Source organism: Roseobacter sp. MH60115 (genome assembly GCF_015644665.1).
Lineage (GTDB): Bacteria > Pseudomonadota > Alphaproteobacteria > Rhodobacterales > Rhodobacteraceae > Roseobacter.
Genome location: NZ_JADOBQ010000001.1, coordinates 624388 through 855073, shown reverse-complemented (window position 1 = coordinate 855073; position 230686 = coordinate 624388). Strand labels below are relative to the sequence as shown.

Sequence of the window (230686 nt, the reverse complement as noted above, 5' to 3'; positions counted from 1 at the left end):
AGCAGCATCAGGCAGCATATAGGTGACACGCACCACATTTGCAAAACTGGCACCAGCAGTTTGCAAAGCTGTCTCGATGATTTGCAAAGCCGATTTGCATTGTTGCAAAACCGTGTCGCCTTGCCCGGTTGTTCCCGCGACATGTACCCAGCCGCCCGCTACAACCGCACGGCAATAGCCGATTTTTTCTTCGTACTCGCCACCTGATTTGATGCGCTGAATCGCCATACTCCTACTCCCACTGTGTATCGATTGGATCTCTTCGCTACGCCCGCTGTTTGGCCGCCCGCCTGGACGACATATTGCGGCTCACGCATATATTTCCGCGTTAGATATGCACGCTCCGCGCAAAAAAGGCAGGCCCAAAAGACCTGCCTTGAGAGACATCCGGCAGCGTGATCAGCCCGCGCTGGCCGGTTCTTTCTCTGCGTCCGCGTGGATCATCAGCGGTGCTGCCTCAGAGACCACCGCCTCTTCGTTCACCACAACTTCGGTGACGCTCTCCAACCCGGGCAGGTCGAACATCGTGTCGAGCAGAATGTCTTCCAGAATGGACCGCAGACCCCGGGCACCGGTTTTGCGCTCAATCGCGCGCTTGGCAATCGCCGAAAGCGCATCTTCGGTGAAGGAAAGCGTGGTGTCTTCCAGTTCGAAGAGACGTTGATACTGCTTGACCAGCGCGTTCTTGGGCTGGGTCAGGATGGTCACCAGCGCGTCTTCGTCCAGATCTTCCAGCGTCGCCAGAACAGGCAGACGACCGACGAATTCAGGGATGAGACCGAATTTCAGCAGATCCTCGGGTTCGAGATCGGTGAAAATCTCACCCACCCCGCGCTCGTCGTTGTCGCGCACGTCAGCACCGAACCCCATGGCCGAGCCCTTGCCGCGCGCCGCGATGATCTTGTCGAGGCCCGCGAACGCACCGCCACAAATGAAGAGGATGTTCGTGGTATCCACCTGCAGGAATTCCTGCTGCGGATGCTTGCGCCCGCCCTGCGGCGGTACGGAGGCCACGGTGCCCTCCATCAGCTTCAACAGCGCCTGTTGCACCCCCTCGCCCGACACATCGCGGGTGATCGAGGGGTTTTCGGACTTGCGCGTGATCTTGTCGACCTCGTCGATGTAGACGATGCCGCGCTGCGCCCGTTCGACGTTGTATTCCGAGGCCTGCAACAGCTTGAGAATGATATTCTCGACATCCTCGCCCACATAACCGGCCTCGGTCAGCGTGGTCGCATCAGCCATGGTGAACGGCACGTCGAGAATGCGCGCCAGTGTCTGGGCCAGCAGCGTCTTGCCGCAACCCGTGGGGCCGATCAGCAGGATGTTGGATTTCGCCAACTCGATGTCGCCGCCCTTCTGGGCGTGGTTTAACCGCTTGTAGTGGTTGTGCACCGCAACCGAGAGCACCCGCTTGGCCATCGCCTGCCCGATCACGTAATCATCGAGCACCTCGCAGATGTCCTTGGGTGTCGGCACCCCATCCGTGGCCTTGAGACCGGAGGCTTTTGTCTCCTCGCGGATGATATCCATGCAGAGCTCAACGCATTCATCGCAGATGAAAACGGTTGGCCCGGCGATCAGCTTACGCACCTCATGCTGGCTCTTGCCGCAGAAGCTGCAATAAAGGGTGTTCTTGCTGTCGCCCGTTGAATTCGTAGCCATGTCAACCCTTCCAGGTCTTGCGTGTGTCCGGCAGCACGCGGCGTGTAACGCGTGCTGCGTTGTCTTTATGGCAGCTTAGGCCAGCGCTGGCAGGTCCACAATCGCTAAATGGTAAACTGACTGTGCGTCCGGCGTGACGTTTAGCTGTCGTCCTCATCCTTGTTGCGGCTCTCGACGATCTCGTCGATGAGACCCCATTTTTTCGCCTCCTCCGGCGACATGAAATTGTCACGCTCCAGCGCTTCTTCAACCTTTTTAAGGGTTTGCCCGGTATGCTTCACGTAGATTTCATTCAGACGCGTCTTGAGCTTTTGGGTTTCCTGCGCGTGGATCATGATGTCTGTCGCCTGACCCTGATAGCCGCCCGAGGGCTGGTGCACCATCACGCGGGAGTTCGGCAAAGAGAACCGCATGCCGGCCTCACCTGCTGTCAAAAGCAGCGATCCCATGGAGGCTGCCTGCCCGATGACCAATGTGGAAACCTTGGGCTTGATATATTGCATGGTGTCGTAGATCGACAGACCGCTGGTGACCACGCCGCCCGGCGAATTGATGTACATGCTGATTTCCTTCGACGGATTTTCCGCCTCAAGATGCAGCAGCTGGGCCACGATCAGCGACGACATCCCGTCGTGCACGGGGCCTGAGAGGAAGATGATCCGCTCTTTCAGAAGGCGCGAGAAGATATCATATGCACGCTCGCCCCGGCTGGTCTGCTCCACCACCATGGGCACAAGCGTATTCATATAGGTGTCGATGGGATCTTTCATGTGGGAATGCCTGTCAGTTGGTGTTCGAGGGACCATACCCGACGAACCGTTACGCAAAGCTTAGTGTCGGTGTCGGGGGGCTGCAAGGGGGGCCGTTGCAATCTTGACGCGAAGGATTGATCTGCGGGCGGGCGCGACTACGTCCCCCCGGATGACCGCTTCTGTTGCCTTCCCCCCCACGCGCACCGCAGCGCTGGAAAGACTGGCCGACTTCCTGCCGCGCGCCGGGCAGCAATATGCCGCGCGACGCAACTATGATCTGGGCCCCGGGCGGCATGCGGGGGTCTCGACATTGTCACCCTACCTGCGCTGTCGGCTGATCACCGAAGCGGAGGTTTTGCAGGCGGTGCTGGCGCGGCATTCGGCAAGGGCGGCGGAGAAATTCGTGCAGGAGGTCTTCTGGCGGACCTATTGGAAAGGGTGGCTGGAATTGCGCCCCGGGATCTGGGCACAGTATCAACAGGACTTGAGGCAGCAGATCGACGAGTTGCAGACCCAGTCCGGCCTGCGGACGCGGTGGGAAGCGGCCTGCACCGGCCAGACCGGGTTTGCATGTTTCGATTTCTGGGCGCGGGAGCTGGTGGAGACGGGCTATCTGCACAACCACGCGCGGATGTGGTTTGCATCGATCTGGATTTTCACGCTGGAGCTGCCGTGGCAGCTGGGCGCGGAATTCTTTTTGCGGCATCTGCTGGATGGCGATCCGGCGTCCAACACGCTGGGCTGGCGCTGGGTGGCCGGGGTACAGACCATCGGCAAGACGTATCTCGCGCGGGCCGACAACATCGCCAAATACACCGAAGGGCGGTTTCGCCCGACCGGGCTGGCCTCCACCGCCGTGCCGCGCGCGGCAACGCCCGTGCCTGCCCCGCGCGGCCTGCCCGCCCAAGACCCCGTCGATCTCGGCCTGCGCACGGGCGTCTTGCTGCATGCCGATGACCTCAGCCCGGGATTTCTTCTGGAGCAGCTGTCTCCGGTGGCCAGCGCCGTGGTGGCGCCGGCGAACGGGGTCAGCCCGCTGATGCCCGCTCCGCACGTCGCGGCCTTCCGGGCGCAGGCGGCAGAGGATGCCTGCGCGCGCTGGTCCGGCAAGCTGGGGGTTCTGTCCCAGCCGCTGGGTGATGTCGCCGGCGTGCTCGACTGGGCGCGGCGTGAGAACCTGCAACAGATTGTCACCGCCTATGCGCCCGTGGGGCCGGTGGCCGATGTGGTGGCACAGGTGCAGAAGCATCCGGAGGCGCCACCGCTGGTGCGTCTGCAGCGCGCTTTTGACGCGGCGGCCTGGCCTTTGGCCACCAAGGGGTTTTTTCCGTTCAAAAAGCATATCCCGGCGCTGATTTCCCGGCTCGGTTGATTTCTCGCGAGGGTTGCTGTTAACCTTTTTGCCGGGGACCTCAAAAACAGCAGTGATCCGTCATAAGGGCGTTACAAGCGCCGGGCAGATCGAATGAGACAGTGCGCGGCATAGGATTCGATGCCGCGCCCCACAATAACGCCACCGACAGAGGAAGCACATGAACCGCAAAGATATCATCAATGACCCGGAGCACGGAAACAAAGCGGAAGCCTATGAGGCCTACGACGACATTCCGACAAACCCAAATCTGAGCCGCACGATCGGCGATGTGATCAACAGCCGCTATGGCCGCCGCGACATGCTCAAGGGCATGCTGGGCGTGTCTGCGACAACCGCGCTCTTTGGGACGTCAGCGATGATTGCGCCGCGGCAGGCGACCGCCGCAGGCCATGCCACGGGCCGCTACAACTTCGAAGAGCTGACTTGGGGCAACGACGAAAAGCATCATATCGCCGAAGGGTACAACGCCGATATCCTGCTGCGCTGGGGCGATCCGATCACCGCCGATGCGCCCGAGTTCGACGTGATGAACCAGACCGCCGAGGCGCAATTGCAGCAGTTCGGCTACAACAACGACTACGTGGGCTTTACCGCGCTGAATGACGAAGGCACGCGCGGGCTGCTCTGCGTCAACCACGAGTACACCAACGAAGAGGTCATGTTCCCCGGTCTCGGCCGTCAGGACCGCGATGGGTTCACCGGCATGACCAAGGAATTGGTCGACATCGAGATGGCCGCGCACGGCGGCTCGGTAGTCGAGATTGCGCAGGGTGACGACGGCAAATGGGCACTGGTGCGTGACAGCGCATACAACCGCCGGATCACGCCGCTGAATACCGAGATGACCATCGACGGCCCCGCCGCCGGTCACACCCGGATGAAGACCAACGCGGACCCCGAAGGCATGACGGTGATTGGCACGGTGAACAACTGTGCGGGCGGAATGACGCCCTGGGGGACCTATCTGATGGCCGAGGAGAACTTCCACGGCTATTTCTGGACCGATGTGGTGGACGGCGAGGACAAGCCGGACATTTCCGCCCAGCCGGAAGCCGCCAATATGAAGCGTTACGGCGTGCCGGGCCGCTGGTACGCATGGGGCCAGTACCACGACCGCTGGAACATCGACAAGGAACCGAATGAGCCCAACCGCTGGGGCTGGATTGTCGAGGTCGACCCGCGCAACCCCGATGCGGCACCGATCAAACACACGGCGCTTGGCCGCTTCCGTCACGAAGGCGCGGAAACCACCATTTCGTCAAGCGGCAAGCTGGTGATCTACTCGGGCGACGACAACCGCTTTGACTACCAATACAAATACGTCTCTGGCGGCACGGTGACGGATGAAAACGCTGTGTTCGGCAGCCCGCTGATGTCCGACGGCACGCTATACGTGGCACGGTTCGACGCGGATGGCACCGTGGCATGGCTGCCTCTGGTGCATGGGGAAGGCCCGTTGACGGCGGAGAACGGGTTCAACAGCCAGGCGGATGTGATGATCGACACCCGCATTGCCGCCGACCTGTTGGGTGCGACGCCGATGGACCGCCCCGAGGACGCGCAGCCGGGCCCGAACGGCACCGCCTATATCATGCTGACCAACAACACCCGTCGGACAGCCGATCAGGTGAACGCGGCCAACCCGCGGCCCGAGTCCTCCTTTGGTCACATCATCGAGATCAAAGAGGACGGCGGAGACCACGCGGCCACCACGGGCACCTGGTCGATCCTGGTGAAATGCGGCGATCCGACCATCGAAGAGGTCGGCGCACAGTGGAACCCGGAAACCTCCGAAAACGGCTGGTTCGGGTCCCCCGACAACTGCGCGTTCGACGCGGATGGCCGTCTCTGGATCTCGACCGATCAGGGCTCCGGCTGGGGCAAGACCGGCAAATCCGACGGGTTGTATTCGCTGGAGACGGACGGAGACCTGCGCGGGCACTCCAAGCTCTTCTTCCGCTGCCCTGTGGGGGGCGAGCTCTGCGGTCCCTACTTCCACGACAGCGGCGAGACGCTGTTCCTCGCGGTTCAGCACCCCGGCACGGACGGGACCAAGGACTTCAAAGGCTTCGAACGGAATTCCACGTTTGAGGATCCAGCGACACGCTGGCCCGACTTCGACCCATCCATGCCGCCGCGTCCGTCGGTTGTCGTGGTGACCAAACAGGGTGGCGGTAAAATCGCCATCTAACGATTGTTAAAGTCATTTCAGACAATGTAAGGCCCCGCAGTCCCCCCGCGGGGCCTTTATTCTGTCGCGGCTCTTCGGCGGACGCGGCACGTTCACATTAATTAATACCTGTAAGAAATTGATAATAATATATATTTTCCCTTCATCTTACCAACTTCCGTCCGAAGGTTTCGTTCCACTAGCCCTATCATTGTGCCCGCGCACCGATCACTCTTGGCCCTGCACAATTGATAAGCGCCCGGCGATCCTCTGAAAGGCTGCCCGCCAAGGGTGGCAGCGCCAAATCATGCCTTGGAAAAGCGGTAGCCACGATGAAAGACGATGGCGGGCCTGTCACAGGCGGCTCGTTGTTGCATGTTCCGTTGGAAATCGGTGACCTTAGGGTCGTTTTCAGGGTCACCCGCCCGCACGGCAAAAAAACCGATACCCCGGAGCGCGGCACCCTTCGCGCAACCCTTGTGTCACCGTGGGTTCAAATGGTTCTGGGAAATCAGGTGATGCGGACGCTGACCCGCGTGGTCTCTGCCCTTGCAGGTTGTAGGGCCGAGGCTCAGACGCCCAGAAACTGATCGGCCACCGCAGGGGTGATCTCAGCCATCGCCCCGGACCAGACCGTCGCCCCGCGCTCCAGGATCACCGCGCTGTCGGCCACCTGATGCAACTCGGCCAGCGACTTATCGACCAAAAGGATCGCCATGCCAGTGCCCGATTTCAGCTGCCGCACAGCCGCCCAGATTTCCTGCCGCACGACGGGCGCGAGCCCTTCCGTCGCCTCATCCAGCAACAAAAGCCGCGGGTTCGTCATCAGCGCGCGACCAATGGACAGCATCTGCTGCTCTCCGCCCGAGAGCGAAGCGGCGGACTGGTCTTGACGCTCCGCCAGACGCGGGAACAGGCGGGCGACCTGATCAAAATCCCAATGCCCTGGACGTGCCGCCGCAATCAGGTTTTCGCGCACGGTGAGGTTGGGAAAGCAGCGCCGCCCCTCGGGCACCAACCCCAGACCTGCGCGCGCCGCCTTATGCGGGGGCACCGCCGCCATGTCCCGCCCGTCGAAGGCCAGATGCCCGGCGCTGTGTTTCAGCAGGCGGCAGATCACCTTGATGGTGGAGGATTTGCCCATGCCGTTGCGGCCCATGAGCGCGCAAACCTCGCCTTCGGCCAATGACAGGTTGACGCCAAAAAGCGCCTGCGACGGGCCATAAAAAGCTTCGACCCCATCCAGCGTGAGGAAACTCATGCGGCCTCCTCCTCGCCCAGATAGGCCTCGCGCACGGCGGGGTCGGACTTGATTTCTTCCGCCGTGCCGGTGGCGATGACCTTGCCGTAGACCAGCACCGAGATGCGATCCGCAAGCGCAAAGACCGCGTCCATGTCGTGTTCGACCAGCAGGATCGGCGCCTCGCTGCGCAGCCCATCCAGAAATCCCGTCAGCCGCTTTGATCCGCTGGCCCCCAGCCCGGCCATCGGCTCATCCATCAGGAACACGCGCGGCTGCAGGGTCAATGCCACGGCCACCTCCAGCAGGCGGCGCTGCCCGTGGCTGAGATCGGCGGTGCGTTTGGCGGCATGTTCCACCAGCCCGACCCGTTCCAGCGCGGCCATCGCCGCCGCGCGCAGCTTAGCATTCCGCATGACCGGGGTGAAAAACCGCCAGACCGCACCGCTGTGCCCCACCGCGCCCAGAACCGCGTTTTGCAGGACGGTGTATTCCATCGCCAAAGAGGAGATCTGGAAAGTGCGGCCCAGCCCGGCGCGCGCGCGGGCCACGGTGCTGAGCCCGGTGACATTGCGCCCGTCAAACCAGATTTCACCGGAATTGGGCTGCAGCCCGCCCGCCACCTGCTTGATCAGGGTCGATTTCCCCGCGCCATTGGGCCCGATCAGGGCGTGAATTTCGCCGGGGTGTAAGGTGAGTGAGACATCATCCGTGGCCGTGAGTGCGCCAAAGGATTTGTTGAGGGATTTGATCTGCAGCAGCGGCTCAGTCATGGGCTACCTCCCGTCCGGCCAGCGACCCGATCATGCCGCCGCGCGCAAAGAGCACGACCAGCAGCAGCAATATGCCCAGGTAGACGTGCCAGAAATCGCTCAGGCCCCCCAAAACATGTTCCAGCAGGATGAAGAGCGCCGCCCCCGCAACGGGGCCAAAGAGCCGCCCCACACCGCCGAGAATGACGAAAATCATGATCTCACCCGACATCTGCCAGCTGAGCATCGTCGGGCTGACAAATCGGTTGAGATCGGCAAAGAGCGCGCCCGCAAGGGCCGTGATTGCGCCTGAGATCACAAAGGCCAGCAGGCGCAGCCTGTAGGGCGACAGGCCAACCGTTTCCACCCGCTCGGGGTTCTGACGCGCGGCGGACAGCGCCAGCCCAAAGGGCGCGGCCGCAAGCCTGCCCGCGCAGAAAAGCACAAGGGCCAGCAGGGCAAAGCACAGCGCAAAGAATTGGATCGGATCGAGCGTGTTCAGCCCCGGGAACCCGTTGCGGACATAGATCGACAACCCGTCTTCCCCCCCATAAGCGGGCCAGCTGATCGCGAAGTAATAGAGCATCTGGCCAAAGGCGAGCGTGATCATGATGAAATAGACGCCGGAGGTGCGCAGGCTGAGCGCGCCAATCAGCAGCGCGGCGCATGCGCCTGCGATCACCGCCACCAGCCAGATCACCGGCATGGATTTGGTGCCGTCGAGGAGGAAGGGCGCCTCCATCAACGGGGTGAAGGTCTGGGCATGGTGCGCAAGGATGCCCATGGCATAACCGCCGATGCCGAAAAACGCGGCATGACCAAGGCTGACCAGACCGCCGAGACCGAGTGCGATGTTGAGGCCGACGCCCGCAAGCGCGAGGATTGCCACCTTGGTGGCGAGCGTGATGATAAAGGGTTCATCGAGCAGCAGTGCCGCCAGCGCGGTGATCGGCAACATCAGAAAGAGGGCCGTGTTGAGGAGGGTGGCGCGGGACATCTCAGGCGCTCCCGTACAGGCCGGTGGGTTTGAAGAGCAGCACCCCCGCCATCAGAATGTAGATCGACATCGATGCCAGAGAGGAGCCGACGGCAGTAGCCGCCGATGGTTCCATGAAGGTGCCGAAAAAGCCCGGCAGCAGCACGCCGCCCAATGTGTCGGTGAGCCCCACCAGCAAGGCGCCTACCAGCGCGCCCTTGATGGAGCCGATGCCGCCGATGACGATCACCACAAAGGCGAGGATCAGCACCGGCTCTCCCATGCCCACCTGCACCGACTGGATCGCCCCCACCAGGGCTCCGGCCAGACCGGCAAGGGCCGCGCCGAGGGCAAAGACCAGCGTGTAGAGTTTGGAGATATCGACGCCAAGTGCTGCGATCATCTCGCGGTCGCTCTCACCCGCGCGGATCTGAATACCTATGCGGGTGCGCGCGATGAGCTGGAACAGCCCAAAGGCGACCAGAAGCCCGATGGCGATGATCAGCAGGCGGTAAGCGGGATATTGAATGCCGCCGGGCAGCGTCACCGGACCGGCAAGCAAATCGGGGATGTCGAGAAAAAGCGGAAAGGACCCGAAAACCCAGCGCGTGCCTTCGGAAAAGATCAGGATCAGCGCAAAGGTGGCGAGCACCTGATCAAGGTGGTCGCGGTCATAGAGCCTGCGGATCACCACAAGTTCAATGATCGCCCCGGCAGCCGCGGCGGCGATCAGGCTGGCGATGAGGGCCAGCACAAACGACCCGGTGGCCCCAGCCACGGCTGCGGCTGCAAAGGCGCCCACCATGTAAAGCGAACCATGCGCGAGGTTGATCAGCCCCATGACGCCAAAGATCAAAGTCAGCCCCGCGGCCATGAGGAACAGCATTACACCGAATTGCAGCCCGTTCAGGACCTGCTCGATCAGCAGCAGCGTGCTCATGCGAGCGGACGCCCGGCGTCGCGGAAAATCTGCGCCGCTGCCGAGATCAGGGAGGCGTTGTCGCCGGCGGGCGTGCCATCGGGGAGGTGGTCGCAATCCTCAAAACCGATCCGTGAGGAGAGACCCTCTTGCGCCGCACGGCGCAAGCAGGGCCAGGCAGAAACCCCCTCGCCATGTAGCAGGACAGCTTCGGTCCGGCCCGCAGTGCTGAGCCGGGCGCGGATACGGTCGATTTCCAAATCCACGTCCCCCGCGTCCGGCATTTCGATCAGGATCCGGGTTTGTGGCGGCAGGTCCAGCGCGCAGAAACGCGCGGCATCCGCGTCGCTCCAGATCCCGGCCTCCACCCCGATCCCACAACGGGTCGTCAGCGCCATGACCTCCGGCGCATCGGGCTCGTTGAGATTGACCGACACGTAATCCGGCGGCGACCGCCACCCCGCCAGGTCGTCCATGCGCCCCTTTGGACCCGGCGCAATCCAGGTGCCGGTACCGATGCCGACAGACATATCCGGCGCGGCCTTCCGGCAGGCGGCAATGGCGGCATCGGTCGGACCCTGCTGCAGCGTTTCCGCCCCATCCGCATCACGAGGATGCACATGCAGGTGGCGCACCCCCAGATCGCGGGCGACAGCCGCATCCGCCGCCAGCGCGGCAGGCGTGACCGGCACGCCCGCCCCGCTGGCATTTCCGTTCAGGCAGGCTTGCAGCATCGCTCAGTAGCTGCACTCGGCGGCGTAGGCATCGACGTGGTCGGTCAGGCTGGCAGAGATGATTTTGTTGGTGAAGACATCGCCCTCCTTAATCACCTCGCGCACGTAGTAGTCCTGCACCGGGTGCTGGTTGGTGCCGAAGGTGAAGTCGCCGCGCACAGAATCGAATTCCGCTGCCGCCAGGGCCGCGCGGAAGGCATCGGCGTCTTTCACATCCGCCTTGTCCATGGCGCTGAGAATGAGGTTCGCCGCGTCATACCCCTGGCTGGCGTAGAGCGAGGGCAGCCGACCATATTCGGCCTGAAATGCATCGACAAAGGCCGCGTTGGCCGGGCTGTCGAGATCCTTGTTCCACTGGCTGGTGTTCTTCACGCCAAGGGCTGCATTGCCCACCGCCTGCAGGATACCCTGGTCAAAGCTGAAGGCGGGGCCGACAACCGGCAGGTCCACGCCGGAGCCCGCATATTGCTTGAGGAAGGAGATGCCCATGCCACCCGGCAGGAAGAAGAACACGCTATCCGCCCCGGAGGCCCGGATCTGCGCGATCTCGGCGGCATAATCGGTCTGGCCCAGCTTGGTGTAGATCTCGCCCGCCAGTTCGCCGCCATACATGCGCTTGTATCCGGTCAGCGCGTCCTGCCCCGCGGGGTAGTTCGGCGCCAGAATGAAGCTGTTGGTGTAGCCTGCGTCATTGGCGTAGGCCCCCGCTGCCTCATGCAGGTTGTCGTTCTGCCAGGCCACGTTGAAATAGAGCGGGTGACACCCCTTGCCCGCCAGCGCCGAAGGCCCCGCATTGGGTGAGATGTAGAACTTGCCCTGCGCGGTGGCCGCTGGCACCACGGCCATGGCGAGGTTAGACCAGATGATGCCGGTCATGATGTCCACCTTCTCGGACTGGATCATCTTGTCGGCCAGTTGCACGGCGATCTCGGGCTTGCGCTGGTCGTCTTCGATCACGACCTCCAGCTTGTCGTTGCCCGCCATCTTGGCCGCCAGCATGAACCCGTCCCGCACGTCGATGCCGAGGCCCGCGCCCCCGCCCGACAGCGTGGTGATCATGCCGACCTTGACCTTGCCCGCATGTCCATCCGCAAAACCGGCGCTGGCCAATGCTGTCAGCCCCGCCGCGAGGATCAGTGATTTGAATTGCATCTATACACTCCCGTTTATTGAAGGGCCTCTTGGCGTGCCCTATTGCATGTCGATGTGCCGGACTGTGGAACATCACAGGCGGATTTGTCCATCGGGCAGATGCAGAAGCGACCGTAAAAACAGGCGCACCCGCTGCCACCTTGCGAAAAGGCTAAGCGGGGCGCGCATTTATTTCAAGAACAAATATTTCAACCTTGAAGTAGTTTTGGCCAGGCTGATCAATTCTGAGGCGTTTGGTGTCCCCTGCCTTGGAAGACACCGATTGATCCAAACAGCATCTTGCCCCGTGCGCGAAGAGTACGGGGCAAGATTAGCTTTGGGCCTTAGATACCTGTCTTAAAGCGATTTTTCAAAGTTCAGTTGATCGGAGACAGGAGCGCAGGGTTCACAACCAGATTGCGGACACCATGGGCGTGATCCTCGTCAAAGACATTGTCGGCAAGCCATGCCTCGACCGAGCGGATCGATACCTTGGCCACCTCGGGCCGCACGCTCCACGTCACCTGCAACGGGGAACCCGCCTCGTTGAAGCTGGGGCCGGTGGTCGAACCCGGATACAGGATCGGCGTGCCGGTGTCGGTGGGAATGCCCGGCGCCTGATGCAGGCCATCCACAACCTCGACCCGCGCGGCTTGGGTGAAATCGAGCGCGGCATCATCGTTCACCAGAACAAAGACCTGCGCTTCGACCCGCAGTTGGGGGTTGGCAATCGCCTCGCTGAGGCAGGCCCCAAGGGTCGGCCCCGGGGTCACCTGCGCGGTCGTGTGCACGTAATGCAACTCGATGGTGTCACCGGGCTGCAGGTCGCCGTATTTACCCGCCCCGACAGTGCCGTCGTAGGGCGCCAGTTCCGCCTCCGTCAGGGTGCCGTCATATTTGAACCCGGTGCCCGCGCCCTTGCCATCGCCGTTGCCCGCATAGGTCGTGAACTGGCCGCCCTTATGCTCGGCGTTTTCGTGAAAATGGATGTTGCAGAGGTTCATCTCCGTATGCGCCGGGGCCTTGGCGAACACACGGGTATTGTCGCCCGTCACAACGCTGAGGTCACGCGGGGATTGTGGCCCGAAACCCGCCCCTTCTGTGGCCGCCGCGAGGGCTGCCCGTTGTGCTGCGATGTCTTCGTCGGTCGCCTCGGCGGCGATGGCGGCGCCGGCGGTGATCGCCGACAGGGACAGGGCAAGGGTGAGCGCAGATTTCATATAATTCCTCCTGTTGGATTGATGGCGTGAGCCCGATGCAACCTCTGATATAGGAAGCGCGTGCCGCCCGAATAAGGGCCGCCGATGTCAAATCCGCTGCCCCGCGCACAGGGTGGTCCCGCAGGCCTGATGGCCCGCGCCCGGACCTGCCGCAGCCTCAGCGAATGCGGGCTTCGGTCTTGGCGTCAAAGACCATGGCGCGGCGGGTCTCGAAGGTCACGTCGACGGTATCGCCCTCGCTCGCGCGTTCGTCTCCGCGCTCCTCTACGATGATCCGCTCGCCCGTGGGCGTGTCGAGGTGCAGATAGCTGACCCCTCCGAGCGCTTCGGAGAGTTCTGCCTTTAAAGCGCCCTGCCCCATCTGCACCTCAAGATGCTCGGGCCGAACGCCCAGCGTCACGGCGGTGCCGACAGCAGGCAGATTGGCCTCGACCGCAACGGTACGGCCCAATCCAGGCACTTCGACACCGCCTTCAACCACGGTGCCATTCAGGAAATTCATCGCGGGCGAGCCTATGAATCCGGCCACGAATTTATTGTCGGGGTTCCGGTAGAGCTCCAGTGGCGCGCCCACCTGCTCGATCTTGCCCAGCCGCAGCACCACGATCTTGTCGGCCAGCGTCATCGCCTCGACCTGATCGTGGGTCACGTAGATCATCGTGGCGCCGATTTCCTTGTGCAGACGGGCGATTTCCACCCGCATTTCGACCCGCAGCTCGGCATCAAGGTTCGAGAGCGGCTCGTCAAAGAGGAACACTTCCGGCCCGCGTACGATGGCCCGGCCAATCGCCACACGCTGGCGCTGACCACCGGAGAGGGCCTTGGGCTTGCGATCCAGATACTGGTCGAGCTTCAGGATATCGGAGGCCTTCTGCACCTTGTCGTCGATCTCGGCCTTGGGCACGCCGTTCATCTTCAGCCCGAACCCCATGTTGTCCTTGACCGACATATGCGGATAAAGCGCGTAGGTCTGGAACACCATGGCCACGCCCCGCTCTGACGGGTCCATATGGGTGACCTCGCGCGGGCCGATGTGCATCTTGCCCTCGGTGGTCTCCTCCAGACCCGCGATCATCCGCAGCAGGGTGGATTTGCCACAACCCGAGGGACCCACAAAGACGCAGAATTCGCCATCCTCGATCTGCAGATCGATGCCATGAATCACCTGCACGTCGCCGTAACGTTTGATGGCCTGGTTCAGCGTAACACCTGTCATAATCTTAGGTCCCTGTGTGTTGAAGATGTGTGTCCGGAAAGCGCCAGGCCTGAGCCTCTTGCGCAATGGTGTGAGCCGTGCGCGCCAGACGCGGGGCCCAGCTTTCCAGTTGTGTGAAATCGGTGGCTTGCAGTGAGCCGGTGATCGACATCGCCCCCAGCACGCGGCCGGTGCCCGTCAGGATCGGGTGCGCGATGCAGATGATGCCCGGTTCATGCTCTTCGCGGTCAAAGGCGTAGCCGCGGGTGCGAATCGCCGCGAGTTCCGCGCAGAGCGCCTCGCGTGTCGTGTAGGTATGGTCGGTAAATCGATGAAAACTCTGTTGGGCAATCACCCGCTCCAGATGCTCCTCGGGCAGGAAGGCCAGCATCGCCTTGCCGACGCCGGTGCAATAGGCCGGGCCGACCTTGCCCGCGTCCGAAAACATCTCCACCGGCTGGGCCGCGTTGCGCTTGTCGACATAGAGCACCTGGGCATTGTCGAGCTGCGCCAGGTGCACCGTCTGCCCGGTCTCGGCGCTGAGCTGGTCAAGGAAGGGCCGCGCAATGGGCGCCAGCGAGCTTTGCGTCCAGGCCGCATGCGCCAACCGCACGAGCCGCACACCAAGCGCATAGGTCTGCCGGTCCGGGTCGTATTCCAGCATGCCCTGATTCGTGAGGGTCTGGAGAAAACGGTAGAGCGTCGCCTTGGGAAAATCGCTCTCAGCCAGCAGAGTCGCGAAGCGCACAGGCTGGCCGTAGGCGGCCACCTGATCCAGAACATCTAACGCTTTGCCAACCGTGCCGTCGCCGGACATGGGTCTCCTCCCGTGATGCGCGAACCCCCTGCATTTCGGAAAATCATTTGCAAACCAGTGGCTTGCGATGCCTTCCGCCTCCTTGCAGGCTGCGCTGTGTCTTCAGTTTCCCGAAGAACACTGTTGACAGGCTAAGCAGATTGCGCTGTAGTTTTCAATATATAAAACTTGGTTCCAAATAATGAAACTTCATTCAGGCGGGATCGGGGGGACAAAAATCGCAAACGTACCTTAGGGAGGACACCATGCGTTTCACCACCAAGACAATGCTTATGGCATTGGCGGGGTCAACAATGCTTGCCGGCGCGGCTTCGGCAGAGCTGACGGGCGACCTGAAAATTTTCCTCGACACATCGAACCCGGCGCCGCGTGCGACCATGGAAGCGATGATTGCGGACTTCCAGGCCCTGCACCCCGATCTGGCCATCGAAACCACGATCATTGATCGCGACGCGTATAAGACGCAGATTCGCAACTTCCTGACCGCGGATTCGCCTGACGTGGCCACATGGTACGCGGCAAACCGGATGACGCCCTTCGTGAACGCGGGACTTTTTGAAGACGTCTCGGACCTCTGGGAAGAGCCCGAGATCGCCGAAGCGCTGGCCTCGACCAAGGGGGCGATGACCATCGACGGCAAGCAGTGGGGCGTGGCCTATACCTACTACCAGTGGGGCGTTTACTACCGCAAAGACATCTATGACGAACTGGGCCTGAGCGAGCCTGCCAACTTCGACGAGATGAAGTCCAACTGTCAGACAATCCTCGATTCGGGGCGCAAGTGCTACACCATCGGCACCAAGTTTCTCTGGACCGCTGGCGGCTGGTTCGACTACCTGAACATGCGGACGCATGGCTTTGATTTCCATATGGAATTGGCCCAGGGCCAAGTCAAATGGACGGATGACCGCGTCAAGCAGACCTTCGCCAACTGGCGCGAGCTGATCGACATGGGCGCCTTTGTCGACAACCACCAGAACTACTCCTGGCAGGAATCGCTGCCCTTCCTGGTGAACGGCGAGGCCGCTGCGATCCTGAAAGGCAACTTTGCCGTGGCGCCGCTGCGCGAAGCGGGTCTTGATGACAGCAAGTTGGACTTCTACCAGTTCCCTGAAATCACGCCCGGCATCGAGCTGGCCGAAGATGCGCCCACCGACACCTTCCACATCCCGGCCAATGCGTCGAACAAGGAAGCGGCGCGCGAGTTCCTGCGCCACGTGGTGTCGGCCAGTGTTCAGACCGAGATTAACAACGGTGAAAACCTCGGGCAGCTGCCGGTGAACTCGAAATCGGCCGTGGATGACGACAAGTTCCTCAACGAAGGCTTCGCGATGTTGTCCGAAAACTCTCCGGGTGGCGTGGCACAGTTCTTTGACCGCGACTTCCCGGCGGAAATGGCCAATGAAGCAATGCAGGGTCTGCAGGAATTCATGGTCTTCCCCGACAACCTCGACGATATCCTCAAGCGCCTCGATAAGGTGCAGGAACGCGTCTACCAATAACAAACGACTGGCCGGGCGGCTCCCAAACGCCCGGCCATCCCGCCTTTCCACCCTGCGACCCATTCGCCAGCACGGACCTGTGTTGCCGTATGCGCCGCAAGTGCCGCCCCGCACGCCCTTGCGTGCATCGCACGACTGAGGAGATGCGTCGATGACAGCCATAGACCCCACAATCGCCCCCGCGAAATCCGAGCGCGGCTGGTACAAACGCAACGAGATTGCCGTCACGCCCTGGCTGTTTCTGGCGCCTGCGATTCTGTTCTTCGCCTTCTACGTCATCTGGCCGATCTACCAGTCGATCGCGATCTCCTTCTACGACTGGGACGGGTTGGGAGAGGCGCGGTTCATCGGCATGGACAACTACGTGGAGCTGATGGACGATTCAGCCTTCGAGGTCTCGCTGTGGAACAACCTCAAATGGCTGCTGTTCTATCTGCTGGCGATCCCGGGCGGACTTTTCATCGCACTGTTCCTGAACCAGACGGTGACCGGCATCCGCATCTACAAGTCGCTGTTTTTCTTTCCCTTTGTTCTGTCGCAGGTGGTTGTGGGCCTCGTCTTTTCGTGGTTCTACCTGCCCAATGAAGGACTGCTGAACAACATCCTGGGCTTTGTCGGGATGGGGCCGATCAACGTGCTGGGCGACCCGACGATGGCCACCTATGGCATCATCGCCGCGGGCCTCTGGCCGCAGACTGCCTATTGCATGATCCTCTATCTCACCGGCCTCAACGCCGTGGACCCCGAGCAGATCGAGGCGGGACGTCTGGACGGAGCCAAGGGCTGGAAGATGCTGTGGTACATCATCATTCCGCAGCTCAAGCCCGCGACCTTCATCGCCTTTGTTGTGACGATCATCGGCGCGCTGCGGAGCTTTGACCTGATCTCGATCATGACCAACGGTGGGCCGTTCGGACAGACGCGGGTGCTGAGCTTTTACATGTTCGAGAAAGCGCTCAGCGAATATGGCTTCCGCATGGGCTATGGTGCGGCCATCGCCGTTGTGCTCTTCCTCATCATGCTGGTCTTTATCGCCTACTTCCTATGGTCGATGTGGTCCGAGGAGAAAGGCCGATGACCCGGCCCGAGTTCGATACCCTCTGTGCGGTGCATCCCGGCGCGGTGCTGTCCGGCCCGGGGGAGCTCGATGCCTGGAAGGTCGGCGGCAAGATGTTCGCCTGCTTTGGCCACACCGAAGAGCGCGCGACGAATGATGACCACGTGGTGGTGCGCTGCGCCGATACCGAGATGGCACGCATGCTGATCGAGAGCGGGGCCGCCGGAAAGCCCGCCTATTTCCGGGGTGCCTGGGTCCGTCTGGACCTACCGACGCTGGATCCGGAGGAAGCCAGGCACCGCGTTGCCGTCTCCTACACAACCATTCGCAGCGGCATGACCAAGAAGGCGCAGGCCGCGCTGCCGCCCCTGCCGGAGGAGTGCTGAGATGTTCCCGACACCGATTGAAAAAACCCCGCGTTCCTGGCAACTGACCTATCAGTCGCTGCTGCCCCTGGCGCTGGTCATGTGGCTGCTGCCGCTGATCGCCGTGGCCGTCTTTTCGGTCAAACCGGCGGTGGATTTCACCCAGGGCAACTACTGGGGCCTGCCGTCGTCTTTCGAGATGTTCAACAACTATGGGCAAGTGTTCTTCAACTCCGACATGCCGCGCTACATGCTGAATTCGGTGCTGATCACGGTGCCGACTGTGATTGGAGCGGTGGCGCTGTCGTGCCTCGCGGGTTTTGCGCTGGGGATCTACAAGTTCAAGTCGAACATCTGGGTCTTCTTCATGTTTGTGGCGGGCAACTTTGTGCCCTTCCAGATCCTGATGGTGCCGGTGCGGGACCTGACGCTCGACATGGGGCTTTACAACACCAAGACCGGGCTGGTGCTGTTTCACATCGCATTCCAGACCGGGTTCTGCACGCTCTTCATGCGCAATTTTATCCGCGCTCTACCCATCGAGTTGGTCGAGGCGGCGCGCGTGGAAGGCATCGCAGAGTGGAAGATCTTCTGGTATGTGGTGATCCCGCTGATGAAGCCCGCGATTGCGGCGCTGTCGGTGCTGATCTTCACCTTCATCTGGAACGATTACTTCTGGGCCGTGGTCTTGACCCAGGGGCCGGAAAGCCAGCCGGTCACCGCCGGCATCACCAGCTTCAACGCGCAGTTCCGCGCCGCCTATCATCTGATGAGCGCGGGCTCGATTGTGGCTGCCCTGCCCCCGGTGCTGATGTTCTTCCTGATGCAGAAGCACTTCATCGCAGGTCTGACCCTGGGGGCCGTAAAGTGACAACACACTGGCGTCTGGACGATGATCGCCAGACCTTGGTCCTTGCCTCCACAGGCGGACGCTGCCTCCAGGTGATCTACTGGGGGCCGCCGCTGCCTGAGGGGGAGGATCTGGCGCAACTGGCAGCCGCTGTGACGCTCGACGTCACCGGCGGGATGCTGGACGAGAACCCGGATCTGTCGATCTGCCCGGAAGCATCGCGCACCTTCCCCGGCCAGCCCGGGTTGATCGTGCGCGACAGCGATGGTGCGCCGCTTTTGCCCGCGTTCAAGCTGCGCGAGGTGGTCGAGGCCGGGCAGCAGCTGACCGTGATTTGCGAGGATGCCCGGAACCGGCTGACCTATACGGCAGAGTTCGTGTTGGACCCGGACACCCATGTGATTGCGCTCTCCGCACGGGTGAATTCCGACCGACCCTTGCACCTGCACTGGCTGGCCGCGCCCGTGCTGCCCGCGCCGCAGCAGTCGGATGAGATGATCGACGTGGCGGGCCGCTGGTGTGGGGAGTTTCAGCTCAACCGCACGGCCTGGTCCCCCGGCATCCGCTACCGCGAAAACCGCACGGGCCGCACCGGGCATGAGCATTTCCCCGGGCTGATCGTGCCCTGCCGGGGTGCCACCAATGCCAGCGGTGAGGCCTTTGCCTTTCACTACGGCTGGTCCGGCGGACACCGGATGATCGCGGAAGAGCTGCCCGATGGCCGCCGCCAGATCCAGTTTGGCCATGCTGCACGCATGGAAACAGCGCCGAGCACCGAGTTCCGCACGGCGCCGCTCTATGCGGTCTACTCCTCAGATGGGTTCAACGGCTGCGCGGTGTCCTTCCAGCGGCACCTGCGCGACCGCATCGTGACTTGGACACGCCCCGGACGCCCGCGCCCAGTGCACTATAACTGCTGGGAAGCGGTCTATTTCGACCACAAGCTCGACGTGCTGAAGGATATCGCCACGCGGGCAGCTGACCTTGGCGCAGAGCGTTTCGTGCTGGATGACGGCTGGTTCGGGCAACGCGACGATGACACCTCCTCGCTGTCCGATTGGGAAGTGGACCCGCGCAAGTATCCCGACGGGCTGGGGCCGCTGATCGAGCACGTGCACACGGAAGGCATGGCCTTCGGCATCTGGTTTGAGCCGGAGATGATCAACCCTGACAGCAACATCCACCGGGCGCATCCAGACTGGGCGCTGGGGGCCGAAGACCAGATCCTCGGGCGACAGCAAAAGGCCCTGAATATGGGATTGGCGGAGGTGCGCGAGTTCCTCTATGAGCGGATCTCAGCCCTGCTGAGCGCGCATCCCATCGACTACATCAAATGGGACCACAACCGCGTGCTGCCAGCACCGGACGCAGCGCAGACGCGGGGGTCTTATGCGCTGATCGACCGGCTGCGCGCCGATTTTCCGGATGTGGAGATTGAAAGCTGCGCCTCGGGCGGCGGGCGCATCGACTTCGGCATACTCAGCCGCACCCAGCGCGTCTGGCTGAGCGACAGCAATGATGCGCTGGAGCGGCTGCAGATGCAGCACAACGCCGCGCTCTTCCTGCCCGCTGCCGTGACTGGCAGCCATGTTGGCCCGCGCAAGTGCCACACCTCGGGGCGCATCCTCGACATCTCCTTCCGCGCCTGGGTGGCGGCACAAAGACATCTGGGGTTCGAGATGGACCCGCGCGAGCTGACCGAGCATGAGGCAGAGGTGCTGCGCGATGTGACCAGCTGGTGGAAGGCCAATCGCGACTGGATGTATGGCGCGGATATCCTACGGCTGGATGCGACCGACACTGCGATGATTGCTGAGCAGCAGATGACCCGTGACGGCAGCCAGTTCGTGATATTTGCAGGCAAGTCCGGCACCTCGCGCCAGATCGCGCCACGCCCCCTGCGGCTCACGCGGCTGGACCCGGAGGCGCGCTACGAGATCAGCCTGCGCAACCGGCATGAGGCCACCGAACTGTCGCGCGGCAGCCCGGCTCTGAAACAAGGGCCGCTCACGCTGACCGGGGCGGCCCTCATGCACAATGGGATCGCCCTGCCCTGGAGCTATCCTGAAACCCTATGGGTGCTGGAAGGAAAACGGCTATGACCCTTTCGCACGCGACTGACGAGGTACGCTCATGACCAAGACAGCCACATTCCACGACCTTGACGGCGTGTCGATCTACATCACCGGCGGCGGCTCAGGGATTGGCGCCGACCTGACGGATGGCTTTCTGGCGCAAGGGGCCAAGGTCGCCTTCATCGGGCGTTCGGATGCGAGTGCCTTTGTCGATGAGATGGAGGCCAAGCACGGCGTGCGCCCACTGTTCTTTCAGGGCGACATCACCGACACCGCAGGCCTGCAACGGACCATCGCAGAAGCCGCCGATGCGCACGGTCCGATCCACGCGCTGGTCTCAAACGCGGCCAATGACAAGCGGCACAGCTGGAAGGACGTGACACCGGAGGAATGGGATTTCCTGATGTCGGTCAACCTCAAGGCCTATTTCTTTGCTGCGCAAGCCGTGGCCCCGATGATGCAGGAGCGCGGCGCGGGCTCGATCATCAACTTCAGCTCGATCAGCTATATGATGGGCAACGCGGGCTACCCCGCCTATACCTCGGCAAACGGCGGCATCACCGCGATGACCCGCAGCCTCGCGCGCGAGCTGGGGCCGGATGGCATCCGCGTGAACGCGCTGGCGCCGGGCTGGGTGCTGACGGAAAAGCAGTTGGACAAATGGGCGACACCCGAGGGGCTCGCCGCACATCTGGAGCGGCAGTGCCTGAAGACCCATCTTGAGCCACAGGATATCGTCGATGCCGTGCTGTTTCTGGCGTCGAACACCAGCAAGATGATGACGGGGCAATGCATGGTCGTCGATGGCGGCGTCGTGACCACGGGATGAGCGTATGAGCGAGGAGATCGCACCAGACTGGATTGCCGTCGATTGGGGGACCACCAATCTGCGCGCCTTTGCCATGCAGGGGTCGCGTGTTCTGGCGCGGGCACAATCCGAGGATGGCATGGGGCGGCTGGCGGCCTCCGAATTCGAAGCAGCCTTGCTCCGCCTGATCGCGGGCTGGTTGGACGCGGGCAAGGTGCCGGTCATCGCCTGCGGCATGGTCGGGTCCCGTCAGGGCTGGGTCGAAGCGCCCTATCGCACAGTGCCCTGCACACCGCTCTCCGAACATCTGACCACGGCACCAACCGAAGCGGACCTGGACGTGCGGGTGGTCTCGGGCCTCTCGCAGAACAGCCCGGCAGACGTCATGCGCGGCGAAGAAACGCAAATCGCCGGTTTTCTGGCGCTGAACCCCGGTTGGGATGGTGTGCTCTGCCTGCCCGGCACGCATACGAAATGGGTGCATCTGAGCGCAGGCGAAGTTGTCAGCTTTCAGACCTTCATGACCGGCGAACTCTTTGCGCTGATCAGCGACCGCTCGGTGCTGCGCCACTCGGTCACCGGCGCGGATTGGGATGCCGAGGCCTTTACCACCGCCGTCGCCGACGCCATGTCCCACCCCGAACGTCTTGCTGCCCGCCTCTTCGGGCTGCGCGCGGATCACCTGCTGCACGGAACCGAGGCCGCCAAAAGCCGTGCCGCGCTCTCCGGGCTGCTGATCGGGGCCGAGCTTGCTGCCGCCCGCGCCTATTGGCTGGGCCAGAACATCGCCATTCTCGGCACCGGGCATCAGGCCCGCGCCTATCAATCCGCCCTGCGCCCGCAGGGACTGGAAGCGATGCTTGTCGACACGGAAAAAACAACATTGGCCGGGCTGACCGCCGCCCACAGACAGTCGAAGGTTTACACATGACCCTGCCCATCATTGCCATTCTGCGTGGCATCACCCCGCCCGAAGCCCCCGCCATCGCACAAGCGCTGATCGACGCTGGCATCACCCGGATCGAGGTGCCGCTGAACTCCCCCGATCCGCTGGAGAGCATCGGCACGCTTGTGCGCAGCTATGGCGACAATGCGCTGGTCGGCGCGGGCACAGTTCTGACGACCGAAGAAGTGAACGCCGTGGCCGAGGTCGGCGGGCGGCTCATCGTGTCGCCGAACTGCGATGTGGAAGTGATCCGGGCCAGCAAGGCGCTCGACCTGCACAGCTGGCCCGGGGTGTTCACCCCCACCGAGGCCTTCGCCGCGCTGCAGGCAGGCGCGGACGGGCTGAAGCTCTTCCCCGGCGCGATGGCGGGCACCAGCGGTCTTGCAGCCATGCGCCCGATCCTGCCCAAGGGCACGCTGGTCTATGCAGTGGGCGGCGCGGGGCCAGAGAATTTCGACCAGTGGATCGCGGCCAGCGCGGACGGCTTTGGCATTGGCTCGGCGCTCTACAAACCGGGAATGAGCGCTGAGGACGTTGCAGCACAGGCCAGCCGCATCGTCGCCGCCTACAACAAGGCGGTCGGATGAGCGCAGAGGTCTTTGACGACCGGCGCTGCATTCTGGGGGAAGGCCCGCTCTGGCACCCGGAGCGGGCGCAGCTCTTCTGGTTCGACATCATGCGCCACAGGCTGCTGAGCCGCGATGCCTCCGGCCCGCTGGAGTGGCGCTTTGACGAGCCCGTCTCTGCTGCCGGATGGGTGGACACTGACACGCTGCTCATCGCCTCAGCCAGCGGGCTCTGGCGGTTCGACCTCACAGACGGCGGCAAGACGCGTATCTGCGGACTGGAGCAGGACAACCCGGTGACCCGCTCAAACGATGGGCGCGCGGACCCTTGGGGCGGCTTCTGGATCGGCACCATGGGCCGCAACGCGGAGGGCGGCGCGGGCGCGATCTATCGCTTCTATCAGGGCAAGCTGCACAAGCTGTTCGCCGAGATCACGATCCCCAACGCCATCTGCTTTGCACCCGACCGCAGCTGCGCTTACTTCACCGACACATCGACACAAAAGGTCATGCGGTTGGCTCTCGACAGCGAAGGCTGGCCCGAAGCCGCGCCGGTACCATTCCTGGACCTCTCCACGGAGCATCTGAACCCCGATGGGGCCGTTGTGGACAAAGACGGCACAGTCTGGATCGCGCAATGGGGGGCCGCGCGCGTCGCGGCCTACGCGCCGGACGGGGCGTTCCTGCGGGCGGTTGACGTGCCAGGGGTACACGCCACCTGCCCCGCCTTTGGCGGCGCGGATTTCCGCACGCTCTACGTGACCAGCGCCCGGCAAGGCTTGTCCGCCGACGTGGCGCATGATCAAAGCCCGCATGGCCAAACTTTCGCTCTGCACAACATCGCGGAGGGGCTGCCGGAACCAAGGGTGATCCTATGAACCGCGCGTTGGGCGTTTGCTACTACCCCGAACACTGGCCCGAGGAGATGTGGCCCGCAGACGCCGCCGAAATGGTTGCGGCGGGCATCTCCTGGGTGCGCATCGGCGAGTTCGCCTGGAGCCGCATTGGGTCGGAACCGGGTGTGTTCGCCTTTGACTGGCTGGACCGCGCCATCGAGGTGCTGAGCAGCGCAGGCCTGAAAATCGTGCTCGGCACCCCTACCTGCACGCCCCCGCGCTGGATGCTGGAGCGGTTTCCCGACATGTTGGCCGTCGATGCGCAGGGCCATACCCGCGGCTTCGGCTCGCGCAGGCACTACTGTTTCAGCCATGCAGGCTACCGCGCCGCCAGCGGCAAGATCGCCGAAGTGCTGGGCGATCGCTACGGGCGTGATGCGCGCATCCACGCCTGGCAGATCGACAATGAATATGGCTGCCACGACACGATTCTCTCCTACTCGGATGCGGCGCGGGACGCGTTCCGGACGTGGCTGACAGAGCGTTACAAAAGCATCGACGCGCTCAACGAGGCATGGGGCAATGTCTTCTGGTCGATGGAGTACCGCAGTTTCGACGAGATCGACTTGCCGAACCTCACGGTGACGCAACCAAACCCAAGCCACGAGCTGGCCTTTCGCCGCTTCTCCTCCGATCAGGTGGTGGCCTATCACGAGGTGCAAGTGGCCGCCCTGCGCGCCCGAAGTGACGCGCCCCTGATCCACAACTACATGGGCCGGGTGCTGGACTTCGACCATTTCAAAGTGGGCGCCTCCATCGACATCGCCAGCTGGGACAGCTACCCAATTGGCTTCCTCTCGGACCGCCTGGAAGGCACAGCAGAGCATAAGGCGCGCTATCTCCAGCAGGGCGACCCGGACATGCAGGCCTTCCACCACGACCTCTACCGCGCCGTGGGCCGCGACGGGCGCTGGTGGGTGATGGAGCAGCAACCCGGCCCGGTGAACTGGGCGCCGCACAACCCCGCGCCCCTGCCGGGCATGGTCCGGCTCTGGAGTTGGGAGGCCTTTGCCCATGGCGCGGAGGTGGTGAGCTACTTCCGCTGGCGACAGGCCCCCTTCGCGCAGGAACAGATGCACGCCGGGTTGAAGCGGCCAGACAATGCCCCAGCCGCAGGGCTGGCCGAGGCCGCGCAGGTGGGCCGCGAAATTGCCGAGATGCCGGACATTGCCATGCAGCAGGCCCCGGTTGCGCTGATCTTCGACTACCCCTCGGAATGGGCCTGGGCGACGCTGCCGCAGGGCGAGGGGTTCAGTTACTTCCGGTTGATGCTGGATGCCTACCGGGCCCTGCGCCGCTGCGGTTTTTCCATCGACATCGTACCGTCAACCACCTCGGACCTGTCCGCCTATGCGCTGGTGCTCGCGCCCGGTATGGCCACGATGCCGGAAACGCTGCGCTATGCGCTGGCGGGCACGGTCGCGCTGGTCGGCCCGCGCAGCAACACGGTCACCGATGAGCTGCGCATCCCGACGCCGATGGGGCCCGCCCTGCCCGGCCTCGATGTCACCGCGACGCGGGTGGAGAGCTTGCCGCCTTACGTGGCGCGCGCGGTCCTGGGCGGTGGTGCGGTGCAACACTGGGTCGAGGACCTTGAAGGCAGCGCCGAGGCGCTGATCGAAGCAGAGACAGGTGAGCCGGTGCTGATGGGCGATGGCCAGATGCACTATCTCGGCGCATGGCCCAACGCGGAGCTTTGGGAGCGAATCGTACACGGCCTGGCAAAGGAGGCCGGTCTCCCGGCGCAGAATCTCCCGGAAGGACTGCGCCTGCGAGACACGGCCACCCATCGCTTCGCGTTCAACTACGGGCCGGAACCGGTCGAGTTTCAGGGCAAGATGATCGCGGCGGCAGATGTCGCGTGGTGGTCAATCTGACGCTACAGCTGTGTGCGCGGCGTCAGCCCAACGAGCGGGCGAAGGCGAGGCACCCGAGCAGCGCCGCCTCATCCTGAGTGATCAACGAGACAGGCACCGGCGCCAACGTCGATTTTGCCGACGGCGGCGCGCGCAGTGTTTCGATGAAGGTCGCGCGCGCCGGGCTGTCGAGCAGCCCGCGCACGACCGATCCGGCCATGAAAATCCCGCCTTGCGGCATGTAGAGCAACCGTAGATCCAGCACCAGCTCGCCCAGCATCCGCGCGTAGACCTTGACCGATGCAACCGCCTCCGCATCGCCGCCGTTGGCCGCCGCGATGACGTCGCGCGCGTCGATCTTCGGTTTCCCGGTCGCTGCGGCATGCAATTCTGCCAGCCCCGGGCCACGCACCGCATCCTCAGCACAGCGGACCCAGGAAGCCGGACCTTCGAGATACGCTTCGAGCAGGCGCGAGACCCGCGACGGCAGGCTGCCGAGACCGGCCTCGGCCCGCAGACATACCGCCGCGCCCGCGAGGCTGAGCACCGGGCTAACGTTGAACCCGGTTCCCACGCCAACCACCAGGCGCTGATCGCCACCGTTCAACGGCGCTTCGGTTTCAAGGACGGGTGCAAGACCGTCCGCGTCCAGGCTGTCGAGCGCATAGCCCAACGCGCTGAGATCGTTGAGCAGATAGACCCTTTGGAGCCCGTGGGCTCGCGCAAGCGCCTCGGTCTGGAACTCCCAACCCCGGTTCGTCAGGCGCGCCTTCTGGTCGGTCACCGGGCCGGCGACCGCAACGCTCAGCGCCGAAGCCGTTTCGAGCCCGATCTGCGCCAGATAGGTCTCCAGCGCCGCGTCGAAATCCGCATAATCGTCATTCTGATAGCGGCGCGTCAACTCGCTCTGAATTGCGCCCTCCCGCGCACAGGCGAAGCGGACGTTTGTACCTCCAACATCGGCGAGGATAAGGGCCATGGTTCGGTGTCCTCAGACAAATCGGTTAACGTGGTTTTCTAGAATTTCCTGCTGGCCAGAGCGCGGCTGCGGGTCGATACCGCCGCCCGCCACCTGCGCTTCGATCTGATCCAGCGTCGCGGAAGTCAGCCAGCTCTGGCCCTCAGCTGCGTCCCATCCGGCATAGCGTGCGGCACGGGCTGCTTCAAGGCCGCCGTCGTCCAGCATCGCCGCCGCGGCTTTCAGCCCGCGCGCGCAGATGTCCATGGCCCCCACATGCGCGGCGATGAGGTCTTTCGGGTCCAGGCTCTGGCGGCGCAGCTTCGCGTCGAAGTTGGTGCCGCCGGTGGTGAAACCACCCGCCTTAAGCACCTCGTAGTAGGCCAATGCCACCTCGGGCACATTGTTCGGGAACTGGTCGGTGTCCCAGCCGGACTGGTAGTCGTTGCGGTTCATATCGATGGAGCCGAAGATGCCAAGCGCCGCAGCCGTGGCCAGTTCGTGCTCGAAGCTGTGACCAGCAAGGATCGCGTGGCCCTGCTCGATGTTCATCTGGACTTCCCCTTCGAGGCCGAACTCCTTGAGGAAGCCATAAACGGTGGCGACATCGTAGTCGTACTGGTGCTTTGTGGGCTCCTGCGGCTTAGGCTCGATCAGGATCGCGCCCTTGAAGCCGATCTTGTGCTTGTAATCGACGACCATCTGCAGGAAACGCCCGGCCTGCGCGCGTTCGCGTTTCAGATCGGTGTTGAGCAGGGTCTCATAGCCCTCGCGCCCGCCCCAGAGCACGTAGTTTTCACCGCCGAGCTTGTGCGTGGCATCAAGGCAGTTCTTCACTGTCGCGGCGGACCAGGCAAAGACCTCCGGGTCGGGGTTGGTCGCCGCGCCCGCCATGAAGCGGCGGTGCGAGAAGAGGTTGGCCGTGCCCCAGAGCAGCTTAGTGCCCTGCGCGTCCATCTTCTGGCCGATATAGTCGATGATCTCTTCGAAATTGCGTTTGCTTTCGGCGAAACTGTTCCCTTCGGGCCGGATATCCGCGTCGTGCCAGCAATAGTACGGCTGCCCAAGGATTTCGAACATCTCGAACGCCACATCGGCCTTCAATCGCGCCAGGTCCATCGTGTCGCCGAACCACGGGCGCTCGAAAGTCTGTCCGCCAAAGGGGTCCCCACCCGGCCAGGCAAAGCTATGCCACCAGGCGACGGCAAAGCGCAGGTGGTCTTCCATGCGCTTGCCCGCGACCATCTCGTCGGGTTTGTAGTGACGGAAGGCCAGTTGATCGGCTGGCGCGTCGGGATTGTAAGTGACGGGCGAGATGCCAGCGAAGAAGTCGGTCATAGGGCCTCCTTGAGGGCGCGATAAGCTGCGCGATATTGCGCGTGTTTGTCCATGAATGCGGATGTCAGGCCGATCTCCGGCGCGATGGTCCGTGCGGTCGCGGGGGGCGTGGCGATCTCCGTCCCCGCGCCGGTCGCCGCCATCAGACCCAACCGCGCAGCCCCGAAGGCGCCACCGAAGTCACCCGCTTCCGGCAGGTCGATCGGCATATCGAGAAGCGTGGCGAGGGCCTGGAGCCAGTAGTCGGATTTGCTGCCGCCGCCGACGGCCACAAGCGTGTCGATCTGGGTGCCGGTGCTGCGCAGGGCATCAAGGCTGTCGCGGAACGCAAAGCTTACGCCTTCAAGCACCGCGCGGGTGCCTGCGGTACGGTCGGTGGCGTGTCCGAGGCCAAGGAACGCGCCACGGGTAGCGGCGTCGTTGTGTGGGGTGCGCTCACCACCCAGGTAAGGCAGAAACAGCGTCTCACCGGGCGCTTGCAGCGGGCCAAGATCAGCTGTGAGGCTGGCGGCATCAGACTGCACAAGGCCTGCGTACCAGTTCAGCGCATCGGTGCAGGCGAGGATCACGCCCATCTGATGCCAGGTGTCGGGCAGCGCGTGACAGAAGGTGTGCACGGCGGTGGGCGCGTCGGGCTGGTAGGCGGCGCTGGCGGCAAAAAGCACGCCGGAGGTGCCGAGCGACAGGAAGGCCTGCCCCGGTTTCACGACGCCCATACCAACGGCGGAGGCGGCATTGTCTCCGGCGCCACCCGCGACGACGACGCCTTTGGGCAGCCCCCAGCGGTTGGCAAGGGTGTCACGGAGTTTACCGGATGGCGCGGAGCCCTCGACGAGACCGGGCATCTGATCGCGGGTAAGACCGGAGGCCGTGAGCAACACGTCGGACCAGTCGCGCGCGCCGGTGTCCAGCCAGCTGGTGCCCGCAGCGTCGGACATCTCGGAGACGGCTTCGCCGGTCAGCCAAAGGCGCAGATAGTCCTTGGGCAGCAGGATTTTCGCCGTCTTCTTCCAGATCTCAGGCTCGTTCACGCGGACCCAGTCGACTTTCGGCGCGGTGAAGCCGGGAAAAACGATGTTGCCGGTGATCGCACGCCACTGCGGGTTGGCATCGAAGACGGCGGCTTCCGCATGGCTGCGGGTGTCATTCCAGAGCATACAGGGCCGCAGAACGTCGCCCGCTGCGTCAAGCAGCGTGGCGCCATGCATGTGCCCGCTGAGCCCGACGCCGCGCACCGCATCCAGCGGGTGTTGCGCGGCCAGCGCGGTCATCGCAATTTCGGCCGCAGCAAGCCAGTCCGCCGGGTTCTGCTCTGACCAGCCACTGTGCGGGCGCTGCACGGTCAGCGGCGCCGTCGCTTCCGCAACCAGCCGCTGATCCGCGTCGATCAGCAAGGCCTTCAGGCCGGAGGTGCCGAGATCGAGCCCAAGGTACATGGGTCAGGCCGCCTGATCCGGCTTCTTGCCCATGATAATCATGCTGAGGATATCGTCCTCGGTCACGTCCTCGACGCGCTCGGTCCCGATCATCTTGCCGTTTTTCATGACTGAGACGCGGTCGCAGAGCTCCAGCATCTCGCGGGTGTCATGGCTGATCAGGAAGATGCCAAGGCCTTGCTTTTTCAGCTCTTGGATGAGGTCCGCCACCATCTTGGTTTCATGCACGCCGAGGGCGGCAGTGGGCTCGTCCATGATCAGGATCTTCGCCTTAAAGTAGACCGCCTTGGCGATCGCGACCGACTGCCGTTGACCGCCGGAGAGCGCGCTCACCGGCTCCTTCAGCTTGCGGAAATTGGGGTTGAGCCGCGCCATGATCTTGGCCGTCTCGCTTTCCATCTTGGCATCATCGACGAAGCCCGCAGCGGTCGTCAGCTCTCGCCCCAAAAAGAGGTTCGAGGCCGCATCGAGATTGTCGGCCAGCGCGAGCGTCTGGTAGATCGTCTCGATGTTGTAGTCGCGTGCGTCGCGCGGGCTCTGGATGTTGGCTTCCTTGCCTTCGATCCATATCTCGCCGCCGTCCTTCTGATAGGCGCCCGAGAGGATCTTGATCAGCGTCGACTTGCCCGCCCCGTTGTGACCCAGAAGGCCAACAACTTCACCGGGATAGAGATCAAGGCTCACGTGATCCACGGCGCGAATGCCGCCGAATGAGATCGAAATATCCTTGAGCTGGACAAGCGGGGTTTGAGATGTGTCTGTCATGGTCTGCGCCCTCACTTGGATCTGCGGCGGTAGAGGATGTCGAGGTAGACGGCGAGCACGAGGACCGAGCCGACAACGACCTGTTGGATGGCGGCGTCAAAGCCGATGAGCACCATGCCCGTCTGCAGCGATTGCATCACGAGCGCGCCGAGGATGGCGCCGTAGATGGTGCCCACCCCACCGGCAAGTGATGTGCCCCCGATCACGGCGGCGGCGATGACGTAGAGCTCGTCCAACGTGCCGAGAGCGTTGGTGGCCGAGCCGAGACGTGCCGACGCAACCACGGCGGAAAGACCGGTGAGCGCGCCCATCAGCGCGAAGATCTTCACGGTCATCCAGCGGGTGTTGATGCCTGCAAGCTCTGCTGCCTCGGGGTTGCCGCCGATGGCATAGACATAGCGGCCAAAGCGGGTGCGCGACATCAGAATGGTCATGAAGATGGCGACAGCGATCAGGATCAGGACCGGGATGGCGAAACCATGGGATATGAAGAGGCCACCTTCGGGCACGGTGATGCCTTCGGCCTCAGCATAGCGGCGCACGATGCCGCGCGGCCAGGGGTAGGCATTCACCAGCAGCACCGCACCGATCACAGCGCCACAGCCGACGATGGCAAGGAAGGTTTCCGCCCAGACCGGCCGCTGCGCGATGTGAAACGTGGTGCGCTTGCGCCGGCCCATCAGAATGAGACCGAGCACGGCGATACAACCGAGGATGCCAACAATCCAGCTGCCGGTGGCGCCGATAGCTCCGTAGGGCCCGCCGCCCATGAGCCGGAAGGTTGGATCAACGGGCGAGATCGTCTCGCCGCGCGCGACGAGGAAGGCAGCGCCGCGCCAGACCAGCAGCCCGCCCAGCGTCACGATGAAGGCCGGGATCTTGCCGTAGGCGATGAGCGCGCCGTGAAAGGCACCGATGAAGCTGCCGCAGAGGATGCCGATGATCACCGCGATGATCCAGATCATCGGGTGGCCAAGGCCGAGGAACTGCGGCAGGATATTGACCTGCACAACCCCCATGACAATCGCGCAGAAACCCAGCATCGAACCGACCGAGAGGTCGATGTGGCGGGTGATGATCACCAGCACCATACCGGTCGCCATGATCCCGATGGAGGCCGTCTGGACCGAGAGGTTCCACAGGTTACGCGGGGTCAGAAACGCGCCGAAGCCGTTCACCAGCTGACCATAGACGTGAAACCCGATCCAGATGATCGCCAGCGCGCCGAGCATGCCCAGCAGCCGGGTGTCGAGCTCGGTCTCGCGGAAAAAGCGCGCGATTGCGCTCTCGCTGTCTTTGGTGGTGCCCGGTGGTTGCGTTGTTTGATCGGTCATGGTTCAGCGCGTCCCTTGCGAGATGTACGGGTCCTGTCCGCACAGTGATCGCGCGGGGACAGCTACATCCGGCAATTCAGAAAGTTCGAAAAGAGCCGGGCGCGGCGGTGCGCGCCCGGCAGATGGTCAAGGATCAGCAGCCGTCAACGCCGTCCATGGCGCCGGCACAGGCCTTGTCCTTCGCGATATGGCCCGCATTGATGGCCGCGCTCAGGTTGTCCTTGGTGATCGGGGTCGGCTCAAGGAAAATGGCAGTCATCTCCACGCCGTTCTCGCCGCCGGACCATTTCACAGCGCCGTCGATGTCGCCCATCGCGGTGCCATTGGCCATCGCAACCGCGATTTCGGCAGCCGCAGCCCCGAGTTCGCGGGAGTTCTTCCAGACCGACACGGTCTGCTCGCCGCGGGCCACGCGGTTCAGTGCGGCATGGTCACCGTCCTGCCCGCCGACCGGCACGCTCAGACCCTGAGCCGACAGCGCGGAAATCACGCCACCGGCCATACCGTCGTTCTGGGACAGAACCGCGTCAATTTCGTTGTTGTTCGCGGTCAGGATCTGTTCCATGTTTTTCTGCGCGTTGTCCGGCTTCCAGCCATCACTGAAAGCTTCGCCGACGATCTTGATCTCGCCGCTCTCGACCTTGTCGCCGATCACTTCCATCATGCCTTCCAGCAGAAAGCCCGCGTTCGGATCGCCTTTGTCACCCTTGATGATCGCGAAGTTGCCCGACGGCTGCGCCGCGGTCACTGTCTCGGCGATAATCCGGCCCACGCCCTTGTTGTCAAAGGTCAGGTAGAACGTGCGGTCGTCTTCGATCAGACGGTCGTAGCCCACAACCGGGATACCTTCCGCATCGGCCTTGTCGACCGCGGGGCCAATCGCATCCTTGTCCATCGCGAGGATGATCAGCGCGTCAGCGCCTTGGGCGATCAGCGCTTCCACATCGGTGAGCTGTTTGGCCGCAGATGCCTGCGCATCCGCCGAAATATAGGAAGCGCCCGCCTCTTCAAGCGCGGCCTTGATCGCGGCTTCATCTGTCTTCCACCGCTCTTCCTGGAAATTCGACCAGCTCACGCCGACCGTCAGGTCCTGCGCAAATGCAGCGGTACTCAGGGCTGCCGAGACGGCCAGGCCCATAATCATCATCTTCTTCATTGTATCCTCCCGATGGGACAGTTCTGTTGACTGTTGATGCCCGTTTCTAACTTGGCATGCGCAAAAGGATTGACTGTTTTAATTCAGCTGTCAAAATAAATTTATGCAGTATGAGCTAAAATATCGGGCATATCCTGATTTATCGGCGGATTTTTGTGAAAATCCCGTCTGTTTTGCATTGTTATTTTCGGGACGTGAATAAATGAACGTGGAGATTTCACAGCCTGATCTCGGGGATGCGCCGGTGGGATGTGGTCCGATTCGCCCCGAATCGGAGGCGCCGAGCACCTCTCTGCTCCATCGCGTCTTCGAATCTGTCCGCTCGGCGGGGCAGATTTCACGCATCGATCTGGCCAAACAGCTGAAAGTGAGCCCGGCCTCCATCACCGCGCTGGTGGGGGAGCTGCTGGACCTTGGCCTGTTGCAGGAAGGCAGCGACGCCACGCGCAGCACCTCCCGCGGGCGACCGCCCGTGGCGCTGTCGGTGCAACCGGATGCGGGCTATGTGGTCGGGATCAAACTGGCGCGCGCCCAGCATACTGCCCTTCTGGTGGACGCGGCAGGCCAGCCGCTGGCACAGGCGAGCCTCGCCTGCATCCCGCAACGACGCTCGATAGAGCAGATCCTGATCGAGACCGGTCATGTGCTGGATGCCCTGCTGGAGGAGGCCGGGCTGGCGCGCGCCGATATCGCCTGCATCGGCCTTGGCATGCCGGGCATGATCGACCACGCCAGCGGCCAGATGGTCTGGTCTCCCCTGCTTACCGAGGCGGACAGACCCCTGCGGGCGCTCGCCGAGGATGCCTTTGGCGTGCCGGTGGCGGTCGACAATGACGCCAACCTCGTCACGCTGGCCGAGCTTTGGTTCGGCAAGGGGCGCGCCATGGCGGATTTCGCCGTGGTCACCATCGAACAGGGCGTGGGCATGGGGCTGGTGATCAATCACCGGCTCTACCGCGGCGCGCGCTCGCTGGGCATGGAACTGGGCCACACCAAGGTTCAGATGGACGGCGCGCTGTGCCAGTGCGGCCAGCGCGGGTGCCTTGAGGCCTATATTGCGGACTATGCACTGGTGCGCGAGGCCTCCACGGCCCTTGATCCGTCGAATTCGGACGCAACCGCCCCGGATGTGATGCTGCAACAGCTCTACGAGCAGGCGAAGGCCGGGAACGAAGCCGCGCGGGTGATTTTCCGCCGCGCGGGTCGGTTTCTGGCGCTGGGGCTGGCCAATCTGGTGAACCTTTTCGATCCCCCGCTGATCATCCTTTCGGGCGAGCGGATGCAGTACGACTACCTCTACGCCGATGAGGTGTTGCGCGAAATGCATACACTGACGTTGAACCGCGATGCCGCCCCGCAAAAGGTCGAAACCCATGCCTGGGGTGACCTGATGTGGGCTCATGGGGCTGCGGCACTGGCGCTGTCGGAAATCGCCGATGCGATGGCGGAGGGGCGCGGATGAGGGTGCTATTGCTCTGCCTGCTGGCGCAATCCGCCGGCGCCGAGGTGCTGTTTGACGACCTGTCAGCCAACCTGCCCCCGCACCAATACACCGGCGGGTGGGAGCATTTTGTCGGCGGCGGTGTGGCTGTCTTCGATTGCAACGGGGACGCGCTGCCTGATCTGCTGGCGGCGGGCGGTGAAAGCCCGGCGACCCTGATGATCAATCAGGGGGCCATGCAATTTGCCGCCGCCCCCCTGCCCACTTTCACGGGCACAACCGGTGCCTATCCGCTGGACGTTGATGGCGATGGGCATCTGGATGTGATGCTGCTGCGCGTGGGCGAAAACCAACTGCTGCGTGGTGATGGTGCCTGCGGCTTTACTCCCGCGAACGAGACCTTGGGCTTTGACGGTGGCGGCGCCTGGTCCACCGCCTTTTCAGCCACATGGGAGGCCCCTGGTCCGGTGTTGGCCATTGGCAACTACGTGGACCGCGACGACCCCGAGGGCCCTTTCGAGGCTTGCGATAACAATAGCCTGCACCGCTGGCAGGGCGACGGGTTTGCCGCCAGCCCCCTCTCTCCGGGGCACTGCGCGCTCTCCATGCTCTTTGCGCGGGATGCCAGCGGGACCAAACGCCTGCGCATCTCCAACGACCGTCATTACTATGTGCGCGACGGGTCTGAACAGATGTACGATCTGGCGATGGGGCGTTTTCTCGGGCCGGACGACGGGTGGGAAACCGTGCGCGTCTGGGGCATGGGCATCGCCAGCCGGGACATCACCGGCGACGGACGTTCCGAGGTGATGCTGACCTCCATGGGCGACCAGCTGATGCAGATCGCTGGCGAAGACGGGCTGTACAGCCGCGCGCCCTTTGGCCTTGGCACCTACGCGCAACGGCCACATGTGGGCGATGACGGGCGCCCGTCGACCGGATGGCATGCTGAATTTGCAGATGTGAACAATGACGCAGCACCTGATCTCTTCATTGCCAAGGGCAATGTGGACCAGATGCCAGGACTGGCCATGGAAGACCCCAATACACTGCTCATTCAGCAGGCCGACGGCACCTTCAAGGAACGCTCGGTCGAGGCAGGTGTTGCCACGGTGGCGCGGTCGCGGGGGGCTGCTCTGACCGATCTGGACGGCGACGGGCGGCTTGATCTGGTGGTGATGAACCGGCGCGCGCCGATGGAGCTTTATCGCAATGTGACCGAAGGCATGGGCCATTGGCTGGCGCTTGAGCTGCGTATGGAAGGCGCCAACACCCATGCCGTGGGCGCGCTTGTCGAACTCACTGCGGGCGGTGTGACGCAGGTGCAGGAGCTCACCGTGGGCGGTGGCCACGCGGGCGGGCAAGCGGGGCCTTTGCACTTCGGGCTGGGGACAGCGACATCCGCCGACGTGACCATCACATGGCCGGATGGGCAGATCACGCAGCGCCGGGATTTAGCCGTCAATCAGCGCCAGACCCTGCGCCCCTAGCGGTCGACAGGCAGCCCGCTCGGCACGGTATCCGGCACGCCCAGGCGCCCCTTCAGGGCCACCGGGTCGCCCAGCGCCGCCAGAAACGCAACCAGCGCGGCGATATCATCGGGGGTCAGGCCCTGCGGCGGCAGGGTGACGGCAGCCCGCAACGCCGCCTGCTCTGCCGGGTCGTCCATATGCCGCCAATCTTCCGCCCCGGGCAAATCAGGGAGCGTCACCGACGCAGGATCGAAGCGGTCAAGAGCGTCCCTCCCCGCCATATGATCCGCGATAAACTGGCTCAGATCGGCATGACTGCCGGTGTGCCCGTAAGGTCCGGTGTGCAGCACGTTGCGCAGGGAGGGCGTGCGGAAGGCATAGGCGTCTACGTCCCGCCCGGTCACCCGCATGCGCCCCACATCCCGTGCGTGGCTTTCGAACCGCGCCGCCTTGCCCGGCCCGAACTGCGGCACGCCCATGGCGTGGAAGCCGTGGTCCGTCTGAAAGGGGCCACTGTGGCAGGCACTGCATCCCGCCGCACCATAAAAGAGGTCCATGCCCAGTTGGGCCTGCGGCGGCAACTCGGTCTCGCCGCGCAGGTGGGTGTCAAAGGTGCTGCCATCCGCGCGCCATTCAAAGGCGACAAAGGCGGCGATGGCATCGGAGATGTCCGTAAAGGTCAGCGCCTCCGCTTCTGGAAACGCGGCCGCGACCAAGGGGGCATATCCGGGGGTTTCCGCCACCCTTGCGCTGAGCCTGGACCATGCGCCATCCGGTCCGGTGATCCGCCCCTGCCGCACCGCCTGGCTGATGTCATTTTCGCTATAATGACCGGCCATCTCATCAGCGCTGAGCACCGGGAACATCGTCTGGGCGGACAGAAGGTTGGCGAACCCTTGGGTCATCTCCGCCCCCATGGGCGTGCGCAGACCGCCGGGCTTGTCGGGGTCCACCTCGATGCGGCCATCATGGAACATAACGGTAAATTCCCGCGCGCCGAGATTGAAAAGCGCGGGCGCGTTGCGCGGGATACGCTGTTCGGGGATATTATCCGCTGCGATCTTGCGATCCGGGCCGAGCCCCACAGCCCCCTCGCCCAGCGACAGGGCAACGCCATCCGCGGTGGCGAATTTCGGGTGGTGGCAGGTGGCACAGGAGATGTTGCGATTGCCCGACAGGATTGGGTCGTAAAACAGCATCTGGCCCAGACGGACCTGATCCACATCGAGGGGCATGAAATCGGCATCTGTCACCGGCGCGGGCAAGTCCGCCGCCGCTGCCGAGCCGATCATCACGCCCAAAACCCATCCACAAAAACGCATCAATACAACCCGAAATACTCTGCCTGTTCCCAATCCGAGACATGCGCCAGATACCGTTCCCACTCGGCCCGTTTGATCCGGACCAGATAGTCCACGACCTCTGAACCCAGTGCCGCCCGGTAGAACGCCGATGTCTCAAAGGCATCAATGGCAGCGCCGAGAGAGCGCGGCAAGGCCTCTGCGCCGGCGCCATGCGGGTTTTCAACGGGCGGTGGCGGCGTGCGCCCATAGGTCAAGCCGTCCAACCCGCTGAGTATCTGGCTGGCGAAGGCATAGTAGGGGTTGGCTGCCGTCTCGGGCACACGGTTTTCAATGCGCGAAGCGCGGTCGCCCGGCGCCATGATCGCACGCAGCATGGCACCGCGATTGTCATGCCCCCAAACCACCCGGTCAGGTGCCAGCTTGTAGGGTTGGTACCGTTTGTAGCCGTTGACCGTCGGTGTGGTCAGCAAACAGCTTTCGGCGGCATGCTCCAGCAGCCCGGCAATCCAGCCCGCCGCATGGGTGCTGAGGGTTCCGTCGGGCTGCGGCATCATCAGAGGCGTACCCATGGTGTCGAACAGTGACTGATGCAGATGCCAGCCGGAGGCGCAGCCGTTGTCCAGCTTTGGCCGGCTCATGAAGGTTGCATGCAGCCCTTCCTGTGCGCAGACTTCTTTGACCAGCGTGCGCAGCATCATCAGGTTATCCGCATGCGTCATCGGGTCCGCCGGATCGAAGGTGAATTCGAGCTGGCTCGGGCCCATCTCGACCTCCATGGACCGCAAGGGCAAGCCAATGGCCTGAACCGCACGGCGCAACATCTCGGAAACGGGTTCCAACCGGGCGTAAAGCGTCTCTGTCAGGAACTGGTAGCCGGGGGCGAGATTGCGGGTGACCGGCGGCGCAGGCGGCATCGTGGCATCACCATGCTCCAGCGCGGGGTCGGTGATCTCGAAAACGTGGAATTCCACCTCCAGCCCCACCTGCATTTGCAGGCCCGCGTCCGTCAGGGCCTGCACCGCACGGCGGAGAACTGTGCGCGGCGCAAAGGGAAGGGCCGCACCGGATTTCATCACCGCATCGCAGAGAATCCACGCAGACCCCGGTGCCTGTGGCAAGTGCCGAAACGTCGACGGGTCCGGGACAAGCAACACATCCCCTGCGCCCTGCACCGGGCTGTCGCCCGCGCCGTCCCACACTGGATAAACGGTGCGGTGCGAGGTGTCTTTCAGAAAGAGCGTCGAGGGGACAGAGATGCCAGCGGTAAAGACAGAAGCCAGCGCCGAAGCCACAAGTGTCTTGCCCCGCAACACCCCATGCTGATCGGGGAAGAGAACGCGCACCGTTTCCAGATCGTTGCCCTGCAGATCGGCCAGCAACGCCTCTGCCGCTGCCACCGCATCTGCGGCCAGCAGACCGGTTTGCGCCAGCCTGCCCTGCGAAATCCCCGCATTCCCGCTCACATGTCCTCCTGTCCCCGAGAGAGCCTAGCCCGCCGTCTCCGGGTCCGTCACGCGAAAAACGCTGTCAGGTGATCGTCGCATCCCAGCCGGTGCAGCCTGCGCGCCGCTCTGCATCGCTGGCGGTATAGGCCGCTTTCCAGTCAGAGGTCATCGCGATGGTGTCATTGCTGATCGGTCCCTGTATAATGGCCGGGTCTCCCCCATTGCCCATCGGCAAGCTCTCCGCGTTCCCCTGCTCCAGGGCCGCCATGGCCGCACGCAACATGCGCCGGTACCGCACAATCGCCACATCCGTCTTACCCAGATGCTCCTTCGTCCGGTCAAAGATCGGCCCCGGGCTTTCCACCGCCCATTGGTCATGCACGTTGATATCCAGCCCCATGCCGGTATAGGTCTCGCCCGCCTGTTCTTCGGGGTCGTAGCCGTAATTGTTGCGCTTGTTCTTGCGCGGCGCGTAATCCGGCAGGCGGTGTTCCTTCAACCGCTGATCCCGCATCTTTTCCTTGTCCACGGGGTCGGTGAAGCTGGTGAACATCGAATACCAGTAGCAGCGCCTGTCATCGAGGGGCACATGCCATTGCGTGATGATCATCTCGCGGCTCATGGGGATGGAAATTGCCTGCGGGAAAATCTGGTTGGTCACGCGCACATGGGTGCGGCCATCGTCCAGATGACGCAGCGCGATCAGGCGCAGGCCGTAATCAGTCTCCTCCACGCTGATGTCGGGGCGCGGGTAGTCGCGCAGCAGCTTTGTCATCGGGATGTCCGTATTGGCCGCGGTATCGCGGAACTGCTTGCCGTAGCTGTCGGCGGGATCTTCATCCTGCAGGAAGCGGTGCAGGAAGGAGGCATGCGCAGGGTCGATGCCGACCTCCATCGCCTGCAGCCAGTTGCACTCCCACAGCCCCTTGAAGGCAAAGACATGGCTGTCCGGCGCACGAAAGCAATCGAACCCCGGCAGCGGTGGCGGGTCGCCCGGGCCCATATAGGCAAAGACGATCCCGTTGCGCTCGACCACCGGGTAGCTCTTGTTCCTGATCTGCCTGTGCATCTGGGAACCTTCGGGCTCGCCGGGCTGTTCGACGCATTGGCCGGTGCGGTCAAAGTGCCAGCCGTGAAACGGGCAGCGCAGCCCGTTGTCTTCGAGCCGCCCGTAACACAGGTCCGCGCCCCGGTGCGGGCAGGCCCGCTCAATCAGACCCAGCTCCCCCTCACTGTCGCGAAAAAGCACGAGGTCCTCGCCCAGCAGCTTCACCGGCACCACCGGTCGGGTCCCCGCCAGTTCATCAGAGAGGGCCGCGGGCTGCCAATAGCGCCGCATGACCTCGCCCGCAGGTGTGCCCGGACCCGATTGGGTCAGGGCGTCATTCAATTCCTGGCTGATCATCTGGCAACTCCGGCTGTGACAGGTCCGGGGTCAGATTCGGTCAGCCCTTCCGTGCTGTCAAGAAAGGCGCGGCGGGATCACGTTTTCACATCCGGCTCGATCCGTCCCAGATGGGCCTGCATGCCGGTGATCTCAACCACCGCATCGCGTACGGCGCGCAGCGCCACATCGGGTGTGAGACCATGATCCGCCTCGGGCGGCGCATATTGCTCCAGATAGACCCGCAGGGTCGCGCCTTCGGTGCCCGTGCCCGAGAGTCGCAGAACCGCCCGCCCTTCGCCCGCAAACCAGAGCCGCAGGCCCTGATTGTGGCTGACCGATCCATCCACCGGATCGTGATAGGAAAACTCATCCGCACCCGTCACCTCAAGACCGGCAATGGTGGTCCCGGCCAGCGCGCCCAACCGGTCGCGCACACCCTGCATCAAGGCATTTGCCGCCTCGGTCGGCACGGCCTCGTAATCGTGGCGCGAATAATAGTTGCGCCCGTAGGTGGCCCAGTGATCGGTCAGAATATCGGCAACCGACTGACCGCGCTCCGCCAGGATGTTCAGCCACAACAGCACCGCCCAGAGACCATCTTTCTCGCGCACGTGATCTGAACCCGTGCCCGCACTCTCTTCCCCGCAGAGCGTCACCTTGCCCGCGTCCAGCAGATTGCCAAAGAACTTCCAGCCCGTGGGGGTCTCGAAACAGGCAAGCCCCAGACGTTCGGCGACCTTGTCGCTGGCCGCACTGGTCGGCATCGAACGTGCAACCCCCGCGAGGCCCCTGGCATATCCGGGCGCCAGCTGCGCGTTCGCGGCCAGCACGGCGAGACTGTCGGAGGGGGTCACATAGACGCCGCGCCCCACGATCATGTTGCGATCACCATCGCCGTCCGAGGCCGCGCCGAAATCGGGGGCTGTGTCGGACATCATCTCATCCATCAGCTCCTTGGCCCAGACCGGGTTGGGGTCCGGATGCCCACCGCCAAAATCCTCACTGGGCACGGCGTTGATCACGGTGCCCGCCGGGGCGCCCAAGACCCCTTCCAGAATGGAGGTGGCGTAGGGGCCGGTCACCGCATGCATGGCGTCAAAGCGCATGGTGAAACCGCCCGCAAAGAGCGCGCGGATTTTATCGAAGTCAAAGAGCTTTGCCATCAGCGCGGCATAATCGGTGACGGGATCGACGATCTCGATCTGCATGTCGTCCACCGACGACGTGCCGCAGGTGGAGAGATCGATATCGGCCGTCTCCAGAATCCGGTAGCTGTCGATGGTCTGCGTCTGGTCAAACATCGCCTGCGTGATGGCCTCCGGCGCGGGGCCGCCGTTGCTGACATTGTATTTCACGCCGAAATCCGCATCGATCCCACCCGGATTGTGGCTGGCAGAGAGGACGAAGCCCCCATCGGTTTGCCGCTGGCGGATCAGGTTGGACACCGCCGGCGTGGACAGCAGCCCGCCCTGCCCCACGATCACGCGCGCAGCACCATTTGCCGCCGCCATCTTGAGCATGATCTGGATCGCTTCGCGGTTGAAATACCGCCCGTCGCCGCCGATCACGAAACTCTTACCTGCCGCGCCGCCGATAGCGTTGAAGGTCGCCTGCACGAAACATTCCAAATACCCCGGCTCCATGAAGACGCGGGTTTTCTTGCGCAGACCGGAGGTCCCCGGTTTCTGCCCCTCGAACGGGCCTTTGGAAATGGTCTGAATGGTCATGGAAATTCCTTTCGCGTCTTTACCTTTAACCCGCTGCGCCCGGCGTCTGCCATAATCTGCGCGGTCTTTTTCATCACATCCTGCGTGGCAATCTCCTGGACGTCCACCGGGATTTTACGCCGCCAGTTTGGGTGCGCGTCAATCGTGCCCGGCAGGTTCTGCGCTTCCTCCACTTCCAAGACGTCATCAAGTTGCACAGCCACCAGCGCTGCCGGCCCCTGAGCAAGATCACCATGCACTTTGTCCCGCAGATCACTGGCATCTCTTTGTGTCAGCTGCGCGTCAGGCACGCCCAACAAATCGGCCTTTTCGGCTTTGCGTTCTTCTTGCGCTTTGCCTTTGCCTGCATCGTCGATCCAGTCAAGCCGGTGCCACCACTCGATGTCGCACCCGGTCCAGAACCCCCGGATCGTCGGCGTGTCATGGGTGCCGAAACAGGCCAGTGACTGGGGGCGCAGGTCCTGTGCCTTGCGAAAGCGACCTGCCTTGGTTTTCTCATATTGCAGCACGGTGTAGCCGTAAAACCCCTTGGCCGCCATGGTGTCGCGAAACCCGTCGGGGACCAGCCCGAGATCTTCGCCGACGATCACCGCGCCCGCGCGCTGCGCCTCGATCGCAATCAACGCCATGAGCGATTGAAACGGCTGCCGGATGTATCCCCCCGGGCTGCCATCCTCGGGGATCCAATAGCTGCGGTTGAGCCCCAGCGCATGGTCGATCCGCAAAACGCCGCAATGCCGCAGGACCTGTCGCAGCACCTGCCGCAGGGGCTGGTAGTTCCGGGCGGCGAGTTTAAGGGGCGCATAGGCCGCCAGCTGCCAGTTCTGTCCCGCCGGGCTGAGGTGATCTGGTGGCGCGCCCAGCGATACGCCCTGTGCCAGCGTGTCGGCGGCGGCCCAGGCTTCGGCCCCGTCCAGACGCGCGCCAACGGCCAGATCGAGGTAGAGCCCCAGCGCCATACCCCCTTTTCGCGCGCGCCTCTGAGCCTCTTGCAATTGGTGATCCGCCACCCATTGCAGCCAGAGGTGAAAGCCGGTCTCCGATGCTGCCCCGCTGGCGCGCGCCGCCTCGGGCGTGCGCTTTTCCTCCGGCCAGTGCCGCCAGTCCTGCCCCAGACGGGTGCTCAGGTCTTCGAAAAGCGCGAAAGTCTCCAGCGCCGCGCCGCCCTCTTGCGTGAACCGCGTCAGCGCTTCCTTTTCCGCATCCGACGCGCTCTTTTGAAATCGATCAAAAGCTGTCCGCAAGGCGGCGCGATGGGCTTGAGAATGTGCTGCGTAGTCGATCAGCGCGCCCTCTGCCCTGACCGGTGACCCTGCATCCGGCAGACCCGCCAAGCGATCCAGCGCGATATGCGCCGTGTTCAGAAACCCGCGGTGGCTTGGCGAATAGGGGCTGATCGTGTCCTGCGCAGCCCATCCCAGCGCGTGCACAGGATTGATGCCCAGAAATCCAGCGCCTTGTGCGCCCAGCCCCTCGGCCAGCTGTGCGAGATCTTCGAAGTCGCCCAACCCCGCATTGCGCCGCGACTGCAGACCGTAAAGCGGTGCCACCACACCCCAGCAATGCTCCTTCCCTGCGCTTTCCTGCAGGGACGGTGTGCGCGCCGGGGCGGAGATGACGGTGGTGGTCTGGCGACGCTTACCTGACTGGATATGCAGGTGGTGCACGCCAGCTGGCAGCGGCGGCAGGGCTATCTCGCCATCGATTGTGCCTCGGGCGAAGGGGCGCGTGGTCTCTTCCAACGTCAGGTGCCAGTCCACCTCACCCTCACACCGCAGCACGTTCGGTGTATCGCAGGTCACCACGATCTCCTGCGGGATCAGACGTTCCTCCTGCTCCGCCTGAAGCGCGGCGAGGGTGTCGCGCACGGCGGCGTCTGACCCGACATCCAGACCGTTTGCCCGCAGCAAGGCCCGTTGGGTATCCGGACTGGTCGGGCGCATGACGCCTTCCAGATCGAGAAATCGGTCGAATACGCCGCAAAAGCGGGCGAGCGCCGCAAGGCTCCGATCCGCAGTCATAGGGGGGCGTCTTCCGGTACCAGAACCAGGGCCATGACCGACGGCCCCGCGACCGCGATCCGATCTTCGGTGACCGCCGCACCCGCTACAACCTGCCCGGCGCTGTCGATGCCATAACGCCACTGGCGACCGGCGGGCGGTGCCGGGACCGACACATCCGCAGACGTCTCGGCGCGGTTGAAGATCACAAAGACGGTGTCATCATGCGCCACCTGCGTGGCCGCTTCGGCGGAACAGCGGAAGGTGACGCAGAGGCTCGACAGCCCCGGGTCACGCCAGTTCAGCGGATGGCCGCCGAAATCGGACCAGACTACATCCGGTAGCCCATCGGCAGGGCGCTGTGCGGCATGCAGAAACCGCGATTGACGCAGCGCGGGGTGCCGCGCGCGAAAGGCCGACAGCTCGGCCACGAAATCGATCATCTCCCGGTCTGCCGCATCCCAATCGAGCCAGGCGGTTTCATTGTCCTGACAATAGGCGTTGTTGTTGCCACCCTGCGAATTGCCGAACTCATCGCCTGCCAGCACCATCGGCGTGCCCTGTGACAGGAAGAGCGTGGCCAGCATGTTGCGCTGGCGCTGCTGGCGTCGGGCCTCGATAGCGGGATCAGCGCTCGGCCCCTCTACCCCGCAATTGTAGGAATAATTGGCGTTATGCCCGTCCTGATTGTCTTCGAGATTTGCCATGTTGTGGCGCTGGTTGTAGCGCGTGACATCCGCCAGCGTGAACCCATCGTGCGCGGCCAGAAAGTTGACCGACGACCACGCGCGCCGTCCGCCCCGGTCGAACTCACCCGCCGAGCCCAGAAGCCGCGCGCCCAGTTCCTGGGCACTGTGAGTGTCGCCCTTCCAGAACCGCCGGACGGTATCGCGGTAGGCGTCGTTCCATTCCCCGAACTTGGGCGGGAACTGACCCAACCTGTAGCCACCCGGCCCGATATCCCAGGGCTCCGCAATCATCTTGACCCCCGCCAGTGTCGGGTCCTGACGCAACGCATCCAGAAAACCACCATGCGGGTCGAACCCGTGATCTTCCCGCGCAAGGGTCGTTGCCAGATCAAAGCGGAACCCGTCGATGCCCATGCACTCCACCCAGAAGCGCAGGGAGTCCATGACCATGCGCAACACATATGGGTTGGACAGATTGACGGTGTTGCCGGTGCCCGTGTCGTTCACGTAATACCGCGGCTGACCGCTGAGCAGCCGGTAATAGGATGCATTGTCGAGGCCCCGGAACGACAAGGTGGGACCGCGATGATCCCCCTCTGCCGTGTGGTTGTAGACCACGTCGAGCAGCACCTCGATCCCCGCATCGTGAAAGCGGCGCACCATGGTGCGAAAACCTGCCAGCCCCTGTGGACCGAAGTATCGGGGTTCGGGCGCAAAAAAGCCGACCGTGTTGTACCCCCAGTAGTTGACCAGACCTTTCTCCAGCAGGAAGGCGTCGTTCAGAAAGGCGTGCGCCGGCAAAAGCTCGATCGCAGTGATGCCCAGTTTGTGCAGATGCTCAATCACCGCGTCCGAGGCCAGCCCTTCATAGCTGCCACGCAGGGCGTCGGCCACCTGCGGGTGCTGCTGCGTCGCGCCTTTGACGTGGGTTTCATAGATCAGCGTTTCATCCCACGCCCGGCGCAGGGGGTGCGTGATGGGCGCAAAGGTGGAAGGATCGGACACCACGGATTTCGCCACGAAGGGCGCTGAATCCCGTTGATCAAAGGACAGATCGCCGGTCGGGGCCGCCGCGTCATAGCCCAGTGTCGCGGAGTCGTTCACCCATCGCCCTGCCAACTCCCTGGTATAGGGGTCGAGCAGCAGTTTATGCGGATTGAACCTGTGTCCCTGATCCGGCGCATAGGCGCCATGCGCCCGGTATCCGTAGATCGCGCCGGGCGTAAGCCCCGCCACATACCCGTGCCAGATATTGCCCGTGCGTTCCGGCAGGGACAGGCGCGAGACCTCGCGCTGGCCCGCCGGGTCAAACAGACAGAGCTCCATTTTCTGTGCGTGGGCCGAAAACACGGCAAAGTTGACGCCTTCACCATCGAAATGCGCGCCCATGCGCATCGGGCTGCCGGCGGTGATGTCATGGTCCATGGCGGTCAATCCTGCAGCGTGCGTGCATCCAGCAACGATGCATAGATGTCCTTATACGCCTGCGCCGAGACATCCCACCCCACCGGGTGGCGCATCGCGCGGCGCATCATCGCGGCCCATTCCGATGGCTGGTCAAAGAGATCGCAGGTCCGCAGGATCGCCTGCTCCAGCGCCGGGGCAGTGACCGGCGCGAATTGCACACCGGTGGCGCATTTGGCACTGCGCGCGGCCTCATTGGCGTCGATAACCGTATCCGCCAGCCCGCCGGTGCGCGCCACAACCGGCAGCGTCCCGTAGCGCAGCCCGTACAGCTGGGTCAGGCCGCAGGGCTCGAACCGCGAGGGGATCAGGATTGCATCGCTGCCGCCCTGCATCAGATGCGACAGCGGTTCATCATACCCGATGATCACGCCCACCGCGCCGGGGTGGCTGCGCGCGGCGGCCATGAAACCGGCCTCTAGGTCTTTCTCTCCGCTGCCCAGCACAGCGAGTTTCGCGCCGCGCGTCACCAGCATCGGCAGCGCCTCCAGCAACAGATCGAGCCCTTTTTGCGTGGTCAGGCGGCTGATCACGCAAAAGAGCGGACCACTCCCCTCAGCTTCCAGATCGAACCGCTTCAACACCTCGGCGCGATTGCTTGCTTTCTTCTTCGGGCTTCTCACAGAGTAAGGAGCCACCAGCGCGGCATCCGTCTCGGGGTTCCATGCGTCCAGATCGATACCGTTGAGAATACCGGTCAGATCCGCGTTTCGCGCCCGGAGCAGCCCCTCCAACCCCATGCCGAATTCCGGCTGCATGAGTTCGCGCGCGTAGGTGGGGCTGACGGTGGTGATCTTGTCGGCAAAAGCGAGACCCGCCTTCAGAAACCCGATACGTCCAAAATACTCCATCCCCTCCGGTGTGTAATGCGCAGAGGACAGGCCAAGCGAGGTCATGAGCGAGGGGTCGAAAAGCCCCTGAAACGCGATGTTGTGGATTGTCAGAACCGTGGGCGGCACGGGGCCGTTCTTCTGGCGCAGGTAGGCGGGCACCAGCCCGGCCTGCCAGTCATGGGCGTGCACCACGTCAGGGCGCCAATCCGTGAGGCCACCCGCCGCGACCTCGGCAGCCACGAAAGACAGGGCGCCGAAACGCTGCGCATTATCGGGCCAGTCCTGCCCATCCGCGCCCAGATAGATATTGCCCGGACGATCAAAAAGATGCGGCGCGTCGAGCAGCAGCAGATCAAGCCCCTCTGCCTGGCACGACAGCACGCGTGCGGGTCCGCCGTGAAGGTCGTCCGAGGTCCAGACCTCTTTTCCCTTTGCTGCCAGGGCCTGCAGGGCCGGATAGACGGGCAGCATCACCCGGGCATCGACCCCGAGGGGGGCCAACGCCTTGGGCACCGCGCCAATCACATCCGCCAGCCCGCCGGTTTTCACGAAGGGCGCGCATTCCGAGGCAACAAAGAGAATTTTCACGTCAGAGGTCCAGTTTGTCGATCATCGGTTGGGTGATGAGGCAGGTGCCGTTTGCCGTGCGTCGGAACCGTCTGGCGTCCTCTTCCGCGTCCTCGCCCACAACGAGGCCTTGCGGGATGACGACCCCCCTGTCAATCACCACATTGCGAAGCTGGGCGTTCCGGTTGATCTCCACATACGGCAGGGCCACGACACCATCCAGTTGCGAAAACGAATGGGTGCGCACACCAGTAAACAGCAGGCATTGGTCCAGCCGTGATCCCGAAATGATGCAGCCCCCCGACACCATGGAGGAGACCGCATGGCCACGGCGACCTTCCTCGTTGTGGATGAATTTGGCGGGTGCCGTGAGCTCCGAATAGGTCCAGATCGGCCATTCATTGTCGAAGAGATCCAGCTCGGGCGTGAAATCCGTCAGATCGATGTTGGCCTGCCAGAAAGCATCGACGGTTCCGACATCGCGCCAATAGGCCTTTTTCTCAAGGCTGGAGCGTACGCAGGAGCGGCTGAAGGGGTGTGCCACCGCCTTGCCGTTGCGGACGATCTCGGGGATCACATCGCCGCCGAAATCGTGGTTGTAGTCGGGCTGCGCGGCGCAGTCGGCCAGCACCTTGAAAAGATACTCCGTCTCAAAGACATAAATGCCCATGCTGGCCAGCGCGTGATCCGGGTGGCCGGGCATCGGGGGCGGATCAGCGGGTTTTTCGACAAAGTCCAGGATGCGGTCTTCGGTATCGACTTTCATCACGCCGAACCCGGTGGCCTCCATGCGCGGCACCTCGATGCAGCCGACGGTCACATCCGCCCCGCTTTCCACGTGGTGGCGGATCATCATCGCATAGTCCTGCTTGTAGATATGGTCGCCTGCAAGGATCACGATGTATTTGGGGCCGTAGCCTTCGATGATATCCTTGTTCTGGGCGACCGCGTCGGCCGTGCCCTTGTACCAGTTCTCGTTGTCGAGCTGCTGCGAGGCGGGCAGGATATCCAGCGACTCGTTGCGTTCCGCGCGAAAGAAACTCCAACCGCGCTGCAGATGCCGGATCAGCGAGTGCGCCTTGTACTGCGTGGCCACGCCGATGCGCCTGATCCCGGAGTTCACCGCATTGGAGAGCGGAAAATCGATGATCCGGCTTTTCCCGCCGAAATACATCGCGGGTTTGGCGCGCCTGTCGGTCAACTCGTACAGCCTGCTGCCCCGGCCCCCGGCCAGAACAAAGGCCATCGTCTGCTGTGCAAGCCTTTGCGTTTCTCGGTCCATTGATTTTCCTCCCATTTTTGTCTTTTTGCGCCCCTTTTCCCGGGGCGTCAGCCACGCTCCACTTCGAAGAAGAGAGTCGTCAGCGGTGGTAGCGTGATCCGGATCGACTGCGCCCTCCCCGACGCAGCAATCTCTTCGCTCCGGACACCGCCCATGTTGCCACGGCCATCACCGCCGTAGAATTCCGAATTGGTGTTCAAACGCTCGCCCCAGTGACCTTGTTCCGGCACGCCGATGCGGCGTTCTGTCCGGGTGACCGGGGTGAAGTTGGACACCACCAGCATGGCGGGTGTGTCGCCCGTGCCACGACGCACCCAGGCAAAGATGGATTCGTCACCGCTGTTTTCCTCGATCCACTCGAAACCTTCGGGCTTTGCGTCCAGCGTGTGAAGGGCCGGATGCGCCCGGTAGAGCGCGTTGAGGTCGCGTATCAGCGTCTGCATGCCCCGGTGCAGATCGACATCCAGCAGGTGCCAGTCGAGGCTGCTGTCGTGGTTCCATTCTGCCCCTTGCGCAAACTCGCTGCCCATGAAGATCAGCTTCTTGCCCGGATGGCCCCACATGAACCCGTAATAGGCGCGCAGATTGGCGAATTTCTCCAGGCCCTCGCCCGGCATCTTGTCCAGCATTGAGCCTTTGCCATGCACCACCTCGTCATGGCTGAGCGGCAGGATGAAATTTTCCGAAAAGGCGTAGTGCAGCCCAAAGGTCATCTTGGAGTGGTGGAACTTCCGATGCACCGGGTCCTCGGCCATGTAGCTGAGCGTGTCGTTCATCCAGCCCATGTTCCATTTGAACCCGAACCCCAGACCGCCTGCATCCGTTGGCGCGCTCACGCCCGGAAAGGCAGTCGATTCCTCGGCTACGGTCATGATGCCTTCGACCTCGCCGTAGGTGGTCGTGTTCATTTTCTGCAGAAAGGCAATCGCTTCAAGATTCTCGCGCCCGCCGTCCTTGTTGGGGATCCATTCGCCCTCTTTACGGCTGTAGTCGCGGTAGAGCATGGAGGCCACGGCATCGACCCGCAGCCCGTCCACGTGATGTTCCTGCAACCAGTAAAGCGCGTTGGCGATCAGGTAGTTGGAGACCTCGGCACGCCCATAGTTGAACACCATCGTGTTCCAGTCGGGGTGAAACCCCTCCTTGGGATCGGCGTGTTCATAAAGCGCGGTGCCGTCGAATTTGGCCAGCCCATGCGCATCTTCCGGGAAATGCCCCGGCACCCAGTCGAGGATCACGCCGATCTCTGCCGCGTGGCAGGCCGAGATCAGGGCGCGGAACTCATCCGGTGTGCCGTGGCGGATCGTGGGCGCAAAAAGGCCCACCGGCTGATAGCCCCAGGACCCGTCAAAAGGAAATTCCGAGATCGGCATCAGTTCGATATGGGTAAAGCCCAGATCCTTGACGTAGGACACCAGCTGCTCGGCATGTTCCAGATAGCTCAGCGGACGGTTGCCGTCCTCAGGCACCCGCCGCCAGGAGCCCAGATGCACCTCGTAGACAGAAATCGGCTGGTCAAAGCGCTGCTTGGCCGCGCGTTTCGTCATCCAGCCCGCGTCCGGCCAGTCATACCCGTTGATCTGGCGCACGACGGAGCCGGTGCGTGGCGGGTGTTCCGAGCCGAACCCCACCGGATCCGCCTTTTGCGGCAGCAGGTGGTGATTGCTGTCGAGCACCTCGAACTTGTAGACGGCCCCCTCGCCGACGCCGGGGATGAATGTCTCCCAAACCCCGGTGGCGCCCCGGCGGCGCAACAGGTGCCGCCGCCCGTCCCAAGTATTGAAATCCCCCACAACCGACACCCGCGCCGCATTCGGCGCCCAGACGGCAAAATGCGTGCCGGCCACGCCTTCATGATCCCTCACATGGGCGCCCAGCACATGCCAGAGCTGCCGGTGCGTGCCTTCGCCGATGAGGTATTCGTCCCACTCACCCATCACCGGTCCGAACCGGTAAGGGTCATCGGCGATCCAATGGTGACCGTCGCGCGTCACGCTCAGATGATAGGTGAACCGGTTCTTGCGTCGGGGGGCCGCGCCTTCGAACAGCCCCTGCGCGCCGTCCAAGGGCAGGAGCGTGGTGATCGTGCGTCCGGTCTTCGGATCAATCGCTTCGATGCTCTGTGCGCCGGGTACGAAGGCGCGCACCACCCATTTGCCTTCAACCTGATGCAGTCCCAAGACGGAAAACGGATCCCCGTGACGGCCTGCAACGATGTCTTCTGCGTCCTGCGGTGTCAGAGCCAAACGATTTCCTTTCTAGGCCACATCCTTGCGTGACGTTCTTGATGCGATGAGGCTGGGCGCGTTCCAGATGTCGCGGGCATAGCCGCTGATGGTCCGGTCGGAGGAGAACCAGCCGACGCGGGCGGTGTTCAGGGCCGCCATCCGGGTCCACCCGGCCTTGTCGGCAAAGGCGGTATCGACCTGACGCTGGCTGTCAAAGTAGCTGTCGAAGTCGCAGGTCACGAGGAAGTAGTCATGGTTCCAGAGCCCCTGCACCAGATCGCCGTACCGCCCCCGGTCGCCAGGGGAGAACACACCGCTGTCAATCTGCGACAGCACCCGCGCCAGACGCGGGCTGGCCTCGATCGCGCGGCGGGCGTAGTCGGGCTCTGCCCGGCGCGCGGTGACCTCCGCCGCCGTCAGCCCGAAGAGAAAGAAATTATCGGCGCCCACACAGTCGCGGATCTCGACATTGGCCCCATCCAGCGTGCCAATGGTCGGCGCGCCGTTCAGGGCGAATTTCATATTGCCGGTGCCCGAGGCCTCCTTACCCGCGGTGGATATCTGTTCCGACAAATCCGTGGCCGGGATCAGGATTTCCGCCATCGAGACATTGTAGTTTTCCGGATAAACAATCTGCAACACATCACGGGTCGCCGGATCGGCGTTGATCACCTTGGCGGCATCGTTGATCAGGTGGATGATCTGCTTGGCCACCACGTAGCCGGGGGCCGCCTTGCCGCCGAAAATCTTGACCCGCGGGGTCCAGCCTGCGTTGGGATTGTCGCGGATCTCATTCCAGAGCGCCACGGTCTCCAGCAGGTTCATCAGCTGGCGTTTGTACTCGTGGATGCGCTTGATCTGGACGTCGAACATCGCCTCGGGGTCCAGCGCGTGGCCCCCGTGGTCTTTGAGCCAGTTCGACAGTCGCGCCTTGTTGCTGTCCTTGGCCGCCTGAAAGGCGTCGAGGAACGCGGGGTCACCCGCATGCGCGGCCAACCCGTCCAGTTGCTGCAGGTCGTTGGGCCAGGAGGTGCCGATGGTCTCATTGATCAAGTTGCGCAGCGGCGGGTTGCAGGAATACAGCCAGCGGCGCGGCGTGATCCCGTTGGTCTGGTTGATGATGCGCCCGGGATAATCCCGGTGCAGATCGGCAAAGACGGTTTCCTTGACCAGATCGGAATGCAGCGCCGAGACCCCGTTCACATGGTGCGCCATGACAAAGGCCAGCTCACCCATCTTCACCTCGCCATGCTCCAGAATACGCACGGCGCTGCCGGTTTCCGACAGATGCGCGGCTTCGATCATCTGGATGATCTGGTGGTGACGCGGCAGGATGCGGATGAAAAGCTCTTCCGGCCAACGCTCCAGCGCTTCGGGCAGGAGCGTGTGGTTGGTATAGGCGAGACAGCCCCGCGCGGTCTTGATCGCGGCCTCCTTGTCAAACCCGTGTTCGTCCATCAGCAGCCGCACCAGTTCCGGGCCCGCGATGGCGGGATGCGTGTCATTGAGCTGGATGGCGACGTGATCTGGCAACTCGTTCAGATCACCGCCTTCGCTCAGGAAGCGCCGCAACAGGTCCTGGATCGAGGCGGAGGTGAAGAAGTATTCCTGCTTGAGCCGCAGTTCCTTGCCGATGTCCGTTGTGTCATCCGGGTAGAGCACCCGGCTGATCGTGCGGGCCAGCGCTTCGGGCGCGCTGGCGGCGATGTAGTCGCCGCGATTGAAGCTCGCCAGATCAAAGGCGGTGGTGGGTTTCGCGGCCCAAAGGCGCAGGGTATTGGCCCACTGTGCCTGCCAGCCGATCACCGGCGTGTCATAGGCCGACGCCATGACCGTTTCTGCGCAGCGCCAGATGGTCTTGCCGTTCTCTTCAAAGACATGACCGCCGAAGTCGATGGGATAGCTGACCTCTGGCCGTTCGAATTCCCACGCGTGGCGCTGCGACAGCCAGGTTTCCGCCGTCTCCCTTTGCGCCCCATCCTCAAAGTGCTGCTCAAAAAGCCCGTGTTCGTAGCGGATGCCATAGCCATAGGCCGGAATGCCCAGCGTCGAGAGCGAATCCATGAAACAGGCCGCCAGACGCCCCAACCCGCCGTTGCCAAGGGCCGCATCCGGTTCATTCGCGACCACGGCAGCGTAATCCTGACCCAGATCGGCCAGCGCGGCCTCTGCCACCGCATCCAGCCCGAGGTTCACCGCGACATCCTCGATCAGCCGCCCGATAAGGAATTCCATCGACAGGTAATACACCCGCTTGCCCCGCGCCTCGTAAGTCTTGCGCGTGCTCTCGAACCACGGATCGACCACGCGGTCCCGCAGGGCCAGCGACAGCGACATGCGCCAGTCATAGAGCGAGGCATGGCTGTCATCCTTGCCCAGCGAGTGTTTGAGATGGCGCAGGATGTCTGCGCTGAATTCTGACGGGGAAACAGGGGGGATACTCATAGCGGACATCAGGTCTCTTTTTTCGGCTCACCGGTCACGGGACGCGCCGGAAGCGAGGGGTTTTCTTTTTCTAGCGGTTTTAGGAGCAGGACGACACCGATTTTCTCAAAGCTCGTGGGCCCAGGGCGGATTGGCCCCGGCGCGGGACACGGTCACGGCGGCAACGGCGGCCCCCTGCGCCAGGGCTTCTGTGATCTCCTGCGGACCGATGCGGGTCACCGATTGTTTTGACAGGAACCCGCCTTCGGCCAGTTTGGCCAGAACGCCCGCGTTGAAGGTATCGCCTGCGCCAACGGTATCGACGATGGCCACTCTCTGCGCCATAACATCGACGGTGACGCCACCCGCAAAGATGGCCGAGGCCCCATCAGCACCGCGCGTCACGATGACAACATGCGGTCCGGCGGCGCAAATCAGTTGTGCCTTTTCGGTCAGGGTCTCGCCGTCCCGCATGATCCATTCGAGGTCTTCATCCGAGACTTTCACAATATCGGCCACGGCAACCATGCGCTCCAGCCGGGCGCGGTACCGGGCCTCGTCCTTCACAAAGGCGGCACGGATGTTGGGGTCGATCATGATCACCCTACCATCCGCTTCCCGCTCGGCCAGGGCCGCGTAGAACTCCGCACAGGGTTCGCTGATCAGGCTGATACCGCCGAAATAGAGCGCGGTCACAGCCTCCGGCAGGTCCGGCAGCTGATCAGGCGTCAGGCTGCGCCCGGCGGTGTTTTCATCGTAGAAGGTATAGCGCGCCTGACCCTCGGTAAGCTGCACAAAGGCCAGCGTTGTGGGCAGATCGGAGTGGATCACATGGCTGCAGTCCACGTGGCTCTCTGCCAGCGCCTGCGTCAGTTGCTGACCAAAGAGGTCATGCGACAGGCCGGTGACAAATCCGGTGTCTTGCCCCAGACGCCCCAGCGCGATGGCGGTGTTAAAGACGGCGCCGCCGGCATGGGGGGTAAAGCTGGTTTGCCCATCGGTGGAGACCGTCGGGATCATGTCGATCAGCGCTTCGCCGCAACATAAAATCATCTTCCTGCTCCCCGATTGTCTTTTATCACAAGGGCGCACCGCGATTTGGCCACACCTCTGTACCCGTTATGCCGCGAGTTTACTCGCATCCCGCGCCAGGGCTTCGATCCCCGCCCAGTCACCTTTGACCACCAGATCGCTCGGGGCAACCCAGCTGCCCCCGGCGCAGACCACATTGGGCAGCGACAGATAGCTTTGCGCGTTGGAGGGGCTGACCCCGCCGGTGGGGCAGAACCCGATCTGCGGCAAGGGCGCGCCAATCGCCTTGAGGGCTGGCGCGCCGCCTGATGCCTCGGCCGGGAAAAACTTGAGCATGTCATAGCCGCGCTCAAAGAGGCGCATCGCCTCGGAGGCCGTGGCAGCCCCGGCCAGCAGTGGCAGGTCTTCGGCTTCACAGGCCTCCAGCAGCGCATCCGTGGCCCCCGGGGACACGCCGAATGTGGCCCCCGCCGCCTTGGCATCGCGGACGTCCTGCGGCGTGACAAGGGTGCCGGCACCGACAACGCCGCCGGGCACCTGCGCCATTTCGGCGATCACCTCAAGCGCTGCCGGGGTGCGCAGGGTCACCTCCAGCGCAGGCAACCCGCCTGCAACCAGCGCCTCGGCCAACGGCCGGGCGTGGGCTTTGTCCTGCACCACCAGCACAGGCACGATGGGCGCAAGCGCACAGATTTCACGGGCGCGTTTGCTCGCCTCTTGCGGGGTCATGGGGTCGTCCTTTCCTAAAACAGCACGCTGGCGCCGGTGTCCGCCGTGCCGACCGACCGCCGGAACTGGGCAAAAAGCTCGCGCCCGAGGCCAAATTCATTGGCGCCAAGATTGATCCTGACAGGGTCGCGGTCAAGCACCCCGGGGGTGACGATCTCCAGATCGCCCTTCACCGCATCGACCCGCAGGATATCACCGTCCTGCAGTTTGGAAATGGCCCCGCCGTCCAGCGCTTCGGGGCTGACATGGATGGCCGAGGGCACCGACCCGGACGCGCCAGACATCCGCCCGTCAGTCACCAGGGCCACGTTGATCCCACGCGCCTGCAGGTTCTTCAACACCGGCGTCAGACTGTGCAATTCCGGCATGCCGTTGGCCTTTGGCCCCTGAAACCGCACCACGACAACGGTGTCCTCTTCGATCTCGCGGGCCTTGCAGGCCGCCTTGACCTCTTCCTGATCGTTGAAGACGCGCACCGGGGCCTCGACGATCTGGTGTTCGGGTTTCACGGCGGAAACCTTCATGACCGCATTGCCCAGCGACCCGCTGAGACGTTTCAGCCCGCCCGTTGGCTGGAAAGGGTCCGCCGCCGGACGCAGAATCCTTTCGTTGAGGCTCTGCGCCGTGCCCTCTTCCCAGACAACATCGCCGCCCCTGAGTTTCGGTTCCTGCGTATAGACCTCAAGACCGCCCCCACCCACGGTTTTGGTATCCGGGTGCAGCAGCCCCGCGCCCAGCAGCTCGCGGATCATATAGCCCAGACCGCCAGCGGCATGGAAATGGTTCACATCCGCCAACCCGTTTGGATAGACCCGCGCCAGCAGCGGCGTGACCTCGGACAGGTCCGAGAAATCCTGCCAGTCGAGGATGATGCCGCCTGCGCGCGCCATGGCCACCAAATGGATCAGCAGATTGGTCGACCCGCCCGTGGCATTGAGCCCGATGATACCGTTCACAAAGGCCTTTTCATCCAGCACATCGCACACCGGAAGATAATCATCACCCAGATCGGAATGCGCCAGCGCCCGCTGTGCCCCCGCCCGTGTCAGCGCGTCGCGCATTTCCGTGTTCGGGGTGACAAAGCTGGCCCCCGGCAGGTGCATGCCCATGAATTCCATCAGCATCTGGTTGGTGTTGGCTGTGCCGTAGAAGGTGCAAGTGCCCGGCCCGTGATAGGCCGCCATTTCCGCCTGCATCAGCGCGTCGCGCCCGACCTCACCCGCGGCGAATTTCTGGCGCACCTGGCTCTTTTCCTCATTCGACAGGCCGGAGGTCATCGGCCCGGCGGGCAGGAAAACCGTCGGGATATGACCAAAGGTCTGCGCTGCGATGATCAGCCCCGGCACGATTTTATCACAAACGCCCAGATAGACCGCGGCGTCAAAGGTGTTGTGCGTCATCGCAATGCCGGTCGCCATGGCAATCAGATCGCGGGAAAACAGGCTCAGCTCCATGCCCGGTTCGCCCTGGGTCACCCCATCACACATGGCTGGCACACCGCCCGCCACCTGCGCCGTGGCCCCGACCGCGCGCGCCGCCTCGCGGATCAGTTCCGGGAAACGTTCAAAGGGCTGATGCGCGGACAGCATGTCGTTGTAGGTGGTCACAATGGCCAGATTGGGGGCCTGCTCAGTAACCATCGCGGATTGATCCGGCCCCGCCCCGGCATAGGCATGCGCCTGACCGCTGCAGCTGAGATGGCCGCGCGCGGGTCCCTTTGTGCGCGCCGCGTTCATCCGCGCAAGATAATCTCCGCGCGGTCCTTCGCTCCGCTCGATGATCCGGTCGGTGACGCGGGCAATCGTGTCATTCAGTGTCATCTCGGTTCCTTTCGGTCCCTGGACGGGTCAGACAGCACGTCAGGTTTTGGAGAGTTCCGCCAGCCTGCGGCCTGTGTCGATCATCCGGTTGGCAAAGCCCCATTCGTTGTCATACCAGCTGACCACCCGCACCAGCCCGTCTGCGGTAACGCTGGTCTGCGGCGCGGCAAAGCTGGAGGAATGCGGGTCGTGGTTGTAGTCGATGGAAACGGTCGGATCCGTCTCGTAGGCCAGAACCCCTTTCAGCTCGCCCTCGGCGGCCTCTTTCATCGCCGTATTGATGGCCTCTTTGGTCGCAGGCTTTTCAGGCATGAAGGCCAGATCGACCAGCGAGACATTCGGCGTCGGCACGCGGATGGCAGAGCCTTCAAGGCGCCCTTCGAGATGCGGCAGCACCAGCGAGATCGCCTTGGCCGCCCCGGTAGAGGTCGGCACCATCGACACCGCAGCAGCGCGCCCGCGATAGAGATCTTTGTGCGGCGCGTCATGGGAGGGTTGGTCGCCGGTATAGGCGTGGATCGTGGTCATGTAGCCTGTCTTGATACCAAAGGCCTTGTCCAGCACATAGGCCACCGGGGCCAGGCAGTTCGTGGTGCAGGAGGCGTTGGAAATGACGATGTCATCCTTGGTCATATGCTTGTGGTTCACACCATAGACCACGGTGCGATCCGCACCCGCGCCCGGCGCCGAAATCAGCACGCGGCGCGATCCGTTTTCCAGATGCTGCGCGGCCTTTTCGCGGGCGGTGAAGAGCCCCGTGCATTCCATCGCCACATCGACACCGTCCCAGGGCAGTTCCGCCGGGTTGCGAATGGCGGTGACCTGAATGCTCTTGCCATTGACGACCAGCGCATCGCCCTTGACCTCTACATCCGCCTTAAAGCGACCATGCACGCTGTCGTATTTGAGAAGATGCGCCAGTGTCTCCGGGGTCGACAGATCGTTGATTGCGGTCACTTCGACATCCGAAATCTGGTTCTCCACAAGGGCCCGCAGCACACCGCGACCGATGCGACCGAAACCGTTAATTGCAACTGAGTGAGACATCTTCTTCCTCCAGAATTCATTCTGTGTCGCGCCGATCCGACGCACTGGGCTTTGTTAGCGCTAACGATCACATTTTGACGTAAACATCAATGGTCGATTTCAGCGCGGTTTGTCGCGGTATTCGAGCAGGCGGCGGTGTGGTGCGGTTCCAGGCCCACGATACTGCCACCTGCTGCATCATAGCATAAGATGCCGCCATCTCACTTTCATGAAACGGAGGCGTCGAAAATCACGTCGCAAGGCAAAGCGTGCGACTGTATCAGCTGCGCGTTTCTGAGGTCGTTTCCTTCGGCCCGGGCAATGGCGGCATGTTCGGTCAGGCCTTCGTCGAGCCAGCGATCAATCAGCCGCTGGCGCAGGGTGGGCAGGTCGACCTCCAACCGGACCCGCACATCCCAGAAGGTCGACAGCGACCGCCAGTGATCTGCATCCAGCAGCAGGTAGTTCCCCTCCACGATCACAGTGTCACAGTCATCCTCCAGATGCCCGGCCCCGGCGATGGCGATGTCGCGCGTGCGGTCAAAAAGCGGATAATACACCGGCGTGTCCGACCCCAGGGCCTGCATCAGCCGGGCAAAACCGGTCACATCAAAGGTCTCGGGCGCGCCTTTGCGGTCCAGCAGATCCAGCGCGGTCAGGATGCGGTTGTCGAGATGGAACCCATCCATCGGCACGACCTGCGCCGTGGCGCCGCGCGCGGTCAGCGCCTGCGCCAGCGTTTCCGCCAGTGTGGATTTTCCGCTGCCCGGCGCGCCGGCAAGCGCGACCAACCGGCGCTTTGATTTGCGCGGCGCCGCCAGGACGTGATCTGTCAAGGTGTCCACGCTGCCCATGGTCAGGCTCATACTGTCCTCTTTTTTAATTGCAGCCCTTGTTGCAGTCATCAAGAGCCGCCTTCCACGCCGGTTGCAAGTCTTCAAATCGCGACGCCTGTGCGGGCGATGCAGAGACCGGCCCAAAAATCAAAGGGTGAGGGGTTTCCCGCAGAGCTTTGATAGGCCAGCCCTGACCGAGTGATATCAGATTGCCTGACGCATGATTCCGACCAGCTCGGACACAGGCAAGACACATGGATTGGCCTTCATCGAAGAGGCCCCCGCCGCTTCTTCGGCGATCTGCGTCAGATCGGTTTCAGCGCTCAGCCACTGCGACAGCCGTTGAACCTGCCACCTGTCCAAGAGCTCGGGCATCTGTTCAAACACGCTGTCAGGCGCCAGATCAAAGCCCTGACCCACCCACTCTGCAACGTCCTGAAACCGCTCTGACACTTCGCCAGCCGCCCGAAGGCTCGCACCATTGGCGACCATCACCGGCCCCAGCAGCCGTCCGCAAATCAACCCGTGCGGCGCGCCCAGCCGGCCGCCCAGAACACCGGCCAGACCGTGAACGGCCCCAAGTCCCGCATTGGCCAGCGCCAGCCCGCCAGCAAGGCTGACAAAAGCCATGTCATCGCGCGCCTGCGGGTCTTCCGCCTCTGCCAGTCGCGCCAGCGCCCGCGCGCCTTTGGGAATGGCCGCGCGGCAGAGCGCATCTGTCAGCGGATTGGCGCGGCTCGAGACATAGGGTTCAATCACCTGCGTCAGCGCATCCAGCCCGGAGGCCAGCGTCTGCGCGCGCGGGGTGTGATCAGTGAGCGCGGGATCGACCAGCGCCACGTCGGGCAGCATGCGCGGATCGCGCAGGCTGACCTTGCGCCCCGCCTCCGGCACGGTGATCACCGCGTTCTTGGTGACTTCCGCCCCGGTGCCAGAGGTCGTGGGCACGGCAATCATCGGCAGCGGATCGGCGGCCAACGGTCGCGCGCCACCGACACCTTCCAGATGATCCATGACCGCCCCGTCGCCGGGCAGCAGGGCCGCAATGGCCTTGCCAAGGTCAATGACTGCGCCGCCCCCCACGGCCAAAACCGCATCGGCCCGCAGTTCGCGCCCTGCCGTCAGGCCAGCGTTCAGCGCCTGCACCGTGGGCTCACCAGAACTGAAGATTTCCGCCACATCCGCGCCAAGTGCGCGCATCTCATCCCCCAAGGCATCGACCCGGGCGACCGACCGCCCGCGCACCAGCAGAATGCGCCTGCCAAAGCCAAGCGTGATCTGCGCGGCCTGATCCGACACACCCCGGCCAAACTCGATCCGCCCGGCTGTGAGGAAGCTGAAAGCTGTCTCGCTCAAAAGCTCATGGTCGCTGCGACGGCGCGCTTCCAGGCCGCGTATTTCTCGCTGCGCAGGTCGTCCTGCATCTGTGGGGTGAACTGCCGCTGCAACGCCCAGCTGTCAGAGAAACCTGCCATATCCGGGTAGATGCCTGCGCGCTGCCCGGCAAGCCACGCCGCCCCAAGTGCCGTGGTTTCAAGCACCTCGGGGCGGTCTACCGGCGCGCCGATGATGTTGGAGAGAAACTGCATCGCCCAGTCAGAAGCCGACATGCCGCCATCCACGCGCAAGGTGGCCCCGGCCCCGTCTCCCTGCCAATCGGCCTGCATGGCCTCCAGCAGATCACGGGTCTGGTAACCGACGCTTTCCAGCGCGGCCTTGGCGTATTCTTCGGGGCCAGAATTGCGGGTGAGGCCAAAGACTGCGCCGCGACACTCCGCATTCCAGTAGGGCGCGCCCAAGCCCACGAAGGCGGGCACCAGCACCACGTTCTGGTTCGGGTCTGCTTTCTCAGCCAAAGGCTGGGTCTCGGCTGCTTCGCGGATGATCTTGAGCCCATCACGCAGCCACTGAACGACCGCCCCGGCCACGAAAATGGACCCTTCCAGCGCATAGGTGGGCTTGCCATCGAACTGATAGGCAATCGTCGTCAGCAGCCGGTTCTGCGATGTCACAGCGGTCTCTCCCGTGTTTAGCAGCGCAAAACACCCTGTACCGTATGTGGACTTCAGCATACCCGGCTCAAAACAGGCCTGCCCGATGGTCGCCGCCTGCTGATCGCCCGCAACGCCGAGAATGGGAATGGCACGCCCGAACAGGTCGGCGCGGGCCATACCAAAGTCAGCCGCGCAATCCTTGACCTCGGGCAGCATCTCCATGGGGATGTCGAAAAGCGCACAGATCGACGTGCTCCAGCGCCCTTTATGAATGTCATAGAGCGAGGTGCGCGCTGCATTGGTGGCATCGGTGACATGGGCAGCCCCACCGGTCAGCTTCCAGATCAGGTAACTGTCAACCGTGCCAAAGAGCAACTCACCCTTGCGCGCACGATCCCGCGCGCCGTCGACGTGATCGAGAATCCACTTGAGCTTGGTGCCCGAAAAATACGGATCGGCCAGCAGGCCGGTCTTTTCCGTGATCATCTTATCGTGCCCGGCCTCCCGCAGTTCGCGGCAGTAGTCAGCCGTGCGCCGGTCCTGCCAGACAATTGCGTTGTGAATGGGCTGGCCAGTGTCCTTCTCCCACACCACCACCGTCTCGCGTTGGTTGGTAATGCCGATGGCCGCGATGTCATCCGGGCCCAGGCCTGCCTTTTCGATGGCCGCGCGGCATGTTCCGGCGGTCGTAGACCACAGATCGCCGGGATCATGCTCGACCCAACCGCTGTTCGGGAAATGCTGCGGGAACTCTTCCTGCGCGCTGGATCTGATCTTCATCTGCGCATCGAACACGATGGCGCGCGAAGATGTGGTTCCCTGATCGATTGCGAGAATATGGGTCATGCGTTGGGCTCTTTTCGTACGTCATCCTCAGGCTTGACCCGAGGATCTTTGCGACCGGAGATCCTCGGGTCAAGCCTGAGGATGACGGCTGAATTTGAAGCAAACCGGGGCGCACCCTGTGCGCCCCGGCCAATGATCAAAGACTTAGTTTTCCCAGGACTTGATCAGCTCGTCATAGCTGACGGTCTGTGGCTCTTCGTCTTCGTTTTCCAGCTTGGCGTAGGGTGCGCCGTCACGGTCGAACCATGACTGAGGATCTTCTTCCTCATTCATGACCGGACCCAGATCACCCTGCACACCGGCACGCTCAAGACGTTCCAGCACACGCTCCTGGTCGGCACAAAGGGCATCCAGCGCTTCCTGAGGTGTCTTGGCACCGGACATGGCGTCGCCGATGTTCTGCCACCACAGCTGTGCCAGCTTCGGATAGTCCGGCACGTTTGTCCCGGTTGGCGACCAGGCCACGCGCGCGGGCGAGCGGTAGAACTCAACCAGACCACCCAGCTTGTCCGCACGATCGGTGAAGTGATCGCTGTCGATGGTGCTCTCGCGGATGAAGGTCAGGCCGACGTCAGACTTCTTCAGGTCCACCGTCTTGGAGACCACGAACTGCGCGTAGAGCCATGCGGCCTTGGCGCGATCCACCGGGGTGCTTTCCATCAGCGTCCAGGAACCAGCGTCCTGATAACCGATCTTCTGGCCTTCTTTCCAGTAGACACCATGCGGGCTGGGCGCCATGCGCCACTTGGGCGTGCCGTCCTCGTTCATCACCGGCAGGTCAGGCTCGACCGTGGCGGCGGTGAAGGCGGTGTACCAGAACATCTGCTGCGCGACGTTCCCTTGCGCCGGGATCGGACCCGCCTCGGAGAAGGTCATGCCAGCCGCAGCGGGCGGCGAGTACTTCTGCAGCCATTCGATGGCCTTGGTCACCGCATAGACAGCCGCAGGAGAGTTGGTCGCACCGCCACGGGCCACGCAGGACCCTGTTGGCTGCGAGTTCTCGTTCACACGGATGCCCCATTCGTCCACGGGCAGACCGTTCGGCTCACCCACGTCGCCCATGCCCGCCATGGACATCCACGCGTCGGTGTAGCGCCAACCCAAGGATGGGTCTTTCTTGCCGTAGTCCATGTTGCCGAAGACCTCGCCCTCGACACCCATGTGGCTCAGGTTACGCCCGGTGAAGAATTCCGCGATGTCCTCATAAGCCGACCAGTTGACCGGAACACCCAGCTCATAGCCGTATTTCTCCTGGAAATCAGCCTTGTTCTTCTCGTCGTTGAACCAGTCGTAGCGGAACCAATAGAGGTTCGCGAACTGCTGCGTGGGCAGCTGGTAGAGCTTGCCATCGGGGCCAGTGGTGAAGGACGTGCCGATGAAGTCTTCCACGTCCAGCGACGACAGGGTCACATCCGCGCCCTCACCCGCCATCCAGTCGGTCAGGTTGCGCACTTGCTGGTAGCGCCAGTGGGTGCCGATCAGGTCGGAATCGTTGACATAGGCGTCATAGATATTCTCGCCTGACTGCATTTGCGTCTGCAGCTTTTCGACCACATCCCCTTCGCCGATCAGGTCATGCGTGACCTTGATCCCAGTGATCGCAGTGAAGGCCGGGGCCAGCACCTGAGATTCGTACTCATGCGTGGTGATCGTCTCGGAGACAACCTTGATCTCCATGCCTGCGAACGGGGCCGCTGCGTCCACGAAGAATTGCATCTCCGCTTCCTGCGCGGCGCGGTCGAGCACGGAGAGCCCGGCGATTTCGTCGTCAAGAAACGCCTTCGCCGCTTCCATGTCGGCCCAGGCCGGCAGGGCCATGCACGCGACCATCGCGCCCACGGCTGTGGTTGATTTTAGTGAAAAGTTCATGTGAGTCCTCCCAAGACATTATTGAACTGTTTTAACTGGCCCCCCGGAAAATACCCGGATCGACCATTCTTCCCATCTATACCCAGCGGAAAACCGCAACGGCATAGACCAGACACGCCAGCAGCGCATAAGGCTGTGGTGCGACCTCAAGACCCAGCCAGATCAGGTTGATGAAGGCTGAGCCCAACAGCGTGATGAACAGACGATCACCCCGCGTTGTTTCGATACGGAGAATGCCCACGCGCGGCGTCTCCGGGTATTTGATGGCGAGAATTGTGAAGGTGATCAACAGACAAGCGATCACGCCAAAGAAAATTGCGGTCGGTAGGGTCCATGCCATCCAGGCCATATCAGCTGCCTCCATCCGTTAGAGTGATGTCATCCTCGGGCCTGACCCGAGGATCTTCCTCAATCAGCCAACCGCGACCTCGGGCCACAAATCCTGCCAAGCGGGGTTGTTCTCCTGAATGAGAGACACTTTCCACGCTCTGCGCCAGCGTTTCAGCGATTTCTCCCGTTGGATCGCGACACGCATCTCCGAGTGCAGCTCGTACCAAACCAACCGACTGAGATTGTAGCGGTCGGTAAAGCCCGGCAAAGCATGGGTTCGGTGCTGCCAAACGCGATGTTGCAGATTGCTGGTCATGCCGACGTAGAGCGTCCCATCCGGACGATTGGTCACAATGTAGACTGCCATTTCCTTCAACATCCGCCAGCACTCGGTCATCCTCGGGCTTGACCCCGGAGCCTTTGTGGTCGGAGATCCTCGGGTCAAGCCCGAGGATGACAGCGTCTTGATTAACAAATCCTTGCATCACACCCTCCCCAAGGCAAAGCCCTTGGCGATGTAGTTGCGCACGAAATAGATCACCAAGGCCCCCGGCACGATGGTCAACACACCGGCTGCCGCCAATACGCCCCAGTCAATGCCCGCCGCCCCTTGGGTCCGGGTCATGATGGCAGCGATGGGTTTCGCATCCACCGTGGTCAGCGTCCGGCTGAGCAGCAGTTCCACCCAAGAGAACATGAAGCAGAAGAAGGCCGCCACGCCGATCCCCGACGCGATCAGCGGCGTGAATATGCGGATGAAGAAACGCGGGAAGGAGTAGCCATCCAGATAGGCCGTCTCGTCGATCTCTTTCGGCACGCCGCGCATGAAGCCTTCGAGGATCCAGACCGCCAGCGGCACGTTGAAAAGGCAATGCGCCAGCGCCACGGCGATATGGGTGTCGAAGAGGCCTACGGACGAGTAGAGCTGGAAGAACGGCAGCGCAAAAACCGCAGGCGGCGCCATCCGGTTGGTCAGCAGCCAGAAGAACAGGTGCTTGTCCCCCATGAAGCTGTACCGCGAGAAGGCATAGGCCGCAGGCAGCGCCACGGCGAGGCTGATCGCGGTGTTCATCACCACGTAGATCAGCGAGTTGATATAGCCGATGTACCAGCTCTCATCGGTCAGGATTTTCACATAGTTCGCCAGCGTCAGATTGCGTGGAAACAGCGTGAACTCACCCAGAATTTCCGTGTTGGTCTTCAGGCTCATGTTCAGCAGCCAGTAGATCGGCAGCAGCAGGAACAAAAGGTAAAGCCCCATGACGATGGCCGAGCGGTTCACACGTGGCGTCTTGCGGCGGGCCACTTGGACCTCGCTTTGTGTCACCTTGCCGGGCAGCGTGCCAGCGCCGGGTGCTTGAATGGTGGTATCGGACATCAGACGCCATCCCTTTTGTCGAGGTTCGTCATCACCGTGTAGAAGACCCATGAGATCAGCAGGATGACGAGGAAGTACATGATCGAGAAGGCAGCGGCGGGTCCGAGGTCAAACTGCCCCAGCGCCATTTTCACAAGGTCAATCGACAGGAAGGTCGTCGCATTGCCCGGGCCCCCGCCAGTGACCACGAAGGGTTCGGTATAGATCATGAAACTGTCCATGAAGCGCAGCAGGATCGCGATCATCAGCACGCCCGCCATCTTCGGCAGTTCGATGTAGCGGAAGACGGCCCAGCGGCTGGCCTGATCGATCTTGGCGGCCTGATAATAGGCGTTGGGGATCGATTGCAGCCCGGCATAGGCGAGCAGCGCCACCAGCGAGGTCCAGTGCCAGACATCCATCACGATCACCGTGACCCAGGCAGCAAAGATATCCTGCGTGTAGTTGTAGGAAATACCCATCTTATCAAGCGTGTAGCCCAGCAGGCCAATGTCGACGCGGCCAAAGATCTGCCAGATCGTGCCCACCACATTCCACGGAATGAGCAGCGGCAGGGACATCAGCACGAGGCAGAAAGAGGCCCAGAAGCCGCTTTTCGGCATGTTCAGTGCGATGTAGATGCCCAAGGGGATTTCGATGGCCAGGATGATCCCGGAGAACATCAGCTGCCGCCAGAGCGCATCCCACATGCGGTCGTCCTGCAACATCTCCTCGAACCACTCCAGACCGGCCCAGAAGAACTGGTTGTTCCCGAAGGTGTCCTGCACCGAATAGTTCACCACCGTCATCAGCGGGATCACCGCCGAGAAGGCCACCAGCACCAGCACCGGCAGCACCAGGAACCATGCTTTTTGATTTACCGTCTTGTTCATCAGGCGGCCTCCCCTTCCGGTGCGACACGCCAGTCGTCCGCGTAAACATTGATCCCAGCGGGATCAAAGGTAATTCTCTGTGTATTCGCCGCGATCGTGTCGCCCTCGCCCGCGATGGCACTGATCTCATGGCCTTCGACGTCCAGACGCACGATCTTGTGGCGCCCCACATCCTCGACGCGCTTGATGCGCGCTGGCACACCGGCCTCCGCGGTCGTCAGTTTGACAAATTCCGGGCGCACGCCCACCTGCACCTTGCCGCCGCCGGGCTGGTATCCGGCACCAAGGGGCACCGTTGCCCCGGCGATCTGCGCCGTTGCACCGTCGATCTTGGCATCAAACAGGTTCATGCCCGGCGAGCCGATGAAGTAGCCGACAAAAGTATGCGCGGGACGCTCGAACAGCTCCTGCGGCGTGCCGATCTGCACCACGCGCCCGTCGTACATGACCACCACCTTGTCCGCGAAGGTCAGCGCCTCGGTCTGGTCGTGGGTCACATAGATCATCGTGTGGCCAAACTCGTGGTGCAGCGATTTCAACTGCGTGCGCAGCTCCCACTTCATATGCGGATCAATCACCGTCAGCGGCTCGTCAAACAGCAGCGCGTTCACGTCTTCCCGCACCATGCCACGGCCCAGCGAAATCTTCTGCTTGGCATCCGCCGTCAGCCCCCGCGCCTTGCGGTTCAGCTCTGCCTCCATGCCGATCATCTTGGCGATCTGGTCCACGCGTTGTGCCACATAAGACGCATCCGCGCCCCGGTTGCGCAGCGGAAAGGCCAGATTGTCGCGCACGGTCATCGTGTCGTAGACAACCGGAAACTGGAACACCTGCGCGATGTTGCGCTCTGCCGTGGGCGCCTGGGTAACATCCTGATCATTAAAGAGAATGCGGCCCTGACTGGGGTGCAGCAAACCGGAGATGATGTTCAGCAGCGTGGATTTGCCACAGCCCGACGCGCCCAGCAGCGCATAGGCCTCGCCATCCACCCAATCGTGGTTCAGTTCCTTGAGCGCGAAATCATCCTCGGACGTCGGGTTCGGCAAATAGGAATGTGCCAGATTATCCAGCGTGATCTTGGCCATTACGCGGCCTCCGCATAGGGGGCCGCGGCGACGAGATCGCCATTCTGACCAAAGATATAGACATGTGCGGGATCGAGATAGACCTCCAGCGCCTGCCCGGGCTGAAGCGACTGCACCCCATGCACCAACCCGACCCAGCGTTCGCCGTGATGATCGAGGTGCACGAAAGTTTCCGATCCGGTGATTTCCGTGACCGTCAACTTGGTCTTGAAGGACATGACCCCCGCCACATGCGGCGACAGCTCCAGATGGTTGGGCCGGAAGCCAGCAGTATAGTCTCCGTCCGGCAGGTCCATCGTGCTCGCCGTCACATCGACGCTTTGCCCGTCGCCAAAAGAGAGCTTGCCGCTTTTCTTGGTGATCTTGAGGAAATTCATCGGCGGGTCGGAAAACACCCGCGCCGTAGTGGCGTTCACCGGCTTGCGGTACACCGACGGCGTTGGCCCGAATTGGGTCACCTTGCCTTCCCAGAGCGCGGCGGTGTTGCCGCCCAACAGCAGCGCCTCTTCCGGTTCCGTTGTCGCATAAACGAAGATCGACCCGGATTCCTCGAAGATCTTCGGGATTTCGGCGCGCAATTCCTCGCGCAGCTTGTAGTCGAGGTTGGCCAGCGGCTCATCCAGCAGCACGAGGCCTGCGTTTTTAACCAGCGCCCGCGCCAGCGCGCAGCGTTGTTGCTGCCCGCCCGAGAGTTCCAGCGGCTTGCGGTCCAGCATCGGGGTCAGCTGCATCAGCTCCGCCGTCTCCCGCACCCGCGCATCGATCTCCGCGCGGGATTGCCCCAGCAGCCGCATCGGCGAGGCAATGTTGTCGTAGACCGTCATCGACGGGTAATTGATGAACTGCTGGTAAACCATCGCCACCTTGCGGTCCTGCACACGCATGCCGGTGACGTCTTCACCGTTCCAGATCACGCGTCCCGTGGCGGGCACATCGAGCCCGGCCATCAGCCGCATCAGCGATGTCTTGCCCGAGAGCGTCGGTCCCAGGAGCACGTTCATCGTGCCCTTCTCAAGTGCTATATCCGTTGGGTAAATATGGGTTTCCCCGCCAACGGTCTTAGACACCCCTTCCAGGATCAAGGTCATGTCCGTCCCCCAATTCTATTCCGCCGCGTTGGATGAATGTTCTGCAGGATGATCCTGCATGAACGTCTCCACCTCGGCAATTTGTTCTTTTGTCAGTCTCAGCCCCAGCTTGTTGCGCCGCCAGACGACGTCTTCGGCGGTGCGGGCGTATTCGTTTTTCTGCAGCCAGCGGATTTCACGCTCGGTCAGGCTGGCGCCAAAGCCTTGCCCCATGTCCGCTTCGGTCTCGACACCCGCCATCACGTCCCAGGCCTCAGTGCCGTAGGCACGGACCAGACGCCGCGACCAGAAATCGGTCAGAAAGGGGAAATCCTCGCGCAGCCGCCGGACCAGCATGTCGAAACCGTCGACGGCGAAATCGCCGCCCGGCAGGGCAACACCGGCTGTCCAATGGCCGGAGGTGCCCGGAAAGAACGGCACGATCTTGTCCATCGCGTCCTCGGCCAGCTTGCGGTAGGTGGTGATTTTGCCGCCAAAGACGTTGAGGATGGGCGCGCCACCGGCATCATCCACTTTCAGCGTGTAATCCCGCGTGGCCGCTGTCGCGCTGCTGGCCCCATCATCATAAAGCGGGCGCACGCCGGAATAGCTCCAGACCACATCCTCGGGGCCAATATCCTGCTTGAGATACTGGTTGATGAAATTCAACAGGTAGTCGCGTTCTTCGTTGGTGCACTCGGGCTTCACGCCCGGGTCGCTGTGTTCCGCGTCCGTCGTGCCGATCAGGGTGAAATCCGTCTCATAGGGAATGGCAAAGATGATGCGCCCGTCCGTGCCCTGGAAGAAGTAGCATTTGTCGTGGTCATAAAGACGACGGGTCACGATATGGCTGCCGCGCACCAGACGCACGCCTTCGGTGGAATTGATCCGCACCTTTTGCTGGATGATATCGCCGACCCAGGGGCCACCGGCATTCACCAGCATGCGCGCCCGCACCACCTTGGTTTCCGCGCGCGCAATGTCTTCGAGCGTGATTTCCCAAAGATCCTCCACCCGCGCGGCGCTGACCACCTTGGTGCGCACCATCACATCGGCCCCGCGCGCCTCGGCATCGCGAGCGTTCAGAACCACAAGGCGCGAATCCTCGATCCAGCAATCTGAATACTCGTAGGCCTTCTCGAACCGGTCATCGAGCGGCGCGCCTTCGACCCCGTTTTTCAGGTTCAGCGTTTTAGTCGCCGGCAGGATTTTCCGCCCGCCCAGATTGTCATAAAGCATCAATCCAAAGCGGATCAGCCAAGCCGGACGCCGCCCCTTCATCCAGGGCATCAGCGTGTTCAGAATGCGCGAGGTCGGTGTCGAACCTTCGAACCGCATATCCTTGTGATAGGGCAGCACGAACCGCATGGGCCAGCTGATATGCGGCATCGCTTTCAGCAGCACCTCGCGTTCCGCCAAGGCATGACGCACCAGATTGATCTCGAAGTATTCCAGATAGCGCAGGCCGCCGTGAAAGAGCTTGGTCGAGGCTGACGAGGTCGCCGAGGCGAGATCGTTCATCTCGGCCAGCGCCACGCTCAGACCACGCCCGGCCGCATCCCGGGCGATACCGCATCCATTGATGCCGCCCCCCACGATGAACAGGTCATATGTGTCGGATTGCTTTTGCAGCGACGCCACCAGACCCTCCCAATCCATGTGCGTGAACAACGAACGAATGGGTAGCGCACTGTTTCCAGCGGATCAAGCGATTTTTTTCGTTTATGTTCGCTTTTGCTCGAAATCGAATAATATCTGTTTTTCAGGTTCTGTTCCGATGAGATGCGAACCTGTTGTCGTGACGGCAGTTTTCCCGCTCTGCGGGAGACATGCCTCGGCGCCGCCGATGTCCGTGCATCGCATCCCCCGGGTGCATACGTTGGAAAAAACATTGGAAATGAACCATTTTTCCGCTACCCACCCTGTTAGGAGGAGTTAAATGTCGCAGACGTTCCGTCACCCGGATATCCTGAAAATCGCGCAGCGCGAGGGCAAAGTCACCGTTGAAGGCCTGGCGGAGCACTTCGGTGTGACGCTGCAGACGATCCGGCGCGATCTGACCGAACTGGCCGAAGCGAACAAACTCGAACGTGTGCATGGCGGCGCGATTCTCCCCTCAGGCACCACCAACATCGAATACGACGAACGGCGCAATCTGAACCAAACCGCCAAGCTGGCGATGGCGCGCGCCTGTGCGGCACAGATCCCCGAAGGCTGTTCGGTCTTCCTAAACATCGGCACCAGCACCGAGGCCGTTGCGCGCGAATTGCTGCATCATCGCGACCTGATGGTGGTGACCAACAACATGAACATCGCCAATATTCTGGTGGACAATGCCGACTGTCAGATCATCGTGACAGGAGGTGCGCTGCGGCGGTCCGATGGCGGGCTGGTGGGCAACATCACCATCGACACGATCCGGCAGTTCAAGTTCGACATTGCCGTGATCGGCTGTTCCGCAATGGACGAAGACGGCGACCTGCTCGATTTCGACATTCAGGAGGTCGGCGTCAGCCAGACCATCATCGCACAATCCCGCAAATGCTTTCTGGTCGCCGACCATTCCAAGTTCAGCCGCACGGCCCCCGCCCGCATCGCCTCCATGCGCGCATTGTCGACAGTCTTCACCGACCTGCCCCTGCCCCGCGAACTGGCGGAGCGCTGTGCGACCTGGGGCACACAGGTCGTTCTCGTCGATTAGTCTTCCGTCGTCGGTGCCGTTTCCGCATCCGACAGGATGCGCGCCAAGAGCCGGGTCAGGGTATCGCGTTCGTCACCGGACAGCGCCTTGAGCAATCGCTCCTGCGTCTCCACGTGATCGTGCAGCGTGTTTTCGACCACGCTCTTGCCCTCGGGCGTCAGGGCAATGAGGAAGGACCGGCTGTCATCCGGGTTGACCTTGCGCGCCACATAACCTGCGGCGACCAGCTTATCGATACGGTTGGTCATGGTCCCCGAAGTGACCATTGTGCTGTCGATCAATTGGCCCGGAGACAATTGATAGGGTGGCCCGGACCGTAGCAAGGTCGCCAGAACGTCGAACCATGCCGCGTTCAGCCCATGCGCGTGAAAGTTCGCGCCCATGCCTTCAGAGAAGATTTGCGCAACCCGCGCCACCCGCCCCACGGCGGCCATGGGCGCAGTGTCCAGATCGGGCCGTTCCGCCGCCCATTGCGCGATAATCTTGTCGACGTGATCCATATTCTCTTTTTGCCTGCAACCGTCTTGACGTCAAGATTATTACGCTTATCTTGGCATCAAGATAAATATCTTGACTTCAAACTAAATGGATTTGCCATGCCACGCCTCTCCGATATTCTGCTGACCGCCCTGGCCCCGATCATCTGGGGATCGTCTTACATCATCACCACCGAGATGCTACCCGGTCAGTCGCCTTTTCTGATCGCGCTGCTGCGCGCCCTGCCCGCCGGGCTGATCTTGATGCTCTTTGCGCGTCAGCTGCCGGAAGGCCGCTGGTGGGCGCGCGTCGCCGTGCTGGGCATCCTCAATTTCAGCCTGTTCTGGAGCCTGCTCTTTGTTGCCGCCTACCGCCTGCCGGGCGGTGTTGCCGCGATGTTGGGGGCGGTCCAGCCGCTGGCGGTGATCTTTCTGGCCCGCGGGCTTCTGGGTCAGGCGATCCGCCCCCTGGCGATTTTTGCCGCCCTTGCTGGGCTCTTTGGTGTCGGGTTGCTGCTCTTCCGACCGGAGGCTTCTCTTGACCCTCTGGGCATTGCTACTGGCTTGCTCGGCGCTGCGTCCATGGCCGCAGGTGTCGTGCTGACGCGCAAATGGCAGCCGGACGTGCCCTTGCTGATCTTCACCGCCTGGCAACTCACCGCGGGCGGGCTGTTCCTGATCCCCGTCGCGGTGTTGATGGTGCCGGACTGGCCCACGCTCAGCGCGACGAACCTCGCCGGGCTCGCCTATCTGTCGTTGATCGGCGGCGCGCTGACCTATTTCCTGTGGTTTAGAGGCATTGCGCGGATTGATCCTGCAGCAGTCTCCAGCCTTGGGTTTCTCAGCCCGCTGGCCGCCATTCTACTGGGGTGGTTTCTGCTGGGCGAGACGCTGACAGCGCTGCAGATCGCCGGGGCCATTATCATCCTGATTAGCGTCCGGCTGGGACAGGGCGGTAGGATCCCTCTGCCCCGCTTGATAAGGACGAAACCCGCGCTCTTACGATGACGGCGGAAGGTCGGTCTGCGCCATATTGCGCAACAGATCGACAAAACCTGCCACCTGGTGCCGCGCGGTTGCGGCCCCTTTCTCCGCCGTTGCCAGATGCGCCTCGCCCACCGTGCCCTCGGGGTTCAGATCACTGGCGATCCAGCCGTACGACACCGGCCCGATGGGCGAAATCGCGCTCTGTTCAGCGGTGGAGCGAAAGTCCTGCGCCGCCGCCATATCCACCGTTTCCGGACGGAAATGCAGCATCAGCGATGTCTCCACATCGCCGCCGTGAATGCCGAACTGCTTCTCCTGATCGGAGTACATCCCCTCCGGCGTCCCGAACGCCCCCCATTGGCATTTGACCGCCAGCATATCCGCCTGCACACGCAATTCGCGCGACAGGATGGACACAAGATCGAGGTTGCCGCCATGGGAATTCACAATCGCGATCTTGCGGATGCCGGCCCGCGCCACGCTGAGGCCGATCTCTGTCCAGGCGGCCAGCGCCGTTGCCGCCGTGAAGGTCAGGGTGCCCGCTGCCCAAAGGTGTTCGTTCGACTTGCCCACAGCCTGCAGGGGCAAAATCCGCAGGTCCAGATCGTCGGGGGCCTGATGGCGCAGCTCCTCCAGCATGCCCTGCCCGATCAGCGTATCGGTCCCCACGGGAAGATGCGGCCCATGCTGTTCGATGGCCGCCGTCGGCAGGATGGCGATGGTCTTCATCGGGTCAATGCCCGAGAAATCCGGTGCCCTGAAATCCGCCCAGTCGCGCGCACCGCTCATGGTGCAGCCTTCGGCGCGTAGGTCGCGTCGAGTCGGGATTGAAGATAATCGGCCGCGCGCACCGGCGGATACTTCGGCTCCCCCGTGCCCGGCAAGGCGGCCACAACCGTATCGGGATGTGCTTCGACAAAGAAGGCAACGGACCGGCGTTGGCGCTTCGGCGGCAGCACCCGGTGCGGCGTGGAGACATAGATGTCATTGGTCCAACGCATCAGGCAATCGCCGATGTTGACCACGTAAGCCCCCGACACATGCGGCACATCGGTCCAGTCCCCGCCGCGCGGTTTGACCTGCAATCCGGCCTCGCCATCGGTCATCAAAAGCGTGATCGCGCCGTAATCCGTATGGGCGCCCGCGCCGATCTCATTCTGCGCGCCGGAGCCCGGCGGATAATTCAAAAGCCGCAGTGCCGCGAGAGGGTCTTTGAAGGCGGGCGTGAAATGCTCAGCCTCCAGCCCCAGATCGGCGGCAAAGGCGCGGTGGATATCGACGCCCAGCGCCAGGGCCGCATCAAAATAGGCAAGCGCCGTTTCCCGAAATCCGTCGATCCGCGGCCAGACGTTCACGCCGCGAAAGGGCTCGCCCCGCAACACGCGTGGATCATCGGGGGCCAGATCAAAGCCGATGTTGAAGCTTTCCTTGCGGTCCACCATCGCCGAGCTGTCATCGAGCGACTCGTCGCCTTCCGCCGCCCAGCCGCGATAATGCGGCGTGTTCAGGATCGACAGGGCGCGTTTCTCCGCGATGGGCTGGCTGAAAAAAGCATCCGCCATCTCGAAGATGCGGGCGCGCAGTGCCTCAGACACCGTATGGTTCTCCAGCAGGAAAAACCCCGGCCCTCGGACCGCCTGCCCCAGTTCCGCGAGAAAGCCCGCGCGATCCGTGGTGAATTTCCCCCAGTCCAGCAACGGGATCATGCGCGCGCCTCCTTTTGCCTTGCGGGCAGCGCCCCGATAAAACCCTCCATCTTGCGGGCCACGCGGTCCAGATGGGTGCGGCGGGATGCCTCCGTGGAGCTGTCCATCAAGTAGTGCGCCGCAAAGGCGGTCCTGCACCTTTTGGCGCAGATGGCGCGCACGCCGCGCAGGATCATGCGTTTGCCCGGTGATCCGATCAGCTGCGTCAACCACCAACTGGCCCCGCAGGTCGTGAAAACCGCCAGCCGCGTGATATGGGTCAGCCCGGGGCGGATATTGTCATTCTGCCCATCCGGCATCAGAAACGCCACATCCGGCAAGAGCACGCGATCGAGCCACCCCTTGAGCATCGCGGGCAGCCCGTACCACCAGGTCGGATAGACAAAAATCAGCGTGTCACACCACAGCACGTCCTCGACATCCTGCGCCACCGGTGCGCGGTTGGCAGGCGTGTCTTCATAGATGTCCAGTTCCGCTTCCGTCAGCACCGGCGCGAAGCCGCTACGATACAGGTCGATCACCCGCACCTCCGCCTGCGCGTCCCGCAGCTTGTCCACCACGACATCCCTGATGGCGGCGGTGAAGCTGGACTCCTTCGGGTGACAATAGACAACAAGCGCGCGCATTCAGAGCCTCTCCATTTCCGCATCGACACGCGACAGAAAACCGGCCCGCTGACCGTCCGTCGCTCGGTTCATATCATAAAGCGCAAGGTATCGGGTCTTTTCAGGCCGACAGACGTGCCAGACCGCACGGGTCACCGTTTTGCGCGGCGGATCGCCCGCCATGAGCGCCCGAAGGCGCGTGCCGCCGTAGGTCGTCACCGCTGCCAGCTTGCGGATGCGCGTTAGGTTCGGCATCACCTTGCCATTCTGCAGGGTGAAGGACACGCCGGGCAGGAAGACACGGTCGAAAAATCCTTTCAGGACAGCGGGATATCCGAAATTCCACACCGGAAACACCAAAACCAGCGCTTCGGCCTGTCGCAGCCGCGCCACATAGTCCGCCACCGGGGCGATGTTGTGCCCTGCATCGTGATATGTCCGGCGTTCCACGGCAGTCAAGACCGGGGCAAACCCTTCCGCGTTCAGATCACAGTCGTCGACATCCCACCCGCGCGCGCGCAATCTTTTGACCACGCAGTCATGCAGCGCGGCGGAAAAGCTTTCCGCGCAAGGGTGAGCAAAGAGGACAAGCGCACGGGTCATGCCTACTCTGCGGCCCGCAGTTTCGGATAGCTGTACATGCGGTCAAACGACCAGTTCGGATCGTCCCAGGCGATCATCTTGCCGGGGTTGAGCAACCCCTTGGGATCGGCTTCACGCTTGAAGGCCAGTTGGCGGTCGTCCACTGTCTGCCGGCCGCCTTCTTCCAGCGTGTAGCGGTGCGGGTTGAAGACGAGCGCGCCCGCCTCTTCGTGCATGCGGATGATCTCATCCAGCCGTTCTTCACTGGTGAATTTCACAAGGCTGAGGCCCGCGAACATGATCTTGCCGTTTTCCTTCATCACCTCCAGATGCTGCAGAACCTCGGGGCTCAAGGCGTCACGCATCTTCTCGATCAGCTCCAGATGTTGCGGGAAGCCATAGCGCACCTGCAGATAGGTGATGCTGGGGTCGACCTTCAGCGCGCGCAGCGTCGTGTGGTTCCAGCCGTATTCAAAGATCATACCGGGCCCGCGCGGCCAGTCGTGATCATCGCTACGGTAGATCAGCCGCGCCTCGGGGCGCCGCCCGAGAAAGGTCTCGAACCCGTCCATGGACTGCGGCGCCACCATCAGGGCGATCAGGTTGGTGTCTGCCTCCACATGCGGGGCAACCCGCTGAAAATACTCCTTGGCGATGGGCGCCTCGAAAACGGTCGCGAGCTTGATCAGGATGCCATCTTCATTGGCCAGCTCTTCAGCAAACCGCGCCGCCTGCATGAAGTCATCGGTGGCCACGAACATCTCGACCCAGTCATAGGCCGGGGCCAGCGGCATTTCGACCTCGGTGATGATCCCGTTGGTGCCATAGGCGTGGCTGACCCGCGCCAGCTCCTCGCCCCGGAAGTCCAGAACGCGCGGCTCTTCTTCCATCGTGACGACACGCAGGCGGATGATATTGCCCAGATCGCGCAAGGACCCCCAAGTGCAGGAGCCGACGCCGCCCGACCCCCCCGCGATGAACCCGCCGATGGTTGCCGTCGCCCAGGTGGAGGAGAACATGCGGATTTCCTGGCCCGAGTGTGCCTTGCAGGCCGCATCGAGATCCTTGAGCAGGCAGCCCGGTTCGACCACAACGCGGCCGGGGTGGATCTGCTTCACCGCCGTCATGTGCCGCAGGTGCATGACACAGCCACCCGCAAGCGGCATCGCCTGCCCATAATTGCCGGTGCCCGCCCCGCGCGTGGTGACCGGCACGTCATGGGCATAGCAGACCTTCAGCACCTCAATGACCTCGGCCTCGCTGCGCGGGCTGACGACGAAATCGGCTGTGACCTCGTCCAGCCGCGCCTTGAGCACGGGTGAGTACCAGAAGAAATCCCGGCTCTTGGCTTTGATGCCTGCGCCCGTATCTTCAAGGTCGAGATGGGAAAGCGCGGCCTTGGCGGCGGCAATATCGGCGGTCATGGCGTCCTCATCAGATGGTCAAGTTCGGCGTAATCGGGCAATTGGCGGTCGATCTGTCGTCCCTCCCGCAGGACGATGCGATCCGCCTGCGGGCGGGCGAAAAGCTCTGTCCAGCTGCGCGCGCGGCAGATCACCAGATCGGCGGGCATGCCTACCTCGAAACCGGGCAGATCAAAGCCACAGGCCTTGGCCGGATTGGTCACGAAAGCATGGCTCCAATCCGTCGTGGAATGGTCCAGATGCCCGATCCGGGTCGCCTCGCGCATCACCTCGATCATATCCAGATCGCCATAGGCATAAAAGGGATCGCGCGTGTTGTCGGAGGCAAAGGAGACGTTGACCCCCCGCGCCTTCAGCTCGTGCACTAGGGTGATGCCCCGCATCCGGGGTGTGCCGTGCTGTCGGTCCTGCAGGTAGAGATTGCACATCGGCAGAGAGACCACGTTCAAGCCCGCCTCAGCCACCAAATCCATGGTTTCGGCTGCACGGTCCGGATCCTGAGCGGAGAGCGAACAGAGGTGCCCCACGGTGACGGGTGCGTTGAACCCCGTCTGCAGCACCGCCTTGGCGATCACCCTTAAGGTCTCCGACGCCGGATCAAGCGTCTCGTCCACGTGAAAATCTGCCTGCAGGCCCCGCTCGCCTGCCAGTTTGAAAAAATACGCAACGCGTTCCGCGATGTCGGGGACTGGATAGGCCACCATGCCCAGCACGCCGCCCGCTTCCGCCACCAGATCCGCCGTATGCGCAAACGGCGTCTCCGGCCCAACGGCATCGCAGCCCACAAGGCAGGCCGCCTGCAGATCGATCCGCCCCTGCCAGCGCGCGCGCATCTCCCTGAACACGGGCCAGGAGATGTCGTCCTGCGGCGGGATGCTGTCGATATGCGTGCGCAGGGCGCGGGTGCCATGGGCGTAGGCGCAGCGCAGGGCGAAATCCATCCGCGTCGCCACGTCTTCGGCCGTCCAATTTGCCTGCCGATCCGCGCCAACCGTGGCCAACGCGCCGTCGAAACTGCCATCCGGGTTGGCCGCGCGGGGCCAGATGTGACCCTTGTCCAGATGCGTATGCATGTCCACGAACGCGGGGAAGACCATGGCACCTTTCATATCAACTTCGGTGCCCGGCTGATCGCTGATCCTGCCGTCCTGAATATGCAGATCGCGCGTGGTCAAATCGCCGCTGCCCGCCACAAAACAGGCAGGCACCGTCAGGTTTTTCAGCGTCACCGGCCCGGGAGGAAGTTCGAGAAAATCCATCAGCGGTCCCGTTTCAACGCGCTCTCATGCCACTTGCGCAGCAGCATGTGGCTGAGGAAACTGAGACCCGCGAAGATGATCACGCCGGTCACCGCAATGAGGATGAGCGCCGCGAACATGCGCGGGATGTTGAGCCTGTAGCCCGCCTCCAATATCCGGAACGCGAGGCCCGATTTCAGCCCGCCGGTGCCTGCCACATATTCGGCGACCACCGCACCAATCAGGGACAGACCGCCTGCGATGCGCAATCCCCCCAGAAAATAGGGCAGCGCGGAGGGCAGTTGCAGGAACCGCAAGGTCTGCCAGCGCGAGGCGCCGTAGATGCGAAACAGATCACGCAGATTGTGGTCGGCGGAATTCAGCCCCAGCGTCGTGTTGCTCAGCACCGGAAAAAACGCCACCAACCAGGCGCAGAGCAGCAGCCCGGCAATCCGGCTGTCCACATAGATGAAGATCAGCGGCGCAATCGCCACGATGGGTGTGACCTGCAGGATCACCGCGTAGGGGTAGAAACTCATCTCCACCAGCCGCGACTGGGTGAAGAGCACGGCGAGGCCAACGCCACCCACCACGGCCACCGCCAGCGCCATCAGGGTGATCTGCACCGTGACCAGCAGCGCCTCGAACAGCATGGACCAGTCCTTGATCAGGGTTTCAAAGACAAGACCCGGCCCGGGCAGGATATAGTGCGGTATCTCGTTCCAGACGACGATCCGGTCCCAGAGCACCAGCATGATCACCAGCACCAGCGCAGGCAGCAGCCATTTTCCGAATTTCTCCAGACGCTTGCGGCGCAGGCGGGCGGTTTCATCCGCATCCAGCTGCAGTGGCGGGTCGGTGGGGTCGGCGATGCTCATGCGGCCTCTCCCATGGCGTCGTGCAGGGCGTCCGTGGCGCGGCGAGTGAAGGCGGCGTATTCCGATGAGGTTCTGAAGTCCGCACTTCGCGGATAGGGCGCATTCACCTCCAGCTCCGTGATCACCCGACCGGGGCGCGCGGCCATGACAACGATGCGGTCCGACAGGAAGACGGATTCAAAGACCGAATGCGTCACAAAGATGACCGTGCATCCGATGGCCGCCTTGAGCCGCAGCAGATCGTTGTTCAATTTGAACCGCGTGATCTCATCCAGGGCGGCAAAGGGCTCGTCCATCAGGATCAGCCGGGGCCGTGTCACCATCGCGCGGGCGATGGACACCCGCATCTTCATGCCACCCGAAAGCTCGCGCGGATAGCTGTTCTGAAACTTTTCCAACCCGACGAGTTTCAGCGCTTGCAAGACGTCATCGCGCACGGCGGTGTAGCTCTGGCCGCGCAGCCGAAAGGGCAACCACACGTTCTGCGCCACCGTCGCCCAAGGCATCAGCGTGGGTTCCTGAAACACCACACCCAGATCGCCGCTGTCATGTTCCCCGGCCCAGGTGATGCGCCCGGACGTCGGGTGCAACAGGTCGGAGATCAGCCGCAAAGCGGTGGATTTCCCACATCCCGACGGCCCCAGAAGCGAGATGAAATCGCCCTCCCGTACCTGCAGGGACATGCCCTTGAGCGCAGTCACCGTGCCGTTGAAGGTCTTGTCCACCTGCTCCATCCGCAGAAGCTCCGGACGCGCTGTGGGCGGCAGCCCCGATGTTGTCATATATCCCCCACGCGGCCAGAACCGGGCGTCCCGACCGCCCGGCGCACACGTCAATCAGCTTATGGCTTGATATCTTTCCCGGCAGATTTATTGGTGAAATCAAGCGTATAAGCGGCCTGCCAGTCGAGGCCCTCTTCCAGCACACCTGCGTCCACCATCTTGTTATAGAAATCGCCGATCACCTCGTCGGTCATGGAACCGATACCTGTTTCCAGGGCCGCACCGCTGTCGACGATCCCCTGCTCCAACATCATCTTCTTGGCAAAATCGATCTTGTCCTGCGTCATGTCAGGGTTGGCCGTCATGATCAGCGCGTCCGCCGCGCTGCTGTCCCCGTAGAGATAGTTGTACCAGCCGGTCAGCGAGCCATCGACAAAGCACGTCACCTTTTCCGGATCGCTCTCGATGGTGTCCGCCATGGTCTCAATCGTGGTCGCGTAAGACGAATAACCGGCATCCGCGATGAGGAAGACGTTGGGCTCAAAGCCTGCCTCTTTCAAAACCGCATAGGGTTCGGAACTCAGATACCCCTGCATGCCCTTTTGCTTGTCGGCAATGAAGGGCGCGGGGTTGAAGGTATAGGGTTCGCGCTGCTCGACGGTGAATCCGTGCTCGGCGATCATCCATTGATAGTAGGAGGTAAACCCATTGTCCCCGATGAGAAGCGTAAGGTCCTTGAGGTCCTCCCAGCTTTCCGCCTCGCCGGGATGGGCGAGGATCACCTGCGGGTGTTTCTGAAAAATCGCGGCGACCGAGACCACCGGGATGCCCTCCTTGACCGCGTTGAACGCCTGCAGCATGTCGCCGCCCATGTGGAAATCGATCCGGCCGGCCAGCATCAGCGCCCGGTTGTTGACCTGCGGCCCACCGGAAATGATCTCCACCTCCAGCCCGCATTCGGCATAGGTGCCATCGGCCACCGATTGGTAGAACCCACCATGTTCCGCCTGCGCCAGCCAGTTGGTCCCGAAGACGACAGGCGTCAGATGACCGTCGGCCAGGCTGGCCGTTGCGCTCAGACATAGTGCCCCGACGAGGGGTGATATTTTGGAAAGGGACATGGCAACCTCCGCTGTGTGCTTTTCGCAAATCGTCCGGAGCATCCTGACCAAAGGGAAGCAAGATGCCGGGGAAATTGCGTCAGAGGCTCATGTTCGCCCAAAAAGCGGGCAAATTCCACGATTTTGTTGAATAATTCATCGCAGACCGCGTGTCACAGCGTGACTTCCCACATGGCCCCATCTCCGTCGGGACCACCGGCGGGACATCAATCGACCCCTGACCAGCAGGCGATGCAGGTATCGAGATGCTCTGGCTCGAAGGCCAGCCAGATCCGGCCTTGCGGTAAGGTGACCAGCAGGATGGCAAAGGGATCGGACGGGCCGCCGATCCAAATCCGGTGAGCAGGTGCAGGGTTGTCCGGGTCACCTGCCCCGCCGGAGAGGTTGTCCTCCAACCGCTGCAGGTGGGCGCCGATGGCATCCTTCCCCTTCAGCCGCGGCCCACCTTCGCCCCTGGCATCGCAGAGCGCGAGGACGTAGCGCTCGCTTTCCGCCAGGGCGATCTCCACCGGGATTTGCGGCGCTGACCGGTCAGCGGTGTCCGACAGAAATGGGGAAAGATCGGACAGGGAGACGCCCGCCGCGGCAGAGGTCGGCTCCGCCTCCAAGAGGTCGCGGCGCACGCGCACTGCGGATGCAGCGGCGCAGAAGGTCTCCAGCATTGCCGCGACCTGCTCTCCCGTCTCGGCCGCTTTCATTTCCCCATCCTGCGTGCCTATGCGCAGAATCCGCCGCTCCACAACAACGGCTGTCACTTGCGCGTCTGCCCCCCCTGTGAAAGTCAGTTGGCGCGGCAAAACCGTCTCTTCAATCTCGCGCAGGAGTGAGGCCAGGCCGACGGCACCGCCCTCATCCGCAATTTTGCACCCCTTGTCGGTCGTCTCTTCCGGCGCCTCGCCGAGGCTCTTCAGAACGTCGCGCAGTCTTACCGCATCTTCTGCAACACCATCGGTCACGGGTCATGCCTCCTCGCAGAGGTCGGCCAGAACCACGGCACCCTGCGCAATCATCTCCGCAACCGCCGTGCCCGGATCGCAGACGCAGCACAGCGCCTCCGCTGGCGATGCGGGAGAGCGGATGACGCAGGTCAGCGATCCGGCATCGAATGACAAGGCGTGCATCGGTTCATCGGACGATTGAAATGCATTCTGCGCGACGGATTGCGCCAAGGTCCCGCACAGGGAGGTACGGGCGGTGTCGCACAGGGCATCAAGACGCTCCTGCGCCATCTTTTCGCGGGTGCTTGCGGCAAAAACCGTGCTGGTGGACAGATCGGCAAAAGCCACGACGCGGCACCCCGGAAAGCGGGTGCGCAAGCGATCCAGCCTGTCCTGCACTGCCGTATTAATCATCGTTATCCGAGTTCCACACGCGATCTGCCTTTTCAATATGGCTCAGGCATAGCGGCAGAACATGTGAGTCAGGTTAACGGTTTCGGGACAATTTCAGGAGAATTTTGGGCTCAGGCTTATGTCCGCGTCGGGATCGGGGCGCGGGGCTGGACGTGCACGAACGGATTTGGCAACCGGTCTGCGCGGAACAATCCGCTCATTCGGCTCTGGCAGCGCCGCAGCGTCAGGTGCGGAAACGCTGCTCTGATCCGGCATTGTCTCCGAGGGTGCGTCCGTCATGTCATCCGAAAGCCGCGCGCTCAGCGTGCTTATGATGCTGAGGAAATCACTGACGAAAGGTTCCGCCCCGCTCTCATCCCACAGCTGCGCGTCATCGCCTGCATCCCGCGCCTGTGTCAGCGATATCATCAGCGTTTTGGCAAAGAACCCATCAGTTTCCGCGCGCACGCGTTTGAGCACTTTTGCGCGATCCTTTTCGGACACCATCATGTCCCCGCGCGTCAGCAGCAGGATGGAGTGCGCCCGGATGTCTTCCGGCACCATATCCCAGACCGAGGCTTCGCTCTGACGCCAGGCTTGCGTTGCCGGGCTGCACCAGATGATCCCGTCTGCGGCAGGCAGAATACGCTCCCAGACCTCCGAGGGCATGTTGGGATCGGAAATGCCCGGCATATCGATGATATCGCATCTCCTGAGGATTTCCTCTTCACACTGGATGCGGATGAAAGCGGTCTCTTCGGGGATTGCTTTCCGCAGGCTATCCTGATCGCAGGGCGTTTCATTTCCCGCCAGATCGACGATCACCGCGGGCGCCGTGCCGTAGCTGACCCAGACCGGCGGCAATTGGGTTGCGATCACCTGAACCGGCAGCGGGTCGGATCCGATCATCAAGTTTGCAAGCGTGCTTTTCCCGGCGCTGAACTCGCCCATCAGGGCGATGCGCGGACGGCGTGGGCCGGTCAGATTGTCCAGAAAGACCGGGGCGTCTCGGAGTGTTTCGTCCAGGGTCATCATGCGTACTCGCTCAAGGTATCAAGTGTCCGGCTCAGCAAGGCCTGCGTGTCGGGGGGCGCGGTTTTTGCGATATGGGCGCGCAATTCTTCGGGATCGGCCTGCGCCATACGATCCAGCGAGGTGAAAACGGATTTCTGTTCCGTCAAAAAGGCGTCAAAAGCCTGCAGGGCGGTATCGCGCACCCCCTGCGCAAGATCATCCCGCAATTCATCGACAAAGGGATTGGTCTCGGCCTTGATCAGCTCGTAGAAATTCGCGGCATAGGTCTTGTACCCCCGCCGGTGCAGCCACCACCGCTTCCACCAGCTGCCATTGAGATCGAGCGCAATGGTGCGCCCGAGAGAGACCGGCGGCGGCACCTGCGGCGCATGCGGCAGCGAAATGGCAATCTCTTCGGCAGACAGCCCGAAGGCCTGCAAATAAAGCTGCGACAGGGCCTCGGATGTGGCCTGCGCCGCGGCCTCGAACGCCGCCTTGCTCTTGCGCGCCAGCACCTTGTGGGACGAACTCAGCAACATGCGCAGCCCAGCCGGATCGTAGGTCCAGGGTGTCATCTCGCCGTAGTTTTCCAGATGCACGATCAGCGATGCTGTTGCACGGTCGAGAAAGCTGGCCTGCACCCGGTCCATACGGTCGGAAAACTCCGACAGGATATTGTCAAAGGCGGTGTCGAGCTTGCCCGTTTCCTGGGTGAAAATACTCTGCAGACGCTCATGCGCCGCCGCGCTGTCGAGTTTCCCCAAATCCGCTGTGTCCATGGGTCGGGCGCTGATCCGTCGGCTGGCGGCAACGGCATTGGCAAGGTTCAAGGCACTGCTGCCGATCCGGCGCAGGGTTGTTTCCGCGATGCCATCGGCGATGCGGGACGACAGCGCGTGCTGCAGCGCCGGGATGCCCGACAACCCCCAGGCAAGCTTGACCGGGTCACGCAGGTCTGCATCGCTGAGAACACCCTTGAGGTCGGCCTTTCCCGACCACTCCAAAAGCGCGTCGGCACTGGCAGGCGGCAGCGTGTCCAAACGATTGTCCAGCGCATAGCTTGCCCAAAGGGCGCTGCCGAAAAGGATCTCCGCGTCTTCCGGCCCTTTGTGATGCGCCAGCGTGTCGGAAATGCTCTGTGCGATCTGAGGGATTTGCGTGGTGGGGTCCGAAAGTTCATCCACACGGTTGACGAAGATGATCACATCGCGGGATTTCACATGGGTGATCAGGCGGATCAACGCCAGATCCGTGGCAGACAGTGCCTGATGCGCCGAGAGGACAACCACGCAGATCCGGCTGTCACGGATGGAGCGGATCGTGATCTGCTCGCGCATCATGAAGGTATCGTTCACCCCAGGTGTGTCGCGCAGGCACAGGGGCATGGGCAAGGCCGGGCGGGACAATGTCAGGTCCGCGGATTTGGTGATATCGGCAAAGCGGCCCTGCTCATCGGAGACATCGGGATCATCCGCATCCGGCTCTTCGCCCAGACAGACATAGCGTTCGATCAGGTCCTTGTCGACGTAGCCGTAATCGCGTTGCTGTCCCAGCAGAATCTCGAACTTCTGGCCGAGGCGGACACGGGACTTCTCGCGCATTTCTGCGGCCTGCGCCTTGATCTTCTCAAGCTCGTCATCGGCGCCGGCCCGGCTGGCCAATTCTCCGATCCGACCACCGCCGGAGATCAGCCGGTCCCATTCGTCCTCGTCGAAAAAGCGAAAGGAGGCGCCGGGTTTGATTTCGGTCTCTTCGGGATGCAGGTGCAGCGATGTCACGACGGAGGTCCAGGGGTTCACGTCCGCGGGCAAAAGATCAGGCTGACCCACAAGCGCGTTAACAAGCGAGGTCTTGCCGGATTTAATCTGACCGATCAGCGTGATGCTGGGCTCGAAACTCTCCAGCTGGCGCAGCAACCTGTCCGCCCGTTTCGCGGTGTTGTCGTCGCCAAGCGATTGCAGCGCGCGCAATGCCCCGCGCAACGCCTCCACAGACGTCGCCGCCGCCTGCAACGGCTGGAGGCCAAGCGCCAACAGCTCGGCCCGGGCGGCCTGGTCAAAACCTTGGTGATCGGATGTGTTCAGAACATTCATGGCCCCGCGCGCCTGCCAGCGCCGTGCCCGGACGACATGCGATCAGAACCTTTGAATGTTGGCTCATACGCCATGAATAATCAGCCCCAAAGAGATTTTTTCTTTTCAGAAAATTGGCAGGCAATTGTGCAGCGATTGTGGCGTTTGGCGGGCTCAAATACCGCGTATCGTTAAGTTTTTAGAGAGCCACGCGCGCTTCGAGATCACGCTTGAGCTGCAGGATGACGGTCGCCGCATCCGCCGCCGAGCGCAGATCGTTTTCGAGCCCCATCAGCATGACCTTGTCACTGGCTTCATAAAGGTCGTTGCGCCAGGCATCAAAGGACGCATCGCTCTGGGTTTGTTCGGCGGCCAGTTCAACGAGATCCTCGGCCAGGGTGCCGCAGGTCTCGAGGACCGTGTCGGCCTCGGCCGTGGCCGTGGCCAGATCGCAGGTGCGGCTGCGCAGGAGATTGAGCGCTTTCTCATAGGGTTGCATCTGAGCGGTCGTCTTGCTCTTGCCGCGCGCCGCTGCCGATGCCGGTAGAACCAGATCGCGTGGCTCATGCCGCTGCAGAAACAACAAGGCGCTGTCGAGGTCTGCGCGCTGGCCCGAGGCCACGAGACCCGACACACTCTGGCGAAGCGCTAGGACCCCACTCGCCGCCAGTTGTACCTCCGAAACCTCCTGGCCTGCGCGCAGAGCCTTATGCGCGTGGAAAGTGGATGTGGGGAAAAAGCTGTGAAACTCTTCCGCTGCCACGGCCTGCAGGGCCGCGACCCGTGCGTGCAGGGTTCCCGCACCCGCGAGGGCATCTGCCTTGGTCAAGACAAGAAAACTGTGATCCTTGAGGTGATCCGAGGCCTGCGCCCACAGCGCCGCCTCCTCTTGCGAAAAGCACTGCGTGCACCATAGGGCGATATCAGCCCGGGACAGCGCCCAGCTTATGCGCTCCGCGGGCAAGCCTGTCTCTTCCGATGCAGCCAGGTCGATCACGTGGGTCCGGTCCAGGAGCGGGTTGCGCAGGGTGACGGCGTGAATATCAAACTCCCCGGGGTCCGGGTGCGCGGCGTCATGACACACAGACAGGGCAGCAATACCCGGTGGCCCGCCCGGAACCTCTTCGCCCAGAAGAACGTCGCGCAGGTGCGATTTGCCGACGCCCTTGGGTCCGAGAAGGACAACCCGCACCCCTTTCCGCAACCGGTCCCGCAGCGCGCGCGCCTGGTGTGTCAGAGCCGGGGCCAACTGCCCGACAGACAGGATATGGTCAAGACGGGCAACAACCTGCCCGCATGCGGCATCATCCAACACGGCGCATGCTTTCCGCGCCCTCCGCAGCGCTGCCTTTGGCGTCGCGGGCGCGGGCGTCGTTCAGCTTGACGACCGAAAAGGACACATTGTCCAGATCAGGGTCTTCCAACTGGCGCAACCTTTCCAGAAGGTTGTCGGCGATCTCGGCGCTATTGGCCGTCCGATGGACTTTCAAAACTGCTGCAATTTCTTCATCCGTCAGAAATTGCAGCCCATCGCTGGCCACGATGAGCATGTCGCTGGCGCGCAACTCAAGCGGCTCCGCCGGGCAATCGACACGCGGGACATCCTCGCCAAAGAGCACAGAGGTCAGCGTGTTGCGATCCGGGTGGCAGTGCGCCTCTTCGTGGCTGAGCAACCCGGATTTGACCATGAAATCGATCTGCGGCGCCATCGAGTGATCTTCGTTCAGCTGCCTAAGCTTGCCATCGCGGAACAGAAACAGCGGAGAATCCCCGATCGATATCCAGTAAAGGTTCCTGTTGATGATCACCGTCGCCACCAGCGTCGCCCCCATGCCCTGCGTTTCAGGATGGGTTGCCACATGTTCCCGCAAACAGGCATTGGCGCCCATGGCGGCGTCGAAAAGGGTGGTGGTGACGGATTGCTCGAACACCTCCGCATCGCCCCGCTGGAACATCAACTCGCTGAAGACCTCGGTGACCACGATCTTGCTGGCGACATCACCGGCAGCATGACCGCCCATCCCATCCGCCAGCACCGCAAGACCCACATCGGAACCGCGGGAGAAATCGGCAATGACCGCGTCCTCCTGATAGGACCGTTGCCCCTTGCTGAGCGCCGAGGTGGCGTCAAAGTCAAAGCTCGGCGGCATCGCCACCATCCGTCATATCCCACCGGAAATCCGAGCCACAGAGGGCCACGAACCGCAATGTCGTTTCCCCGATGCGAATGAGATCGGCGTGCTGCAGCTCTTCGGTGCTGAGCACCGGGCGGGCGTTGCGGCGGATGATGTTCGATTTGCCGCCATGACCCAGATAGAACTTGTTCTGCTCTTCATCATAGGCAATCGCCGCGTGATTGTGCCGCGAAATGCTGTTGTCGCCGAAGTCGAGCTTGATGACCTGATCCTCGCCGCGCCCGATCATCGACGCGCCGGTGAAGATGCTGAAGGAATGCCCGATGCCCGGCCCTTCCACAACGACAAGCCAACCCACGGGAAACTTCTCGTGCTGGGGCTTTGCCGTCGCATTCTCAGGGGCGCCAATCGGATCATTGGCATCCGCTTCGGGACGGTTGAACCCCAGAAGCCGCGTTTTGACCCGGCCGGTGCGGCGGCCGGCGCGACCCGCCGCTGGCGCGGGCACGCCCGACATCTGATCCGTGTCCGACAGGTCAACGGGTTCGGGCTCAGGGGCAGGCTCTGGCTCGACAGCCCGCTCCGAAAGCTGCAGTTGCTGTTTTGCAAAGGCGACCACATCACTGGCATCGACCGGTGCCTTGGTTTCATGCGGCTCGGGTGACATTTCGGGAACCTCTGCGGGTTCCGGGATCTCTTCCGCCTGCGACTGCGCGGGGTGCGCCTCTGCTGCGTCGGCGGGGTCCGCTTGCATCGGTGCCTCTTCCATCATCCGGGTCTGCGCCAACACCGCCGCGATGTCGGCCTCCTCCGGCGCGTCAATGTCTTCTGCATCCAGGTTCATGTCTGCCTCAGCGTCGGGGGCTGCATCGACAATTGTCTCGACAGCTTCCTCTTGCGGCGCGCTTGCGGCCAAAGTCTCCTCCTTGGGCCGTTCTTCAACGGGGTCATCCATCGTGTCAGGCTCATCGACGACAGCGAAGGGATCAAGCGGCATTGCGCGATCATCTTCAGCCATGATGAAAACATCGCGCAAGGCTTCCTCGTCCAGAGCCTCGTCCCCGGTCGCAGGTCTAGATTGGTTTTGAAAAACCTTCCGGAAGAGTGTCATGTCATGCCTTTCCAATGTCGCTTGTTACCGATGGCCCCGGAACGCCCGGACCTGTGATTGATACTGTCTTTTGTCGCAAAGGACGCATTGTCAGCCCCCGACCGTGCGCGGATGGCCAAGCGTCCAGTAGCCATAGCTTTCGCCCAGAGTGATGATCTGCCCCACCGTGACCGCGTGCAGGTCGTCAAACTGCAGCGCGGTGTGGCCAAGGAAGAAATAGGCAAAGAGGATGACGGGAATCGTCGCCAGCCTGCGCACCCGTGCCGGTTTCGAAATCGTCCGTTCGGCGGAGATCATCGCATCGAAATCTTCCTGCGAGATGACGGGTGGCAGAGATTTGTGCCGTGTCGCTGGCGCGACCTTTGTCCCGGCCCTGTCCTTGGCCGCCACAACCCCCTCTTTTCGCAGCAGGCGGCTTTTGTTTTTCACCTCGGAGGCCGGGGTGATCGTCACGCTCTGCCGTTTTTGCGGCGCGGGTGGGCCGATCAAACCCGGATCCTCCGCGTCAGCCTGTCCCCCGGACAAAACCTGCTGGACATCGCGGGCAACCTCCTCGACGGACAGGGCGTTCGGGTCGGTCTCCACGTCGGCCTCGGGTGGATAGAGATCGCGCAGGAAGGCCGCGTCATACTTCGGATCGACCGGTTTTGGCGCGGGCTTCGCTGCAGTCTCGGGTGCGGTTTCTGCACGCAGCTTTGCCGGTTCCACCGCTGCAACGGGCTCGTCCTGCATCGACTGGATCAGACTGCTGATGGTCAGATCAATGCTCTCGTCGTCCCGGGCGCGGGCGCGTGCAAGCTCCGCCCGTTTGCTGTGATCGATCATCAGCGTCCAGTCCTCGGCGGATTGCAGGCGTTCGGCGGGCACGATGTTCATCGCCTTGTCGATCGCGGCGAGAAAGGCGTCGTCATAGCCGGGGAACCGTCCGCGCATCGGCTTGTAGAGATCGGGCTGACTTGCGGCCAAGGCAGCCAGACGGGCCTGGCTATTGGGCGGCGCCTCGCCCGAAATCAGATGCGTCAGCGAGGCGGCCAGCGCATAAAGATCGCTGCAGGGATATTGCTGGCTGCCCGCGACGTAGAATTCCTGGGGCGAATAGCCATCCTTGACCACCAGCACCGATGATAGCACCCGGCTCTTGCGGCTGGCCTCTTCGCGCGCGGCCCCGAAATCGATCAGCACCGGGCGGCCCGTCTTGTCCACCAGGATGTTGTCCGGCGAAATATCCCGGTGCAGCAGATCCTGCGCATGCACATGCGCAATCGCGTCCAGCAGCGACAGGGTCAGGGTCTGCACCTGCGCGGGCGACATCTTGGGCGCGCCACTCTCGATGATCTCCAGCAGGTCTTTGCCGTCCACGAGATCGAGCGCCATGTAGGCGGTCTCATTGTCCTCGAAGACCTGATGCACGCCCACCACGCTGGAATGATCCAGACGGGACAGCGCATGCGCCTCCCGGATAAAGAGGGTCACGATGGAGCGGAAATCATCGACATAATTGCGCGTGCGGGCGCGCACGGTTTTCTTGACCCGGCTGCAGAAGGCCTCTGGAAAGCATTCCTTGATGACGACCGTGCGGTTGAGACTGTCCTTGGCCAGATAGGTGATCCCGAAACCGCCGCTGCTGAGATAGCGGATGATCTCATACTGCCCGCTCAGCAGCTGGCTGCCGGGGGCGAGCGCCTCGCTGTTGACCTCTGGTGCAAATGTCCCGTCCTGGGTGCTCATCGTTGTGCCATGCGTCCATGTCTGCCTGCGGCTTTCCAGCCCATCAGGCGCAGAAAACATCCCACTGAAAAGGCCGAAACGCTGTGTCCAAAACATGGCCGACACGGGGAAGACCCGTGCCCTGAACGGACAAGTTTATACGAATTTATGAAGTCTTAACGTCGGATGTCCCCAAGCGCGGGCCCCGCCCATCGGTCGGATGCGGGAGCGGGTGCATCCCTCTCAGGCGGACCCGATCAGAGGGCCACGCGGGTCGCCTTGCCCTGCTTTTCTGCCTGAACGGCGGCCACCGAAGCCACGGCGAGGTCTTGCAGACCGACCCCGGTTCCGTCAAAGAGCGTGATTTCCTCCGCCCCACCGCGCCCCTGATGCGCGCCGTTGATTACTGCGCCGATGGGGGTGATGTCGGCTTCGGCGATCAAACCGCCGGCAATCGCATGCTGTGCCTCGCCGATGGTGATCGATTGCGCGATCTCATCCGCAAAAACAGTGGCAGCGGCCAGCAGCGCCGGGTCCACCTCCTGCTTGCCCTTTGTGTCGGTCCCCATACAGGCAATATGCGTACCGGGTTTGATCCAGTCTTTCATCAGCAGAGGCTCAAAAGCCGAGGTGATGGTGATGATGACGTCGGCCTGCGCGCCCAGTTCCTCTTGAGTGACGGCGTCGAAAGCCAACCCAAGTTCTTCTGCAACAGCACCAAGCCGAGGCAGCATGTCGGGATGCGGGTTCCACGCCACGACCTTTTCGAAATCGCGTTGCCGGGCTGCAGCGCGCAGCTGGAACGTGGACTGATGCCCGGCCCCGACCATGCCCAGCACCCTGGCATCCTTGCGCGCCAGATGTGCGATGGACACCGAGGATGAGGCCGCCGTGCGCACAGCGGTCAGATAGTTCCCACCCACCAGCGCCTGCAGCATGCCGGTATCGGGATCAAAGAGGAATATGGTGGATTGGTGGTTGGTCAGCCCCTTGTCCATGTTGCCCGGCCAATAGCCGCCCGATTTCACGCCCAGCGTCTTGCCCGCCTTATCGAAACCAGATTTGAACCCATAAAGCGCGTCTGCATAGCCAATCGCCTCGCGGATCACCGGGAAGTTGTAGGCGTCCCCCTTGGCCATCGCGCCGAACACAGCCTCCACCGCGTCAAAGGCATCGGCGCTGCTCACAACCTCGGCGCAGACCTCTTCGCTGACGATCAATAATCCTTCGGCCATGGGGGGTATTCCTGTCTTTTTGGTGTTCGCAGTGAAATGCACCCGGAGAGCCCGGGCGCATGGTTTTCTGTCATCGATGGAAGGGTCAGTACGCCTTGCCGCGTGCGGAAACGGGCCAGAGCGTTTCGACCTTGCCGTTCCGGACGCCGACGTACCAGTCATGCACGTTGCAAGTCGGATCGCAGTGACCGGGCACCAGCTTGAGCTTGTCGTTCACCTTCAGCACGCCGTCTGGGTCCGCGACCACGCCATGCTCGTCGGAGCATTTGACATATTCCACATCCGTGCGTCCGAAAATCACCGGCAACCCACTGTCGACCGACTGCGCCTTGAGACCCGCATCCACGATGGCCTTGTCGGCCTTAGCGTGGCTCATCACAGAGGTCAGGATAAAGAGCGCGTTTTCCCATTCCCCCTGATCGATCCGGTTGCCGTTCTCATCCAGGATACGGCCATAATCGGCATCCATGAAGGCGTAAGATCCGCACTGCAATTCGTTGTAAACACCTGAATTGCCTTCAAAATAGTAAGAGCCCGTTCCGCCGCCGCCAACAATATCACAGTCGAGCCCATCCGCTTTCAGCGCATCAACCGCGTGTTTCACCTGTGCCACGGCCACGTCGATCTTGGCCTTGCGGTCGTCGTAGCTGTCCATGTGCTGCATCGCACCCTGGTAGGCCTGAATGCCTGCAAACTTCAGCCCTTCGGCGGTGTCGATGGCCTTGGCAATCTCCACCACTTCGGGTGTCGTGGTCACGCCGCAGCGCCCCGCACCGCAGTCAATCTCCACAAGGCATTCGATTTCCGTGCCGTGACGCGTGGCGGCCTCGGAGAGGTCCGCCACGTTCTCGATGTCATCGACGCAACAGATTGTACGGGCCCCCAGCTTCGGCAGCCGCGCGAGGCGGTCGATCTTTTCGGGCTGACGCACCTGGTTGGAGACCAGCACGTCCTTGATGCCGCCGCGCGCAAAGACCTCCGCCTCCGACACCTTCTGGCAACACACACCGCAGCTACCGCCCAGTTGTTCCTGCAACAGCGCCACATCAACGGATTTGTGCATCTTGCCATGCACCCTGTGCCGCATGCCGTGCGCCTTTGCCCAGTCGCCCATCTTCTTGATGTTGCGTTCGAGCGCGTCGAGATCCAGCACCAGCGCGGGTGTCTGGATCTGTTTCTCGTCCATCCCGATGGCTGCCGGGATGTCAAAACCCACTTCGAAGTCTTCGAATTTCACTTGGCTGTTCATAGCGCGTCCTCCTTAGCCCGTGATCCAGGGCAGTTTGTCCAAATCCACATTGCCGCCGGTGATGACGACCCCGACCCGCTTGCCCCGGAACACCTCCGGGTTGCGCAGGATGGTCGCCATCGGCACCGCACAGCTTGGCTCCATCACGATTTTCATCCGTTCCCACGTGAGCTTCATCGCGTCGATGATCTCCTGCTCGCTCGCGGTCAGCACATCGGTCACGAAGCTTGAGACAAAGTGCCAGGTGTTTTCCTTCAGTGGCACCTTGAGCCCGTCGGCGATGGTCACCGGCGCGTCATCGGCAATGATGTGCCCCGCCCGGAAAGAGCGCGCGGCATCATCCGCCTGATCCGGCTCGGCTGCGTAAATCTCCATCTGCGGCGCGAGGTTCGAGAGGGTCAGGCACGTGCCCGAAATCATGCCGCCGCCGCCAATGGGTGCGATCACCGCGTCCATATTCTCCACCTGCTCCAGCAGTTCCAGCGAACAGGTCGCTTGTCCCGCGATCACGCGCGGGTCGTTGTAGGGATGCACGAATTCGGCGCCCGTTGCCTCCTGCACCTCGGCAAACACCGCCTCGCGGCTCGTGGTCGACGGTTCGCACTCGGTGATGATCCCGCCATAGCCGCGCACCGCCGCCTTCTTGGCCTCGGGTGCGGTGCGCGGCATGACCACGTGGCACGGGATACCGCGCCGCCCGGCGGCATAGCTTAGCGACAATGCGTGGTTGCCGGAGGAATGCGTCGCCACGCCCTTTTCCGCCATCGCATCGCTGAGACCGAAAACCGCGTTTGACGCGCCGCGTACCTTGAACGCCCCGGCCTTCTGGAAGTTCTCGCATTTGAAGAATAGTTCGGCTCCGGTGAGCTCATTGAAATAGGTCGAGGTCAGCACTGGTGTGCGGTGGATATAGGGTTTGATCCGTTCATGGGCGGCGCGCACGTGATCAATGGTCAGATCGGGTCCGGTCAATGTGTCCAACATAGCGGCTCCTTTCAGGCTGCGGTTTTGATCAGGGCGGCGCGATGGCCACGGTAGTATTCCTGCGCGGCAGCCACACCGCTGCCAAGCTCGATCGGATAATCCAGATCGGCCATCGCCATCTCGATCGTAGCGAGGCCGGAGAGCACCATGACATCCGTCAAACTGCCCAGATGACCAATACGGAAAGCCTTGCCGTTCATCTCGCCCAAGCCGATGCCAAAGGACACGCCATAGGCATTGAACGCCTGATCGGTCAGCGCATTGCTGTCAAAGCCGTCGGGCACGTAGATTGCGCTGACGGTATCGGAGTAGAGCTCCGGGCGCTCCGCCACCAGCCGCAACCCCCAGGCATCGACCGCGCGGCGCACGCCCTCGGCCAACCGGAAGTGGCGCGCGTAGACGTTCTCCAACCCCTCTTCGAACAGCATCTTAAGGCTCTCGCGCATGCCGTAGATCAACTGCAGCGGCGGCGTGTAGGGAAATCCGCCCGTCGCGTTCGCCGCCATCATATCGCGGAAATCAAAGAAGGTGCGCGGCAATTCGGCGGTTTCCATCGCCGCCAGCGCCTTGGGGCTGACCCCGAGGATCGCCATGCCGGTGGCGAGCATGAAACCCTTCTGCGAGCCGGAGACGGCGATGTCCACGCCCCAGTCATCCATGCGGAATTCCATCGACGCCAGCGAACTGACACAATCCACAAACATCATCGCCGGGTGGTTGGCCGCATCCATTGCCGCCCGCACAGCGGGAATGTCGGATTTTACGCCGGTGGCCGTTTCATTGTGCGTGACCAAAACGGCCTTGATATCGCGCGCCTTGTCCGCTGTCAGAGCGGCCTCGAATTTGTCTGCTGGCGCGCCGGATCCCCAGGGGCATTCGATGATCTGCACATCAAGGCCGTGGCGTTGGCAAAGGTCGATCCAGCGGTGGCTGAACATGCCGTAGCGCGCCACCAGAACCGTGTCGCCAGGACTCAGTGTATTGCAGATTGCAGCCTCCCAGCCGCCCGTGCCACTTGTCGGAAAGGTGATGACCTTGCCTGTCCTCGTTCCAAAGACGCGCTTGGTGTTTTCGAGAACCGGAGCGAAGGTTTCCACGAAGTCAGGCGCCCGATGATCGCGTGTCTGGACCTGCATGGCAGCACGCAGCCGGTCGGGGATATTCGTGGGCCCGGGAATGAATACTGGGTTTTGATCTGACATTGCGATGTCCTCCTCCGTCGCATTGCACAATACCAGTTAGGGTGCGGGATGCAATTTTCTCGAAAATGTTTTTCATTTATGAAATTTAATCATCAAGCCGCTATAATTAATACATTTTATGATTTTCATATCCAGCAACAATGATTTTATTGAAATTATTTTTCATTCGTGAGATAAATATCCTGGAGATTCTTTTGAGGCACCTCGCGTGACACCCCAGAAAAGACAGCGTGGACGCCCCAAGTCCCAATTTCGCGAAAGCTCTGCAGGCACCCTGCAGTCGCTGGACCGTGCTCTGGGCATCCTGAAGGCGATCTCGAAATCGGAACGCGCCACGCTGACGGACCTGTCTCTGTCGCTCGGCGTGCCCACGGCGACCACACACCGCATCCTGACGACACTTCAAAAGCACAGCTTTGTGGCTTTTGATGAGGAACGGCAGGATTGGGTCATCGGGATTGAAGCCTACCGGACCGGGGTGTCCTTCATGAACCGCACCGGCCTCAGCACGGTGAGCCGACCGGTGATGCGCCATCTGACGGAGAGAACCGGAGAGACCGCAAACCTTGCCATTCCCGATGGCGCGGAGGTGGTGTTTGTCGGGCAGGTCGAGACCAGTAATCCGATCCGCGCCTTTTTCACCCGCGGCACACGCACCTCGATGCACGCATCCGGTACCGGCAAGGCAATCCTTTCCGCCCTGCCCGAGGACCGTGTGCGCAAGCTGCTGATGGCTACCGGTCTGACCAGTTTTACCGACAATACGCTGGTCACGCCCGACGCGCTTTTCGCCGACCTGGAACAGACCCGCCAACGTGGATGGTCCTTTGATCGGGAAGAGCGTTATTCCGGCATGTCCTGCATCGGTAGCGTGATCTACGACGAGCATCAGGACCCCTGTGCGGGCGTGTCCATCTCCGGGCCCAGCACTCGGTTTGATGCCTTGCGCGTGCCGGAGCTTGGCGCAACGGTCGCAGAGGCCGCGCGGGACATCACGCTGCTGATCGGCGGCCGATTCCCCGACCACCTGATGCCGCCACGCTCCGAAACCGCCCCGCTCGACGATCCGGTGGCCTAGACGATTAAACAGACGAAAAATGAGACCGGAAGGAGAACACGACCCAAACCACGCTTAAATGATACGAATTCACCCAGAGGTTGCACTAACGGGTTGTTTTCAGAGCTTATTTCCTTGCCTGCCCATGGGGATCGCCTAGTTTGATCCTTGTGAATTCCGGGAAGGATATGTGAACCTAAGGCCGAGGAGGGCTTTTGGTTCAAAAACCGGCACAAGGGTGCTGATATTTCTCTGAGTTTTCGTAAACTGACCGAGCATGACGCTCACATCAGAAACGGGCATGAAGCGCCCGATCCTAGGGAGGAAGTATGACAGAAAATGTAAATCGCAGAAAATTCCTGCGCGGCTCCGCCGTGGCGGGGGCAGCAGCCCTCGCCACGCCAGCGATCGCCCAAGATAATGGTACGACGCTGAAAATGCAGGCGGCCTGGGGCGGCGGTATTTTCCTTGAAAACGCACAGTCTTTTGCGGCGCGCGTCAACGAGATGAGCGGCGGGTCCCTGACCATCGAAGTGCTCTCCGTGGATGCGGTTGTGAAAACCAGCCAGATGCAGGATGCGGTGCACCGCGGCGTGCTGGACGCGGCCCATTACGTGCCGGCCTACTGGTACGGCAAGTCCAAGGCGGCCTCGCTCTTTGGCACCGGCCCCTGCTTTGGCTGGTCGAGCCAGGAAGTGCTGGGCTGGGTCTATGCCGGGGGCGGTCAGGAACTCTTTGACGAGTTGATGGCAGAGCTGCGCCTGAACGTGGTGTCGTTCTTCAACTCGCCGATGCCTGCACAGCCGATGGGCTGGTTCAAGGAGCAGATCACCGACGCCTCGCAGATGGAAGGCCTGAAGTACCGGACCGTTGGTCTGGCCGCGGACGTTCTGTTGGAAATGGGCATGTCGGTGGTGCAACTGCCCGGCGGTGAGATCCAACCGGCGATGAAATCCGGCCTGATTGATGCGGCGGAGTTCAACAATCCGACCTCAGACCGCGACTTCGGTATGCAGGACGTGTCCAAGCACTACCACCTCGCCTCCTTCCACCAGAGCCAGGAGTTCTTTGAGGTCACGATCAACAAGGACAAGTTCAACGCGCTTTCCGACGATCACAAGGCGATCATCAAGAACGCGTCCATGGCCGAAAACTCCGGCTTCTACTGGGGCAACACCAAGCGCTATTCCGACGATCTGCTGAAACTGCAGGAAGCCGATGGCGTGAACGTCTACCGCACACCGGATTCGGTGATGGCGGCCCAGCTGGAAGCCTGGGACAAGGTGACAGCACGTATCGCAGAGGACGATCCGTTCTTTGCCAAGGTGATGGAATCGCAAAAGGCCTACGCCAAGGACGTGATGAACTACCTCAACCTGAACCAGCCGGACTACAAGCTGGCCTACAACCACTACTTCGGTTGAGTTAGCCACATGTGACAGGGAGATCGGGCGCATCCGCGTCCGGCCTCCTTTCCGCTGACCGGGTCCCGCTGCGAGGGCCTGCACATCCGCCACAGGGAACCAAAACGATGAAATTTGTTCACGCCATAGAAGGGCTGAGCCTCTGGGTAGGCCGGGCCTTTGGGTGGTGCATCCTGATCCTGACACTCTCGGTGTCTTACGAGGTCTTCGTGCGCTACGTGCTCAATGCCCCCACCGTCTGGGCCTTTGATATGATGATCCAGATGTACGGCGCGCTGTTTTTGATGTGCGGCGCCTACGCGCTGGCGCAGGACACCCACGTGCGGGCGGATGTGATCTATCGCCTTCTGCCGATCAAGGTGCAGGCAGGCCTCGATTTCGTGCTGTATTTTCTTTTCTTCTTTCCCGGTATTCTGGCACTGGTCTGGTTCGGCTACGAGATCGCCTCCGACAGCTGGCGGTACAAGGAAGTGAGCTTTAACAGCCCCGCCAGCATCCAGATTTACTTCTTCAAATCGCTGATCCCGGTCGCCGGTGCGCTGCTGATGATCCAAGGGCTGGCCGAACTGGTGCGCTGCATCATGGCGATCCGCACCGGTGCATGGCCAGAGCGTCTGGCCGATGTGAAAGAGACCGAAGATCTGCTGTCCGAGGCGGATCTCGCTGAAATCCAAGCCATCCATCCCGGCAAGAACTGACGTCTCTGACGCACCAGGAAAGATAAAAAGATGACAAATCCCGAAGTCGCCCTTTTGATGCTGGGCCTGTTTATCCTGCTCGTTCTGCTGGGCTTTCCGATTGCGTTCACGCTTTTGGCGATGGGCGTGGCCTTTGGCTATTACGCCTATCATCAGGGCGGCCCGATCGAGAGCTTCAGCGATATCTTCAACAACAATATTTTCTACCTGTTGAACCAGAACACCTATTCGGTGATGGAAAACCCAACGCTGGTCGCCATCCCGCTGTTCCTGTTCATGGGCTACGTGGTCGAACGCGCAAACATCGTCGACAAGCTGTTCTTCTCTCTTTACCAGGCGGCGCGCAACCTGCCGGGCTCACTGGCCATCGCCGCGCTGCTGACCTGCGCCGTCTTCTCCACGGCGTCCGGCATCGTGGGTGCGGTGGTGACGCTGATGGGCCTGCTGGCCTTCCCCGCCATGGCCAATGCCAATTACAACAAAAGCTTCGCCTCGGGCGTGATCTGCGCAGGCGGCACGCTGGGCATCCTGATCCCGCCGTCGATCATGCTGATCGTCTATTCCGCCATTGCGGACCTCTCGCCCCTGCGGCTCTATGCTGCGGCGGTCTTTCCGGGGCTGCTGCTGGCGGGGCTCTACATCGTCTACGTGATTGTGCGGGTCTGGATTACCCCGTCGCTTGCGCCCAAACCGCAGATGGATGACGTCCCGCCCCCGCGCGAGATCTACTGGAACCTTCTGGTCAGCTTCGTGCCGCTCACGGTCCTCATCGCGCTGGTGCTGGGCTCCATTCTGGGCGGGCTCGCGACCCCGGCAGAGGCCGCGGCCATGGGCGCGCTCGGCGGTATGGTGTTGGCCGTGCTCTACCGCTCCATGACCTGGACCAAGCTCAAGGAAAGCGTGTTCCTCACGGCCAAGGCCACAGCGATGGTCTGCTGGCTCTTTGTCGGCTCGTGGACCTTTGCCTCCGTCTTCTCCTACCTCGGCGGGCACGACATCATCGCCGATTGGGTCGGCGGCATGGATCTTGAGCCCTGGCAATTCCTGGTTCTGGCGCAGATCATCATCTTCCTGCTGGGCTGGCCGCTGGAATGGTCGGAGATTCTGATCATCTTCGTGCCAATCTTCCTGCCGCTCTTGGAGGTCTTCGGCGTGAACCCCTATTTCTTCGCGATGCTGGTAGCACTGAACCTGCAGACCTCCTTCTTGACCCCGCCCATGGCCATGTCGGCCTATTATTTAAAAGGGGTGCTCAAGAAACAGATCGAGCTGATGGAGATTTTCCGCGGCATCATGCCCTACCTTGGCATCGTGATCCTGACCATGGTGCTGATGTACCAGTTCCCGGGCATCGCGCTCTGGTTCCCGGATTATCTCTTTGGGCCGTATATCCCATGAAGATCAAACCGCACGAGCTCTCGGCGACAGAGGCGGCAGGCCATATCGCCGCTGGCAGGTTGAAATCGGTGCAACTGGTCCAGTCCTGTCTGGACCGGATTGCCGAAACCGACGGCAATATCCACGCCTGGGCACATCTCGACCCCGAGGCCGCTCTGAAACAGGCCGAAGATTGCGACCGGCTGCGCCAGCGCGGGTTGGCCACGGGGCCGCTGCACGGGCTGCCGGTGGGGCTCAAGGACATCATCGACACCTCCGACATGCCCACCCAGCGCGGCACCCCTATTTTCGCAGGCAGGCAAAGCGCGGAGGACGCGCGGATCGTCGAGATGCTGCGCGAGGCGGGCGCGGTGATCATGGGCAAGACGGTCACCACCGAACTGGCCTTCATGCACCCCAGCGAGACCCGCAACCCGCACAACCCCGACCACTCACCCGCTGGCTCGTCCAGCGGGTCAGCCGCCGCCGTGGCCGCGGGCCATGTGCCGCTCGCCGTGGGCACGCAGACCAATGGCTCGGTGATCCGCCCGGCGTCTTTCTGTGGCACCTTCGGGTTCAAACCCACGCGCGGCATGATCCCCCGCACCGGGGTTCTGCAAACGTCAAAATCACTGGATCAGATCGGCACTTTTGCCCGCACGCTGGAGGATGCCGCCCTGCTGGCTGACGCCATCAGCGGCTATGACCAACGCGACACGGAAAGCTTTGCTCACGCCCGCCCTGCCATGGCCAAGGGGGCTGCGGAGGACGCGCCGATCGAGCCGGATTTCGTCTGGTTTAACCTGCCGTTCAACGACCGGCTGTCAGAGGCGGCGCGGGACGGGTTTGAAGGTGTGATGGAGATCTTGGACGCCCGTGTGACCCGGATGGACCCCGCCGATCAACTGGCGGAGCTGGTGGCCGTTCAAGCGCGCATCCACGAATACGAGATTGCCCGGCATCAGGCCGATGTCTTTGACGGTCATTGGGACCAGATCAGCGACACCCTAAAACCGATCATCACCCGTGCCCGAAAGATCAGCACCGCCGAATATGAGGATGCCTTGGCAGTCAAAGCCTCTGCACAGGCCTTCTTTGACGATTTCTTTGTCGATTTCGATGCGATCCTCGCCGCGGCAGCCGCAGGCGAGGCGACGAAGTTCCGCGAGGGGACAGGCGATCCGATTTTCTGTACACTCTGGACACTGGCAGGCCTGCCTTGTGTGACGCTACCCTTGCTGGTCGGGGAAACCGGCCTGCCCATCGGCGTGCAACTGATCGGACCGGTGCATAAAGACGACCGGCTGCTGCGCACCGCGCGCTGGCTGCAAAACCACATCGCGGCAGCCGCCGCCTGACTGAGAGGACGCACATATGTCATATACCGTCAAACTGATCGTCGGGCTCATCGGCACCGCTTTGCTGGTGATCTTCGTCGGCGAGCTGTCGCACAGCATCTCCACCGGATTTGCGGGTTTCTGGGGCGGTTTCCCCTTCATGGTCATCGTGATCATCGTCTGCGCCATGGCAATCTATGACTACTGGGATGAATGCATCCGGAAGAAATAAACCATGACCAAACCCCGTCTCTGGATCACCCGCCGCCTGTCGGACGCCACAATCGCGCGCGCGATGCGCGACTATGACACGGTCGTCAATCACGCCGACACACCGGGCGGCGCCGAGGACCTGATCGCCGCCAGTGCCGATTTCGATGCGATCATCCCCTGCCATTCCGAGCATTTCAGCGCCGAAGTTGCCGCTCAGTTAGACCCGCGCCTGAAAATCATCGCCAACCATTCCGTCGGCGTCGATCACTGCGACCTGCCCAGCCTCAAGGCGCAGGGCATTGCGGTGACAAACACACCGGACGTGCTCTCCGATGCCACGGCGGAACTGGCCATGCTGCTGATGCTGGGGGCCGCCCGCAATGCGGTGGCAGGCGACAGGACCGTACGCACGGGCGCGTGGGATTTCTGGTCACCGTCTTTCATGGTCGGCAAGCAGGTGACCGGCGCGCGCCTAGGGATCATCGGCATGGGCCGCGTCGGCCGGGCCTTTGCCGCCAAGGCGCGCGGGTTCGACATGGACATCCATTACTACAATCGCAGCCCCCTGCCCGATGCACAGGCGCAGGGCGCGACCTATCACGACACTGTCGAAAGCCTGCTGGGCGTGGCGGATTTCCTGTCGCTGCACTGCCCGGCCACGCCTGACACGATGGATTTGATGAATGCAGAGCGGTTCGCGCTGCTGCCGCCCGGTGCGGTGATCGTCAACTCAGCGCGCGGCGCGCTGGTGGATGAAGACGCCTTGCTGGCGGCCCTGGGCACCGGTCAGGTCGCCGCTGCCGGTCTTGACTGCTTCAAGGTGGAACCGGGCGGCAACCCGGCTTTTGCCGCGCATGAGAACATCTTCATGCTACCGCATATCGGGTCCGCCACCACCCGCACGCGCGATGCCATGGGGTTCCGCGCGCTTGAAAATCTGGATGCGTTTTTCGCCGGGAAAACGCCGAAGGACCTGCTGTAGATCACGCGGTGAACAGGTCGCCATACTGCTCGCGCAACAGGTTTTTCTGCACCTTGCCCATGGTGTTGCGCGGCAGTTCCGGCAGGACGATCAGCTTGCGCGGATGTTTGAACCGCGCCAACTGCGCGGCAACCGTCACCGAGATGTCGTCCAGATCAGGCTGCTTTTCCTTCTCTGCCACGACAAACCCCACCACGGTTTCGCCGAAATCGGGATGTGGCACGCCCACCACGGCGCTTTCCAGCACTCCGGGCTGATCATCCAGCACGGTTTCGATTTCCTTGGGGTAGATGTTGTAGCCGCCGGAGATGATCAGATCCTTGTTGCGCCCGACGATCTGCACATAGCCCTGATCGTCGATCAGCCCTAGATCGCCCGTGATGAAAAAACCGTCGCTGCGCAGCTCTTCCTGCGTCTTCTCGGGCATCTGCCAGTAGCCCTGGAAGACATTGGCGCCGCGGACTTCGATCTGTCCGATCTCCCCATCCGGTAGCCTGTCGCCACTGGCCGGATCGGTGATCTTCAGCTCCACCCCCGGCAGGGGAAATCCGACCGTCCCCGCCCGCCGCGCGCCGTCATAGGGGTTCGAGGTGTTCATATTGGTCTCGGTCATGCCGTAGCGTTCCAGAATCCGGTGCCCGGTGCGCTTTTCGAACTGAACATGTGTCTCCGCCAGCAGCGGCGCGCTGCCCGACACGAAAAGCCGCATGTGTCGCACCAGATCGCCGGTAAAGCGCGGATCGTCCAGCAGGCGGGTGTAGAAGGTCGGCACGCCCATCATCGTGGTGGCCTTGGGCAGCAGGTCAATCACATCGCCCGCGTCGAATTTCGGCAGAAAGAGCAGCGCCCCGCCCGACAACAGTGTCACATTGGTGGCCACAAACAGCCCGTGGGTGTGAAAAATCGGCAAGGCGTGCAGGAGTACATCCTCCTTGGTGAACCGCCACACATCCACCAGCGTCTGGGCATTGGAGAGCAGGTTCGTCTGGGTCAGCATCGCGCCTTTGGAGCGCCCCGTGGTGCCGGAGGTGTAGAGAAAAGCCGCCAGATCGTCAGGCCCGCGCGGCACGGTTTCAAATACGTCGCTTTGGCCCCGCGCAAGCTCCGGCAAAGAGCCGCCGCCCTCCGCGCCCAATGTCTGCAACCCGGCATCGCAGGCATCGGCCACCGGGCGCAGCCCTTCTGCCTTGGTCGGGTCGCAGATCAGCAGGCGCGCCCCGCTGTTCTCGACGAAGTAAGACACTTCTGAGGGGGTGTAGCCGGTGTTCAGCGGCAAAAACACGAGACCCGATTGCACGGCTGCGGCATAGACCGCCAGTGCTTGCGGGGATTTCTCGGCCTGCAAGGCCAGACGGTCTCCCGGCTGCAGCCCCAATTCCCGAAAGGCATTGGCAAACCGCGCGGCCATCGACAGGAAAGCCGCGTGGGTGACCACCTCTCCGCCCTTGAGGATTAGAAAGGGAGTCTCCTTGCCCGCATGGATTCCAAAAAGCTGATCGAAAAGAGGATTGGCCATTCTGATGCCCTCAGGTCTTTGTCTTGTTTAACGCGGCTGCCAGCGCCTGTACCTGCGCAGACGCGGCAACGCCATAGCCGTCGGCATAGCCTTCATGGTTTTGCGCAATCAGGGCCCGGTCGTAAAGATAGTTCACCATGACGCCTGCGGATTGCGCCATCCCGTTGGGCGACAGATCGGCACCGGCGTGTACATCGTGGATCAACGCCCCATTGCCCAGATGGAACCGCGCCACCGGGTCACGCGGGCTGCCGTCATCGCGTTTCGCTGCCAGAAGGTACTGCGCGGCACGCTGGCGTTGATCTTCAGGGGCCTCGCCCATCTGCTGGCCGGTCTCCGCAATCCATTGCATCAACCCCGGGATCGGCGAAAGGGTCACGAAAGTCTCCAACCCCGGTAGGTCCCGCGACAGATCGGCCACCACCTGTTTGATCAGCGAGTTGCCAAAGGAAATGCCCGCCAGCCCGGACTGGCAGTTGGAAATCGAATAGAAAACGGCCGTATCCGCGTCTTCGGCGGCCAGTTCCTTGCGCCTGTCCGACAAGAGCCCCTGCACCGATCCGGGCACGCCCCGTGTCAACGCAACCTCGACAAAAATCAGCGGTTCATTTGGCATCGCCGGGTGGAAATAGGCAAAGCAACGACGGTCGCTGGGCTGCACCCGGCGGCGCAAATCATCCCAGCTGTCGATGGTATGCACCGCCTCATAGGCGATGATCTTTTCCAGCACTTCCGCGGGGCTTTCCCAATCAATCGGGCGCAACACCAGAAACCCGCGATTGAACCAAGAGGACAGCAGGTGCTGAAAATCGTGATCCACCGGGCCAAGCTCAGGGTGGCTGCGGGCAAAACCCAGAAGGTCGTCGCGCATCTGCACCAGCCGCGCGGTGGCCCCCGGTATCTGGTTGAGCCGCCGCGCCAACTCCTGACGCTTCGGCTCTGCCGCCGAGGCAAACCCTTGGTAGCTTTGCCGGGAGGGCGTGGTTTCGAAGTCTGTCAGTGCCCGCCGTACCGCATCCGCATCAATGCCCATATCCTGCGCCAGAAACCCGAAAAACCCCAGTTTTTCAGAAGGACCCATCGCGCCATAGCGGTCGAGGATATGCCCCGCCGTCACGGCACCGGACACCTCCCCGGAACGGCTCAACAAGTCACCACACAGCTCTTCGATGCTGCGTTTTTCGAGGTCAGGCTCCAGCGCACTGCGATACCGCCGCTCGAACACCGTTGAAAGAAGATCGGCAAAAAAGCTCAAAACGTCGGACCCATCACGGCATTGGGCAGCCAGGTCGCAAGGCCGGGGAAGACGCACAGCAGAACGATGGCGATGACCATGCAGGCCACAAAGGGCAGCGACCCCATCAGAATGGTTTTGAGCGAAATGTCCGGCGCGATACCGTTGATCACATAGAGGTTGAGGCCCACGGGCGGGCTGATCAACCCGATCTCCATGTTGATCGTCAACACCACGGCAAACCAGATCGGATCGAACCCGGCGGTGGTGATGATCGGTAGCAGAATGGGCGCCGCCATCAGGATCACCGCCACGGGGGGCAGAAAGAACCCCGCGATCAGCAAAAAGACGTTTACCGTGCCCATCAGCACCCAGCGGTTGACCTCCAGCGTGCCGATCCATTCCGCGATGGATTGCGTGATGAAAAGGCTGGAGAGCATGTAGGAAAACACACCGGCGGCGGCGATGATGAAGAGGATCATCACGCTTTCCTTGGTGCTGTCGCGCAGTACGTGCCAGAGCGCCTTCGGGCTCCAGAGTTTATAGATCACCATGGCAATGATCAGGCACAAGAGCGCGCCGACGGCGGCGGTTTCAGAAGGCGTCGCGATGCCGCCGTACATGGCGTAGAGCACACCGATGATAATGCCGATGAAGGGCAGCACCCGGGGCAGGATTTCGAACCGTTCACGCCAGGAATAGCTGCCCGCCGTCAGCAGGGTGGTGTTACCGGATTTCCACGTGGAGTAGAGCGACCAGACCATGAAAAGTGCGACCAGCAGCAGCCCCGGGATGACGCCGGCGAGAAACAGACGGCCAATCGAGGTTTCCGTCGCGATGCCGTAGACGATCATCGTGACCGATGGCGGGATCAGGATGCCCAACGTGCCGCCCGCCGCGATGGACCCGGCGGCGACCCCATCGGGATAGCCGCGCTTGCGCATCTCGGGGATGCCCATCTTGCCGATGGCCGCACAGGTGGCCGGGCTCGACCCGGACATGGCGGCAAAAAGTGCACAGGCGCCGAGGTTGGAAATCACCAGCCCGCCGGGCACGCGGGTCAGCCAGCGTTCCAGCGCTTCATAGAGGTCCGCCCCGGCCCGCGTCGAGGCGATGGATGCGCCCATGATGATGAACATCGGGATCGAGAGCAGCGCGAAATTATCGAGCTTGCCAAAGAGGATTTCGGGCATCAGCTCAAGGCTGCGCAGCCCGTCGAAGATCATAAGGAAACCGGCGGAGACGATCAGCAAACCGATGGCGACCGACACGCCGGAAAAGAGCACGATGATGGTAGAGAGGGCGACCAGCGCACCGAGGACAAGCGGATCCATCAGCTCTCCTCCAGCCCGAATGGTTTTTCGGTGCCGGTCAGCACGCCCACCAGATCCGCGATCAGCTGCAGCATCAACAGGCCAAAGCCCACCGGCAGCGCAAGATAGGGAATCCACAGCCGCACGCCCCAGACGGTGTCGGATTTCCACCCCCGATCCCAGGCGAAATGCCAGTAATCATAGCCGTACCACAGCATCACGCCGATGATCGCAATGGAGAGCGACAGGGTCAGCACCGCCAGCGCCCGACGTGCCCGCATCGGCAGGGCAAGCGGGATCAGGTCGACATTCACATGGCCGCGCAGGCGTTGCACATAGGGCAGCCCCACCAGCGTGGCACCGATCACCAGGTAGATGACCATTTCGGTCTGCCAGACAGTGGAGCCATTCAGGACAAAGCGCACAAAGATCATCTGGCAGGTGATCGCCACAGCGGTCACGATCATCGCGGCAGAGCACCACCCGGCGACTGTCGACAATGCGGCCACTGCGCGCAGAAAGGGGTGATTGCCAACCTGCGTGGCGGTGGCAGAGGATGGACCGGCCATGAGCTATCCTGATTGAGCAGAAAAAAATGGGGCGGCGATTGCACGCCGCCCGGGGTGTTTTATTCGACGGCCAACGCCATATCGAGCAGCGCCTGCCCGTCCGGCACCTCTTCGACGAAGGCCTTGAACGATGTCTCCTGTGCAACCGCCTGCCAGGCGGCGAAATCTTCCGCCGTCATCTGCGCAATCTCGACACCGGCGTCCTCGAACACCTTCACGGAAGCCGCGTCCTGCTTTTTCGCCTCTTCGAGATAGAAGGCTTCGGCCTTTTCAGAGGCTTCCAGCAGGGCTGTCTGCTGGGCGTCGCTCAACCCGTCAAAGGTGGATTTATTCATGAGCACCGGCTGATACATGAACCACAAGGCCACATCCGAGGCCGGGGTATAGCACGAGACCTGCTCGTAAATCCGGTAGGACACGAAGGACGACGACGAGGTATTCGCAGCCGTCAGAACGCCGGTCTGCATGGCGTTGTAGATCTCGGATGACGCCATGGAGGCGATGGAGGCCCCTGCCCCCGCCAGCATCTGCTCGAACGCCTTACCCGCGGCCCGTGTCTGCTGGCCAACCACGTCTTCGGGGCTGGTGATGCATTTGTCCTTGCCGACAAAACCGCCCGCCAGATAGCCGTGCACCAGCACCATGACATCGTCATCGGCCATCTTCGCTTCCAGCGCCTCCATAAAGGGGCTGTCGCTCAGACGGGCCGCGTGGTCGTGGTTTTTCACCAGCCCCGGCATCAGCGTCAGGTTATAGGCAGGTTGCTGGCCACCGGCATAGCTCAAGGGCAGCACGGTCATATCCAACTGTCCCCGGCTGAGGGGTTTGTATTGCTCACGCGGCTTGAAGAGCGATTTGGAGCCGAAAATCTTGATCTCCAGATCGACATCCGCGGCGGCGACCTCATCCGCGATGATCTGTGCCACCTGGTGGCGTACGTCCTTGTTGGACCATTGATGTGACAGGCGCAACTCGGTCGCCTGCGCGGTGGCAGCGCCGGTGGCGAGAATGGCAGCAAGCGCTGCGGAAAGCAGTGATGTTCTCATTTTTTCCTCCCAGAATGCCGGTGAGATAGCTCCGGCCGATATGTCAGCATTTAACCTCTCGCATTCAGAGTCAATATTTTTGTATACAACAATATGATTGTCGCACACGCTGTTTGTGCCTAGAATGGGCATATGGATGTCAGGCACGCAGACAGAATAGCGGACGCGCTGGAGGAGCTGGTCTTCACCGGTCAATTCAATGACGGCGACCGGTTGGATGAGATTCGGCTGGCCAAACAGTTCGGCGTCTCCCGCACCCCCATCCGCGAAGCGCTGCAGCGGCTGGTGGCCTCCGGCATCGCCGAGCAGCTGCCGCGCCGGGGGGTCTTTGTGCGCCAGCCGGGGCCTGTGGAACTGATGGAGATGTTCGAGACCATGGCCGAGATCGAGGCGGTCTGCGGGCGTCTGGCCGCGCGCCGTATCTCAGATGAGGCGCTGGCGGAGCTGGAACAGGCCAATGATCTCTGCCGCGCGGCGATGGCATCACAGGATACCGATGCCTATTACCGCGAGAACGAGCGGTTTCATCACACGATCTATGCGCAATCCGGCAACAGCTATCTCGCCGGGCAGGCCCTGCGGCTGCATCGCCGGCTGAAACCTTTCCGCAGGCTCCAGCTCCGGCTGCGCGGACGTCTTGCGCAGTCGATGGGGGAGCATGAGGAGATTGTCGCGGCGCTGCGGTCAGGGGATGACGCCCGTGCCGCCACTGCGCTGCGGGACCACGTGGGCATTCAGGGCGAAAAATTCCGCCATCTGATGACGGAACTGCGCACCGCGGCGCAATAGGCTCAATCGCCGAGCCGTACCGCCTGGCCAGTGCCTTGTTCGGCCGCCGAGAATCCGGCTTCATTCAGGGCGAAATTCGCACCCACCGCGATGACGGCCATGGCCACAAAGGCGAGAATGATCTCTCTCATGCCTTGCCCGCCTTTGATTGCTGCTCCTCGACCTCGGCGGTCCAGAGGCTGTGGTGTTCACGCGCCCACTGCAGTTCCACCTCGCCATCGCCCATGGCCGCGTAGGCCCCTTCCATACCGACCGAACCGATGTAGATATGCGCGATGATGATCGCCATCAGCACAAAGCTGACGATGGCATGCCAGAGCTGGGCGTATTGCATTTCCTCATGCGGGGCGAGCGCGGTGTTCAGCTCTCCCAAGCCCAGCAGTTGTGGCAGCCCCACGGCGTTGAGCTTTTCAAAGGTCACGGCGAACATCGGCATCTCGAAGGGAAAGAGCAGTGACAGTCCCGATGCCGAGATAGAGGCACCCAGAATGATCACCGACCAGAAGATTAGTTTTTGACCTGCGTTGAATTTCTTGGCCGGGGGGTGGCCGCCGCCAAAGATGCCGCCGCCTTTCAGGATCCAGTTGATGTCCGTCCGGTCCGGCAGGTTGTGCACCACCCAGAAGACAAAGACGAGCACCAGCGCCAGCATGAAAGCCCATGAGATATTGTTGTGCACCCATTTGGACCCCATCGCCAGCGTTGCGAAGGCTTCGGGACCGAAGGCCGGGATCAGCAGCTTGCGGCCTGCCAGCGTGATGAGCCCCGTGATGCCCAGAATAATGAAGGACCCCGCCAGCAACCAATGGGCAAAACGCTCGATGGCTTTGAACCGCAGGATGGTGCGACCGGTCTTTTCACCGTCAATGCGAATGCGGCCGCGGATCAGGTAGAAGAGCGCCAGCAGCACGACCATACCGCCCAGAAGTGCGCCGCCATAGGTCAGCAGTGGCCCTTCGCGAAACAGCAACCAGCGCATGCCCCCGTCCTGGATCAACACGTCTGCGGCTGGTCCGCGCGCCTGCGTGGTGATGGCTGCCGAATTGTAGCGATAAGCGCGCCAGAGATCCGGGTCCGATGCCCCACCGAGGGTGCCTAATTGATCGGTCTTGGCGGCGGCGTTGTCAGGATTACCCGTCAACGTGCTGCGAAAGCTGTCATCGATCTTGAGCCCTTCCTGACGCTTGAGAATGTCTTCGAGCGTCTGCGCCCCGCCTGTCGCACTGCGGTCAACGGGGGCCGCCTCCTGCGCCTGAACGCTCATGGCGAGGCCCAGCGTGACAATCAGAAGGCATAAAAATCGGAGCATGGGATTTTCCTGTTCTCTCAAGACACACGGGGCGGCCCCAAAGAGCCGCCCCGAAAGAGTTCACAACCTTGAGGCGAAGGTCAACCGCCTTTCTGGTCGTAGGCTGTGCCCCAGCCCCAGGCGCCGGAGCCGAAACCACGGGCCACGACGCGTTCGCGGTAGATGCTGGAGACGACGTCGCCGTCCCCCGCCAGCAGCGCCTTGGTGGCACACATCTCGGCGCAGATCGGCAGCTTGCCTTCCGCGATCCGGTTGCGCCCGTATTTGGCGAATTCGGCGGTGGAGTTGTTCTCCTCCGGTCCCCCGGCGCAGAAGGTGCATTTGTCCATCTTGCCGCGGCTGCCGAAGTTGCCCGCTTGCGGGAACTGTGGCGCGCCGAAGGGGCATGCGTAAAAGCAGTACCCGCAGCCGATGCAGAGATCCTTGGAGTGCAGGACGACGCCTTCTTCGTTCTGGTAGAAACAATCCACCGGGCAGACGGCCATGCAAGGCGCGTCCGAACAATGCATGCAGGCGACGGAGATCGAACGCTCCCCCGGCTTGCCGTCATTGATCGTCACGACCTTGCGGCGGTTTATGCCCCACGGCACTTCGTGCTCGTTCTTACAGGCGGTGACGCAGGCGTTGCATTCAATGCAGCGTTCAGCGTCGACGAGAAATTTTGCTCTAGCGGCCATTTTTCATGTCCTCCCTTACGCTGCCCAGATTTTGCAGAGCGTTGATTTCGTCTCCTGCATCTGGGTCACGCTGTCATAGCCATAGGTCTGCGCCGTGTTGGACGCCTCGCCCAACACATATGGATCGGCGCCTTCGGGATATTTATCCCTCAGATCGACCCCCTCCAGATGCCCGCCGAAGTGGAAGGGCATGAAGGCCACGCCCGCCTCGACCCGTTCGGTGACCATGGCCATGACCTTGACCTTGCCGCCTTCGGGGCCTTCGACCCAGACCTGTTCGCCATCGCGCAGGCCAAGATTGTTGGCATCGCGCGGGTTCACCTCGACAAACATGTCCTGCTGGAGTTCCGCCAGCCAGGGGTTGGAGCGGGATTCGTCACCACCGCCCTCATATTCGACCAGACGACCCGAGGTCAGGATCATCGGATACTCCTGGCTGAAGTCTTTTTCCTGGATCGACTTGTACATGGTCGGCAGGCGCCAGAACTTCTTGTCCTCATAAGTCGGATAGTCGGCCACGAGATCACGCCGGTTGGTATAAAGCGGCTCGCGGTGCACCGGCACCGGATCGGGGAAAGTCCAGACCACCGCACGGGCCTTGGCGTTGCCGAAGGGCGCGCAGCCGTGCTTGATCGCCACCCGCTGGATGCCGCCTGACAGATCGGTCTTCCAATTGATCTTGGAAACCCGCTCGTTGTAGTCCGACGGGAAGGGCGACATTGACGTCTCTCCCACCTCTTCGGACCCATCTGCCGGTTTTGCGGCTTCGGCCATCTTTTCGGTATCGTCGCTTTCGCCCACGGTATCGAATTCCATGCCGACAGACTTGCCGATGACGCGCTTTTCCGCATCCGTCAAATCACCGTCCCAACCGAGATCGATCAGCATCTGCATGGTGAACTCAGGGTATCCGTCCTGAATTTCCGCCCCGGGGTTGGAGACCCCTTCGGCCAGCAGGTTATCGCCATCCCGCTCCACGCCAAAGCGCGCGCGGAACGCCAGACCGCCTTCCGCCACCGGCAGCGACATGTCATAGAGGTTCGCAGTGCCCGGATGGTTCATCTCCGGCGTGCCCCAGCAGGGCCATGGCATGCCATAGAAATCGCCATCCGCCGGGCCACCAACGGCCCGCAGCGAGGTGCGGTCAAAGGTGTGCTGGTTGGCCATGTGCATCTTGAGACGCTCAGGGCTCTGACCGGTATAGCCAATGGTCCACATGCCGCGGTTGAATTCGCGGGTGATGTCCTCGATCACCGGCTCTTCACCGTCCATCTCGATGTTGCGGAAGAGCTTGTCATGGAAACCCAGTTTCTTGGCAAACATCGATATGATCGTGTGGTCGGGCAGTGATTCAAAGATCGGATCGACCACCTTGTCGCGCCACTGCAGGGACCGGTTGGAGGCCGTGGCAGAGCCGCGGGTCTCGAACTGGGTACAGGCAGGCAGCAGGTAAACGCCATCCTCGCGGTCCTGCAGGACGGCAGAAACGGTTGGATAGGGGTCGACGACGACCATCATGTCCAGCTTCTCCATCGCCGTCTTCATCTCTTTCTGACGGGTCTGCGAGTTGGGCGCATGGCCCCAAAGCATCATGACGCGCGTATTGTCGGGCTGGTCGATGTTGTCCTTCTCTTCCAGAACCCCGTCGATCCAGCGCGACACCGGAATGCCGGTCTCGTTCATCATCAGGCGGTCGGTGCCATCCTTGCCGGCACCTTCCATGACGGAGAAGCGGGATTTCAGCCAATCCAGATCCTCTTCCCAGACCCGTGCCCAATGTGCCCAGGAGCCAGGCGTGAGCCCGTAGTACCCCGGCAGCGTATTGGCCAGCACACCCAGGTCGGTCGCGCCCTGCACGTTGTCGTGGCCGCGGAAGATGTTGGTACCACCGCCAGCGGTGCCCATGTTGCCAAGGGCAAGCTGCAACACACAATACGCACGCGTATTGTTATTGCCGTTGGTGTGCTGCGTGCCGCCCATGCACCAGATCACGGTGCCGGGGCGGTTGTTGACCAGCGTCCGCGCCACACGGCGCAGCTGGCTGCCGGGCGCGCCGGTGACGCGTTCGACTTCCTCGGGTGTCCAGTTGGCGACCTCGGCCTTGATCTGATCCATGCCCCAGACGCGGGTGCGGATGAACTCCTTGTCCTCCCACTCGTTCTCGAAGATGTGCCAGAGGATGCCCCAGACCAGCGCCACATCGGTGCCCGGACGGAAGCGCACATATTCATCCGCGTGCGCTGCGGTGCGCGTAAAGCGCGGGTCGCAGACGATCAGCGGCGCGTTGTTCTGCTCTTTCGCTTTTAGCATGTGCAGCAGCGAGACCGGGTGCGCCTCTGCCGGGTTGCCACCGATCAGGAACATCGCCTTGGAATTGTGCATGTCGTTGTAGCTGTTGGTCATGGCGCCGTAGCCCCATGTATTCGCCACACCCGCCACGGTGGTGGAGTGACAGATCCGCGCCTGGTGGTCGACGTTGTTGGTGCCCCAATAGGCCGCGAACTTGCGGAACAGATAGGCCTGTTCGTTATTGTGCTTGGCCGAGCCCAGCAGGTAAACGGAATCCGGTCCGCTTTCCTCGCGGACGCTCATCATCTTGTCGCCGATCTCTTCGATCGCCTGCTCCCAGGAGATGCGCTTCCACTCACCACCCTCTTTCTTCATCGGGTACTTCAGGCGGCGTTCGCCATGCGCATGCTCGCGCACCGCCGCGCCCTTGGCACAATGGGCGCCGAGGTTGAACGGGCTGTCCCATCCGGGTTCCTGCCCTGTCCAGACGCCGTTCGACACTTCCGCAACGACCGTACAACCGACCGAGCAGTGGGTGCAGACGGATTTGATGGTTTCAACTGCGCCCGTCGCTGCAGTCGCAGCGGAGGCTTGGGTGACAGCGCCGCCCGTGGCGGAGATGGCGGCCAGCCCGCCAATCGCCAGGCCGGAGCCTCGCAAAAACGCACGGCGGTCAACGGATGATGCGGCCCCGTCCGACAGGATGTTCGTCCGTCCTGCACGCTGCGTGACCGAATTGGTCTTTTTCCTTAACATACTTCCCTCCCTTGCTGCCCCGATCAGGTGGCTGGGTATTTAATGTCGAAGCGCCGTCAGGCTGCACCGCTCAGATGCACCCCCGGCGCAAATCAGAAGCGCGCGCTGGCGAGATAAGCGCGCGTGTGGGCGGTGTCCTGCATCTTGTCAGAGGTCATATCCACCTCGGCAGCTTCCGCCGTTCCTGTCCCGGCTGCCACGGCAACGGCTGCCGCAGGGGCTGCTGTGCCCGCCAGTTTCAGGAAATCCCGGCGATTTGTGTCGCCATCCGATTTCTGTGCCATGTATCCTTCTCCCTTTCGTCTTTGCGGACGGCGTCCCGTCCCTTTTCGGCGGATCAGTCCGCCGTCATTCTGAATGCTTCTTTCTCGATCTCCATGAAGGCGCGGCCAACGGCCCCGACGCCTGCGTAGAATACCGAAGATTTCGCGCCTTCGAGGTCCGTGTAGAAATGCGTGGCCCAGGGGGCGATGTGGCTGTTGAAAAAGCCGCGCTGCTGGTCGAGCCGTGCAGGCTGTCCAAAGCGGCCGACAATCATGCCGCCCATCATTTCCATCAACGCCGCCATGCTGTCTTCGGGCTCAAAGGCGTTTTCGGCGCGCGTCATCTGATGCGCGGCCATATCCTGCCGCAGCTTGGCCAGCGGCTTTTCGTTCAGGAACCCCGTCAGATAGTAGCTGGCGTAGGGCAAAAGCTCCCCGCGTCCCAGCCCGATGAAGAGCGCGTTGAACTCCCGTTCCACCGCCTTGGGTTTCGTGACCTTCGCGACCCGTGCCAGGCTGTTGATCGCCTGCCCCATGGGGCTGTCATCACCTTGTAGCGCGGCGGTCTGGTCCAGCAGCATCTGATCTGCCGGACGGGCCAGCAGCAGGCCAATAAAGTTGTAAAGATCGGCGCGCAGCCGGTCTTCCGCCGCAATGTCGAGGGTTTCTGCCGCCACCGTCACGCCTGCGCCTCCTCGAACTGGAACCGCATGCGCCGTGGTACCGGCGCAGCTTCGACAGTGTCTTGCGCATCGGCAACCAAATCTTCTGATTGCACCTCGGACACAACAGGCTCAGGCTCCGGTGCTTCCGTCTCAACCTGCTCGGCAATGTCCTCAACGACATCATCAGACGCTTCCGCATCCGCCTTGGCCAGTTCTTCCTGACGCGCCATCTCTTCGACATGCGCCATCATGCCCTTGCCCACCTGATAGGCGGTCTGGATCGGCCCACCGGCCAGCATCGCCGCGCGGTAGTCGTCGTCGTATTCATTCAACCCATCGACACAGGCCAGTACCGGATTGCTGCGCCAGAGCTTGCGCAGCGCCTTGTTCCGCAAATGTTTGGGCACTTCTTCAGCCATGAAGGCGGCGAAATCATCACCGGCCTGCATCCGGTCAGGATCCGGCAGCCCCATCTCCTCCAGAACCACTGCGTCATCCTTCCCGGCCAATTCCGCTTCACGCACTGCAGACAGCTGTTCCGCTTCGACCCGCGCTTCCGCTTCTGCCTCGGCTTGAACGGCGGCGCGTCTGCGCGCCCAGAAAGAGCTTTGCGCCGTCATTCCGCCCCCTCCTGCAGGTTGGCAGTCGGCGCGCGGTAAACATCCGTAGTCTGGGAAATGCGGGCATCTCCAATACCGGCCTGCTTGCGGTCCGTGCGGTGTTTGTTACGCCGCCGCTTCACAAAGGGCTCTTCGCGGTGGTGCTGGTCGACAAACGCCGTGACCCACTCCAGAACGGCGGGCGGCATCGCCACACGCTCCACCTGCTCTTCCCCGCTGTCGGAATAGTCCTGCGCCTCATAGGGCGACACGGTCACGGTGAGAACGTCCAGCGGCGCGTCACCTTCACCCTCGCGCAGGATCACATAGACGGACGGCGACTGCGCCTGCAATTCATGCGCGTAGGCTTCCGTATCCGAAACATAGAGGTGAATATCATGGGTTGATGCGTGATATTCGGTCACGCCGCCTTCGTCGCGCAGCACCTTCCAGGAGGCATCACCGGCACCCGGCAAAACAGACGTGGCACGCCATACCCATTTGGACCAGGCGGTGACACCGGGCGACCGGCGCAAGACCACGCCAAGTCTCGCAGATTGCGACTCTGGATAGACGACTCCCAAGATTGCTCCTCAAACGCGCGCTGTACTTGAGCCTACCTTAGCAAACCCCGGTCATTATCCCAGAAAAAAAAGCATGCATCTGTACACATTTAGTCGTAGAGGCCTGCGCCGGTCGGCTTGCATTTCCCCAACTCTCTGAATTACAGGGGCTTTAGCGATTTTGCATTTGGATGGGGCCGCTTGGACCTGCGCCTTCATGTGGACAGACCGGCAGGACCGGGCAGATGCGCGGTCGATTCCGGTTTACGCCGCCGCCGTTTCCTGCCTTTTTGTGCGCCAGTGCCCTATATATGTTGGGGGGACGATGGCGTTGCTGCAGCCGCTGGGGGAGAGATGACAAAAAAACTGGTGCTTTGCGACTGTTTGGGCAGTCAGGCCGTAGATGGTGACGCGATTGCGAAGGCCACGGGCCTGGGGTGCACGAAACTCTTCACCCATGCCTGCGGCGCCCAGATCGCAGAGGTTGCCCAGCATCTTGGCGAGGAGGACGTGATGGTCGCCTGCCAACAGGAAGCCCCTCTCTTCAGGGAGTTGGCCGAGGAAGTTGAAGCGCCCGAGCCCCGTTTCGTCGATCTGCGCGACCGCGCGGGCTGGAGCGATGAAGCCGCGGAGGCGGCACCGAAAATGGCCGCCCTTGCCGCCGAGGCCATGGTGGTCCGCCCGCCCGAACGCACCCGCGACGTGATCTCGAACGGCGCCTGCCTGATCATCGGATCGGGCGAGGTCGCGCAGCAGGCCGCCCGGGATCTGGCCGGTGTTCTGGCCGTGACACTCCTGACCCCTGCCCCGCTTGAGACCACACCGGGCCTGGCTTTTGACGCGGTCTGCGGCACGCTGCGCGGCGCGACCGGGTCGCTGGGTCAGTTCGACATCCGCATTGATGGCTTTCGCCAGATCGTCGCCGGGGGGCGTGGTGCTGCCGACTGGACACCCCCCAAAGATGGCGCGCGGAGTACCTGTGATGTCATCCTTGATCTGAGTGGCGACACGCCCCTCTTTCCGGCCCCGGAAAAACGCGACGGATACCTGCGCGCCGATCCGGGCAGCCAGACCGCCGTGGCCAAGGCGGTGCTCGACGCTTCGCAGATGATCGGTACTTTTGAAAAGCCACTCTACGTGCGGCTGGAAGAACCGCTCTGCGCCCATTCCCGCGCCGAGCAGCCCGCCTGCTCGAAATGTCTGAACATCTGCCCTACCGGTGCGATCACCTCCGCCGGGGAACATGTGGCCATCGATCCGATGATCTGCGCGGGCTGCGGGGCCTGTGCGTCGCTCTGCCCCTCCGGTGCGATCACCTATGACGCGCCGCCGGTGGCCAACCTCTTTGCGCGGCTGAACACGCTGGCCGGCACCTATCGCAAGGCGGGCGGCACGGCCCCGCGCCTGCTGGTGCATGACGATGACTTTGGTGCCGAGATGATTTCGCTCGCGGCACGATACGGTCGCGGATTGCCCGCCGATGTGATCCCCCTCTCGGTCTCCGCTCTGGCCAGCTTTGGCCACGCGGAAATGCTGGCCGCCCTGGCCTGCGGCTTTGCCCATGTGTCGGTTCTGCTGGCCCCGCGCAGCGAAGGCGCGGTGCTGGAACAGGAGATGTCCCTGGCCAATGCGATTGCAGGACAGGACGGCGTCGCGCTGCTGGACTTGAGCGATCCTGATGCCCTGAGCGACGCGCTCTACACAGACACAGAGGCCAAAGCCGTTCAGGACCCCATCCTGCCCCTTGGCAGCCGCCGTCAGGTCACCCGCCTCGCCGCCAAGGCCCTGCAGCCGGAGGCTGAGGTCATCCCCCTGCCCGAAGCCGCCCCCTATGGCGCGGTGCTTGTGGATCAGGAGGCCTGCACCCTATGCCTCTCCTGTGTGTCGCTGTGCCCGGCGGGGGCGCTTGGCGACAACCCGGACAAGCCCCAGCTGCGGTTTCAGGAAGACGCCTGCCTGCAATGCGGTCTTTGCAGCAATATCTGCCCGGAAGATGCCATCACCCTGACCCCGCAACTGAATCTGACAGACTCCGCGTTTACGCAAGTGGTGATGCATGAGGAAGAACCCTTTCCTTGCATCGAATGCGGCGCGCTCTTCGGGTCCGAATCAACGGTGGAACGGATCAAGGAAAAGCTCGCGGGCAAACACGCGATGTTCGCCAATCCCGACACCATCCGCATGATCGAGATGTGTGACAACTGCCGGATACAGGCGCAGTACCATTCGCAAAACAACCCCTTCGCCGGGGGCGAGCGGCCCGCCGTGCGCACCACGGATGATTACCTGAGCAAGCGCAGGGATCACTGAAGTTGCAGCGGCGCGCCCAGATCCGCCGGGGCCACCCCGGACACATAGGCGAGGATCGCCTCCAGGTCATCGACCGTCAGTTCGACCGGCACGATGGGCGACGGCAGTGTTGGATCAAACGGATCAGTCACCCCGTCGATCTGCGTGAAGCTCGGGTGCGGGTTGAGCAGATGGAAATTGGCAAAGCGCCGGTCCCAGTCCGACAGGCCCCGCAGGACCCGGAAAGAGGGCGTAGAGCCCATGCCGTTCATCCTGTTGCTCTCGTTGATCACGTGACAGCGCCCGCAGAGCGACAGCGAGAGTGCCTCGCCTTTTCGTCTGTCGCCGTCAAAGCTCACCTCCACCTCGACCGTCGCCTGCGTCAGCGTGGCGGAATAGGTGGTACCGTCCTCTGCCGTGAAGCTTTCAATCGTGCGCTTGCCCACGTCGGATTTCAGCCACTCCAGAAACCGCACCGCGCGCGGGTCGCCATCATGCTCCAGCCCCCAACGCTGCTGCGGCCCTTCAAACACTGCCGTGCCGCCGCGGGTGAACCGCATCTCGGCCTCGGCATCCGGGCCCACGCGCGCAATCCGCACGGATGTTTTCAGCGAAAAGCGCGGCGCGAGGTATTGCGCCAGCCCCGTGGCCTCCAGCGCCTCCGGCACGGCCAACCGCAAATCCTCTGCATTGAGCGTGGTGGGCAGGAGGACAAGACAGGCAAGCGCCCTCAGTATTCTCCGCATATCGCCCCTCCCGAACTCTGCTCTGTCCAGACAGCCTAGGCGGGCGCTCAATTCACCGTCAAGTTTTCATCTCATCCGCAAAAAAGGACCCACCCCATGTCAGAAGACTTCAACATGTCGATGCGCAAATTCCTCAAACAGGTCGGCGTGACCTCGCAGCAGGCCATCGAAGAGGCCATGCGCAATGCCGGGGATACCAGCGGCAAAACCTATGAGGCCAAGGTGGTGCTGACCATCGACGGACTGGATATGGAACATGTCGTGACCGGGCAAATCTCTGGCGGGCAAGGATAAATGAGTCTGACACGCGACGCGGTTCTGGCCGCGCTGAAGGAGATCGAAGACCCGGTCAGCGGGTCCGACCTGATGTCTGCCGGGCTGATCAAGGCCTTGACCCTCGGGGACGGAGGCGCCGTGCGCTTTGTGATCGAGGTACCGCCTTCGCAGGCGGATCTTTATGGCAAAGTCCAGAAGACGGCGGAGGCGGCGGTGCAAGCCCTGCCCGGCGTTGGCACCGTCTCGGTGGTCATGACCGCGCATAGCACGCCCTCTGCCCCGCCCGATCTGAAACCCCAGAAATCCGCGCCCAGCGGTCCGCAAAAGGTGGCCGGCATTGACCGCATCCTGGCCATTGCCTCGGGCAAGGGCGGCGTGGGCAAATCCACCATCTCCTCCAACATCGCCTGTGCGCTGGCCGCCGAGGGCCGCCGTGTCGGTTTGCTCGATGCGGACGTCTATGGCCCGTCGCAGCCGCGCATGCTGGGTGTCTCCGGGCGTCCGGCCTCCCCCGATGGCAAGACCATCCTGCCGATGCGCAATTTCGGCGTGACCATGATGTCAATCGGTCTGATGACAAATGACGATCAGGCGACCGTCTGGCGCGGCCCGATGCTGATGGGTGCCCTGCAGCAGATGATGAACCAGGTGCAATGGGGGGCATTGGACGTGCTGATTGTCGATCTGCCACCCGGCACCGGGGACGTGCAGATGACCCTGACGCAGAAATTCCAGGTCGATGGTGCGGTTGTTGTTTCGACGCCGCAGGATGTGGCGCTGCTGGATGCGCGCAAGGGGATCGACATGTTCAACCAGCTCGGCACGCCGATCCTCGGTATGATCGAGAATATGTCCACCCACATCTGCTCCAACTGCGGCCATGAGGAGCATGTCTTTGGCCATGGCGGCGTGGCGGCGGAGGCGGAGAAGCTGGGCGTGCCTCTGCTGGCGGAAATCCCGCTGCATCTGGACATCCGCATGGCGGCGGATGGCGGCGCACCCATCGTGGTGTCCAAACCCGACAGCCCGCAGGCAGAGGCCTTTCGCGCCGTGGCCCGCAGCCTGATCGCTGACGGCAAGGCATGAGCGGCGCGCAGTTCCCGCCTCTGTTCTCGGGCCTCGTGACGGCGGGAGCGGACCCGTTCCGCGCGGCCTGCGAAGAGGCGGCGCAAGGCTGCGACGCCGGGCTGGTGGCCTATGACATTGCACCCGATCACTTGCGGGCGGCCATTGTCTTTGCTCCCGAGGTTGCACTGCGCGATGCGATGATCATGCTGCCGGTCTGTGGGGTCGGGTTTCAGAACGCCTTTGGTGCGCTGGCCCCGCCGGAGGTCTCGGTGCATCTGGACTGGGACGGTGGCCTGCGGCTCAATGGCGCGCGCTGCGGCACGCTGCAGGCAGCGGCGGCCCCGGAGGATCCGGAGCGCACGCCGGATTGGCTGGTGATCGGGCTGGCGCTTACGCTCTGGTCGGATCAGGAAGAGACCGGCACCACGCCGGATGTGACCTCGCTCTCTGCCGAAGGCTGCGGCGAGGTGGACCCGGTGGAACTGCTGGAAGCCTGGGTGCGACACACACTGGTCTGGATCAACCGCTGGGACGATGAGGGCGTGAAACCGGTGCACAACGAATGGACCGGGCTGGCCCACGGCATTGGCGATCCGATCACCCTGAAGGGCAAAACCGGCACCTATCGCGGCATTGACGAAACCTTCGGTTTGCTGTTGCAGCAGGACGACGGCTCGACAATCATACCGCTGACCAGCACCCTGAGGGAGATGCCATGAAACTGGCTCGCGCCATTCATTTCGACGACAGCGACACCCGCGTCTTTCACAGCCCCGCGCGCACCGGCGAATGGTGCATTTCGGGCGGGTTCGAGTTTTCCAACTGGTCGGAGGCTGATCTGACCGGCAAAGCGAAGCAGGCCTTCACTAACGGCTGGATGGGCGTGGAAACCTTTGGCCGCGCGAGCTTTGTCGCCGTCACCCAGATCGAGGAGAACGAGCGCGATGCGATTGCCACCGCCCTCGCCCAGCATTTCGTGGACATCTACGGCGCCCCATCGGTCGAGGCGGCGATGGGGGTGGCGATGGAAGAGATCAGCCAGATGGTCGCGCTCTGCGAGGATCAGGCGTTCAACACCCTGCTGACGGTCACGCGCGAGTTGACCGAGGCGGGCGTGAAGGAAAGCTACCGCATGATCGAATCGCAGGACGCTGGCATCGAACAATTCGCCATCCACGGGTCGCTGGACGACGAACCACACCAGCACTAGCGCCGGAGTGAGGCGGGCCGGGTGACGCAGGCGCGCACCGTGGCCGCGAAAAATACCCATCTGTATGACAGGGATGCCAGCACAGCAGATTGCCGGCAGGCTCACGTGGATGACTGCTGACGTATAGGCAGCCGTTATCGGAGCGCATCTTTCAACGCTCGGCGGTACGTGCGACCGACGGGAAGCTCGCGCCCATCTTGCAAGACAACCACTGGGGCGCCATTGCGGTACCGCTGCGCCTGGATTGCACCTCGGGCGACCCACCATGATCGGTGAAGGCGTATGCCATAGTAACCCAGATCAGTCGCTGCGTCATGCAGCGTCGTTCTGATCAATGTCTGACCCAGCGCAGTCTCGGCCCGGACGTAGTGATCCTGCGCGTGCAGCAAGATCAGGTCCTTGCCCAGATGTGCAGGCAATTGATCAAGCCAAGCAGGCCCGGACGTTGACGCCGCGCGCGGCACCGGGACCACTTCGCGTGAGGAGACGGCCTCGAACAAGGTGGCAGCAGCGAAAGAAATGACAATCACGTAAGGCAGAAGCTCCCCCGCATTGGCCCAGAACGGTGTCGCGAAAAACGCCATGTGAAGGCCCGCAAGCCAGGCGGTCAGCGGAACACTCGCAACCGCCGCCCCGATCCCAAGGCTGATCGGCGCATGAATACCATAGGCTTCCGCACAGGTCGCGACAGCGAAGGACACCAGATATCCAAGCCAAAACGTTGTCGTGACAACGACCGTCCAATAGGCGGCGCGCAGCACCGTCGGCAGCGTGTCATAGGTGCCAAACGGACCGGTCAGGCCGATCACGAAACCCAAGCCCAGCAGCGCCGCCCAAAACCGTCCGCGCTGCGCCAAGGCCCGTGCCTCGGCAATGGTTTCCGCCACAACCGTGTCGTTCGCGACTTTTGCCATGTCGTTGACGCCAGACCCATTTCTTCAGTTGCTTAGCGACGGTAGCAGAACACCGACACCGCAACCAGTCACACATGCCTATTACCCGAAAGGCGGACTGTACCTCTTCACCATCACCTGCCCGCAGGGCAGATCTGCCTATGCGCGTGGTTCCGACATGAGGCCATCTGACCATCCGTTTTCCGTGGCGCCCAGCCGCAGCAAAATCATCGAACAAGGAGACCATCTTGCCAACTCATTATCTTTACCTCATCGCATCCGTCATTGCCGAAGCCGTGGGGTACTCCGCATTGAACGCCAGTGCGCAGTTCACCCGGCTCTGGCCCTCGCTTTTGGTGGTTGCGGGGCTTGGGGGGTCTTTCTACTTCCTGACCCTGGCGTTGAAGTACATGCCCGTTGGCATCACATACGCATTGGCCTCCGGCCTTGGCATCATTGTGGTCGTCCTGGCAGGTATATTCATCTTTGGGCAGCGGCTGGACCTCGCGGCTTGCATCGGACTTTCACTGATAATCGCGGGAATAGTTGTCATAAATGCGCTGTCGGATTTCGCTGTGCACTAGGGACGATCCCCGAGCGCGTTCGAATCGCAAAACCCGTCGGCGGCGGCGGGAACGGTGCTGACATCAGCGGCGTCGCAAAGGTATGATCAAAATGGGTTCCGGGCGGTCATTACGACCCAATCATCGCCCTGACCGCCTGGGGTTTTGCCTATTCGGGTTTTGCGTTGAAGATAAAGAGCGTCTCGCCGTTGATGGTGTAGCCGTTGATCAGCTCTGCTGCGCGCGGGCTGGTCAGCCAGTCTTCCAGCTGCAGCGCCAGATCATTCCGGACATGGGCGTGTTTCTCCGGGTTCACGGCCAGAAAGGCGTATTGGTTGAAGAGTGCCGCGTCCCCGGCATAGAGCAGATCGAGGCCCGCCTTGTTGCCAAAGTTGAGCCAGCTCGCGCGATCCGCCAGGATGTAGGCATCGAGACCCGCCGCCGTGTTCAGGCTCGCACCCATCCCTGCGCCGACTTCCCGGTACCAGTCGCCAAAACTCTCTGGCGCCAGATCAGCCGCCTGCCAGAGGGCGATTTCCTTTTTGTGGGTACCGCTGTCATCGCCGCGGCTGACAAAGGCGGGTTTGACCACACCGATACGTTTGAGAGCTTCGGCAGCTGAGCCTGCCTTGGCCACGCCAGCCGGATCCTCCTTGGGCCCGATGAAGACAAAATCATTATACATGATCTCGCGCCGGTAGGTGCCATGGCCTTCGGCCACGAACTTCTCCTCGGCCGTGCGGGAGTGCACCAGGATCGCATCGACATCCCCCGCCTCTCCCAACCGCAGGGCCTGGCCGGTACCGACCACGAGCAGTTGCACATCCAGATCGAGATCTTCCTTGATGGCCGGTAACAGCACATCGGCTAGGCCGGAGTTTTCAAATGAGGTGGTCACGGCCAGTTTGATGTCTTCGGCCAATGCGGCGGTGCCCAAGAACACCGTTGTTAAAAGTGCTGCGATGCGCGTCATCATGCGATGATGTCTCCTCTGAAGAATGCCTGCAATTCGGCGGTCTGCGGCGCGCTGAAGAAATCCGATGCGGGACCCCTTTCATGCACGACGCCATGCAACATGAAGAGTGCATCACCCGCGAGACGTCTGGCTTGACCCAGATCATGTGTGGTCATGATAATGCGGGTTTTTTCCAATAATGCGCTGCGCAGAATGGTTTCGATGTCGCGGGTGGAGGCCCCATCGAGATTGGCGCAGGGTTCGTCCAGAAACAGGACATCCGGTTTGCGGATCAGCGCGCGGGCCAGCGCCAGCTTCTGTTTCTCCCCCCCCGAGAGCCGGGTGGCCTGCAGGCCCATCCGCGCGTCCAGTCCGATCCTCTTGAGCCAGTGATGCACAAGCTCCTCAATCTCCGCGCGGGGCTTGGCAGTCAGTTGCAGGGGATAGCGCAGGTTGTCGGCCACCGTGCGGCGCAACATGATCGGCGTCTGAAAGACATAGGACTGTCGGTGGCGCGCCTCCTCCTCGGGCACGGCCCATGTCGCGCTGCCCTCGCTCAACCGTTCCACCCCGTGCATGACCCGCAGCAGGGTGGTCTTGCCACTGCCGTTGGGACCCACGATCATGGTCAGCCCCTCGGGGTTCAGGGTCAGGTTCACAGGACCCAGCAGACGCTTGCCGCGCCGGCGCACGGACACATCCTTGAGTGTCAAGGGCAGCATCACGCTCACCACCGCCCCTCCCGTTCCGTGCGCGACAGCCAGTGGATGCTGATGTTGATGCCGATGGCCAGCGCGATCAGCACAAAGCCCAGGGCCAGCGCCAGAGCGAAATCCCCCTTGCCGGTTTCCAGCGCGATGGCCGTGGTCAACACGCGGGTGGCATTGTCGATGTTGCCGCCCACGATCATGATCGCGCCAACCTCACCAATGGCCCGCCCGAACCCGGCCAGCGAGGCCGTGAGCAGGTTGCGCCGCCCGTCCCAGATCAGCGTCTTGATCCGCTGCCAGCCACTGGTGTTCAGCGAGATCAGCAGGTCGTGGTATTCCGCCCAGAGCTCGCGCATGGCCTGATGGGTGATCGAGGCAATGAGCGGCGTGATGATGATCACCTGCGCGATGATCATGGCGGTGGGCGTAAAGAGCAGGCCCAACACGCCAAAAGGCCCCGACCGCGACAGCAGGATGTAGACGATCAGCCCCACCACCACCGGCGGCAGCCCCATCAGCGCGTTCAGCAGCGAAATCGTCAGCCGCCGGTAGCGAAACCGCCGGATTGCCAGAAAGGTCCCCAGCGGCAGGGCAATGGCAGAGGCAATTACAAGCGCCGAGAGGCTCACCTGCAAGGAGCGCAGCGAGATTTGCATCAGGTCAGGATCGAAGGTGACCACCAGCCAGAATGCCGCCACCAGGCCTTCCAGAATATCGTTCATGTCTCAGGCCGGATCATCGGACGCGCATTCATGTTTCAGTTGATCCGTCCTAGGACATCACCGGGGTCGGTGCAATCGGATCAGACCAACTCCGCATCCGTCATGATCTCGACCAGCGCCGGGCCCTTGTGGTTCAGGGCTTCCCGGATCGCGGCCTCCAGATCACCCGCCTCGGTGACTTTCACCCCGTGCCCGCCGCTGAGACGCGCAAAGGCGGCAAAGCCGGGGTTCTGCAGATCGGTCTCCCAGACCGGCCATTCGCCCGACCGCTGCTCCTTGGAAATCTTGCCCAGCTCGCCGTTGTGCAGCAGGATATGGGTGATATCCATGCCGTATTTGACAGCCGTCGTGAATTCCATCGGGTATTGGCCAAAGCCGCCATCGCCCGAGATGGACACGACCTTGCACCCCTTCAGATCATCCTTATCCTGCGTTGCCGCCCAGGCCCCCATGGCGGCGGGCAGACCGAACCCGATGGAGCCCAGATAGCCCGACATCAGCACCCGCTGCGTGCCCTTGGTTTCCAGATAGCGGCCAAAGGAATAGGTGTTGTTGCCCACGTCCACGGCGAAAATGGTGTTCTCCGGCACCAGCCGCCCCAGCGCCTCGAAGATGGCAAAGGAATGGATCCCCCGGCCCGTGTCTTCTGCCAGCCGCTGCTGTTTTTCCCGCCGCCAGATGTCCCAGCGCTCTGCCAGTTCGGTGATCTGAGCCACCGCGTCTGGGTTCTTGTGATCCGCCTTGGCGATGGCCTCGCAGAACGCCCCGACGTCGCCCCAGATCGGCAGGGCCACGGGGTGAAACTTGCCTAGCTGCATGCGCTCGTGATCGACCTGGATGATGTCCTTGCTGCGCTCAATCCCGGTGTGGTTAGAGAAACTGGTGCCAAGGGCAATGATCAGATCGGCCTCATTCATGAACCAGCTGGCGATGGGTGTGCCGGACCGGCCCAGCACCCCGCCTGCGCATGAGTGGTCATCGGGCAAAAGCCCCTTGGCCTTGAACGTGGTCAGGACAGGTGTGCCGAGGGTTTCGGCCAGCGCCGCGATGTCCTCGCGCATCGGGTAGGCGCCGTGGCCGACCACGATGATCGGGCGTTTCGCGGCCTTGATCATTGCAGCCGCCTTGTCGATCTCACTTTGCGCCGGGATCACGGGGGCTGCTGTCACCCGCCCCTCCGGCGCACCGGCGGGTTTGTCCGAGCGGTTCGTCTGCACATCATCCGGGAAGATCAGATGCGCGACGTTCTGCTCGACAATCGCTGTCTTGCAGGCGAGCGAGGCCAGCTCCGCGTGGTTGGAACTGCCCAGCACCGGTTGCGAGAAGCTGGTGACGGCCTGAAACGCCGAGAGCAGATCGATGTCCTGAAACGCTCCTGGCCCCATGACCTGCGTCTGCACCTGCCCGGTCAACGCCAGCACCGGCGCGCGGTCCACCTTGGCGTCCCAGAGTCCGGTGAGCAGGTTCGTGGCCCCCGGCCCCGCAATGGTCAGACAGGCGGCGGGCGTACCGGTCAGCTTGCCGTAGGCCGAGGCTGCAAAGGCCGCAGCACCTTCGTGCCGGATGCCGAAATAAGACATCCTGCCATCCACCACGGCCAGCCGGATCGCATCCGACAGCCCCAGATTGGAATGGCCCACCATGCCAAAAACCGATTGCACGCCCCAATTGCTGAGCGTCTCCACCATGACGTCCGTGACCGTCCGTTCATGCGGCGGCTCGGGTTCGATGCCTACAAAAATCTCGCCGCCCCGCACATCCACCGGGTACATCTGCTGGCCGGTGTCCTCATGCCCGCCGGGCGGCTTGCCGGTCAGCGGGTCGAAATCCCAGCCATGCCAGGGGCAGCGAATCCAGCATTTGTCGTCGATGCCTTTTTCGATGGACCCTTCGCCCAGCGGCCCCCGCTGATGCGGGCAGTGGTTGTTCATCGCCGCCCACTGCCCGTCGAAATGCACAAGGCAGATCGAGGTGGTGCGGGCGGTGACCGTCTTGACCCGGCCTTCAGGCAGGTCATCGGTGTGGCCAACGCTGATCCAGTCGAGGGTTTCGTCACTCATTTGGCTCTCCTGTTTCAGATGGCGTGGTGAAGAAATCATAGAGCTTCTGAGCAAGACTCAGGATGGCGAAACACCCCAGTGCCCAGATCAGCAGCTCGAACGGGGCGGCATTGGTCCCGCGCAGCCATTGGCCGACAAGACCGCCCTGCGGGCGCAAAGCCTCAAGCCCGAAAAGGCCCGGGCGGTCCCAGAGCGACAGGTACCAAAAGCGCGAGAGGTAGAAGAAAATCGCAGCGAGACAGGCGATCAGGATCAGCATGAGAACGCGGCGCATCAGTCCAGCACCTCCAGCGTCTTAGGGTCCATGCGCAGAACCAGCAGGTCGCCGCGCCGTTCCACTTCGCCTTCAAGCGAGACGAACTGCGCCACGTAGTGATAGGCGCTTTCCGGCAGGTGCCCGCCATCGGGGCCAGTGACCAGTAGGAATTCGGAGCCATCCACAGGCTGCGTCGAGACAAAGACAGGCGGCACCTTTCCCAGCAGGCAGAGATTGGCGCAGGCTTTGTGCGCCAACCCGCGCCCAGGCCGCATGGCACCGGCCAGGCACTTGCCGTCACAGATTTCACCCGCGAGCTTCCAGCGGCCAAGCGGGATGGTCTCGAAGACGGGCACCTCCCCTTCAGCGGCTTGAAGGCCGTTGCGACCGCCCCGCACCTGCATCATGTCCAAAGATCCGCGTTCGAGCAGCACTCCGGACACCTGCGCCAATTGCCCCTCCAGCGGGATCGCGCGGCTTTCCACATTGGTCTTGCCGCCGCCCGCCAGCATCAGCGTGTGGCCTGCCGGAATGCGTTCATTGCCTTCGGTGACGCGCAAGAGCGGATAGGGTGTCAGTTCCACGACTCCGGTAACCGTTTGCCGCCCGTAGTCGAACCGGAATGCCCCGTCACCCGGATCATCCTGCGCGATGCCAAGCGCCAGACCGAACCCCGCCAGCCCGGAGACAAATAGCACACAGACAGCGAGCAACAGACCCCGCAGCGCCTTGGGCGCAGGCAGGTATCCGACGAAGAAGGGGCGATCCTTGTCACTCATGACGGTGCTCCTACGGGTACCGGTTCCACGTAAGTCCCGGGCGGGTTGGCGCGGGGGTCGACCAGCACGCGGGTGCCGTCGGTCTTCAGATTGTAGGTGGGGATTTTCTCGGTGAAGGGCGCGGGCGACTGGCCGTTGGTGACATCGTATTGAAACCCGTGCCACGGACAGGTCACCAGACAGTCGATGATCTGCCCCTCCCCCAGCGGACCGTTCTGATGCGCGCAGGCGTTGGAAATGGCGCTGAGCTTGCCGTCATTTAGATAGACCGCTACGCGCTCGCCATTTGCCAGCAGCTTGATCTTGGCAAAACCGTCTTTCATCTCCGAGATGTCGCAGACCGGCACCCAACCGGCGACCTCGGACGTCAGCGCCCGATCCGCGCGACGTTCCTTTAGCGCAGCCATCAGGTGGAGTCCCCCAACAGCCGCCGCACCGCCGATGAATATCACCGTAAAGGCGTGGTTCTGCTGGTCCTGCAGGATGCCGAAGGACACATGCGCCACCACCGAAAGGTAGGCCGGGTAGATCAGGTAGTGGATGCGCTTCCAGACAGGCGGGCTGAGGAACTTCATCCAGAAATCATGGCTCGTCGCCGCCAGCAAGATCAGAGTGAAGAGTGCGAAAACCCCGAAGACCTCGAAGGGAAAGCCTGCAAGCTGACCGTAGCTGGTATTGGCGAAGAGCAGCGCCTCGTATTTGTTCGATGACGAGAAGGCGAAGTACCAATCGACGATGTACCCCGCATGGGTGATCGCCACGAAGACGGTCATCACCCCGAAATGACGCCGGTTGTAGAGCAAGGGCAGAAACCGCGGATCAAGCCGCGCCAGAGGGCCAATGCAAAGGATCACGGTCAGCATGACAAAAGCACAGGCCCCGAGGGCACGGGCATTGTGCACTTGGCTGTTGATCGGGCGTTCGTGGCTCAGAATGCCCGGTGCGGCATAGAGAAACACATAGAGAAAGAGCGCCACGCCCAGCAGCATCACCGCATCGTAGATGTATTTGTTCGGGTTCCACTGGACAGGGATGTATTTGACGCTCATTGGCTCACCTCCGCCGGACCGGAAAGTTGCACCGGGGCGATATCCGCAGGCCACGTCTGGCGCAGGCTGAGCCCCGTCAGGATGATCAGGCCGATGCCGATGGGCAATACCCACCCCACCGCAAAATGCGCCCGGCGCGGTGGATCATAGCGGCGCGCCCAGAGCTCGCGCCCGCTCTCATAGAGGTACCAGCGCCAGAGCACCAACGGCCAGATCACCAGAATACCGGGGATCAGTAGGGGGCGAAAAACATAGGCGCCGCGCGCATCCTCATCGATGCGGTCCATGCCGATGGTCAGGAAAATCGCGGCCACCACGGCACCGATGCTGCCCCAGATGCGCAGCCCCATCAGAATGGCTTCGGCCTGGTTCATCGTGCCGCCCTGCCCGCTGCGATTTGTCCCTCATCGTACTGTTGGCTCGGGGCGGAAAGGCAGGCAGGCATCTTGAACTCCGGTCTTTTGCTACGCAGTGGCGTTGTGCTGCGCGTATCCTGCCAAGCCTGCACGAAACCCGCGCCTGCCGCCAAATCACAATTTCAGTTTACCTCGTGAACGCCGGCAAAATGCCGCCAATGTGGTTTTCCTGCGTCACGTGCCACGTTGGCCCGCCCGCGCCTCAGTCCTTCACCTTTGGCGTCAGGGCTGGCGTGCCTTTCACCGCCCGCACGCCTGCCCGCACAATCGCGATGATGGTCAGTAGGGTCATCGCCCAGAAGAACCATGTGATCGGGCCGCGCACCAAAATGGACGGGTCGCTGCCCGACATCAGCATCGACTGGCGGAAGTTATCCTCCAGCAGCGGACCGAGAATGAAGGCAATCAGAAAGGGCGCGGCGGGGATGTGATAGCGCACCATCATGAAACCGACCCAGCCCATGACGAACATCACGCCCACATCAAAGATGTTGTTGTTGACTGCAAAGACCCCATAGATGCAGAGCACCAATACGGCGGGGATCAGGATGCGTTTGGGGATGTCAGCCACGTATTTGAACCCGCGGATGGCGACGGTGCCGATCAGGAACAGGAAGACCGAGCTGACTATCAGCCCGATAAAGAGCCCGTAGATGATATCGACGTTCAGGATGAACATCATCGGACCGGGTTGCAGCCCGTGGATCATGAAAGCCCCGATGATGATCGCGGTGATCACATCGCCCGGCACGCCAAGCGCCAGAAGCGGGATCAGCGTGGCGCCGGCCACCCCGTTGTTGCCCGCCTCAGAGGCGGCGACGCCTTCGACCTCGCCCTTGCCGAAGGTCTCCTTGTTCTTCGACGTGCGCCGCGCTTCAGAATAGCTCAGGAAGGCGGAAGGGGCAGCGCCGATACCAGGGATGGAGCCGAGAAACACTCCGATGAAGCTGCCCCGCACGATGGATTTGAAGCTGCGGCGGTAGTCGGCGAAGCTGACCCAGTTCTTGCCAAGGCTGCGCGCCGTGCCCACATGCGCCGTGGGATGCCAGACCATGGCCAGGATTTCCGGGATGGCGAAGAGGCCAATCAGCACGGCAATAAAATTCAGCCCCCCCATCATGTTCGGATCGCCGAAGGTGAAACGGTTGGTGCCATAGACCAGATCGAGCCCGATGGTCGCCAACAGCAACCCGAGCAGCGCCGAGAGTGCCCCGCGTAACAGGCTTTCGCCCGAGACACCGGCGATGATGGTCAGGGAAAAGAGGATGAGCGTGAAGAACTCGGGCGGTCCAAAGCTGAGTGCGAAGGAGGCCAGCCAACCCGCGAAGAGGATCAACGAGAGGTTGGAGATCACATCCGCCGTGCAGGAGGCCCAGAGCGCCATGCCAAGCGCGCGGCCCGCCTCGCCCTTCTCAGCCATCGGGTAGCCATCGAGGATCGTGGCCGAGGACGCGGGCGTGCCCGGCGTCTTGATCAGGATTGCCGGGATCGAGCCGCCGAAAATGCCACCCTTGTAGACCCCGAGCAGCAGCAGGATACCGGTGATCGGCTGCATCGCGAAGGTAAAGGGCAAGGTCAGCGCCACGGCCATGGTGGCGGACATGCCCGGGATCGCCCCGCCGATCACACCGATGGCCACACCCATGAAAAGCGCCAGAAAACTCTCGATATTGCCGACCAGGCTGAGGCCCGCCGCAAGACTGTCCAGAAAGCTCATGGCAGCCTCAGGATGTTGCCCTGCGGGATCGCGACCCCGGCGACATGGGCGAAAAACGCGTAAAGCACCAACGGGATGATCACCGCGCAGACCACGGCTGTGACCGGATGGCGCGTGCGCACCAGAAAGGCGGTGGCGACAAAGATCAGCATCGAGGTCAGCACCATGCCCAGACGCGGCAGGGCAGTCATGGTCAGCCCCATGATCACCGCCATACCGGCCAGCCGCAGCCAGGCGGCATTCGGGTTTTCGCTGGGAGCGTTGACGGGCGTGTCGGTGTCCTCATGCCGCAGGCCCGAAAACACCAACCCCAGCCCGGCCAGACCGGTGAAGCCCGCCAGCGCGTAGGGCCAGAATAACGGTGACAGGATGACATTGCCCACATTGCTGGGCGAAGACACCCAGGCAGGAATGGCATAGACAGCCAGAAAAACCGCGACCAGCAGCGCGCCGACGCCCAGCCGCAATTGCACCTGCCTTTGTGTCATCGGTCCTCCTCTCGCCCGTTCCGGGTCTCAAGAAAAAACGCCGGGCAGAGACAGTGCCCGGCGTTTCCATGTAGCATGCATTGCGGCCCTCGGACCTAGCCTTCAATCCTCATGCCCAGATCGTCAACAAGTTTCCGGAAGGTATTGTATTGCCCTTCGATGAAGGCATTGGCGTCTTCGGGCGACATCAGTTCAATGACGGACCCGCGCGATGTCATCTTCTCCAGGAACTCTGCATCTTCCGTCGCGGCCGCCATCCAGGCGCCCCATTTGTCCGCCACATCATCGGGCAGACCGTCCGGCCCGGCAATGCCCGTCCAGCCGACCAGCTGGTGCAGCGCGGGCTTGCCCAGATCAGCGGCTGTCGGCACGTCGAACCCGGCCACCGGCTCTGCCGTGGTGACCATCAGCGGCACCAGCTGCTTGTTGGCGACAAAGCTCGCGATGGCGGAGGAGTTGGTGCAGAGGAACGTTGCCGTGCCGTTCAGCACCGCTGTCGCTGCAGCACCGCCGCCCTTTTGCGGGATATGTGTGGTCTTGGTCAGCGGTTCTTCGACACCGAACTCCGACAGCACCATCACGGCGGCCAGATGCAGCAGCGATCCGACACCGGAGGAGGAATAGGTCACGCCCCCTTCATCCACCTTCGCGATCAGATCTTCCATCGAGGTGATGCCAGATGACGGGCTGACCGCGCAGGCCACCGGGTTGATCTCGTAGACCGTGACAAAGCGGAAATCATCCAGCGTATAGGGCAGCGTCGCTTTCATCGCCGGGTTCACCGAATGCGAGCCGACGCGCGCAAAGAGCATCGTGTAGCCGTCTTCCTTGGCGTTCTGCACCGCGACAGAGCCGGTGGCCCCGCCCGCGCCCGTGACATTCGCCATGACCAGCGGCTTGCCCACAGCCGCCCCCAGCGGCTCGGCAATCGTGCGCGCCGAAATGTCCGTGGCGCCACCTGCGCCGTAGGGGATCACCATGTTGATCGGCCGCTCGGGATACTCCGCCAAAGCGACCCCCGCCAGGCCGAGGGTCAAGGCGCAAGCCGCACCGAGTGTCTTGAATGTCATCCGTTTTTCCTCCCAGTCGTGTCTTGTTTCCGGACCGTTCCGGGCCAAGCCGACGGCACCCTTGACAATTGGTAACGTTAAGACATGCTTTATAGAAGTAATAATAAGTTACAGTTCTCGTAAGTTTTCTGAACAGAAGGCCGCTTGCCGAATGTCCATACGTATGCTTCGGACATTGATCGCCGTGCACGATCACACGACATTCAGCGCGGCGGCAGATGCCGTGCACGTGACCCACGCCGCCGTCAGCCAGCAGATGCGCACACTGGAGGAGACCTGGGGCATTCAGATCTTTGACCGGTCGCGCCGCACCCCCGAGCTGACCCCGTTGGGCCGTGCCCTTGTGGTCAGGGCGCGCGAGGTGGTGAACGCCTATGATCAGATGCTGCCTTCGGTCCTGGGTGAAAGTGGCGTGAGCGGAGACATCAGCCTCGGCGCATTGCCGACGACGCTGACCACGATGGTGCCGTCAGCCATCTCAATGCTGGTCGCCGACTATCCTCAGGTGCGCGTCCGTCTGTTCCCGGGCCTCAGCAACCAGCTTGTCTCGCAGCTTGAACGCGGCGCGTTGCATGCGGCCATCATCACCCGCCCCGATCTGCTCCCGAACGGGTTGAATTTCCTCGAAATTGCGGCTGAACCGCTACAGCTCCTCGCGTCGCGCGATATCGACAGTGACGATCCGTTTGATTTGCTGGAGAGATACCCGTTCATCCGCTTCAACCGGGATGCGGTGGTCGGGCGGATGATTGAAAGCTGGCTGCAACGAAAGGGCATCAAGGTCAGCGAGGCGATGGAGTTGGACGGGCTTGAGGCGATCTCCAGCATGGTTTTTGCAAAACTCGGTGTGGCCATCGCGCCAAAGAGGTCCGTCCAGGTTGAAAACCCTCTGCCGCTCAAGCGCCTGTCGCTGGGCGCCGACGCACCGGTGCGCCAACTTGGCCTGGCCTTTCCGCAGGACACGGCCTTTGGCCCGGTGCTGACCGCGCTGCACCACTTATGTCTGGAATCGGTCAAGATCGGCGTTTTCGGCAACCCCGGCGCACAAGAGCGTGACGGATGAACAATGCCGACATCCTCTATCTGGTGATCGGAGCGATCGCGGGCGGCTTTATCAACGGGCTTGCGGGGTTCGGCACCGCTCTGTTTGCACTGGGCTTTTTCCTCAGCGTCATGCCCGCGCTGGAAGCTGTCGCGATCACCCTGCTGATCTCCGTCTTCAGCGGTCTGCAAGGGCTCTGGATCGTGCGCCACGCCATCGCAAACAACCCCCGGCGTCTGGCGCGCTTCCTTTTGCCCGCCCTCTTCGGCATCCCGCTGGGCATTGCCTCGCTGAAACAGGTGGATGTGTCGGCCCTGAAGCTGCTGATTGCCGCCTTCCTGATCCTCTACGGCGGGTTCTTCACCCTGCGCCGGACTCTGCCCAAAATCGACCGTCCGACCCCGGTGATCGACTGTACGGTCGGGTTTTTCGCAGGCATCTTGGGGGGCGCGGCCTCGCTCTCCGGTGCGCTGCCGACCATGTGGTGTTCGATGCGGGCCTGGCCCCGATATGAGACCCGTGCGGTGCTGCAACCTTTCAACGTCGTGGTGTTGGGGCTTTCCGCGCTCCTGCTGGCGTGGAACGGCGCCTACCATGCCCAAACGCTGATCTACGCCAGCATCGCCCTGCCGACAGCGCTTGTGGCAGCGCAAGCGGGCATCCTCGTCTTCCGTCGCTTGGAGGACGCGGTCTTCCGACGGTTGCTGATTGCGGTTTGTTTTCTGTCAGGCGCCGTCTTGCTCCTGCGCGAACTGCTCTAGGTCCTAGCCAATCACCTCGTCAGACCGATCATCTGTCTCGCCATAGCGTTTCAAGACCGCCGGTTTAGTGCCTTCGTAGACTCGATCAAGGTTCTCGGCGATCTTGGCGTTTTCGCGCTCAAACAGACACTCGCCCTGCATATTAGAGGCGACAATAAACGGACCCATCCGCCGCGCCCGGATCACCCACATCGCCTGCGCGATGCCCAACTCCTCGTGCCAATGCACCGCCTCGACGGTCTCGACCCCGCGCCCCAGCAGCGCGCCGGTGCCGTAGCCCACGGTCGAAAGGTACACCGCGCCATTCGGGACGAAGTATTCCTTGTAATCCTTGGAGGACATGCCACCTTTTCCAATGATCAGACGCGCACCCGTCTTGGCAATCCACTCCGGCAGCCACTTGGCAAAGCGGAAGCTCGCCGTGGCCGTGACCGCGCCCAGATCAAACGAGCCATCTTCTCGGATCACTGCGGCGGGCGAGCAGTGGAAATTCGCGGCACTCTGCGACGGCAGCTCCATGGGGATGTTGGCCTGCCCCTCCAGCGCGCGCATGTAGACGCCTTCGCGCGCTGTATAGATGAGCCCATCGAGATAGACGATATCGCCCAGCCGCAAATCGGCCACCGCCTCTGCGGTCGGGGTGGTGGAGAGCGTGACTTCGCGGATTTTCATTCTGCCGCCTCCCGCACCGGATCCCATTCAATGGTCTCACGGCGCTGGTACGGCGTGAACCAATCCGGGTCCGTGCGGTGTTCGACACGACCATCGGGGAAGATGCGCGCAACCGCCCGGCGCGACGACAGGCAAAACGCATGCACCGACATCTGCATGCCGCCCGTGTGGCAATATCCCACTTCAATATTGCAGTCTATCACCATGTTTTTACCAACAAACCCCATGGCTCCCATGCCGATGGAATTGCCCAGCTCCTTGAACTCATCTTCCATCGCCGCAATCTTGGGATCGGAGTTGCGGCTGCCTACGGTGCGCAGGACCGAGGCACGCTTGCCCAGCACCATGCAGGTGTCTTTCGACCCGCCCAGCCCAATCCCGATGATCGCCGGTTGGCAGGCCAAACCGCGTTTGCCGAACGCCACCAGGCTATCCAGATAGAAGCGCTTGATCCCCTCGATCCCGTCGGAGGGAAACAGCATCCGGTAGTCGGTGCCAAAGAGCCCGCCCTTGTGCACGGTGATCAGATCGATCCAGTCGCCTTCGGGTTCAAACCCGTATTCAATTTCCGGCGCGCCGATGCCGACATTGTTGTTGTGGTCGGTTCGCCAGAGCGGATGCACGCGGTTCGGGCGCAAAGGCACGCCGGTCGTCGCCGTGGCGGTCGCCCGGCGCAGCGCGGCCTCCAGTGCAACAAAGCCACCTTCGATGCGCGCCTCATTGCCCAGCTTTACAAACCAGCGCGGTACACCGGTGTCGCCGCACATCGCACGACGGTCTTCCTTGGCGGCCTCGTAGTTCTCCAGCATGGCCTTGAGCACAAAGGATGACAGATCGCCGTCTTCGTTCCTAGCCGCCGCCTTTAGCCCGTCGAGATAATCCTGCGGGATCTCAATGGCGGCTTTGTCCATCAGTGTTTCTGCCGTCGTCTCTATAAGATCAATCGGGATCATTGTGCCGCCACCAGTGTTTCAGGCTCGCCCTCCGGGAGGATGCTCTCGCCGGGACGAACAATTGAAAAATCAACGTCTTCTCTGGTGACGTTGATGTCGTCACCTTCTTTCTGAGCAACCGTGAAGTAGGACGCTTCCATAGCCCCCGCCTCTGGGAAATCCTCGCGGTAGTGCGCGCCGCGCGAGTTCTCCCGCGCGCCCCCCGCCTTGGCGATCACTTCAGAGATATCACACAGGCTCGCCATGTTCAGCCAATCGTGCCAGGTCAAGTTGAACGCCAGATTGTCCGGCGCGACACCGACCTGCATCAGGTCATTGCGAATGGTCGCGATCTTGTCCAGTCCCCGCTGCATCCCTGTCGCCGTGCGCATGACGCCAACCTCCTCCCACATCAACTCCTGCAACTGGGTGCGCAGGGGCTGCACCAGATCAGGTGCCTGTGAGAGCGGTCGGGTCGCACGGGCGACTTCAGCGGCCAGAACCTCTTCATCCGGGTCACGCAAGGCGGCCATCCCCCGGATATCCGCGCCCATCGTGTCACCCGCAATGCCACCATAGACGGTCGAGTTCGCAACACCGTTGCCCCCAAGCCGGTTCGACCCATGCGCGCCACCAGCATCTTCGCCCGCCACATACAGACCTTCGAGCGCCGTCCGCGTGTCCACATCGACCACCACGCCACCCATGAAGTAATGCGCCGTCGGCACCACCTCCACCAGCCCGCCCGCGAGATCAAAGCCGCTGTCCTCACAGCGTTTGACCATCCCCCTGAACTTGGCGCGCACGTTCTCGGGCCCCAGATGCGCCATGGAAATGAACATACCCACCTGATCGGGATCGTTGCTCTTGCGCATCTCGGCGTAGATGCCGCGACTGACCACATCGCGGGTCGCACGTTCGCCCTTTGCGTCATAGTCAAACATGAAACGCTGTCCGGCGGCATTCAGCAGCTGCCCGCCCGCGCCGCGCAAGCCCTCTTCCAGCACCGTGCCAGTCATGCGGCTGTGCTCACCCGCCAAAAGACCAGTGGGGTGGAACTGCACCATCTCCATATCGCGCAGCGGGAGGCCCACACGCAGCGCCATGGCGAGGCCATCCATGGTCTTATCGCCGCTCGGCGTATGGTATTTGTACATTGTCGGCCCACCGCCCGTCGCCATCAGCACCGTCTTGGCACGCACGAACCGGAACCGCCCCGTACGCATGTCGATCATCAGCACACCCGCCAGCGCGCTGCCGTCCTTTGTCGGGATCAGACCAATCGCGCGGTGTTCCTGAAGCTTTTCGACGGGGCGGCTCAGCACCTGCTCCATCAGCCGGTTGATGATCTCGATGCCGGTCAGATCGCCCTTGTGCACCGTGCGGTCCGCCGTCTGCCCGGCAAAGGCTTTCTGATGCAGCGTGCCGTCGGGATTGCGGTCAAAGAAACAGCCGATCTCATTTTCCAGCTCGCGGATGCGCACAATCGCCTGCTCGCAGAGCCGCCAGGCCATGTCCTGATTGGGCAACCACTTACCGCCCTCAATCGTGTCCATGAAATGCCGCTCGACCGTGTCGCCGCCCCCCAGCGCCACATTGTAGCCGCCCTGCACCATGCGCGTACAGCCGCATTTGCCGATCAACCCTTTCACGGCGATGGTGATCTTCGTCCCTTCGGGCGCTGACTGTTGCGCATGCAGCGCGGCAAAAAGCCCTGCGCCGCCTGTGCCTAGGATCAGGATATCAGTGTCATGCCGGTCGATCTGCATCATCACACCACCTGCAGGAAGAAGGTGCCGGAGATCAGAACCGCCACGCCCACGGCTCCGGCGGCCAGCGTCTTTTGCGGCGCGGACCAGGGCAGCCACTCCATCGCCATCAATCGAAGCCCGCCAAACATATGCACGGCCAGCAGGAAGATAAGACCAAACTCCGCCAGTTTTACCACAGGCTGCTCGGTAAAACCGAGAAACTGATCGAGCCGCTCGGGCCGGGTCAATGCAAGCGACAGAACCCAAAAATGCAGCGGCAGAAACAGCGCGAGCGCAAGGCCGGAGACCCGGTGCAGCACGAAGGCCAGCCAAAGCGGATGTGCCCGCGCGTAGCTCATGATGCGCCCCCCGGCCATGTCACCGCGACCAACGCCTGTGTGCCCATGGCCAGCAGCACAGCTGCGATGCCCCAGCTCACCACGCTCAGTGATCGGCCTTTCAGACCAGCCATCTCATGCAGGATCACGCGCAGACCGATGGCCGCATGCACGGAAACCGCGAGCACGAAACTGCCGTAGAACAGAAACCAGAAGGCGGAACCCTGCGTACGCCCCAGGATTTCCGCAGCCGTCAGCCCGCCCTGCACGGCGTATATCATCACGGCGATATGCCCGAGCGTCAGCGGCGCCATGATCAGGGCCGTGATCCGCTGAAGCATATAAAGGCGCAGATCGAGCATCAGCGGCGCCCCTTGCGAAAGAATGCGCGCGTGGTTTCGCGCTTGAGCCCGGCGATGGCGGACATCGGATCGAGGTCGTTGGGACAGAATGTCGTGCAGCTGCCCATGGAATGGCAATTGTGACAGCCACCCGCACCCGACACCGCGTCGAGGATCTGGTCACGCGCGTCGTGTTTCGCGTCATTCAACAGCGTCCAGGCGCGTTGCAGCGCGGCCGGGCCGAGGTAGTCCGGATTGCCGGCCACCGTGTCACAGGCCGCATAGCAGATGGAACAATTGATGCATTCTATGCCTGCGCTCGCCTCCACGCGGATTGCGTCTTCGGGATCGACTGGCGGGATGGGATCGTCCCGCGTGGCACTGGGCGCGTGGGCACCCCCGGCCGCCACCCATTTGTCGAAAAACGGATCCATATCCGCCGCCAAGTCCTTGATCACAGGCAGGTTTCGCAAAGGTCCGATCTGTACCTTTCCGGCCTTCAGCACTTTCTTGACGTGGGTGCGGCAGGTCCAGCGCGGCTGCCCGTTCACCATCATCGCGCAGGATCCGCACATGCCCACACGGCAGGCAAAACGGTAGGTCAGGGTCGCATCCACGTATTGCTGTATCCACGACACCACATCAAGGATTGTCTGGTTTTCGAGCGCGGGAACCTCGAAGCGCTGATAACCGCCGCCCTGAGACGTGCCGCGCCAGACCGAGACTTCGAGAGTGCCGCCTTGCCCGTCCAATGCGCTTTCCTGACTTGTGACCGGTTCCATTGCGCCTATGGTATAACCGCCAGAATAACTAACGAGAAGGAATATGTACTTATGTTTCTTGTAAGTATTTCTTACTATAATTGCAGGTGTTTCGATGTCTGAAACCGCGCTTTCCGCAGCCCTTATCCGGCGCTTTGGCGAGACGCCGAAGGTCCCCGAGGGTCTGGCCAAAATCCCGGCGTTAAACGCCTTGGCCACGCGCGGGTCCTGCCGCAGTTTTACCGGTCAAACGGTTGAACCGGACGTGCTGGAAACACTTAGCGCATTGGCACTTTGCGCGCCTTCAAAGAGCGACTTGCAGCAGCGCGACATTCTCATCGTAACCGACCCGAAACTGCTGGCGGCGCTGAAATCGCTGCTTGATGCGCAAGCCTGGATCGCCGAGGCCCCGGCAATGGTCGTGTTTCTGGCCAACAACCGACGTCAGCGCCAGGTGCAGATGATGCATGACCAACCCTTCCCGAACGATCACCTGGACGCGTTCTTCAATGCCAGTGTCGATGCGGGAATTGCCCTCGCCTTCTTCATGGCGGCAGCGGAGGCGGCGGGGCTGGGGTGCTGCCCGATCAGCACCATTCGCAATCATCTGCCGCAGGTCAAAGACCTGCTGGCCCTGCCGGATCACGTCTTTCCGGTGGCGGGCATGGCCGTGGGATACCCCAGCGCCGCACCGGGCGTCAGCGCCCGCCTGCCCCTGTCCAAGACCGTCCATCGCGACCGGTTTTCGGATATCACCGAGGCAGACATCAAATCCTACGACACCCGCCGTCTGGACGGGCAAGATGGTCCGGTATGGTCCGAGGCCAAGGCGAAGATGTACGCCGCCCCCCAGCGCACCGATTTTGCCGCCTTCCTCCGCGGCATCGGCTTCACGCTGGAGTGACGCGGATCACAGCACCTCGTCGAAGGTCTTTTTCAGTTTCGTGACGATCACGTCCACATGGGCGTCTTCGATGATAAAGGGCGGTGCCAGCAGCACGTGATCACCGGTCTGGCCATCGACCGTGCCGCCCATCGGGTAGCAGGCGAGCCCGTTCGACATGGCCGTCTGTTTGATCTGCTTGTTGATGCCCTTCCCCGGATCGAAGGGCTGTTTGCTGGCGCGGTCCTCGACGATCTCCAGGCCCCGAAACAGCCCACGGCCCCGAATGTCTCCGATATGCGGATGCTGGCCAAACTCGGATTGCAGGGCGGACTGCAATTTCTCCCCCATCACCGCGCAACGCTCGACCAACCCTCCGGTCAGTTTCTGGAGGACCGCATTGCCCGCCGCACAAGCCGTGGGGTGACCGATGTAGGTGTGTCCGTGTTGAAAGAACCCTGACCCATCGGCAATCGCCTGATGAATTTTGTCGGTGCACATCATCGCCCCGATGGGCTGGTACCCGGCACCAAGCCCCTTGGCGATGGTCACGATATCGGCGGTGATCCCCTCCTGCGCATGGGCAAACAGACTGCCGGTCCGCCCCATGCCGCACATCACCTCATCAAGGATCAGCAGGATGCCGTATTGATCGCAGATCTCCCGGATGCGCTTGAAATAGCCCTCAACCGGCGGCACGGCACCAAGGGTGGCGCCCACCACGGGCTCAGCCACGAAACCGATCACCGTTTCGGGCCCCAGACGCAGCAATTCCGCCTCCAGCTCGTTCGCAACGCGCTGGCCATAGTCGAACGCGCTCTCACCTTCCTGCCGGCCGCGATAAGCGTAGCAGGGCGAGATCAGCGAGGTTTCCACCATGATCGGCGCAAAGGCCTGCTTGCGCCAGACGTTGCCGCCGGTGGCCAGCGCGCCAAGGGTGTTGCCGTGATAGCTTTGCCGCCGCGCAATGAAGTGCCGCCGATCGGACTGGCCGATTTCCACGAAATACTGACGCGCGAGTTTCAGCGCCGCCTCCACCGCCTCGGAGCCGCCGGAGACGAAGTAGACCTTGTCCAGATCGCCGGGTGCGTCTTTGACGAGCCGGTCGGCCAATTCTTCCGCCGGATCGGACGTAAAGAAGCTTGTATGCGCATAGGCCAGCTGCGCCACCTGCGCCTGAATCGCCGCGATCACATCCGGGTCGCCATGTCCCAGACAGGACACCGCCGCACCGCCCGATCCATCAAAATATTCTTTGCCATCAGCGTCATAGAGGTACGCGCCTTTACCTATAGACGCCCGTCGAAGATTGGTCCTAGAGTGCCGGGCAAACACATGTGACATTCGAAATCTCCCTTGTTGCGCTGCCAATTGTGAAACATATGGAGCCTTCGTTGACAATGCGCTGAAACAAATGAATCCTCTTCTGAGGATTCGTGACGGCTGGGGGAGCCTGCGTGGACGGACCACTCGATATCAGGATATCTGCGAGCTATGACGACCTCAGCGGCAAGCTGAAACAGGCCGCAGATTACCTTGTCGAGAACCAGATTGATATTGCGACCCGCTCCCTGCGGTCTGTGGCCGAGCAAAGCGATATCGCGCCCGCGTCCTTTTCCCGCCTCGCAAGGGCCCTGGGCTATAAGGATTTTGGCGCGCTGCGGGGGGATTTGCGCACTTCCATCGGGCGCCGCGTCAACCGCGCCACCCCGCGCGAGCAGCAGCTGTCCACGCTGCAAAACGAAGGCCAACTCGATTTCCCGGAAAGCTTTGCGGCAGCCTGCGTCCGCAACATCGAGACCCTCGCCGGCAGCCTGCCCGCCTCCCAGCTGGAGGAGACGGTGCAGAAACTGCACGCGGCCCGCACGGTCATGGTGTTCGGCGCGCTGAGCTCAACCGGTGTCGCGGAACATCTGACCTATATGGCGGGTCTGCTTTTTGACAACTGGAGCCTGGCCGGGCGGATGGGCGCATCGCTGGGAGCAGGTCTCGCCGGGCTGAACGAAGAAGACGTGGTGATCGTGATCACGCAAGCCCCCTTTTCACCCCGCGCCGCACGGGCCGCGGAACTGGCGCGTGAAAACGGGTGCTTTGTGGTGGTGATCACCGACACCCACACCTGCCCGGCGCTTAAATATGCAGCAGCCGGGTTCATCACCCCTTCCAAGACACCACATTTCTTTTCCTCCTACACGGCATCGCTTTTCTTCGTCGAAACCCTGATGGGCCTTCTGGCACGCATCGGGGGCGAGGCGTCGCGGCAGCGCATTGCCGAGGTGGAACAGAATAACCGCCGTTTACAAGAAGTGTCAGACGGCTAACCTACGACTCATAATCCAAATAAGGGAGACAAAAATGTTCAATGGATTGAAAATGACCGCCGCGGGTGCGGCACTGGCGATGTTGACGGCGCCGGTTGCCATGGCGGAGGAATTCATCACCATCGGTACGGGTGGTGTCACCGGGGTCTACTACCCGACCGGTGGCGCGATCTGCCGTCTGGTGAACAAGGGCCGCAAGGAACACGGCATCCGCTGCTCCGTCGAGTCGACGGGCGGATCGGTCTACAACATCAACACGATCCGCGCGGGCGAGCTGGAGTTCGGTGTGGCCCAATCCGACTGGCAGTACCACGCCTACAAAGGCACCTCACGCTTTGAGGAGCAGGGCCCGTTCGAAGATCTGCGGGCGGTGTTCTCCGTGCACCCCGAACCCTTCACCGTGGTGGCCCGCGCCGATGCCGGCATCTCGACCTTTGCCGATCTGAAAGGCAAGCGGGTCAACATCGGCAATCCCGGCTCCGGCCAGCGTGGCACCATGGAAGTGGTGATGGAGAAGATGGGGTGGAGCACATCCGATCTGGCTCTGGCCTCCGAACTGAAGGCGGCGGAGCAGTCGGCAGCACTCTGCGACAACCAGATCGATGCGATGATCTACACCGTCGGTCACCCCTCGGGCTCCATCCAGGAAGCCACAACAGCTTGCGATTCCGTGCTGGTTGAAGTTTCAGGTGCCGAGATTGACGCGCTGATCGGTGACAACTCCTACTACCGCTCCGCCAAGATCCCCGGCGGCATGTATCGCGGCACCGATGATGACGTAGCCACATTCGGCGTGGGCGCAACCTTCGTGACCTCCGCGAGCGTCTCGGAAGATGCGGTCTACGCGGTTGTCGCTGCAGTCTTTGACAACTTTGAAGACTTCAAAAAGCTGCACCCGGCCTTCGCCAACCTGACAGCGGAAGAAATGGCGACAGCCGGTCTGTCCGCGCCGCTGCACCCCGGTGCTGCGAAATACTACAAGGAAAAAGGCTGGGTTGAGTAAACCCACCTATGCCAACGCGAGGGGCGGTTCGCCGCCCCTTGAAGCCCGCCAAAGGGCACACCAAACGACAAAAAGCCGCATCCAAAAATAACGCGGCACGTCAGGGAGACAGTTAAATGGCAGATAAGACAAGCGGCGGCCGTGCGCTGACCGAAGAAGAACTTCAGGACCTCGTCTCCTCGTCGGACGCAGGGGCCCGTAATCCGGCCGGGTCCGTCGGCACCTTTCTGGCGATTGTCGCAATCGTCTGGTCGCTGTTTCAGGTGATGCTGGCCTCGCCGCTGTCCAATCAGCTGCTGCCCGGCTCCGTGATCAACAATTCGCGCCAGATCCACCTGGCCTTTGCCATTTTCCTGGCCTTCATGGCCTACCCGATGTTCAAGTCGAGCCCGCGCGACTACATTCCGATCCACGATTGGCTCCTGGCGCTCGGGGGCACGTTCATCGCGCTCTACGGCTATATCTTCTACGACAAGATCGTGAATTCCGGCGGCCTCGCCGATGACACCGACAAGTGGTTTGCGCTTGTGGGCCTGATCATCCTCTTTGAAGGCGCGCGCCGCGCGCTCGGGCCTGCCATGGCGATCATTGCCACGATCTTCCTGCTCTACGTCTTCTTCGGCGCCTCGCAGGCGGTTCCGGACGTGATCCGCTGGAAAGGTGCGAGCTTGCAAAAGGCGATGAGCCACATGTGGATCACCTCCGAAGGGGTGTTTGGCATCGCGCTCGGGGTCTCCACGAAATTCGTCTTCCTCTTTGTGCTCTTCGGCGCCCTGCTCGATAAGGCGGGCGCGGGCAACTACTTCATCAAGATGGCCTTCGGCGCGCTGGGTCATCTGCGCGGTGGTCCAGCGAAGGCGGCTGTTGTCGGCTCTGCCGCAACGGGCCTCATCTCCGGCTCCTCCATCGCGAATGTGGTCACCACCGGCACCTTCACCATCCCGCTGATGAAACGTGTAGGCTTCTCGTCAGAGAAGGGTGGCGCGGTTGAGGTGGCAAGTTCGGTGAACGGCCAGATCATGCCGCCGGTCATGGGGGCTGCGGCCTTCCTCATGGTGGAATATGTGGGCATTTCCTATGTCGAGGTGATCACTCACGCCTTCCTGCCCGCGACGATTTCCTACATCGCGCTGGTCTACATCGTGCATCTCGAAGCGGTGAAGAACAACATGCCGACCCTGGGCGACCGCGAGGTGTCCATGGTGAAAACCGTTGTCGGAATGCTGTCGTTCTTCCTCGTCTTTGCGGGGCTTTGCTATGGCTCGCAGTTCCCCGTCGAGGCCGTGACCGCCTGGGCGCCGAGTTCCGCCGGGCTGATCATGACCGCAATTGTCTGTGGCGTGTACATCCTGCTGCTGGCGCTGGCCGCACAGGTGCCGGACCTCATGCCGGACGATCCGAACGCCGAACATGTCGAACTGCCGGTCATCGGGGAAATCTACAAGGCGGGTCTCTACTATCTGCTGCCGATCATCGTGCTGGTCTACTTCCTGATGATCGAACAGAAATCCCCCGGCCTCTCGGCCTTCTGGGCCACCATGCTGCTGTTCTTCATCCTGCTTACGCAGAAACCGCTCAAGTCCATCTTCCGCGGTGAAAACGATATGGTGAACGCGTTCCGCGACGGTGTCGTGGACCTGCTGCAGGGCCTGATCGACGGGGCGCGGAACATGATCGGCATCGGCCTTGCGACGGCCACCGCCGGTGTCATCGTCGGCACGGTGACGCTGACCGGTGTGGGACAGGTCATGGCCAACCTGGTGGAGTTCCTGTCGGGCGGCAATCTGATCCTGATGCTGATCATGGTGGCGCTCCTGAGCCTCATCTTGGGCATGGGGCTGCCCACCACGGCGAACTACATCGTGGTCTCGTCGCTGATGGCCGGGGTGGTTGTCGAGTTGGGCGCGCAGTCGGGGCTGATCGTGCCTCTGATCGCGGTGCACCTCTTTGTGTTCTACTTCGGGATCATGGCGGATGTGACGCCACCCGTGGGGCTTGCCAGTTTCGCCGCTGCCGCCGTCTCGGGCGGCGACGCGATCCGCACCGGCTTCATTGCGTTCTTCTATTCCCTGCGCACAGTTGCCCTGCCGTTTGTCTTCATCTTCAACACGGATCTTCTGCTGATCGACGTGGGATGGGCCCAAGGGATATTGGTCTTCATCACGGCAACCATCGCGATCCTGGTCTTCACCGCAGGCACCATGGGCTATTTCCTGACCCGCAGCCGCATCTATGAGAGCGTCGCCCTGGTGTTCATCGCCTTCATGCTCTTCCGGCCGGATTTCTTCATGGACCGCCTGCAGCCTCCGTTTGAGGATATCGCCCCGGCCAACTTTGCCGAGAAGGTGGAAAGCGCCCCGGTGGGTCGTGAATTCAGGGTGATCGTCAGCGGCCCTGACTTCGATACCGGCGAGACCAAGGAAACCACGCTGCTGGTGCCCATCGGCGAAGAAGCTGAAGGCACCCGGATGGAAACCTACGGCCTGCTGACCGTCGAAGAGGGTGACGAGATCGCCTTGGAAGAGCCGCTCTTTGGCACACCCTATGCGGAAACCTTCCAGGGCTATGACTTCTACGGCGACGAATTCGTGACCGTCAAAGCCGTGAAAGCCCCGGCAGACCAGATGCCCAAGGAGCTGATGTTCCTGCCGGCGCTGTTGTTCCTCGGGCTGATCGTCCTGCTGCAGCGCGGCCGCGCGGGCAAAGAAGAGAAACAGGAAGGAGTCCCCGCATGAGCCGTTCAGTTCTCTGCGCGATCGATGTCAGCCACAAAGGCCAGGACGCGGAGGTTCTGCGCGTGGCCAAAAAGCTCGCCGACCTCGACGGCGCATCGCTCGACGTGATGACGGTTGTGCCCGATTTCGGCGAAAGCATCGTGGGCAGTTTCTTCGACGCCGACCACCACGAAAAGGCCGTTGCCGAGGCGCGGCAATTGCTGAGTGACGAAATCACCGCAAGCATTGGCGCGGATGTGGATGCGATGGTCCGCCATGTGGTGGCAACCGGGAACGCCTATGAGGAAATCCTGCATGTGGCGCGGGAGACGGATTGCGGGCTGATCGTGATCGGCGCCCATAAGCCGGACTTCAAGGATTACCTGTTGGGTCCGAACGCGGCCCGGGTTGTTCGGCACTCCAATTGCAGCGTGCACGTCGTCCGCTGATTGCTCCTTCTTTAACCTCTAAAACGCGCTCCAAAAGGGGCGCGTTTTTCTTTGACCCCACCGCAGATCAGCCTTGCGCAGATCTATATTTCATATATTCATGAAATATGGAAAAAGACGCGCTTCTTCGCCTGACCACCCTCAGCCACCCGCACCGGCTGAGTGTCTTTCGTCTGCTGATGCGGCGTTATCCGGATGAGGTACCCGCCGGTGAAATTGCCAACGCCCTATCTCTCAAGGCGTCCACGACCTCCGTCTACCTCGCGGCTCTTACGGATGCGGGCCTGATCCACCAGCACCGGCAAGGCACTTCGCTGCTTTACCGTGCCGCACCCGGCGCGGCGGGGGAGCTGATCGATTTCCTCTTCATTGACTGCTGCAGGGGCCGACCGGAGTTGTGCCCCCCTCTCGCCAAAGGAGCACCAAAGATGACCGATACCCGCTACAACGTTCTCTTCATCTGCACCGGCAATTCCGCCCGCTCGATCTTTGCCGAAACCATTCTGCGCGATCTGGATGGATCCCGGTTCAACGCCTATTCCGCCGGCACGCTGCCCGCATCCGAGCTGAACCCGCTGGCGGTGGAGATGCTGATCTCCAAGGGGCATGACACATCGACGTTACGATCCAAGCATACGTCGGAGTTTCAAAGCCCCGAGAGCCCGCGCATGGATTTTGTCTTTACCGTCTGCAACCAGGCCGCCAATGAGGAGTGTCCCTCCTGGGAGGGTCAGCCGATCAGCGGCCATTGGGGGCTGCCCGATCCGGTCAAGGCCAGCGGCAGCCTCGCCGAACGTCGGCTCGCCTTTCAACAGACCTATGGCGCGCTGCGCAACCGGCTAAAGGCCTTTGCCGCGCTGCCCATCAACACACTGGATGCCATTTCACTGCAAGCCGCCATTGATGATCTTGGCGCGGACCACCTGGAAGGAACCCCTGCATGACAACTTACGCCCTCAATGGCCTGGGCCGGATCGGAAAACTGGCGCTGCGCCCCCTGCTGGAGCGCGGCGCAAAGATCGCCTGGATCAACGATGCTGTGGGTGATCCAGCGATGCACGCGCATCTGCTGGAATTCGACACGGTGCACGGCCGCTGGCCTGCGGATTTCGCCGCCGATGAGGACAGTATCACCATCGACGGCACCCGTCTGCCCGTGCACGGCGAAACCGATCTGGCGGCCCTGCCGCTGGACGGTGTGGATGTGGTGATCGACTGCACCGGCGCCTTCAAGACCGAAGCCGCCCTTGCCCCCTATTTCGCCGCGGGCATCAAAAAGGTGGTGGTCTCCGCGCCGGTCAAGGATGGCCCGACCGCCAACATCGTCTATGGCGTGAACCACGACGTCTATGATCCAGCGCAGCACCAGGTCGTGACAGCCGCCAGCTGCACAACCAACTGCATCGCGCCGGTGGTCAAGGTGGTGCATGAGAATCTTGGCATCAAACACGGCTCGATCACCACGATCCACGATGTCACCAACACGCAAACCATCGTGGACCGCCCCGCCAAGGACCTGCGTCGCGCGCGGTCCGCGCTGAATTCGCTGATCCCCACCACCACGGGCAGCGCCACGGCGATCACACTGATCTATCCGGAGCTGACAGGTCGCCTCAACGGCCATGCGGTGCGCGTGCCGCTGCTGAACGCCTCGCTGACCGACTGTGTCTTTGAGCTGGAGCGGGAAACAACGGTGGATCAGGTCAACGGCCTCTTTGAGGCCGCCTCGAATGCTGAACTGAAAGGCATTCTGGGCTATGAAACCCGCCCGCTGGTCAGCACGGATTACACGAATGATCCCCGCTCCGGGATCGTGGATGCGCCCTCGACCATGGTGGTGAATGGCACCCAGCTGAAAGTCTACGTCTGGTATGACAACGAATGGGGTTATGCCAACCGGCTGGCGGATGTGGCCTTCATGGTCGGCGCTTCCCTATGAGCACCCCGCATGCAGGTGCGGCCTATGTGGCAGTGACGGCGGCCTATTGGGCCTTCATGCTGACCGATGGCGCGCTGCGCATGCTGGTGCTGCTGCATTTTCACACGCTGGGGTTTTCGCCGGTGCAACTGGCCTATCTCTTCGTGCTCTACGAAATCGCTGGCGTGGTCACCAACCTCAGCGCGGGCTGGATCGCGGCGCGGTTTGGCCTGACCTCGACACTCTACGCCGGTCTCGCGCTGCAGGTCGGCGCGCTGGTGGCCCTTGCCCAGCTTGACCCAAACTGGACGGTCGCCGCCTCTGTGGTCTTTGTCATGGCCGTGCAGGGCGCATCCGGTGTGGCCAAGGACCTTTCAAAGATGAGCGCGAAATCCGCCGTCAAACTGCTGGCCCCTGCCGAACAGGGAGGGCTCTTTCGCTGGGTGGCGCTGCTGACCGGCTCCAAGAACGCCGTGAAGGGCTTGGGCTTTCTCATCGGCGCGGTGCTGCTGGGGTGGGTTGGGCTCAAAGGCGCGGTGCTGGGCATGGCGGCGGTGCTGGCGCTGATCCTGTTTGTGATCGTCCTGAAAATGCCCGCGGGGCTGCCCACGGGCCGCAAGGATGCGAAATTCCGCGAGGTTTTCTCCAAGAACGCCAATGTCAACTGGCTGAGCTTTGCGCGCGTCTTCCTCTTTGCCGCGCGCGATGTCTGGTTCGTGGTCGGCATCCCGATCTATTTTTACGCGGTGCTCTCCGATGGCACGGAGGTAGGCAATCGGGCCGCCTTCTTCACCATCGGCAGTTTCATGGCCCTCTGGATCATCCTCTACGGGGCGGTTCAGGCCGCAGCCCCGAAACTGCTGAAAGCAAAATCACGCCCCGAAGCCGAGATCATCCGCAACGCCCGCAGCTGGGTTGCGGCGCTGGTCATTCTCCCGGCAGGTCTGGCGCTGCTCACCTATGTCACGCCGGAACCCACCGGCTGGCTGACGGCCACGCTGATCGGTGGGCTTTTGGTATTCGGCGCGCTTTTTGCGGTCAATTCAGCGCTGCATTCCTATCTCATCCTCGCCTTCAGCTCGGGCGAGCGAGTCACGATGGACGTGGGTTTCTACTACATGGCCAATGCCGCCGGGCGGCTGCTGGGTACCGTGCTGTCTGGGGCCAGCTATCAGATCGGTGGCCTGCCGCTCTGTCTGGGAACGGCCGCTGCGCTGCTTGCACTCAGCGCCTTTGGCGCGGCCCGTCTACGGGCGGTGGAAACCGGCCAGGCAGCCAAAGGCAATGCCTAACCGGTACTGGTGGCCAAGATCCGGCTGATCTCTTTCAACGACCGTCCGGAGGCGTGGTGCCAGGTGGAAAACGCCTCCTGCACCGCCTTCATGGCCCCTTTTGAGGTTGGTGGCTTGTCGATCACCCCTTCGGCAATCAAACGCGTCACCACGTCCTGCGACAGCATATAGCCATCCACACCCATGAACCGCAGAAAATACTGCCCGGTCATCCCGCCCAGCCGGGTGCCGCCGGATTTGAGATGCGCCAGTAGCCCCGAGAATTCATCCGGACCCCAGCCTGCGACAAACGCGCCAAAGCTGCCGTGAGCCTCGGCCTGCGCCCGCACATAAACTGCGTTTTCCTGCACCGCGCGGATTTTCGGACCGTGGCGCACAATCGTGGTATCGGTGATCAGCGCATCGAACCAATCGTCATCCATCATGGAGCAGGCACCGGGGTCGAACCCCTTGAACGCGGTCTCGAACCCCGGCCACATCGTCTCCACCACCTTCCAGTTGAACCCGGCGTTGAAAATCGCGCGCGACATCGCCGCCAGCCAGCGGTCATCCGGTGTCGCCGCCAGCTCGGTTGCGGTCTTCGTCGGTTCAAGTCCTGCGAAAATCGCGTCCTCAGAGCCTTTTCTCTCCAGGCTGATGGCCAGTATCTCGTCCAATGTCCGCATCCGATCCTCCGTCTTGCTGGCGCACCAGTCTAGCGCTGCCCAAGCGCCCGCGAAATGATGATTGTGGCACAGGGGCTTGTGCAAAAATCGCACCCCAGATATCTGCGCCAGTCACTGCCTCTTGCAACCACCCCGCCTGTGCAAGAGTGTAGCGACATGATCCAAACGCTCGAAAACCGCAGGATGCACATGCCCCGCCCGCTGCTGAGACAGGTCGGCTGATGCGGTCCCTGGTGATCTTTGTGGTTTGCATGATGCTTGGGCTCCTTGGCCCCGCTCGGGCGGAACAGGTCACGGTTTTTGCCGCGGCCAGCTTGAAAACGGCACTGGATCAGATTGCTGCGGACTTCATGGAACAGACCGACTACAGTGTGTCGATCTCCTACGCAGGCAGCTCGCTGCTGGCGCGGCAAATCTCGTTGGGTGCACCTGCGGATGTCTTCATCTCGGCAAATCGCGAGTGGATGGATTGGCTGGAAGCCCGGCAGGCGCTGGTGCCTGATACGCGGCGAGAGATCATCGGCAACCGGCTGGTGCTGATCGCCCATGGCGCAGAGGGTGCTCCTCTGGCGCTCACCCGTGAAAACCTTACCCACCACCTGGGCGCGGAACGTATCGCCACGGCGCTGGTCGAGGCCGTGCCCGCCGGCCTCTATGCCAAGGCCGCCCTGTCACATATGGGCCTCTGGGAGAGGCTGTCGTCCCAGATCGTGCAAACCGACAACGTGCGCGCCGCACTGGCCCTTGTGGCTGCGGGTGAGGCGGCGTTTGGTATTGTCTATGCCAGTGATGCGCAGGCGGAACCCCGGGTGCACGTCCTTGGGATTTTCCCACCTGACAGCCATCCGGACATTCGCTATCCCGCCGCGCTCCTCAAGGGGCGCACCTCTGCAGGTGGTCAGGCCTTTCTGGACCATCTGGACACAGCCACCGCGCGTGCCCTTTTCAAGGATCAGGGGTTTACCCTGCCAAAGGCCAGCCCGTGACAGACTGGCTTGGCCCCGATGAATGGCGCGCCGTTGCGCTTTCCCTGAAGGTGTCCTTCTGGGCAATGCTCTTCAGCCTGCCCGTTGGCCTGTGGATCGCCTACATCCTCGCGCGCCGTGAGTTTCCCGGCAAACAGCTGCTGAACGGGCTGGTGCATCTGCCGCTGATCCTGCCCCCGGTGGTCACCGGTTATCTGCTGCTGGCCACCTTTGGTACGCAAGGGCCCGTCGGGCGCCTTCTGGAGCCTTTTGGCATTGTCTTTGCCTTCCGCTGGACCGGAGCGGCATTGGCGGCGGCAGTCATGGCCTTTCCCTTGATGGTGCGGGCCATGCGTCTGTCGATCGAGGCGGTGGACCCGAAGCTGGAAGAGGCCGCCGCAACGCTGGGGGCCTCGCGCCTGTGGGTCTTTGCAACCATCACGCTGCCGCTGATCCTACCCGGCGTGATTGCGGGCGCCGTGCTGGCCTTTGCCAAGGCGATGGGAGAGTTCGGCGCCACCATCACCTTTGTCTCCAACATCCCCGGCCAGACGCAAACCGTGCCCTCGGCGATCTACGCCTTCCTGCAGGTGCCAGGGGGTGAAACCTCTGTCTGGCGGTTGGTGATTGTCTCCATCGTGGTCGCGATGAGCGCGCTGCTCCTCTCCGAAGCACTGGCCCGCCGGGCGGCACAACAGGTCCGCGGCACATGACGCTGTCGGTGTCCCTGCAGCATCGCCTCGGTGCCTTCGATCTGGATGTCGCCTTCAAGGCGCCCACCGGCATTACCGTGCTCTTTGGCCGATCCGGCGCAGGCAAAACGACCATCATCAACGCCGTGGCTGGCTTGCTAACCCCGCAGGCGGGGCGTATCGCCAGCGATGGCACCGTGATGCTGGACAGCACGACGGGCCGGAACCTGCCGCCTCATAAACGCAGGGTCGGCTATATCTTTCAGGAGGCGCGGCTGTTTCCGCATCTGACCGTCCGTCAGAACCTTGGCTACGGGCGCTGGTTTGCCCCCAAAAAGGCCCCGCGCGAAGATATGGCGCGCATTGTTGATCTGCTGGGCATTGGTCACCTGCTCAACCGCAGGCCCGCGGGGCTTTCGGGGGGGGAAAAACAACGTGTCGCCATTGGCCGGGCGCTGCTGGCAAGCCCGCATATCCTCCTCGCAGACGAGCCGCTGGCCGCTCTGGACGAACAACGCAAGGCGGAAATCCTGCCCTATTTCGAACGGCTGCGCGATGAGGTCAGCATTCCGATCCTCTATGTCAGCCACGCAGCAGCGGAAGTGGCGCGGATTGCCACCACGGTCGTCGCATTGGAAGGTGGCCGCGTGGCGCGTCAGGGTCCGGCAGCCGATGTCATGAGCGACCCGGCAATCACCCCCCTTGGCGTTCGCTCCGCAGGTGCCATGCTCGACGCACGGGTGCAGGCGCATCACGCCGATGGGCTGAGTACGCTGGAGGCCGAAGGCGCGACCTTGCTGCTGCCCCGCGTTCATCAGCCCCCCGGCACCGCCGTGCGGGTCTGGATCGAAGCGCAGGACGTCATGTTGGCCACCGAAGAGCCGCGCGGCATCTCTGCCCTCAACGTCCTGAAAACAACGGTCACAGAGATACGCAGGGGGGCGGGTCCAGGCGTGATCGTGCAGCTGTCCTTTGGCGGGGCGCTCCTTCTGGCGCGGATCACCCGGCGTTCTGCCGAAGCGCTGGCGCTGGCACCCGGCACCCCGGTCTTTGCAGTGCTCAAGGCGGTTTCGGTCGCCCGTGACGCAATCAGCGACACCCCGCGCGCGCAAGACCAACAGGCCAAGTAGCCGGGACCGCAGCCCCCCCGTTTTCAACTAAAACCGCAGGCAACCGCCCGCAGCTACGCGCCCAGCAGCGCCTCTACCTCGCGCCGATCCGGCATCGACGGCGCGGTGCCGGGCCGGGTCACGGAAATCCCCGCCGTAGCACAGCCGATCTGCACCGCCTCAAGCGGCGATTTGCCCTCCGCCAGTGCTGCCGCAAATCCACCGTTGAAGGCATCCCCGGCACCGGTCGTCTCTACAACGGGCCCTGCCTTGACCGCCGGGACCAGACCATGCCCGTCCAGATAAGCCCCACGCTCTCCCATCGTGATGATCGGTGTGCCAACGCCAAGCGTCCGAAGCGCCGCAGCGGCGCGTTCCGCGTCCGCTTCCGTCTCGACGCTGATCCCGGTCAAGGCCTCGCATTCGGTCTCATTCGGCGTCACGTAGTCACACAGCGCCAGCATCCCCTCCGGCAGGGTCGCCGCCGGGGCCGGGTTGAGGATGGTTGTCACCCCCGCCGCCCGCGCAATGCCCAATGCGTGCAGGGCGGCAGGCATCGGCTGCTCCAGCTGCGTGACAAACACATCCGCGCTTTTGATCAGCTCAGCACGCGCGTCAATATCGGCGGTGTCCATCAGGGCCGCCGCGCCCGGTGCCACGATGATGGCGTTATCGCCTGAGCTTTCCTCGACAAAGATATAGGCCGCCCCGGTATAGCTCTCGCTGATCTGATCCGCATGGGGCGTCACCCCGGCCTCCGCCCAGGTGTCAAGCGCGAGCTTGGCAAAATCATCCTGCCCAAGCTTGGAGATCATATGTGTGTCGGCACCAATGCGCGCGCAGGCCACCGCCTGATTGGAGCCCTTGCCCCCCGGGCCCAGCGCGAAACTGTTGCCCAGAATGGTCTCGCCCATGCGCGGCATCCGATCCGCCCGATAGGAGGTATCCGCAACAAACACCCCAAGGATGACGACCTTCCCCATGTCTCAGCCCTCTGCCTCCGGCGGCACCACGCCCTTGCGCAGGGCAAAGCAGCCGTAAAACCGCCGCTCCCCGGTCTGGATCACCGCATAGGCCTGCTTGGCCCGGTCGTAAAAGGCAAACCGTTCGATCCCCAGCATCGTGGGCCCTTCGACGGCATCCACTTCGGCTTGCGCCTCCTGCATTACCGGCAGGATCGTGTCAGGTTCCCCCACCACTTCCATCCGTGCGGCGGCATCCTCGACAAATGTGTCAATCGGGTAGACCGAGAGCACGGCCCGCACCACTTCCGCCGCCGGGCGGTCGATGCGCAACACCTCGCCCAAGACGGTTTCCCGCGCCACGCTATCGGAGGGGAAATTGGTATCGGCAATGATCAGATCGTCGCCATGGCCCATCGCGCGCAATGCATAGAGCACATCCGCGTTCAGGATCGGATCCAGTCCTTTGAGCATGTCTTGCGTCCTTCCTTTGTCAGTCTTTGAAAATGCGTAGCACAGCTTGCGCCATCGCGGCACCAATTGCAGCATGCGCCTCTGCCGTCAGATGGATACCATCCACCGGGTCCACCCGAGCAACGGCGTTCACGTCCGTAAAATGCACGCCTTGCCGCTCCGCCATCGCGACCAGTAGCTCAGGCACCAGCGCAGACTTCGCCTCCGCACCGGTAAAAGTCGCGGCCAGCGCCCCGGTTTCCCGGACCACAGCCGGTGCTGCTACCAGAACCTGCGGGTCGCTGCCGTCCGGCCCGCTATCGCAAGCCGCGATATCGCGCACAAGCCGCTGCACCCCCAGCGCGATGTCATGGGCGGACTGGTTGAACCGGGCCTTGAGGTCATTGGTCCCCAGCATCACGATCACCAGATCGATGGGGCGATGCGTCTCCAGGAGCACCGGCAGCGCAGCCTGCCCGTTTTTGTGCGACCCCTCGATGGGGTCGTCAAAAACAGCTGTGCGGCCAGGGTGACCTTCCGCGACAACATCCCAGTCCGGGCCCAAACCCTCCGCCATGCAACTGGGCCAGCGCATCTCCTTCGGCAGCCTCCGCCGGTCTCCGGCGAAGCGCATCGCACAGGTCCCATGGGTATTGCTGTCCCCGAAACAAAGAACGGTGCGCGGCGACATCGCTTATCCGATCCGCTGACCGGTCGCGGCGTCAAAGCAATGCAGGTGATGCGGATCAGGCGTCAGATGGATGATGTCTCCCGGTGCAAAGGCGTGACGTTCACGAAACACCGCCGTCACATCGCGTCCGTCGAAGGTCAGGAACACCATGGTTTCCGACCCGGTCGGCTCCACCACCTTGACCTGCATCGGCAGCCCCTTGCCTTCGCTGGACAACGCCAGATGTTCCGGCCGCACCCCCAAGCGCACCTGTCCGACCCCCTCGACACCCGGCAGCGCAACGGAATGCCCGGCCAGATTGACCACCCCTTTCGTAAGGCTGCCATACATCAGGTTCATTGATGGCGCACCAATGAAGGTGGCCACGAACTCATTGGCCGGGTTGTCATAAAGCTCCAGCGGTGTGCCGATCTGTTCGATCCGGCCCGCCTGCATCACCACGATCCGGTCTGCCAGCGTCATCGCCTCGATCTGATCATGGGTCACAAAGACGGTCGTGGTCTTAAGCCGCTGGTGCAGCTCCTTGATTTCCGTACGCATCTGTATGCGCAGCTTGGCGTCCAGATTGGACAGCGGCTCATCAAAAAGGAACACCTGCGGATCACGCACGATTGCCCGCCCCATTGCCACGCGCTGGCGTTGCCCACCCGACAGATGCCGCGGTTTGCGGTCCAGATATTCGGTCAGGCTCAGGATTTCGGCAGCCTCTCTCACCCGGCGATCGATCTCGGCCTTGTCGGCACGCGCGACCTTGAGCGCGAAGCCCATATTTGCAGCAACCGACTTGTGCGGATAAAGCGCGTAGGTCTGAAACACCATCGCGATATCCCGCTGCGCCGGCGGCAGATTGTTCACCACCCGGTCACCGATGGCGATGGTGCCGCCATTGATCGGCTCCAGCCCCGCAATCATGCGCAGCAGCGTCGATTTTCCACAGCCCGAGGGACCGACAAGCGCCACGAATTCACCATCGGCGATATCGACATTCACCCCGTGAATAACCTCGACGGCGCCATAGGATTTCTTGATGTCCTGAATTGTGACGCCTGCCATGCGATGTCCCCCCGCCCTCGATTTTTGATGCTAGAGAAAGGAATTTGCCTTGTCCACGCCCGGTTTACAGCTTTTGTTGACTTAAGGTTAATCTCGCCCATAGTGAAATCTTGTGGGGGGATCACAGGGCGCTGCTGATCAAAAATGCAGATAAAAACGCGCGTCCAAATATCTGCCCATGGACAAGAGAGTATCATCAGGTCCCGGGAGGATGGATATGAAAGTTGACCTTTATAACTACATCAAGGCGGCGCAGAAAATGAACCGCAGGCAGATGCTCAAAGGCACCGCCGCGGTGGGGGCTGTCGCAATGATGCCCAAGGCTGCAGCCTATGCCGACGGGCACGGCAACGTGCGCGCCGAGATCCTTAAGATCCCCGGCGTGGGCGCCGGTTCCCCCACCGACAGCGACTGGCAGAAAGTGGGCGAGATGTGCCTTGGCGCCACCAAGGAAAACGTTGCCGAAGGCGAATTGGCCGGTGTCGAGCTGACCTTCATGGGGCTCAACAACCAGAACCTGCACAACTTCCTGTTCCGCGGATTCCTAAAACCCTGGGAGGCCTACACCGGTGCCAAGATCAACTGGATCGACCTCGCACAGGCCGACTACAACGCGCGGCTGCAGCAGTCGATTGCAACGGGCACGGTGGATTTTGACATCATCGAGATGGGCGCGCCCTTTGAGGGTGATGTTCTGGGACGCGGCATGGCCTCGGAAATGCCCGATTGGGTCAGAGACCAGATCGACATGGATGACTATGTGGATTACCTCAAGGCGCCCGTGGGTACCTGGGACGGCAAGACCTACCGCGTCTCCATCGATGGCGACACCCATACGTTTGCGTATCGTAAGGACTACTACGAAAGCGAAGAACTGGCGCAGGCCTGGGCCGATGCGGGCAATACCACGCCCTGGGCACAGCCAACCACCTGGGAGGAAGTCAACGCGCAGTCCAAGTTCCTCGTCGGCAAGACCGATCCGCTGACGGGCCTTGATGCGCATGGCTATCTTGATCCGCTGAAAGGCTGGGGCGGGTTTGGTTTCTACTTCCTTGAAAACCGTGCCGCTCCTTATGCCAAGCACCCGGATGATCCGGCGTGGCTTTTTGATCCGGACACCATGAAACCGCGTGTGAACAACCCCGCCTTTGTGCAGGCCATTCAGGATGTGATGGACCTGATCGCGGCAGACGCCTATCCCGCCGATCAGATCAACGCCGACCCCGGCACCACCGCTTTCCAGCAATTCCTTGCAGGCACCGGCGGTATGCTGAACTGGTGGGGCGATGTGGGCTCCTCGGCACGCACCTCCGACACCTCCGTAGTCGGCGATGTGGTTGGGTTCGACATCAACCCCGGCTCCGCCAAGGTCTGGAATTCGCAAACAGGTGCGTGGGAAGAGACGCCCAATGTGTCGCCCAACAACGCCTATATCGGCTGGGGCATCTACGTCATGGCGACGGTGGACAGCGACGAGAAGAAGAAGAAGGCGGCCTGGTCCGCAGCGGCCCATTTGGGGGGCAAGGACCTGTCGCTCTGGGCCTCCGCCTACCCGTCGGGTTTCCAACCCTACCGGCAGTCGCACTTCAACTATGATGAGTGGGAAGAGGCCGGATATGACCGGGCCTTTGTGGAGGATTACCTCAGCTCGAACGCTGACAGCTACAACCACCCCAATGCGGCGATTGAACCCCGCATTCCCGGCATCTTCCAATATTACTCGGTGGCCGAGGACGAGTTGGCCAAGGGCTATGCCGGTCAATACGGCTCCGCTCAGGAAACGGCAGATGCCATCGCGGCGGCCTGGGAAAAGATCACCGATCAAATTGGTCGCGAGAACCAGATCGCACTTTACAAGGCGTCGCTCGGGCTCTGAAACTGTTGAAAAATCTGGGAAACGCGCCTGTCAGGTCGCGTTTTCCGCACGTCTGGGCATAGGGATTGTGCAGGAAGTGCCCGTGATTGACGCTGGATCGCTTTGGTCCTTTAGTCAAAGGGCAAGGGAGAATGCGACGGCACGCATTCGGAAACGGAAGATATCGAGGGGATGAGCAATGGCACGGAACATGATCCATTCCGGCGGCTGTCTCTGCGGGTCCATTCGGTTCGACGCCCAAGGCCCGGCGCTTAACCCCCACACATGTTCATGTAAAATGTGTCAGCGTCATAGCGGCGCGCTGACCACCGTCTGGGTAGAGTTTCCAAAGGACGCAATCTCCTGGACAGGACCGGGCGGCCCACCGTCAACCTATCGTTCATCAGAAAAATCCACCCGCGCCTTTTGCCCGACTTGTGGCAGCACATTGGGCGCCATAGATGACGCTCCGACCGTCGTATTGCTCTTGGGCGTGTTCGACAAAACGAACCGCAAGGAACTCATGCCTCTCGCCCATTCCTACAAAGGCGGGCGGCCAAAGTGGTGGACCGTCACCGTTTCCGGCGCAAAAACCTAGGCACAAAGCCAGCCCATTTTGAGCGACGGGCCGACGCCCGCCCGTGGAAACCACAATAGTGCATTTCCTCCTTAACAGCTGCGGCCATCCTCGCTAACGTCTGGTCATGAACATCGAAGGCGATCTGCTGCACACCGTTACGGCGGATGATATTTCTGACAGGCGCAGACGTGTGGGGCGCGGGATGGTCTGGGGGTCTGCTGCGCTCTTTGCGCTTTTGGCGACGCTGCAGTTTGCTCATGACGCCGGGCGTCTGGATGTCGGGTTTACCACATGGCGACCGGTGCTCTTTGCCTATCTGCTCTGGGCCACCTGCCTCTGTGCTGCGCAGGTGATCGTGAACGGGGAGAAGGGCAAGCGCACGCTCTTCGTGCTGCCTGCCGCGCTCTTTGTGATCAGCCTCGTGGTCTTCCCGCTGCTCTTTGCGCTCTATATTTCCTTCACCGATTGGAACCTCGCCTCGCTCGACGGTGCGCAGCCCAACGGCTGGGACAATATGCGGCAGATGTGGGGAGATGCGTTTTATTGGAACGCTTTGAAAAACATGGTCTATTACGTGGCTGCGGTGAGCGTGGAATACGTGATCGCCTTTGGCCTCGCCCTGCTGCTGAACGCACAAATCCGGGCGCGCAAGTTCTTTCGCGTGGTCTTTCTGCTGCCCTTGATGCTCAGCCCGGTCGCCGTCTCCTGGATGGTCGGCAAGTCGATGTTGGAGGTGCGCTTTGGCCCGGTGTCACGGCTGGTGCGGGAGATGGGGTTTGAACCGAGTTTCTTCGGCACACCGGAGATGGCCCGCTTCATGATCATGGCGATGGACGCCTGGACCTTCATCCCCTTCATGATGATCATGCTGCTGGCGGGCCTGCAGGCCCTGCCGCGCGAGGTGATCGAGGCCAGCAAGGTCGATGGCGCCAGCGGCTGGCAGAGTTTCAAGGAGGTGATCTTTCCACTGATGCTGCCCGTCTCGGTCACCGCCATCGTCATCCGCATCATCTTCAAGCTGAAGCTGGCCGACATCATCATCAACGTGACCTCCGGCGGCCCGGGCGGGGCCACCGACAGTGTCACTAGCTTCATCTTCCGCGAGTATCGCGACCGCTCGAACGTGGGCTACGGCACGCTGCTGGCCATGGTCTATCTGGTGCTGATCATCCTCTTCATCACCGCGCTTTTGAAACTGGTGAGCCGCTGGATGGAGCGCCCGGCATGAGCGCGATTTTCAAAGATGATGCCGCCAGCCGCAAGGTGCAGGTCAAATGGTGGTCCAGCCGGGTGGCGATCTATGGGGCGCTGATCCTCTGGGCCTTCATCTGCCTCTTTCCGATCTACTGGACGCTCACCACCTCCTTCAAACTAGCGCCCGACGTGATGCGCGGCAATATGATCCCCTTCGTGGACTACACGCCGAAATGGAAAGGCTGGGAGAGCCTGGGCCTCTCGCCACGGCTCATCGGCGAGGTCTCGACCGTGCGTGAGGAATTCCTGAAACGCTTCTGGAACTCCGCTGTGGTGGCTGTGTCGGCCTCGACACTGGCGGTGGTTTTGGGTTCGCTTGCGGCCTATGGCCTGTCGCGCTTTAACTACCGCTTTGGGTTCATGCGTAACTCCGACATCTCTTTCTTTTTCCTCAGCCAGATGATCCTGCCACCGGTGGTGCTGGCCCTGCCGTTTCTGGTGCTCTACCGCTCGCTTGATCTGCTCGACAGCCGCATTGGGCTGATCCTGCTCTATACGCTGATGGTGCTGCCCATCGTGATCTGGATCATGCGCGATCAGTTTCAGGGCATTCCAGTGGAGTTGGAAGAAGCCGCGCTGGTCGACGGGTTGGGCATCTGGGGCGCGTTCTTGCAGATTGTGCTGCCGATCGCCCTGCCGGGCATGGTCGCTGCCTTCATCCTGAGCCTTGTGCTCTGTTGGAACGAATACTTCTTCGCCGCCCTGCTGACCTCGACCAATGCCACCACTTTGCCAGTGATGGTGGCAAGCCAGACCGGCAGTCAGGGCATCAACTGGTGGTCGATGGCAGCTTTATCCTCCGCCGCGATTCTGCCGCTAATCATCGTGGCCATCTTTCTGGAGAAATACATCATCAAAGGCATGGCCGCGGGCGCAGTCAAATGAACCCACGGTGCAGCGAGCGGCGCCAGCGCAAGGCAGGCCGCGCCTGGGCGCGGCCTGCCTTGCGCTGGCGCTCCGGTCCGGTGGCCCGCCCGGCCCTTGGGCCGGGCGGGCCACCGGACCTCCCCATCTCATCTGATGCGTGCTAAGCTTTGCCCAGTAAAGGAGGGTCGATCATGTCATATGTGGATGGCTTCGTGGCGGCAGTGCCCAGTAGCAAAAAGCAGGACTATCTCAAGCATTCGCGGATCTCGAGCGAAGTCTTCAAACGACATGGCGCGCTGAAGACCGTCGAGAACTGGGGCGATGATGTGCCGCCGGGCGAGGTGACATCCTTTCCGCAGGCCGTGCACTGCGGCGACGATGAGACGGTCGTGTTTTCCTGGGTGGTCTGGCCGTCGAAAGAGGTGCGCGACGCGGGCTGGGCAAAGATCATGGAGGACCCGGATATGTCGCCAGAGGCCAACCCGATGCCCTTTGACGGCGCGCGCCTCATCTTTGGCGGGTTCGAGACAATCCTGGAAACCTAGAGCACGCGGGCGATGTCTTTCGTCTGCTCGTAAAGGCGACGGAAGAGACGATAGCCTGTTTCATACACCACGCAGGGGGTGGCGGTGATGGTTTCGGCAACGGGATTCCACTGTACGATATCCTCGCGAGCAACACCCCCGATGGCAAGGGCCGCGAGGAAAGCATCACCGTAGCTGGCTCCCGTGGTTTTCTCGCAAACCACCTGATCGATCCCTGTGATATCAGAGGTCGCCTGCAGCCACAGGGCATTCTTCGTCCCACCACCCACAGCCAGAAGGCGTTCAGGTGCGTGGCCGAGTTCCGCAAAGGTGTCGGTCACATGGCGCGTGCCGTAGGCGATGCCTTCGATCAGCGCGCGATACATGTCGCCGCGGGTGTGGGTGAGGTTCAGGCCGAAAAGCGCGCCCTTGGCATGGACGTCGTGGATCGGGGTGCGTTCGCCGGAGAAATACGGCAGTTGCAGAAGGCCATTCGCACCGGGCGGTGACGCGGCGGCCTCGTTGGCGAGTGCCTGAAAAGCATCGGCGGGGTCAAGATCGCGCGCGATCTGGTCGCGGAACCAATGGGTCAGGGTACCGGAGGTGGCGAGGCCGGCCATGGAGGCGTGCTCTCCGTCGAATAGCCAGGGCGCATACCAGATACGCGGATCGGCGACGCGTTCGGCTGCGCGCAGAATGATAAAGATGGTCGAGCCGTACATCATCATCATATCACCGGGACGATCTACACCAACGGAAAACGCTTCGGCGGCGGCGTCGATGGTCCCGGCGGTTACGGGCGTGCCGGGCGCGAGACCGGTCTCCGCGGCGGCAGCCGGGGTGATGCACCCGGCGACCTCACCTGACCACAGCAGGCGCGGGAGTTTGTCGAGCGGCAGGATATCGTCGGCGAGATCGTCGGCCCAGGTTTGCGTATCCACATCGTAGAGCGGCGCGAAATTGGCGGCTGTGTAGTGGTCGATCACCACCTCGCCGGTGAGCCGCTGCACAAGAAAGCTGGTGGAGGTGAGGACATGGGCGGTCTGGGCGTAGAGCTCCGGGCGGTGGCGCTTGAGCCAGAGAATTTTGGGCCCGACCGACTGCGAGGTCAGCGCGTTACCACAACGGGCGATCAGCACGTCTTCGCCAATGCGATCGGTCAGCTCCCGCACCTCGGCCTCGGCGCGGCCATCGACACCGTAAAGCACGCCGTTCATCAGCGGTGTGCCCTCCGCATCCACCGGTAGCATGCAGGGTCCGATGGCGCTGCAGGCGACGGCCTTGATGTCACGCGGATCGACGCAGCTGTCCCGCAGCAGGGCCTGGCAGACGTAGATGAAATCGCCCCACCAATCCTCTTCGGGGCGGTGCTCGGCCCAGCCGGGCTGCGGCACCAGCATCTGGTGACCCCGCGCGGCCTGGGCAACAATGCCACCCTCGAAATCGACCAACACCCCCTTGGTCTCATAGGTCCCGATGTCGATGCCAAGCGTATATGCCATCAGGTATAGTCATCCCGGTTCAGTGAAAATTCAGGGGTAATCCGCGCCAGCATCGCCTGCAGCAACTGCGACAAATCCGCGAGGTCCTTGAGGTCGCACATTTCGCGTGCCGAGTGTGAATAGCGCATGGGAAACCCCAGATCGAGGCTTGCCACGCCGTCGCCTACCAGCTGCACATAGCTCAGATCGGTCAACACGCCGGTCTGCGCCGAACGTTGCAGCGGCAGTGCGACAGCGGCGGCGCTGTCCTCGGCGAGGCGCACAAGTGCCGGATGCGGGATCACACCGTTCAGGGTCCCGCGCCCATGAAAGCTGTAGAGGCTCATGCCCGGCCCCTGCCCCAGCGCCATCTCGCCGCGCGCGGCCATATCAGGGGTGTCGCTGGCCAGCATCAGGTCGATCTGGATCGCGATGTCGGGCTGAAGGCGTTGCGCCAAGGGTTGCGCGCCCCGCAGGTTGAACTCCTCCTGCACGGTGAAACAGAGATGCACGGGCGGACCGCTGTCGCGCCTTGCAAGCTGGGCCGCAACGTCGAGCAGTACGGCGCAGCCTGCGCGGTCATCGACGCTGGTCCCGCTGACACGACCGCCGGCCAGTTCAACGGCGTGCGGCGCATAGACCACCGGGGCCCCGATGCGGAGGCCAGCCGCCTCTGCGGCCTCCCTGCTGGCGAACCCCGCATCGACAAAAAACTCAGCGTAGGGCACCACGGTGTATTTCTCATCCGGGCGCGTGGCGTGATGGCTCTTGTTGGCAATCACACCGCGGATATCACGACCCTCGCCCAGACAGATCAGCACCTCCTGTGCGGCCAGCGCACGTTCCGGCACCCCGCCCAGACGTTCCAACCGCAAAAGCCCGTTGTCTTCGATCTTGCGCAGGATGAAGCCCAGCTGATCCATATGAGTGAAAAGCATCACTGCCGGACCCTCGCCCTCGACGGTGACCCACAAGTTACCAAGCACATCGGTCTGGGCGGTGTGCCCCATAGCGTCAAGACGGGCAGCAATTGCACGTCGGACGCGATCCTCGTGCCCCGAAAGCCCCGGCACCTGCATGAGCTGCATCAGGTCTTCTTTGATCCGCCCGGTCATCCGCGTGCGGCCCGAACGCGGTTCATGAAATCAGCCGCCCGTTCCGGATCAACCGCGTTCCATGTGTCGCCGTCCCGTTTCAACGAAGAGCCGACAATGCAGCCGTCGGCCACGTTCAAAACATCCGCCACTGTATCGTGTTTCACGCCGGTATTGGCCAGCACGGGCGTGTCGGGCAGCACGGCCTTCACCGCTTCGAGATCAGAGAGCGCTGCCGCCTCGCCGGTGATCTGGCCGGAGACCAGCACCGCGTCCGGGATCGACGAAAACACCGCTGACCGCGCCCGGTCGGGCAAGGGCCGCGTGTCCAGCGAATGAGCAAACTCGGCGGATATGTTGAACAGCATCGCCATGTCAGACCGGCCCAGCCTATCGCGATACCGCATCGCCTTGCCTGCATCCGGCGACCAGACCCCCATGTCGGAGGCATAGGTGCCCGTGAAAATCTCCCGGATAAATCCGGCGCCGGTGGTGGCCCCCACCGCGACGCTCGCCATCGGATCCCAGAGCATGTTCACACCGAAAGGCACCGTGATTTCATTGCGCAGCTGCCCGATCACAAAGGCCATCATCGCAGAGGAGGCCGGATCAACGGTAAATTCATAGGGTCGGTCGTTCTCATTCCCGAACATCACCGCATCAAAGCCCGCGTCCTGCAAGGCCTGCAGATCGGCGCGGGCCGCAGCCACCAGATCGACCGCCGGATCGTAAAGCGGGCTGCCGGGCAAAGCGCCCAGATGCACCATGGCAGTCACCGGCTTTTCTGTTTGGAAAACCGTCCGGAACCGTTCGGTCATGCACCCTCTCCCTTTTGTGTCCGAGCTTAGGTTTTGTGACCTGTTCACGCAAAGGGAAACTGGTTTATGGTAGCGCCAACAGAAGTGGGAGGCCGGCATGGCACTGAAGACAAGGCATTGGGATCGGATCGAAAATGGCGGTGTGACCTTCACCGAACTGGGGTTCGGCACCGCTCCGCTGGGCAATCTTTACCGCGCGATTTCGGACGAAGACGCCCGCGCCACGCTGGATGCCGCCTGGGACGGCGGTGTGCGCTATTTTGACACCGCGCCGCTTTATGGCATGGGGCTGGCAGAGACGCGGTTGAACCCTTTCCTGCGGGGCAAGCCACGGGATGAATATGTGTTGTCCTCCAAGGTCGGGCGGCTGATGCAGCACTGCGCGCCTGAACATCGCTCCGGCGTGGGCAAGTGGTTCGAGGTGCCGCAAAGACGCGAGCAGTATGACTATACTTATGATGGGGTCATGCGGTCGGTCGAACACTCCTTCTCGCGGCTTGGCGTGGACCGGATCGACATCCTCTACGTGCATGATTTGTGCATCTTCAGCCATGGCTCCAAGGAAATCTCGGACATGCGGATCGAGGAATTCTTTGGCGGGCGCGGCTATGACGCAATGGTCAGCCTGCGCGATCAGGGGATGATCCAGGCCATCGGCGGCGGCATCAATGAATGGGAGGTCTGCCAGACGCTGGCCGAACGCGGAGATTTCGACCTCTTCCTGCTGGCCGGGCGCTATACGCTGCTGGAACAGGAGGCGCTGAACTCTTTCCTGCCGCTTTGCGAAAGCCGCGGCATCGGGATCGTGACCGGCGGGCCCTACAATTCCGGCATTCTCGCCACGGGTGCAAAACCCGGCGCCTATTACAATTACGACCTGGCCCCGCAGCACATCATCGACCGGGTGAACGCCATCGAGGCGGTTTGCAAAGATCACGGCGTGCGCATGGTGGATGCCGCCTTCCAGTTCCCGCTGCTGCACCCGGCGCATGTGGCGGTGATCCCCGGCGGTCAGGGCGTGTCCGAGATGCAGGCAAACCTGCAGGCGGCACAGGCCGAAATCCCCGCCGCCCTTTGGGACGACCTGAAGGCGAAGGGCCTGATGCGGGAGGATGCGCCGACGTGAAGATCGACGCGCACCAGCATTACTGGCAGCCCGCGCGCGGTGATTACGACTGGATGCCGCAGGACAATCCGACTCTGAACCGCAGCTATGTGCCCGCCGATCTGGCGCCGTCGCTGGCGCGCCAGCAGATCGACGGCACCGTGCTTGTACAGGCTGCGGCAACGGTGCAGGAAACCGAATACATGCTGGGGATTGCCGATGCGACGCCCAGTGTCAAAGGGGTCGTGGGGTGGATCGATTTTGAGGATGAAGGCCAACTGACCACCTTGAAACGGCTGGCCAAACACCCGAAGTTCCTCGGCGTGCGCCCGATGATCCAGGACATTCCGGATGTGGATTGGATGCTGCGCGACGATGTGCAATGGGCTTACCGTGCGCTCATCGATCTGAACCTGACCTTCGACGCCTTGGGCTTTCCGCAGCATTTGCCGAATTTCCACCGTCTGCTGACGCGCTACCCGATGATGCGCGTGGTGATCGATCACGTGATGAAACCGAAAATCCGCGACGCCATGGCGGGAGATGACGCGTTCTCGACCTGGGCAGACGGCATGCGACGCCTTGCCGAGGATACGCAGGCCTTCTGCAAGTTCTCCGGCATGGTCACCGAGGCCCAGGACGGCTGGCAGCTCAGCGATCTGCGCCCCTTTGCGCATCATGTGCTTGAGGTCTTCGGCCCGTCGCGTGTGATGTGGGGGTCGGACTGGCCGGTCTGCCGGTTGCAGGCTGAATACGACCACTGGCACGACATCGCGCAGGCCCTGACGGCGCATCTGTCCGACACCGAGCGTGCGGAGGTATTCGGCGGCAGTGCCAGGCGGTTTTACTACCTGCGCTAGGCCCGCAGAACCGGCCACCGGGCCTGACATTCACCCGGCAAGGCGGCATCCTGTGGCGCGCGGCAATCACCGGCGTCGGATCACTGGCCAGAGAGGGCGTGGAACACCACGGTCTGGGTCGCTGCGATATCTTGGCCCGTTCACTAGCTGCTCAATTACCGCTGTGGCCCGCCACTAGCGCCTCATTCACCTCGTTTTGATCCCAAAAGCCGATCAGCACGCCCTGATCCACCTCACGGCCCTGCCCCGCTTCGATCTCGGCATCGGTAATGGTCGTGCGGTTGTGGTGACGCCGCGCCCAGCGGTTCATGATCTCGGCAAGCCGTGCCTGCTCCGCCTCATAGGCAGGATCGGCACCCAGATCGTGAAACTCCTGCGGATCGGTTTGCAGGTCGTAGAGCATCGGGCGGAAGCCTTCGCAATGGATGTACTTCCAGCGCCCGTCAAAAACCATCACAAGGCGGCAATCCGCAATCGGCTGGTTCAACGCTTTTTGCGCTATGCGTCCCGAATAGTCATATTCACTGATCACGGCGCCGCGCCACGGGACATCCTGACCGCGCAGCAAAGGTAATACCGACCGCCCCTCCAGAATCTGCGGCCGTGCGGCCCCCCCGGCCCAATCGACAAAGCTCGGGGCCAGGTCAATCGCCTCGATCATCTGGTGCAGAACCTGACCCCGGGTCCGGTCCGCCGCCGGGGAGGGGTCGACCACGATCAGGGGCACCTTGACGGATTGTTCGTGGAACAGCTCCTTTTCCCCCAGCCAGTGGTCGCCCAGATAGTCGCCATGATCCGACGTGAAGACAATCAGCGTCTCCGCGGCCCGGTCGGTTTCATCCAGCCACGCCATGAGCCGCCCGATCTGGTCGTCCAGCTGTGCAATCAGCCCCATGTACGCGGGGATCACGCGGGTGCGGACCTCGTCGCGGGTGAACACCTTGGAGAACCGGTGTTCGAAATAGGTCGCCAGGAGCGGATGCGGATTTTGCCGTTCGACGCCAGAGCGGAGGGCGGGCAGTACATGGTCCGCGCCATAAAGATCATGATAGGGCGCGGGCACGATATAGGGCCAATGCGGCTTGATGTAGCTCAGATGCAGGCACCACGGCTGGTCCCCCGCCTCGTCGATGAAGGCCATGGCGCGGGTGGTCGTATAGGGCGTTTCGCTTTCCGGTTCGGGCACGCGCGCCGGTTGGTCCGCATGGGACATGAGCCAACCGGACAGGATCTCGTCATCCTCTCCGGCGGCAGAATTCGCCCATTGCTCCCAGGGGTTCGGCCCGCCGTATCCCAATCCTGCAAGGTGATCGTTGTAGTGCGACGGCGCTTTACCCCCCGTCGGGTGCACGCCATCCAACCGGTCCCAGACCTCGAAACCGCATTCAGCAATCCGCGCGCCGATGCCGGAGGTTGGATCGATGCCAAGCCGCTTCATCCCTTCGGTATCCGCTGCCATATGGGTCTTGCCGCAGAGCGCCGTGCGCAGACCCAGAGGCTCCAGATGATCGCCCAAGGTCATTTCGCCCACGCGCAGCGGCGTCTGGTTCCATGTCGCACCGTGGCTGCGCACATAGCGCCCGGTGTAGGTGCTCATACGGCTGGGCCCGCAGATCGGCGACTGCACATAGGCGTTGTCAAACCGGACGCCCCGGGCGGCCAGCGCATCGATATGTGGCGTCTTCAGATGCGGGTGACCGGTGCAGCCCAGGTAGTCAAAGCGCAACTGGTCACACATGATGAAGAGGATGTTCTTTTGCGCCACGTTTCACCTTCCGCTACCCGCCGCCGGGCTTCGGCACCCAAGCGCATGTCGCGCACAGCCTGAGCGTTTTGGATCGGAATGCCAAGGGTGCCGACGCATGGTACGCAAATCGATTGCCTGGGCCGACCGGCGAGGAGAGAGGATCGAGCGGCGCGGCTACTTGGTCAGGATCAGCTTGCCCGCCCGCGTGATGCGCAGGAAATAGGGCTGTCCGTCCAGCACCAGCCGCGCTTGCACACCGGTCTCGATCAAGGCACGGACATCGTAGGTCGCGATGTCAGCCGCGACACTATCGGCAGCGGCGGATTGCATAGGGGGCACCATGGCATTCATGATGTCACCTCCGGGCGAACCGGAAACATTGCGCGTGTCAGGCGCGGGAAAGCGGGGAAAGGGCATGGCTCCATTGAGACCTCCAGTAAACTGCGTGGCGCCGGGCTGCCCGGTTCGGGTGGCTGGGATTGTGCTTAAATTCTGCGGGAATCAATGCCGGGAGTCAATCCCGACAAAAACACTTGGCTACTTTTCTCCGATGCGGCACGGGCTGTCGGCGTGACCAAATGAAAAAGGGCGCGACCCTGCCGCGCCCCCTCCCAATCGGTGTTCGAAAGGCGTTACTTCCAGCCAACTTCGTTGAAAATCTTCTGCGCGGCAGGCACATTCTTGGCCACGGCAGAGAGATCGACAGCATCGGCCTTGTACTCACCCAGTTTCGACACGCTGTCGCTCACCGGAACGCCGTCGACGGCGGGGAATTCATCGTTCCCGGCAGAGAAATATTGCTGCGCCTGATCGGAGGCGAGGTATTCCATGAACTTGACGGCATTGTCCTTGTTCGGCGCATGCGCTGCCACACCGCCGCCGGAGAGGTTCATATGCGCCCCTTCCGCTTCCTGTGCAGGGAACACCCAGCCGATTTTCTCGATGTCCGAAGAGACGCCGGAGACATCTTTGCGCAGCGCGCGCGCAAAGTAGTAGGTGTTTGAAATCGATACGTCACATTGACCGGACACCAGACCGCGCAGCTGGTCGGTGTCGCCGCCTTCGGGCTCACGCGCGAAGTTATCGACCACACCCTGCGCCCAGGCCTTGGCGGCCTCTTCGCCGTGGTTTTCGATCACTGCGGCCAGCAGGGTCTGGCTATAGACGTTGGAAGAGGACCGGTGACACACCATGCCCTTGTACTTGGGATCGGCCAGCGAGACGTAATCCACCGGTGGCTCTGCCACGTCGGCCTTGTCGTAGAAGATGATGCGCGCACGCTGGGAGAAGCCGAACCACTGGTTGTCGCTGTCCTGCAGGTTGGACGGGATGCGTTCTTCCAGCACCGCGCTCTCGATGGATTGCAGCACGCCTGCATCCTTGGCGCGCTCCAGGCGGGAGGTGTCGACGGTCAGCAGGATATCGGCGGGCGAATTCGCGCCTTCCGCTTCCATCCGCGCAATCAGCTCGTCGGCCTTGCCCTCGATCCGGTTGATGGTGATGCCAGTCTGCTCGGTGAAGTCGGAGTAGAGCCGTTCGTCGGTGTCATAGTGGCGGGATGAATAGAGGTTCAATTCCCCTTCCGCCTGCGCCAGAGAGCCGGTGCTGATCGCGGTCGTCGCGGCCAGGGCGGCAAGCATGAATTTCGATGGTGTGGACATTGGTATCTCCCAAAAGGTTAATCCTTATTGATTTACTCAATTACTGATTCCGGCGGGGAAAGCAATATTGTTGATAGAAATTGTTGGGTAAATCATGTGGTTTTCCGAGTATTTTTATAAGATTTCTTCAGCAGCGCGGGTCCCGCACTTGTCTTGGCCTCGCCACAGCTTCGAATGGCATGTCTGTTTTTCTGCTGCAAATCCCACCGATACCGAGTGTGGACGCCTGGGTATCGGCCAGGAATGAAACCGCCTGCCCGCAACACCCGCGCAGCTTTAAGCTGTGCCTGCGGCTCGAATCTTGCTCTCGATGACCCAATCAAATGGCGTGCTGGCCGAATTCAGGAGCCAGCAACCACTGTTTCGGGCGTCAGGCACATTCGCCCCCTTACCGCCTGATACAATTGGTATTTTTACGAAAACCGATCGAAATGTCCATGAGCGCACCTGGTTCATACTCAAAAATGAAACGTTTCATATTGACAAGAATCACTTTCACTGGCTTGCTTGCCTCAGGTTGAACATTCGCCGTGGGGGCGGCTGTGCGACTGATGATTTACTCAGGGAGGCTCACATGAAGCTCATGAAATTCGCTGCCGCGGCAGCGACCAGTATCTTATTGTCCACGTCTATCGCAGCCGCCGACGACAAGCCTGTTGTCGGGCTGATCATGAAGTCGCTGGCAAATGAATTTTTCCAGAACATGCTCGCGGGCGCGGAAGCCCACGCGGAAAAACGCGGCGACTATGAATTGCGCGCAGTGGGCATGCAGAATGAAACCGACTTCGAAAGCCAGATCAACGCGGTGGAGAATTTCATCACCCAGGGTGTTGACGCGATCGTTGTGGCCCCTGCCGACTCCAAGGCCATGGTGCGCCCCCTCAAGCGCGCGATGGAAGCAGGCATCGTCGTGATCAACTTTGACGTGGCGCTCGATGAGGGTGCGAAAGAGCAGCAGGGTGTCGAGCTGGCCTTTGTCGGGCCCGACAACCGCGGCGGTGCCAAGCTGGCTGGCGACGCTCTGGGCACAGCCTTGGGGGAAGGCGCGAAGGTCGTGATCATCGAAGGCAACCCGGGCGCGGACAATGCAACCCAACGCCGTCTCGGCTTTGAGGACGCCGTGGCGGAGCACAAGCTGAACCTGCTCGACAGCCGCACGGCCCATTGGGAGACCGAAGAGGCGAACCAGGTCTTTGCCACCATGCTGACCGCGAACCCGGACATTCAGGGGGTGATGGCGGCCAATGACTCGATGGCCATCGGTGTCGTCAAGGCGCTGGAATCCGCAGGCCGCAGCGACATCAAGGTGGTGGGCTTCGATGCCATTCCCGCGGTTCTGCCAATGATCGAAGACGGGCGTCTGCTGGCCTCCGTGGATCAGTTTGGCCAGGAAATGGCGGCAAATTCCATCGACCTCGCGCTCGACGTGCTGGCCGGTGGCCCGCAGCTTGAAGGCTGGGTCAAGACGCCAATCGAACTGGTTGCGGGCAAATAAACCGCCCCTCCCGGCATCCGGCGCGCGACGCCGGGTGCCCCCAACAGGATCAGAGCCATGACCGCATCCCCCCTCCTTTCCGTGTCAGCCTTGCGCAAATCCTTTGGCGGCATTCACGCGCTCGACGGGGTGAGCTTTGAGCTTGAACCCGGCGAAGTGCACGCGCTGGTCGGTGAGAACGGCGCCGGGAAATCCACACTGATCAAGGTTCTGTCGGGCGTGCACATGTTTGACGCTGGTGACATCACACTGGACGGCGCGTCCTACCGGCCCGCCTCGCCGCATGCGGCAAAGCTCGCGGGCATCCAGGTGGTGCATCAGGAATTCAACCTGCTCAATGATCTGAGCGTGGCCGAAAACATCTCCATCGAGGCGATGCCGAAAACGCGGCTGGGTCTGCTGGACCGGGCGGAGATGAACCGCCGCGCCCGCGCCGCACTGGATGCCATCGGGCTGAGCGATGTGGATGTGACCACGCCCGTGCGGCAGCTTGGGATCGCGCATCGGCAGCTGATCGAGATCGCGCGCGCGTTGCAAAGCGAGAGCCGCATCCTGATCCTGGATGAACCCACTGCCACACTGACCGAGCGGGAGACGGAGCGGCTCTTTGAGATTGTCGCGGGCATAAAGGCCAAGGGCGTGACGGTGGTCTTCGTCTCACACCACCTCGAAGAAGTCTTCGGCATCTGTGACAGGGTGACTGTGTTCCGCAACGGTGAAACCATCACGACGCAACATATTACCGATGTGACACCCGCAGATGTCGTCCGTTTCATGGTGGGACGCACATTGGAAGAGGCGCAGCATGGCAGCACCGAGATGCATCCAGGGGCCGGGACCGCGCTGAGCGTCGATGGCTTGCGCACCACCGCAAACCCCACAGGAACGCCGGTGAGTTTCGAGCTGAGACGCGGCGAAATCCTCGGCATTGCGGGGCTTGTTGGGGCCGGACGCACCGAGGTGCTGCGCGCGATTTTCGGTGCCGATGCAAAGCTCGGCGGCACGGTGTATCTGGAGGGTCAGCCGGTGCAGATCAATGGCCCCCGCGACGCGATTGCCGCTGGCATCGGGTTCGTGACCGAAGACCGCAAGGAGGAAGGGCTGATCCTCGACATGCCGATCAGCGCCAACAGCTCGCTGGTCGATCTGGGCGCGGTATCACGGCGCGGTTTGCTGAATTTCGGCAAGGAGCGCGAGATGGCCGCTCGGGGCGGTGCCCGGCTCAAGCTGAAATACGGCAAGCTGTCGGATCCGGCGGCAAGCCTTTCTGGCGGCAATCAGCAGAAGGTCGTACTGGCCAAGTGGCTCGCAAAAACGCCAAAAGTGCTGTTGCTCGACGAGCCCACGCGCGGTGTCGATGTGGGCGCCAAGGCCGAGATTTACGGCATCCTGCGTGATCTCGTGGCCCAAGGCATGTCGATGATTGTGGTATCCTCGGAACTGCCCGAACTGATCACGCTCTGCGACCGGATCATGGTCATGGCCGGTCAGGAAATCCAGGGCACGCTGGCGCGGCCCGACTATTCCCAGGAACGCATCCTGCATCTGGCCTACGGGCAGACGCAGACCGAAGAGAGGATCCCGGCATGAGCGCCGTTGACACCACCCCCCAGTCCCCGGAGAAAACCCGCATGTCCATTCGGTCCGTGATCAACAACGCCGGGATCGGCATCGCGCTTTTGCTGATGATCCTGTTCTTTTCGGTGGCGAGCGAACATTTCCTCTCCGCCAACAACATCACCAACATTCTCACGCAGATCACCATCAATCTGGTGCTCGCCGTGGGCATGACCTTCGTGATCCTGATCGGCGGCATTGACCTGTCGGTGGGCTCGGTCATGGCCTTTGCGGCCGTGGTGGCGGGCAAGGCGATCACGCTGCCGGGGCTTGGGGCGACGGAGCTGATCATCCTCGCGGTGCTGGCGGGCGTTCTGGCGGGCATGGTCTGCGGCATTCTGAACGGGGTGGTCAGTGCCTATTGGTCCCTGCCCTCCTTCATCATCACGCTGGGCATGCTCAACATCGCGCGGGGCGCGGCGCTGCAAATCTCCGGAGCGCAGACGATCTATTCCTTTCCCTTCGCCTTCGAGGAATTCGGCTCGATGCTGATCTACGGCGTGCCGGTGGTCTTCCTGGTCGCATTGGCGCTGGTGGTGATTGCCTGGTTCGTGCTGAACCGTACGGTCTTCGGGCGGCTGATCTATGGCATCGGCAACAACGAAGAGGCGGTGCGCCTCGCCGGTCACCCGGTGTTCTGGTACAAGGTCGCGGCTTTTTCGATCTGCGGTCTGACGGCGGGGATCGCGGCGATCATCTACATGGCGCGGCTGAACATCTCCTCACCCATCGCGGGCATCGGGTTTGAACTCAACGCCATCGCTGCGGTGATCATCGGCGGCACCAGCCTCTCGGGCGGGCGCGGCTCCGTGATCGGGACGCTGCTGGGCGCCTTCATCATCGGCGTGCTGGCCAACGGGCTGATCCTGATCGGCCTCAGCGATTTCGTGCGGCAGATGATCACCGGGCTGGTGATCGTGATCGCTGTCATTCTGGACCATTATCGGGCAAAGTATTCCGCATCATGAGTGACATCGTCGTCGTTGGCAGCGTGAACATAGACCTCACCACCCACCTGCCCCGCTGGCCGCAGGTGGGCGAGACGGTCACGGCCACCCAAACGCAGGTGGGTCTGGGGGGCAAGGGCGCCAATCAGGCGGTGGCTGCGGCGCGGCTCGGCGCAAAGGTCAGCCTGATCGGGGCCGTGGGCGCTGATGGTTTCGGGCAGCAGGTGACGGCCCTGTTAGCGGAGGCAAATCTGAGCCTTGCGCTTGAAACCCGGGCAGAGGACGCAACCGGCATGGCCTTCATCGACGTGGGCCCGGATGGCGACAACATCATCCGCCTCGCACCGGGGGCGAATGCCGCCCTGACACCGGAGATCATCCTGCGGCATGCGCCGCTCATCGCACGATCCAAGGTGTTGCTTTTGCAAAATGAAATCCCGCTGGCAGCCTCGCTGCAGGCCGCGCAGATTGCCCGCCAGCACGGGGTGACGGTCATCATGGACCCGGCCCCTGCCCCGCAGCCCATGTGGGCGGCAGATACGCTGGCACAGTTCGATATCCTGACACCGAACGCCCATGAGGCGGCGCTCATCACCGGCCACCTGCCGGGCGGCCTGCCCGAAGGCGAGATGACAGCGACAGCGCTGACGACGCTGGGGCCCCGGGGCGCGATTGTGACCCTGGGCGCGCAGGGTGTGGCCTGGCACATCGGGGAGGCGCAGGGACGCAAGGCTGCGCCAAAGGTCAATGCGGTGGACACCGTCGGCGCGGGCGATTGCTTCAACGGCACGCTGGCGGTGTTTCTGGCGGAAGGCGCGGCACCTCAGCAGGCCATAGAGATGGCGGTGGATGCCGCCGCGCTCGCGACCACGCGGCAGGGGGCGGCGGCCGCCGCGCCGACCCTCTCGGACCTGCTGGCCTTCCGGTCGGAGCGGGCAGCGCCTTCTCTCACAACCCATTGACACCAAAGCCGAGGGACCGGAGAAACTCAGGCTGACACAGAGCAGCGAGGACATATGTCGACTGTCAAGGATGTAGCACGCGAAGCCGGGGTGTCGGTCGGCACCGTCTCAAAGGTGCTGTCCAACAATACGACCGTGAAAACAGCGCTGCGCGAACGGGTACTGAAGGCCGCCTCCGATCTGAACTATCGCCCGAATATGGCCGCCCGCGCCCTGCGCACCAACAAGATCAACATCGTCGGTCTGGTCGTCCCCGACATCACCAATCCGTTTTTCGCGCAGCTTGCCCTCAGGATCGAAACCGAAGCGGCGCAGCGTGGGCATACCGTCATGCTGACCAACTCGCATGACGACCCGGCCACCGAGGAGCGCCAGATTGCGGCGCTGCTGGAGCAATCGCCGCGTGGCCTGATCATCGTGGCCTCCAACGATTCCAGTTCTCAGTTGCACAACACGCAGGTGCGGGTGATTTCGTTGGACCGGCGTTTTCACGCCAGCCCTCTGGTCAGCACGGACCATGCGCATGGGTCAGAGAGCGCAGCCGAACATCTGATCAGCCTCGGCCACAGGCGCATGGCCTATCTCGCCGGGCCACAAAACACCGAGGTCGGGCGCCAGCGGCGGTTGGGGTTCGCACGGTGTGTGGCACGTCATCAGACGGCAACCCCGGGCCTGTCTCTCAACATCCTCGAAGGTCATTTCGACTACGAAAGTGGAGAGCACATGGCGCGGAGGCTGCTGGCGGCACCCCCCGACATCCGGCCTACCGCGATTGCGGCTGCCAGTGACCAGATGGCAATCGGCGTGTTGCGCGCCGCGCGCGATATGGACATCGCCGTGCCGGAGACCCTTTCCGTGATGGGGTTCGATGACATCACGCTGGCCTCTCTGGTGGTGCCACGGTTGACGACGATCTCCCAGCCGAGTGCCCTGTTGGCGAAGGAGGCCGTGCGACAGGTTCTGCTGGACGGGGATGCGCCGACAAACGACGCCCTGATCGAAGGGGAGCTGGTCATTCGAGGGTCCACCGCTGCTCCCCCCCGGCTTTGACCCGCCGTTGGCGCGTCCAGAAAATCTCGAATCCCGGTCTGGCGGGTGCTGCTGCTCGCAGCTCCTGCCAACGAAATGAGGACCGCTTTGGGCACATCGACGCCCCGGGCAATCAGGTACCGTGAGGGGGCCTGCGTCTGCGGCAAGGCAATGAAATTGCCAAACGGTGCCGCGCCATCAGATGAGCGGTGTTGGCGAAGAACACAGGTTTGTCGATGCCTCTCCTGTGCCAGAAATCTCAATCGCCTCTGTCAGCGCAGACATCTTGATCTGCGCCAGCGCTATGCCCCTGCCCTGCGAGGTCGTGTGGGCCGCCCCGCGAGGACCACGGCCAGACCCACGGTTTCGTTTCCTGTCACACTTTCCGGCTGCGCGGTCACGACCCCGTGCTTCAACGGCAGACGGCGTGCCAATGTATTGCCATTATAGAAATGCGCAGCGCTCCTCTGAGGAAATGCTTCTTTGATATGCGCCGCAAGGTCGACGCCCCCCATGGGTATCTGTTCGTAGCCTCCAAAACGTATTTGCGGCCAGTGCGGACCGGTATGTGATGACCTGCGTAACGCACGCGCACGACCTTTGCTAAATCTGCTGCTCTCACGCATAATTATCTGCAATGCTGCCCTGCCGCCCCAACCGAAAGGATCGTGAAATGAGCCCAAACGACGCCCCTGAAAACACCCAGGCCCGTCAGCAGTTCTATGACGCGATCGAGCCGGAATCGATGCGCGCACTCTGGTCGGTCATGGCAGGCATCATCACGCCGGAGCCCAAATCGGACTGCATTCCATTCAAATGGCGCTACAGCTCCGTTCGTGCGCGGCTGCTGGAGGCGGCAGAGCTGATCACGGCAAAAGAGGCGGAAAGACGTGTGCTGATCCTCGAAAACCCGGGGCTGGCGGGCAGTTCCAAAGTCACGACCAGCCTCTATTGCGGCGTGCAATGCGTGATGCCGGGGGAAGTCGCCCCGGCGCATCGTCACACGCAATCCGCCTTGCGGTTCGTGCTGGAAAGCGCGGGGGGCTTTACGGCGGTGGGCGGCGAGAAAACCGAGATGTCTTTTGGCGACTTTGTCATCACGCCAAACTGGGCATGGCACGACCACGGCAACGACACAAATGAACCGATTTTCTGGCTCGACGGGCTGGATATTCCGGTGGTGCAGTTCTTCGACGCCTCCTTTGCCGAAGGGCTGGGCGAGGATCAGCAGCCGATCACCAGGCCCACGGGCGATAGCACGGCCCGCTACGGCGCCAACATGCTGCCGCTGGGCTATGCACAGCACACCCCGACCTCTCCGATCTTCAACTATCCTTACGCCCGCTCCCGCGACGCGCTTGAGCAGATGCGCAAATACGAGGAATGGGATCCCTGCCACGGGCTGCGCATGCGCTACATCAACCCTGTCGATGGCGGTTGGGCGATGCCGACAATCGGCACCTGTCTGCAACTGATGCCCAAGGGCTTTCAGAGTGCGCCGTATAAATCCACCGATGCGACGGTCTACGTCGGGGTGGAGGGGCGCGGACGCCTGCGTGTCCGAGACGAGGTGATCGACTGGGGCCCGAGGGATGTCGTTGTCGTCCCCTCCTGGCATGAAATCATCCATGAGACGGCGGAGGATGCGGTGCTGTTTTCCTATTCGGACCGACCCATTCAGGAGAAACTGGGGCTCTTCCGCGAGCACCGCGGAAACGCCTAGCGCTCGGGCATTCATCAAAAAGCGAGAAGAAAAGTTTCAGAATACAGTCTGATCTTGACCTGCGAAGGAATGCTCTTTCTATTGTAAAGTTGTAAATTAACGCGCGACAAAAATCGAAAGAGGGCCTGTTCCCGAGAGTTGGCATCCTGGAATCGGATCGGTGGATGCGCCGAAGGCCAGAGTTGAGGCATGAGCGAGAGCAAGATCAAGAACATGGCGGAGTTTGCGAGCGTGAGCGGGATATCCCGCCCGACGATCTCCAAGTACTTCAATGATCCCACCAGTGTACGCGCCACCATCCGCACGCGGATCGAAGCGGCGCTGGAAGAGCACGACTACCGGCCCAACATCTACGCGATGAACCAGAACCGGCGGCTGACCAAGAACATCGGCATCGTCGTTCCCTATCTCTCGGACCCGTTTTTTGCCGAAATTGCCCGGAATATCGAACAGCGCTGCATCGCTGCCGGGTTCTGGCCCACGCTGTTCTCTTCCCACGGCTCGCGCGAGTTGGAGTGCAATATTCTCGACAGCTTGCGGTCCCTGAAACCGGCAGGCGTGCTCTTTGCGCCGTTGGGTCGCGCGTCAGACAGATCGGTGATCGAGAAATTCTGCAAGGATGTGCCGACGGTGCTGTTTGACAGTGACCTCGAAGGGATCGGAGCGGCTTTCGTGGGCTCCGACAACTACAGCTTCGTCGCCCAGAGTGTCGAATATCTGGTCCGTTCCGGCGCCCCACCCTCCTTTTTCGAAATGCGCACGCCGGCAAACCCCAATGCCAACAAAAGGCGCAAGGCCTATATCTCGATCATGGAGCGTCTTGGGTTCGAACCGGATGTCATCAAGGTGGACGGCGAAGGCTGGGCGTTCGAGGACATCGGATACCGGGGGGCGATGCATGTGCTGTCACAAGATACCCTGGCCAGCGACACCTTGCTCTGCAGCAACGACCGTCTGGCGATTGGTTTCCTCGCGGCGGCCTTTGAAAAAGGCATCCGTGTGGGGCGGGAGCCTGACAGCGCGCTGCGCGTTGCAGCCCATGACGATCACCCGTTTTCGCGATTTACCTGCCCGTCGCTGACCACCGTTGCGCATGACTACGAAGCCGTCTCCAACCGCAGTGTCGAGACGCTGTTTGAGCTGATCGAAGGGGGGGGACGACTCACCTCGCGCACCGAGAAACTCTTTGAGGCCCGGCTGATCCTGCGCGCATCGGCTTGAAATCACTCAATATTAACGCGCGAAAAATTAAATATTGACGCGCGTTAAGTTTTTTTCGATGCTGACGGTGGGACAATCCATAATACTAGGGAGGAATCGGATGTACCTGAGAACCGCACTTTGTGCGGCGAGTGCACTTGCACTTACCGCTGGGGCTGCCATGGCGCAGTCCACCCTCACCATCGCGACCGTGAACAATGGCGACATGATCCGTATGCAGGGGTATACGGGTGATTTCACCGAAAAGACCGGGATCGCCGTGGAGTGGGTCACGCTGGAAGAGAACGTGCTGCGTTCGCGTGTGACGACCGACATCACCACCAAGGGTGGTCAGTTCGACATCATGACAATCGGTATGTACGAAACCCCGATCTGGGGTGCCAACGGTTGGCTGGTGCCGCTGGACGATCTGTCGGCTGAATATGATGTGGACGACATCCTGCCCGCGATGGCCGGTGGTCTGAGCCACGAAGGCACGCTCTATGCAGCACCCTTCTATGGCGAAAGCTCCATGATCATGTACCGCACCGACCTGATGGAGAAGGCCGGGATGGAAATGCCTGACGCGCCCACATGGGAGTTCGTCCGTGAGGCTGCGGCGGCGATGACCGACCGCGATGCCGACATAAACGGCATCTGCCTGCGCGGCAAGGCCGGTTGGGGCGAAGGTGGTGCCTTCATCACTGCGATGTCCAACTCCTTTGGCGCACGCTGGTTCGACATGGACTGGAACGCGCAGTTCGACACCGAAGCCTGGGCCAACACGCTCAACTTCTACAAGGGCATGATGGACGAATCCGGTCCGGCGGGCTATGCGACCAACGGCTTCAACGAGAACCTGAGCCTCTTCAACCAGGGCAAATGCGGCATGTGGATCGACGCCACGGTTGCGGCCTCCTTCGTGACAGGTGATGATTCGACTGTTGCGGACTCGGTTGGTTTCGCGCTGGCACCTGACACCGGTCTGGGCAAACGCTCAAACTGGCTCTGGGCCTGGGCGCTGGCGGTGCCAGCAGGCACGCAGCAGGAAGCCGAAGCCAAGCAGTTCATCGAATGGGCCACCTCGAAGGACTACATCGAGTTGGTTGCCGAGAACGAAGGCTGGGCCAATGTGCCTCCGGGTGCGAGGACCTCGCTCTATGAGAACCCCGAGTACCAGAAGGTGCCGTTTGCTCAGAAAACGCTGGACTCGATCCTGTCGGCTGACCCGACCGACTCCACTGTCGAGCCAAGCCCCTATGTGGGTATCCAGTTCGCTGCGATCCCCGAGTTCGCCGGTATCGCAACCGAAGTGAGCCAGGAGTTCTCGGCGGCCTATGCCGGTCAGCAGTCCGTGGAAGACGCGCTGGCCAAAGCACAGGCAATCACCAACGAAGCAATGGAAGCGGCCGGCTACAGATAAGGCCGCCCCTTCGTTCGACCGGAGGGCGGCACCAGTTGAGCCGCCCTCTGCCCTTCACGTATCTTTAAGTCGTAGACCCCCCAATTCTGCAGCGCTGCCCGCAAGAGGCCGCTGCGCACAGAGGAGACGTGTCAAATGGCCACCAAAGCTTCCCGATCAGCCGCCCGCGTGATGATGGCGCCCGCCGTCGTGCTCTTGCTGGGCTGGATGCTGGTGCCCCTGATCATGACCCTGTGGTTCTCGTTCCGCACCTACCTGCCGCTGCGCGGCGGTGATCAGGGATGGACCGGTTTTGACAACTACGTCCGCTTTGTGACCTCCAGTTCCTTCTGGCCCGCGATTTCGACCACACTTGTGCTGCTGGTCGGCGTTCTGACCATCACCATCGTCCTCGGCGTCCTGCTCGCGATCCTGCTGGATCAGCCGATGTGGGGGCAAGGCGTGGTCCGCATCCTTGTCATCGCCCCCTTCTTCGTGATGCCCACGGTCTCCGCACTGGTGTGGAAGAACATCTTTATGGATCCCACCAATGGCCTGCTGGCGCATCTATGGCGCTTTTTCGGGGCTGAGTCGGTCAGTTGGCTCTCTGACGCGCCCATGGTGTCGCTCATCATGATCGTCAGCTGGCAGTGGCTGCCCTTTGCCACGCTGATCCTGCTGACCGCGATCCAGTCGCTGGACGGTGAGCAGATGGAAGCGGCAGAGATGGATGGCGCCTCGGTGTTGTCGCGCTTCTTCTACATCGCGCTGCCCCACCTCAGCCGTGCGATCACCATCGTGATCCTGATCCAGACCATTTTCCTGCTGGCCATCTTCGCCGAGATCTTTGTGACAACGGGCGGCGCCTTCGGCACCCGGACCCTGTCCTACCTGATCTTCCAGCGCGTCCTTGAGAGCCAGAACATCGGGCTCGGATCCGCGGGCGGGGTCTATGCGATCATTCTGGCCAATATCGTTGCCATCTTCCTGATGCGCATCGTTGGCAAGAACCTCGACTAAACAAGGGAGGACGACATCATGGCACGTGCTGTTACAAACCAACGCAAGATGATCAACACTGCTGCTGCGTGGATCATCGGTCTGCTGATCTTCTTCCCGATCCTGTGGACGATGCTGACCAGCTTCAAGAGCGAAGCCCAGGCCATCGCCGATCCGCCGATCTTCCTCTTCTTCGACTGGACGACGGAGAACTATTCCACGGTCATGGAGCGGTCGAACTATGGTCGGTTCCTGTGGAACTCGATCTTCATCGCGGGGGGCTCAACGATCCTGGGGATCATCATCGCGATCCCTGCCGCCTGGAGCATGGCCTTCGTGCCGTCCAAGCGCACCAAGGACATCCTGCTCTGGATGCTGTCCACCAAGATGTTGCCGGCGGTGGGCGTGCTCTATCCGATCTACCTGCTCTTCATCCAGTTTGGCCTCTTGGACAACGTCTATGGGCTGACCTTCGTGCTGATGCTGATCAACCTGCCGATCATCGTGTGGATGCTTTATACCTATTTTCGCGAAATTCCGGGGGAAATCCTGGAGGCGGCACGGATGGACGGCGCCACCCTGCGCGACGAAATCCTCTATGTGCTGACGCCGATGGCCATTCCGGGCATTGCCTCCACGCTGCTGTTGAATTTCATCCTGGCGTGGAACGAAGCCTTCTGGACGCTCAACCTGACGGCTGCCAAGGCAGCGCCGCTCACGGCCTTCATCGCCAGCTATTCCAGCCCCGAAGGCCTCTTTTACGCCAAGCTCTCCGCTGCCTCGACGATGGCCATTGCACCCATCCTCATCCTCGGCTGGTTCAGCCAGAAACAACTCGTACGCGGCCTCACCTTCGGCGCGGTCAAATAAGGAACGATATCATGGGACAGATTACGCTTGAAAAAGTCACCAAGAGTTTCGGCGATGTCGAGGTGATCCCGCCGCTGGACCTGACCATTCAGGATGGCGAGTTCACGGTCTTTGTCGGCCCCTCGGGCTGTGGCAAGTCCACCTTGCTCCGGCTGATCGCGGGGCTGGAGGATATCACATCCGGCCAGATCAGCATCGATGGCAGTGACGCCACCGATATCCCGCCCGCCAAACGCGGGCTGGCGATGGTGTTCCAATCCTACGCGCTTTATCCGCATATGTCGGTGCGCAAGAACATCGCCTTTCCGATGCGGATGGCCAAGATGGACCAGGCAGAGCAGGATCGGCGCATCGAGCAGGCCGCCGCAGCGTTGAACCTCACGGATTATCTCGACCGGCGCCCCGGTCAGCTGTCGGGCGGTCAACGCCAGCGGGTCGCCATCGGGCGCGCCATCGTGCGCGAACCCGCGGCCTTCCTCTTTGACGAGCCGCTGTCGAACCTTGATGCGGCGCTGCGCGTCGGCATGCGCATGGAAATCAGCGAGCTGCACAAGAAGCTGGCCACCACAATGATCTATGTGACCCACGATCAGGTCGAGGCGATGACCATGGCCGACAAGATCGTGGTTCTGCGGGCCGGGCATATCGAGCAGGTGGGCTCCCCACTGGAGCTCTACCGTGAACCCCGTAACACCTTTGTTGCGGGGTTCATCGGATCGCCGAAAATGAACCTGATAGACGGTGAAGAAGCCGCGAAATACGGCGCGCATACACTTGGTGTCCGCCCCGAGCACATTGATGTCTCGGCCACGGAAGGCCCATGGCACGGCAAGGTGGGCGTGGCGGAACATCTCGGCTCGGATACCTTTTTCCACGTCCATCAGACGGGTCTGGCAGAGACCATCACCGTGCGCGCGGCAGGGGAGGTCAGCTTCCGCCATGGCGATTCCATCTACATGACGCCCCGCGCCGAGCAGATGCACCGGTTTGACGACAAGGGATTGCGGATTGCATGATGCGGCTTGAAGGAAAAACGGCCCTGATCACCGGGGCCGCGCGCGGGATCGGTCTTGCCTTTGCACAGGCCTATGTGCGCGAGGGCGCGCAGGTCGCGATTGCCGATATCGACATGGCCCGCGCCCAGCAAGCCGCCGATGATCTGGGCGCCGCCGCCATCGCGGTAGAGATGGACATCACCGATCAGGCCAGCATCGACCGCGCCATCGCCGAGACCGTGCAGCAGCTCGGCCAGATCGACATTCTGATCAACAATGCCGCACTTTTCACCGCCAGCCCCATCACCGAGATCACGCGCGACGACTACGCCCGCGTCTTCGACATCAATGTGGGCGGCACCCTCTTCACCCTGCAGGCGGCGGCGAAACACATGATCGCACGCGGCGGGGGCGGCAAGATCATCAATATGGCGAGCCAAGCCGGACGGCGCGGCGAACCGCTCGTCGCGGTCTACTGCGCCACCAAGGCCGCCGTGATCAGCCTGACGCAATCCGCAGGCCTCAACCTGATCGAGCACGGCATCAACGTGAACGCCATCTCTCCCGGTGTGGTCGACGGCGAGCACTGGGACGGGGTCGATGCGTTTTTCGCAAAACATGAAAACAAGGCGCCCGGACAGAAAAAGAAAGAAGTGGGCGAGGCCGTGCCCTACGGACGGATGGGCACCGCCGAGGACCTGACCGGCATGGCGGTCTTTCTGGCCAGCAACGAAGCCGATTATGTCGTGGCGCAGACCTACAATGTGGATGGCGGCCAATGGATGAGCTGATCCGCCTTTCGAATAATGCGCTGGCCCGGCTGCCGGACACCGTACGGGTGCCTGCCTACGATCGCGGCGCCCTTACCCCCGGCATCGTGCATATCGGGCTGGGCAATTTCCACCGGGCGCATCAGGCGTGGTATCTGCACCGTCTTTTCGATGCGGGGCTGTGTCACGACTGGGCGATCATCGGCGCCGGTGTGCGGCCGCAGGATGCGGTGCAGCGCGACAAACTGCTGGAGCAGGATTGCCTGACGACCCTGATGGAGCTTGACCCGAAAGGCAGTGCTGCAGAGGTCACAGGCTCGATGATCGGATATCTCCCGGTGGAACCCGGACATGCGCCGCTCATTGCGCAGATGGCGGATCCGGCCATCCGCATCGTGGCCCTGACGGTCACCGAAGGCGGCTATTACATCGACCCGGCCAGCGGCGGGTTCGACGCAGGCCACCCCGACATTCAACATGACGCCGCCTACCCTGGGACGCCGCGCACGGCCTTTGGCGCCATGATCGCGGCTCTGCGGCAGCGCCGGGAGGCGGGCATCGGGCCGTTCACTGGACAATGCTGCGACAACCTGCAGGGCAATGGCGATATCCTGCGCCAGACGGTGGTGTCACTGGCCCGGCTGTCCGATGCGGATTTGGCGGACTGGATTGACGAGACCTGCAGTTTCCCCAATTCAATGGTGGACTGCATCGTGCCTGCCACGGGGCCAAAAGAGATCGCGCTGGTGCAGGGTATCGGTATCGACGACCGGGCACCCGTTACACATGAGACCTTTCGTCAGTGGGTGATCGAGGATGATTTCTGCGCGGGCCGCCCGGATTGGGACAAGGTCGGCGCCACCTTCACCAGCGACGTACACAGCTATGAGGCGATGAAGATCCGCATTCTGAACGCCGGGCACCAGATCCTTGCAAATGCAGGCGAAATCATGGGGTTGGAAACAATTGCCGACTGTATGGCCCATCCGCAGATCAGCGCGTTTTTTCGCAAGGTTCAGACCGAGGAGATTGCCCCGCATGTGCCCGCTGTCCCCGGCATGACGGCGGCAAGCTATGTTGATCTGATCGAACGGCGCTTTGCCAATCCCATGATCGTGGACACCACCCGGCGCGTGGCCTTTGACGGCTCGTCGCGGCATACCGGCTTTGTGCTGCCCACGGTGCGCACCGCCCTTGACGCAGGGACCGGTATCGATGGGCTGGCACTGGTCGAGGCGCTCTGGGCGCGGATGTGCGAGGGCACGCGCGAGAACGGCACCGTAATCAGCCCGAATGATCCCCACTGGTCGCTGCTTGCGGAGGCGGCCAAGGCCGCGCGCACGCGGCCTGCTGCATGGCTGGAACAACGCCAGTTTTACGGGGACCTGAGCAGCGACGCCCGCTTTGCGACCACCTTCGACCGTTGGCTCGAAGCTCTTTGGTCGCAGGGCTGTGCGGCCACGCTCAACACCTACATCAGTGCAGGCACAATGGCCGCCCGCGCCTAGGCGGGCTGGCCATTTTGCGATCCGATCAGGCCTCTTGCGCGACTTTCCTGTGTTTGAACATGCGGCGCAGGGCGACGTAAAAGACCGGGGTGAGGAACAGCCCCAGGAAGGTCACACCCGACATCCCGAAGAAAACAGCCGTCCCCAGTGCCTGCCGCATCTCGGCACCCGGGCCGGAGGCGATCATCAGCGGGATCACCCCGAGGATGAAGGCAAAGGCGGTCATCAGGATCGGACGGAACCGCAGGCGGCTCGCCTCAAGCGCGGCCTCGACCGGGTCCAGCCCGCGTTCCTCCTGCGCCTGTTTGGCAAACTCCACGATCATGATCGCGTTTTTCGCCGCAAGGCCCACCAGCACGATCAACCCCACCTGTGTCAGAATGTTGTTGTCCATGCCGCGATAGAGAACCCCGAGAAGCGCGCCCAGGATCGATAGCGGCACAATCAGGATGATAGCGACCGGCAGGACCCAGCTCTCGTAAAGCGCCGCGAGGAACAGGAAGGCAAAGAGGACCGAAAAGGCAAAGATATAGGCCGCGGTATTGCCCTGGTTGCGTTCCTGCAGCGCCAGTTCGGTCCACTCGAAATCAACGCCGGGCGGCATGATCGATTGCGCCAGTTCCTCCATCGCGATCAACGCGTCCCCGGTCGAGACCCCCGGTGCGGCAGAACCCTGAACGGGCACCGAAACCTGCTGGTTGTAGCGCTGCACCAGCGCGGGCCCTGCCGTCTCGCGGATGGAGACAAGCGTGCCCAGCGGCACCAGAGCGCCGGTGGCGGATCGCACACGCAGGGTGGAGATGTCCTCCTCCTCCAGCCGGAACCGTTCATCGGCCTGCGCCCGCACCTGAAACAGACGACCGAAGGCGTTGAAATCATTCACGTAGGACGAGCCGAGATTGATCGCGAGGGTCTCAAAGATCGACCCGATGGGCACGTTCAGCATCTGCGCCCGCACCCGGTCAATCTCCAGGAACACCTGCGGTGAGGAGGCGGAGAAGGTGGTGAACAGCCCCTGCACCTGATCAGACTGCTGCGAGGCGCCCATGATCGCATAGGCCGAGCCCAGAACGCGGGACATATCCGCGCTTTCGTTCTCCTTGAACTGCAGCTTGAACCCGCCGCCATTGCCCACACCGCTGACAGCGGGCGGAGCGATGGCGATGATGAAAGCCTCGCGCAGGCTTTGCATGCGGCCAAAGAGCTGGCCGATGATCATGCCCGCCGTGGTGCCGCTTTTCGCCCGGTCCTCGAAGCTTTCAAAGGTGGTGAAGATCACCCCCTGATTGGTTGCATTCGTGAAAGTGGCCCCGGAGAAGCCCGCAAAGGCAACGGCGTTTGTCACACCGGGCGTGCTCAGGGCGACCTCCGTTGCCTGTTTCATCACCTCGTCCGTGCGCTCCAGCGACGCGCCATCCGGCAATTGCACAACGACGATGGCATAGCCCTGGTCCGCCTCCGGGATGAAGCCAGTGGGGACTTGCTCATTGACCAGATAGGTGGCGCCCAAAAGGCCCACGAAGACCGCCAGCGACAGGAAGATCATCGCCGTGGAGCTCACCAGCAGCCGTACCACGCGGGTGTATCCGCGCGTCACGGCATCAAAGCCGCGATTGAACCCGCGCGACAGGGGCCCGGTGATCCGCGCCAGCGGACTGGGCCGTTCTGACGCATCCTTGGATTTCAGCAGGATGGCCGCCATGGCAGGCGAGAGGCTCAGCGAGTTGATCGAGGAAATGATCGTCGCCACGGAGATGGTCACGGCAAACTGCGTGTAGAACTGCCCGGTGATCCCCGGCACAAAGGCCGAGGGCACAAAGACCGCGATCAGCACCAGCGTGGTGCCAATGATCGCCCCCTGCACTTCGTCCATCGTGCGGGCGGAGGCATCGCGCGGACTCATCCCGTCCGCGATGTTGCGCTCCACGTTCTCGACAACCACGATGGCGTCATCCACGACGATGCCGATGGCCAGGATCAGACCAAAGAGCGTGAGCAGATTGAGCGTGTACCCCAGCGCCAGCATCACCGCAAAGGTGCCGATCAACGAGACCGGGATGGCCAGAAGCGGGATCAGCGCCGTGCGCCAGTTCTGCAGGAAGACGACGATCACAATGACGACCAGCAGCACCGCTTCGAAGATTGTCTTGTAGACGGCGTTCACAGAGGCAGCGATGAACTCGGTCGGGTTGTAGACCACCTGGTATTCAAGACCCGCGGGGAAGTCTTCGGAAAGCTCCTCCATGACCGAGATGATCTCATCCGCAGAGGCCAAGGCGTTTGATCCCGGGCGTTGGAAAATCCCCAGCGCGACCGCCGGTTTGTTGTTCAGATAGCTATTCGTGATGTAGGACCGTGCCCCGATTTCAACGCGCGCCACATCGCGGACCCGGACCACCCGGCCCTCTTCCGAGGCGCGCACGATGACCCGCCCGAATTCACGCGGCGTCTGCAGGCGTCCTTGCGTGGTGATCGCAACCTGAAAGGCGCTGTCGCTGGCGTTCGGCGGCGCGCCCAGCGAGCCACCCGACACCTGCACGTTCTGCTCGCGCAGCGCATCGACCACGTCGCCCGCCGTCAGGCCCAGCGAGGCGAGCTTGTCCGGGTCGAGCCACACGCGGGCGGAGAATTCCCGCTCTCCGAAAATGATCAGATCGCCAACCCCGTCCAGCCGGACCAGCCTGTCCCGCACCCGCGACCGCGCGTAATTCGACACATAGAGCTGATCAAAGCTTTCATCCGGCGACAACATGTGCACGACCATCATCAGGTCGGGGGAGGATTTGGTGGTCGTCACCCCAAGGGACCGCACCTCCTGTGGCAGACGCGGCTCGGCAATGGCCACGCGGTTCTGCACAAGCACCTGTGCGGCATCCAGATCGGTGCCCAACTCGAAGGTGATCGTCAGGCTCATCGCGCCATCGGCTGTCGAATAGGACGACAGGTAGAGCATGTTCTCGACGCCGTTGATCTCCTGCTCCAGCGGCGTCGCGACAGTGGCCGCCACCGTCGCCGCATCCGCGCCCGGATAGTTGGCGCGCACGACAATCGAGGGTGGCGCGATCTGCGGGTATTGCTCAATCGGCAACTGGAAGTAGGAGACGATGCCGACAATGGTCAGCAGGATCGATATCACCGCGGCGAAGATCGGGCGGCTGACGAAAAAGCGGCCCATCTCAGTTTTCCGCGATCAGGGGAAGGTCAACCATTTCAGGCGTTACCACGCTGCCCGGCCGGGCGCGCACGACGCCTTCGACCACGATTGTCTCAGAGCCATCAAGCCCGTCGCGGATCACCCGGTAGCCATCAATGCGCGGCCCGGGGCGGACCTCCAGCGGGATCACATTGCCCTCGCCATCGACGCTCATCACCAGCCGGCGGTTCTGATCGGCCACGATGGCCTCATCGGGCAGCAACACCCCCTCATAGGGCAGCGAGCCGGGCACATTCACCCGCCCAAAGAGCCCCGGCGTGAGCAGTTCATTGGGGTTTTCCAACACCGCCCGGATGCGCATGGTGCCGGTCTCCCGGTCGATCCGGTTCTCAGAGAAGTCCAGATATCCCGACTGCGGCGGAATGCTTTCATCGGAGAGGGTCACCTTGACCTCCAGCCCGCCGCCGCCTTCCTGCAACGACACGCCCCGCGCCCGCGCATCCCGCGCATAGGCTAGGAAATAACGCTCATCGATGTCGAAATAGAAATACACCGGGTCGGAGGCCACAATGGTGGTCAGCACCGTCTCGTTGGCGGAAACCAGATTGCCGGGATCCACCTGACGCCTGTCGATCCGCCCGGCCATGGGTGCGCGAATTTGCGAGTATTCATAATCCAGCTGTGCCAGTTCCAGCGCTGCACGCCCCTGCTCCAGCGCACCTTGTGCCGCAAGGTAAGCCTCGCGCCGCTGATCCACCGTGCTTTGCGGAATATTGCCGTTCTGGATCAGGGACTGCGCCCGTTCGAGCTGCTCTTCGGCGAACTCATATGTCGCCTGGGCAACGTCAATCTGCGCCTGCGCCTGTCGCAACGCGGTATCGAACTGGCGCTGGTCAATCGAGAACAAGAGCTGATCCTGTTCAACCAGGCTGCCATCCTTGAAGTGGACCGTCTCCAGGTATCCCGACACCCGTGCACGCAGCACAACCTCCGACCTGGCTTCGAAACGCCCAACGAATTCGTCGTCCTCGACAATTGTCTTCACGACCGGATGCGCGACCGTAACCGGCGGGGGACCTTGCTGCGCTAGAATTGTCGAGGGACAAACACTGATGCTGAGGGCAAGCAGCATTGCGGTAAAACGTTTCATATTTGGATCCGCCAGATGGATTCTTGCTATCGGCAACTTAAACCGGGATCTACGGATTGAAAGTAAATTTATTTAAATAGTCAGCTCCCCGCTGACAGCACATGTCAGCAGGCCAAAAACGTGATGTCAGCTGCACCCGAAACAAGCACCCGGTGCGGCATGTGCATCTGCCGGGCCGGAGGGCGCGTCGCAGGTCACGCTTTTTCTGAAAAGACGTCCCGCGCGGTGTGCAATCGCAAGTGCCGCATGAAGGCACGGGTGATGCTGGGCACCGGGCCGTGGTCGGGGGTGACAAAGTAGCTGCGGTATTCGATCTGGGACGCAAAGGGACGGAAGACCAGATCATCAGACCGGTATTGAACGATGGGGAACGGGTTCACGATGGTCACGCCGAGACCCTCTTTGACGAGGTCCACGGCGGCGACCGACGTCGATGCCTCCGCCACGATCCGGGGGGTGCTACGGCAGGCGTGTAGCACTTTCTCCAGCTGGGCACGGCGGGCATGGCGGTGAGTCAGGGCAATCAGTGCCTGCCCGTCGAGGTCTTCGGGATGGATCTCTGCGCGCCCGGCCAGGGGGTGATCCGGTCCCATCGCGCAGACGGCCGTGGAAGACCGGTAGGGTGTCAGCTTCACCCCATCGCGGGACAGTTCCACCCCGGTGACGCCGAGGTCAAACCGCTGCTCCAGAATGCCGCGAATGACGTCTTCGGAGGGTGAGACCTCAAGGCTGATAAAAAAATGCGGATTGGTTTTCAGAAAGGTCGCGATGTGATGCACCAGAAAGCGATGCGCGTAGGTCGGGGGCGCGATGATCCGCAGCGATTCCTGCGCCACCTCCGGCGGGCCGTCGATCCGGTCGAGCGCTTCAAACAGCGGATCAAGCCGCCGGTTCATCTGCGCCGCCTCGTTTGTGGGCCGCAGACGGCCACCGTCGCGCTCAAAGAGAATCCGCCCCGTGCGCGCCTCCAGATTGGCGATGGACCGGCTGATCGCGGATTGCGACAGGCCCAGCCGGATCGCCGCCTTCGAGGTCGTGCCGCTTTCCATCAAGGCCCGCAATGCCTGATATTCCGGCAGGCTGTGCCATGTTTTTGTGCCCATTGTGCCCTCTGCGCATTCCTCATTAAGGTATGATATATTATCAAGTCATTGCCTCTGGTCTATGAGAATTACTGACATACAGTGTCTCAGGGTTCCTTGGGGGCAAGACACCGTGACCGATTCCGTGACGCCAGCCATCTTTGATGGCCACAACGACGTGCTGCTCAAACTGCACCGCGCGGGCGGCCTCACGGCAAGCGAAAGCTTTGTCACCGGTCGCGATGGCGCGATCGATCTGCCCACAGCGCAGGCAGGTGGATTTGGCGGCGGCTTCTTCGCGGTCTACGTCCCCTCCCCCGTCGATCTTGACTTCAAGTTCGAAGAAATGAGCAAGCCCAGGTATGATCTGCCATTGCCGGAACCCATTGATTGGGAAGACGCTTTTCCGGTTGTGATGGCGCAGGCCGCGATCCTTTTTGATCTGGAAAAGCGGGGCGCCTTGACGGTGTGCCGGACGGCGCATGAGATCGAAAGCGCACTTGCCGATGGCCAGATTGCCGCGATCTTTCACATTGAAGGGGCCGAGGCGATTGACCCTGATCTGCACACGCTGGAGGTGCTCTATCAGGCGGGTTTGCGCTCGATCGGCCCTGTCTGGAGCCGTGAAACCATCTTTGGGCACGGCGTGCCCTTCCGCTATCCCAGCGCGCCCGACACCGGCGATGGCCTGACCGACCATGGTCTGCGCCTCGTAAAACGGTGCAACGAGCTTGGCATCATGGTAGACCTGTCGCATCTGAACGAGGCCGGGTTCTGGGACGTGGCGCGGCATTCCACCAAACCGCTGGTGGCAACCCATTCCAATGCGCATGCGATCTGCCCGCACAGCCGGAACCTGACGGACAAGCAACTGGCCGCGATCCGCGAGAGCGATGGGATGGTCGGTCTGAATTTCGCCGTCGCCTTTTTGCGGGACGATGGCCGCATGCTGGCGGATGTGCCGCTGGCGCAAATGCTGAAACATCTCGATCACCTGATCGAGCATCTGGGCGAAGACCGCGTGGGCTTTGGATCGGATTACGACGGGGCCGTTGTGCCAGAGGAGCTTACCTCTTGTGCAGCGTTGCCTCAATTGAGGCAAGCGATGACAAAGCACGGCTATGACGATGCTTTGATCACCAAGCTTTGCCACAAGAACTGGCTGCGTGTGCTTAAGAAAACATGGGGGACATAACCCCGGATGCCACGCGCAAAAATAACGGAAACGAAACAGGAGAGGTACTCAAAATGAATGCATTCAACAGACTACTGACAAGCGTGGCGATTGGCCTGGCGGTCAGCGTGACGTCGTTCTCGGCGGTGGCCGAGACACCGGCGAACATGCTGGTGATCGCGCACCGGATCGATGACGTCACAACCGTCGACCCCGCGGAGAGCTTTGAATTTGCGGGCTCCGACATCAGCCGCAATGTCTATGGCCGTCTGGTCAATCTCGACCCAAACGACCTTGCGGCGGGCTATAAACCCGATCTGGCCGAAAGCTGGGACGTCTCGGAGGACGGCAAGACCATCACCTTCACCATGCGCGAAGGCGTGACATTCCATTCCGGCAATCCGGTGCGGGCCGAGGACGCGGCCTTCTCGCTGCAACGTGCGGTGATCCTGAACAAGACGCCTGCGTTCATTCTGACGCAGTTCGGTTTCACACCCGAGAACGCGGCTGAAACCATCCGCGCCGAAGGCAACAAGTTGATCATCACGACGGACAAGAAATACGCGACCTCCTTCGTGCTGAACTGTCTGACCGCGACCATCGGCGGCATCGTCGACAAAGAAGTCGTGATGGCTAATGAAGTCGATGGCGACATGGGCAACACCTGGCTGAAAACTAATTCCGCAGGTTCCGGTCCCTACAAGCTGGACAGCTGGAAGCCGAATGAGAGCGTCACGCTGTCGTCGAACCCCGACTACTATGGCGGTGCGCCCGCGATGGAACGCGTGATCGTGCGCCACGTGATTGAAAGCGCCTCCCAGCGTCTGCTGCTGGAACGTGGTGACATCGATATCGCGCGCAACCTGAACCCCGAAGACATTGCTGGGGCGTCTGCCGCCGATGGCGTGAAGATCGCGGATGAGCTGAAAGGGCGTCTGATGTATCTGGCGCTGAACCAGAAACACCCGGAGCTTTCCAAGCCGGAAGTGCGCCAGGCATTCAAGTATCTGGTCGACTATGAAGGCATGAAGAACAGCTTTCTGAGCGGTCAGTACACGATCCACCAGAACTTCCTGCCCGCCACCTATCTGGGCGCGTCCGAGGAAAACCCCTTCTCCTACAACATCGAAAAAGCCAAGGAACTGCTGGCCGCCGCCGGTGTCGAAGGGCTTGAGGTCGAAATCGGCGTGCGTGAAGCGCAGGAGCGCATCGAGATCGGACAATCCTTCCAGAATGCCGCAGCACAGGCGGGCATCAAGGTCAATATCACTGTCGGCACGGCCAAACAGATCCTCGCGCGGTACCGTGCACGGGAACTGGATGTCTATCTCGGCGCCTGGGGACCGGACTATCCTGACCCGCAGACCAACGCAGGCACCTTTGCCTATAACCCGGACAACTCCGACGAGGCCAATGCCACGGGTCTTCTGGCATGGCGCAACAGTTGGGATACCGGCGGCCTGACCGAGAAGGTTGCCGCAGCCGTCACAGAAGGCGACCGTGACAAGCGGGTGCAGATGTATCTGGATATCCAGGCGGAGTTCCGCGAGACCTCGCCCTTCGTGGTGATGTTCCAGCAGATCGAACAATCCGCCCTGCGCGATAACGTGACGGATTGGTCAACCGGTCAGGCGGTCACCTCCGCAGCCTACTGGCAGGTCACCAAGTAAATGGCCCTCACCGAGGACAACAACCGGAGGCGCCCCCAGCGGGCGCCTCTGTCAGAGCAGCTTTGGCCCATTGCCAGGACCACACTGCTGACGCTTGGTTCCATCGCAGTGACCCTGCTGGGGCTGCTTTTCATTACCTTCATCATCGGGCGGGTCATGCCGATCGACCCTGTTCTGGCCATCGTGGGCGAACGTGCATCGCAATCGACCTATGATGCGGTCTACCAACAGCTTGGTCTCGACAAACCGCTTCTGGTGCAATTCCTCTATTACATCTGGGACGTGCTACATCTGGATTTCGGCACCTCCCTGCTGAACGCGCGGCCCGTCTCCGAGGACATCGCCCGCGTCTTCCCTGCAACGCTGGAACTGGCGACGCTTGGTATTATCTTCGGCATCGTTCTGGGCGTGCCACTGGGCGTGCTCGCCGCAGTGCGCAAAGGCTCCTGGATCGACCAGATCGCCCGCGTTGTGGCGCTTGTGGGATACTCCATGCCGATCTTCTGGCTGGGTCTGATGGGGCTGCTGATCTTTTATGGCATTCTGGGATGGGTCGGCGGGCCAGGCCGTGTCGGCATTTTCTACGTCGATGTGGTGCCCAGCGTCACGGGCCTGATCCTCGTGGACGCCGCGCTCGACGGCAACTGGGACGTCTTCAAGGACGCGTTTTCCCACATCATCCTGCCCGCCTCTCTGCTGGGGTATTTCTCGCTGGCCTACATCAGCCGGATGACGCGCTCCTTCATGCTCGAACAGCTCAGCGCGGAATACATCACCACGGCCCGCGTCAAAGGCATGTCCGAGTGGGATGTGGTCTGGAAACACGCGTTCAAGAACATCCGCGTGCAGTTGATCACCGTCATCGCGCTCAGCTACGCCAACCTGCTGGAAGGCTCCGTGCTGACCGAGATCATCTTTTCCTGGCCGGGCATCGGCAGCTATATCACCACTGCCCTGCTGAGTGCTGATATGAACGCGGTTCTGGGCGGCACCGTGGTTGTCGGGCTGATCTTCATCCTGCTCAATATCTTTTCCGACCTGCTCTATAAGGTCTTCGACCCGAGGGCGAAGTAATGTCTGACACACAAACCCTGCGCCAATGGTTGTTGACTGAAACGCCAACCTCGCGCCGGCACGCCAAACTCTCTGCGCTCTATCAGGGCTGGCTGTCCTTCCGGTCGAACACCATGGCCATGGTCGGCCTGGGCATCCTGATCGCGCTGGTGCTGATCGCCTTTGCCGCCCCGCTGCTGGCACCGCATGATCCCTTCAGCCAGGACCTTGGCAACCGCCTGGCCCCGCTGGGCACCGAGGGGCATGTCTTTGGCACGGACAGTCTCGGGCGCGATATCCTCTCGCGCCTGATCTACGGGGCGCGGATCACCCTTTATATCGTGGCACTGGTGGCGCTGATTGCGCCCGTTGCCGGTCTGCTGGTGGGCACCGTCTCGGGCTATGTCGGCGGGTGGGCTGACGTGGTGCTGATGCGGATTACGGACATCTTTCTGGCCTTTCCCCGCCTCGTGCTGGCACTGGCCTTTGTTGCCGCCCTTGGCGCGGGGATCGAGAACGCCGTGCTGGCGATTTCCCTGACCGCCTGGCCGCCCTATGCGCGGATCGCGCGCGCAGAGACGCTGACCATCCGCTCCTCGGACTACATAAGCGCGATCAAGCTTCAAGGGGCGGGGCCGATCCGGATCATTACCAAACATATCTGGCCGCTCTGTATCTCTTCGCTGATCGTGCGGGTCACACTCGACATGGCGGGCATCATCCTTGCCGCCGCCGGTCTTGGATTTCTGGGTCTTGGTGCACAGCCGCCCAGCCCGGAATGGGGCGCGATGATCTCCGAAGGCCGCCGCTTTATCCTCGATCACTGGTGGGTGGCCACGGTGCCCGGGCTGGCCATTTTCACCGTCTCTCTGGCGTTCAACCTGCTGGGTGACGGGCTGCGCGATGTTCTTGACCCGAAGGCAGGTGAATGATGAGCACACTTCTGGACGTCAAAAACCTCTGGGTGAAATTCCCCTCGCGCCACGGCGTTTTCGACGCGGTGCGCGGGGTATCCTTTACGCTGGGCCGTGAGCGGCTGGGGATCGTGGGCGAAAGCGGGTCGGGCAAGTCCATGACCGGGCGCGCCATTCTGCGCCTGATCCGCCCGCCCGGCATTGTCGAGGCGGATCACATCAACCTCGACGGTGTGGATTTGCTCAGGAAGTCCGAAAAGGACATGCGTGCGGTGCGTGGAGAGCGCATCAGCATGGTGATGCAGGACCCCAAGTTCTCGCTGAACCCGGTGATGACCATCGGCGATCAGATCATCGAAGCCTACCGGCTGCACAGTTCGGCCAGCAAGGCCGAGGCCTACACCAAGTCACTGGAGATGCTGGAGGCGGTGTCGATCCGCGACCCCGAGCGTGTCATGCGCGCCTACCCGCATGAGATGTCGGGCGGCATGGGCCAACGCATCATGATCGCCATGATGCTGATCCCCAATCCCGAGATCCTGATCGCGGATGAACCGACCTCTGCGTTGGATGTCTCGGTGCAGCGGCAGGTGCTCGACATCATGGACAAGCTGGTGAAGGAGCGCGGCATGGGGTTGATCTTCATCAGCCACGATCTCAACCTTGTTGCTGATTTCTGTGACCGGGTGCTGATCATGTATGCCGGTCGCATTGTCGAGGTCTGCGACGCGGACAAGCTGCACGACGCGCAACATCCCTATACCCGCGGGTTACTGAACTCCCTGCCCCGGCTGGACGCGCCACGCGACCGGCTTGAGGTACTGCAGCGCGATCCGGCCTGGTCGGACGCTGAAAGTGTGAGTGGCCGCATATGACGATGCTGGATGTGAACGGGCTGAACGTCTGGTTCGGTAAGAACCGCGACCGCGTCGATGCCGTGAAAGGCGCCAGCTTTCAGGTCGCGGGGGGCGAGAGCTTTGGCCTGGTCGGCGAGAGCGGATCGGGCAAATCAACCATCCTGCGCGCCATCACCGGGCTGGCTCCGGACTGGTCCGGTACCGTCACGGTCAACGGCACCCCCATCACCGGCAAAAAACGCCCGCGCGGGTTCTTCAAGACGGTGCAGATGGTGTTCCAGGACCCCTATGCCTCTCTGCATCCGCGGCACTCCGTCGATCAGGTGCTGGGCGAAACCCTGCATCTGCACGGGTTTGACGATATCGACGGTCGCGTTGCCAAGCTGCTCGACGATGTGGGGCTGGGGCAGAAGTTCCGCTTTCGCTATCCGCACCAGCTATCTGGCGGGCAGCGTCAGCGGGTGGCCATTGCCCGTGCCCTTGCGCCCGAGCCTACGGTCTTGTTGCTGGATGAACCGACATCGGCGCTGGATGTCTCGGTGCAGGCGGAAATCCTGAACCTGCTGGCGGACCTGCGGGCTGACCGGGGCCTGACCTACCTGATGGTGTCTCATGATCTCTCCGTCGTCGGTCACATGTGTGACCGGCTGGCCGTCATGCGCAACGGTGAAATCGTCGAGATACTGGATGTGGCTGCCCTGCGCGCCTCTCAGGCATCGCACCCCTACTCGCAACAGTTGCTGCAGGCATCGCTCTGAAACCATGCCCGCCTCGGGATCGGGTGGTCACCCAGGCCCCGGTCATATCCCGCGTCAGCACCGACAGCCGCCGCAAAGGCACAGACCGGGGGGATCTCTCGAAATGATCCCGGTCCCCTACTGGACAGAAATGGGCGATTTGATCAATAGTAGCGCCAAGCGCGCGGCAGAGAGTACATGACGATGATTTGCCGCTGGCAAGGCGCTGATGGAAGAGGTCGAATGGTTGCAGAAAACACCAGAAATCTCCAGACACAGTATGCGCGATCAGCCCGCCACGCCCTTGCTCGAAAAAGAAGATCAAGAAGAAATGCCGCGCAGGGTGATGCGCCGGCTGTGAGCAGTGATTGAATGGCGACAACCTACGACTATCGGCTTGTTTTGGGACCACATTCTCCCATGTCCGTCCCGTTGCAGAGCCTGCTTGCGTCAAATCGAAAAGCCCTACGCAGCGTTGGAACCGAATTCCCGCAGGTAAAGATGCATCGCAGCGTCATGTCCCGAACGCTGGGCCTGCTGAAAGACGGGCTGGCGGAAAACGTCGCACATGACAACTACTTGAAGACCGTGCTGGAGAATAAAGACACCGGCTGCATCATCTACAACTTCGACGCATTCTTCAGCAGCCGCGAAAAAGCGTTTCGATCCGGGTCGCTATACCCGCGTATGGAAAAAAAGCTCGCACCGCTGCGACGCCTGACAGACGGGCAGCAGGTCACCATTTTCCTCTGCCTTCAGCATTTCACGCAGTTTGTTGAAGTGGAGCTGGTCCGTAACCCGCATCTGCCGCATCTGGTCGCATCATTTCCCCATAAGCTGGCGTTCTCCTGGGTGGATTTTGTCCGTCGCATGAAGGAAGCCTGGCCAGAGGCGCTGCTCGTCATCGTGGACGCGGATGACCTTGCCGTAAACTGGGCAAAGACGGTCGCGCTGATTACCGGACATCCCGAAACGCATACCTTTGATGCGATCGAAAAATTTCCTCTGTCCTGCTTGGCGGAGGATGGCAGAGACCCCTACCGCGAAGCCCTCGCAAACTCTCCCCCACCAACGGTGCCGTCGTGGACGGAGGTGACATCGCGCTTTTTCGCTGACTATGGCCAACACGTCCCCATCGTCCGGAAAGTCGTTGTCAGCCCCTGGAGTGATGCCCAGATCGCGCAGTCGAAGCAGAAATACGAGGCCGACCTGGCCGATCTCAAGACCCTCGGCAACGTTGTGATGGCCCGTGACGTGGCCTGGGACACCCCGTGAACGCCGGCCGAAAACCCGATATTGTCTGCATCGGGGCGCAGAAAGCGGGCACGTCCTGGTTGCACCAGACGCTGGCCACACGGCCCGATATCTGGGTGCCGCCGTTCAAGGAACTGCATTTCTTCGACCACAAATTCATAGAGGAATGCAGCCGCTGGGCCCCCTGGCACGTCAAGAAAGGGCTGAAGGCGGCGCGGGAACGACATATCTCCGGCCCCGGGCCGCGCGATGATGCATATCTTGCGTATCTGGAAAGTCTGGCGGCGCGCCCGATCCTCAACGGCACATGGTACAAGCGCGTATTCTCACGTGCGGACGATCAGCAGAAGTGCCTTGATGTGACCCCTGAGTATTCCTGCATTCCGGATGAGGGTGTGGACTTCTTCAAACGCTTTCTGCCGGACGCACGGCTGATCTACATCGTCAGGGACCCCCGGGAGCGGCTGAAATCCCAACTGCGGATGATGGCGCACGGCACGTACAACGGGCGGCTGACAGATGCCGAGTGGACCGCAATCCTGGACATGCCAGCGTTAAGCACCAGAGGCGATTACTTGAACAACATTCCACGCTGGGACAGCCGGTTTTCGCAGGATCAACTGCTCTATCTCCCCTTTGGCCAGATCAAGAAAGACCCTCTTGGCCTTTTGAAAACGATTGAACACCACTGCGATCTGCCCGCGCAAATGTATAAGGATGCAGATCGCAAGGTGCACCAGACCAAGCCTTTACGGCTTCCCGCGTTTGTCCTGGATCAGGTCGAAACCCGTGCGGCCCCGCAAAACCGGTTTCTCCAGGAGCGCTTTGACCAAAGCTTTCTCACGGACACCGTGTAGGCAGGCCCGCGATGCATCTGCACGGCCCATCGTGCGACGGTGATCGTTTTTCCTATCCTTTGGCGCGTCGCAGCAACCACACGAAAAACAGACCGCCGATCAGTCCGGTCACGATACCGATGGGCATGTCTTCCGGGGCCATCACAGTACGCGCCAGAATATCTGCCCAGAGCAGGAAGATCGCGCCGAAGAGGGCCGAGAGCGGCAGAACACGTGCATAGTCCCCGCCCACCACAAGGCGCACGATATGCGGGATCATCAGACCTACAAAACCGATGATGCCCGAAAAGGCGACCATGACGCCGGTGATCAGGGCACCAACGACAAAGACCGTCAGGCGAAAACGTGCAACGGGAATGCCCAGGGTCGAGGCGGTCTCATCTCCGATGGTCATCGCATTGAGGTTGCCCGCGTTGCGCCACAGGTAAGCGCCGCAGATCACAAACACCGCGAGCGGATAGATCAATTGCCCCCACTGCGCGAGCCCGAGCCCGCCGAGCATCCAGAACACCACCGTATGGGTGGCCCGTGGATCCCCCAGAAAGATCAACAGGTTCGCCGCTGACATGACGATAAAGCTGACCGCAACCCCCGCGAGGATCAGCCTGTCGGCGCTGGTGGCCGTTGCAAATTGCGACACCGCCAGCACCAGCAATGTGGCACTCAGCGCCCCTAGAAAGGCCAGCAGCGGCACGGTCAGCAGGCCGATGAACATGCCCGTGTGCAGCAGCGCGAGGATGGCGCCAAAAGCGCCGCCCGCAGAGATGCCCAGCAGATGCGGGTCGGCCAGCGGGTTGCGTGTGACCGCCTGCAGCGAGGCGCCCACCATGGCCAGCCCCGCGCCGACAAGACAGGCCAACAGGGCGCGGGGAAAGCGGATGTCCCAGACAATCGCCTCCCGCCCCGCCGACCAGTCGGCCACCACTGTGCCCGGGATGATCTTGTTGACCACCACGCCCCAGACAACCGGCAGGGGCACGCGAATGGCCCCGACGCTGACGGCCCAGGACAGTGACAGCGCAAGCAGCGCCAGACCAACGCACAGACCCAGCGGAAAACTCAGCCTGCGCGCAGCGATTGAAGGGGCTTTCACAGTGATCCGCGCCTAGTTGGCGCGAAAGGCCGCAGCCAGTTTCTTGACCGCGTTGATGTTGCGCGGGCCCGGTGTCGCCTCGACATATTCCAGCACCACGAAACGGTCGTTCCTGATCGCGTCCAGATCGGCAAAGGCCGGGTTTTCCATCATGAAGGCTTTTTTCTGATCCGCCGTCACGGTGCCGTAGTTCACGATCACGACCACCTCCGGGTTCCGCTCCACAACGGCCTCCCAACCGACCGTCCCCCAGCTTTTGTCGAAATCATCCATGATGTTACGCCCGCCCGCCGCAGCGATGAGCGCGTTGGGCATGGCGTAGCGCCCCGCCGTGAACGGCGCATCCTCACCGCTGTCATAGACAAACACGCGCGGCGGGGTGTCCAGCGCGGGTTGCGCCGCCAGAAAGCTGTCAAGGTCTGCTTCATAGCCTTTGATCAGGGCTTCCGCCTTGTCACTTACCTCGAAAATCTTCCCGAGATTGCGCAGATCATTGTACATATCCGCCATGCTCACGGGGGCTTTTTCCCCGATATGGATGCAGCTTTCGGTCAGCTCGTAGACGTCGATGCCAAAGGGGGCCAGGGTCTCCGGGGTGACTTCGCCGCCGACTTTCATGCCGTAGTTCCACCCGGCAAAGAAGAAATCCGCATCTGCCCCGATCAACACCTCCTTGGACGGGTATTTTGCCGAGAGTTCGGGCAGTTGTTCCACCCCTGCCCGCATTTCTTCATCCAGCGTTTTCCACCCTGAAATCCCCGTGTAGCCAACCATTTTGTCGGCCAGCCCGAGAACCAGCATCATTTCGGTGAGGTTCACATCATTGGAAATCGCGGCCTTTGGCGGCGTATCGAAGGTGACAGTGCGGTCGCAGCTTTGCACGGCGGTTTGCGCAAAAGCGGCAGAGGCCGCGAGAGAGACTGCAAGAGAGGAACACAGGAGTCGCATGGAGAGACCTTTCAAAGGGGAATATGGAAAGAAAAATGACGGTTGTTGCTTGGCGAGAGCTGTTCCTGACGTGCATCCACGGCGAAGGCACCGGAGATCAGCGTTTCCGTCAGCACGTCATGGGGGGCGCCAAAGCCCAAGGCACGCCCGCTTTGCAGCAAAAGGATGTCGTCGCACACGCCTGCCGCGATATTCAGATCATGCAGCGAGACGACGATGGTCAGGTCCAGCTTGCGGATAAGCGCCAGCACTTCCAGCTGGTGACGGATATCAAGGTGATTGGTGGGCTCGTCGAGGATCAGCAGGCGCGATTCCTGGGCCAGCGCCCGGGCCACCATCACCCGCTGCCGTTCGCCGCCCGAGAGGGTGCCGAAATCGCGATGCGCCAAGGCGGCAAGGTCCAGCGTTGCGAGGGCCTCTGCCACGATCTCCGCATCCCGCGCGCCTGACGTGGAATAGCCCAGCCGATGTGGGGTGCGGCCCAGCGCCACGATCTCCTGCACGGTCATTCCGAAACCCGAAGGCTGTTCCTGCAGCACCGCCGCCGTTTGGCGCGCGGCGGCCCGTGGCGGCATGGACCAGATGTCCTGACCATCGATTTCCACCGCGCCCGACAACGGTGCGTGATAGCGGTAGAGCAATCGCAGCAGCGTGGATTTACCCGCGCCGTTGGGCCCGACCACGCCCAGTATCCGACCGGGTTTGACGTGAAAACTCGTCGGGTGCAGCACCAGCGGCGCGCGTTTGGACGGTGCCCAGCTGACATCGCGCACCAAAAGATCCGCCGCCGTCATGAGACGCGCTCTGCCGTTTCTTCCATCGCGATGATCGCGGCGGGCACCCGCGCCAATGTGCTGCTGCGCAGCTTGCCCGGGCGATCCACGGAGGAACACCAGCCGTCGTGCAGATGCGCATATTGGCGGGCAAAGGAGACCAGATCGGAAATGTCATCTTCCGCCGTCATGTCGCCAAAAAGATAGGTCGCCTTGCGCGTACTGTGAAAGGCCACGGTGCAGGGCCTGTCGCATCCGGCCATGCAGGCCACGCCCGATATTTCGAAGGCCTCCGGGATCGCATCCCCCGCAGCCGAGATGGCGGCGCGCAATCGCGCGATCAATTCATATCCGGGGCGGCACGTGGTGCCCTTGTGCCGACATGAGGTGCATACCGTAATTCTGTTTGAAGTCTGTCTGTCCATTTCGCCCTCCGCGAAGCCGCGGGGCGTCAGGCAGATATGTGCTTTTATACGGCAGAACCCGTAGAACCATCATGATCTCCTAACCGGACACCCCGTCCGGGTTGAGTTGCAGGCAGTGCCGATGGCACCGGTGATGGCAGGTCTCCTGACTTGCGGGTCGCAGCTCGCCCGATCCTTCCCGGGCCTTTTGGCCCAGTGGTGATCTTCGGGGTCGCTCGCCGCTTACAGTTGCGGGGGCAGTTACGGATTTGGCGCCCATCGGCATACCGCACCGTATTCCCTTTTCATCCCGGTGTTTTATGCCGTGAGGCATCCGGGAACCATCTGCACCTTGTGTCATTGATTCTGTTCTCTGGGTCAAGCGCGCTATTGAACAGTCGGCACAGAAATCCCGTGCATCGGACCGCACACCGGGACCGGTTGGCCACCTCTTGGCTATCAGAACCGGACCTGATGTGCGGCTGGATGATCTGCGACAAAAATACATCCCCGATCCGTCGAATAGGACTTCACGCGCCGGTTAAAATCAGACAGAAGAGCGGCAGATGCCAGGCATCGAAAATCATTCATTCTGAGTACCCAGCAGCGCGCTAGGCTCTCTCGCTTTTTTCAAAGGGGGTGGCCAAATGGGGCGCATATCTACACGTAAAACAACCGGTATTCTGGTGGCGGATCAACGCAAGGATCAGGTGCTGTTGTTGCAGGACCTGGACGGGGACGGCACGGCCAGCGGGGCCGAAGAAACAACCGTCTTCTTCGACGACACAAACGCCAGCGGCTTGGAGGTGCCGACCAACAATGTGTTTTCCGTACATCAGGCGTCGGACACATCTGTCTATATCGGCGACGGCACAAGCGACACGATTTATCGGCTCACCGATGAAAACGCCGATGGTGATGCGCAGGATGCGGGCGAGGCTTCCGTCTGGTTCTCTGCCGAGAACGCGGGCGGCTTGTCGACCGTCACGCCCAACGGCATTGCCGAAGGCGCTGATGGTGCGATCTATATCGCCAACGCCGGCACGACATCGACACCACAGGATGCAATCTACCGCACCGTCGATCTGAACGGCGATGGCGATGCAAATGACGACGGTGAGGCGACGGTCTGGCTCGACCTGCAGACCGTAATCGACACCTCGGTGCCGTTCGATCTGAGCTTTGACGGTAATGTCGCCTACCTCAACGACCTGACCGGCACGGCCACGGATGTGATCTACCGGATCGAGGACATCAACGGCGACGGCACGATCCAGGCCGAGGAAGTCACCAACTTCATCTCGGATGACATGAACTTTGGCGCACCTGTCGATATCTCCAGTGCTGTCGGAGTGGATGGCGCGCTCTACACACTCACGTGGTTCCCGGAGGGCGACGAGGTTCTCAAGATCTACCGCCTGAATGACTTCGACGGGTCGGGTCAGATCGATCAGGTCTATGAGGCCACGGAAGTCTGGAATGCAAACATGATGCCGGGTGGCATCGCCGCCGAGATCGGGTTCTCCCTGGCCACGGACAAGGGCGGCGGGCTGATCCTGACCGCGAACAGCTTTGCGGGCGACGCCAATGTGGTCAAACTGACCAACCTCAACGGCGACGGCGATTTCTTTGATGCGGGCGAAACGGTGATCTTCGGCTCAGACCAATATGACGGCCAGTTGATCCGCCCGCGCGCGGTCGAGGCCTATCAGGGCGAGACGCAGATGGTGGCCAGCACCGTTGGCGCGGGCAACCATTTTTCTGTCTTCCTGCAAGATGGTGTGCTCTACAGCGCCGGTGAAAATGTCGTCAGCCAATTGGGCAACGGCAGTGTCGGTTTCGACGTCAAGGCACCGATGGCCGTGGAAATGCCCGAGGGGTTTGACGGCATAATCAAATCCGTCTCTGCCGGCATGCTGCACACGACTTTCCTGACAGAAGATGGCGACGTCTACGCCTTTGGCTTCAACAACCGCGGCCCGCTGGGTGTGGGCGATGAAGACAGCCGCCAGTCGGCGGTCAAGATCGAGGCGCTGGACGATGTCGAGATCACCGGCATCGAGAATGGCAATGGCGTATCCTATGCCATCTCGGCCGAGGGCACGCTCTACGCCTGGGGCAGCAACACCAACGGGCAGCTCGGCACAGGCGATCAGGACGAACGTCTGGTGCCCACGGCGGTTGAGGCTCTGGCGGGTGAAACCGTGGTGGCCGTATCCTCTGGCACCTCGCACACGCTGGCGCTAACGGAAGACGGCCAAGTCTATGCGTTCGGCAGCAATACCGACAATCAGGTCAGTGGCAGCGAAGATCGCCGCGTGATCGACCCCGTTCTGGTCGAAGGCCTGCCTGCTGACATCGTCGGTGTCACAGCGGATGGCAAAACCTCTTTCGCCGTCACCGCCGACGGTCGTGTCTTTGGGTGGGGGCAAAGCGACACCGGGCAGTTGCTGCAAGGCAGTGACAATGGCGATGGCACCTTCACCGTCGATCCTGCGGATGTGGCGGTACCGGTCGAGCTTACCGGCCTGCCCGAGAGGGTGATCGACGTCAAAGGCGGGGCCCGTTGGGCCGTGGCGCTGACCGAGGACGGCGATGTCTATGCCTGGGGGCCGAACGACGAAGGCCCGACCGGTGGGCTTGACGGTGATCCGGAGGCCGAAAGCGACGCGAGCTTCCTGCCGACCAAGATCGCAGAACTCGATGACGTGAACATCGTCGAGATCCAGACCGGGCCGAACTCGATCATAGCGGTCAGCGACACCGGTGCCGTCTTCACCTGGGGGTCGAATTCGGACGGGCGTCTGGGCTATGCCTCCGACGGGTCGGTCTACACGCCGCAGGAGGTGGATTTCGAGGCAGACCCTGCCCCCTTCCTCAAATCCGCGACCCCCTCCGACAACGGTCGGGATGTGGAGAATGATGCGGCCCTGACCCTGACCTTCACCGAAGAGGTCGCGGCTGGTGAAGGCACCCTCACGCTGGTCAACCGCGACACCGGGGCGCGCATCGAGATCGACGTCACCGATGACAGGCTCGTCAGCTTCGATGGGGATAAAGTAACGATCACGCCACCCTCTCATCTGGACACGGATGCGCGCTATGCGGTGGAGATCGAGGAGGGGGCCTTTGAGGACAGCGAAGGCCAGAGCTTCGAAGGGATCAAGGAAGGCGACACCTCGACCTTCAACTTCACCACCTCCGAAGAAGCCGCGGCCTCCGAGGATCGCTATCGCGGCACCTTCCAGGATGATCTGTTGCGCGGTGGCGCGGATGACGACCGCATCAATGGCCGTTCAGGTGATGATCTGATCTCAGGTGGTGAAGGCGACGACCGCCTCAGCGGCAACTGGGGGGATGACCACCTGCGCGGTGATGCGGGCCGGGATCGCCTGAACGGCGGCTGGGGCGAAGACACCCTCGACGGCGGCGCGGATAACGACGTGCTGAATGGCGGCTGGTCGAATGACGTGCTGCTGGGAGGCGACGGCGATGACCGGCTGAACGGCGGGGTCGGCAACGACTTACTGGACGGTGGTGCCGGGGATGACCTGATGAAAGGGGGCCGCGGCGTCGATACCTTTGTTTTCAATGGTGGGGACGACGTGATCCAGGACTTCGATACCGGGTTCGATTGGTGGTTCTTCAGCCGCCCCTCTGATCAGATTGTGATTGACGTCGACGGCATCGACAGCTTCGAAGACCTGATCGCCGGTGCAAGCCAGTCCGGGCGCGCAGTGACCTTCCAGTTCAGCGAGGACGACAGCCTGACCCTGCGCAACACCCATCTGGACGCGCTTGACGTGGATATGTTCAGCTTCGTTTGAGACATGGGACGGGGGCTGGCAGTGCTGGCCCCCACCCTTTTCCGTCTGGTCCCACGACTTGAAAACGGTACAGAGGCCAGGCGAATAGCGCGCATAGCTAGATTTGTCTGGTAGAGCCACGTCCGAACACCAGAGAGCAGCACGTGTTTCAGCGCGGAGGGTCAGACCTGCGCCAAGAGGTCCCGAAAGGCCTTTCTGGCGCGGCCCGGATGTCTAATCTTGCGTACCGCCTCAAAGTTCGCAGAGGGGTCACCCACAACAATCACCCCCACTATACCCATCTCATAATGTGGCACGCAGATGTATCCGTAGACGCCCGGCACGGTCAGCGTGACCGCGTGCGCCACGTCCAGCGAACTGTTCCACGGTTCCGCACCGTCGGGGATCATGCCGCGCTTGGAGGCAGTGTTGTGCCCCGCGTGGGTCGGGTGAAAGGTCACCTTGTCGCCGGGCGCCACATGCAGCACCGCAGGTTCGAACACATTGGTCTGCTGCGTATCTCCGCAGGCGGCGTTCAACATCAGAACAGCGTGCTGACCGCCCTGCGATACCGGCGGTCTGCAGGCCTCTGCCCATAGGTATGCGGGATAGATCCCAGCGGCTGCGGATGACAGCAAAAGACTACGGCGCGTAAGCATGCACGGAAATCTCCTGTTTCGGGCCTTGCGCCACTTCGATGGCCACCCGGTAGACATCAGACAGATCAGGCGTGCCGAGCACGTCCGCCGGAGAGCCCTGCACCCGGACCCGCCCCTCGCCCAGCAAGATCAGATGATCGGCAAAGCGCGCGGCAAGGTTCAGGTCGTGCAAAGCGACGATGCCAATGGCGTTCCGGGCAATCATCTGCGCACGGATTTGAGCAAGCACATCCAGCTGGTGGCGCAGGTCCAACGCGGATGTCGGCTCATCAAAGAGATAAACCTCCGACCGGCGCACCAGCGATTGCGCGACGGAGACCATTTGCGCCTGCCCGCCTGAGAGCTCGCCGATGTAGGCGTCCGCCAGATGCGCGATCCCGCCCGCTTCGAGCGCGGCGGCGACCGCCGAGACATCCGACGGTAAGACCCGCCAGCCGGACAGATTCTTATGCGCCATCAGGACCACGTCAAACACGGTGAGGGCGGCGTTGGCGGCAAAGAACTGCGGCATGATGCACACCCGCTGCAGCTGGGCCTTGCTCCGCAGCGTGGCAAGATCGGTGTCCCCCAGCCAAACCGATCCGGAGGCGGGTTTGAGCAGCCCCGCGATACAGCGAAAGAGCGTGGATTTGCCCGAGGCATTGGGCCCGATCAGCGCGGTCAGCGTGCCCGGCTGCAAAGGGGCCATGCTGACATCTTCCAGAACGGGCCGGGCACCATAGGCGAAGGAGAGGGTGTCGATGCGCAGCCCACTCATTGCCAGTGCTTCCGGCGCTGGCTGAGGATCAGACTGACAAAGAACGGGATGCCGATGAGCGAGGTGATCATGCCGATCGGGTAGACAATGCCCGGGGTGATCGCCTTGGAGGCAATCGACGTGCCCGACAGGATCAGCGCCCCGGCAAGGGCCGACATGGGCAGGAAACCGCGCTGGTCCTCCCCCACGATGATGCGCGCGATATGCGGTCCGACCAGCCCGACAAAGGCAATCGCGCCGACAAAGGACACCGCGACGGCAGCCAAAAGCGACACACCCGCCAGCACCGAGAGACGCAGGAGCGAGACGTTGACGCCGAGGCTGGCCGCCTTCTCCTCGCCCATACGCAGCGCGGTCAATGCCCAGCTGCGGTGAATGAAATAGGGCAGCACGATCATCAGAACGGCGAGGCATACGCCAACCTTTGCCCATGTGGCGCGGGCAAGCGAGCCCAACTGCCAGAAGATGATCTGGGCCAGTTGCAGCTCTGAGGCACCGTATTGCAGGAAGGCCAGCAGGGCGTTGAAGGTAAAGAGCATGGCGATGCCCACGAGGATCATCGCCTCGGGCGTCACGCCGCGCAGTCTGGTGAAGCCAAAGAGCGCCAGCGACGTGAGCATCGCCAGGACAAAGGCGTTCACCGTCACGAACAGCCCGCCAACGCCGGGGATGACCGACCAACCCAGAACGATGGCAAGGGCTGCGCCGAAACTGGCCGCCGACGACAGGCCCAGCGTGAAGGGATCGGCCAGCGGGTTGTTGAGGATCGTCTGCATCTCGGCCCCTGCGACGCCGAGCATGGCCCCAACGGCAATGGCCATGCAGGCGACCGGCAGGCGCAAGTCCCAGATGATCACCTCTTCCTTCACCGTCGCCACGGAGGGGTTGAGGATCACCGTGAAGGTGCGCCAGAAACTCAGATCGGCGGGGCCGGTGATGACGTCGATGGTCAGCGTGATGAGCAATAAAAGAAACGCCCCGGCAATCAGCGCGACGCGCTTGATGGAACGGGCGCGATAGCCTTCGGCGACAAAGCTCGCCGGAAGGGAAGGAACAGAAGTCATGGCAAGGATCCCGTAGTGGATGTGGCCCCGCGGGCGCGGGACCACGGGCCGGTCAATTCAGGGTCACCCAGAACTGCCCGCTGTTTTCATAAGGCATGAACTTGCTGTGCAACTCGTCAAAGGTCGCTTGCGGATCGAGATCCTCGAAATCAGCGGGGTGCAGCCACTTCGCGATCTGCTGAATCGCGATGAAGTGGTAGGGTGAGTTGTAGAACTGGTGGTAGATGGAGTGCATCCGCCCCTCCTGCACTGCCCGCAGGTCCTTGAAGCCGGAGCGTTCCGCCAAGGCCTTGATGCGTCTGGCGTTTTCGGCAGCGTCTGCCTCATAGCCCAGCAGGGTGGCCGTGACCTCCGGTCTGGCCTCGGCCCAGTTCGCCCCGGTGCCGATCACGACATCCGGGTCGGCGGTCAGAATGCCCTCAAGGCTCAGATCGACGGAATAGGCATTGGCCAGTTTGGACCCGTAGTTGGTACCGCCTGCCAGCTCGACAAAGCGACCATAGTTGTAGGGGCCGAAGGACCAGCAGCAGAAATCAGTCTGCCACCCGGCGGCGTTCTCGACCACGACCAGCGGGCGTTCCTCTGCCGGGATGCCCGCAACCACGTTGGAGACCTTGCGCATCTGGGCCACATAGAAATCAATAAATTCAGCGGCGTTCTTTTCTTCACCCAGCACGCGGCCCAGCAACAGCATCGACGGGATCGCGTTTTCCGTCGGGTTCTGCCGGAAGTCGATGAAGGCAACCGGCACGCCTGCCTTGTCGAGCTTGTCGATCAGCCCGGTCTCTTCCGCCTTGAAGAGATTACCGAGATCCAGCAGCACAAGATCGGCCTCGTTTTCCAGAACCGCTTCGATGTTGAAATCCCCGGCATAGGGGTTGCCGAAATTGACCATGCGTGCGGCATCCTGCGGAAAGGCCGCCTCGAATTTGCGGAAGGCATCGGGATCATACTGGATCAGGTCATCTTTCCAGCCGACGATCTTTTCAAACGGGTTGCCGTCGGTCAGCGGCGCAATGGCATACATCATGCGCCCCTCTCCCAGAATGATCCGGGTGGGCGCCTGTGGCAGCGTGATTTCACGCCCCGCGATATCGGTGAGTGTCACAGCTTCGGCAGATGCGTCAGGGGCGGATGCGACGAGGGTCGCACTGGCTGCTATTGCAAGAGCGAAACCATGCACATGCGGTGCAAGTGTCATGGTGTTCTCCTGATGTCAGCGGGGTCAGATGTGCCCGCTCTGATCGGCAGCTTTCAGTATCTTACTTTTTTTGTCAATTACTCTGTTGCTTTTTCCGATTAAATCACTCAACTTTAATCCGAACCAGCCAGCCCTGCGATTCCGGGTGAGCCAACGCAGCAGCGACGTCTCGATCGGAGGAACCAATGCAAGTTGAAGTACGCCAGACTATGGACCGCCTTTTTGACCCTCAGAGCCGCATGGAAATGATCTGTGCCGCCGTGGAATGCGGCGTGCCCACCTATCTGAACCTGGAGTGGGTTCTCGACGCCGTCGAGCGGGAAGAATGGGGCGGGCTATGGTGGTGAGTGTGGCAAAGGAATTCGATCATTTCTCGGTGGAAAAACTCCCGGTCTATGAGGCGCAGGACCTCACCAAAGGGGGCGACCTGGCGAAGATCAAGCTTCAGGATCAGCTCTACACCCTGCGCATCACCCGATCCGGAAAGTTGATCCTGACCAAATGACGGACAAGACCCCACATCGCGGCGGTGCGCCGGTTGGATACGTCGCGGAGCTTGGCGCTGTCGAAGCTGGCGCCGTTCTCTATCTGCGGCTCTGGTGCACGGGCCCCGAAGCGCAGCGTCAGGTCTGGAACGACTTTGCCACAGCCCTGGGCCCGCAAGGCGGGCGGCAGGCACTGAAATCCTTTGAGATGCTCTGCGATCTGTGCGCGCGGCACGGGCGACGCCCGTTGATGCGGCACAATGTGACCTGCAAATGCCTGGGCGCGGATGAATCTTGCTTTGCCAATTTCGTCGGCTATGCCAGCGAAGGCGAGCACGAGGATGCCCTGATGATCGCCACCACGATCGTGCGCCCGGATATGGCAGGCGCGCTTGTCGGTGCCGCGCAGGAATTCGGTTTTGCCCTGCGGCGCATGGCGCTGAAGGCCGAAAGCTTCCCGCCCCCTCATTCAAACACGACCCCAAAATCAAAAACGACACTTCACTGAAAAGGACAGTCAGAACCATGAAACCTCTTACCCTTGCCACGAGTGCTCTGGCCCTATGCGTCGGCCTCGGCACCGCAGCCACGGCGGATCCGGATGCCAGAAAAGACGAAGTGCTCGACACCTACGCCGATATTGCCGCGGCCAAATACGAAGACAGCCTGATCACCGCACAGCGCCTGCAACAGGCCGTTGCTGCGCTGATCGCCGACCCGTCAGCGGAAAACCTGACCGCCGCGCGCAGCGCTTGGGTGGCCGCGCGGGTGCCTTACCAGCAGACCGAAGTGTACCGTTTCGGGAACGCCATCGTCGATGACTGGGAAGGCAAGGTGAATGCCTGGCCGCTCGACGAGGGCCTGATTGACTATGTCGATGCCTCTTACGGCGGGCCATCGGATGAAAACGAATTTGCCGCGCTGAACGTGGTGGCAAGCCCTGCCTTCACCCTGTCGGGCAAAGAGATCGACGCCGCTGAAATCACCCCGGCCCTGCTGGCGGAAACCCTGCATGAGGCGGATGGGGTCGAGGCGAATGTCGCCACGGGCTACCACGCCATTGAGTTCCTGCTCTGGGGGCAGGACCTGAATGGGCACGGTGACGGCGCGGGCAATCGCCCATGGACAGATTTCGCAGCCGGGGACGCCTGCACCGGCGGCAATTGTGACCGTCGCGGCGCATACCTTGCGGCCGCAACCGATCTGCTGGTCTCCGATCTGGAATGGATGACGGCCCAGTGGGGTGATGGTGGTGCCGCGCGCACAGAGTTGACATCGAATGTCGACGCCGGGCTGGCCGCGATCCTGACCGGCATGGGCTCTCTCTCCTACGGCGAGCAGGCGGGTGAACGCATGCGCCTGGGCCTGATGCTGAACGACCCCGAAGAAGAGCACGATTGCTTCTCCGACAACACCCACAACAGCCACTATTACGACGGCTTGGGCATCCAGAACGTCTATCTGGGCGAATACATCCGCGTCGATGGCACGCTGGTCTCCGGCCCCTCCCTCTCCGACATGGTGGCTGCCGTCGATGCCGATCTCGACGCCGAAATGTCGGGTAAGCTCGGCAACACGATGATGGCCCTGGGCCGGATCAAGACGGCAGCCGAGGCTGGTTTTGCCTACGATCAGATGCTGGAGCGCGGCAATGCTGCAGGCGAGGCTCTGATCATGGGCGGCGTCAACGGTCTGATCGACCAGACCCGCTCAATCGAACGGGTTGTCGCGGCGCTGGGTCTCGACCAGATCGCCTTTGAAGGATCAGACAGCCTGGATGATCCCGAAGCGGTTTTCCAATAATCTCAAAAGGTCTTGTCATCATGCGTACATCGAAAGGTTGCACAGAATGATCGTCTGCCATTGTCAAAGCATCACGGATCACGACATCCATGCCGCAATTGACTGGATGCGGGCATCAGATGACAAGACCATCGTCACCCCAGGCAAAGTCTATCGGGCGCTTGGAAAGGCAGCGGATTGCGGCGGCTGCATGCCGCTTTTCCTCTCGACCATGCGCGCGAACGACAATCTGGAAGTCCCCATGCACCTCCGCAATCTCAAGAGCGGAGCACCACAGGAAACCCAAAATGAACGGCGACAAGAAAGTTATCGAATATCTCAACTCCGCGCTTCGGAGTGAACTGACCGCAGTCAGCCAGTACTGGCTGCACTACCGGATGCAGGAAGACTGGGGTCTGGGTCACATGGCCAAGAAGTCCCGTGAAGAAAGCATCGAAGAGATGAACCACGCGGATAAGATCATTGCCCGCATCCTGTTTCTGGGCGGTCACCCGAACCTGCAGAAACTGGACCCTCTGAGAATTGGCCAGACGCCCAAAGAGACGCTCGAATGCGATCTGGCAGCAGAGCATGACGCCCACACGCTTTACACGGAGGCGCGCAAATACTGCGAATCCGTCGGCGATTTCGTGTCAAAGAACGTCTTTGAGGAATTGCTGACCGATGAGGAAGGTCATATCGACTTTCTCGAAACGCAGCTCGATCTTGTGGCCAAACTCGGTGAAGAAAAATATGCCCAGCTCAATGCGTCAAAAATGGATGAAGCCGAATAACATCCTGCTCGTCACCCTGGCGGTGACGGGCACCTTCGCACTGGCCGATGGTGCCACATGGGACCTCGGCGACCCCAATCTAAATGTGATCCCCCGCACCCCGGAAGAGGCCGCACGGATTGCCGCCGTGACGGCGCTGACAAGCGATTTCACGGCGCCCACACGCTTCGAGGACAAACCCGCCGGGGCTGCGACCGTGCGCGTGGCCAGAACGGCGGATGCCTTCTCCAAACCCTCGGGCAACATCAGCTTTGAGGATGAGTTGAATTTCAAGGTCGGCAACGGGCTCTTTCGCAAGCTCTGGGTGTCCTCACCCTCCTCGACACTGGCCTCCGACGGGCTGGGGCCGCTTTTCAACGCCCGCTCCTGCCAGCGCTGCCACATCAAGGATGGGCGCGGGCACCCGCCGGAAACACCGCAGGATAATTCGATCTCGATGTTCCTGCGCATTTCGATCCCCGGCACGGCGGAGGACGGCATCGCCGCCATCAAGGATTACATCGCCACGGCCCCTGATCCGACCTACGGCACCCAGTTGCAGGATTTCGCCGTGCAGGGCCATGCCTCCGAATACCGGCTCGACATCACCTATGAGGAAGAAATCATCACGCTGGCCGATGGGGTGGAGGTCTCTTTGCGCCATCCGACTTATAACGCCGCCGATCTGGGTTATGGCCCCTTGCACCCTGACGCCATGCTCAGCCCCCGCATCGCGCCGCAGATGATTGGTCTGGGACTGCTGGAAGCGGTGCCTGCTGCCGACATCCTCGCCAATGCAGACCCCGATGACGCCGATGGTGACGGTATTTCCGGCCGCCCCAATGTGGTGTGGTCGGTTGAGTTTGATCAGCCGATGCTGGGCCGTTTTGGTCTCAAGGCGGGCAATCCCACGATCCGCGAACAGTCGGCCTCCGCCTTTGCAGGCGATATCGGCATCTCCAACCCCTTGTTCACGGCGGGCAGCGGTGAATGCACCGATCTGCAGGCCGATTGCCTTGCTGCCATCCATGGAGACGGCGATGATCGCGGCACGGAGATCGACGCCGAGGGGCTGGATCTGGTGACCTTCTACAGCCGCAACCTCGGCGTGCCCGCGCGCCGAAACGTAGGCGATCCGCAGGTCTTGCGGGGCAAGGAGGTTTTCTATGCCACCGGCTGCACCTCCTGCCATACGCCCAGCTTTGTGACCCACCGGCTGGCAGATCAACCCGAACAAAGCTTCCAGTTGATCTGGCCTTATACCGACATGTTGCTGCACGACATGGGGCCGGGTCTCGCCGACAACCGCCCCGAAGCACGCGCCACCGGTCAGGAATGGCGCACGCCGCCGCTCTGGGGCATCGGGCTGACGCAACAGGTCAGCGGCCACACTTACTTCCTGCACGACGGGCGGGCGCGTTCCTTACTGGAGGCGGTGCTGTGGCACGGGGGCGAGGCGCAACCGCAGCGGGACGCGGTGATTGACCTGTCCACCGAAGACCGTGCGGCGTTGATCGCCTTTCTGGAGAGCCTATGAAGCATTTCATCCTGTCGGCGGTGGTGCTGTTGACCCCCATCATGGCCGCCTCCCAGAGCGCGGCACCTGTGATCGACGACGTCGTGACGGGCCATATCCTGCCGCGTTTCGAGGTTCTGGCAGAACGCTCTCGGACCCTTGCAGAGACGGCGGCGGCGGATTGCACCCCCACCTCTGACGCCTTGCGCGGTGCCTATGGCGATGCCTTTGATGCCTGGATCGCGGCGAGCCATCTGCGCTTTGGTCCGACGGAGGTGGCGGACCGCGCCTTTGCCCTCGCCTTCTGGCCGGACAGCAGAGGGGCCACGCCGCGTGCACTGAATACGCTGATCGCCGAGGCTGATCCGATCGCCGCATCGCCGGAAGATTACGCCGCAGTCTCCATCGCAGCGCGCGGGTTTTACGCGATGGAATTTCTGCTCTACGACGACACGCTGATGGCGGCGGGCGACGCCGGGTACCACTGTCAGCTGGTGCAAACCATCAGCGCAGACATTGCCGCGCTCTCCTCGGACATTCTGACCGATTGGCAAAACGGCTATGCAGAGAAGATGCGGACCCCGGCGCCGGGTGGCCTCTACCGCAGCGAAGAAGAAGTCCTGCAGGAGGCTTTCAAAGCGTTGACAACCGGGCTTCAGTTCACCTCGGACGCACGGCTGGGCAGACCGCTCGGCACCTTCGACCGTCCGCGCCCGAACCGCGCCGAGGCGCGCCGCTCTGCCCGGTCGTTCAGACATGTCACCCTGAGCCTGACATCGCTGCGTGACCTGGCCAAGCGCCTTGCCGCCTCTGACGCTGCTCTCTCCGCCACCCTCACCAAGGGCTTTGATCGGGCGCTGACCCGGCTGGCCACATTGCAGGATCCGGTGTTTGCCGGCGTGGCAGACCCGCAGGGGCGCGTCAGGATCGAAGTGATCCAGCAATCGGTTGATGTCATTCGCGCGACAGTACGCGATGAACTTGGCCCAACCCTCGGCGTGGCGGCGGGGTTCAATGCGCTGGATGGGGACTGACATGCGCAAGCCAGCACCCGGACGACGGCAGTTTCTGGGGGGCCTGCTCGCGGCAGGCCTGCTGCCCAAACCCACCTGGGCGGATGCGGGCTCCCCCACCTATCTTTCCGCAGCCGCTCGCCCGGATGGCAGCCACGTGCTCTGCGGGATAAGCGAGGCTCTTGACGTGCGGTTTCAGATCCCCCTGCCCGCGCGAGGCCATGCCGCCGCTGCGCATCCATCCCGCCCCGAAGCCGTCGCCTTTGCCAGACGCCCGGGCACCTTTGCCATCGTGATCGACTGTGCAACGGGGCGTACCCTGCAAACCCTCACCGCCCCTGAGGGGCGGCATTTCTATGGCCATGGTGCCTATTCGACAGACGGGACCCTTCTGTTCACCACGGAGAATGACTTTGAGGCTGGTGTCGGGCGGATCGGCGTCTGGGATGTCACCCGCGACTACATGCGTGTGGATGAATGGGACAGCGGCGGGATCGGACCCCACGACATCAAGCGGCTGCCGGGCTCAGACACGCTGGTCGTCGCCAATGGCGGCATCGACACCCATCCGGACAGCGGCCGGACCAAGCTGAACATCCCCACGATGCGGCCCAACCTGAGCTATATCGCGCAAGGGCGCGTGATCGAAACCGCGACACTGCCCCCCGAGATGCGCAAGAATTCGATCCGCCACCTGGCGGTCAATGCGCGCGGTGACATCGCTTTGGGCATGCAATGGCAAGGGGATGGGCCGGTGAGGGCTTTGGTCGGTCTGCACCGACGCGGCGCGCAAATCGTCCTGATGGGCGCGTCCGGTGAAGAGATACAGGCGATGAATGGATATGTTGGCAGCATCGCCTTCTCGAAGGACGGGCGCACCATCGCGGTCACCTCGCCAAGAGGTGGCAGGCTGCATGTGTATGACGCCGAATTGGCCCGCCTGGATCACGTGACACCTCTGGAGGACGTGTGCGGGGTTGCGCCGCACGTCGATGGGTTCACCCTTACATCCGGCACCGGCAACTTGCGGAACCTGAAAGGCCCGGAGGTCCTGCACAGCGCGCACAGCCTGCTTCGCTGGGATAATCATCTGATTTCTATCTGAATTGTCGGAACGCTGGCCATGTCGCCCGTCATTGCGCCGTTTAAGCAGCGCACAGGCTGGCGGCCTCACGCCGCCATTTCTTCGCAGATGGGGCAGCAGCGGGAAAGACAAATGCTCGCTCGGGCAGAATACGAACACCCCCGGCGGGCCGACACCGCCAGACGATTTTTAAAAGCATCACGAAAAAGGCCCCGCCGAAGGACAGCGAGGCCTGATGAAGACCGGTATTTGACGTGCAGAGGCGTACACCCTGCCCTCTGTCAGACCCGGCGACACAGCCCAACCAAGCCAAGCAGGGCAACCACCAGAAGCGGCATGCCCGCAGGCAGCGGCACCGGGGAGACCTGATCATCATAGGCGTCAACCACGCGGCGCAGGTAATCGGGGTTGTCGGTGATGAACCCATCCAACCCCCAGTCCAGAAAAGCGTCTGCGAGCTCGAAGGCCTCCGTCTGGTCGTCGGGCCGGAAGGTCCAGCCATAAACACTCAGACCTTCGCCATGCGCAGCGGCAATCAGTTCCTTGGTGATGGTTCTGAAGCTCAATGCGACGGTATCCGTATACTGGGACAGTTGCGCCAGCGTGCCAAAGGCCCCGCCGATGCTGAGCACACCCAATGTGCCATCATCCAACGGCCATCCGACGCCCAGCTGTGCGACGCCCATCTCGACACCCGCCGCGTCGAGTAGCTCTGCGTAATCGCTGACATTGTTAAAATCGAACGACTGCACAACAGACTTTTCCGGCGTGTCGTATCCCTTGTCGATGAGCGTCTGGATCACCGCCCGGCTGGTATCGATGTTATCGCTGTATTTGCCCTCCGTCAGCATGCCGACACTGGTGCCATTGGCGTCGTTGTAGGCCGTGAGCGCATCCAGCATGTCCGCAAAGGTGGGAATGCGGTAGGGGTTGTCGGCGGAGGGCGTGAAGCCCGGGAAGGTGTCCGCCCCGCTGCCGGTCGGGTTGACGGTCAGCGCGCGCAACTCTTCGTAGGTGAAGTCGCTCACCGCATAGCCACCATTACGCGGCGCATAAATCTCTTCGACATTCGTCGTCCGTTCCAGCGTCGTGTCGTGCATTGCGATCAAGACGTTGTCCTTGGCCATCATCACGTCGGTTTCGATGAAATCGGACCCCATTTTGGCTGCAAGCTCATTGCCGCCAATGCTGTTCTCCGGCAGGTAGGCCGGGGCCCCCCGATGCCCGATCACCAAGGGTGCCGCGCCGGTCAGGGTATTGTATGTGCCAACGGTCGCGGCCTGCCCCAGCGTGGCGGTCAGGCCGGCGAAACAGAGAGCGGCGGCACCCAGATACGTCATTCTTTTCATGCTATCCTCATCCATCGGAAATGCTCGTTCATGACGCCGGACGGTAGCCACGCCAGATGTCGTTCGGGTCGCAGTAGGATGACGTATTTATGAACTCTGGCCGGACGGGTCTTTCACAACCTCGCCGACCGCGCCCCGAAAAAGGGGCCGTAAGGAAGGATGGAACCTGCGTATCACGCTAAGGGTCGGAGATACGTATTCAACTTTCTGTTCAGCTGCTTACCCCCTCAAGTTCAAGCAGTTCAGCAATGATTGAAGATGATCACAACAGCGAAAACGCGTCTTGGCGCAGCAGCACGCCCTTCAAATTTCAATTGTCTGACATTTGATTCTGTGCCAGCTTTTCCGTGGGCGCGATAGAATTCCGTCATCTGCGTCCGTCAGGGAGGATTAAAAATGAACCTAAGACCAGACCCGACGTTTTACCCCACACCACAGATGGCCATGCAGGCCCCGGTCGAAACGCTCGCCTTCACGCTGATGTTAAGCCCCGATGGTTCACAGCCCGACGGCCTCGCCGTGGTCGATGTGGACCCGAACTCCGACACCTACGGCCAGATCGTGCATAGCCTGTTCATGCCGAACAAGGGTGACGAGTTTCACCACTTCGGCTGGAATGCCTGTTCCTCGGCACTCTCGCCGCTCACAGGCCACGCCTTCCTCGAACGGCGCTACCTGATCATCCCCGGCATCCGGTCGAGCCGCATCTACATCATCGACGTCAAAGAACCGCTGAAAGCCAAAATTCACAAGATCATCGAACCGGAAGAGTTGAAGGCCAAAACCGGCTATTCGCGCCCGCATACGATCCATTGCGGCCCCGAGGGCATCTATGTCTCGACCTTGGGCGGCGGCGGAGAGGATGGCACCGATGGCCCTCCAGGCATCTTCATCATGAATTGCGAGACCTTCGAGATCCTGGGGCGCTACGAGATGGACCGCGGCGCGCAGGAAAAGCATTATGACTTCTGGTGGAACCTGCCGCGCGATTACATGGTCAGCTCGGAATGGGGTCTGCCGCCGCAGTTCGAGAACGGCGTGGTGCCGGAGGATCTGCTGAGCAACAAATACGGCCATTCGATCCACTTCTGGGACCTGCGTGCACGCAAGAACATCCAGACCATCGATCTGGGCGAGAACCACCAGATGGCGCTGGAAATCAGGCCCGCGCATGACCCGGCCAAGGAATATGGCTTCTGCGGCGTGGTGGTCGACACCACGAACCTGCAAGGCGCGATTTTCACCTGGTGGCGCAAGGAAGACGGCACGTTTGAGGCGAAAAAGACCGTGACCATCGACCCGGTGCCTGCGGATGCGGATGACCTGCCCGAGTTGCTCAAGGGTTTTGGCGCTGTGCCACCGCTGGTGACCGACATCGACCTCAGCCTTGATGACAAATACCTCTACGTCGCCTGCTGGGGCCTCGGCGAGATGCACCAGTATGATGTCTCCGACCCGATGAACCCGGTGCTGGCGGGCAAGGTCGAGATAGGCGGGATCGTCAAAAAGACGCCGCATCCCAACGGTAAAGATTTCGGCTACGGCCCTCAGATGGTCGAGATCAGCCGCGACGGCAAGCGCGTCTACTGGACCAACTCGCTCTACTCCACCTGGGATGACCAGTTCTATCCCGGTGACCGGGGTGCCGCGATGGTCTGCGCCGATGTGGGGACAAACGGCGGGCTGACCCTGAATGAAAACTTCTGGGTCGAGTTCCCCGAGGGCTACCGCAGCCACCAGATCCGGCTTGAGGGCGGCGACTGTTCCACCGACAGTTTCTGCTACCCTTCCGTCTAGGCAGTGGAAAGCATGAACACGGCGGCGTCCCTCTGGTCCGCCGTCGTGGTCTCAGGCATCTATCACGGGGTTAATCCGGGCATGGGTTGGCCGCTCGCCGTGTCAGCGGCACTGATGGCGCGCAACGCGGGCAACCTCTACAAAGCCCTCGCGGCGCTGGCTGTCGGGCATCTGCTGGCCATGGCGGCGATCCTCTTTCCCTTCTCCGCGCTCATGATACTGGTCGAATGGCAGGTACAGATTCAAACCGGTGCCGCCCTGCTGGTCATCGCGCTCGGGGTCTACTTGCTGATCAACCGGCGACATCCCCGGTTTTTGGCGCGTGTGCCGCCCTCGCGCCTCGCCCTCTGGTCATTTCTCGCCGCCATGGCGCATGGCGCCGGGCTGATGCTGGTGCCGATCTACCTCGGGATTTGTGGCACACTTGAGACGGATGCAGGCCACGCCGCCGCCTATAGCCTCATGTGGAACAACGCGACCGCCGCCCTCGCGGTGGCCCTCGCCCACACGGGCGCAATGGTGCTCGCAGGTGGGGCCATCGCCGTGGGCGTTTACTATTGGCTCGGCCTCAGTTTCCTCCAGAAAAGCTGGTTCAACCTGGACCTGATCTGGGCGCTCAGCCTGATCCTTGTCGGCTCTATCGCTTTGATTACAGCGCACTGAATGACCGACAGTGGCAACGCCGAACAGCTGACGATCCAAAAAACTGTGCGGCAATATAGCGCGACAGATCTTATCCACCCTTTGAAGTCGATCTGATCTCCGACAAACAGCACCAGCCCGTGTGTAGTCAGCGCCTATGAGGTCAAGATCAATGCGCTGGAGCAGGAGAAGCTGGTGCCTTGCGAGAAAAATGGACAAATCAGACAAACCACAGCACAGTCTTGAGGAGATGTTCGCACCCGCTTGCCAGTTCCTTTCAAGCCTTTGGAATATATGGAGGAATGGCAGGCTAAACTAAGAGAGAGTTTGGCTTATCTTGTTGGATTGATTATGCGGCGTGCTGTCGGTGATGCAAGCGCCGCGCTTCGAGTGTCTTTCGTTTGATTCTTTCCCTTTGCTTTAGAATGGCTTTGTCACACCCGAAGTAGACGTCGGCAGGTGTGACGTTGTTGATGCTCTCGTGATAGCGCTGATGATTGTAGTGGTCGACGAAGGCTTCGATCTGAGCTTCGAGGTCGCCGGGCAGGAAGTAGTTCTCCAGTAAGATGCGATTCTTCAAGGTTTGGTGCCATCGTTCGATCTTGCCTTGGGTTTAAGGATGATACGGTGCCCCGCGAGAATGCTTCATGTCTTTGTCTTTTAACCATTCCGCCAAGTCGCCTGAGACGTAACTTGAACCGTTGTCCACTGCCCGGCAGTTGATACGCAGTATCAATGAGAGGGGCTAAGCAGCCGAGGCTTGTGAGCGACATGAACTTGATTGCAGCCGGATGCTTGCAACGCGAGGTCCAGCGTATCGGTTGCGTCTTCAGCCCGCATGCTGGTGCAGAGCTTCCAGGAGACGATGTAGCGGCTGTAATCGTCGAGGAGCGTACTGAGGTAGAACCAGCCCCAACCGAGGACCTTGATATAGGTGAAGTCTGTTTGCCAAAGCTGGTTGATCCCAGTCGTCTTGTCTTTGAACTCGTTCGCCGCCTTGAGTACGGTGAAGGCAGGGTTGGTGGTCAGGTCATGTGCCTTGAGCGTGCGATAGACGGTGGATTCCGAGACAAAGTGGCGTTCTTGATCCGTGAACGTCACCGCCAACTCGCGGGGCGACAGCTCTGTTTCCTGCAACGCCGGCTTGACGACGTCACGCTTTATCTCAGCTGGTACACTGTTCCAGACGTGCTTTGGCTTGGGAGATCGATCCTGCAATCCGGCCTCACCGCACTGCAGATACCGATCATACCAGCGATAGAACGTGGTCCGTGGGATGCCCAGTTTGGCGAGCGTCAGACGCGCTGACAGATGCGATCCCTCGACCAAGGCTTAAATGAAATATCAAGAGTGTCTGCACTCAACCTTTTCCGATATCGAAAGCTGGACCATCGCAGTCGTCGGGCTGGCCGTTGCTGTTGCCTTGAGGAGACTTGGTCGGACCAGCATAGCTGTTGTCGTGGCATCCGTTGGTGTGATCTTTGCTGTTTGCTGGCCCCATGCAAAGCACAAGCCAAAGCTGTGGGGACATGCGCAGCAAAACGATTGCTAGGCGCTCAGGGGACAAGCTCCAGGTCTATTTGGGGTTCCTGTGTCACATCGTTTAGGGTTGGCTCTGTATCGCCGAAGAAGCGCAGCAGGTGGTTGACTGTGGCACGGACGTCCAGCGCCGTTGTGGTGCTCAGCGCGTCAAAGCCTTGGGTGTTCCCTTCCCGAAACACGATACCTGCAAAGGTTTGAACTTCTTGCCCTAACCCTGCTTTGTCCGCCCGCTCCAGCTCGTCTGTGAGCACATGGTCGATGCCGTCAGGGTCTTGCGCCTCCTCTCGTATCTGACGCCACTCAGCAGCGCTCTCAGGTGATAGGTCGATGATCCTGCCGACGCTTTTCTGCCTCTCGCAGCCAGCGCTTCAGCTTCAAGCTGCCGTATCTGCCCCAGCCTAATGTCCCTGAGGCGGACCGCTTCAGCGTGACTTCTCGTGTTCAGCCCTAGCTTGATTTCCCTCCCAAACGGTTTTCCTGTCCATGGGTTTTCTGTCCCGACCGAAACCTCCGGTGCTATCAGACGCATTGTGTAGCCTTTGCCACGCGGCTTCGTGAGGTGCCGCATGTCAGGCTTGCCGCTGCTTGGGTCTGAAGGGGAAGCTTTCGTGTGGTCCATCATGTACCACTACCCACTGCGTACCACATCCAATTTCACCCTTATTGGTCAATGGCTTAGCGTAAGTGGCGGAGGAGGTGGGATTCGAACCCACGGTACGCTTTCACGCACGCCGGTTTTCAAGACCGGTGCATTCGACCACTCTGCCACTCCTCCGGTTGGACCGTCCTAATGGCCTGCAAACGATTCTGAAACCGGTAAAATCCACCTTCATTCTCTGGGGAATGTCGCCGATTTGATGCGCAACATCTTCCCAGACCGTGCAAGCCAAGGTACACTCACGTCAAAGCTCCCTCTTCAAGGGACAAAAAGCATGCCGGAACCCCGGACAACAGGCAAGGACTCTCGACTATGCGCGGCGATGTTAACCTCTTTCGAAACCCCGCATTCAAGCTCGCACCCGGGCTTTTTGCCGTGGGTCTGCTGGCAGGATGCGAAGACGCTGGCTCCTTTAGCTTCAAGGACGTTTTCACACCTAAACCGGGCGCAACTGAAGAGGTCGCGGCGGTCGACACGGCAGCCACGGTGACCGAGCGCGACGTAGAAGCGCCAGAGGTGTTTTCAGCAACCGAAGCTGGTCTTTGGGACGGTCGTCCCTCTCTGGGCGGTGTCTGGGTGGCCCATCCGGACGTGAAGGAACCCGAACGCGTCATCATCCGCAATCAAACCAATGATCAATTCGTTGTAGGCGCTCTGTTCCGGCGCGAGCGGGACATTCCGGGACCCCGCCTGCAGATCTCCTCCGACGCTGCCGAAGCGCTTGGCGTGCTGGCCGGTGCGCCCGTTGACCTGGATGTGACGGCTCTGCGGAAGGAAACCGTGGAACAGGCACCACCCGCTGCGGAAGCGCCCATCGCGGAACCTGCCGAGATCAGCGAAACGTCCCTGGATCCGATCGCCGCCGCCGGGGCCGCGATTGACGCCTCCGAGCCGACACCGGTCACAGCTGCGGCGGCGGCCCCTGCCCCATCCGCGCCAGTCATCGAATCCAGTCTGCCGAAATCGACGTTGCAAAAACCCTTCATCCAGATCGGGATTTTCAGCCAGGAGGCAAATGCCGAACGGGCCGCGAAGCAGATGCGCGGCGCGGGTCTGATCCCGACGGTGAAGCAGCAGGAAGCTGGTGGGAAGCCGTTCTGGCGTGTTGTCGTCGGACCGGCCACAACCGCGTCGGAGCAGAAAAAAATTCTGTCCACCATCAAGGGCGAAGGCTTCTCCGATGCCTACGCCGTGACGAATTAACTGATTGAGGAGCGTGTCGCCGTGATCCGTCTTGCCGCAGCCCTTCTGGCCCTGAGCCTGTCGGCCACCACCACAGCCGCGTTCGATACGCAGGCCACATCCGCCTTTGTGGTGGACCAGACAACCGGAACCGTTCTGCTCAACAAGAAAGCAGATGACCCTCTGCCACCAGCCTCCATGTCCAAGCTGATGACGCTCTATATGGCGTTCGAGGCGATCCGGCGCGGCAAGGCCGATGGTGGTCTGGATCTGAATGAGGAATTGCCGGTGTCCGAGCACGCGCAATCCTACGGTGGCTCCAGCATGTTCCTGCGGTCTGGCGAGCGCGTGTCCGTCGAAGACCTGATCCGCGGCATCATTGTCCTGTCGGGGAATGATGCCTGCGTCGTGATTGCCGAGGCGCTGTCGCCGGACGGCACCGAATATGGCTTTGCCCGCCTGATGACCCAGCGTGCCCAACAGCTGGGCATGACCAATTCCACCTTCAGCAATGCAAGCGGCTGGCCGCAACCTGGTCACCTGATGTCGATGCGCGACCTGGCCCTGCTGGCCAATCGCCTGATCACCGATTTCCCGGAATTCTACCCGCTTTTCGCCGAGACGGAATTTGAGTTCGACAACCGCGTGCCCAGCAACAAGCGCAACCGCAATCCGGTTCTGACCATGGGTATCGGTGCCGATGGGCTCAAGACCGGTCACACCGAAGAGGCGGGCTATGGTCTCACCGGGTCCGCGAAACAGGGCGACCGGCGGGTGATTTTCGTGATCTCCGGCCTCGACACGGTGCAGGCGCGCGCGCAGGAATCCCAGGCCATCGTCAACTGGGCTTTCCGCCAGTTTGCCATGCGTCCCCTGGCAACGGCGGGCGAACAGTTTGCCCAGGCCAACGTCTGGATGGGCAGCGAGCCCACCGTAGGCCTTGTTGCGGCCGAGGACATCAGCATTCTGATGCCAGCGCTGGCCGCCAATGAAATCGAGGGTGAAGTGGTCTATACCGGGCCGGTAAACGCGCCGATCAAGGCCGGAGACCAACTGGCGGAGCTGGTGTTCACGCTGGAGGGCCTGCCGGAGACACGCTTGCCGCTGGTGGCGGATCGCGACATCGCCGCGGGCGGGTTTGTCAGCCGCGTCAGCACCGCAGCACTGGTGCTTTTCAAGAAGCTCGTTCAGGGACCTGAGGAGGCGACGTGAGCGCAGACACGCGCGCGACAGCCAGGTTCATCACCTTCGAAGGCATCGACGGCTCCGGAAAATCCACGCAAATCAAGCGATTGGCCGCCCATCTGACCAAAGCCGGTCATGATGTTGTGGTCACACGTGAGCCGGGCGGCTCCCCGGGTGCTGAGGAAATCCGCGCGCTGGTGTTGCAGGGCGATCCGGACCGCTGGTCGGCGGAGACGGAAATCCTGCTGTTCACTGCCGCCCGTCGGGACCACATGGAGCGCACGATCCTGCCCGCGCTAAAGGCTGGAAAAATCGTGCTCTGCGACCGGTTTGCCGACAGCACACGCATGTATCAGGGGCTGTCCCGGGGCGATCTGCGCGGCGTCGTGGATCAGCTGCACAGTCTGATGATCAAGCGGGAACCGGACCTGACCCTTCTGATCGACATGGACCCTGCGGTCGGCCTGTCCCGCGCCCTCTCGCGACAAACGGTGGATGAACGGTTCGAAGCCTTTGGCGAAGATCTGCAAACCGCCATGCGGCAGGGGTTTCTCGATCTGTCCGAGGAATTCGCAGACCGTTTCCGGATCATTGACGGCGCCCGCGATGTCGACGCCGTGGCGCAAGACATCGCCACGCTGGTGGATGCGGAACTGGCATGAGCACACCGGATCAGATCGAAGGTGCGCCGCATCCGCGCGACACGCCCAGCCTCTTTGGTCAGGACGTGGCAGAGCAGGCCTTTCTCGACGCCTTCACGACCGGGCGGTTGCATCACGCCTGGCTGCTGACTGGCCCGCGCGGCATCGGCAAGGCCACACTGGCCTGGCGCATCGCGCGGTTCCTGCTGGCGACACCGCCGCTTGAGGACGATGGTCTCTTTGGTGCCCCGCCGCCGCCGACATCGCTGGCGATTGACCCCGAACACCCTGTCGCCCGCCGCATCGCCGCCGGGGCCGAACCGGGACTAAAGGCCATCACCCGCACGCCAAACCCGACGACCGACCGCATGCGTGACCAGATCGTTGTGGATGACATCCGCGCGCTGGCCGGGTTTTTCCAACTCTCGGCCACCGACGGCGGACGCCGCGTGGTGATTGTCGATGCGGCGGATGACATGAATACCTCTGCGGCAAACGCACTGCTCAAGATGCTCGAAGAGCCGCCCGAGAGGGCCACGCTTTTATTGATCAGCCACCAGCCTTCCGGCCTTCTGCCAACGATCCGCTCGCGCTGCCGGACCCTGCGGCTCAATACGCTGTCGGCGGAGGACATGGCGCGTGCCTTTGATCAGGCCGGTATCGATGTGGGGGATGCCACCGGGGCGCTGGCAGAGCTCTCCGGCGGATCGGTTGGCGCGGCCATCCGGCTGTCCCTGCTTGACGGACTGAAAACCTACGCCGATCTGGTCGCCCTGATCCAGAACCTGCCGCAATTCGACCGGGCCGCCGCCCTGAAGCTGGCCGAAGCAGTTGCGGCGCGCGGGGCAGACGCCAAAAGGGATCTTCTTTTTGAGTTGATTGACCTGCTGCTGTCGCGCTTGGCCCGCACCGGTGCAACCGGCCTCGCACCAGGGATCGAAGCCGCCCCCGGGGAGGCCGCGACCCTTGCCCGGCTCGCCCCGGATCAGGCCGCAGGCCGTGCCTGGGCGCAGATTGCCCAGGAGACCGGCACGCGGGCGCGCCACGGGGTTGCGGTGAACCTTGACCCTGCCGCTCTGGTCCTAGATACCCTCATCAAGATTAGCCAAACCGCCACCGGGTAAGCTTTGCCCGGTCGCCGAACGACCGGACCGGCATGACCGACACGCCTCAGATCACCGACAGCCACTGTCATCTCGATTTCCCCGATTTCGACGGCCAGCATGACCAGATCGTCGCCCGCGCGGCGGAGGCGGGCGTGACCCGAATGGTCACCATCTGTACAAAGCTGAAAAACGAACCCGCCGTGCGCGCGATTGCCGAGGCGCATGCGCCGGTTTTCTATGCCGCGGGCACCCATCCGATGAGTGCCGCGACCGAGCCGATGGCAACGGTCGATCAGCTGATCGTCATGGCCCGGCATCCGAAATTCGTGGGCATCGGGGAAACCGGACTGGACTACCACTACACGGCAGAAAGCGCCGAGCTGCAGCAAACCTCCCTGCGCGTTCACATTGAGGCCGCGCGTGCCACCGGCCTGCCGCTGATCATCCACGCCCGTGATGCGGACGACGACATGGCCCGCATCCTGAAAGAGGAACACCAGAACGGCGCATTCGCCTGCGTGATGCATTGCTTTTCCTCCTCAGCCGCGCTCGCCCGCACCGCACTCGATCTGGGCTTCTACCTGTCGATGTCCGGCATCACCGCTTTTCCGAAATCCGGCGCGCTGCGCGAGATATTCGCCGCCGCCCCGCTGGAGCGCATTCTGGTCGAAACCGACGCGCCCTATCTTGCGCCGCCTCCTTTCCGGGGCAAGCGCAATGAACCGGCCTACACCGTGCAAACAGCAAAGCGCGGCGCCGAAACGATGGGGGTCAGCTACGGCGCTTTCGCGGCCCACACACAGGCCAATTTCGATCGGCTCTTTTCCAAGGCAGCGCAATTCGGGATCCCTGCCTGATGGCCGACATGCGTGTGACCATCCTGGGCTGCGGATCCTCTGGCGGCGTGCCGCGTCTGGGCGGTCACTGGGGCGATTGCGATCCGTCGAACCCGAAAAACCGCCGCCAACGCTGTTCCCTGCTGGTGGAACGCCAGGACGCAGGCGGATGCACCACCATATTGATCGACACATCCCCCGATCTGCGCAACCAACTGCTGGCAGCTGAAGTCGGACGGCTCGACGCCGTCATCTACACCCACGCCCATGCGGATCACGTGCACGGCATCGACGATCTGCGCATGATCGTTTTCAACATGCGCGCGCGGCTGCCGGTCTGGGCGGATGTCCCAACGTGCGACGCGCTGATGCAACGGTTCGATTACGCCTTCGTGCAGCCCGCAGGCTCGACCTATCCGCCTATCCTCGACATGAACCTGATTGACGGGGACGTGACCATCGAGGGTGCCGGGGGCGCGATCACCTTCAAACCCTTCAAGGTTGCCCATGGCGGCATGGACGCGCTTGGCTTTCGCATCGGTGATCTGGCCTACCTACCGGATGTCGCGCAGATCCCGGACGCTGTCTGGCCGATGCTGGACGCGCTTGACTGCTGGATCGTAGACGCCCTGCGCCGGGATCCCCACCCGACGCACGCCCATCTTGCCCAGACGCTGGCGTGGATTGATCAGGTAAAGCCAAAACGCGCCATTCTCACCAATATGCACATCGACCTCGACTACGACACGCTGATGGCCGAAACGCCCGCCCATATCGAACCGGCCTACGACGGGCTGATCCTCACCTTCCCCGCGCCCTGATCTTCTTCTGGCGACAAATATCCCTGCCGGAGGCTCCCGCACTCTGCCGCCGCGCGCAAAGGCCCGCTCATGCAAACCCTGCTTGACGTCATCATACCGGTTTTCCTGGTCATCGGCTTTGGATATGTCGCCGTCTGGCGCAATCTCTTTACAGCAGAGAGTGTCGATGGGCTCATGCGGTTCACCCAGCATTTCGCGATCCCCTGCCTGCTCTTTCAGGCCATCGCCAAGATCGACCTCGGCAGTTCCTTCGACCCCGCGCTGCTCGGCAGTTTCTACGCCGGAGCCAGCCTCTGTTTCATCGCCGGTTTCTTCGGCGCGCGCCTGTTCTTCGGGCGCGACTGGGAAGACTGTGTGGCCATCGGCTTTTGCTGCCTTTTCTCCAACTCCGTCCTGCTGGGCCTGCCCATCATGGAACGCGCCTATGGGCCCGATGCGCTGACCGGCAATTTCGCCATTGTCTCGCTGCATTCGCCGTTTTGCTACGGCCTTGGGATCACGGCGATGGAGATCGTGCGCAACCGTGGCCAGTCGGTGCTGGTGATGCTGCGCAGTGTGGCCCGGGCGATGTTCAGCAACGCCCTGGTACTGGCCATCGGACTGGGCTTCATCGTCAATCTCTCCGGTTTCGCAGTGCCGGATGTGGTCGACGACGCGCTGTCATTGGTGGCCCGCGCAGCCCTCCCTGCCGCGCTCTTCGCGCTTGGCGGTGTACTTGTACAATACCGCCCCGAAGGCGATGGCCGCACCATCGCCATGGTCTGCGTCATCGCCCTCGTCTTGCACCCCGCGCTGGTCTGGCTTTTTGGCAGCGCTCAAAGCCTACCAACAGATGGATTCCGCTCCGGCGTGCTGACGGCGGCCATGGCACCGGGGGTAAACGCCTATATCTTTGCCAATATGTACGGCCGTGCCAAACGGGTCGCAGCCTCTTCAGTGCTGATCGCCACCGGCGCGTCGGTCTTTACCGTCTGGCTCTGGCTGATGGCGCTCAATTAGAAAGCTTGGCTTCACCGTCATCGGTTTACAAACACCACCCCGATTGGTGTGTCACGTAACACACCCCAACCTGTGTCAAATCGTGACCCATATTCAAAAGTGCGGACGAAGGGCCGCTTCGCCAAGGTCTGCTTCCCCACCTGCGGGACGATTAAGCGTCACGTTTGCTTACCGCGTCCTCAGGCTTTGAAACACGATTTCTGCGGCCTGTTCATGAACTTTTCTTCGGTCAACACCTTCATGATCCGAAAAGATGTCTGCTTTCCCGATGAGCGACTTATCAGATGGAAAGTCCAGGAATGTGTAGTGCCCGACATGTCCGCCAAGGCAATGGAGATGGAACCTGTCGTTCTGGGAAACAAGCCAATCGGCACAATGCTCTGATGGCGCTTCGTCATCGGCACCGCCGGTAAGAACCACAACGGGCAAATGAAGTTCAGTTATTGATGCGGGAACGAATGAACGGATTGGTGGCGCAGGCGCAATCGCAACGACAGATTTAATCCGAACGTCTGAGTAATCATTTCCATGGCGTGCCCAAGATACACGGAATGCATCCGAAGTTTTGATCAGCGTTGGAATGCTTGCCGCCGCATCCGGGAACTCTTTTGGGCCACCTTCGGTAATCTCGCTAGCTCTGCACCAGACGTCAAACTCATGCAAAGAAGTTTGAGCACCTGACAGGGCCAAGACTGTATATCCCCCAAGAGAAAACCCTACCGCAGCTACTTGATCGAAGTCCAATCTGTCGGCGAAAAAGCCCTTCGATCCAATTTCTGAAAGTAGTACCGACAAGTCGGCCGCTCGTTCCCACCAGCAAAGAAAGCCCTCTGGGAGGTAAGGTTCCAGGCCCGTGTTGCCATGGTGATTTGCGCCCAAGACCACATAGCCTTCCGACGCGAGCGCGCGCGCGAGCCAACCAAGACTCTCAGCCGTGCCACCAGTGCCATGGGATAGCAGTATGACGGGAAACTTTTCCTTCGGGGACAGCTTGGCCTCCCAGATAGCATTTCCAAGTTCAAAGAATTGCCCTGGAGGCCGCTCAGCTTTCTCTACACCTTCCGCCGGATACCACGCTGACCACGCGATTGGGCGGTCTGCATTGTTTTGCCA

214 protein-coding genes, 1 tRNA gene, 1 pseudogene and 1 riboswitch (2 of these 217 running past the window's edge) are annotated in these 230686 nt (G+C 62.0%); of the genes and pseudogenes, 91 read left to right on the top strand and 125 right to left on the bottom strand.

Annotated elements, in window-relative coordinates:
- The 3 genes from ISX84_RS04015 to ISX84_RS04005 form a co-directional block, all read right to left on the bottom strand.
- Window positions 1–228, bottom strand: partial view of a RidA family protein gene (locus tag ISX84_RS04015; protein WP_195819018.1) — the 5' portion only. The gene continues 135 nt to the left of window position 1, outside the view; the window shows 228 of its 363 coding nt (coding positions 1–228); its start codon is at window positions 226–228; its stop codon lies beyond the left edge, outside the window.
- A 171-nt stretch (window positions 229–399) separates the two neighbouring features.
- On the bottom strand, window positions 400–1665 hold the full coding sequence (clpX, locus tag ISX84_RS04010) for an ATP-dependent Clp protease ATP-binding subunit ClpX (protein ID WP_195819017.1): 1266 nt from the start codon (window positions 1663–1665) through the stop codon (window positions 400–402).
- Between the two features lie 140 nt (window positions 1666–1805).
- Window positions 1806–2435, bottom strand: a complete 630-nt coding sequence (locus tag ISX84_RS04005; protein WP_195819016.1) for an ATP-dependent Clp protease proteolytic subunit — start codon at window positions 2433–2435, stop codon at window positions 1806–1808.
- 151 nt (window positions 2436–2586) lie between these two features.
- Between ISX84_RS04005 and ISX84_RS04000 the strand changes: the two genes are divergently transcribed.
- Both ISX84_RS04000 and ISX84_RS03995 read left to right on the top strand, forming a co-directional pair.
- A complete protein-coding gene (locus ISX84_RS04000; protein WP_195819015.1) occupies window positions 2587–3789 on the top strand; it encodes an FAD-binding domain-containing protein in 1203 nt (400 codons plus the stop codon).
- 160 nt (window positions 3790–3949) lie between these two features.
- Entirely contained in the window at window positions 3950–5983 is a 2034-nt protein-coding gene (locus tag ISX84_RS03995) for a PhoX family protein (RefSeq protein WP_195819014.1), read from the top strand.
- 550 nt (window positions 5984–6533) lie between these two features.
- Here ISX84_RS03995 and ISX84_RS03990 read toward each other — a convergent pair.
- From ISX84_RS03990 to ISX84_RS03950, 9 genes are all read right to left on the bottom strand, one after another.
- Entirely contained in the window at window positions 6534–7223 is a 690-nt protein-coding gene (locus ISX84_RS03990) for an ABC transporter ATP-binding protein (RefSeq protein ID WP_195819013.1), read from the bottom strand.
- Window positions 7220–7975 (bottom strand): ABC transporter ATP-binding protein, encoded by a 756-nt coding sequence (locus tag ISX84_RS03985; protein ID WP_195819012.1) that lies wholly within the window; start codon window positions 7973–7975, stop codon window positions 7220–7222. The genes ISX84_RS03990 and ISX84_RS03985 overlap by 4 nt, the downstream gene beginning before the upstream one ends.
- A complete protein-coding gene (locus tag ISX84_RS03980) occupies window positions 7968–8951 on the bottom strand; it encodes a branched-chain amino acid ABC transporter permease (RefSeq protein WP_195819011.1) in 984 nt (327 codons plus the stop codon). Before ISX84_RS03980 ends, ISX84_RS03985 begins: the two co-directional genes overlap by 8 nt.
- 1 nt (window position 8952) lies before the next feature.
- Window positions 8953–9870 (bottom strand): branched-chain amino acid ABC transporter permease, encoded by a 918-nt coding sequence (locus tag ISX84_RS03975; protein ID WP_195819010.1) that lies wholly within the window; start codon window positions 9868–9870, stop codon window positions 8953–8955.
- Window positions 9867–10583, bottom strand: a complete 717-nt coding sequence (locus ISX84_RS03970; RefSeq protein WP_195819009.1) for a 3-keto-5-aminohexanoate cleavage protein — start codon at window positions 10581–10583, stop codon at window positions 9867–9869. Before ISX84_RS03970 ends, ISX84_RS03975 begins: the two co-directional genes overlap by 4 nt.
- Window positions 10584–10586: 3 nt before the next feature.
- Complete coding sequence (locus ISX84_RS03965) at window positions 10587–11735, bottom strand: ABC transporter substrate-binding protein (protein ID WP_195819008.1); 1149 nt, start codon at window positions 11733–11735, stop codon at window positions 10587–10589.
- Between the two features lie 356 nt (window positions 11736–12091).
- Window positions 12092–12934 (bottom strand): delta-class carbonic anhydrase, encoded by an 843-nt coding sequence (locus ISX84_RS03960; protein WP_195819007.1) that lies wholly within the window; start codon window positions 12932–12934, stop codon window positions 12092–12094.
- A gap of 157 nt (window positions 12935–13091) precedes the next feature.
- Entirely contained in the window at window positions 13092–14150 is a 1059-nt protein-coding gene (locus ISX84_RS03955; RefSeq protein ID WP_195819006.1) for an ABC transporter ATP-binding protein, read from the bottom strand.
- 4 nt (window positions 14151–14154) lie between these two features.
- Window positions 14155–14946 carry an IclR family transcriptional regulator gene (locus ISX84_RS03950; protein ID WP_195819005.1) on the bottom strand — a complete coding sequence of 264 codons (792 nt, stop codon included), beginning with the start codon at window positions 14944–14946 and terminating at the stop codon, window positions 14155–14157.
- Window positions 14947–15191: 245 nt separating this feature from the next.
- Here ISX84_RS03950 and ISX84_RS03945 point away from each other — a divergent pair, with 245 nt between their 5' ends.
- From ISX84_RS03945 to ISX84_RS03900, 10 genes are all read left to right on the top strand, one after another.
- A complete protein-coding gene (locus ISX84_RS03945) occupies window positions 15192–16448 on the top strand; it encodes an ABC transporter substrate-binding protein (RefSeq protein WP_195819004.1) in 1257 nt (418 codons plus the stop codon).
- A 151-nt stretch (window positions 16449–16599) separates the two neighbouring features.
- Entirely contained in the window at window positions 16600–17526 is a 927-nt protein-coding gene (locus ISX84_RS03940; RefSeq protein ID WP_195819003.1) for a carbohydrate ABC transporter permease, read from the top strand.
- Window positions 17523–17891 carry an MmcQ/YjbR family DNA-binding protein gene (locus ISX84_RS03935; RefSeq protein ID WP_195819002.1) on the top strand — a complete coding sequence of 123 codons (369 nt, stop codon included), beginning with the start codon at window positions 17523–17525 and terminating at the stop codon, window positions 17889–17891. Before ISX84_RS03940 ends, ISX84_RS03935 begins: the two co-directional genes overlap by 4 nt.
- Before the next feature lies 1 nt (window position 17892).
- Entirely contained in the window at window positions 17893–18741 is an 849-nt protein-coding gene (locus ISX84_RS03930; protein WP_195819001.1) for a carbohydrate ABC transporter permease, read from the top strand.
- Entirely contained in the window at window positions 18738–20822 is a 2085-nt protein-coding gene (locus ISX84_RS03925) for an alpha-galactosidase (RefSeq protein WP_195819000.1), read from the top strand. Before ISX84_RS03930 ends, ISX84_RS03925 begins: the two co-directional genes overlap by 4 nt.
- A gap of 31 nt (window positions 20823–20853) precedes the next feature.
- Complete coding sequence (locus tag ISX84_RS03920) at window positions 20854–21624, top strand: SDR family NAD(P)-dependent oxidoreductase (protein WP_195818999.1); 771 nt, start codon at window positions 20854–20856, stop codon at window positions 21622–21624.
- Between the two features lie 4 nt (window positions 21625–21628).
- On the top strand, window positions 21629–22534 hold the full coding sequence (locus tag ISX84_RS03915; RefSeq protein ID WP_195818998.1) for a 2-dehydro-3-deoxygalactonokinase: 906 nt from the start codon (window positions 21629–21631) through the stop codon (window positions 22532–22534).
- Window positions 22531–23136 carry a 2-dehydro-3-deoxy-6-phosphogalactonate aldolase gene (locus ISX84_RS03910; protein ID WP_195818997.1) on the top strand — a complete coding sequence of 202 codons (606 nt, stop codon included), beginning with the start codon at window positions 22531–22533 and terminating at the stop codon, window positions 23134–23136. Before ISX84_RS03915 ends, ISX84_RS03910 begins: the two co-directional genes overlap by 4 nt.
- The gene (locus tag ISX84_RS03905; protein ID WP_195818996.1) at window positions 23133–23993 is read left to right on the top strand and encodes an SMP-30/gluconolactonase/LRE family protein; all 861 of its coding nucleotides are present in this window, start codon (window positions 23133–23135) and stop codon (window positions 23991–23993) included. Before ISX84_RS03910 ends, ISX84_RS03905 begins: the two co-directional genes overlap by 4 nt.
- The gene (locus ISX84_RS03900; RefSeq protein WP_195818995.1) at window positions 23990–25888 is read left to right on the top strand and encodes a beta-galactosidase; all 1899 of its coding nucleotides are present in this window, start codon (window positions 23990–23992) and stop codon (window positions 25886–25888) included. The genes ISX84_RS03905 and ISX84_RS03900 overlap by 4 nt, the downstream gene beginning before the upstream one ends.
- A 22-nt stretch (window positions 25889–25910) precedes the next feature.
- Here ISX84_RS03900 and ISX84_RS03895 read toward each other — a convergent pair whose 3' ends face one another.
- The 6 genes from ISX84_RS03895 to ISX84_RS03870 form a co-directional block, all read right to left on the bottom strand.
- On the bottom strand, window positions 25911–26846 hold the full coding sequence (locus ISX84_RS03895) for a glucokinase (protein ID WP_195818994.1): 936 nt from the start codon (window positions 26844–26846) through the stop codon (window positions 25911–25913).
- A gap of 12 nt (window positions 26847–26858) precedes the next feature.
- Entirely contained in the window at window positions 26859–28163 is a 1305-nt protein-coding gene (gene xylA / locus ISX84_RS03890) for a xylose isomerase (protein ID WP_195818993.1), read from the bottom strand.
- The gene (gene xylB / locus ISX84_RS03885; protein WP_195818992.1) at window positions 28160–29599 is read right to left on the bottom strand and encodes a xylulokinase; all 1440 of its coding nucleotides are present in this window, start codon (window positions 29597–29599) and stop codon (window positions 28160–28162) included. Before xylB ends, xylA begins: the two co-directional genes overlap by 4 nt.
- 3 nt (window positions 29600–29602) lie before the next feature.
- Window positions 29603–30364, bottom strand: coding sequence for an ATP-binding cassette domain-containing protein (locus tag ISX84_RS03880; RefSeq protein WP_195818991.1), 762 nt, complete (start codon window positions 30362–30364; stop codon window positions 29603–29605).
- Between the two features lie 11 nt (window positions 30365–30375).
- Complete coding sequence (locus ISX84_RS03875) at window positions 30376–31698, bottom strand: sugar ABC transporter permease (RefSeq protein WP_195818990.1); 1323 nt, start codon at window positions 31696–31698, stop codon at window positions 30376–30378.
- Between the two features lie 133 nt (window positions 31699–31831).
- Window positions 31832–32854 (bottom strand): substrate-binding domain-containing protein, encoded by a 1023-nt coding sequence (locus ISX84_RS03870; protein WP_195818989.1) that lies wholly within the window; start codon window positions 32852–32854, stop codon window positions 31832–31834.
- A 202-nt stretch (window positions 32855–33056) separates the two neighbouring features.
- On the opposite strand from ISX84_RS03870, the gene ISX84_RS03865 reads away from it, so the two are divergent.
- The gene (locus tag ISX84_RS03865; RefSeq protein WP_195818988.1) at window positions 33057–34316 is read left to right on the top strand and encodes an ROK family protein; all 1260 of its coding nucleotides are present in this window, start codon (window positions 33057–33059) and stop codon (window positions 34314–34316) included.
- A complete protein-coding gene (locus tag ISX84_RS03860; RefSeq protein WP_195818987.1) occupies window positions 34313–35785 on the top strand; it encodes a CRTAC1 family protein in 1473 nt (490 codons plus the stop codon). The genes ISX84_RS03865 and ISX84_RS03860 overlap by 4 nt, the downstream gene beginning before the upstream one ends.
- Here the strand turns inward: ISX84_RS03860 and ISX84_RS03855 are convergent.
- The 25 genes from ISX84_RS03855 to glpD all read right to left on the bottom strand — a co-directional run bounded on the left by ISX84_RS03855 (window position 35782) and on the right by glpD (window position 69660).
- Window positions 35782–37089, bottom strand: coding sequence for a cytochrome-c peroxidase (locus ISX84_RS03855; protein ID WP_195818986.1), 1308 nt, complete (start codon window positions 37087–37089; stop codon window positions 35782–35784). The genes ISX84_RS03860 and ISX84_RS03855 overlap by 4 nt on opposite strands.
- A complete protein-coding gene (locus tag ISX84_RS03850) occupies window positions 37089–38534 on the bottom strand; it encodes a glutamine synthetase family protein (protein ID WP_195818985.1) in 1446 nt (481 codons plus the stop codon). The genes ISX84_RS03855 and ISX84_RS03850 overlap by 1 nt, the downstream gene beginning before the upstream one ends.
- A 64-nt stretch (window positions 38535–38598) precedes the next feature.
- Window positions 38599–39921, bottom strand: a complete 1323-nt coding sequence (locus tag ISX84_RS03845) for an aromatic ring-hydroxylating dioxygenase subunit alpha (RefSeq protein WP_195818984.1) — start codon at window positions 39919–39921, stop codon at window positions 38599–38601.
- Window positions 39922–39998: 77 nt separating this feature from the next.
- On the bottom strand, window positions 39999–41630 hold the full coding sequence (locus ISX84_RS03840; protein WP_195818983.1) for an alpha-D-glucose phosphate-specific phosphoglucomutase: 1632 nt from the start codon (window positions 41628–41630) through the stop codon (window positions 39999–40001).
- Window positions 41627–43651: a 4-alpha-glucanotransferase gene (gene malQ / locus ISX84_RS03835; RefSeq protein WP_195818982.1), complete on the bottom strand. Its 2025-nt coding sequence runs from the start codon at window positions 43649–43651 to the stop codon at window positions 41627–41629. The genes ISX84_RS03840 and malQ overlap by 4 nt, the downstream gene beginning before the upstream one ends.
- Window positions 43648–45744, bottom strand: a complete 2097-nt coding sequence (gene glgX, locus ISX84_RS03830; RefSeq protein WP_195818981.1) for a glycogen debranching protein GlgX — start codon at window positions 45742–45744, stop codon at window positions 43648–43650. The genes malQ and glgX overlap by 4 nt, the downstream gene beginning before the upstream one ends.
- A gap of 5 nt (window positions 45745–45749) precedes the next feature.
- On the bottom strand, window positions 45750–47204 hold the full coding sequence (gene glgA / locus ISX84_RS03825) for a glycogen synthase GlgA (RefSeq protein ID WP_195818980.1): 1455 nt from the start codon (window positions 47202–47204) through the stop codon (window positions 45750–45752).
- 1 nt (window position 47205) lies between these two features.
- Complete coding sequence (gene glgC / locus ISX84_RS03820; RefSeq protein ID WP_195818979.1) at window positions 47206–48465, bottom strand: glucose-1-phosphate adenylyltransferase; 1260 nt, start codon at window positions 48463–48465, stop codon at window positions 47206–47208.
- A gap of 47 nt (window positions 48466–48512) precedes the next feature.
- Window positions 48513–50711 carry a 1,4-alpha-glucan branching protein GlgB gene (glgB, locus tag ISX84_RS03815; RefSeq protein ID WP_195818978.1) on the bottom strand — a complete coding sequence of 733 codons (2199 nt, stop codon included), beginning with the start codon at window positions 50709–50711 and terminating at the stop codon, window positions 48513–48515.
- A 12-nt stretch (window positions 50712–50723) separates the two neighbouring features.
- Window positions 50724–53147 (bottom strand): glycogen/starch/alpha-glucan phosphorylase, encoded by a 2424-nt coding sequence (locus tag ISX84_RS03810; protein WP_195818977.1) that lies wholly within the window; start codon window positions 53145–53147, stop codon window positions 50724–50726.
- 96 nt (window positions 53148–53243) lie between these two features.
- Complete coding sequence (locus tag ISX84_RS03805) at window positions 53244–54170, bottom strand: carbohydrate kinase family protein (protein WP_195818976.1); 927 nt, start codon at window positions 54168–54170, stop codon at window positions 53244–53246.
- Window positions 54171–54236: 66 nt separating this feature from the next.
- Complete coding sequence (gene eda, locus ISX84_RS03800; protein WP_195818975.1) at window positions 54237–54878, bottom strand: bifunctional 4-hydroxy-2-oxoglutarate aldolase/2-dehydro-3-deoxy-phosphogluconate aldolase; 642 nt, start codon at window positions 54876–54878, stop codon at window positions 54237–54239.
- A 14-nt stretch (window positions 54879–54892) separates the two neighbouring features.
- A complete protein-coding gene (edd, locus tag ISX84_RS03795; protein WP_195818974.1) occupies window positions 54893–56698 on the bottom strand; it encodes a phosphogluconate dehydratase in 1806 nt (601 codons plus the stop codon).
- A gap of 39 nt (window positions 56699–56737) precedes the next feature.
- Window positions 56738–57745: a type I glyceraldehyde-3-phosphate dehydrogenase gene (gene gap, locus ISX84_RS03790; protein ID WP_195818973.1), complete on the bottom strand. Its 1008-nt coding sequence runs from the start codon at window positions 57743–57745 to the stop codon at window positions 56738–56740.
- A gap of 206 nt (window positions 57746–57951) precedes the next feature.
- Window positions 57952–58590: a nucleoside/nucleotide kinase family protein gene (locus tag ISX84_RS03785; RefSeq protein ID WP_229884056.1), complete on the bottom strand. Its 639-nt coding sequence runs from the start codon at window positions 58588–58590 to the stop codon at window positions 57952–57954.
- A 174-nt stretch (window positions 58591–58764) separates the two neighbouring features.
- Window positions 58765–59916, bottom strand: a complete 1152-nt coding sequence (locus tag ISX84_RS03780) for an iron-containing alcohol dehydrogenase (protein WP_195818972.1) — start codon at window positions 59914–59916, stop codon at window positions 58765–58767.
- Entirely contained in the window at window positions 59913–61400 is a 1488-nt protein-coding gene (glpK, locus tag ISX84_RS03775) for a glycerol kinase GlpK (RefSeq protein ID WP_195818971.1), read from the bottom strand. The genes ISX84_RS03780 and glpK overlap by 4 nt, the downstream gene beginning before the upstream one ends.
- A 144-nt stretch (window positions 61401–61544) precedes the next feature.
- Complete coding sequence (locus tag ISX84_RS03770; protein WP_195818970.1) at window positions 61545–63269, bottom strand: ABC transporter substrate-binding protein; 1725 nt, start codon at window positions 63267–63269, stop codon at window positions 61545–61547.
- Between the two features lie 76 nt (window positions 63270–63345).
- Window positions 63346–63618, bottom strand: a complete 273-nt coding sequence (locus tag ISX84_RS03765; protein WP_195818969.1) for a DUF2160 domain-containing protein — start codon at window positions 63616–63618, stop codon at window positions 63346–63348.
- Window positions 63619–63681: 63 nt separating this feature from the next.
- Window positions 63682–63966, bottom strand: coding sequence for a GIY-YIG nuclease family protein (locus ISX84_RS03760; protein ID WP_229884055.1), 285 nt, complete (start codon window positions 63964–63966; stop codon window positions 63682–63684).
- Between the two features lie 117 nt (window positions 63967–64083).
- Window positions 64084–64977: a carbohydrate ABC transporter permease gene (locus ISX84_RS03755; protein ID WP_195818967.1), complete on the bottom strand. Its 894-nt coding sequence runs from the start codon at window positions 64975–64977 to the stop codon at window positions 64084–64086.
- Window positions 64977–65849, bottom strand: coding sequence for a carbohydrate ABC transporter permease (locus ISX84_RS03750; RefSeq protein WP_195818966.1), 873 nt, complete (start codon window positions 65847–65849; stop codon window positions 64977–64979). The genes ISX84_RS03755 and ISX84_RS03750 overlap by 1 nt, the downstream gene beginning before the upstream one ends.
- The gene (locus ISX84_RS03745) at window positions 65849–66934 is read right to left on the bottom strand and encodes an ABC transporter ATP-binding protein (RefSeq protein ID WP_195818965.1); all 1086 of its coding nucleotides are present in this window, start codon (window positions 66932–66934) and stop codon (window positions 65849–65851) included. Before ISX84_RS03745 ends, ISX84_RS03750 begins: the two co-directional genes overlap by 1 nt.
- Window positions 66934–68022, bottom strand: a complete 1089-nt coding sequence (locus ISX84_RS03740) for an ABC transporter ATP-binding protein (RefSeq protein WP_195818964.1) — start codon at window positions 68020–68022, stop codon at window positions 66934–66936. Before ISX84_RS03740 ends, ISX84_RS03745 begins: the two co-directional genes overlap by 1 nt.
- Window positions 68023–68037: 15 nt before the next feature.
- Window positions 68038–69660: a glycerol-3-phosphate dehydrogenase gene (gene glpD, locus ISX84_RS03735; RefSeq protein WP_195818963.1), complete on the bottom strand. Its 1623-nt coding sequence runs from the start codon at window positions 69658–69660 to the stop codon at window positions 68038–68040.
- A gap of 280 nt (window positions 69661–69940) precedes the next feature.
- Between glpD and ISX84_RS03730 the strand changes: the two genes are divergently transcribed.
- Entirely contained in the window at window positions 69941–70702 is a 762-nt protein-coding gene (locus ISX84_RS03730) for a DeoR/GlpR family DNA-binding transcription regulator (RefSeq protein ID WP_195818962.1), read from the top strand.
- On the opposite strand, the gene ISX84_RS03725 is transcribed toward ISX84_RS03730, so the two are convergent.
- The gene (locus tag ISX84_RS03725; RefSeq protein ID WP_195818961.1) at window positions 70699–71202 is read right to left on the bottom strand and encodes a MarR family winged helix-turn-helix transcriptional regulator; all 504 of its coding nucleotides are present in this window, start codon (window positions 71200–71202) and stop codon (window positions 70699–70701) included. The genes ISX84_RS03730 and ISX84_RS03725 overlap by 4 nt on opposite strands.
- 96 nt (window positions 71203–71298) lie before the next feature.
- Here ISX84_RS03725 and ISX84_RS03720 point away from each other — a divergent pair, with 96 nt between their 5' ends.
- Window positions 71299–72186 carry an EamA family transporter gene (locus tag ISX84_RS03720; protein ID WP_195818960.1) on the top strand — a complete coding sequence of 296 codons (888 nt, stop codon included), beginning with the start codon at window positions 71299–71301 and terminating at the stop codon, window positions 72184–72186.
- Here the strand turns inward: ISX84_RS03720 and ISX84_RS03715 are convergent.
- The 21 genes from ISX84_RS03715 to bhcA all read right to left on the bottom strand — a co-directional run bounded on the left by ISX84_RS03715 (window position 72178) and on the right by bhcA (window position 94481).
- Window positions 72178–72954: a creatininase family protein gene (locus tag ISX84_RS03715; RefSeq protein WP_195818959.1), complete on the bottom strand. Its 777-nt coding sequence runs from the start codon at window positions 72952–72954 to the stop codon at window positions 72178–72180. The genes ISX84_RS03720 and ISX84_RS03715 overlap by 9 nt on opposite strands.
- On the bottom strand, window positions 72951–73871 hold the full coding sequence (locus tag ISX84_RS03710) for an isopenicillin N synthase family dioxygenase (RefSeq protein ID WP_195818958.1): 921 nt from the start codon (window positions 73869–73871) through the stop codon (window positions 72951–72953). Before ISX84_RS03710 ends, ISX84_RS03715 begins: the two co-directional genes overlap by 4 nt.
- Window positions 73868–74497 (bottom strand): NAD(P)H-dependent oxidoreductase, encoded by a 630-nt coding sequence (locus ISX84_RS03705; RefSeq protein WP_195818957.1) that lies wholly within the window; start codon window positions 74495–74497, stop codon window positions 73868–73870. Before ISX84_RS03705 ends, ISX84_RS03710 begins: the two co-directional genes overlap by 4 nt.
- On the bottom strand, window positions 74498–75079 hold the full coding sequence (locus tag ISX84_RS03700; protein WP_195818956.1) for an NAD(P)H-dependent oxidoreductase: 582 nt from the start codon (window positions 75077–75079) through the stop codon (window positions 74498–74500). It lies immediately after the preceding gene.
- 2 nt (window positions 75080–75081) lie between these two features.
- A complete protein-coding gene (locus ISX84_RS03695; RefSeq protein WP_195818955.1) occupies window positions 75082–76482 on the bottom strand; it encodes an FAD-binding oxidoreductase in 1401 nt (466 codons plus the stop codon).
- The gene (locus ISX84_RS03690; RefSeq protein WP_195818954.1) at window positions 76479–77741 is read right to left on the bottom strand and encodes a cytosine deaminase; all 1263 of its coding nucleotides are present in this window, start codon (window positions 77739–77741) and stop codon (window positions 76479–76481) included. Before ISX84_RS03690 ends, ISX84_RS03695 begins: the two co-directional genes overlap by 4 nt.
- Entirely contained in the window at window positions 77741–78598 is an 858-nt protein-coding gene (locus ISX84_RS03685) for an ABC transporter permease (protein WP_195818953.1), read from the bottom strand. Before ISX84_RS03685 ends, ISX84_RS03690 begins: the two co-directional genes overlap by 1 nt.
- Window positions 78595–79380, bottom strand: coding sequence for an ABC transporter ATP-binding protein (locus ISX84_RS03680; RefSeq protein ID WP_229884054.1), 786 nt, complete (start codon window positions 79378–79380; stop codon window positions 78595–78597). The genes ISX84_RS03685 and ISX84_RS03680 overlap by 4 nt, the downstream gene beginning before the upstream one ends.
- Before the next feature lie 59 nt (window positions 79381–79439).
- Window positions 79440–80441: an ABC transporter substrate-binding protein gene (locus ISX84_RS03675; RefSeq protein WP_195818952.1), complete on the bottom strand. Its 1002-nt coding sequence runs from the start codon at window positions 80439–80441 to the stop codon at window positions 79440–79442.
- A 206-nt stretch (window positions 80442–80647) separates the two neighbouring features.
- Window positions 80648–81397, bottom strand: a complete 750-nt coding sequence (locus ISX84_RS03670; protein ID WP_195818951.1) for a hypothetical protein — start codon at window positions 81395–81397, stop codon at window positions 80648–80650.
- Window positions 81398–81400: 3 nt separating this feature from the next.
- Window positions 81401–81793, bottom strand: a complete 393-nt coding sequence (locus tag ISX84_RS03665) for a hypothetical protein (RefSeq protein WP_195818950.1) — start codon at window positions 81791–81793, stop codon at window positions 81401–81403.
- 93 nt (window positions 81794–81886) lie between these two features.
- On the bottom strand, window positions 81887–82807 hold the full coding sequence (locus tag ISX84_RS03660) for a dynamin family protein (RefSeq protein ID WP_229884053.1): 921 nt from the start codon (window positions 82805–82807) through the stop codon (window positions 81887–81889).
- Window positions 82804–84879, bottom strand: a complete 2076-nt coding sequence (locus ISX84_RS03655) for a dynamin family protein (RefSeq protein ID WP_195818949.1) — start codon at window positions 84877–84879, stop codon at window positions 82804–82806. The genes ISX84_RS03660 and ISX84_RS03655 overlap by 4 nt, the downstream gene beginning before the upstream one ends.
- A 178-nt stretch (window positions 84880–85057) precedes the next feature.
- The gene (locus ISX84_RS03650) at window positions 85058–86170 is read right to left on the bottom strand and encodes a hypothetical protein (RefSeq protein WP_195818948.1); all 1113 of its coding nucleotides are present in this window, start codon (window positions 86168–86170) and stop codon (window positions 85058–85060) included.
- The gene (locus ISX84_RS03645; RefSeq protein ID WP_229884052.1) at window positions 86163–87017 is read right to left on the bottom strand and encodes a PP2C family protein-serine/threonine phosphatase; all 855 of its coding nucleotides are present in this window, start codon (window positions 87015–87017) and stop codon (window positions 86163–86165) included. The genes ISX84_RS03650 and ISX84_RS03645 overlap by 8 nt, the downstream gene beginning before the upstream one ends.
- The gene (locus tag ISX84_RS03640) at window positions 86992–88104 is read right to left on the bottom strand and encodes an FHA domain-containing protein (RefSeq protein WP_229884051.1); all 1113 of its coding nucleotides are present in this window, start codon (window positions 88102–88104) and stop codon (window positions 86992–86994) included. The genes ISX84_RS03645 and ISX84_RS03640 overlap by 26 nt, the downstream gene beginning before the upstream one ends.
- 90 nt (window positions 88105–88194) lie before the next feature.
- A complete protein-coding gene (locus ISX84_RS03635; protein WP_195818947.1) occupies window positions 88195–89832 on the bottom strand; it encodes a serine/threonine protein kinase in 1638 nt (545 codons plus the stop codon).
- Window positions 89833–90068: 236 nt separating this feature from the next.
- Window positions 90069–91046 (bottom strand): iminosuccinate reductase BhcD, encoded by a 978-nt coding sequence (gene bhcD, locus ISX84_RS03630; protein ID WP_195818946.1) that lies wholly within the window; start codon window positions 91044–91046, stop codon window positions 90069–90071.
- Window positions 91047–91131: 85 nt separating this feature from the next.
- Window positions 91132–92295, bottom strand: a complete 1164-nt coding sequence (bhcC, locus tag ISX84_RS03625) for a 3-hydroxy-D-aspartate aldolase BhcC (protein WP_195818945.1) — start codon at window positions 92293–92295, stop codon at window positions 91132–91134.
- Between the two features lie 12 nt (window positions 92296–92307).
- Window positions 92308–93279 (bottom strand): beta-hydroxyaspartate dehydratase BhcB, encoded by a 972-nt coding sequence (gene bhcB, locus ISX84_RS03620; RefSeq protein ID WP_195818944.1) that lies wholly within the window; start codon window positions 93277–93279, stop codon window positions 92308–92310.
- Between the two features lie 11 nt (window positions 93280–93290).
- Complete coding sequence (gene bhcA, locus ISX84_RS03615) at window positions 93291–94481, bottom strand: L-aspartate--glyoxylate aminotransferase BhcA (protein ID WP_195818943.1); 1191 nt, start codon at window positions 94479–94481, stop codon at window positions 93291–93293.
- A gap of 208 nt (window positions 94482–94689) precedes the next feature.
- Between bhcA and ISX84_RS03610 the strand changes: the two genes are divergently transcribed.
- The 7 genes from ISX84_RS03610 (at window position 94690) to ISX84_RS03580 (ending at window position 101569) form a co-directional block, all read left to right on the top strand.
- Complete coding sequence (locus tag ISX84_RS03610; RefSeq protein ID WP_195818942.1) at window positions 94690–95559, top strand: IclR family transcriptional regulator; 870 nt, start codon at window positions 94690–94692, stop codon at window positions 95557–95559.
- 308 nt (window positions 95560–95867) lie between these two features.
- Window positions 95868–96962, top strand: coding sequence for a TRAP transporter substrate-binding protein (locus ISX84_RS03605; RefSeq protein WP_195818941.1), 1095 nt, complete (start codon window positions 95868–95870; stop codon window positions 96960–96962).
- A 107-nt stretch (window positions 96963–97069) separates the two neighbouring features.
- Window positions 97070–97660 carry a TRAP transporter small permease subunit gene (locus ISX84_RS03600; RefSeq protein ID WP_195818940.1) on the top strand — a complete coding sequence of 197 codons (591 nt, stop codon included), beginning with the start codon at window positions 97070–97072 and terminating at the stop codon, window positions 97658–97660.
- A 30-nt stretch (window positions 97661–97690) separates the two neighbouring features.
- Window positions 97691–99058, top strand: coding sequence for a TRAP transporter large permease (locus tag ISX84_RS03595; RefSeq protein ID WP_195818939.1), 1368 nt, complete (start codon window positions 97691–97693; stop codon window positions 99056–99058).
- On the top strand, window positions 99055–100395 hold the full coding sequence (locus ISX84_RS03590; RefSeq protein WP_195818938.1) for an amidase: 1341 nt from the start codon (window positions 99055–99057) through the stop codon (window positions 100393–100395). Before ISX84_RS03595 ends, ISX84_RS03590 begins: the two co-directional genes overlap by 4 nt.
- A 16-nt stretch (window positions 100396–100411) precedes the next feature.
- Window positions 100412–100606 carry a hypothetical protein gene (locus ISX84_RS03585; RefSeq protein WP_195818937.1) on the top strand — a complete coding sequence of 65 codons (195 nt, stop codon included), beginning with the start codon at window positions 100412–100414 and terminating at the stop codon, window positions 100604–100606.
- A gap of 3 nt (window positions 100607–100609) precedes the next feature.
- Window positions 100610–101569 (top strand): 2-hydroxyacid dehydrogenase, encoded by a 960-nt coding sequence (locus tag ISX84_RS03580; RefSeq protein ID WP_195818936.1) that lies wholly within the window; start codon window positions 100610–100612, stop codon window positions 101567–101569.
- A gap of 1 nt (window position 101570) precedes the next feature.
- On the opposite strand, the gene ISX84_RS03575 is transcribed toward ISX84_RS03580, so the two are convergent.
- From ISX84_RS03575 to dctP, 5 genes are read right to left on the bottom strand one after another with little or no spacing between them, the layout of a single operon-like run.
- On the bottom strand, window positions 101571–103085 hold the full coding sequence (locus ISX84_RS03575; protein ID WP_195818935.1) for a malonate--CoA ligase: 1515 nt from the start codon (window positions 103083–103085) through the stop codon (window positions 101571–101573).
- A gap of 10 nt (window positions 103086–103095) precedes the next feature.
- Window positions 103096–104340 (bottom strand): malonyl-CoA decarboxylase, encoded by a 1245-nt coding sequence (locus tag ISX84_RS03570; RefSeq protein ID WP_195818934.1) that lies wholly within the window; start codon window positions 104338–104340, stop codon window positions 103096–103098.
- Window positions 104337–105653: a TRAP transporter large permease gene (locus tag ISX84_RS03565; RefSeq protein ID WP_195818933.1), complete on the bottom strand. Its 1317-nt coding sequence runs from the start codon at window positions 105651–105653 to the stop codon at window positions 104337–104339. Before ISX84_RS03565 ends, ISX84_RS03570 begins: the two co-directional genes overlap by 4 nt.
- On the bottom strand, window positions 105653–106201 hold the full coding sequence (locus ISX84_RS03560; RefSeq protein WP_195818932.1) for a TRAP transporter small permease: 549 nt from the start codon (window positions 106199–106201) through the stop codon (window positions 105653–105655). Before ISX84_RS03560 ends, ISX84_RS03565 begins: the two co-directional genes overlap by 1 nt.
- Window positions 106202–106260: 59 nt before the next feature.
- The gene (dctP, locus tag ISX84_RS03555) at window positions 106261–107247 is read right to left on the bottom strand and encodes a TRAP transporter substrate-binding protein DctP (RefSeq protein ID WP_195818931.1); all 987 of its coding nucleotides are present in this window, start codon (window positions 107245–107247) and stop codon (window positions 106261–106263) included.
- Between the two features lie 132 nt (window positions 107248–107379).
- On the opposite strand from dctP, the gene ISX84_RS03550 reads away from it, so the two are divergent.
- Window positions 107380–108036 (top strand): GntR family transcriptional regulator, encoded by a 657-nt coding sequence (locus ISX84_RS03550; protein WP_195818930.1) that lies wholly within the window; start codon window positions 107380–107382, stop codon window positions 108034–108036.
- A 2-nt stretch (window positions 108037–108038) separates the two neighbouring features.
- On the opposite strand, the gene ISX84_RS23350 is transcribed toward ISX84_RS03550, so the two are convergent.
- From ISX84_RS23350 to ISX84_RS03515, 8 genes are all read right to left on the bottom strand, one after another.
- Window positions 108039–108167, bottom strand: a complete 129-nt coding sequence (locus tag ISX84_RS23350) for a hypothetical protein (RefSeq protein ID WP_268247426.1) — start codon at window positions 108165–108167, stop codon at window positions 108039–108041.
- Entirely contained in the window at window positions 108164–109345 is a 1182-nt protein-coding gene (locus ISX84_RS03545) for a formate dehydrogenase subunit gamma (protein WP_195818929.1), read from the bottom strand. Before ISX84_RS03545 ends, ISX84_RS23350 begins: the two co-directional genes overlap by 4 nt.
- An 80-nt stretch (window positions 109346–109425) precedes the next feature.
- Complete coding sequence (gene fdh3B, locus ISX84_RS03540; RefSeq protein WP_159975708.1) at window positions 109426–110022, bottom strand: formate dehydrogenase FDH3 subunit beta; 597 nt, start codon at window positions 110020–110022, stop codon at window positions 109426–109428.
- A gap of 15 nt (window positions 110023–110037) precedes the next feature.
- Window positions 110038–113067 carry a formate dehydrogenase subunit alpha gene (locus ISX84_RS03535; protein WP_195818928.1) on the bottom strand — a complete coding sequence of 1010 codons (3030 nt, stop codon included), beginning with the start codon at window positions 113065–113067 and terminating at the stop codon, window positions 110038–110040.
- 92 nt (window positions 113068–113159) lie between these two features.
- Window positions 113160–113351, bottom strand: a complete 192-nt coding sequence (locus tag ISX84_RS03530; RefSeq protein ID WP_195818927.1) for a twin-arginine translocation signal domain-containing protein — start codon at window positions 113349–113351, stop codon at window positions 113160–113162.
- A 53-nt stretch (window positions 113352–113404) separates the two neighbouring features.
- Window positions 113405–114013, bottom strand: coding sequence for a TorD/DmsD family molecular chaperone (locus ISX84_RS03525; protein WP_195818926.1), 609 nt, complete (start codon window positions 114011–114013; stop codon window positions 113405–113407).
- Window positions 114010–114615 carry a DUF3306 domain-containing protein gene (locus tag ISX84_RS03520; protein WP_195818925.1) on the bottom strand — a complete coding sequence of 202 codons (606 nt, stop codon included), beginning with the start codon at window positions 114613–114615 and terminating at the stop codon, window positions 114010–114012. Before ISX84_RS03520 ends, ISX84_RS03525 begins: the two co-directional genes overlap by 4 nt.
- Window positions 114612–115178: a DUF3305 domain-containing protein gene (locus tag ISX84_RS03515; protein ID WP_229884050.1), complete on the bottom strand. Its 567-nt coding sequence runs from the start codon at window positions 115176–115178 to the stop codon at window positions 114612–114614. The genes ISX84_RS03520 and ISX84_RS03515 overlap by 4 nt, the downstream gene beginning before the upstream one ends.
- A gap of 333 nt (window positions 115179–115511) precedes the next feature.
- On the opposite strand from ISX84_RS03515, the gene ISX84_RS03510 reads away from it, so the two are divergent.
- A complete protein-coding gene (locus ISX84_RS03510) occupies window positions 115512–117467 on the top strand; it encodes a 4Fe-4S binding protein (protein ID WP_195818924.1) in 1956 nt (651 codons plus the stop codon).
- Here the strand turns inward: ISX84_RS03510 and ISX84_RS03505 are convergent.
- Window positions 117461–118192, bottom strand: a complete 732-nt coding sequence (locus tag ISX84_RS03505) for a hypothetical protein (RefSeq protein ID WP_195818923.1) — start codon at window positions 118190–118192, stop codon at window positions 117461–117463. The genes ISX84_RS03510 and ISX84_RS03505 overlap by 7 nt on opposite strands.
- A gap of 96 nt (window positions 118193–118288) precedes the next feature.
- Between ISX84_RS03505 and ISX84_RS03500 the strand changes: the two genes are divergently transcribed.
- Genes ISX84_RS03500 through ISX84_RS03485 form a run of 4 tightly spaced genes read left to right on the top strand, consistent with a single transcriptional unit; the run spans window position 118289 to window position 120746 of the window.
- Window positions 118289–118486 carry a DUF6494 family protein gene (locus tag ISX84_RS03500; RefSeq protein ID WP_195818922.1) on the top strand — a complete coding sequence of 66 codons (198 nt, stop codon included), beginning with the start codon at window positions 118289–118291 and terminating at the stop codon, window positions 118484–118486.
- Complete coding sequence (locus tag ISX84_RS03495; protein ID WP_195818921.1) at window positions 118487–119554, top strand: Mrp/NBP35 family ATP-binding protein; 1068 nt, start codon at window positions 118487–118489, stop codon at window positions 119552–119554.
- Complete coding sequence (locus ISX84_RS03490) at window positions 119551–120255, top strand: biotin/lipoate--protein ligase family protein (RefSeq protein ID WP_195818920.1); 705 nt, start codon at window positions 119551–119553, stop codon at window positions 120253–120255. The genes ISX84_RS03495 and ISX84_RS03490 overlap by 4 nt, the downstream gene beginning before the upstream one ends.
- Window positions 120252–120746 (top strand): DUF6505 family protein, encoded by a 495-nt coding sequence (locus tag ISX84_RS03485; RefSeq protein ID WP_195818919.1) that lies wholly within the window; start codon window positions 120252–120254, stop codon window positions 120744–120746. Before ISX84_RS03490 ends, ISX84_RS03485 begins: the two co-directional genes overlap by 4 nt.
- A gap of 134 nt (window positions 120747–120880) precedes the next feature.
- Here the strand turns inward: ISX84_RS03485 and ISX84_RS03480 are convergent, their stop codons facing one another.
- Window positions 120881–121660 carry a LytTR family DNA-binding domain-containing protein gene (locus ISX84_RS03480; protein WP_195818918.1) on the bottom strand — a complete coding sequence of 260 codons (780 nt, stop codon included), beginning with the start codon at window positions 121658–121660 and terminating at the stop codon, window positions 120881–120883.
- A 227-nt stretch (window positions 121661–121887) separates the two neighbouring features.
- Here ISX84_RS03480 and ISX84_RS03475 point away from each other — a divergent pair, with 227 nt between their 5' ends.
- Window positions 121888–122223 (top strand): DMT family transporter, encoded by a 336-nt coding sequence (locus ISX84_RS03475; RefSeq protein ID WP_195818917.1) that lies wholly within the window; start codon window positions 121888–121890, stop codon window positions 122221–122223.
- Between the two features lie 148 nt (window positions 122224–122371).
- Here ISX84_RS03475 and ISX84_RS03470 read toward each other — a convergent pair whose 3' ends face one another.
- From ISX84_RS03470 to ISX84_RS03420, 11 genes are all read right to left on the bottom strand, one after another.
- Entirely contained in the window at window positions 122372–123175 is an 804-nt protein-coding gene (locus tag ISX84_RS03470; protein WP_299866413.1) for a substrate-binding domain-containing protein, read from the bottom strand.
- The gene (locus ISX84_RS03465) at window positions 123175–123891 is read right to left on the bottom strand and encodes an ATP-binding cassette domain-containing protein (RefSeq protein WP_299866416.1); all 717 of its coding nucleotides are present in this window, start codon (window positions 123889–123891) and stop codon (window positions 123175–123177) included. The genes ISX84_RS03470 and ISX84_RS03465 overlap by 1 nt, the downstream gene beginning before the upstream one ends.
- Window positions 123885–124589, bottom strand: coding sequence for an ABC transporter permease (locus tag ISX84_RS03460; protein ID WP_195818915.1), 705 nt, complete (start codon window positions 124587–124589; stop codon window positions 123885–123887). Before ISX84_RS03460 ends, ISX84_RS03465 begins: the two co-directional genes overlap by 7 nt.
- 80 nt (window positions 124590–124669) lie before the next feature.
- A complete protein-coding gene (locus ISX84_RS03455; RefSeq protein ID WP_195818914.1) occupies window positions 124670–126649 on the bottom strand; it encodes a thiamine pyrophosphate-dependent enzyme in 1980 nt (659 codons plus the stop codon).
- Window positions 126642–126923, bottom strand: coding sequence for a hypothetical protein (locus ISX84_RS03450; RefSeq protein WP_195818913.1), 282 nt, complete (start codon window positions 126921–126923; stop codon window positions 126642–126644). The genes ISX84_RS03455 and ISX84_RS03450 overlap by 8 nt, the downstream gene beginning before the upstream one ends.
- Window positions 126923–127684 carry a hypothetical protein gene (locus tag ISX84_RS03445; RefSeq protein WP_195818912.1) on the bottom strand — a complete coding sequence of 254 codons (762 nt, stop codon included), beginning with the start codon at window positions 127682–127684 and terminating at the stop codon, window positions 126923–126925. The genes ISX84_RS03450 and ISX84_RS03445 overlap by 1 nt, the downstream gene beginning before the upstream one ends.
- On the bottom strand, window positions 127681–128733 hold the full coding sequence (locus ISX84_RS03440; RefSeq protein WP_195818911.1) for a Rieske 2Fe-2S domain-containing protein: 1053 nt from the start codon (window positions 128731–128733) through the stop codon (window positions 127681–127683). Before ISX84_RS03440 ends, ISX84_RS03445 begins: the two co-directional genes overlap by 4 nt.
- Complete coding sequence (locus ISX84_RS03435; RefSeq protein WP_195818910.1) at window positions 128730–129107, bottom strand: hypothetical protein; 378 nt, start codon at window positions 129105–129107, stop codon at window positions 128730–128732. The genes ISX84_RS03440 and ISX84_RS03435 overlap by 4 nt, the downstream gene beginning before the upstream one ends.
- A gap of 244 nt (window positions 129108–129351) precedes the next feature.
- The gene (locus ISX84_RS03430; protein ID WP_195818909.1) at window positions 129352–130866 is read right to left on the bottom strand and encodes a tripartite tricarboxylate transporter permease; all 1515 of its coding nucleotides are present in this window, start codon (window positions 130864–130866) and stop codon (window positions 129352–129354) included.
- The gene (locus ISX84_RS03425) at window positions 130863–131354 is read right to left on the bottom strand and encodes a tripartite tricarboxylate transporter TctB family protein (RefSeq protein ID WP_195818908.1); all 492 of its coding nucleotides are present in this window, start codon (window positions 131352–131354) and stop codon (window positions 130863–130865) included. The genes ISX84_RS03430 and ISX84_RS03425 overlap by 4 nt, the downstream gene beginning before the upstream one ends.
- Before the next feature lie 95 nt (window positions 131355–131449).
- Complete coding sequence (locus ISX84_RS03420) at window positions 131450–132424, bottom strand: Bug family tripartite tricarboxylate transporter substrate binding protein (RefSeq protein ID WP_195818907.1); 975 nt, start codon at window positions 132422–132424, stop codon at window positions 131450–131452.
- A 151-nt stretch (window positions 132425–132575) separates the two neighbouring features.
- Here ISX84_RS03420 and ISX84_RS03415 point away from each other — a divergent pair, with 151 nt between their 5' ends.
- Window positions 132576–133487, top strand: coding sequence for a LysR family transcriptional regulator (locus ISX84_RS03415; protein WP_195818906.1), 912 nt, complete (start codon window positions 132576–132578; stop codon window positions 133485–133487).
- On the top strand, window positions 133484–134227 hold the full coding sequence (locus ISX84_RS03410; protein WP_195818905.1) for a sulfite exporter TauE/SafE family protein: 744 nt from the start codon (window positions 133484–133486) through the stop codon (window positions 134225–134227). Before ISX84_RS03415 ends, ISX84_RS03410 begins: the two co-directional genes overlap by 4 nt.
- Before the next feature lie 3 nt (window positions 134228–134230).
- Here the strand turns inward: ISX84_RS03410 and ISX84_RS03405 are convergent, their stop codons facing one another.
- The 6 genes from ISX84_RS03405 to ISX84_RS03380 are packed head-to-tail and all read right to left on the bottom strand — an operon-like array spanning window position 134231 to window position 139043.
- Window positions 134231–134899 carry a fumarate hydratase C-terminal domain-containing protein gene (locus ISX84_RS03405; protein WP_195818904.1) on the bottom strand — a complete coding sequence of 223 codons (669 nt, stop codon included), beginning with the start codon at window positions 134897–134899 and terminating at the stop codon, window positions 134231–134233.
- Window positions 134896–135852, bottom strand: a complete 957-nt coding sequence (locus tag ISX84_RS03400) for a fumarate hydratase (RefSeq protein WP_195818903.1) — start codon at window positions 135850–135852, stop codon at window positions 134896–134898. The genes ISX84_RS03405 and ISX84_RS03400 overlap by 4 nt, the downstream gene beginning before the upstream one ends.
- The gene (locus ISX84_RS03395) at window positions 135849–137603 is read right to left on the bottom strand and encodes an L-aspartate oxidase (RefSeq protein WP_442800610.1); all 1755 of its coding nucleotides are present in this window, start codon (window positions 137601–137603) and stop codon (window positions 135849–135851) included. The genes ISX84_RS03400 and ISX84_RS03395 overlap by 4 nt, the downstream gene beginning before the upstream one ends.
- Complete coding sequence (gene sdhC, locus ISX84_RS03390; protein ID WP_195818902.1) at window positions 137603–137941, bottom strand: succinate dehydrogenase, cytochrome b556 subunit; 339 nt, start codon at window positions 137939–137941, stop codon at window positions 137603–137605. Before sdhC ends, ISX84_RS03395 begins: the two co-directional genes overlap by 1 nt.
- Window positions 137938–138282 carry a succinate dehydrogenase gene (locus tag ISX84_RS03385; protein ID WP_195818901.1) on the bottom strand — a complete coding sequence of 115 codons (345 nt, stop codon included), beginning with the start codon at window positions 138280–138282 and terminating at the stop codon, window positions 137938–137940. Before ISX84_RS03385 ends, sdhC begins: the two co-directional genes overlap by 4 nt.
- Window positions 138282–139043, bottom strand: coding sequence for a succinate dehydrogenase/fumarate reductase iron-sulfur subunit (locus ISX84_RS03380; RefSeq protein WP_195818900.1), 762 nt, complete (start codon window positions 139041–139043; stop codon window positions 138282–138284). Before ISX84_RS03380 ends, ISX84_RS03385 begins: the two co-directional genes overlap by 1 nt.
- Window positions 139044–139137: 94 nt before the next feature.
- On the opposite strand from ISX84_RS03380, the gene ISX84_RS03375 reads away from it, so the two are divergent.
- Complete coding sequence (locus ISX84_RS03375) at window positions 139138–139926, top strand: nitroreductase family protein (RefSeq protein ID WP_195818899.1); 789 nt, start codon at window positions 139138–139140, stop codon at window positions 139924–139926.
- A gap of 6 nt (window positions 139927–139932) precedes the next feature.
- Here the strand turns inward: ISX84_RS03375 and ISX84_RS03370 are convergent, their stop codons facing one another.
- Window positions 139933–141249, bottom strand: a complete 1317-nt coding sequence (locus ISX84_RS03370) for an aspartate aminotransferase family protein (RefSeq protein WP_195818898.1) — start codon at window positions 141247–141249, stop codon at window positions 139933–139935.
- A 113-nt stretch (window positions 141250–141362) separates the two neighbouring features.
- Here ISX84_RS03370 and ISX84_RS23130 point away from each other — a divergent pair, with 113 nt between their 5' ends.
- The 7 genes from ISX84_RS23130 to arsJ all read left to right on the top strand — a co-directional run bounded on the left by ISX84_RS23130 (window position 141363) and on the right by arsJ (window position 149602).
- Complete coding sequence (locus tag ISX84_RS23130; protein WP_195818897.1) at window positions 141363–142226, top strand: MurR/RpiR family transcriptional regulator; 864 nt, start codon at window positions 141363–141365, stop codon at window positions 142224–142226.
- A 34-nt stretch (window positions 142227–142260) separates the two neighbouring features.
- Window positions 142261–143229 carry a TAXI family TRAP transporter solute-binding subunit gene (locus tag ISX84_RS03360; RefSeq protein ID WP_195818896.1) on the top strand — a complete coding sequence of 323 codons (969 nt, stop codon included), beginning with the start codon at window positions 142261–142263 and terminating at the stop codon, window positions 143227–143229.
- Between the two features lie 116 nt (window positions 143230–143345).
- Complete coding sequence (locus ISX84_RS03355; RefSeq protein WP_195818895.1) at window positions 143346–145964, top strand: TRAP transporter permease; 2619 nt, start codon at window positions 143346–143348, stop codon at window positions 145962–145964.
- Window positions 145961–146392, top strand: coding sequence for a universal stress protein (locus ISX84_RS03350; protein ID WP_195818894.1), 432 nt, complete (start codon window positions 145961–145963; stop codon window positions 146390–146392). The genes ISX84_RS03355 and ISX84_RS03350 overlap by 4 nt, the downstream gene beginning before the upstream one ends.
- Before the next feature lie 107 nt (window positions 146393–146499).
- Window positions 146500–147336 carry an arsenate reductase/protein-tyrosine-phosphatase family protein gene (locus ISX84_RS03345; protein ID WP_195818893.1) on the top strand — a complete coding sequence of 279 codons (837 nt, stop codon included), beginning with the start codon at window positions 146500–146502 and terminating at the stop codon, window positions 147334–147336.
- Window positions 147333–148331: an ArsJ-associated glyceraldehyde-3-phosphate dehydrogenase gene (locus ISX84_RS03340; protein WP_195818892.1), complete on the top strand. Its 999-nt coding sequence runs from the start codon at window positions 147333–147335 to the stop codon at window positions 148329–148331. The genes ISX84_RS03345 and ISX84_RS03340 overlap by 4 nt, the downstream gene beginning before the upstream one ends.
- Window positions 148328–149602 (top strand): organoarsenical effux MFS transporter ArsJ, encoded by a 1275-nt coding sequence (arsJ, locus tag ISX84_RS03335; protein ID WP_195818891.1) that lies wholly within the window; start codon window positions 148328–148330, stop codon window positions 149600–149602. The genes ISX84_RS03340 and arsJ overlap by 4 nt, the downstream gene beginning before the upstream one ends.
- On the opposite strand, the gene ISX84_RS03330 is transcribed toward arsJ, so the two are convergent.
- Window positions 149599–150267 (bottom strand): DNA-3-methyladenine glycosylase I, encoded by a 669-nt coding sequence (locus tag ISX84_RS03330; RefSeq protein ID WP_195818890.1) that lies wholly within the window; start codon window positions 150265–150267, stop codon window positions 149599–149601. The two genes, arsJ and ISX84_RS03330, sit on opposite strands and share 4 nt — an antisense overlap.
- 251 nt (window positions 150268–150518) lie before the next feature.
- On the opposite strand from ISX84_RS03330, the gene modA reads away from it, so the two are divergent.
- From modA to modC, 3 genes are read left to right on the top strand one after another with little or no spacing between them, the layout of a single operon-like run.
- The gene (gene modA / locus ISX84_RS03325) at window positions 150519–151253 is read left to right on the top strand and encodes a molybdate ABC transporter substrate-binding protein (protein WP_229884049.1); all 735 of its coding nucleotides are present in this window, start codon (window positions 150519–150521) and stop codon (window positions 151251–151253) included.
- Window positions 151250–151945, top strand: coding sequence for a molybdate ABC transporter permease subunit (modB, locus tag ISX84_RS03320; RefSeq protein WP_195818888.1), 696 nt, complete (start codon window positions 151250–151252; stop codon window positions 151943–151945). Before modA ends, modB begins: the two co-directional genes overlap by 4 nt.
- Complete coding sequence (gene modC / locus ISX84_RS03315) at window positions 151942–153054, top strand: molybdenum ABC transporter ATP-binding protein (RefSeq protein WP_195818887.1); 1113 nt, start codon at window positions 151942–151944, stop codon at window positions 153052–153054. Before modB ends, modC begins: the two co-directional genes overlap by 4 nt.
- 53 nt (window positions 153055–153107) lie before the next feature.
- Here the strand turns inward: modC and rbsK are convergent, their stop codons facing one another.
- Genes rbsK through ISX84_RS03295 form a run of 4 tightly spaced genes read right to left on the bottom strand, consistent with a single transcriptional unit; the run spans window position 153108 to window position 156192 of the window.
- Complete coding sequence (gene rbsK, locus ISX84_RS03310; RefSeq protein ID WP_195818886.1) at window positions 153108–154016, bottom strand: ribokinase; 909 nt, start codon at window positions 154014–154016, stop codon at window positions 153108–153110.
- 3 nt (window positions 154017–154019) lie between these two features.
- The gene (locus ISX84_RS03305; RefSeq protein ID WP_195818885.1) at window positions 154020–154469 is read right to left on the bottom strand and encodes an RbsD/FucU family protein; all 450 of its coding nucleotides are present in this window, start codon (window positions 154467–154469) and stop codon (window positions 154020–154022) included.
- A 19-nt stretch (window positions 154470–154488) separates the two neighbouring features.
- On the bottom strand, window positions 154489–155139 hold the full coding sequence (locus tag ISX84_RS03300) for an SGNH/GDSL hydrolase family protein (protein WP_195818884.1): 651 nt from the start codon (window positions 155137–155139) through the stop codon (window positions 154489–154491).
- A gap of 3 nt (window positions 155140–155142) precedes the next feature.
- Window positions 155143–156192 carry an ABC transporter ATP-binding protein gene (locus ISX84_RS03295; RefSeq protein ID WP_195818883.1) on the bottom strand — a complete coding sequence of 350 codons (1050 nt, stop codon included), beginning with the start codon at window positions 156190–156192 and terminating at the stop codon, window positions 155143–155145.
- Window positions 156193–156409: 217 nt separating this feature from the next.
- On the opposite strand from ISX84_RS03295, the gene ISX84_RS03290 reads away from it, so the two are divergent.
- The 5 genes from ISX84_RS03290 (at window position 156410) to ISX84_RS03270 (ending at window position 161293) form a co-directional block, all read left to right on the top strand.
- A complete protein-coding gene (locus ISX84_RS03290; RefSeq protein WP_195818882.1) occupies window positions 156410–158068 on the top strand; it encodes a twin-arginine translocation signal domain-containing protein in 1659 nt (552 codons plus the stop codon).
- A 178-nt stretch (window positions 158069–158246) separates the two neighbouring features.
- On the top strand, window positions 158247–158645 hold the full coding sequence (locus ISX84_RS23525) for a GFA family protein (protein ID WP_195818881.1): 399 nt from the start codon (window positions 158247–158249) through the stop codon (window positions 158643–158645).
- 106 nt (window positions 158646–158751) lie between these two features.
- Window positions 158752–159855 (top strand): carbohydrate ABC transporter permease, encoded by a 1104-nt coding sequence (locus ISX84_RS03280; RefSeq protein WP_195818880.1) that lies wholly within the window; start codon window positions 158752–158754, stop codon window positions 159853–159855.
- The gene (locus tag ISX84_RS03275) at window positions 159852–160766 is read left to right on the top strand and encodes a carbohydrate ABC transporter permease (protein WP_195818879.1); all 915 of its coding nucleotides are present in this window, start codon (window positions 159852–159854) and stop codon (window positions 160764–160766) included. Before ISX84_RS03280 ends, ISX84_RS03275 begins: the two co-directional genes overlap by 4 nt.
- Before the next feature lie 173 nt (window positions 160767–160939).
- Window positions 160940–161293 carry a DUF1428 domain-containing protein gene (locus ISX84_RS03270; RefSeq protein ID WP_195818878.1) on the top strand — a complete coding sequence of 118 codons (354 nt, stop codon included), beginning with the start codon at window positions 160940–160942 and terminating at the stop codon, window positions 161291–161293.
- Here ISX84_RS03270 and ISX84_RS03265 read toward each other — a convergent pair.
- The 3 genes from ISX84_RS03265 to ISX84_RS03255 are packed head-to-tail and all read right to left on the bottom strand — an operon-like array spanning window position 161290 to window position 164665.
- The gene (locus ISX84_RS03265) at window positions 161290–162774 is read right to left on the bottom strand and encodes an FGGY-family carbohydrate kinase (RefSeq protein ID WP_195818877.1); all 1485 of its coding nucleotides are present in this window, start codon (window positions 162772–162774) and stop codon (window positions 161290–161292) included. The two genes, ISX84_RS03270 and ISX84_RS03265, sit on opposite strands and share 4 nt — an antisense overlap.
- On the bottom strand, window positions 162774–163841 hold the full coding sequence (locus ISX84_RS03260) for a M42 family metallopeptidase (RefSeq protein ID WP_229884048.1): 1068 nt from the start codon (window positions 163839–163841) through the stop codon (window positions 162774–162776). Before ISX84_RS03260 ends, ISX84_RS03265 begins: the two co-directional genes overlap by 1 nt.
- 23 nt (window positions 163842–163864) lie before the next feature.
- Window positions 163865–164665 (bottom strand): BtpA/SgcQ family protein, encoded by an 801-nt coding sequence (locus tag ISX84_RS03255; RefSeq protein ID WP_195818875.1) that lies wholly within the window; start codon window positions 164663–164665, stop codon window positions 163865–163867.
- 97 nt (window positions 164666–164762) lie between these two features.
- Here ISX84_RS03255 and ISX84_RS03250 point away from each other — a divergent pair, with 97 nt between their 5' ends.
- Window positions 164763–165791 (top strand): aldo/keto reductase, encoded by a 1029-nt coding sequence (locus tag ISX84_RS03250; RefSeq protein WP_229884047.1) that lies wholly within the window; start codon window positions 164763–164765, stop codon window positions 165789–165791.
- Complete coding sequence (locus ISX84_RS03245) at window positions 165788–166630, top strand: amidohydrolase family protein (RefSeq protein WP_195818874.1); 843 nt, start codon at window positions 165788–165790, stop codon at window positions 166628–166630. Before ISX84_RS03250 ends, ISX84_RS03245 begins: the two co-directional genes overlap by 4 nt.
- 151 nt (window positions 166631–166781) lie before the next feature.
- On the opposite strand, the gene ISX84_RS03240 is transcribed toward ISX84_RS03245, so the two are convergent.
- From ISX84_RS03240 to ISX84_RS03230, 3 genes are all read right to left on the bottom strand, one after another.
- Window positions 166782–168395, bottom strand: coding sequence for an alkaline phosphatase family protein (locus ISX84_RS03240; protein WP_195818873.1), 1614 nt, complete (start codon window positions 168393–168395; stop codon window positions 166782–166784).
- 156 nt (window positions 168396–168551) lie between these two features.
- Window positions 168552–168728 carry a hemin uptake protein HemP gene (locus ISX84_RS03235; RefSeq protein WP_195818872.1) on the bottom strand — a complete coding sequence of 59 codons (177 nt, stop codon included), beginning with the start codon at window positions 168726–168728 and terminating at the stop codon, window positions 168552–168554.
- Between the two features lie 281 nt (window positions 168729–169009).
- Window positions 169010–170017, bottom strand: coding sequence for an extracellular solute-binding protein (locus tag ISX84_RS03230; protein WP_195819354.1), 1008 nt, complete (start codon window positions 170015–170017; stop codon window positions 169010–169012).
- Window positions 170018–170612: 595 nt separating this feature from the next.
- On the opposite strand from ISX84_RS03230, the gene ISX84_RS03225 reads away from it, so the two are divergent.
- The 13 genes from ISX84_RS03225 (at window position 170613) to ISX84_RS03165 (ending at window position 185555) form a co-directional block, all read left to right on the top strand.
- Window positions 170613–171533 (top strand): sugar ABC transporter substrate-binding protein, encoded by a 921-nt coding sequence (locus ISX84_RS03225; RefSeq protein ID WP_195818871.1) that lies wholly within the window; start codon window positions 170613–170615, stop codon window positions 171531–171533.
- A 57-nt stretch (window positions 171534–171590) separates the two neighbouring features.
- On the top strand, window positions 171591–173123 hold the full coding sequence (locus ISX84_RS03220; RefSeq protein ID WP_195818870.1) for a sugar ABC transporter ATP-binding protein: 1533 nt from the start codon (window positions 171591–171593) through the stop codon (window positions 173121–173123).
- On the top strand, window positions 173120–174118 hold the full coding sequence (locus ISX84_RS03215; protein ID WP_195818869.1) for an ABC transporter permease: 999 nt from the start codon (window positions 173120–173122) through the stop codon (window positions 174116–174118). Before ISX84_RS03220 ends, ISX84_RS03215 begins: the two co-directional genes overlap by 4 nt.
- Complete coding sequence (locus ISX84_RS03210) at window positions 174115–175059, top strand: ribokinase (protein ID WP_195818868.1); 945 nt, start codon at window positions 174115–174117, stop codon at window positions 175057–175059. The genes ISX84_RS03215 and ISX84_RS03210 overlap by 4 nt, the downstream gene beginning before the upstream one ends.
- Window positions 175060–175113: 54 nt before the next feature.
- On the top strand, window positions 175114–176109 hold the full coding sequence (locus ISX84_RS03205; protein ID WP_195818867.1) for a LacI family DNA-binding transcriptional regulator: 996 nt from the start codon (window positions 175114–175116) through the stop codon (window positions 176107–176109).
- 652 nt (window positions 176110–176761) lie between these two features.
- Complete coding sequence (gene gtdA / locus ISX84_RS03200) at window positions 176762–177811, top strand: gentisate 1,2-dioxygenase (protein WP_195818866.1); 1050 nt, start codon at window positions 176762–176764, stop codon at window positions 177809–177811.
- Window positions 177812–178000: 189 nt separating this feature from the next.
- Window positions 178001–179032 (top strand): LacI family DNA-binding transcriptional regulator, encoded by a 1032-nt coding sequence (locus tag ISX84_RS03195; RefSeq protein ID WP_195818865.1) that lies wholly within the window; start codon window positions 178001–178003, stop codon window positions 179030–179032.
- Between the two features lie 100 nt (window positions 179033–179132).
- Complete coding sequence (locus ISX84_RS03190; protein WP_195818864.1) at window positions 179133–180434, top strand: ABC transporter substrate-binding protein; 1302 nt, start codon at window positions 179133–179135, stop codon at window positions 180432–180434.
- A 135-nt stretch (window positions 180435–180569) separates the two neighbouring features.
- Window positions 180570–181433 carry a carbohydrate ABC transporter permease gene (locus tag ISX84_RS03185; protein ID WP_195818863.1) on the top strand — a complete coding sequence of 288 codons (864 nt, stop codon included), beginning with the start codon at window positions 180570–180572 and terminating at the stop codon, window positions 181431–181433.
- Between the two features lie 18 nt (window positions 181434–181451).
- Window positions 181452–182282, top strand: a complete 831-nt coding sequence (locus tag ISX84_RS03180; RefSeq protein ID WP_195818862.1) for a carbohydrate ABC transporter permease — start codon at window positions 181452–181454, stop codon at window positions 182280–182282.
- Between the two features lie 11 nt (window positions 182283–182293).
- Window positions 182294–183298, top strand: coding sequence for an ABC transporter ATP-binding protein (locus ISX84_RS03175; RefSeq protein WP_195818861.1), 1005 nt, complete (start codon window positions 182294–182296; stop codon window positions 183296–183298).
- On the top strand, window positions 183295–184068 hold the full coding sequence (locus ISX84_RS03170) for an L-iditol 2-dehydrogenase (protein WP_326838694.1): 774 nt from the start codon (window positions 183295–183297) through the stop codon (window positions 184066–184068). The genes ISX84_RS03175 and ISX84_RS03170 overlap by 4 nt, the downstream gene beginning before the upstream one ends.
- The gene (locus ISX84_RS03165) at window positions 184056–185555 is read left to right on the top strand and encodes a mannitol dehydrogenase family protein (RefSeq protein ID WP_195818859.1); all 1500 of its coding nucleotides are present in this window, start codon (window positions 184056–184058) and stop codon (window positions 185553–185555) included. The genes ISX84_RS03170 and ISX84_RS03165 overlap by 13 nt, the downstream gene beginning before the upstream one ends.
- A 25-nt stretch (window positions 185556–185580) precedes the next feature.
- Here ISX84_RS03165 and ISX84_RS03160 read toward each other — a convergent pair whose 3' ends face one another.
- The 3 genes from ISX84_RS03160 to ISX84_RS03150 form a co-directional block, all read right to left on the bottom strand.
- Window positions 185581–188730 (bottom strand): efflux RND transporter permease subunit, encoded by a 3150-nt coding sequence (locus ISX84_RS03160; protein ID WP_195818858.1) that lies wholly within the window; start codon window positions 188728–188730, stop codon window positions 185581–185583.
- A 1-nt stretch (window position 188731) separates the two neighbouring features.
- Window positions 188732–189859 (bottom strand): efflux RND transporter periplasmic adaptor subunit, encoded by a 1128-nt coding sequence (locus tag ISX84_RS03155; RefSeq protein WP_195818857.1) that lies wholly within the window; start codon window positions 189857–189859, stop codon window positions 188732–188734.
- A 194-nt stretch (window positions 189860–190053) separates the two neighbouring features.
- Window positions 190054–190962 (bottom strand): LysR family transcriptional regulator, encoded by a 909-nt coding sequence (locus ISX84_RS03150; protein ID WP_195818856.1) that lies wholly within the window; start codon window positions 190960–190962, stop codon window positions 190054–190056.
- 112 nt (window positions 190963–191074) lie between these two features.
- On the opposite strand from ISX84_RS03150, the gene ISX84_RS03145 reads away from it, so the two are divergent.
- The 9 genes from ISX84_RS03145 to ISX84_RS03110 all read left to right on the top strand — a co-directional run bounded on the left by ISX84_RS03145 (window position 191075) and on the right by ISX84_RS03110 (window position 199457).
- Window positions 191075–192136: a dipeptidase gene (locus ISX84_RS03145; protein WP_326838693.1), complete on the top strand. Its 1062-nt coding sequence runs from the start codon at window positions 191075–191077 to the stop codon at window positions 192134–192136.
- Between the two features lie 53 nt (window positions 192137–192189).
- Window positions 192190–193785: an ABC transporter substrate-binding protein gene (locus ISX84_RS03140; RefSeq protein WP_195818854.1), complete on the top strand. Its 1596-nt coding sequence runs from the start codon at window positions 192190–192192 to the stop codon at window positions 193783–193785.
- Complete coding sequence (locus ISX84_RS03135) at window positions 193786–194859, top strand: ABC transporter permease (protein ID WP_195818853.1); 1074 nt, start codon at window positions 193786–193788, stop codon at window positions 194857–194859.
- The gene (locus tag ISX84_RS03130; protein WP_195818852.1) at window positions 194859–195770 is read left to right on the top strand and encodes an ABC transporter permease; all 912 of its coding nucleotides are present in this window, start codon (window positions 194859–194861) and stop codon (window positions 195768–195770) included. The genes ISX84_RS03135 and ISX84_RS03130 overlap by 1 nt, the downstream gene beginning before the upstream one ends.
- Window positions 195770–196627 carry an ABC transporter ATP-binding protein gene (locus tag ISX84_RS03125; RefSeq protein WP_195818851.1) on the top strand — a complete coding sequence of 286 codons (858 nt, stop codon included), beginning with the start codon at window positions 195770–195772 and terminating at the stop codon, window positions 196625–196627. Before ISX84_RS03130 ends, ISX84_RS03125 begins: the two co-directional genes overlap by 1 nt.
- Window positions 196624–197367 carry an ABC transporter ATP-binding protein gene (locus ISX84_RS03120; RefSeq protein ID WP_195818850.1) on the top strand — a complete coding sequence of 248 codons (744 nt, stop codon included), beginning with the start codon at window positions 196624–196626 and terminating at the stop codon, window positions 197365–197367. Before ISX84_RS03125 ends, ISX84_RS03120 begins: the two co-directional genes overlap by 4 nt.
- Before the next feature lie 208 nt (window positions 197368–197575).
- The gene (locus tag ISX84_RS23345; protein ID WP_268247424.1) at window positions 197576–197707 is read left to right on the top strand and encodes a hypothetical protein; all 132 of its coding nucleotides are present in this window, start codon (window positions 197576–197578) and stop codon (window positions 197705–197707) included.
- A 218-nt stretch (window positions 197708–197925) separates the two neighbouring features.
- Entirely contained in the window at window positions 197926–198621 is a 696-nt protein-coding gene (locus tag ISX84_RS03115) for a hypothetical protein (RefSeq protein WP_195818849.1), read from the top strand.
- Complete coding sequence (locus ISX84_RS03110) at window positions 198618–199457, top strand: sulfotransferase family protein (RefSeq protein ID WP_195818848.1); 840 nt, start codon at window positions 198618–198620, stop codon at window positions 199455–199457. Before ISX84_RS03115 ends, ISX84_RS03110 begins: the two co-directional genes overlap by 4 nt.
- A gap of 52 nt (window positions 199458–199509) precedes the next feature.
- Here the strand turns inward: ISX84_RS03110 and ISX84_RS03105 are convergent, their stop codons facing one another.
- The 4 genes from ISX84_RS03105 to ISX84_RS03090 are packed head-to-tail and all read right to left on the bottom strand — an operon-like array spanning window position 199510 to window position 202696.
- Window positions 199510–200550: a FecCD family ABC transporter permease gene (locus ISX84_RS03105; protein WP_326838692.1), complete on the bottom strand. Its 1041-nt coding sequence runs from the start codon at window positions 200548–200550 to the stop codon at window positions 199510–199512.
- A gap of 12 nt (window positions 200551–200562) precedes the next feature.
- Window positions 200563–201498 (bottom strand): ABC transporter substrate-binding protein, encoded by a 936-nt coding sequence (locus ISX84_RS03100; protein WP_195818847.1) that lies wholly within the window; start codon window positions 201496–201498, stop codon window positions 200563–200565.
- An 11-nt stretch (window positions 201499–201509) separates the two neighbouring features.
- The gene (locus ISX84_RS03095; protein ID WP_195818846.1) at window positions 201510–202292 is read right to left on the bottom strand and encodes an ABC transporter ATP-binding protein; all 783 of its coding nucleotides are present in this window, start codon (window positions 202290–202292) and stop codon (window positions 201510–201512) included.
- A complete protein-coding gene (locus ISX84_RS03090) occupies window positions 202289–202696 on the bottom strand; it encodes a DUF1636 family protein (RefSeq protein WP_195818845.1) in 408 nt (135 codons plus the stop codon). The genes ISX84_RS03095 and ISX84_RS03090 overlap by 4 nt, the downstream gene beginning before the upstream one ends.
- A 118-nt stretch (window positions 202697–202814) precedes the next feature.
- A riboswitch (cobalamin riboswitch) is annotated at window positions 202815–203036 on the bottom strand.
- 286 nt (window positions 203037–203322) lie between these two features.
- Between ISX84_RS03090 and ISX84_RS03085 the strand changes: the two genes are divergently transcribed.
- On the top strand, window positions 203323–206502 hold the full coding sequence (locus tag ISX84_RS03085; protein ID WP_195818844.1) for an RCC1 domain-containing protein: 3180 nt from the start codon (window positions 203323–203325) through the stop codon (window positions 206500–206502).
- 161 nt (window positions 206503–206663) lie between these two features.
- Here ISX84_RS03085 and ISX84_RS03080 read toward each other — a convergent pair whose 3' ends face one another.
- From ISX84_RS03080 to ISX84_RS03065, 4 genes are read right to left on the bottom strand one after another with little or no spacing between them, the layout of a single operon-like run.
- Window positions 206664–207140, bottom strand: coding sequence for a pseudoazurin (locus ISX84_RS03080; protein WP_195818843.1), 477 nt, complete (start codon window positions 207138–207140; stop codon window positions 206664–206666).
- Window positions 207124–207897 (bottom strand): ABC transporter ATP-binding protein, encoded by a 774-nt coding sequence (locus tag ISX84_RS03075; protein ID WP_195818842.1) that lies wholly within the window; start codon window positions 207895–207897, stop codon window positions 207124–207126. Before ISX84_RS03075 ends, ISX84_RS03080 begins: the two co-directional genes overlap by 17 nt.
- Window positions 207894–208961 carry a FecCD family ABC transporter permease gene (locus tag ISX84_RS03070; RefSeq protein WP_195818841.1) on the bottom strand — a complete coding sequence of 356 codons (1068 nt, stop codon included), beginning with the start codon at window positions 208959–208961 and terminating at the stop codon, window positions 207894–207896. Before ISX84_RS03070 ends, ISX84_RS03075 begins: the two co-directional genes overlap by 4 nt.
- A gap of 52 nt (window positions 208962–209013) precedes the next feature.
- On the bottom strand, window positions 209014–210162 hold the full coding sequence (locus tag ISX84_RS03065) for an ABC transporter substrate-binding protein (RefSeq protein WP_195818840.1): 1149 nt from the start codon (window positions 210160–210162) through the stop codon (window positions 209014–209016).
- A gap of 185 nt (window positions 210163–210347) precedes the next feature.
- Here ISX84_RS03065 and ISX84_RS03060 point away from each other — a divergent pair, with 185 nt between their 5' ends.
- The 9 genes from ISX84_RS03060 to ISX84_RS03020 are packed head-to-tail and all read left to right on the top strand — an operon-like array spanning window position 210348 to window position 216836.
- Window positions 210348–210509 (top strand): hypothetical protein, encoded by a 162-nt coding sequence (locus ISX84_RS03060; RefSeq protein ID WP_195818839.1) that lies wholly within the window; start codon window positions 210348–210350, stop codon window positions 210507–210509.
- A complete protein-coding gene (gene hemP / locus ISX84_RS03055) occupies window positions 210500–210667 on the top strand; it encodes a hemin uptake protein HemP (protein WP_195818838.1) in 168 nt (55 codons plus the stop codon). Before ISX84_RS03060 ends, hemP begins: the two co-directional genes overlap by 10 nt.
- Window positions 210664–211155, top strand: a complete 492-nt coding sequence (locus tag ISX84_RS03050) for a hypothetical protein (RefSeq protein WP_195818837.1) — start codon at window positions 210664–210666, stop codon at window positions 211153–211155. The genes hemP and ISX84_RS03050 overlap by 4 nt, the downstream gene beginning before the upstream one ends.
- A gap of 17 nt (window positions 211156–211172) precedes the next feature.
- On the top strand, window positions 211173–212450 hold the full coding sequence (locus tag ISX84_RS03045) for an imelysin family protein (RefSeq protein ID WP_195818836.1): 1278 nt from the start codon (window positions 211173–211175) through the stop codon (window positions 212448–212450).
- 46 nt (window positions 212451–212496) lie between these two features.
- Complete coding sequence (locus ISX84_RS03040) at window positions 212497–212790, top strand: (2Fe-2S)-binding protein (RefSeq protein WP_195818835.1); 294 nt, start codon at window positions 212497–212499, stop codon at window positions 212788–212790.
- Window positions 212738–213223, top strand: a complete 486-nt coding sequence (gene bfr / locus ISX84_RS03035; RefSeq protein WP_195818834.1) for a bacterioferritin — start codon at window positions 212738–212740, stop codon at window positions 213221–213223. Before ISX84_RS03040 ends, bfr begins: the two co-directional genes overlap by 53 nt.
- Window positions 213210–214739, top strand: coding sequence for a di-heme oxidoreductase family protein (locus ISX84_RS03030; RefSeq protein ID WP_195818833.1), 1530 nt, complete (start codon window positions 213210–213212; stop codon window positions 214737–214739). The genes bfr and ISX84_RS03030 overlap by 14 nt, the downstream gene beginning before the upstream one ends.
- The gene (locus tag ISX84_RS03025; RefSeq protein WP_195818832.1) at window positions 214736–215752 is read left to right on the top strand and encodes an imelysin family protein; all 1017 of its coding nucleotides are present in this window, start codon (window positions 214736–214738) and stop codon (window positions 215750–215752) included. The genes ISX84_RS03030 and ISX84_RS03025 overlap by 4 nt, the downstream gene beginning before the upstream one ends.
- Window position 215753: 1 nt before the next feature.
- Window positions 215754–216836, top strand: a complete 1083-nt coding sequence (locus ISX84_RS03020) for a DUF1513 domain-containing protein (RefSeq protein ID WP_195818831.1) — start codon at window positions 215754–215756, stop codon at window positions 216834–216836.
- 260 nt (window positions 216837–217096) lie between these two features.
- On the opposite strand, the gene ISX84_RS03015 is transcribed toward ISX84_RS03020, so the two are convergent.
- The gene (locus ISX84_RS03015; protein WP_195818830.1) at window positions 217097–218164 is read right to left on the bottom strand and encodes a glycerophosphodiester phosphodiesterase; all 1068 of its coding nucleotides are present in this window, start codon (window positions 218162–218164) and stop codon (window positions 217097–217099) included.
- A 396-nt stretch (window positions 218165–218560) separates the two neighbouring features.
- Here ISX84_RS03015 and ISX84_RS03010 point away from each other — a divergent pair, with 396 nt between their 5' ends.
- Window positions 218561–219961: a selenium-binding protein SBP56-related protein gene (locus ISX84_RS03010; RefSeq protein WP_195818829.1), complete on the top strand. Its 1401-nt coding sequence runs from the start codon at window positions 218561–218563 to the stop codon at window positions 219959–219961.
- Between the two features lie 12 nt (window positions 219962–219973).
- On the top strand, window positions 219974–220624 hold the full coding sequence (locus tag ISX84_RS03005) for a hypothetical protein (RefSeq protein ID WP_195818828.1): 651 nt from the start codon (window positions 219974–219976) through the stop codon (window positions 220622–220624).
- A gap of 328 nt (window positions 220625–220952) precedes the next feature.
- Here the strand turns inward: ISX84_RS03005 and ISX84_RS23125 are convergent.
- From ISX84_RS23125 to ISX84_RS02985, 3 genes and pseudogenes are all read right to left on the bottom strand, one after another.
- Window positions 220953–221932, bottom strand: a pseudogene (locus ISX84_RS23125) (IS3 family transposase); the annotation flags it as partial.
- Window positions 221933–222159: 227 nt separating this feature from the next.
- Window positions 222160–222396, bottom strand: coding sequence for a hypothetical protein (locus ISX84_RS02990; RefSeq protein WP_195818825.1), 237 nt, complete (start codon window positions 222394–222396; stop codon window positions 222160–222162).
- 434 nt (window positions 222397–222830) lie between these two features.
- Window positions 222831–222920: transfer RNA gene (locus ISX84_RS02985), tRNA-Ser, on the bottom strand.
- A gap of 195 nt (window positions 222921–223115) precedes the next feature.
- On the opposite strand from ISX84_RS02985, the gene ISX84_RS02980 reads away from it, so the two are divergent.
- The 7 genes from ISX84_RS02980 to ISX84_RS02950 all read left to right on the top strand — a co-directional run bounded on the left by ISX84_RS02980 (window position 223116) and on the right by ISX84_RS02950 (window position 229573).
- Window positions 223116–224006: an SPOR domain-containing protein gene (locus tag ISX84_RS02980; RefSeq protein ID WP_195818824.1), complete on the top strand. Its 891-nt coding sequence runs from the start codon at window positions 223116–223118 to the stop codon at window positions 224004–224006.
- 21 nt (window positions 224007–224027) lie between these two features.
- Window positions 224028–225197 (top strand): D-alanyl-D-alanine carboxypeptidase family protein, encoded by a 1170-nt coding sequence (locus ISX84_RS02975; protein WP_195818823.1) that lies wholly within the window; start codon window positions 224028–224030, stop codon window positions 225195–225197.
- The gene (gene tmk / locus ISX84_RS02970; RefSeq protein ID WP_195818822.1) at window positions 225194–225832 is read left to right on the top strand and encodes a dTMP kinase; all 639 of its coding nucleotides are present in this window, start codon (window positions 225194–225196) and stop codon (window positions 225830–225832) included. Before ISX84_RS02975 ends, tmk begins: the two co-directional genes overlap by 4 nt.
- Window positions 225829–226935 (top strand): DNA polymerase III subunit delta', encoded by a 1107-nt coding sequence (locus tag ISX84_RS02965; protein ID WP_195818821.1) that lies wholly within the window; start codon window positions 225829–225831, stop codon window positions 226933–226935. The genes tmk and ISX84_RS02965 overlap by 4 nt, the downstream gene beginning before the upstream one ends.
- Window positions 226936–226967: 32 nt before the next feature.
- Window positions 226968–227774, top strand: coding sequence for a TatD family hydrolase (locus ISX84_RS02960; RefSeq protein WP_195818820.1), 807 nt, complete (start codon window positions 226968–226970; stop codon window positions 227772–227774).
- On the top strand, window positions 227774–228574 hold the full coding sequence (locus ISX84_RS02955; protein ID WP_195818819.1) for an MBL fold metallo-hydrolase: 801 nt from the start codon (window positions 227774–227776) through the stop codon (window positions 228572–228574). The genes ISX84_RS02960 and ISX84_RS02955 overlap by 1 nt, the downstream gene beginning before the upstream one ends.
- Before the next feature lie 69 nt (window positions 228575–228643).
- Window positions 228644–229573 (top strand): AEC family transporter, encoded by a 930-nt coding sequence (locus ISX84_RS02950; protein ID WP_195818818.1) that lies wholly within the window; start codon window positions 228644–228646, stop codon window positions 229571–229573.
- Between the two features lie 168 nt (window positions 229574–229741).
- Here ISX84_RS02950 and ISX84_RS02945 read toward each other — a convergent pair whose 3' ends face one another.
- Window positions 229742–230686, bottom strand: the 3' portion of a protein-coding gene (locus tag ISX84_RS02945) for an alpha/beta hydrolase family protein (RefSeq protein WP_195818817.1). It continues 54 nt past the right edge of the window; 945 of the gene's 999 nt are visible here — the last part of the coding sequence; its start codon lies beyond the right edge, outside the window; its stop codon occupies window positions 229742–229744.

Bases quoted from the DNA above. Each gene is read 5' to 3' on its own strand.
- ISX84_RS03190 (WP_195818864.1), top strand. From the start codon at position 179,133: ATGTACCTGAGAACCGCACTTTGTGCGGCGAGTGCACTTGCACTTACC.
- ISX84_RS03640 (WP_229884051.1), bottom strand. From the start codon at position 88,104: ATGACACTCTTCCGGAAGGTTTTTCAAAACCAATCTAGACCTGCGACC.
- ISX84_RS03930 (WP_195819001.1), top strand. From the start codon at position 17,893: ATGTTCCCGACACCGATTGAAAAAACCCCGCGTTCCTGGCAACTGACC.
- bhcC (WP_195818945.1), bottom strand. From the start codon at position 92,295: ATGAACAGCCAAGTGAAATTCGAAGACTTCGAAGTGGGTTTTGACATC.
- ISX84_RS02960 (WP_195818820.1), top strand. From the start codon at position 226,968: ATGACCGACACGCCTCAGATCACCGACAGCCACTGTCATCTCGATTTC.
- dctP (WP_195818931.1), bottom strand. From the start codon at position 107,247: ATGAGAACATCACTGCTTTCCGCAGCGCTTGCTGCCATTCTCGCCACC.
- ISX84_RS03075 (WP_195818842.1), bottom strand. From the start codon at position 207,897: ATGAGTGGGCTGCGCATCGACACCCTCTCCTTCGCCTATGGTGCCCGG.
- ISX84_RS03785 (WP_229884056.1), bottom strand. From the start codon at position 58,590: ATGAGCCTGACCATGGGCAGCGTGGACACCTTGACAGATCACGTCCTG.
- ISX84_RS03845 (WP_195818984.1), bottom strand. From the start codon at position 39,921: ATGATCAGCCAGGAATTGAATGACGCCCTGACCCAATCGGGTCCGGGC.
- ISX84_RS03975 (WP_195819010.1), bottom strand. From the start codon at position 9,870: ATGAGCACGCTGCTGCTGATCGAGCAGGTCCTGAACGGGCTGCAATTC.
- ISX84_RS03680 (WP_229884054.1), bottom strand. From the start codon at position 79,380: ATGACAACATCGGGGCTGCCGCCCACAGCGCGTCCGGAGCTTCTGCGG.
- ISX84_RS03040 (WP_195818835.1), top strand. From the start codon at position 212,497: ATGATCGTCTGCCATTGTCAAAGCATCACGGATCACGACATCCATGCC.
- ISX84_RS03005 (WP_195818828.1), top strand. From the start codon at position 219,974: ATGAACACGGCGGCGTCCCTCTGGTCCGCCGTCGTGGTCTCAGGCATC.
- ISX84_RS03345 (WP_195818893.1), top strand. From the start codon at position 146,500: ATGGAAAAAGACGCGCTTCTTCGCCTGACCACCCTCAGCCACCCGCAC.
- ISX84_RS03510 (WP_195818924.1), top strand. From the start codon at position 115,512: ATGACAAAAAAACTGGTGCTTTGCGACTGTTTGGGCAGTCAGGCCGTA.
- ISX84_RS03690 (WP_195818954.1), bottom strand. From the start codon at position 77,741: ATGGATTTTCTCGAACTTCCTCCCGGGCCGGTGACGCTGAAAAACCTG.
- ISX84_RS03810 (WP_195818977.1), bottom strand. From the start codon at position 53,147: ATGTCCGCTATGAGTATCCCCCCTGTTTCCCCGTCAGAATTCAGCGCA.
- ISX84_RS03405 (WP_195818904.1), bottom strand. From the start codon at position 134,899: ATGAAAATCCGCGAAGTCACGCTCTCCACCACCCCGACCGCAGAGGCG.
- ISX84_RS03715 (WP_195818959.1), bottom strand. From the start codon at position 72,954: ATGAGCGGTGCGCGCGACTGGGCGGATTTCAGGGCACCGGATTTCTCG.
- ISX84_RS03385 (WP_195818901.1), bottom strand. From the start codon at position 138,282: ATGCTCGATCTGCGCCTTTATATGCTTCAGCGGATCACGGCCCTGATC.
- ISX84_RS03480 (WP_195818918.1), bottom strand. From the start codon at position 121,660: ATGGCAAAAGTCGCGAACGACACGGTTGTGGCGGAAACCATTGCCGAG.
- ISX84_RS03605 (WP_195818941.1), top strand. From the start codon at position 95,868: ATGACAGAAAATGTAAATCGCAGAAAATTCCTGCGCGGCTCCGCCGTG.
- ISX84_RS03230 (WP_195819354.1), bottom strand. From the start codon at position 170,017: ATGCTTGCCGCCCTGGCCGCGACGACCGCGATCAGCACCGGCTCTCTG.
- ISX84_RS02950 (WP_195818818.1), top strand. From the start codon at position 228,644: ATGCAAACCCTGCTTGACGTCATCATACCGGTTTTCCTGGTCATCGGC.
- ISX84_RS03195 (WP_195818865.1), top strand. From the start codon at position 178,001: ATGAGCGAGAGCAAGATCAAGAACATGGCGGAGTTTGCGAGCGTGAGC.
- ISX84_RS03250 (WP_229884047.1), top strand. From the start codon at position 164,763: ATGGCACTGAAGACAAGGCATTGGGATCGGATCGAAAATGGCGGTGTG.
- ISX84_RS03400 (WP_195818903.1), bottom strand. From the start codon at position 135,852: ATGATCCCGATTGATCTTATAGAGACGACGGCAGAAACACTGATGGAC.
- ISX84_RS03185 (WP_195818863.1), top strand. From the start codon at position 180,570: ATGGCCACCAAAGCTTCCCGATCAGCCGCCCGCGTGATGATGGCGCCC.
- ISX84_RS03575 (WP_195818935.1), bottom strand. From the start codon at position 103,085: ATGGCCAATCCTCTTTTCGATCAGCTTTTTGGAATCCATGCGGGCAAG.
- ISX84_RS03695 (WP_195818955.1), bottom strand. From the start codon at position 76,482: ATGACCGCCGATATTGCCGCCGCCAAGGCCGCGCTTTCCCATCTCGAC.
- ISX84_RS03955 (WP_195819006.1), bottom strand. From the start codon at position 14,150: ATGACAGGTGTTACGCTGAACCAGGCCATCAAACGTTACGGCGACGTG.
- ISX84_RS03895 (WP_195818994.1), bottom strand. From the start codon at position 26,846: ATGGCCCTTATCCTCGCCGATGTTGGAGGTACAAACGTCCGCTTCGCC.
- xylB (WP_195818992.1), bottom strand. From the start codon at position 29,599: ATGTACCTTGGGCTCGATCTCGGCACCTCCGGCCTGAAGGCCTTGCTG.
- ISX84_RS03100 (WP_195818847.1), bottom strand. From the start codon at position 201,498: ATGCGACTCCTGTGTTCCTCTCTTGCAGTCTCTCTCGCGGCCTCTGCC.
- ISX84_RS03030 (WP_195818833.1), top strand. From the start codon at position 213,210: ATGAAGCCGAATAACATCCTGCTCGTCACCCTGGCGGTGACGGGCACC.
- glpK (WP_195818971.1), bottom strand. From the start codon at position 61,400: ATGACCCATATTCTCGCAATCGATCAGGGAACCACATCTTCGCGCGCC.
- arsJ (WP_195818891.1), top strand. From the start codon at position 148,328: ATGAGCACCCCGCATGCAGGTGCGGCCTATGTGGCAGTGACGGCGGCC.
- ISX84_RS03865 (WP_195818988.1), top strand. From the start codon at position 33,057: ATGAACGTGGAGATTTCACAGCCTGATCTCGGGGATGCGCCGGTGGGA.
- ISX84_RS03765 (WP_195818969.1), bottom strand. From the start codon at position 63,618: ATGGCCTGGATGGCATGGACCCTACCGACCGCAATTTTCTTTGGCGTG.
- ISX84_RS02955 (WP_195818819.1), top strand. From the start codon at position 227,774: ATGGCCGACATGCGTGTGACCATCCTGGGCTGCGGATCCTCTGGCGGC.
- ISX84_RS03675 (WP_195818952.1), bottom strand. From the start codon at position 80,441: ATGTCCCTTTCCAAAATATCACCCCTCGTCGGGGCACTATGTCTGAGC.
- gap (WP_195818973.1), bottom strand. From the start codon at position 57,745: ATGTCTCACTCAGTTGCAATTAACGGTTTCGGTCGCATCGGTCGCGGT.
- ISX84_RS23350 (WP_268247426.1), bottom strand. From the start codon at position 108,167: ATGAGAGAGATCATTCTCGCCTTTGTGGCCATGGCCGTCATCGCGGTG.
- ISX84_RS03065 (WP_195818840.1), bottom strand. From the start codon at position 210,162: ATGACACTTGCACCGCATGTGCATGGTTTCGCTCTTGCAATAGCAGCC.
- ISX84_RS03725 (WP_195818961.1), bottom strand. From the start codon at position 71,202: ATGGATCACGTCGACAAGATTATCGCGCAATGGGCGGCGGAACGGCCC.
- ISX84_RS03720 (WP_195818960.1), top strand. From the start codon at position 71,299: ATGCCACGCCTCTCCGATATTCTGCTGACCGCCCTGGCCCCGATCATC.
- ISX84_RS03395 (WP_442800610.1), bottom strand. From the start codon at position 137,603: ATGATGCAGATCGACCGGCATGACACTGATATCCTGATCCTAGGCACA.
- ISX84_RS03330 (WP_195818890.1), bottom strand. From the start codon at position 150,267: ATGCGGACATTGGACGAGATACTGGCCATCAGCCTGGAGAGAAAAGGC.
- ISX84_RS03125 (WP_195818851.1), top strand. From the start codon at position 195,770: ATGAGCACACTTCTGGACGTCAAAAACCTCTGGGTGAAATTCCCCTCG.
- malQ (WP_195818982.1), bottom strand. From the start codon at position 43,651: ATGACTGCGGATCGGAGCCTTGCGGCGCTCGCCCGCTTTTGCGGCGTA.
- ISX84_RS03870 (WP_195818989.1), bottom strand. From the start codon at position 32,854: ATGAAGAAGATGATGATTATGGGCCTGGCCGTCTCGGCAGCCCTGAGT.
- bhcB (WP_195818944.1), bottom strand. From the start codon at position 93,279: ATGTTGGACACATTGACCGGACCCGATCTGACCATTGATCACGTGCGC.
- ISX84_RS03410 (WP_195818905.1), top strand. From the start codon at position 133,484: ATGAACAATGCCGACATCCTCTATCTGGTGATCGGAGCGATCGCGGGC.
- ISX84_RS03455 (WP_195818914.1), bottom strand. From the start codon at position 126,649: ATGAGTGACGAAACCCTCGACTGGATCAGCGTTGGCCACACCGATGAC.
- ISX84_RS03595 (WP_195818939.1), top strand. From the start codon at position 97,691: ATGACAAATCCCGAAGTCGCCCTTTTGATGCTGGGCCTGTTTATCCTG.
- fdh3B (WP_159975708.1), bottom strand. From the start codon at position 110,022: ATGGCCGCTAGAGCAAAATTTCTCGTCGACGCTGAACGCTGCATTGAA.
- ISX84_RS03875 (WP_195818990.1), bottom strand. From the start codon at position 31,698: ATGACCGATCAAACAACGCAACCACCGGGCACCACCAAAGACAGCGAG.
- ISX84_RS03520 (WP_195818925.1), bottom strand. From the start codon at position 114,615: ATGACGGCGCAAAGCTCTTTCTGGGCGCGCAGACGCGCCGCCGTTCAA.
- edd (WP_195818974.1), bottom strand. From the start codon at position 56,698: ATGACACTGAATGACACGATTGCCCGCGTCACCGACCGGATCATCGAG.
- glgX (WP_195818981.1), bottom strand. From the start codon at position 45,744: ATGGACCATGACATCACCGCCGGCAGCCCGATGCGCATGGGCGCGCAT.
- ISX84_RS03045 (WP_195818836.1), top strand. From the start codon at position 211,173: ATGAAACCTCTTACCCTTGCCACGAGTGCTCTGGCCCTATGCGTCGGC.
- modA (WP_229884049.1), top strand. From the start codon at position 150,519: ATGATGCTTGGGCTCCTTGGCCCCGCTCGGGCGGAACAGGTCACGGTT.
- ISX84_RS03960 (WP_195819007.1), bottom strand. From the start codon at position 12,934: ATGAAATCTGCGCTCACCCTTGCCCTGTCCCTGTCGGCGATCACCGCC.
- ISX84_RS03175 (WP_195818861.1), top strand. From the start codon at position 182,294: ATGGGACAGATTACGCTTGAAAAAGTCACCAAGAGTTTCGGCGATGTC.
- ISX84_RS03985 (WP_195819012.1), bottom strand. From the start codon at position 7,975: ATGACTGAGCCGCTGCTGCAGATCAAATCCCTCAACAAATCCTTTGGC.
- ISX84_RS03435 (WP_195818910.1), bottom strand. From the start codon at position 129,107: ATGAACCAGGCCGAAGCCATTCTGATGGGGCTGCGCATCTGGGGCAGC.
- ISX84_RS03565 (WP_195818933.1), bottom strand. From the start codon at position 105,653: ATGGATCCGCTTGTCCTCGGTGCGCTGGTCGCCCTCTCTACCATCATC.
- ISX84_RS03740 (WP_195818964.1), bottom strand. From the start codon at position 68,022: ATGACCTTGATCCTGGAAGGGGTGTCTAAGACCGTTGGCGGGGAAACC.
- ISX84_RS03545 (WP_195818929.1), bottom strand. From the start codon at position 109,345: ATGCTCCGATTTTTATGCCTTCTGATTGTCACGCTGGGCCTCGCCATG.
- ISX84_RS03015 (WP_195818830.1), bottom strand. From the start codon at position 218,164: ATGAAAAGAATGACGTATCTGGGTGCCGCCGCTCTCTGTTTCGCCGGC.
- ISX84_RS03155 (WP_195818857.1), bottom strand. From the start codon at position 189,859: ATGAAACGTTTTACCGCAATGCTGCTTGCCCTCAGCATCAGTGTTTGT.
- ISX84_RS03535 (WP_195818928.1), bottom strand. From the start codon at position 113,067: ATGTTAAGGAAAAAGACCAATTCGGTCACGCAGCGTGCAGGACGGACG.
- ISX84_RS04000 (WP_195819015.1), top strand. From the start codon at position 2,587: ATGACCGCTTCTGTTGCCTTCCCCCCCACGCGCACCGCAGCGCTGGAA.
- ISX84_RS03265 (WP_195818877.1), bottom strand. From the start codon at position 162,774: ATGGCATATACGCTTGGCATCGACATCGGGACCTATGAGACCAAGGGG.
- ISX84_RS03360 (WP_195818896.1), top strand. From the start codon at position 142,261: ATGTTCAATGGATTGAAAATGACCGCCGCGGGTGCGGCACTGGCGATG.
- ISX84_RS03590 (WP_195818938.1), top strand. From the start codon at position 99,055: ATGAAGATCAAACCGCACGAGCTCTCGGCGACAGAGGCGGCAGGCCAT.
- ISX84_RS03560 (WP_195818932.1), bottom strand. From the start codon at position 106,201: ATGGCCGGTCCATCCTCTGCCACCGCCACGCAGGTTGGCAATCACCCC.
- ISX84_RS03060 (WP_195818839.1), top strand. From the start codon at position 210,348: ATGCAAGTTGAAGTACGCCAGACTATGGACCGCCTTTTTGACCCTCAG.
- ISX84_RS03300 (WP_195818884.1), bottom strand. From the start codon at position 155,139: ATGTCGCCGCGCACCGTTCTTTGTTTCGGGGACAGCAATACCCATGGG.
- ISX84_RS03470 (WP_299866413.1), bottom strand. From the start codon at position 123,175: ATGACGCGCATCGCAGCACTTTTAACAACGGTGTTCTTGGGCACCGCC.
- ISX84_RS03500 (WP_195818922.1), top strand. From the start codon at position 118,289: ATGTCAGAAGACTTCAACATGTCGATGCGCAAATTCCTCAAACAGGTC.
- bhcA (WP_195818943.1), bottom strand. From the start codon at position 94,481: ATGTCAGATCAAAACCCAGTATTCATTCCCGGGCCCACGAATATCCCC.
- ISX84_RS03635 (WP_195818947.1), bottom strand. From the start codon at position 89,832: ATGAGCACCCAGGACGGGACATTTGCACCAGAGGTCAACAGCGAGGCG.
- ISX84_RS03010 (WP_195818829.1), top strand. From the start codon at position 218,561: ATGAACCTAAGACCAGACCCGACGTTTTACCCCACACCACAGATGGCC.
- ISX84_RS03980 (WP_195819011.1), bottom strand. From the start codon at position 8,951: ATGTCCCGCGCCACCCTCCTCAACACGGCCCTCTTTCTGATGTTGCCG.
- ISX84_RS03180 (WP_195818862.1), top strand. From the start codon at position 181,452: ATGGCACGTGCTGTTACAAACCAACGCAAGATGATCAACACTGCTGCT.
- ISX84_RS03070 (WP_195818841.1), bottom strand. From the start codon at position 208,961: ATGACTTCTGTTCCTTCCCTTCCGGCGAGCTTTGTCGCCGAAGGCTAT.
- ISX84_RS03505 (WP_195818923.1), bottom strand. From the start codon at position 118,192: ATGCGGAGAATACTGAGGGCGCTTGCCTGTCTTGTCCTCCTGCCCACC.
- ISX84_RS03425 (WP_195818908.1), bottom strand. From the start codon at position 131,354: ATGACACAAAGGCAGGTGCAATTGCGGCTGGGCGTCGGCGCGCTGCTG.
- ISX84_RS03135 (WP_195818853.1), top strand. From the start codon at position 193,786: ATGGCCCTCACCGAGGACAACAACCGGAGGCGCCCCCAGCGGGCGCCT.
- ISX84_RS03140 (WP_195818854.1), top strand. From the start codon at position 192,190: ATGAATGCATTCAACAGACTACTGACAAGCGTGGCGATTGGCCTGGCG.
- ISX84_RS03050 (WP_195818837.1), top strand. From the start codon at position 210,664: ATGACGGACAAGACCCCACATCGCGGCGGTGCGCCGGTTGGATACGTC.
- clpX (WP_195819017.1), bottom strand. From the start codon at position 1,665: ATGGCTACGAATTCAACGGGCGACAGCAAGAACACCCTTTATTGCAGC.
- ISX84_RS03205 (WP_195818867.1), top strand. From the start codon at position 175,114: ATGTCGACTGTCAAGGATGTAGCACGCGAAGCCGGGGTGTCGGTCGGC.
- ISX84_RS03935 (WP_195819002.1), top strand. From the start codon at position 17,523: ATGACCCGGCCCGAGTTCGATACCCTCTGTGCGGTGCATCCCGGCGCG.
- glgC (WP_195818979.1), bottom strand. From the start codon at position 48,465: ATGGACCGAGAAACGCAAAGGCTTGCACAGCAGACGATGGCCTTTGTT.
- ISX84_RS03645 (WP_229884052.1), bottom strand. From the start codon at position 87,017: ATGGTGGCGATGCCGCCGAGCTTTGACTTTGACGCCACCTCGGCGCTC.
- ISX84_RS03940 (WP_195819003.1), top strand. From the start codon at position 16,600: ATGACAGCCATAGACCCCACAATCGCCCCCGCGAAATCCGAGCGCGGC.
- ISX84_RS03840 (WP_195818983.1), bottom strand. From the start codon at position 41,630: ATGACCATTCAGACCATTTCCAAAGGCCCGTTCGAGGGGCAGAAACCG.
- xylA (WP_195818993.1), bottom strand. From the start codon at position 28,163: ATGACCGACTTCTTCGCTGGCATCTCGCCCGTCACTTACAATCCCGAC.
- ISX84_RS03665 (WP_195818950.1), bottom strand. From the start codon at position 81,793: ATGATTAATACGGCAGTGCAGGACAGGCTGGATCGCTTGCGCACCCGC.
- ISX84_RS03745 (WP_195818965.1), bottom strand. From the start codon at position 66,934: ATGGCCAAGATCACGCTGGATAATCTGGCACATTCCTATTTGCCGAAC.
- ISX84_RS03085 (WP_195818844.1), top strand. From the start codon at position 203,323: ATGGGGCGCATATCTACACGTAAAACAACCGGTATTCTGGTGGCGGAT.
- eda (WP_195818975.1), bottom strand. From the start codon at position 54,878: ATGACCCCGCAAGAGGCGAGCAAACGCGCCCGTGAAATCTGTGCGCTT.
- ISX84_RS02980 (WP_195818824.1), top strand. From the start codon at position 223,116: ATGCGCGGCGATGTTAACCTCTTTCGAAACCCCGCATTCAAGCTCGCA.
- gtdA (WP_195818866.1), top strand. From the start codon at position 176,762: ATGAGCCCAAACGACGCCCCTGAAAACACCCAGGCCCGTCAGCAGTTC.
- ISX84_RS03020 (WP_195818831.1), top strand. From the start codon at position 215,754: ATGCGCAAGCCAGCACCCGGACGACGGCAGTTTCTGGGGGGCCTGCTC.
- ISX84_RS03965 (WP_195819008.1), bottom strand. From the start codon at position 11,735: ATGCAATTCAAATCACTGATCCTCGCGGCGGGGCTGACAGCATTGGCC.
- ISX84_RS03270 (WP_195818878.1), top strand. From the start codon at position 160,940: ATGTCATATGTGGATGGCTTCGTGGCGGCAGTGCCCAGTAGCAAAAAG.
- ISX84_RS03550 (WP_195818930.1), top strand. From the start codon at position 107,380: ATGGATGTCAGGCACGCAGACAGAATAGCGGACGCGCTGGAGGAGCTG.
- ISX84_RS03225 (WP_195818871.1), top strand. From the start codon at position 170,613: ATGAAGCTCATGAAATTCGCTGCCGCGGCAGCGACCAGTATCTTATTG.
- ISX84_RS04005 (WP_195819016.1), bottom strand. From the start codon at position 2,435: ATGAAAGATCCCATCGACACCTATATGAATACGCTTGTGCCCATGGTG.
- ISX84_RS03730 (WP_195818962.1), top strand. From the start codon at position 69,941: ATGTCGCAGACGTTCCGTCACCCGGATATCCTGAAAATCGCGCAGCGC.
- ISX84_RS03415 (WP_195818906.1), top strand. From the start codon at position 132,576: ATGTCCATACGTATGCTTCGGACATTGATCGCCGTGCACGATCACACG.
- ISX84_RS03910 (WP_195818997.1), top strand. From the start codon at position 22,531: ATGACCCTGCCCATCATTGCCATTCTGCGTGGCATCACCCCGCCCGAA.
- ISX84_RS03090 (WP_195818845.1), bottom strand. From the start codon at position 202,696: ATGGACAGACAGACTTCAAACAGAATTACGGTATGCACCTCATGTCGG.
- ISX84_RS03860 (WP_195818987.1), top strand. From the start codon at position 34,313: ATGAGGGTGCTATTGCTCTGCCTGCTGGCGCAATCCGCCGGCGCCGAG.
- ISX84_RS02965 (WP_195818821.1), top strand. From the start codon at position 225,829: ATGAGCACACCGGATCAGATCGAAGGTGCGCCGCATCCGCGCGACACG.
- glpD (WP_195818963.1), bottom strand. From the start codon at position 69,660: ATGGATTGGGAGGGTCTGGTGGCGTCGCTGCAAAAGCAATCCGACACA.
- ISX84_RS03855 (WP_195818986.1), bottom strand. From the start codon at position 37,089: ATGCGTTTTTGTGGATGGGTTTTGGGCGTGATGATCGGCTCGGCAGCG.
- ISX84_RS03755 (WP_195818967.1), bottom strand. From the start codon at position 64,977: ATGTCCGATACCACCATTCAAGCACCCGGCGCTGGCACGCTGCCCGGC.
- ISX84_RS03255 (WP_195818875.1), bottom strand. From the start codon at position 164,665: ATGACCGAACGGTTCCGGACGGTTTTCCAAACAGAAAAGCCGGTGACT.
- ISX84_RS03375 (WP_195818899.1), top strand. From the start codon at position 139,138: ATGTCTGAAACCGCGCTTTCCGCAGCCCTTATCCGGCGCTTTGGCGAG.
- ISX84_RS03215 (WP_195818869.1), top strand. From the start codon at position 173,120: ATGAGCGCCGTTGACACCACCCCCCAGTCCCCGGAGAAAACCCGCATG.
- ISX84_RS03210 (WP_195818868.1), top strand. From the start codon at position 174,115: ATGAGTGACATCGTCGTCGTTGGCAGCGTGAACATAGACCTCACCACC.
- ISX84_RS03580 (WP_195818936.1), top strand. From the start codon at position 100,610: ATGACCAAACCCCGTCTCTGGATCACCCGCCGCCTGTCGGACGCCACA.
- sdhC (WP_195818902.1), bottom strand. From the start codon at position 137,941: ATGAGCTACGCGCGGGCACATCCGCTTTGGCTGGCCTTCGTGCTGCAC.
- ISX84_RS03490 (WP_195818920.1), top strand. From the start codon at position 119,551: ATGAGCGGCGCGCAGTTCCCGCCTCTGTTCTCGGGCCTCGTGACGGCG.
- bhcD (WP_195818946.1), bottom strand. From the start codon at position 91,046: ATGGCCGAAGGATTATTGATCGTCAGCGAAGAGGTCTGCGCCGAGGTT.
- ISX84_RS03305 (WP_195818885.1), bottom strand. From the start codon at position 154,469: ATGCTCAAAGGACTGGATCCGATCCTGAACGCGGATGTGCTCTATGCA.
- ISX84_RS03990 (WP_195819013.1), bottom strand. From the start codon at position 7,223: ATGAGTTTCCTCACGCTGGATGGGGTCGAAGCTTTTTATGGCCCGTCG.
- ISX84_RS03350 (WP_195818894.1), top strand. From the start codon at position 145,961: ATGAGCCGTTCAGTTCTCTGCGCGATCGATGTCAGCCACAAAGGCCAG.
- ISX84_RS03290 (WP_195818882.1), top strand. From the start codon at position 156,410: ATGAAAGTTGACCTTTATAACTACATCAAGGCGGCGCAGAAAATGAAC.
- ISX84_RS03120 (WP_195818850.1), top strand. From the start codon at position 196,624: ATGACGATGCTGGATGTGAACGGGCTGAACGTCTGGTTCGGTAAGAAC.
- ISX84_RS03970 (WP_195819009.1), bottom strand. From the start codon at position 10,583: ATGCTGCAAGCCTGCCTGAACGGAAATGCCAGCGGGGCGGGCGTGCCG.
- ISX84_RS03260 (WP_229884048.1), bottom strand. From the start codon at position 163,841: ATGCAGCTCATGCAGGTGCCGGGGCTTTCGGGGCACGAGGATCGCGTC.
- ISX84_RS03945 (WP_195819004.1), top strand. From the start codon at position 15,192: ATGCGTTTCACCACCAAGACAATGCTTATGGCATTGGCGGGGTCAACA.
- hemP (WP_195818838.1), top strand. From the start codon at position 210,500: ATGGTGGTGAGTGTGGCAAAGGAATTCGATCATTTCTCGGTGGAAAAA.
- ISX84_RS03920 (WP_195818999.1), top strand. From the start codon at position 20,854: ATGACCAAGACAGCCACATTCCACGACCTTGACGGCGTGTCGATCTAC.
- ISX84_RS03445 (WP_195818912.1), bottom strand. From the start codon at position 127,684: ATGAGTGACAAGGATCGCCCCTTCTTCGTCGGATACCTGCCTGCGCCC.
- ISX84_RS03495 (WP_195818921.1), top strand. From the start codon at position 118,487: ATGAGTCTGACACGCGACGCGGTTCTGGCCGCGCTGAAGGAGATCGAA.
- ISX84_RS03430 (WP_195818909.1), bottom strand. From the start codon at position 130,866: ATGAGCTTTCTGGACAGTCTTGCGGCGGGCCTCAGCCTGGTCGGCAAT.
- ISX84_RS03805 (WP_195818976.1), bottom strand. From the start codon at position 54,170: ATGATTTTATGTTGCGGCGAAGCGCTGATCGACATGATCCCGACGGTC.
- ISX84_RS03700 (WP_195818956.1), bottom strand. From the start codon at position 75,079: ATGACCCGTGCGCTTGTCCTCTTTGCTCACCCTTGCGCGGAAAGCTTT.
- ISX84_RS03460 (WP_195818915.1), bottom strand. From the start codon at position 124,589: ATGAACGATATTCTGGAAGGCCTGGTGGCGGCATTCTGGCTGGTGGTC.
- ISX84_RS03420 (WP_195818907.1), bottom strand. From the start codon at position 132,424: ATGACATTCAAGACACTCGGTGCGGCTTGCGCCTTGACCCTCGGCCTG.
- ISX84_RS03370 (WP_195818898.1), bottom strand. From the start codon at position 141,249: ATGTCACATGTGTTTGCCCGGCACTCTAGGACCAATCTTCGACGGGCG.
- ISX84_RS03235 (WP_195818872.1), bottom strand. From the start codon at position 168,728: ATGAATGCCATGGTGCCCCCTATGCAATCCGCCGCTGCCGATAGTGTC.
- ISX84_RS03165 (WP_195818859.1), top strand. From the start codon at position 184,056: ATGGATGAGCTGATCCGCCTTTCGAATAATGCGCTGGCCCGGCTGCCG.
- ISX84_RS03025 (WP_195818832.1), top strand. From the start codon at position 214,736: ATGAAGCATTTCATCCTGTCGGCGGTGGTGCTGTTGACCCCCATCATG.
- ISX84_RS03130 (WP_195818852.1), top strand. From the start codon at position 194,859: ATGTCTGACACACAAACCCTGCGCCAATGGTTGTTGACTGAAACGCCA.
- ISX84_RS03770 (WP_195818970.1), bottom strand. From the start codon at position 63,269: ATGAACTTTTCACTAAAATCAACCACAGCCGTGGGCGCGATGGTCGCG.
- modC (WP_195818887.1), top strand. From the start codon at position 151,942: ATGACGCTGTCGGTGTCCCTGCAGCATCGCCTCGGTGCCTTCGATCTG.
- bfr (WP_195818834.1), top strand. From the start codon at position 212,738: ATGAACGGCGACAAGAAAGTTATCGAATATCTCAACTCCGCGCTTCGG.
- ISX84_RS03995 (WP_195819014.1), top strand. From the start codon at position 3,950: ATGAACCGCAAAGATATCATCAATGACCCGGAGCACGGAAACAAAGCG.
- ISX84_RS03485 (WP_195818919.1), top strand. From the start codon at position 120,252: ATGAAACTGGCTCGCGCCATTCATTTCGACGACAGCGACACCCGCGTC.
- ISX84_RS03275 (WP_195818879.1), top strand. From the start codon at position 159,852: ATGAGCGCGATTTTCAAAGATGATGCCGCCAGCCGCAAGGTGCAGGTC.
- ISX84_RS03655 (WP_195818949.1), bottom strand. From the start codon at position 84,879: ATGAATGTTCTGAACACATCCGATCACCAAGGTTTTGACCAGGCCGCC.
- ISX84_RS03080 (WP_195818843.1), bottom strand. From the start codon at position 207,140: ATGCTTACGCGCCGTAGTCTTTTGCTGTCATCCGCAGCCGCTGGGATC.
- ISX84_RS03160 (WP_195818858.1), bottom strand. From the start codon at position 188,730: ATGGGCCGCTTTTTCGTCAGCCGCCCGATCTTCGCCGCGGTGATATCG.
- ISX84_RS03095 (WP_195818846.1), bottom strand. From the start codon at position 202,292: ATGACGGCGGCGGATCTTTTGGTGCGCGATGTCAGCTGGGCACCGTCC.
- ISX84_RS23345 (WP_268247424.1), top strand. From the start codon at position 197,576: ATGGAAGAGGTCGAATGGTTGCAGAAAACACCAGAAATCTCCAGACAC.
- ISX84_RS03750 (WP_195818966.1), bottom strand. From the start codon at position 65,849: ATGAACAAGACGGTAAATCAAAAAGCATGGTTCCTGGTGCTGCCGGTG.
- ISX84_RS03685 (WP_195818953.1), bottom strand. From the start codon at position 78,598: ATGAGCATCGCCGACCCCACCGACCCGCCACTGCAGCTGGATGCGGAT.
- ISX84_RS03355 (WP_195818895.1), top strand. From the start codon at position 143,346: ATGGCAGATAAGACAAGCGGCGGCCGTGCGCTGACCGAAGAAGAACTT.
- ISX84_RS03900 (WP_195818995.1), top strand. From the start codon at position 23,990: ATGAACCGCGCGTTGGGCGTTTGCTACTACCCCGAACACTGGCCCGAG.
- ISX84_RS03600 (WP_195818940.1), top strand. From the start codon at position 97,070: ATGAAATTTGTTCACGCCATAGAAGGGCTGAGCCTCTGGGTAGGCCGG.
- ISX84_RS03380 (WP_195818900.1), bottom strand. From the start codon at position 139,043: ATGGAACCGGTCACAAGTCAGGAAAGCGCATTGGACGGGCAAGGCGGC.
- ISX84_RS03705 (WP_195818957.1), bottom strand. From the start codon at position 74,497: ATGCGCGCGCTTGTTGTCTATTGTCACCCGAAGGAGTCCAGCTTCACC.
- ISX84_RS03295 (WP_195818883.1), bottom strand. From the start codon at position 156,192: ATGGCAGGCGTCACAATTCAGGACATCAAGAAATCCTATGGCGCCGTC.
- ISX84_RS03915 (WP_195818998.1), top strand. From the start codon at position 21,629: ATGAGCGAGGAGATCGCACCAGACTGGATTGCCGTCGATTGGGGGACC.
- ISX84_RS03340 (WP_195818892.1), top strand. From the start codon at position 147,333: ATGACAACTTACGCCCTCAATGGCCTGGGCCGGATCGGAAAACTGGCG.
- ISX84_RS03905 (WP_195818996.1), top strand. From the start codon at position 23,133: ATGAGCGCAGAGGTCTTTGACGACCGGCGCTGCATTCTGGGGGAAGGC.
- ISX84_RS03170 (WP_326838694.1), top strand. From the start codon at position 183,295: ATGATGCGGCTTGAAGGAAAAACGGCCCTGATCACCGGGGCCGCGCGC.
- ISX84_RS03150 (WP_195818856.1), bottom strand. From the start codon at position 190,962: ATGGGCACAAAAACATGGCACAGCCTGCCGGAATATCAGGCATTGCGG.
- ISX84_RS23525 (WP_195818881.1), top strand. From the start codon at position 158,247: ATGGCACGGAACATGATCCATTCCGGCGGCTGTCTCTGCGGGTCCATT.
- ISX84_RS03440 (WP_195818911.1), bottom strand. From the start codon at position 128,733: ATGAGCGTCAAATACATCCCTGTCCAGTGGAACCCGAACAAATACATC.
- ISX84_RS03280 (WP_195818880.1), top strand. From the start codon at position 158,752: ATGAACATCGAAGGCGATCTGCTGCACACCGTTACGGCGGATGATATT.
- ISX84_RS03880 (WP_195818991.1), bottom strand. From the start codon at position 30,364: ATGACAGACACATCTCAAACCCCGCTTGTCCAGCTCAAGGATATTTCG.
- ISX84_RS03710 (WP_195818958.1), bottom strand. From the start codon at position 73,871: ATGATCCCGTTGCTGGACTGGGGGAAATTCACCACGGATCGCGCGGGC.
- ISX84_RS03220 (WP_195818870.1), top strand. From the start codon at position 171,591: ATGACCGCATCCCCCCTCCTTTCCGTGTCAGCCTTGCGCAAATCCTTT.
- ISX84_RS03950 (WP_195819005.1), bottom strand. From the start codon at position 14,946: ATGTCCGGCGACGGCACGGTTGGCAAAGCGTTAGATGTTCTGGATCAG.
- ISX84_RS03530 (WP_195818927.1), bottom strand. From the start codon at position 113,351: ATGGCACAGAAATCGGATGGCGACACAAATCGCCGGGATTTCCTGAAA.
- ISX84_RS03660 (WP_229884053.1), bottom strand. From the start codon at position 82,807: ATGATGACCCTGGACGAAACACTCCGAGACGCCCCGGTCTTTCTGGAC.
- ISX84_RS03760 (WP_229884055.1), bottom strand. From the start codon at position 63,966: ATGGCAGTCTACATTGTGACCAATCGTCCGGATGGGACGCTCTACGTC.
- ISX84_RS03585 (WP_195818937.1), top strand. From the start codon at position 100,412: ATGTCATATACCGTCAAACTGATCGTCGGGCTCATCGGCACCGCTTTG.
- ISX84_RS03450 (WP_195818913.1), bottom strand. From the start codon at position 126,923: ATGCGCCGCGTTCTCATGCTGATCCTGATCGCCTGTCTCGCTGCGATT.
- rbsK (WP_195818886.1), bottom strand. From the start codon at position 154,016: ATGGGGAAGGTCGTCATCCTTGGGGTGTTTGTTGCGGATACCTCCTAT.